We start from the raw sequence: 169,317 nt of genomic DNA, 5'->3' as shown, positions 1-169,317 counted from the left end.
CTCATGGTATCTCTCGTGTCCCAAGGCATGATGGGTTTCCCGGCGAAGTTGGCTCGCCGAAAAGTGTCCACCATGTCCCCGCACACCCGTCAACCATGTGTCCGGTCCATACAGGCGTTTGAAAAAGGGACTCGCTGTAAGAGCGAAACCGCCAGCGGCAACACCCGCAACAATGGATATGTACTCAATCAACCAAAAAAACAGTCGGCCCAAAGGCCGCTGCAATGACACAAACAAAAACGGCCTCCATATAAATAGAGGCCGTTCCCGATACAACTCAACAAGCTAAAGCAATACTGCCCTTACTTGCGGTCTTCCAGCTTGGTGATATCACGCGACTCATACCCAGTGTACAACTGACGCGGACGGCCAATCTTGTACGGGCTGGAAAGCATTTCCTTCCAGTGCGAGATCCAGCCAACAGTACGAGCCAGGGCAAAGATCACGGTGAACATGCTGGTTGGAATGCCAATCGCCTTGAGGATGATCCCCGAGTAGAAGTCGACGTTCGGGTACAGCGAGCGCTCGATGAAGTACGGATCGGTCAGGGCGATCTCTTCCAGGCGCATGGCCAGCTCAAGTTGCGGATCGTTCTGGATGCCCAGTTCTTTCAGCACTTCGTCGCAGGTCTGCTTCATCACGGTGGCGCGTGGGTCGCGGTTCTTGTAAACGCGGTGACCGAAGCCCATCAGCTTGAACGGATCGTTCTTGTCCTTGGCCTTGGCGATGAACTTGTCGATGTTCGAAACATCGCCGATTTCATCGAGCATGGTCAGTACGGCTTCGTTCGCACCGCCGTGGGCAGGGCCCCACAGTGCGGCGATACCGGCAGCGATACAGGCGAACGGGTTGGCACCCGAAGAACCGGCCAGACGCACAGTGGAAGTCGACGCGTTCTGCTCGTGGTCGGCGTGGAGGATGAAGATCCGGTCCATGGCCTTGGCGAGTACCGGGCTGATCGGTTTGATCTCGCACGGGGTGTTGAACATCATGTGCAGGAAGTTTTCCGCGTACGACAGGTCGTTGCGCGGGTACATCATGGGTTGGCCCATGGAGTACTTGTAAACCATCGCTGCCAGGGTCGGCATCTTGGCAACCAGGCGGATCGCGGAGATTTCGCGATGCTGCGGGTTATTGATGTCCAGGGAGTCGTGGTAGAACGCGGAGAGTGCGCCGACTACGCCACACATGACGGCCATCGGGTGAGCGTCGCGGCGGAAGCCGTTGAAGAAGGTCTTCAGCTGCTCGTGAACCATGGTGTGGTTCTTCACGGTGCTGACGAACTGGGCCTTCTGCTCTGCGGTCGGCAGTTCGCCGTTCAGCAGCAGGTAGCAGGTTTCCAGGTAGTCCGACTTTTCAGCCAGCTGTTCGATCGGGTAGCCGCGGTGCAGCAGGATGCCGTTATCGCCGTCGATATAGGTGATCTTCGATTCGCACGAGGCGGTCGACATGAAACCCGGGTCAAAGGTGAAGCGGCCCGTGGCCGTCAGGCCCCGAACATCGATAACATCGGGACCAACGGTGCCGGTTAAAATGGGCAGCTCGACGGGGGCTGCGCCCTCGATGATCAACTGCGCTTTTTTGTCAGCCATGTGGCCTCCTATTTATGCTTGAAATCATCAGACAGACCCCCCACGCAGGGCCCGCACCACTATAGTGAGATAAATTCGAATGTCAATTTGCCTAAAGTCTTGCTCCAGAAGGCTTTAACCGTACTTTTTTCTCGAAATTGACTGCCATTTACGCCTTTTATGTGCGTTGCGCAATCAGCAGTTTGGGTTAGGTGTTTGCGTTGTCATTAGTAGCCTAACTGTCTATACTCGGCCACCGACCGCCAAGGGCTTTTGGGCCTGCTTTATTGGGGGTCGCATCCCTGGGTGGTGGTTACCTGACCAGTGCACTCCCCAACAACTTTGCCCTGATTGTTAGGGGCTCTTCAGTGTGAAAAAAAAGCCGTGAAAAGCCAACGACCTGTAAACCTAGACCTAAGGACCATCAAACTCCCCATCACCGGCGTTACGTCGTTTCTTCACCGTGTTTCCGGCATCATCCTCTTCCTGGGCCTCGGCTTCATGCTTTATGCATTGGGCAAATCCCTGGGTTCCGAGGAAGGTTTTGCCGACGTGAAGGCATGCTTGACCAGTCCTCTGGCCAAGTTCGTAGCATGGGGCCTCCTGTCCGCTCTTCTGTATCACCTGGTAGCCGGTGTGCGCCACTTGATCATGGATATGGGCATCGGTGAGACGCTGGAAGGCGGCCGCCTGGGCTCGAAAATTATCATCGCCGTTTCCGTGGTGTTGATCGTTCTGGCAGGAGTTTGGATATGGTAACCAGCGTTACGAACCTTTCGCGTTCGGGCCTCTATGACTGGATGGCGCAACGTGTGTCTGCGGTTGTTCTCGCGGCTTATTTCATTTTCCTGATCGGATACCTCGCGGCGAATCCGGGCATCGGCTACGAGCAGTGGCACGGCCTGTTCGCTCACAACGGAATGCGTATCTTCAGTCTGCTGGCCCTGGTGGCCCTTGGCGCTCACGCCTGGGTCGGCATGTGGACCATCGCGACCGACTACCTGACGCCGATGGCGCTGGGCAAGTCCGCGACTGCAGTACGTTTCCTTTTCCAGGCAGTATGCGGCGTTGCAATGTTCGCTTACTTCGTCTGGGGTGTGCAGATTCTCTGGGGTATCTGATTCATGGCTAACATTCCAACGATTTCTTTCGACGCCATCATTATTGGTGGTGGCGGTGCCGGCATGCGCGCAGCGCTGCAACTGGCACAGGGCGGTCACAAGACTGCCGTGATCACCAAGGTTTTCCCGACCCGCTCGCACACTGTGTCGGCACAGGGCGGCATCACCTGCGCCATCGCGTCCGCTGACCCGAACGATGACTGGCGCTGGCACATGTACGATACCGTCAAGGGTTCCGACTACATCGGTGACCAGGACGCTATCGAATACATGTGTCAGGAAGGCCCGGCTGCAGTTTTCGAACTGGACCACATGGGTCTGCCGTTCTCCCGTACCGAGCAGGGCCGCATCTACCAGCGTCCGTTCGGCGGTCAGTCCAAGGACTACGGCAAGGGCGGCCAGGCTGCTCGTACCTGCGCAGCTTCCGACCGTACCGGTCACGCACTGCTGCACACCCTTTATCAGGGCAACCTGAAAGCCGGTACCACGTTCCTGAACGAGTACTACGCTGTTGACCTGGTCAAGAACGGTCAAGGCGAGTTCGTCGGTGTGATCGCGATCTGCATCGAAACCGGCGAAACCACCTACATCCGCGCCAAGGCCACCGTGCTGGCGACCGGCGGTGCGGGTCGTATCTACGCGTCGACCACCAACGCCCTGATCAACACCGGTGACGGCGTTGGCATGGCCCTGCGTGCAGGCGTTCCGGTACAAGACATCGAAATGTGGCAGTTCCACCCGACCGGTATCGCCGGCGCTGGTGTACTGGTTACCGAAGGTTGCCGTGGTGAAGGTGGATACCTGATCAACAAGCACGGCGAGCGTTTCATGGAGCGTTACGCTCCGAACGCCAAAGACCTGGCCGGTCGTGACGTTGTTGCCCGTTCGATGGTTAAAGAAATCATCGCTGGTAACGGTTGCGGTCCGAATGGCGACCACGTAATGCTCAAGCTCGACCACCTGGGCGAGGAAGTGCTGCACAGCCGTCTGCCAGGCATCTGCGAACTGTCGAAGACTTTCGCTCACGTTGACCCGGTTGTTGCGCCGGTTCCGGTTGTTCCGACCTGCCACTACATGATGGGCGGCGTTGCCACCAACATCCATGGCCAGGCGATCACCCAGAACGCCGAAGGCGTGGACCAGATCATCCCTGGTCTGTTCGCGGTAGGTGAAGTGGCTTGCGTATCGGTTCACGGTGCCAACCGTCTGGGCGGCAACTCGTTGCTCGACCTGGTGGTATTCGGCCGCGCTGCCGGCCTGCACCTGGAAAAAGCCCTGACCGACGGCATCGAATACGATGACGCCACCGAAGCTGATATCGAAGCGGCCCTGGCGCGTCTGAACGCGCTGAACAACCGTACCGATGGCGAAGACGTCGCTACCCTGCGTCGCGAGCTGCAAAGCTGCATGCAGAACTACTTCGGCGTGTTCCGTACCGGCGAATACATGCAGAAAGGCATCGCTCAGCTGGCCGATCTGCGCAAGCGTATCGCCAACGTGAAGATCAACGACAAGTCGCAGGCGTTCAACACTGCACGAATCGAAGCGCTGGAACTGCAAAACCTGCTGGAAGTGGCTGAAGCAACCGCTATCGCCGCTGAAGTTCGCAAAGAGTCCCGCGGCGCCCACGCCCGTGAAGACTTCGAAGACCGTGACGACGAAAACTGGCTGTGCCACACCCTGTACTTCCCGGGTGACAAGCGCGTCACCAAGCGTGCCGTGAACTTCTCGCCGAAGACTGTTCCGACTTTCGAACCTAAAGTCCGGACTTATTAAGGGTGACCGCCATGTTGCAAGTCAGTGTATATCGTTACAACCCTGATCAGGACGCTGCGCCGTTCATGCAGGAATTCCAGGTCGATACCGGTGGTAAAGACCTGATGGTGCTGGACGTGCTGGCCCTGATCAAAGAGCAGGACGAGGGTTTCTCCTATCGTCGCTCTTGCCGTGAAGGTGTTTGCGGTTCCGACGGCATGAACATCAACGGCAAAAACGGCCTGGCGTGCATCACGCCGCTGTCTGCTGTCGTAAAAGGTAACAAGTTGATCGTTCGTCCGCTGCCAGGTTTGCCGGTTATCCGTGACCTGGTTGTCGATATGAGCATCTTCTACAAGCAATACGAGAAGGTTAAGCCATACCTGCAGAACGACACCCCGGCTCCGGCCATCGAGCGTCTGCAGTCCCCTGAAGAGCGTGAAAAGCTGGACGGTCTGTACGAGTGCATCCTGTGCGCCTGCTGCTCGACTTCCTGCCCGTCCTTCTGGTGGAATCCGGACAAGTTCCTGGGTCCAGCTGCCCTGCTGCAAGCGTACCGCTTCCTGGCAGACAGCCGTGACACCAAGACGTCCGAGCGTCTGGCTTCGCTGGATGACCCGTTCAGCGTATTCCGCTGCCGCGGGATCATGAACTGCGTCAACGTATGTCCGAAAGGCCTGAACCCGACTAAGGCCATCGGTCACATCCGTAACATGCTGCTCTCCAGCGGCGTGTGATTCAGTTGTTGTAAACCCGCTGATGCAAATCAGCGGTTGTAAATGCAGTACCGCTGTACCGTAGAGGTCATGGCGCGGGCTTCAACCCGCGCCTTGGCTATAACCAGAGCAGCAGCTTAAAAGGCCGCGGCTCTTATTTTGAAGAAATGAGACAAGCAGGGGCATCCGGGCTGGTACCCGGACTATCAGTGTGATCCTAGTGGCTTGTTTTGGTCGCTGCATTCGGACTTCTGCAAGTTTGCTCGGTGTCGACACCGATGGTGTTCCCCTAACCGAGGGTGACCAAGCATGCAAGAAAGCGTGATGCAGCGCATGTGGAACAGCGCCTACCTATCCGGTAGTAACGCTGCCTATGTGGAAGAGCTCTACGAGCTCTACCTGCACGACCCTAACGCTGTGCCAGAAGAGTGGCGCACCTACTTTCAGAAGTTGCCTGCTGACGGCGACTCTGCCACCGATGTTTCGCACTCCACAATTCGCGATCATTTCGTCTTGCTGGCAAAGAACCAGCGCCGCGCCCAACCGGTTTCCGCCGGCAGCGTGAGCAGTGAGCACGAGAAGAAGCAAGTTGAAGTGCTGCGATTGATCCAGGCCTACCGTATGCGTGGCCACCAGGCAGCCCAGCTTGACCCGCTGGGACTGTGGCAGCGTACTGCACCAGCAGACCTGTCGATCAATCATTACGGCTTGACCAATGCCGATCTTGATACGACCTTCCGTGCCGGCGACCTGTTCATCGGCAAAGAGGAAGCGAGCCTACGCGAAATTCACGAAGCGTTGCAGCAGACATATTGCCGCACCATCGGCGCTGAATTTACGCACATCACCGATTCCCAGCAGCGCCAGTGGTTCCAGCAGCGTCTGGAAAGCGTGCGTGGCCGTCCGACCTACTCCGCGGACATCAAGAGCCACCTGCTCGAGCGCGTGACGGCCGGTGAAGGCCTGGAAAAATACCTGGGCACCAAATACCCGGGCACCAAGCGTTTCGGTCTGGAAGGCGGCGAAAGCCTGATTCCGATGCTCGACGAACTGATCCAGCGTTCCGGTTCCTACGGTACCAAGGAAATCGTCATCGGCATGGCCCACCGTGGCCGTCTGAACGTGCTGGTCAACACCTTCGGCAAGAACCCGCGCGAGCTGTTCGACGAGTTCGAAGGCAAGAAGAAGGTCGAGCTGGGTTCCGGTGACGTTAAATACCACCAGGGTTTCTCGTCCAACGTGATGACCGCCGGCGGTGAAGTTCACCTGGCCATGGCGTTCAACCCGTCCCACCTGGAAATCGTTTCCCCGGTGGTCGAAGGTTCGGTGCGCGCCCGTCAGGATCGTCGTAATGACCCGACCGGTGAGAAGGTTCTGCCGATCTCCATCCACGGTGACGCGGCATTCGCCGGTCAAGGCGTGGTCATGGAAACCTTCCAGATGTCGCAGACCCGCGGTTTCAAGACCGGCGGTACCGTGCACATCGTGATCAACAACCAGGTCGGTTTCACCATCAGCAACCCGCTGGACTCGCGTTCCACCGAGTACGCGACCGACGTTGCGAAGATGATCCAGGCACCGATCCTCCATGTGAATGGTGATGATCCGGAAGCCGTTCTGTTCGTGACCCAGCTGGCCATCGACTACCGCATGCAGTTCAAGCGTGACGTGGTGATCGACCTGGTCTGCTACCGTCGTCGCGGCCACAACGAAGCCGACGAGCCAAGCGGCACCCAGCCTCTGATGTATCAGCAGATCACCAAGCAGCGCACCACCCGTGAGCTGTACGCTGATCGTCTGACCCAGGGCGGCGTGCTCGACGCAGAGCGTGTTCAGGCGAAAGTCGACGAATACCGCAACGCGCTGGACAACGGCCTGCACGTAGTGAAAAGCCTGGTCAAGGAGCCGAACAAAGAGCTGTTCGTGGACTGGCGTCCGTACCTGGGTCACACCTGGACTGCGCGTCACGACACTCGTTTCGACCTCAAGACCTTGCAGGAACTGTCCGCCAAGCTGCTGGAAATCCCGGAAGGCTTCGTGGTTCAGCGCCAGGTTGCGAAGATCTACGAAGACCGTCAGAAGATGCAAGCCGGCGGCCTGCCGATCAACTGGGGTTACGCCGAAACCATGGCGTACGCGACCCTGGCGTTCGAAGGTCACCCGATCCGCATGACCGGCCAGGACATCGGCCGTGGTACGTTCTCGCACCGTCATGCCGTGCTGCACAACCAGAAGGACGCGGGCACCTACATCCCGTTGCAGAACCTGTATGCCGGTCAGCCGCGTTTTGACCTGTACGACTCGTTCCTGTCCGAAGAAGCGGTACTGGCGTTCGAGTACGGTTACTCGACCACCACGCCGAACGCTCTGGTTATCTGGGAAGCCCAGTTCGGCGACTTCGCCAACGGCGCCCAGGTTGTAATCGACCAGTTCATCACCAGCGGCGAGCACAAGTGGGGCCGTCTGTGCGGTCTGACCATGCTGCTGCCACACGGTTATGAAGGTCAGGGGCCGGAGCACTCCTCGGCTCGTCTGGAGCGTTACCTGCAGCTGTGCGCCGAGCACAACATTCAGGTGTGCATGCCGACGACGCCTGCCCAGATCTACCACTTGCTGCGCCGTCAGGTGATTCGCCCGCTGCGCAAGCCATTGGTAGTACTGACGCCGAAGTCGCTGCTGCGCCACAAGCTGGCCATCTCGACCCTGGAAGATCTGGCCGAAGGTTCGTTCCAGACCGTGATCCCGGAAATCGATGCCCTGGACCCGAAAAAGGTCGAGCGCGTTGTTCTGTGTAGCGGCAAGGTTTACTACGACCTGCTGGAAAAACGCCGTGCCGAAGGTCGTGACGACATCGCCATCGTGCGTATCGAGCAGCTGTACCCATTCCCTGAGGACGACCTGAAGGAAGTCCTGGCGCCTTACACCAACGCCAAGCATGCCGTCTGGTGTCAGGAAGAGCCGATGAACCAGGGAGCGTGGTACTGCAGCCAACACCACCTGCGTCGCAGCATCAGCAACCTCAACAAGTCTCTCGTACTCGAGTACGCGGGTCGTGAGGCTTCTGCTGCACCTGCATGTGGTTACGCATCGATGCACGCCGAACAGCAGGAAAAACTGCTGCAAGACGCCTTTACTGTTTAACGCCTTCGCGCACCTGAAACCGAATTTAAGGAACCACAGACAATGGCTATCGAGATCAAAGCCCCCACTTTCCCGGAATCGGTTGCCGATGGCACCGTTGCCACCTGGCACAAAAAACCGGGCGACGCCGTCAAGCGTGACGAACTGATCGTCGACATCGAAACCGACAAAGTCGTACTGGAAGTTCTGGCCACCGCTGATGGCGTGCTGGGCGCGATCGTCAAGAACGAAGGCGACACCGTTCTGTCCGACGAAGTTCTGGGCTCCATCGTTGAAGGCGGCGCTGCTGCCGCTGCGCCTGCCGTTGCCGCTCCGGCTGCCGCACAGGCTGCTGCTCCTGCCGCCGAAGGCGAAGACGATCCTGTTGCTGCACCGGCTGCCCGCAAGCTGGCTGAAGAAAACGGTATCAACATCGCTTCCGTTGCCGGTACTGGCAAAGGCGGTCGTGTGACCAAGGAAGACGTGGTAGCAGCTGTTGCTGCCAAGAAGGCCGCTCCGGCTGCCGCGCCAGCCAAGGCTGCTGCGCCTGCCGCTGCTGCTCCGGTATTCGCTGCCGGCGACCGCGTTGAAAAACGTGTGCCGATGACCCGTCTGCGTGCCAAGGTTGCCGAGCGTCTGGTTGAAGCCCAGTCGAACATGGCGATGCTGACCACTTTCAACGAAGTCGACATGACCGAAGTCATGGCCCTGCGTTCGAAGTACAAGGACCTGTTCGAGAAGTCCCACAACGGCGTACGCCTGGGCTTCATGTCGTTCTTCGTCAAAGCGGCCACCGAAGCGCTGAAGCGCTTCCCGGCTGTCAACGCCTCGATCGACGGTTCGGACATCGTTTACCACGGCTACGCCGACGTCGGTGTTGCCGTTTCCAGCGACCGCGGCCTGGTTGTACCGGTTCTGCGTAACGCCGAACTGATGAGCCTGGCTGAAATCGAAGGCGGCATCGCCACTTTCGGCAAGAAAGCCCGTGACGGCAAACTGTCGATGGAAGAGATGACCGGTGGTACGTTCACCATCACCAACGGTGGTACCTTCGGTTCGATGATGTCGACCCCGATCGTCAACCCGCCGCAAGCGGCTATCCTGGGCATGCACAACATTCTGCAGCGTCCTATGGCGATCAACGGTCAGGTCGTTATCCGTCCGATGATGTACCTGGCTCTGTCCTACGATCACCGTCTGATCGATGGCAAAGAAGCTGTGACCTTCCTGGTGACCATCAAGAACCTGCTGGAAGATCCGGCTCGTCTGTTGCTGGATATCTGATAGAAGCAGTCGCGAGCTGCAAGCTACAAGCTGCTGGTTAAAGCAGCTTGGCTTGTGGCTTGCGGCTTCAAGCTTTTCGCTAAAGAGGATTTTTTGAATGTCGCAGAAATTTGACGTAGTAGTGATCGGTGCCGGCCCTGGCGGCTATGTAGCTGCCATCAAGGCCGCGCAGCTGGGTCTCTCCACTGCCTGCATCGAGAAGTACACCGACGCTGAAGGCAAGCAGGCCCTCGGCGGTACCTGCCTGAACGTCGGCTGCATTCCTTCCAAGGCGCTGCTGGACAGCTCCTGGAAATACAAGGAAGCGAAAGAAAGCTTCAACGTTCACGGTATCTCGACCGGCGAAGTCAAAATGGACGTCGCCGCGATGGTTGGCCGCAAGGCTGGCATCGTCAAGAACCTGACCGGCGGCGTCGCCACCCTGTTCAAGGCCAACGGCGTTACTTCGATCCAGGGCCACGGCAAACTGCTGGCTGGCAAGAAAGTCGAAGTCACCAAGCCTGACGGTTCGGTTGAAGTCATCGAAGCTGAAAACGTCATCCTGGCTCCAGGTTCGCGTCCGATCGACATTCCACCGGCTCCGGTTGATCAGAAAGTCATCGTTGATTCGACTGGCGCCCTGGAATTCCAGACCGTACCTAAGCGTCTGGGCGTGATCGGCGCTGGCGTGATCGGTCTGGAACTGGGTTCGGTATGGTCCCGTCTGGGTTCCGAAGTGGTTGTCCTGGAAGCCCTGGACACCTTCCTGATGGCAGCGGACACCGCTGTTTCCAAGGAAGCGCTGAAAACCCTGACCAAACAGGGCCTGGACATCAAGCTGGGCGCTCGCGTGACCGGTTCGAAAGTGAACGGCGACGAAGTCGTGGTTAACTACACCGATGCCAACGGCGAACAGACCATCACTTTCGACAAGCTGATCGTAGCCGTTGGTCGCCGTCCGGTGACCACTGATCTGCTGGCTGCCGACAGCGGTGTGACCCTGGACGAGCGCGGTTTCGTGCACGTTGACGATCACTGCGCCACCACCGTACCGGGCGTTTACGCCATTGGTGACGTAGTTCGCGGCATGATGCTGGCGCACAAGGCCTCGGAAGAGGGCATCATGGTTGTCGAGCGCATCAAGGGCCACAAGGCCCAGATGAACTATGACCTGATCCCTTCGGTTATTTATACTCACCCGGAAATTGCATGGGTTGGTAAAACCGAGCAGGCCTTGAAAGCTGAAGGCGTTGAAGTTAACGTCGGCACCTTCCCGTTCGCAGCCTCCGGCCGTGCCATGGCTGCCAACGATACCGGTGGTTTCGTCAAGGTCATCGCCGATGCCAAGACAGACCGCGTACTGGGTGTTCACGTGATCGGCCCAAGCGCTGCAGAACTGGTTCAGCAGGGCGCGATCGGTATGGAATTCGGCACCAGCGCTGAAGACCTGGGCATGATGGTTTTCTCCCATCCGACCCTGTCCGAAGCCTTGCACGAAGCGGCATTGGCTGTGAATGGCGGCGCCATCCACATTGCCAACCGCAAGAAACGCTAAGCGGATAATAAGAAACCACGGCGGTATGGCCCGTCGTGAGCCTTGCTTGCAAGACTCACCGCGGAATATCCGCTGGACGCAGTCTTGCGTGGCTGCACCGGTTGTCCGGAAAGGTCACGCAAGCAGCAGTCACAGGTGGTGCGGCACTTGAACAAGTGCAGCACCGAATGCGCAGTACCTAACGAAGACGGTAATAAGCATGAATCTTCACGAGTATCAGGGTAAGCAGCTGTTCGCTGAGTACGGCCTGCCAGTATCCACCGGTTACGCGGTAGACACCCCGGAAGCAGCAGCAGAAGCTTGCGACAAAATCGGCGGCAGCGAGTGGGTTGTCAAAGCCCAGGTCCACGCCGGTGGTCGCGGTAAAGCGGGCGGCGTTAAGCTGGTTCGCAACAAAGAAGACGCCAAAGCCTTCGCACAGCAGTGGCTGGGCAAGCGTCTGGTGACTTACCAGACTGACGCCAATGGTCAGCCAGTCACCAAGATCCTGGTTGAATCGTGCACTGATATCGCTAAAGAGCTGTACCTGGGCGCTGTCGTTGACCGTTCGAGCCGTCGCATCGTGTTCATGGCTTCCACCGAAGGTGGCGTGGACATCGAGAAAATCGCTCACGACACTCCAGAAAAAATTCTGAAAGCCACTATCGACCCACTGGTTGGCGCTCAGCCATTCCAGGGTCGCGAGCTGGCATTCCAGCTGGGTCTGGAAGGCAAGCAAGTTGCCCAGTTCGCCAAGATCTTCGTAGGTCTGGCCAAACTGTTCCAGGATCACGATCTGGCCCTGCTGGAAGTGAACCCGCTGGTGATCAAGGCTGACGGCGATCTGCACTGCCTGGACGCCAAGATCAACATCGACGCCAACGCCATGTACCGTCAGCCTAAGCTGAAGACTTTCCACGATCCGTCGCAAGACGATCCGCGCGAAGCGCACGCTGCCAAGTTCGAACTGAACTACGTAGCGCTGGAAGGCAACATCGGTTGCATGGTCAACGGTGCTGGCCTGGCCATGGGTACCATGGACATCGTCAACCTGCACGGCGGCAAGCCAGCCAACTTCCTCGACGTGGGCGGCGGTGCTACCAAAGAACGCGTTACCGAAGCATTCAAGATCATTCTGTCCGACACCAACGTCGCTGCAGTACTGGTTAACATCTTCGGCGGCATCGTTCGTTGCGACATGATTGCCGAAGGCATCATCGGTGCAGTGAAAGAAGTCGGCGTGAAAATCCCGGTTGTTGTTCGCCTTGAAGGCAACAACGCTGAGCTGGGCGCTAAAGTACTGGCAGAAAGCGGTTTGAACATCATCGCTGCTACCAGCCTGACCGACGCTGCTCAACAAGTCGTTAAAGCTGCGGAGGGCAAATAATGAGCGTCCTGATCAATAAAGACACCAAAGTTATCTGCCAGGGTATTACCGGTTCGCAAGGTAGTTTCCACACCCAGCAAGCCATCGAGTACGGCACCAAGATGGTTGGTGGTGTAACGCCTGGTAAAGGCGGCACCGAGCACCTGGGTCTGCCAGTGTTCAACACCGTTAAAGACGCAGTAGCTGCCACTGGCGCTACCGCCAGCGTGATCTACGTTCCGGCTCCTTTCTGCAAGGACTCGATCCTGGAAGCGGCTTTCGGCGGCATCAAGCTGATCGTCTGCATCACCGAAGGCATTCCTACCCTGGACATGCTGGACGCTAAAGTTAAGTGCGACGAGCTGGGTGTCATCCTGATCGGCCCTAACTGCCCAGGCGTGATCACCCCAGGCGAATGCAAGATCGGCATCATGCCAGGTCACATTCACTTGCCAGGCAAGGTCGGTATCGTTTCCCGTTCCGGCACCCTGACCTACGAAGCTGTGAAGCAGACTACTGACGCCGGTTTCGGTCAGTCGACTTGCGTCGGCATCGGTGGTGACCCGATCCCGGGTTCGAACTTCATCGACATCCTGAAGCTGTTCCAGGAAGACCCGAAGACCGAAGCGATCGTGATGATCGGCGAGATCGGCGGTTCGGCTGAAGAAGAAGCGGCTGCCTACATCAAGGCACACGTGACCAAGCCGGTTGTTTCCTACATCGCTGGTGTGACTGCTCCTCCGGGCAAGCGCATGGGCCATGCTGGCGCAATCATCTCTGGCGGCAAAGGCACTGCAGACGAGAAATTCGCTGCGCTGCAAGACGCAGGCGTAAAAACCGTGCGTTCGCTGGCAGACATCGGCAAGGCCCTGGCCGAGCTGACCGGTTGGGCTGTCAAGTAAGCCTCGCGCTTAGCTGACGCTTCACCAAACAAAGGCCACCTTCGGGTGGCCTTTGTCGTTTTCGGCGTATGAGATGTGCGCAGGGCTTTTTGTGGCGAGGGAGCTTGCTCCCGCTCGGCTGCGCAGCAGTCGTAACCCAGGAGAGCGCGTTTTATCTGAAGAACATCGGTTTCAGGATTGGGGTCGCTACGCTGCCCAACGGGAGCAAGCTCCCTCGCCACAGGGCTATACGGGAAAATTAGATACGTAAATGCGACATGGAAATGTCGTGTATCGGATAGTTCGCCCTCTAACAGTGCGTTTATCGGTCAAATTCGTTAGGCTACTCGCCATTTTTGCGTCCGCGCCCACAAGGCAGCAACGCGCTTAAAGGGTTGGTCTTATACGGATCGACAGCATTTCCCTCACCCATAGGGAAGTCCCTCTCTAAATTCCGATTCAGTAGTGTGGTATTTCCTTAATGAAAGTGTTGAAAGGCCAGGACATCCTGGCACTTGGTTTTATGACGTTTGCCCTGTTTGTCGGGGCCGGCAACATCATCTTCCCGCCTATCGTCGGTTTGCAGTCCGGACCTCATGTCTGGATGGCGGCGCTGGGCTTCCTGGTCACCGCCGTCGGTCTGCCGGTGATCACCGTGGTAGCGCTGGCCAAGGTTGGCGGCGCCATGGACGCGTTGAGCAGTCCGATCGGTAAAATCGCTGGTGGCGTGCTGGCCGCTGCGTGCTACCTGGCCGTGGGCCCGCTGTTCGCGACCCCGCGTACTGCGACCGTATCCTTTGAAGTGGGCCTGGCGCCGCTGACCGGCGAAAGCCCGCTGGCGCTGTTCCTGTACAGTTCCGTTTACTTCCTGCTGGTGTTCTTCATCTCGCTGTACCCGGGTCGTTTGCTCGACACCGTAGGGCGTTTCCTCGCGCCGTTGAAGATCATCGCCCTGGCCGTTCTCGGCATTGCCGCGTTCGCTTTGCCGGCCGGTGACATTGGCCATGCGACGCCTGAGTATGTGGCTGCACCGTTCTCCCAGGGCTTCATCAATGGTTACCTGACCATGGATACCCTGGGTGCACTGGTGTTCGGCATCGTCATCGTCAACGCGATTCGCTCGCGGGGCGTCGAATCGCCGGCGCTGATCACCCGTTACGCGATCATCGCCGGCCTGATTGCCGGTGTGGGTCTGGCACTGGTCTACATCAGCCTGTTCCGCCTTGGCTCCGGCAGCCATGACGTGGCCATGGGTGCAACCAACGGCGCGGCGGTACTGCACGCCTACGTGCAACACACCTTCGGTTCGCTTGGCAGCGGCTTCCTTGCGGTGCTGATCTCTCTGGCATGTCTGGTGACCGCAGTAGGCCTGACCTGCGCCTGTGCCGAGTATTTCAGTCGTGTGGTGCCACTGTCCTACAAGACGTTGGTGATCATTCTGGCCGCGTTCTCGCTGGTGGTGTCCAACCTGGGCCTGACCAAGCTGATTGCGTTTTCGATCCCGGTACTGACCGCGATCTATCCGCCGTGCATCGTTCTGGTGGCCTTGAGCTTCTGCAAGGATTTCTGGCATGAGCAGGGACGTATTCTCGGCCCGGTCATGCTGGTGTCGTTCATCTTCGGCACCATCGATGCGCTCAAGGGTGCCGGTCTGGCGGATTGGATGCCTGCGCAGTTGGCTCACTTGCCGCTGAGCGATCAAGGGCTGGCTTGGCTGGTGCCGTGCGTAATGACCCTGGTCGTTGCAGTCGTCTGCGACCGTTTGCTGGGCAAACGCGAAGAAGCGTTGGCTTAAGCGTTGCCGGCCTGCCACAAGCGGGCCTGTAAGCAAAATAGAAATGCCCCGTATCAATCGATACGGGGCATTTTTTATGCGCGGGATGCGGTGTCTTTTCTTCTGCGCTAACGTCGAAGGACTGCAAAACCCATTGTGGGAACAGCCGATTGACGCTCCCACAGGGGCTGGGTAATCCGCAAATACATCACAAGGACCTGCATGTCGTTCATCCAAGCCAACCTGATCCACATTCTTGCCGCCATCTGGTTTGTCATCTGCTGGGGTGGCTACACCCGTTATGCCACGTGGAAAGGCCGTGACACGGCGTGTCTGGCCAGTGTGCTGCATTTGTACCGAGAGGACTGGATGCGCCGCATGCTGCTGCGCGATAACCGCATTGCCGATGCCAGTGTGATCGGCAACCTGGAGCGCAACGCTTCATTCTTTGCTTCGAGCACGCTAATTATCCTGGCCGGTATTCTCACCGTGCTGGGCGCTTCCGAGCGTGCCGTGTCGTTACTGGCGGATATCCCGATGGTGCAACAGGCTTCCCAGGGCATGTCCGAGATCAAGCTGTTGTGCCTGGCGCTGGTCTTCGTCTACGCGTTCTTCACCTTCAGTTGGTGCATGCGCCAGTACAACTTCGCGGCCGTGCTGGTCGGTTCGGCGCCCATGATCGGCGAGCGCCATGTCTCGGAGCTCGAGCGCAAGGCTTTCGCACTAAGGGCTGCCCGCGTCATCTCCATGGCCGCCAACCAGTTCAACTTCGGGCTGCGTTCCTATTATTTCGGCATGACCATGCTGGCCTGGTTTGTCAGCCCCTGGCTGTTCATGTTGATGAGTGCCGGCGTGGTATTTGTGCTTTATCGCCGCGAGTTTCATTCCGACGTTCTCGACGTGATGGTCTATACCCCTACAGAGGCGCCGTTGCCCGAGGTGATCAAGGAGGCTGCTTGATGAGTATTCCATTCTGGTGTGTGTTTATCAGTGCATTGCTGATTTATGTGGCGCGGATGCCGGTCGGCAAGGCCATGAAAGAGCAGGGGGGTTACAACAACCACTTGCCACGCCAGCAACAGGCGCAACTCACCGGATACGGTGCGAGGGCCCTGGCGGCGCACCAGAACAGCATCGAGGCCTTCATCCTCTTTGCAGTGGGCGTGTTGATGGCGCACACCACGCAAACCCAGGGATGGTTGATCGATATCCTGGCAATCATCTTTGTGATCGCGCGAATTCTCTACTTGTGGTTCTACCTGGCAGATATTCCAAAGCTGCGCAGCCTGGTCTGGCTGGTGGGCCTGATTTGTTCTTTGTTGTTGATGCTTAGTCCGACATTTAGAACGGTGTTGCTCTAAACCGACATTACCGAAAAATGACTGACAAAAGAAAACCCGCACTTGGCGGGTTTCTTTTTTCTGCAGCAAGAAGAGGCTTATTGCTTCTTGGCAGCTTCGTCTTGTGCCGCTTCGTTCGATTCAGCCTGAGCTTTGGCAGCTTCGGCGTTTTCTTTCGCAGCGTCGTTCACTTTATCCTGAGCCTTGCTCATGTCTTGCTGAGCTTGTTCAGCATGTTTGTTGGCATCTTGAGCTTTGTCCTCGGATTTTTTATCGCAGGCAGCGAGACCGAGGGAAGCGGTCAGCATCAAGGCAATAGCTAAAGTCTTACGCATGGGGTGTTTCTCCTTATGGAAAATAACTACTGGCCTTAAGAGCTCGCCCGCTCAGCTTAAGTTCCTCAATTCGTTCAGATATATAAGTTTGTTCTAAGATGGAACTTTTACGATTATTGCTGCTGTACTGCACCGGCATTTACGAGAGATTTTACAGAATGGCTGAAAACCCCGTTTTTGAGCGTGCCACACGATTTCTGTCTGCACTCAGGCATTGTCAGGTGCTCGGGCTGCGGGTGCACAGCGCCGATAACAAAGGGCTGACGATCGTCTTGCCATATAGCCAACAGATCGTCGGCAATCCCGAAACCGGGGTGATCCATGGCGGTGCCATTACCTCTTTGATGGACACGGCTTGTGGTATGGCCACGCTCTGCGTGCTGCCGGAGTTCGAAGTCTGCCCGACCCTCGACTTGCGCATCGACTACATGCACGCTGCCGAGCCGCACAAGGATGTCTATGGTTTCGCCGAGTGCTACCGGGTTACCACGGATGTGATCTTTGCCCGAGGCTTTGCCTATCAGGACGATCCTCAACAGCCCATCGCCCATGTGATGGGCACCTTCATGCGCATGGGCAAGGGCATCAAGGGCACCAAGGGTTTCGGTGGCGCGATTGCTGGAGGTGCGCAATGAGCGAGTCGTTGAAGGAGCAGTTGCAGAGGGCTCACGAGCAAGGGGATTACGCACCTCTGCTGGAACTGGTTCCTTACGCCAAACTGATTGGTGTCGAATGTTCGCGGGTCGGCGATGAGCTGCTGTTCAAACTGCCGGCGAACAAGGACAACATCGGCAACCCTTTGCTGCCTGCGATCCATGGTGGCGTGATCGCCGGGTTCATGGAGCTGGCCGCTGCCCTGCATCTGCTGGTGTTCACCGGTTCACCCGGAGTTCCGAAGATCATCGACTTCTCCCTGGACTACCTGCGTGCCGGGCAATTTCGCGATACCTGGGCGCGTTGCCAGGTGTGGCGCCAGGGGCGTCGAGTGGCCAACGTAGCGATTACCGCCTGGCAAAGCACCGAAGCTGAACCTATTGCCACGGCCCGCGCTCACTTCAAGCTCGAAGAGCCCTTGAAATCCTGAACTAAGCCCCAAACTCTCAGGACAACCCGCCGCCGACCCTTTGTCGCGGCTTATGCCATCTGATTGGAGTTTGATGACCATGAGTGTGGAAACTCAAAAGGAAACCCTGGGCTTCCAGACCGAGGTGAAGCAGCTGCTGCACCTCATGATCCATTCGCTGTATTCCAACAAGGAAATCTTCCTTCGCGAATTGATCTCGAACGCCTCTGACGCTGTCGACAAATTACGTTTCGAAGCCCTGGCCAAGCCAGAGCTGCTGGAAGGTGGTGCCGAACTGAAAATCCGTGTGAGCTTCGACAAGGACGCTAAAACCGTCACCCTCGAAGACAACGGTATCGGCATGAGCCGCGAAGACGCGATCACCCACCTGGGCACCATCGCCAAATCCGGCACTGCCGATTTCATGAAGCACCTGACCGGCGATCAGAAGAAAGATTCGCACCTGATCGGCCAGTTTGGTGTGGGTTTCTATTCCGCATTCATCGTTGCCGACAAGGTTGACGTGTACAGCCGTCGTGCCGGTGCTGCTGCCAGCGAAGGCGTGCACTGGTCGTCCAAGGGCGAAGGCGATTTCGAAGTCGCGACCATCGACAAGGCCGAGCGCGGTACCCGTATCGTCCTGCACCTGAAGTCCGGTGAAGACGAGTTCGCCGATGGCTGGCGTCTGCGCAACATCATCAAGAAGTACTCCGACCACATCGCCTTGCCGATCGAGTTGCCGAAAGAAGTGGCAGCCGCTGAAGGCGAAGAGAAGCCTGCGCAGGAATGGGAAACCGTCAACCGCGCCAGCGCCCTGTGGACCCGTCCTCGCACCGAAATCAAGGACGAGGAATACCAGGAGTTCTACAAGCACATCGCCCACGACTTCGAAAACCCGCTGTCGTGGAGCCACAACAAGGTCGAAGGCAAGCTCGAGTACAGCTCGCTGTTGTACCTGCCGGCCCGTGCTCCGTTCGACCTGTACCAGCGCGAAGCGCCGAAAGGCCTGAAGCTCTACGTGCAGCGCGTGTTTGTCATGGATCAGGCCGAGTCCTTCCTGCCGCTGTACCTGCGCTTCATCAAGGGTGTGGTCGACTCCAACGACCTGTCGCTGAACGTATCGCGGGAAATCCTGCAGAAAGACCCGATCATCGACTCCATGAAGTCGGCGCTGACCAAGCGCGTTCTCGACATGCTGGAGAAGCTGGCGAAGAACGAGCCTGAGCAATACAAGGGCTTCTGGAAAAACTTCGGCCAGGTCATGAAAGAAGGCCCGGCAGAAGATTTCGCCAACAAGGAAAAAATCGCCGGTCTGCTGCGTTTCGCATCGACCCTGGGTGACGACGGTGAGCAGGTTGTCGGCCTGGCCGATTACCTGGCGCGCGCCAAGGAAGGTCAGGACAAGATTTACTACCTGACCGGTGAAACCTACGCGCAAGTGAAAAACAGCCCACACCTGGAAGTCTTCCGCAAGAAAGGCATCGAAGTGCTGTTGCTGACCGATCGCATCGATGAGTGGCTGATGAGCTACCTCAGCGAGTTCGACGGCAAGAGCTTCGTCGACGTGGCGCGCGGTGACCTGGACCTGGGCAACCTGGACTCGGAAGAGGACAAGAAGGCCGCGGAAGAAATCGCCAAGTCCAAAGAAGGTCTGGTCGAGCGTCTGAAAACGGCACTGGGCGAATCCGTTGCCGAGGTGCGCGTTTCCCATCGTCTGACCGACTCGCCGGCCATCCTGGCCATCGGTGAGCAAGACCTGGGCCTGCAAATGCGCCAGATCCTCGAAGCCAGCGGGCAGAAGGTGCCGGATTCGAAGCCGATCTTCGAATTCAACCCGGCGCACCCGTTGATCGAGAAACTCGACAACGAGCAGAGCGACGAGCGCTTCGGCGACCTGTCGCACATCCTCTTCGATCAGGCGGCCCTGGCGGCCGGCGACAGCTTGAAGGACCCGGCGGCCTATGTGCGCCGTCTGAACAAGCTATTGGTCGAGTTGTCGGCTTAACTGTGTTGCAGAAAAACCCGCTTCGGCGGGTTTTTTCATTCTGGTGTTTACCAATCAGGAGTCAGAAATGAGCCAAATCACTGTACGTTCCGTCGCTTATCAGATTGATGGTCAGACCTATGAAAGCCGTCTGGCTTTCGACGCCGACCATAAAGGCCCGCGCCCGGGCCTGTTGATGGCGCCGAACTGGATGGGCGTCAGCGCCGGTGCCGAGGAAATCGCCAAGTCGGTGGCGGCCAAGGGATACGTGGTGCTGATTGCCGACCTCTACGGCCAATCGGTACGCCCACAGAACAATGATCAGGCTGGCGCGGCGATGATGCCGCTGAAGAACGACCGGCCTTTGCTGCGCAAGCGCATGCAGGTGGCGTTCGAACAGCTGCAAGGCCAGGGCGAAGCGGCTGTGGACACCTCGAAACTGGCGACCTTCGGTTTCTGCTTCGGTGGTTGCTGTGCCCTGGAGTTCGCCCGCACCGGCGCACCGGTGAAGGCCGCTGTGTCGTTCCATGGCACCCTCGATACCCCAGATGTCAATGATGCGAAAAACATCAAGGGCAAGGTGTTGGTGCTGCACGGTGCTTCCGATCCACTGGTGCCGAAGGAGCAACTGCCGGCTTTCGAAGACGAGATGAATGCGGCGGGAGTCGACTGGCAACTGCTGAGCTACGGCGGCGCCTTCCACTCGTTCACCGACCCCCATGCCAATGTGCCGGGGATGATGATGTATGACGCCAAGGTGGCGGCCCGTGCCTTCACGTCGATGCACAACTTGCTGGATGAAGTGTTCAAGGGCTGAACAAGTCGACGAGCACTTGCTTTTCAGGAGCCGGCCGGTTGTGGCCGGCTCCTGCAAGGTTTACTTCACTGGCAATTCGATCCGCTCGCTTTCCCCCGGCACCGTCGGCCAATCCCCGGCCGCCCAGCGCCTGCGCGCTTCATCAATCGCCGCCGGATCGCTCGCCACAAAATTCCAGTTGATCCGACGTGGCCCGTCCATGGGTGCGCCTCCGAACAGCACGGCGTGACTGTCGCTATCGGCGAACAGTGTCATCTCTACGCCGCTGGGCAGCACAACCAGAGACAGCGGTTCCACAGCTTCGCCATCCAGCTGCACATCACCACTCAGAACATAGAGCGCACGCTCCTCATGCTCGGTGGGGATCAGCAGCGTCGTCGCCGTTTGCAGGTGCACTTCGGCGTACAGCGTCGGAGAAAGCACCGGCACCGGTGATTCCAGGCAAAAGCCCGAGCCGGCAATCATGCGGATCTTCACCCCAAGGTTATCGCTGACCGGCAGCGTCGCCGCCGGATGGTGGCTGTAGTGCCCCGGCCCTTGTTCGTGCGCCTTGGGCGAGGCCAGCCAGATCTGCAAGCCGTGCATCGTGAAACCGCTGTCTTTCAAGGCATCCGGTGTGCGCTCGACGTGGGCGATGGCGCTGCCGGCGGTCATCCAGCTGACGTCACCGGTATCCACGATTTGATCGGAACCCAGGCTGTCCTTGTGCCGGATCTGCCCCTGAAACAGGTAGGTGAGGGTGGACAGGCCGATGTGCGGGTGCTGGCGAATGTTCATGCCTTTGCCCGCCGGGTAGCGGGTTTCCAGCATGTGGTCGAAAAACACGAACGGCCCGACGCTGCGGCACTTGGCCGATGGCAGCGGGCGCAGAATGGGCTGGCCTTCGACATCTTCGGTGCGGGGGCGGATCACGAGTGGAGAGTTCATGGTGCATTCCAGGCTGAACGGGTTATGCCATCGAGCATAACCCGCTTGTGTCGCCCTTGCCGCTATTGGCTGAAAGCACCTTCGGACAGGTGGGTTTCGATGCTGACTTCGGAGGTGGTCATCAGCTTGTGAATCGGGCAACGATCGGCCACGCGGTGCAGCTCATCGCGCTGGGCGTCGGTGAGTACGCCCTTGAGGGTCAGTTTCACGTGCAGTGCGTATTTGCCTTTCTGTTCTTCGCTGTTGTCGCGTTTGACCTCGACACCTACACCGGTCAGCGGGATGCCTTTCTTTTTCGCGTAGAGCTTCAGGGTCAGGGCCTTGCAGGCGCCGAGCGCGGCATCGAAATAGTCGTGGGGCTCCGGGGCCGAGCCTTCGCCGCCGGCAGCAACGGGGACATCGGCAAACAGTTCGTGATCATCGATTTGGACGCTGTGACGAAAACCTTCGGCGGAAACGGTATTGACGGTAACGGTCATGGGAAACCTCGTGGGCATCGGGAAGGGCTATTCGAGCAAAAAACAGTCTTGAAGGTATAGAGCATTCATTGCGTCAGGTGTTCATGTTGTTCGCTTCAAAGTGCTTTTTGAGGCTGAAACGTTACTGCCTGATTAACGTAATAGTGAGGGCGTTTTGATATCACTTTTTCGTCTTACGCAAATTTTCAACCGCCCGATATCGTCTAAAGGACCGCCTGCATAACGCAGCGTTTTGGAAGGAACCAGGATAGATGAGTATTAGAAGTCTCAATATTGCGCCGCGCGCGAGTCTGGGTTTTGGCCTGCTGGCGTTGATGGTTTTCGGTTTGGGCATATTCGCCCTGATGCAGATGTCGAACATGCGTGCGCAGTCCGATCAGGTCGACGACAACTGGCTGCCAAGTGTCATGGCGGTCGGTGACATGAGCCAGGACATGCTGCGCTTGCGGGCCTTGACCATGCGCCTGTTGATCAATCGCGACCCACAGGCTCAGGCCCCGAACGTCGCCAAGATCAACGACCTCAAAGGCGTGCTCAATGACGCGCAACAGCGTTACAACCAGTTGATAGTGCTGCCTGAAGAGCGTGAGCTGTTCGATCGCTTCAAGGCGGCCGAGCAAAAGTATTTGCAGTACCAGAGCCAGGTGATGACGCAAGCAACCCAGGGACGGGTGGAAGATGCGGCTGTCATTCTCAATGGTGAGATGAACCCCTTGGCCGATGAGATCACCGCCACCCTCAAGGCGTTGGTCGACTTGAACCAGCGCAATGCCAATCAGGCATCCGAGGCCGGGCGCCAGGTGTTCGCACAATCGCGGATCTGGGTCGGTGTGATGATCGGGGTGACAGCGCTGATCACCATCGGCATGGCGCTGTTGCTGACCCGCAGCATTGTCCTGCCGCTGTCGCAGTCGGTGAAGGTGGCGGAGGTGGTCGCCGGCGGTGATCTGACCGCTGCTATCAGTGTAAGCGGCAAGGATGAACCCGCGCGGCTGCTGCACGCACTCAAGAGCATGCAGCAGAGTCTGCGGGAAACCATTCAGCGCATTTCCGACTCGTCGAACCAGTTGGCTTCGGCTTCGGAGGAGCTCAGTTGTGTCACGGAGGACGCCACCCGCGGCCTGCATCAACAGAGTCTGGAGATTGAACAGGCGGCCACTGCGGTCAATCAGATGACCGCTGCGGTGGAGGAGGTGGCGAGCAATGCGGTAGCCACTTCCGAGGCTTCCCGAGAGTCTGACCGCATCGCCCAGCATGGTCGTCAACAAGTGCAGCACACCGTGCAGTCCATCGAGTCGCTGGCCGAAGATGTCACGGCCAATGTCTCCCAGGTCGAAGATCTCGCGCAGAAGGTCTACGGCATCACCAAGGTGCTAGACGTGATTCGGGGGATTGCCGAGCAGACCAATCTGCTGGCGTTGAACGCGGCCATCGAAGCGGCGCGGGCGGGGGAGGCGGGGCGCGGCTTTGCTGTGGTTGCCGATGAGGTACGCGCCCTGGCGCATCGGACCCAGCAATCGACCCGGGAAATCGAACAGATGATTACCGGAATTCAGCAGGGCACGGACCAGGCTGTCAGCTCGATGCAACAAAGCAATACCCAGGCTCGTTCGACCCTGGAAGCGGCAAAAGCGGCAGGCGTTGCCCTGGAAGACATCGCTTCGGCGTTTACCCTGATCAACGAGCGCAACATCGTGATCGCCAGCGCATCGGAGGAACAGGCGGCGGTGGCGCGGGAAGTTGATCGCAACCTGATGAACATCCGCAACCTGTCGCTGCAAAGTTCGGCCGGAGCCAATCAGACCAGCGCGGCCAGTCAGGAGTTGTCACGGCTGGCGGTTGATCTGAACACCCTGGTGGCGCGCTTCTCGGTCTGAAGCGCAGACGAAAAAAAGCCCCGCACTGGCGGGGCTTTTTGTTGTGCGGCGATTCAGCTGCCTTTGACCTGTTTGCCGTTGACCGTACCGTCGAGGAGCATGATGTTGTACTCCTTGCCGTCGGTTTCGACCTGTTGCAGGCGGACCAGCAGGTAATCCCAATCCTTGGCGAACCACATCACGGTGATGCGCTTGCTTTGTGTCGGGTCGCGCACGCGTTCAACCTTGATCGCGTCGATCTGGCCGGCCTTGGTGGCGACCTTTTCCGAACCCAGTACGCGGAAGTCATAGGTATCGACTTCGCCGCCATCGACCACTTGATAGCTCATGGTCTTTTTGCCGGCGGCCACGTCGTGCTGCAGGGCCAGTTGGTAAGTGGACTTGTCGACCATGCCGCGGTTGAGCGGGATCTTGACCGCGTCACCGCGATCGGTGCCGGTGATCATTTTGCTGGTCCAGTCGAAATCCAGGTCGGCTTTCTTGGCTTTGCCCAGGCCGCCGCGTTCGAAGTGATAGGACTGTGGCAGCAGGGTGTCCTTGTCCAGGGTCAGGGTGCTTTCCTCGGACAGGCTGGCAATCATCATCGATGCCTTGAAGCTAAGTTTCCATTTGCCGTCGCTGGTTTTTTCAAGACTGCGTTCGGCGGTGCCACTCATGGGCAACTGCTTCCAGTCGGCGGTGTAGCTGGCGGAGAAGGGTTGAAGATCTGCCGCCTGGGCGAAGGGCAAGGCGAGCAGAGCACAAGCGAAGAGCAAGGCGCGACGCATAAAATCTCCTAGGTTCGAATCAAGTGGCCGCTGGCCGCGAGTAACTGTCCATCCAGTAAAGCACCTTGTTCGCCGAGGGCTAAACGGCCTTCGGCAAACCAGCGTACGGCCATCGGGTAGATCAGGTGTTCCTGAACGTGGACCCGCTGCGCCAGACTCTGCGGCGAATCCTGTAACTCTACCGGTATTACTGCCTGTACGACCAGTGGTCCGCCATCGAGTTCCTCGGTGACGAAGTGCACGGAGCAGCCGTGCTCGGTGTCGCCGGCCTCCAGCGCGCGCTGATGAGTGTGTAACCCTTTGTATTTGGGCAGCAGCGAGGGATGGATGTTGAGCAGGCGACCCTGGTAATGGCGCACGAAATCAGCGCTGAGAATGCGCATGAAACCGGCCAGGACCACGAGTTCGGGATTGAAGGCGTCGATCAGTTCGATCAGGGCGGCATCGAAGGCCTCGCGACCTTCGAAAGCCTTGTGATCCAGGGCGCGGGTGTCGATACCCGCGTCCCTGGCGCGTTGCAGGCCGTAGGCGTCGGCGCGATTGGAAATCACCGCAGCGATGCGGACCGGGCTGTCGCCGGTCCGCGTGCTGTCGATCAGGGCCTGCAAGTTACTGCCGGTGCCGGACAGCAGCACCACGACATCACAGGTCTTAGGCATCAGTGAGCCTTGAGGTTCTTCAGTTCAACCTGAGCCGCGCCTTCGGCAGCGGTGGAGATCTGGCCGATGACCCATGGCTGCTCGCCGGCTTCGCGCAGAACGTTCAGGGCCGCTTCAACGTGCTCTTGTGCTACGCAGATGACCATGCCCACGCCGCAGTTCAGCACGCGGTGCATTTCGTTCTCGTCGACGTTGCCTTGCTCTTGCAGCCAGTCGAACACCGCCGGGCGGTTCCAGCTTGCCACGTCAACCACCGCTTGCGCGCCTTTTGGCAGAACGCGCGGGATGTTGTCCAGCAGGCCGCCACCGGTGATGTGGGCCATGGCCTTGACCGCGCCGGTTTCCTTGATCAGCTTGAGCAGCGGCTTCACGTAGATGCGGGTCGGGGCCATCAGCAGTTCGGTCAGCGGTTTGCCGTCGAGCTGAACGGTCTCGATGTCGGCGCCGGACACTTCGATGATCTTGCGGATCAGCGAGTAGCCATTGGAGTGCGGGCCGGACGATGGCAGGGCGAGCAGGGCATCGCCAGCAGCGACTTTGGAGCCGTCGATGATTTCGGCTTTTTCCACGACGCCGACGCAGAAGCCGGCCAGGTCGTAGTCTTCGCCTTCGTACATGCCAGGCATTTCAGCGGTTTCGCCACCAACCAGGGAGCAGCCAGCCAGTTCGCAGCCTGCACCGATACCGGTGACCACGGTGGCGGCAACGTCGACGTTCAGCTTGCCGGTGGCGTAGTAGTCGAGGAAGAACAGCGGCTCGGCGCCGCACACCACCAGGTCGTTGACGCACATGGCGACCAGGTCCTGGCCGATGCTGTCGTGCTTGTTCAGGTTCAGGGCCAGGCGCAGCTTGGTACCGACACCGTCGGTGCCGGAAACCAGCACAGGCTGCTTGTAGCCGGCCGGGATTTCGCAGAGGGCGCCGAAACCGCCCAGGCCGCCCATGACTTCCGGGCGCGCAGTGCGCTTGGCGACGCTCTTGATGCGTTCGACCAATGCTTCGCCGGCGTCGATGTCTACACCGGCGTCCTTGTAGCTCAGGGAGGGTTGCTTGCTCATGATCCAGGCCTTTAGGGGGGGATTTCTGGGTAACGACCGAGTCCAGCGGGACCGCCGAAACAGGCGATGGCAAGCGCCATTCGCGAATTTCAGGGTGCCCGGCCATAGCCGGTCTGCGAAGGCGCGCGATTTTATCAGGCTTGAGCGGCAGCGGCCATCCTCAGGCCGACAGCAGGGGCATATCCGCTAAAAAAAACCGCCACGTTCAATCGTTGATGGCATTCTGCACGGCTCTATAAGCTTTCGCGATTAAGCGTCTATTGTTAGGGCTATGCGAAAACTTACCCGGGGCGCGTGAATGTTTTGCGTCGGGCGATGGTCACAGCCTTGCTCGAGTATTTTTCATGCGGTCTGTTCCAGCCGCTTTTGTCGTCAGGAATCTTCCATGCGTTTTTGTCAGTTCTTGTTTGTGGGGTGTTTGTCGCTGGTCAGCCTGGTGAGTCAGGCCGAAACCGTCAAAGGCCTTTATCAGGTACGCGAACCGGTCAATGGTCAGTCGTCCGAGGAGCGTGATCAGGCGACTCAGCGAGCGCTCGACACGCTGGTGTTGCGCCTGACCGGCGATCCCAAGGCCGTGCAGAATCCGGGATTGGCCGCGGTGCGCAAGGACCCGCAGCAAATTATCAGCCAATACGGCTTCGATGCCGGACCACCGGAAGTGCTGAAAGTCGATTTCGACCCGGCCACCACCGATCAGGCCTTGCGTCGTGCCGGTCTGGCCTTGTGGGGCGCCAATCGGCCATCGATCCTGGTCTGGTGGTTGAATGACGCCACCGAGGGCTCGAGCCTGGTGGGTGATGGTCAGGCCACGGCCGCGCCATTGCGGCGTGCCGCCCAGCATCGCGGCTTGCCATTGCGCCTGCCGCTGGCGGATTTGAATGAGCAGATCGTCGCCACCGCCCAGAACCTTGAGGGCACGGACCCTGCGCCCTTGCACAGTGTCTCCGAACGTTATAACGCCGATGCCTTGCTGGCGGTGCACGCCAAGGAAGAAGGCGGACAATGGCAGGCCCAGTGGCGCCTGTGGCTCGGCGATCAAAAAGAAGCCGGCAGTGTGCAGGGTGCCGATCAGGCGGCCGTGGCCGACGCGGTGATGCTGGCGGTCAACCAGCGTTTGGCGCCGCGATTCGTCGCCAAGCCGGGGGCCTCGAGTGAGCAGTTGCTGGAAGTACAGGGCATGAACCTTGAGCACTATGCGACGCTCGGGCGGCTGCTGGAGCCATTTGGCGGGCGCGTACAGAGTGTCGATGGTGACCGCATCCTGTATCGGGTCAATGGCAGCGCGGAGCAGTTGCGTGCCCAGCTGTCGCTGGCCAGGTTGCAGGAATCGCCGGCGGGCCAGGCCCCGGCTCCAGTGACGCCGGTTCAGCCCGTGCCTGGCGGCACCGCACCGGCGCCTGTGGCTGCGCCGGCGGTAACGCCGCAATTGCGCTTTCACTGGTAGGTTTTCTTTCCTTATATAGAAGCAGGAGTAGTGCATGGCCGATTCACGGCGATGGTATTGGCTGGGTGGGGTGCTCCTGCTTTGCGCATTTGTCTGGCTGTTGCATCCAATCCTCACGCCGTTCCTGGTGGCGCTGCTGCTGGCCTATCTGTTCGATCCGCTGGTGGATCGCCTGGAGAAAGCCGGCTTGTCGCGCACCTGGGGCGTAGTGACGGTGTTCGCGCTGTTCACCCTGATCTTCACCACCTTGCTGCTGGTGCTGGTGCCCTTGCTCGCCAGGCAACTGTTTCGCCTGTATGAGCTGGCGCCGCAAATGCTCGACTGGCTGCAGCACACGGCGTTGCCCTGGGCGCAGTCGAAGTTCGGTCTGGCGGACGGTTTCTGGAAGTTCGACAAGCTCAAGTCGGCGATCAGTGAGCACATGGGGCAGACCACCGACGTGGTCGGCGTGGTGTTGAGCCATGCGACGGCCTCGGGCCTGGCCTTGATTGGCTGGTTGGCCAACTTGGTGTTGATACCGGTGGTGAGTTTTTATCTGCTGCGCGATTGGGACCTGATGATGGCCAAGATCCGCAGCCTGCTGCCCCGTGATCGCGAGGAGCGTGTCGTGTCGCTCGCGGGTGAATGTCACGAAGTGCTCGGGGCGTTCGTTCGCGGTCAGTTGCTGGTGATGGTGGCGTTGGGGGTGATTTACGCGGCGGGCTTGATGCTCGTAGGGCTGGAACTGGGCTTGCTGATCGGCATGATCGCCGGGCTGGCGGCCATTGTGCCGTACATGGGGTTTATCATCGGCATAGGCGCGGCATTGATTGCCGGCTTGTTCCAGTTCGGCGGTGAGCTGTATCCGATGCTCGGCATCGTGGCGGTGTTCATGGTGGGGCAGGCGCTTGAAGGGATGGTGCTGACGCCATTGCTGGTCGGGGACCGAATCGGCTTGCACCCGGTGGCCGTGATCTTTGCCATCCTTGCCGGGGGCGAGCTGTTTGGCTTCACTGGCGTACTGTTGGCGCTGCCGGTAGCGGCGGTGATCATGGTGCTGGTTCGCCATGTGCACGACTTGTACAAGGATTCGGATATGTACGCGGGGGGTGACGAGCCGCAACTTTGAGCTTTGGCATTGCGCCATGACAGGCCGCCTGAAACGTTATCGGGCTGGCCTGTTGTTGTCATGGGACCGTCACATGGACCGCCAAAGAATCTGTCACAAATTTGCTACGTGAACGCAAACCTTTGATTTTGCTTGTGGTCTGTCGCATTGTGCGACCCGCTTCACGGGTATAAACTTCGCAAACTTTACACAGAGGCCACTAACGGTTCCTTTGGAACTGTTCAGTCAGCATGAAACCGATTCAGCTGCCCCTAGGTGTGCGTCTGCGTGACGACGCCACCTTCATCAACTACTACCCAGGCGCCAATGCCGCTGCACTCGGCTATGTCGAGCGGCTGTGCGAAGCCGACGCCGGGTGGACCGAGAGCCTGATTTACCTCTGGGGCAAGGATGGGGTAGGGCGTACGCACTTGCTGCAGGCCGCTTGCTTGCGTTTCGAGCAATTGGGTGAACCTGCGGTGTATTTGCCGTTGGCCGAGCTGCTGGATCGCGGTATCGAGATTCTCGACAACCTCGAACAGTACGAGCTGGTCTGTCTGGATGACCTGCAAGTGGTTGCCGGGCGCGCCGATTGGGAAGAGGCGCTGTTCCATCTGTTCAACCGTCTGCGAGACAGCGGCCGGCGTTTGTTGATCGCCGCCTCGACATCCCCTCGCGAGTTGCCGGTGAAGCTCGCCGACCTCAAATCCCGCCTGACCCTGGCCCTGATCTTCCAGATGCGCCCGCTGTCCGATGAGGACAAATTGCGTGCCTTGCAATTGCGCGCGTCGCGTCGGGGCCTGCATCTGACCGATGAAGTCGGACATTTTATTTTGACCCGCGGTACGCGCAGCATGAGTGCACTTTTCGAGCTGCTGGAGCGTCTCGATCAGGCCTCGCTGCAGGCTCAGCGCAAGCTGACGATCCCTTTCCTGAAAGAAACCCTGGGCTGGTAAACCCGCGAAATACGGGGCTTACAAAGGTTTTCGGCATATTACAGGCGCCAGAAAACCCGCTTTCCTGACAGGGTGCAGGCCGCGCGCACGATTAAAATGGGCTTAAGCGCTTAGATGTAAACAAGAAACGCATAAGTCACAAAAAGTTCGATTGAATTTGCAAATGAGGTCGATAGCGGGCATAGTCTCGGCTTCTTTACAACTTTCAGCCACGGTCGTGCCCATGCTAAATCGCTTCGCACCCCTCGTGCCTCTCGCACTCGTCACCCTGCTGTTCGGTTGCGCTGCTCACTCTCCAGTGTCCCAGCAAGCGCCGCAACAACAGGTTCAAAACGCAGCCACCGCCCAGTCTTCCGCTCTTTATCAGGAAGAACTGGCGACCGAAAAAGAACTCGCTGACTTCGCCGATGGCAAGTCGTACCAGCTGCCGGTCCTGGCCGACAGCATCCTCGAGCGCGGCATGTCCCTGATCGGTACCCGTTACCGTTTCGGCGGTACCTCTGAAGCCGGCTTCGATTGCAGTGGTTTCATTGGTTACTTGTTCCGCGAAGAAGCGGGCATGAACCTGCCACGCTCCAGCCGCGAAATGATCAACATCGACGCTCCTCTGGTCTCGCGCAGCAAGCTCGAGCCGGGCGATCTGCTGTTCTTCGCTACAAACGGTCGTCGCGGTCGTGTCAGCCACGCCGGGATCTACCTGGGTGACAACCAGTTCATCCATTCCAGCAGCCGCAAGAGCGGTGGCGTGCGGATCGATAACCTGGGCGACAGCTACTGGAGCAAGACCTTCATCGAGGCCAAACGCGCCTTGGCAATGGCTCCAAACGCCTCGCCAATCGTTACTGCACGTAAATAAGCGGACATTTTGTAAGGCGAACTTAAAGTCTTACTTGAAGTTTGCCGTGTAGCCGCTAGAATCTTGATCTATTAATGATGGCAAACCGCCTGCGCGCAACGCAGGCGGTTTTCTTTTCTGCGCTCCCAGCAGAAAAAAGCCGCAGCCAGATCAGGAAGCTCTGCCAATGATGACCTCGGCCCGTCTCGCAATACTCTTCCTCGCAGCCCTGCTCAGCGCCTGTGCCAGTCGTACTCCGCCGCCTGCACCGGTGGTTCGTGCGCCCATCGTATTCGGCTCCTCCCAAGCCTTTTCGCCGGAAGCGGAAGACGTCCTGTTCCGCGCGCTCGGGCTGGTTGGCACGCCTTATCGCTGGGGCGGCAACACACCGGATTCCGGCTTTGATTGCAGCGGGTTGATCGCCTACGTGTACCGGGATGTCGCGGGTATTTCCTTGCCGCGCACGACACGCGAGATGATTTCCATGCAGGCAGCCAATGTCGGCAAGGAAGGACTGCAAACCGGTGACCTGATCTTCTTCGCCACCAATGGCGGTTCCCAGGTCAGTCATGCCGGTATCTATGTCGGCGAGGGGCGCTTTGTTCATGCGCCGGCCACCGGCGGCACAGTGAAGCTCGACAGCCTGGACAAAGCTTATTGGCAGCGGGCTTACCTGAGTGCCAAGCGAGTCCTGCAGCCTGAGCATCTGGCACGCAATCCGTAATCCCCGGAGGTTGTCCTGATGACCGCCCGCACACTCAATCTCGACGATCACCTGTATCAATACCTGCTCGACGTCTCCCTGCGCGAAACGCCGCTGCTCAAGCGCCTGCGCGACGAAACCCAGGCGCTGCCCATGGCGCGTTGGCAAGTGGCCCCGGAGCAGGGGCAGTTCCTGGCGTTGCTGGTCAAGCTGACCGGTGCCCGACGTGTGTTGGAGGTCGGCACGTTCACGGGTTATAGCGCCTTGTGCATGGCTGCGGCCCTGCCCGATGGCGGCTCGCTGATCTGCTGCGACATACCGGGTGATTACAACGCGACTGCTCGTCGCTACTGGGGCGAAGCCGGGCTCACCGAGCGAATTGACCTGCGCCTGGCACCAGCGTTGCAGACCCTGGCCGAGCTCGAGAAGCAAGGGCAGGATGGCTCATTCGACCTGGTATTCATCGATGCCGACAAGGCCAATTATCCGCAGTATCTGGAATACGCCCTGCGCTTGCTGCGGATCGGTGGGTTGGCGGTGTTCGATAACACCTTGTGGAGTGGACGAGTGCTTGAATCAAATCCTGAAAGCGCCGACACCTGCGCGATCCAGGCGCTCAATCGGGCGTTGAAGGACGATGAGCGGGTGGATCTTTCGCTGTTGCCGTTGGGTGATGGGCTGACGCTCTGCCGCAAGCGCTGAGCTAAAGCTTTTTGGGAGCGAGCTTGCTCCGGGCGGCGTTCCGACGATGGCATCAGGTCTGCCAAAAAATTTGCCGATTGATAAGCCGCCATCGCGAGCAAGCTCGCTCCCACAGGGTGTCAGTGTTCTTTGAGCGTGCGTTATCTAGCCGCCGACACCCGCCAGACCTTGTTCCCGACATCATCGGCCACCAACAAATCCCCCTGTTTATCGATCACCACGCCCACCGGCCGGCCCATGGCTTTTTCCTCTTCATTGAGGAACCCGGTCAGCACGTCAATCGGCGGACCGCTGGGTTTTCCGGCACTGAACGGCACGAAAATTACCTTGTAGCCACTGTGTGGCTTGCGATTCCACGAGCCGTGCTGGCCGATGAATGCGCCTTGGTTGAAAGGCGCCGGCAGTGAGCTGTTCTCGGCGAAGGTCAGGCCCAGGGAGGCCGTGTGTGGGCCGACGGCGTAATCCGGGGCGATGGCCTTGGCGATCAGGTCCGGGTTTTGCGGTTCGACGCGAACATCGATGTGCTGGCCGTAGTAGCTGAAGGGCCAGCCATAGAAGGCGCCGTCCTTGACCGAGGTGATGTAGTCCGGCACCAGGTCGCTACCGATCTCATCCCGTTCGTTGACCGCTGTCCACAAGGCACCGCTGTGGGGTTCCCAGGCCATGCCGTTGGGGTTGCGCAGGCCGGAGGCGAAGATCCGGTGCTGGCCGGTTGCGCGATCGACTTCCCAGATCGCGGCGCGTCCCTCTTCCTTGTCCAGGCCGTTTTCGCCAACGTTGCTGTTCGAGCCTACGGTGACGTACAGCTTGCTGCCGTCCTTGCTGGCGATGACGTTTTTGGTCCAGTGGTGGTTGAGCGGGCCGCCCGGTAAGTCGATCACTTTAGTCGGCTGCGACTTGATCGTAGTGTCGCCGGGCTCATAGTGAAAACGCAGCAGGCGGTCGGTGTCGGCCACGTACAAGTCATTACCGACCAGTGTCATGCCGAAAGGGGAGTTGAGATTCTGCAGAAACACCGTGCGCGTTTCGGCGACGCCGTCGTGATCCTTGTCGCGCAGCAGGGTGATGCGATTGGCGCTCGGCACGGTGGCGCCGGCGCGGCCCATGACCTTGCCCATCACCCAGCCGCGAATGCCTTTGCCGTCTTCGGGTTTGGGTGGGGCGTTGGTTTCCGCGACCAATACATCACCGTTGGGCAGCACGTAGAGCCAGCGTGGATGGTCGAGGTCTTCGGCGAATGCGGCCACCTGGGTGCCGCTGGCTGCCACGGGTTTTGCGCCCGCAGGCCAGCCGATGGCGGGCGCGATATTCACCGTGGGGACCAGTGTCTTGATCGGGGGCGGTAATTTCGGCGACGGACCGGTGCCGTCGGAGACTTGCAGGCTGGAGGTCTCACCACAAGCGGCGAGTCCTCCGGCGAGCGCTATAACGAGAGCGAGCGAGGTCGTGCGCATGCTGGTCTTCCCTATGTATGCCTGTTTCTAACATAGAGAAGCGCCGATGTTCGTTGGTTCAACCCTTAGCCGCGAGCTTCCTTGAACAGCACGGCAATACCGGGGTGATACTGGCCTGCCTCATTGCGCAATTTGCGGTAGGCGTAAGGGAAGTACCAGGCCACGGCGCAGGTGTGTTCCTTTTGCAGGTCGTCGACCATGTCCTGCAGTTCTTCCGGCGTGGCGCCTTGCTGGAGTTTCTGCGGGGCGACAAACAGGCAGCCGATTTTCAGGTCGCTGGCATGGCTCAATCGTTTGGCGTCGCTGGTGATGTCGGCCAGTGCCTGGGTCAGGTTCAGGCTGTTGACCCGCGGCCAGCGTTGACTCGCCTGAAAGTAGGCGCGAGTTTCCGGCGAGGCGAGAAGCAGGTCGGCCCGGCCGTTGCGCTCGCCATCTTCGACCTGTTTGCGCGTGGGTGATTGTTGCAGCGTGACCATTTCGGCCATCCAGGCGGCCGCAGACAGCAGCCCGATGTTGGCCTTTTCATCGTGCCAATACGGCGTGTCGCCGTCGCCGCGCACGGCGTTGTAACGATCGATACAGTCGAACCAGCGCTCCAGTACCGGTCGCAGAAATTCCAGCTTCGGATTGCTGATGATCATGCCTTGCATGGGGCTCACCCTGATTATTCTGTTATGGGGTTGTGGCTCTTTGATATCATTGCTTGGAGTGTGGCACAAGATTGGCGTCAAAATACTGATCGGCGACAGTTATTCTGGCGACGGCGCCTCGGCTTTAATTGACGCTCCACCCCCAACCCTCTAACCTTCGCGGCTTGTTTCAGGTGCTCTGTGGCCTGTGCCGACAGAGTGAAACAGGGAAGCCGGTGTGTGCGTGTCTTCGATGATTTGAAGCCCCTCGATCCCGGCGCTGCCCCCGCAACGGTAAATGAGTGAAAACTGCGCTTTGAGCCACTGTGTCGAACTTCGATGCGGGAAGGCGCGCAGTCTGGTGCAAACCGCTCATGAGCCCGGAGACCGGCCTGATTCATCCAGCGGCGTCACGGTGGGCGATGCCAGGCTATGTGTTTTCTATTCTTTTGCCTGCCCGCCGTTACCCAGCCTCAACGGAGAGCTCCCCCATGACCGATACCCCTGAACGTGACGAACGCCACCTGGCGCGCATGCAGCGCAAGAAAGCCGTGATCGACGAACGCATCGCCAATTCCCCCAATGAGTGCGGCCTGTTGCTGGTGCTGACCGGTAATGGCAAAGGCAAGAGCAGCTCCGCGTTCGGCATGCTGGCTCGTGCCATGGGGCATGGCATGCAGTGCGGCGTGGTGCAGTTCATCAAGGGGCGTAACAGTACCGGTGAGGAACTGTTCTTCCGCCGTTTCCCCGAGCAGGTGCGCTTCCATGTAATGGGCGAAGGCTTTACCTGGGAAACCCAGGATCGCCAGCGTGACATCACTGCCGCCGAAGCCGCCTGGGCGGTTTCCCGTGAGCTGTTGCGTGACCCTGCCATCGGCCTGGTGGTGCTGGATGAGCTGAACATCGCCCTCAAGCACGGCTACCTCGATCTCGACCAGGTGCTCAGCGATTTGCAGGCACGACCACCGATGCAGCACGTGGTGGTCACCGGTCGCGCCGCCAAGCCGGAGATGATCGAGATGGCCGATACGGTCACCGAAATGGGCATGATCAAACACGCTTTCCAGGCCGGCATCAAAGCGCAAAAAGGCGTCGAGCTGTGAGTCAACCACGTCATTGCCCGGCGGTCTTGATTGCCGCGCCGGCTTCCGGCCAGGGCAAGACCACCGTCACCGCCGCGTTGGCCCGCTTGCATCGCAATCAGGGGCGTAAGGTGCGTGTGTTCAAATGCGGCCCGGACTTTCTCGACCCGATGATTCTCGAGCGCGCCAGCGGTGCGCCGGTCTATCAACTGGACATGTGGATGGTTGGCGAGCAGGAGAGTCGGCGGCTGCTGTGGGAGGCGGCTGCTGAAGCCGACCTGATCCTGATCGAAGGCGTCATGGGCCTGTTCGACGGCACGCCATCCAGCGCCGATCTGGCCCGTCACTTCGGTGTGCCGGTGCTCGGTGTGATCGACGGCACGGCGATGGCGCAGACCTTTGGCGCGTTGGCACTGGGGCTGGCCCGTTACCAGCCGGATTTGCCATTCGCTGGCGTCCTGGCCAACCGTGTCGGCACCTTGCGTCATGCGCAATTGCTGGAGGGCAGTCTGACCGAGGGCTTGCGCTGGTACGGCGCGTTGTCCCGGGAAACCGGAATCGAACTGCCGAGCCGTCATCTCGGCCTGGTTCAGGCCAGTGAATTGAATGATCTGGATGTGCGCCTCGACGCGGCGGCCGAGGCCCTCGCCAGCAGCTGTGAGGTGGCGCTGCCGCCGGCGGTGGAATTCGCCGCGCCTGACGTGATTGCCGTTGACCCGCTACTCGCTGGTGTACGTATTGCCGTCGCCCGCGATGAAGCCTTTGCCTTCACCTACGGTGCGAGCCTGGACCTGCTGCGGGCAATGGGCGCCGAACTGGTGTTTTTTTCGCCGATCCGTGACAGCGCCTTGCCGGAGGTGGACAGCCTGTACCTGCCGGGCGGTTACCCGGAGCTGCACCACGTTGCGCTGGCGCAAAACACTTCGATGCTGCAGGCGATCCGCAGCCACCATGCGGCCGGTAAACCGTTGCTCGCCGAATGCGGCGGCATGTTGTACCTGCTCGACTCCCTGACCGATGTCGACGGCACCCACGCTGAATTGGTGGGTTTGTTGGCCGGCGATGCGGTGATGCAGAAGCGCCTCGCCGCGCTGGCATTGCAAGCCGTGGACCTGCCGGAAGGCGCATTGCGCGGGCACACCTATCATCATTCGTTGACCACCACCGAACTGACGCCCATTGCCCGGGGGTGGAGCCCGAATGGCGGACGTGGTGCGGAAGCGGTCTATCGCGATGGGCGGATGACAGCCTCGTATGTGCACTTTTATTTTCCGTCCAATCCAGCGGCGATTGCTGCCTTGTTTGCGCCCGACCAGGAGGGCGCCTTCGCGAGCAGGTCATGACTGACAACGCCTTTTCCGCAGACGAACGCGCAGCGGTCTACCGTGCCATCGCCGAGCGCCGCGACATGCGTCACTTCAGCGGCGGCTCGGTCGAGCCCGAGGTGCTCAGGCGCCTGCTCGAAGCCGCGCACCAGGCACCCAGTGTCGGTCTGATGCAGCCCTGGCGCTTCATTCGTATCAGTGATCGTTCGTTGCGCGGGCAAATTCAGGGCCTGGTGGAAGAAGAGCGCATCCGCACCGCCGAAGCCCTTGGCGAGCGCAGTGACGACTTCATGAAGTTGAAGGTCGAAGGTATCAACGATTGCGCCGAGGTCCTGGTCGCTGCGCTGATGGATGATCGCGAACGGCATATCTTCGGTCGGCGCACCTTGCCGGAAATGGACATGGCCTCGTTGTCCTGCGCGATCCAGAACCTGTGGCTGGCAGCGCGGGTGGAAGGGTTGGGCATGGGCTGGGTTTCGCTGTTCGAACCGCAGGCCCTGGCCGACCTGCTGCAACTGCCGCCTGGGGCCAAGCCGTTGGCGGTGCTGTGCCTGGGGCCGGTCAAGGCGTTTTATCCGGCGCCGATGCTGGTGCTTGAAGGTTGGGCGCAGGAGCGTGCGCTGGATGAACTGTTGTATGAAAACTATTGGGGAGTGAGTCAATGAGTGTGGCGTTGTTGAGTGTCGCCGCGGTTGCGCTTGATGCGCTGCTGGGTGAACCCAAACGCTGGCATCCGCTGGTTGCGTTCGGCCGATTTGCCGACCGTATCGAGCAACGTTTCAACGGTGGCGGACGTGGCTGGCGCAGCCATGGCGTCACCGCCTGGGTGATCGCCGTGTTACCACTGACCCTGCTGGCCACGGCGTTTTCCTGGGCGCCCTATGTGGGCTGGATTGTCGAAATCCTCGCGCTCTATTGCGCGCTGGGCATGCGCAGCCTCGGCGAGCATGTCGAACCGGTTGCCAGGGCATTGCGCAGTGATGACCTGGATGCTGCACGCCAACGCGTAGGCTATCTGGTCAGTCGCCAGACCAGCGAGCTGGACAGCACCGCTGTCGCTCGGGCCGCCACCGAGTCGGTTCTGGAAAACGGCAGCGACGCGGTATTTGCAGCGCTGTTCTGGTTTGCCGTGGCCGGCGCGCCCGGGGTGGTGCTCTACCGGTTGAGCAACACCCTGGATGCGATGTGGGGCTATCGCAACGAACGCTTCGAGCGTTTCGGCTGGGCGGCGGCGAAAATCGATGACGTACTCAACTACATTCCTGCGCGTCTGGTGGCCTTGACCTACGCGCTGCTGGGCAAGACCCGACTGGCCTTGAAATGCTGGCGCACCCAGGGCCCGACCTGGGACAGCCCGAACGCCGGTCCGGTGATGGCGGCAGGCGCCGGAGCCCTCGGCGTCGAGCTGGGTGGCCCGGCGATCTATCACGGTGAACTGCATGAGCGGCCGCAACTGGGCGAAGGTGCCCCGGCCGATGCCGACTCCATCGACCGGGGCTGGCAATTGGTCCAGCGCGGGGTATGGTTATGGCTGCTGATTCTCTGCGTGGGGGCTGAATTTTATGCTTGAGCACGGTGGACGGTTGCGCAAGGCAGCGCTCGAATATGGCATAGACGAAGCTGACTGGCTGGACCTCTCCACGGGCCTGGCGCCCTGGCCGTTTCCGGTGCCGGACATACCCGTGCGCGCCTGGGCACGCCTGCCGGAAACCGACGATGGCCTGGAACAGGCCGCCTGTGATTACTACGGTACCCTGCAGGCATTGCCGGTGGCCGGTTCGCAGATGGCCATTCAACTGCTGCCGCGTTTGCGTCGTGCCGGCAAGGTCGGCGTGTTGTCACCCTGCTACGCCGAGCACGCGGAGGCCTGGCGACGCAGTGGCTACATTGTGCGCGAGGTGCTGGAGCAGGAAGTTGATTTCTTTATCGACAGCCTCGACGTGCTGGTGGTGGTCAATCCGAACAACCCCACGGGCCTGAACCTGACACCCAATCGCCTGCTCGACTGGCACTCAAGGCTGGCCCAACGCGGTGGCTGGCTGGTGGTGGACGAGGCGTTCATGGACAACACGCCGCAGTTAAGCCTGGCGCCGTTCGCCCACCAGGTCGGACTGATCGTACTGCGTTCCTTCGGCAAGTTTTTCGGCCTGGCAGGTGTACGCCTGGGGTTTGTCCTGGCCGAGCGCAAGTTGCTCAAGTTGCTCGCCGAGCAAGTCGGGCCCTGGGCTGTCAGCGGACCGACGCGGGTGATCGGTCAGGCGTGCCTGCGTGATACCGAAGGGCACATGCGCCAGCGCGTTCGCGCCGAGGAAGCCAGCGAGCGCCTGGCGTCGCTGCTCGATCACTACGGCTTCACGCCTTTGGGTGGCTGCGCACTGTTCCAGTGGCTGATCACCGAGCGTGCCGAAGCGCTTTACGAATTCATGGCCCAGCGCGGGATTCTGCTGCGCCTGTTCACCCACAACAGCAGCCTGAGATTTGGCCTGCCCGCTGACGAAGCCGACTGGGTACGTCTGGCGCTAGCCTTCGAAGAATTTGCCAAGGACAGTCAATGACCACGCTGATGGTGCAAGGCACCACCTCGGACGCCGGTAAAAGCACGCTGGTGACCGCATTGTGCCGCTGGGCGACGCGCCAGGGCGTTAGGGTTGTCCCCTTCAAGCCGCAGAACATGGCGCTCAACAGCGCCGTGACCGCTGACGGCGGCGAAATCGGCCGGGCGCAAGCCGTTCAGGCCCAGGCCGCCAACCTCGAGCCGCACACCGACATGAACCCGGTGCTGCTCAAGCCCAACAGTGACACCGGTGCGCAGGTGATCATTCACGGACGCGCCGTCACCAGCATGAACGCCGTCGCCTACCACGACTACAAAGCCATCGCCATGCAGGCAGTGCTCGCTTCGCATGCACGCCTGAGTGCGGCCTATCCGCTGGTAATGGTCGAAGGCGCGGGCTCTCCGGCGGAGATCAACCTGCGGGCCAATGACATCGCCAACATGGGCTTTGCCGAAGCGGTGGACTGCCCGGTGCTGTTGATTGCCGACATCAATCGTGGCGGCGTTTTCGCCCATCTGGTGGGCACCCTGGAACTGCTGTCGCCGAGCGAGCAGGCGCGGGTCAAAGGTTTCATCATCAACCGCTTTCGCGGTGACATCGCCCTGCTGCAACCCGGCCTCGACTGGCTTGAGCAGCGCACCGGCAAACCGGTGATTGGTGTCCTGCCGTATGTAATGGACCTGCACCTGGAAGCCGAGGACGGCATCGATCAACGCCAGACCGACAAGGCCGAGCAGGTGCTGAAAGTCGTGGTGCCCGTGCTGCCGCGCATCAGCAATCACACTGACTTCGACCCGCTGCGCCTGCATCCGCAAGTCGACCTGCAATTCATCGGCCCTGGCCAGGCGATTCCGCCGGCAGATCTGATCATCCTTCCGGGCTCGAAAAGTGTGCGCAGCGACCTCGTGTACCTGCGCGCCAATGGCTGGGAAACCGCCATCGCGCGGCATCTGCGTTACGGCGGCAAGGTGCTGGGGATTTGTGGCGGTTTGCAGATGCTTGGTGAGCAGGTACACGACCCATTGGGGCTGGAAGGTGCGCCAGGTTCCAGCGCGGGACTGGGCTTGCTGGCTTTCGAAACGCAGCTCGAAGCCGAGAAGCAATTGCGCAACGTACGCGGACGTCTGGCGCTGGAAAATGCACCGGTCAGTGGCTATGAGATTCATGCCGGCGTGACCAGCGGACCGGCGCTGGAACAGGCCGCGGTGCTCCTGGACGATGGTCGATGCGACGGTGCGCAAAGCGCAGATGGCCAGATATTCGGCACTTATCTGCACGGTTTGTTCGAGTCGCCAGAAGCCAGTGCGGCGTTGTTGCGCTGGGCCGGTCTGCAGAATGTGCAGGCGGTGGATTACCACGGCTTGCGCGAACGCGATATCGAGCGCCTGGCGGATCTGGTGGAGCAGCATCTGGATACCGGGCTGCTGCGAGAGCTGTGTAATTTTTGAGGTCGCCATCGCGAGCAAGCTCGCTCCCACAGGGATCAGCGCGTGGAACAAATCTCGAATACAACGCGGTCACTGTGGGAGCGGGCTTGCCCGCGAAGAGGCCAGTCGTTTCAACGCACATTTTCCAGGAAGTCCCCATGCTCCAACTGATCCTCGGCGGCGCCCGCTCCGGCAAGAGTCGCCTGGCGGAAAAACTCGCACTGCACAGCCAGCTCGCCGTGACCTATATCGCCACCAGCCAACCCCTGGACGGCGAGATGAACGAGCGCGTGGCCCATCACCGTGCCCGCCGTCCCGTCGAATGGGCGTTGATCGAAGAGCCGCTGGCGCTGGCTCGGGTGCTGCGTGAAAACGCCAGTGCCGAGCGCTGCCTGCTGGTGGATTGCCTGACGCTGTGGCTGACCAATCTGTTGATGCTCGACGACGCCGAGCGACTGGTAGCCGAACGTGACGCCTTGCTGGACTGCCTGGCTTCGTTGCCGGGTGAAATCATTTTTGTCAGCAACGAGACCGGAATGGGTGTCGTGCCGCTGGGCGAACTGACTCGCCGCTATGTCGATGAAGCCGGTTGGCTGCATCAAGCTCTGGCCGAGCGCTGTCAGCGTGTTGTGCTGACCGTCGCGGGCCTGCCCCTGACTTTGAAAGGAACCGCGTTATGACTCAATCCTGGTGGCTGAACCCGTGCAAACCGATCGACGCCCAGGTGCTCGAGCAGGCGCAAGCCCGTCAACAGCAACTGACCAAGCCTGCCGGTTCGCTTGGCCAACTGGAGTCGGTGGCAGTGCAGCTGGCCGGCTTGCAGGGGCGGGTCAAACCGACGCTGGATCAGCTCTGGATCGCGATTTTCGCCGGTGACCATGGTGTGGTGGCTGAAGGTGTGTCGGCATTCCCACAGGAAGTCACCGGGCAAATGCTGCTCAACTTCGTCAGCGGCGGCGCAGCGATCAGCGTGCTCGCGCGACAGCTGGGGGCCTCCCTGGAAGTGGTCGACTTGGGCACTGTCACGCCATCATTGAACCTGCCGGGTGTGCGCCACCTGAATGTCGGGCCTGGCACGGCGAACTTCGTCAACGGCCCGGCAATGACCGCCACTCAAGGCGAGCAAGCGTTGCAGGCCGGTCGTGACAGCGTTGAGCGCGCCATCGCAACGGGTGCGCAATTGTTCATCGGTGGCGAGATGGGCATCGGTAACACGACCGCTGCCAGCGCTGTTGCCTGCGCGTTGCTCGATTGTCCGGTGGCGAGCCTGACTGGGCCGGGTACTGGATTGAACGCTGCGGGTATCAGCCACAAGGCACAAGTGATCGAACGCGCGCTGGCGCTGCACGGCGCGCAAGGCGGCGATGCATTGCAGACACTGTTCAACCTCGGTGGCTTTGAAATCGCCGCCTTGGTGGGGGCTTACGTTGCCTGCGCCCAGCAAGGGGTCGCCGTGCTGGTTGACGGCTTTATCTGCAGCGTCGCGGCACTGGTCGCGGTACGTCTGAATCCTGAATGCCGTCAGTGGTTGCTGTTCGGTCATCGCGGTGCCGAGACCGGCCATCGCCATGTCCTGGAAACCCTTGGTGCAGAGCCTCTGCTCGACCTCGGCCTGCGTCTGGGCGAGGGCAGTGGTGCGGCATTGGCCGTGCCGTTGTTGCGTCTGGCCTGTGACCTGCACGGGCAGATGGCGACCTTTGCTGAAGCGGCAGTGGCGGATCGCCCGGCATGACGCTACGCCTGGACCTGTTGCGCCATGGTGAAACCGAATTCGGCGGCGGCCTGCGCGGCAGTCTCGACGATGCGCTGACGGACAAGGGCTGGGCGCAGATGCGTGCAGCGGTGGTCGGGCAGGGGCCCTGGGATCGTCTGGTCAGTTCGCCGTTGCAACGCTGCGCGCGTTTCGCCGAGGCGTTGGGCGCGCAGCTGAATGTGCCGGTGCAGTTCGACAAAGACCTGCAGGAGTTGCACTTCGGTGCCTGGGAAGGGCAGAGCGCGGCGGCATTGATGGAAACCGATGCCGAAGGTCTGGGTCTGTTCTGGGCTGATCCTTACGCCTTTACACCGCCTGAAGGCGAGCCGGTCGTGGAGTTTTCGGCGCGGGTGCTCGCTGCGGTGGCACGTATCCATGCAGCCTGTGCCGGCGAACGGGTGCTGCTGATCAGTCATGGCGGGGTCATGCGTTTGCTGTTGGCGCAGGCGCGCGGCTTGCCTCGTGAACAATTGTTAAATGTCGAAGTTGGGCATGGGACGTTATTCTCCTTGTCCCTGGAATCGGGTGGTTTATTGAAGGAAACGCGCTGACATGTTGCCGTTCTGGATCGCTTTGCAATTTCTCAGCAGCCTGCCGATTCGCTTGCCCGGCATGCCGGAGCCGCAGGAGTTGGGCCGCTCGTTGCTGTTCTATCCGCTGGTGGGCCTGCTGTTTGGCATGATCCTGTGGACCTTGAACTGGTTGTTGCTGGGGACGCCGGTCCTGCTGCACGCCGCGTTGCTATTGACGGTCTGGATCTCATTGAGTGGTGCGCTGCATCTGGACGGCCTGGCCGACAGCGCCGATGCGTGGATGGGCGGTTTCGGTGACCGCGAGCGCACGATGACCATCATGAAGGACCCACGCAGCGGGCCGATCGCCGTGGTGACCCTGGTGGCGCTGCTGCTGATCAAATTTGCGGCGTTGCTGGCGCTGATCGAGCAGCAGCACGCCATGGCGTTGATCCTGACACCCTTGATCGGACGCAGTGCATTACTGGCTTTGTTCCTGACGACACCCTATGTGCGCGAGGGTGGTTTGGGGCAGGCTTTGGCTGATCATCTGCCCCGCGCGGCGGGCAAGCAGGTGTTGCTGGTGAGTGCACTGGGCTGCGTCTTGATCGGTGGTCTGGGTGGTGTGGTGGCCGTGGTCATTGCCGCACTGGGATTTGCCTGGCTGCGGCAAGTCATGCTCAAGCGCCTGGGCGGCACCACCGGCGACACGGCGGGGGCGATGCTGGAGTTGCTGGAAGTGGCAGTGCTGGTAGGCTTGGCATTGTTCTGACTGTTACTGCGGTTCTGTAACTTGATTTAACACACTCGCGGGTATATACACGCACCATGCTCGACTCCCAATGTTTATGCATCAACCTGCGTCGCGCCGCCCGTGGCGTCAGCAGGCATTACGACGGCGCTCTCGACGGCTTCGGGATCAACGTTGCGCAGTATTCTCTGCTGTGCAATCTGCAGCGTCTGGATCAGCCGAGCATTTCCGTGCTGGCCGAGGCGATGGGCCTGGACCGCAGCACCCTGGGGCGCAATCTGCGGGTGCTGGAGGGCGAAGGCCTGGTCACCCTGGTCGAAGGTGAGGACATGCGCAACCGCATCGTCGTGTTGACCGAGGCCGGCGCCGAGCGACTGAAAGCGGCGCTACCCGCCTGGGAAGCAGCGCAACAGCGGCTGGTGGATCGTTTGGGAGCGGAAAAACGTGAAACCTTGTTGAGACTGCTGGACGAACTGGCGTAACGCCGGTTTTTCCGATTTTAAGCGGGTATATACCCGCTACCGGAGAATAACAATGACATCGATGTGGCGTACTTGCGGTTGGGTTTTGTTGGGGAGTGCGCTGATCCTTGCGTTGTCTCTGGGCGTGCGCCACGGTTTCGGCCTGTTCCTGGCGCCGATGAGCGCCGAGTTCGGCTGGGGTCGTGAAACCTTTGCCTTTGCCATTGCCCTGCAAAACCTGATCTGGGGCCTGGCCCAGCCGTTTACCGGGGCGCTGGCCGACCGTTTCGGCGCGGCCAAGGTGGTGTTGATCGGCGGCGTACTCTACGCCGCTGGACTGATTTGCATGGGGCTTTCCGATTCCGCCGTGACCCTGTCGCTCAGTGCCGGCCTGCTGATCGGCATCGGCCTGTCCGGCACCTCGTTCTCGGTGATTCTGGGCGTGGTCGGCCGTGCCGTGCCACCAGAGAAACGCAGTATGGGCATGGGCATTGCGAGTGCCGCTGGTTCCTTTGGCCAGTTCGCCATGTTGCCCGGTACGCTCGGGCTGATCGGCTGGCTGGGCTGGTCGACAGCATTGCTCGCGCTGGGCCTGTTGGTGGCGCTGATCGTGCCGCTGGTGAGCATGCTCAAGGACAAGCCTCTGCCGACACTCGGCCACGAACAGACCCTGGGCGAAGCGTTGCGGGAAGCCTGCTCCCATTCCGGTTTCTGGCTGCTGGCGTTCGGCTTTTTTGTCTGTGGTTTCCAGGTGGTGTTCATTGGCGTGCACCTGCCGGCCTATCTGGTCGATCAACACCTTCCGGCTACAGTCGGAACCACGGTGCTGGCCCTGATCGGTCTGTTTAACATCTTCGGCACCTACACCGCAGGCTGGCTCGGTGGGCGTATGTCCAAGCCGCGACTGCTGACCGGCCTGTACCTGTTGCGGGCGGTGGTCATCGTGCTGTTCCTGTGGGCGCCGGTGACGACCACCACGGCGTACCTGTTCGGCATGGCCATGGGCTTCCTGTGGCTGTCCACGGTGCCTTTGACCAACGGCACCGTCGCCACCTTGTTCGGTGTGCGTAACCTGTCCATGCTCGGCGGTATCGTGTTCCTGTTTCACCAGCTTGGTTCTTTCCTCGGTGGCTGGCTCGGTGGGGTGGTGTACGACCGCACCGGCAGCTATGACCTGATCTGGCAGGTTGCCATTTTGTTGAGTCTGCTGGCCGCTGCGTTGAACTGGCCAGTGCGTGAACGTCCGGTGGCACGCCTGCAAACGCAAATGAGTGCGACATGAATCGTCTCTGGCCGCGCATCCTCCTCCTTGCCATGGGTGCCTTGCTGCTCGCCATCACCTGGTGGGGTTGGCATCAGGGCGGGCTGGCCCTGTTGCAGTTGGGCATGGGGACTTGCTAGCGAGGCTTCAGGGCGAGTAACGTCGAACTCTGATGACCGTTCAAGGAAGTCCCGTGATGTTGATGCGCTGGCTTGTTGTCCCTGCATTACTGGTGGCGTGCTCCGGGTTGGCGCAAGCGGCTGATTGCCCGGAGTTGCTTGAGGGCTCGCTGCCCAAGTTACGCGCCAAGGAGTCGATCGATTTATGCCAACGCTTTGAAGGCAAACCGCTGGTGGTGGTCAATACCGCCAGCTTCTGTGGATTCGCCCCGCAATTCAAAAGCCTGGAAGCGCTGAACCAGCGTTACAAGGATCAAGGGTTGGAAGTGCTCGGTGTACCGTCCAATGACTTCAAGCAGGAGTCCAAGGATGGCGCCGAGACGGCCAAGGTCTGCTACGTGAATTACGGCGTCACCTTCACCATGACCGAACCGCAAAGCGTCCGGGGCGATGATGCGACGCACCTGTTCAAGGTGCTTGCCGCCCAATCCAGCGCGCCGAAATGGAATTTCTACAAGTACGTAGTTGATCGTCAGGGCAAGGTGATTGCCAGTTTCTCCAGCCTGACCAAGCCTGATGACCCCGAGTTCATCAAGGCCGTGGAAAAGGCGCTCGCCTCGCCGCCGCTTGCCGTCAATCCCTGATCGATACTTAATAAAAAGCCCCGCCTCTGGGAAGAGAGCGGGGCTTTTTTTGATTCGTTGGCGAGTGGTTCAGGCTCGCCGGGAATCATCAGAAGCGATAGGTGGCGCCAACGCCGAAACCGTTCGCACTGTTTTCGTACTTGGAGCTGTAGGACTGGCCCAGAGCGTTGGAACGGTTGACGGTGACATCTTCTTCCTTGAGGTAGGAGTAAGCCACGTCAATGGTCCAGTCGTCAGTTGGGCTGAAGCCTGCACCGATGCTGAAGATGGTCCGGTCGCCGGTAGGAATACGTGGCGAACGGTCAGTGTTGTTGGTTGGCGACTGGTCGAAGGTCAGACCGGTACGCAGTACCCACTGCTTGTTCAACTGGTAGGAAGTACCCACGGCGTAGGCCCAGGTGTCGTGCCAGTTCTGCTCTTCGGTGATGGTGCCAACGATTTGTGGAGCCAGGGCACCGCCGGTGATCGGGGTGACGCCTTCGTTGTTGACGGTGATGTCTTTCAGACGGCTCCAGCGAGTCCAGGTAGCACCGGCATAGGCTTTCCAGGCATCGTTGATGTCCTGAGTGACGGACAGGTCGTAGGACTCAGGTGTTTCGATCTTCAGCGAAGCATCGTAACGCGCGGTCTTGAGCAACTGAGGTGGCACGCCGGAACCGGCGGTCACTTCGGTGTGGCCGTCAAGCTTGTAGTTCACTTTCGAGTGGTAGGTCAGGCCCACGCGAGTGGTGTCGGTGGCTTGTACCAGCACGCCGGCGTTCCAGCCCCAGGCGGTATCGTCGCCCTTGATCTGGATATTGTTGTCGCCAGAGCGTGGGACAGGCAGGCCAATGTCCGATTCCAGGGTGCCGGAAATACGGTTGATGGTCGGACCGAAACCGATCGACACCTTATCGTTGAAGGCGTAGCTGACGGTCGGCTGGAAAGTGACGACCTTGACTTCGCTCTTGCTGCCGAAAGCGCGGCCCTGGAAGCCGTTTTCGTAGTTGGTGACCAGCCCGAACGGAGCGTAGACACCAAAACCAACAGCCCACTCATCGTTGAGTTTGTTGGTGTAGAAACCCATAGGTACCGAAGTGAACGGCACCATGTCGCCTTTGTTGGTGCCGGTGGAGCGGCCGCTGGCATCCTTGATATCGGTCGAGGCGTCGATCGCGGCGATGCCGCCAGTGATTTGCTGGCCGTTCAGGCGGGACATACCGGCAGGGTTGCCATAAACAGTGCTTGCATCATCGGCAGAAGAAGATCGCCCGGCAAAACCAGTGCCCATCCCGCTGATACTTTGTTCGTTGAGGGCAAAGCCACTTGCGAAGATCTGGGTGGATGCCATGGCAACGGCGAGGCTAAGGGTGGTTTTGAGCATTACTTTTTTCATTATTAGAACTCCTGGTGATCACCGGGGCGAAAATTACCAACATTTTCGTCCCAGCGCCATAGGCTGTATTGCTTGATTTAGAGCGGTTTTGTAGGACAATCCGACCAAATTCGCGACTTCTCGCGGATTTTTGGATCCAGAAAACTCAGCAGGCGAGCTGATTCAGCGGTGAAACACAGGTTTGCCAGGCGTAAGTGAAATCACGCAGGCGCCCCTGGGGTTGAAATGTCTGGCGCCAGATTCTGGCCATGCCCAGCAAATCATCGGGGGCGGGGAGGGGAGTGTTCTGTTCTTCGACCAGCAGCCAGGCGATGGCGGTGGCGTAACGCAGGTTGACGGTCAGCTCCAGGTGCGGACCGCTGAGGAACGCGTGCTGGCTGGCCAGCCCGCGAACCAGGCTGGCACGTTCCGGATCCAGCGCCAGGTAATGATCCCAAAGCGCCTGGTGGCGCGGCTCTGCGATGCGGTACAGGCCGTGACCGCGGCGGTCGTGCAGGGCGGAACCGAGGGCGGACTGACTGGCGGCGATGCCCAGCAGCAGGGCTTCGGCCGTCGCGCTGTGGCGTCCCAGATAAATCAGCGTGGGACGAATCACATAACGGCACAGTTCGCTGGCAGCGATACCCATAAAACCCTCGATACCTCAATTGGACGGCGATGCCTGAAGGGGGGTGCTTGGCAGCTGTGAATCGGCTCAGGCTCGCCGCAAGCGGGTCAAGCCGCTTGAGTTGAAGTGTAGTGTCATATTCGCGCCGTAAAGGCCTGTTTTTAAAATATTTCCGCCATCGAGTTATAACCCTTATATCCCTTGGTGCTTAACCGCTATGCGGGGCGCGCGAAACACCAGGCAATAAAAAGCCCCGCTTTTGGCGGGGCTTTCGAGGTTTTCAGCCTTTCTGGCGTGTCAGGCAACCAGTGCCTGACGGGTACGCTCGATCACGGCCTGCAGCGGCTCGGCGCTGGAGTATTGATCGGGGTACAGGCGCTCGCTGTGACGGGCGATGCCGTGTTCGTTGACCAGGGTGAAGCTGAAGCAGCCTTTGCGCGCGGCCATGATCAGGCAGTTCATCGGGGCAAAAGCATTGGTTAGGGTGCGAATGGCATCCTGAGTCTGGATTTGAGTAGACATTAATGGTGTTCCTACAATTGACACGGATATGAACCGTGCAGCGTTAAAACGTTCCAGTAACGTCGATCACCTTTGACCGAACGAAGAACCCGACTGGAACAAAGCAGCCAGTTTGAAGCGCTGATAAGTTGGCGCGCTTGGGCTGGCAGGTAGGTACTTAGGAGGGCAGGCAACACATCGAGGGCAAAGGTTCTGGGCCCGGGGTGAAGATCCTGATCAATTTGCAGGTTGGTTCGAGCAGAGTAAGCGAGCAGAACAGCGCCCTTTGTTTTCGATTCAAAGGCCGTGTGAGTGCAAGATTTACCTGGAAACCATCGAGGTGGTCGATCCCGCTTTTTCGGGGAAGGCTTCCTTGAGGAAGGCTGTCCGGGGGGATTTGTTCGACCAGAATTGACTTTCAGCTTGGTACTAACGCCGCGGATAGTAACGGGTTGCCTTGATAAAGGGAAGCAAGGTTTGTGCTAACACCGACGAACGGCCCGTGCAAGCATTTCTTGATAGCGCAACAAAAGGGCTTTTTCAAGCTGGGGCACTGCCCTGTATTGGCCCGGAATCCGACCACCGGTCACCGATCTTTGTAACCACAAAAGTGCCAGGAAGCTTGTTTTGACGCGATTATCCACCGTCACTGGAAAAAAACGCGCCGAAAAAGTGCGCTGATATAACCACCGAGAAGGCACTTGTGCACACAAGTCGAGCACTCCGTCACACGGCTGTCATGACAGCTTCAAGCAGGATCGCTGCCTGTAAGCAAAATTTAAGTCAATGAAAAACATGGCTTTTTTTTACTGGTGAAAAAATCGTCAGTTTGACTGCGAGCCCCATTCCACAGGGCTTTGCGGGGGTTCGGGGGAGGTTGTCCACTGAGTTATCCACAGCTTCTGTGGATTGTCCCGAGCGCTTGCTCTAGGACGGGCGTGCCGGGATGTTTTAAGCTTTACCTGTAAAAAAAAGAGAGTACAGTTGCGCGCCTCCGATCTGTCCCACAGTGCTTTATGAAGTTTCGTTCATCTTCTGTTTCCTCTTCCCCGACAGCCCCTGCAGTTTCTCCTACAAAACGCTTTTCGATGCGTGTGGCGGAGTGGTTGCTGGACAGTCCGCGGCTGGGCGACAAGCCCCAGGTCAAACACATCGCCGGGCGCTTGCTCAAAATGCCGGCCCGCGAAGGCGTCGTGGCTGCGCAAAGCCGTCTCGGCCAATTGATGTGCCGCGAGTGTGATAACGCCCGCGATCGGCGGATCGGCCAGGACCTCTTGCGACAAGCCGCTCGCGCCGGTGACCGCCGTGCACAGCGGGAGCTGGGGCTGGTCGAAGACTGAGCTGTCCAAGTTCCGGCGCCTTGGTTAACCTTCAGTTTTTATCCCAATGTCAGGAGTGTCTATGGCCATGGACTTGACCAGCCTGTTGCTGGGTCTTGCAGGCGCCGGATTGCCGTTGCTCGTACTGGCCTGGCAACTGCAACGCCGGGCAGGCACGGTGCAATCGGACCTCGCCTTGCTGCAAGAGCGTCTGGCCATGGCGCAATTGGCCCAGGACGGCTTGAGCGCGCAGCTTGATGCCAGCCGCGATGAGGGCGCCGATCTGCTTCAGGCCAATGCAGCCAAGCAAGCGGACCTGGCCGCACTGCGTCGAGAAGTCGAACTGCTGCAGATCGAGCGCGACGATGCCCGCGACGCCGCCCATGCCTGGAACCTTGAGCGCGCCGGCAAAGAAGCCGAATTGCGCCGTCTGGATGCCCAGGCCGCCTCGCTGCAAGCCGAGCTGCGCGAGCAGCAGGACAGTCATCAACAACGCCTCGAAGACCTGCAAGGTTCGCGGGATGAATTGCGTGCGCAATTTGCCGAGCTCGCCGGGAAAATCTTCGATGAACGCGAACAGCGGTTCGCCGAAACCAGCCAGCAGCGCCTGGGGCAATTGCTCGATCCTCTGAAGGAACGCATCCAGTCCTTCGAAAAACGTGTCGAAGAAAGCTATCAGAACGAAGCCCGCGAGCGCTTTTCCCTGGCCAAGGAGCTGGAGCGCCTGCAGCAGTTGAACTTGCGCCTGAGCGACGAAGCCACCAACCTGACCCGCGCCTTGAAAGGGCAGAAGACCCAGGGCAACTGGGGTGAGCTGATTCTGGAGCGGGTGCTGGAGCATGCCGGGTTGGAGAAGGGCCGCGAGTACCAGACCCAGGTCAATCTCAAGGGCCCTGATGGTGAGCGTTTCCAGCCGGACGTGATCATTTACCTGCCGGGCGACAAGCAGGTGGTCGTCGACTCCAAAGTCAGCCTGACCGCCTACCAGCAGTACGTGGCCGCCGAAGACGAGGCCATCGGCCAGATTGCGATCAAGCAGCACGTGCTGTCTTTGCGCAATCACGTCAAGGGTCTGGCCGGCAAGGATTACAAGCGCCTCGATGGCTTGCACAGCCTGGATTTCGTGTTGCTCTTCGTGCCGATCGAAGCGGCTTTTTCTGCCGCGTTGCAGGCCGAGCCGGGCCTGTTTCAGGAAGCGTTCGACCGCAACATCGTGATTGTCAGCCCGACCACTCTGCTGGCCACCCTGCGGGTCATCGACAGCCTGTGGAAGCAGGAACGGCAAAGCCAGAACGCCCGTGAGATCGCCGAGCGCGCAGGCTGGCTGTACGACAAGTTCGTGCTGTTCATCCAGGACCTGGATGAGGTCGGCAATCGCTTGCAGCAACTGGACAAGGCCTACAGCTCGGCGCGCAACAAGCTGACGGAAGGGCGCGGCAACCTGGTCAGTCGCAGCGAGCAGTTGAAGCTGTTGGGTGCACGGGCGAGCAAAAGCCTGCCGGCGGATCTGCTGGAACGGGCAATGACCGATGTCGACGGTCTGGTCGAATTGCCGGAGTAGCCCGAAAAGCTTCGCGAGCAAACCCGCTGCCACATTGGAATGCGCTCGAATGTGGGAGCGAGCTTGCTCGCGAAGGCGTCAGGCGTGTCACCCCATGCCTGAGGTCGGCATCATTACAACGGCAGATGCCTGTTCAACAACGCCCGCAACGCCGCCGGTTTCACCGGTTTGGCCAGGTAATCCAGCCCCGCCGCATGTACCAGCGCGACGGTTTCGGGATGGCCGTCGGCACTGATTACCACGCCGGGAACCGGTTCGCCCATTTGCGTGCGCAGCCATGCCATCAGTCCCGTTCCGGTTTCGCCGTGATCCAGGTGGTAATCCACCAGGGCCAGTTGCGGGCGCACGCCCTCTTCAAGCAACGCCGCGCACTCCTCGCGGTTGCGTGCGGTCCAGACCTGGCATCCCCAACGCGTGAGCAGGCTGTTCATGCCGATCAGGATGCTGTCTTCGTTGTCGATGCACAGCACCTGCGCACCGCTGAGCAGGTGGCCATTGAGTTCCGCAGCTTTCGCCGGAGCGGCTGTTTGCGCACGGGCCAGCGGTACGCTGACGCTGAAGACGCTGCCGCGCCCCGGCCAGGAACGCACGCGCAAGGTATGACCGAGAACGCGGCACAGACCATCAGCAATCGCCAACCCAAGGCCAAGGCCTTTTTCGGCGCGGGTCTGGTGGCTGTCGAGGCGTTTGAACTCTTCGAAGATCTCCCGCTGCTTGTCGTGGGGAATGCCCGGACCGCGGTCCCAGACCTCCAGGCACAGTTCATCCTTGTGCCGACGAACGCCCAGCAGAACGGGGCCTTTGGCGTAGCGGAAGGCGTTGGTGAGGAAGTTCTGCAGGATGCGTCGCAACAGTTTGATGTCGCTGTCGACCCGCAGTTTGCTGCCACGGACGCGGAACACCAACCCCTGTTCCTGTGCCAGGGCCTTGAACTCTGCGCCCAGGGTGTCGAACAGTTCGTTGAGGGCAAAAGGCTGTCGATTGGGGTTGATCTTGCCGTTTTCCAGGCGAGAGATGTCGAGCAGGTCGCTGATCAAATCCTCGGCTGAACGCAGGGAACTGTCGAGGTGCGCCACCAGTTTCTGCGCTTCACTGGAGAGCCCGTCGCCCTGATGACAGAGCGCGGCCGAGAACAGGCGCGCAGCGTTTAACGGTTGCATCAGGTCATGGCTGACAGCGGCGAGGAAGCGGGTCTTCGACTGGTTGGCAGCCTCGGCGTTACCCTTGGCTTCGGTCAGGGCGACATTGAGTTGCGACAGTTCATGGGTGCGCGCAGCGACTCGCTGTTCCAATCCTTCGTTGGCTTCGGTCAGCGCCTGCGCGGCTTCGCGGAACGGTGTGATGTCGGTGAAACTCATGACAAAGCCACCGCCCGGCATCGGATTGCCGATCAGCTCGATGACCCGGCCATTGGGGAACAGCCGTTCGGAGGTATGCGCACGGCCTTGACGCATCCAGTGCAGGCGGCGGGCGACGTGTACCTCCGCCTCGCCGGGGCCGCACAGGCCACGTTCGGCGTTGTATCGAATGATGTCGGCGATGGGCCGGCCGACACTGATCAGACCGTCCGGGTAATTGAACAGCTCCAGGTAGCGACGGTTCCAGGCCACCAGTTTCAACGACTGATCGACCACGCTGATGCCTTGGGAGATGTTTTCGATCGCCCCTTGCAGCAAGGCGCGGTTGAACTGCAGCACCTCCGAGGCTTCGTCGGCGATCCGCACGACATCTTCCAGCTGCATCTCGCGACCTTCAATGGCCGCCTTCACCACCGCGCGGGTCGACGAGGCGCCGAGCACACCGGCCAGCAGACGCTCGGTGTGAGCAATCCACTCGCCATCGGCATTCTGGTTCGGGTTGAAGCCTTTGCCCTGACGATAGGCGAAGCGGATGAAGCTCTGGCGGGCGCGTTCTTCACCGACAAAACGCGCAGCCAGCTTCAGCAGGTCGTCGATCTGTACCGCGAGCATGGAGCGCGCGCTGGGGCGGGCGTTGATTTCCTGGCCGATGAAGCGACCGGCTTGCCAGTGCTCGGAAACCCTCGTTCGTGACAGCACCGATACCCAGGCGAACAGGGTGAAGTTGCCTGCCAGAGACAGTACGACCCCTTGGGTCAGTGGGCTGATCGGCAGGCCCAGTGGGTTGCTGTGCAGCCACGCCAACCCCGGGAAAGCCCCCAGGGGCAAGCCGAGACTGTGGGCGGCAATCGGCAGGATCAGCGTGTAGAACCACAGGAAGGTACCGGCGGCGAGACCGGCGAAAACCCCACGACGGTTGGCCTGCTTCCAGTACAACGCACCGAGCATTGCCGGGGCCAGCTGGGTCACGGCCGCAAAGGCGATCTGGCCAATGGTCGCCAGGCTGGCCGTCGAGCCGAGCAGGCGATAGCTGACGTAGGCCAGCAACAGAATCACCACGATGCTGACGCGACGCACCGACAGCATCCATTGGCGGAACACTTCGAACGGCCGCTCGGCATTGTTGCGTCGCAGCAGCCACGGCAACAGCATGTCGTTGGAGACCATGGTCGACAGCGCCACGCTCGCGACAATCACCATGCCGGTGGCCGCCGACGCGCCACCGATAAAAGCGAGCAGCGCGAGGGCAGGGTGCGCCTGGGCCAAGGGCAGGCTGATGACAAAGGAGTCCGGCAGCACCGAGTCAGGCAACATCATTTGGCCGGCGAGGGCGATGGGCACGACAAACAATGCCGCCAGGGCCAGGTACGCCGGGAACACCCATTTGGCCAGTCGCAGGTCCTGGGGCTCGATGTTCTCGACCACGGTCACGTGAAACTGCCGTGGCAAGCAGATAATCGCCATCATCGCCACGCCGGTCTGCACCACCATCGACGGCCAGTTGATGGTTTCCTTCCAGTATTCCTCCAGTCGCGGGGCGAGCATGGCCTGGTTGAACAGATCGTCGAAACCGTCGTAAAGACCGAAGGTCACGAAGGCGCCCACGGCAAGAAAGGCGAACAGCTTGACCAGCGATTCAAAGGCAATCGCCAGGACCATGCCGCGGTGGTGTTCGGTGGCGTCGAGGTTGCGCGTACCGAAGACGATGGTGAACAGCGCCAGCACCAGCGACACGATCAGTGCGGTGTCTTGCGCGCGGGTGCCCATGGCGTCGGCGCCGGCACCGATCAACAGGTTCACGCCAAGGACGATGCCCTTGAGTTGCAGGGCGATGTAAGGCAACACCCCAACCAGGCAAATCAGTGCGACGACGATTGCCAATGACTGGGATTTGCCATAACGCGCGGCGATGAAGTCGGCGATGGAGGTGATGTTCTCCTGCTTGCTGATCATCACCATTTTTTGCAGGACCCACGGCGCGCCGAGCAGCAGCAGGATCGGCCCGAGGTAGATCGGCAGGAATGACCAAAGTTGCTCTGCGGCCTGGCCTACCGCGCCAAAGAAGGTCCAGCTGGTGCAGTACACCGCCAGGGACAGGCTGTACACCCAGGCTCGCATCCGCGGCGGCAAAGGCGCGCTGCGACGGTCGCCATAGAAGGCGATGGCGAACATGATGGCCATGTAGGCCAGGGCGACGGCGGCAATCAGCCCGGTGGACAGCGACATGTGGACTCCAGACAAAAGACTTCCGGGCCTCCCGCCCGGACAGACAGTCTCGCACGATGTCCGGGGTTAGTCAGTGTCGACCAAGGTCGTGGAGCGGCGGGGTGTCGCAGGGGGTTTTTGTGTACGCGAACCTGTGGGAGCGAGCTCGCTCGCGATGGCGGCTTTACTGACTCAAGGCAATCTCGACCAACCGATGCAACTCCTCAATCTCCAGCGGCGCCTCGGAGAACAGGATGCGGAACACCGTCGGCGCGGCGATCAGGTTGGTCAAATGGTACACATCGGGTTTCGGCTCATCCGGATAACGATCAAGGATCGTCTGCAGCTGGCTGCCGATGATGGTCGCGCAGTAGCTCGGTTTCAGCGCTGCCTGCACGTCGCGCAACATGCAGCGACCGGGTTCGGAGGTCATCTCGTCCAGGTACTGTTCTGCCCAGGTGGTGATATCGCCGCGCAGACTGCCGGTATTGATCGGCTCGTTGTCGGGCTGCATGCGAGCGAGGGCGACGTCCGCCAACAGCGCCGACAGATCGCCCCAGCGTCGATAGATGGTCGAGGGTGTAACCCCGGCGCGGGCGGCGATCAGGGGTACGGTGACGCTGGCGCGGTCTTGCTCTTCGAGCAGTTCACGCACCGCCGAGTGAATGGATTCCTGCACCCGGGCGCTACGGCCACCGGGGCGTAATGTCGGAGTTGTCATAGGGTGCTTCCTGTATTGCCTGTGCAATCGCGGTCATGAAAAGCCATGAGTCGGACCTTAACACAAAGAATTTGCTTTAAGCGAACGTCGAGCGCACACTGCGCAAAAGCAAAAAATTAGCTTTTGCGGAGCGTGCCCATGTCCAGTTCTCATTCAAATCGTGCAAGCCTGTGGTTTCTCGCCGTGACCTTGCTCAGTTTTCTCGCGGCATCCACGGCGCCGACGCCGCTGTATCACCTGTATCAGGAACAGATGCAGTTCTCGGCAGCGACATTGACTCTGATTTTCGCTGTTTATGCCCTGAGCCTGCTGGTCGCCTTACTGACGGTCGGTTCGCTGTCTGATTACCTCGGACGCAAACCGGTGATATTCACCGCGGTGCTGCTCAACGCTCTAGCGATGCTGCTGTTCATATACGCCGACAACGTTGCCTGGCTGATCAGCGCCAGGGTCCTGCAAGGTTTTGCCACCGGGATGGCGACCGCGGTGCTGAGTGCGACGCTGCTCGACACTGATCGCCAGCAGGGTCCACTGGTCAATAGCGTCGCACCCTTGCTCGGCATGGCGTTGGGCGGCCTGGGATGCGGCTTGCTGTCCGAATACGCGCCGGCGCCGTTGCACCTGACCTACTGGCTGTTGTTCGGGTTGTTTGCCGTACAAGCCGTGTATGTCTGGTGGCTGCCGGAAAGCGTTTCGCCCCAGGCCGGGGCCTGGGCATCCTTGCGCCCCACCTTGCATGTGCCGGTTCAGGCTCGCAGCACCTTGTGGCGAGTGCTTCCACTGAATACGGCGACCTGGGCGCTCGGCGGTTTCTATGCCTCACTGGCGCCCTCGCTGGTACGCACGGCGACGGGTTCCACTTCGAACCTGATTGGCGGGGCGACCGTCGCCGCGTTGACCCTGACGGGCGCGCTGATGATTTTTACCCTGCGCAACAGTTCTGCGAGCAAGTCATTGCGGCTGGGGGCAAGCTTGCTGCCGGTGGGCGTGCTGCTGATTCTGGCGGGGGTACACAGTGCCAGCCTGGCCCTGTTTTTCCTCGGCACGCTGATTGCCGGCTGTGGTTTCGGCGCCGGTTTCCTCGGCTCCGTGCGCAGCCTTGTCCCCTTGGCCTTGCCCCATGAGCGGGCCGGCCTGATGTCGGCGTATTACGCGTTGAGCTATTTGGCTTTCTGTCTGCCAGCGCTGTTGGCCGGTAACCTGGCGCGCACTTTGGGTCTGGTGACGACGACCGATGGTTATGCACTCGTGCTGATCGCTCTGGCACTGTGGGCGCTGTCGAGTGCCTTGCGGCCACGTCCACTGAGAACTTGTGAGGCCGGATCCTGAGCTTGAGTCAGTCTTGGTATTCTGTCGGTTCATCGTCGAAGGAACGCAACATGAAGGTTATCCGCAGCAAATCATTCACTGGTGAGCGCGCCTGGGCCGCGTTGGACATTGCCAACATGAACGGCATCACCACGCGTCTGCACTGGACCGACCAGCCCTACAAATGGCACGTCAACGATGGCCAGGAAGTGTTCGTGGTCCTCGATGGGCAGGTGCGCATGCACTATCGGGAAGAGGGTGTCGAGCGCGAGGCCTTGCTGGAGGTCGGCGATATTTTTTACGCCTCGGTTGGCACGGAACATGTGGCACACCCGCTGGGGGTGGCGCGGATTCTGGTGATCGAAGCGGAAGGCAGTGTATGAAGCTATATCTGCGTTATCGATAAGATATAGAGAAATTACCCGTTATATAGATATTCGATTCGGATCTAACATGGGCTCCACCTCACCTGAGGACAGGAGTTCGCCATGACATGCGCCAATAGCATCAAGCCCACTTTCAAACCTTTCGCTCACTTGCAGCACCCACGGGAAGTGATCCGCCAGTTCACCCCGAACTGGTTCGCCGCCACCATGGGCACCGGCGTCCTCGCGCTTGCGCTGGCGCAATTGCCCATCGCTGTGCCGGGCTTGCACGCCTTTGCCGAAGCGCTGTGGATGTTCAACATTCTGTTGTTCCTGGTCTTCACCACGGTCTACACGGCCCGCTGGGTCCTGTTCTTCGACGAGGCGCGGCGGATTTTCGGCCACTCCACGGTCTCGATGTTCTTCGGCACCATTCCCATGGGGCTGGCGACCATCATCAATGGTTTCCTGGTTTTTGGCCTGCCACGCTGGGGCGATGGCGTGATTCAGCTCGCCGAAACGTTATGGTGGCTGGACGTGGCCATGTCGCTGGCCTGCGGCGTGCTGATTCCCTACATGATGTTCACGCGCCAAGAGCACAGCATCGACCAAATGACCGCCGTGTGGCTGTTGCCAGTCGTCGCAGCGGAAGTCGCGGCGGCGAGCGGCGGTTTGCTCGCACCACACCTAGCTGAAGCTCACGCGCAACTGGTGATGCTGGTGACCAGTTACGTGCTCTGGGCCTTTTCTCTGGCAGTGGCCTTTAGCATTCTGACCATCCTGCTGCTGCGCATGGCTTTGCACAAACTGCCCCATGAAAACATGGCGGCTTCGAGCTGGCTGGCACTCGGCCCTATCGGCACCGGTGCGTTGGGCATGCTGTTGCTGGGGGGCGATGCGCCGCTGATCTTTGCCGCCAATGGCCTGCCGGGTATCGGTGAGATTGCTGCCGGCCTCGGCGTGATCGCGGGTATTACGCTGTGGGGGTTCGGCCTGTGGTGGATGCTGATGGCGCTGCTGATCACCGCGCGTTACCTGCGTGCCGGCATTCCCTTCAATCTGGGCTGGTGGGGTTTCACCTTCCCCCTGGGCGTCTACTCGCTGGCGACGCTGAAACTGGGCAGCACCCTGCACCTGACGTTCTTCAATGTTTTCGGCTGTGTCCTGGTGGCGTTACTGGCAATGATGTGGCTGATCGTCGGCAAGCGCACCGTGCTGGGCGCCTGGCGTGGTGAGCTGTTTGTTTCGCCGTGCATTGCCGGATTGAAGAAATAACCGGCAAAGATTAGGTAAGGTGTGGCCTGGATCGACGATTGATATTCCTATATCAGTATTCAGGCCACGTTTACCGACATCAGGGACACACGGAAGATGAGTCACCCCTCACAGTTCACCTTGCTGCGCACCCGGCGTTTCCTGCCGTTCTTCGTCACACAGTCACTCGGCGCGTTCAACGACAACGTGTTCAAGCAGTCGTTGATCCTCGCCATCCTGTACAAGCTGGCCATCGAGGGCGATCGCTCGATCTGGGTCAACCTGTGCGCGCTGCTGTTCATCCTGCCGTTTTTTCTGTTCTCGGCCCTGGCCGGGCAGTTTGGTGAGAAGTTCGCCAAGGACGCGCTGATCCGTGTGATCAAGCTCGGTGAGATCGCGATCATGGCAGTCGGCGCCGTCGGTTTCATGTTCGATCACCTGTCGCTGATGCTGGTGGCACTGTTCGCCATGGGCACTCACTCGGCACTGTTCGGGCCGGTGAAGTACTCGATCCTGCCGCAAGCCCTGCGTGAAGACGAGCTGGTAGGCGGCAATGGCCTGGTGGAGATGGGCACCTTCCTGGCGATTCTCGCCGGGACCATCGGCGCCGGAGTCATGATGTCGTCGGCGCATTACGCGCCCATCGTTTCCACGGCGATCGTCGGCATCGCGGTGCTCGGTTACCTGGCCAGTCGCGGCATTCCCCGCGCGGCAGCGGCAACGCCCGAGGTGCGCCTGAACTGGAACATCTTCAGCCAGTCATGGGCCACGCTGAAACTGGGGCTGGGACAGACGCCGGCCGTGTCGCGCTCGATTGTCGGCAACTCGTGGTTCTGGTTTGTCGGGGCCATCTACCTGACGCAGATTCCGGCCTACGCCAAGGAATGGATGCACGGCGACGAAACCGTGGTAACCCTGATCCTGACGGTGTTCTCGGTCGGCATTGCCGCCGGTTCGATGCTCTGTGAAAAACTCTCCGGGCGCAAAGTCGAAATCGGCCTGGTGCCCTTCGGTTCGTTTGGCCTGACGGTATTCGGATTGCTGCTGTGGTGGCATTCCGGCGGGATTCCCGACAGCGTGCAGGGTCATGGCTGGATCGAGATCCTCGGTTTTGCTCATTCCTGGCTGGTACTGCTGGACATCCTCGGCCTGGGGATCTTTGGCGGTTTCTACATCGTGCCGCTGTATGCCTTGATCCAGTCGCGCACTGCCGAGAACGAGCGGGCGCGGGTGATCGCCGCCAACAATATTCTCAATGCGTTGTTCATGGTGGTCTCGGCGATTGTCTCGATCATCCTGCTCAGCCTCGCCAAACTGTCGATCCCGCAGTTGTTCCTGGTGGTGTCGCTGCTGAACATCGGCGTCAACATCTACATCTTCAAGGTCGTCCCGGAATTCACCATGCGCTTCATGATCTGGCTGCTCAGCCATTCCATGTACCGGGTGGAGCATCGCAACCTCGAGCAGATTCCCGACGAGGGCGCGGCGCTGCTGGTGTGCAATCACGTGTCCTTTGTCGATGCCTTGCTGATCGGAGGTGCGGTGCGTCGGCCGATTCGCTTTGTCATGTACTACAAGATCTACAACCTGCCGGTGCTGAACTTCATCTTCCGCACGGCGGGGACCATTCCGATTGCCGGGCGGCACGAAGATATCCAGATCTACGAAAGCGCTTTCAGGCGGATTGCACAGTATCTGAAGGACGGTGAGCTGGTGTGCATCTTCCCTGAAGGCAAATTGACCGCCGATGGCGAAATCAACGAATTCAAAGGCGGGCTGACGCGGGTGCTCGAAGAAACGCCGGTGCCGGTGATTCCGTTGGCGTTGCAGGGGTTGTGGGGGAGTTTCTTCAGTCGCGATCCGAACAAGGGATTGTTTCGGCGGCTGTGGTCGCGGGTGACCTTGGTGGCGGGACAGGCGGTGCCCGTAGACGTGGCGGAACCGGCGAGGTTGCAGGCGTTGGTGGGGGATTTGCGCGGGACGGTCAGGTAGCCGGCGGTTGTGCCGGCTCCTTCGCGGGCAAGCTCGCTCCCAGAGGAATCTCCAGTGAACAAAAAGTTTTTGTGCGACCGGGATTCAATGTGGGAGCGAGCTTGTTCGCGATGGCGTCAGTGGCTCAGGCGCTGACCTTGAGCCCAACCAGCCCGGTGATGATCAACGCGACGCTGGCCAGTCGAATCAACGCCATCGACTCGCCAAACAGGATGATCCCGGCGATCACCGTGCCGACAGCACCGACACCTGTCCAGATCGCGTAAGCGGTGCCCAGTGGCAGTTCCTTCATGGCCAGACCGAGCAAGCCAAGGCTGATGGCCATGGCTGCAACGGTCAAGACGGTCGGAAGAGGGCGGGTAAAGCCGTCGGTGTATTTGAGGCCAACGGCCCAGCCCACTTCAAACAGGCCGGCGAAAAACAGAATGATCCAGGACATGAAGACCTCCATCGATTGACGGGGTCGTCCCCTGATTAATGACTCGATCGAGCCGCGAGGTCGTCCTCGCGTTGCGCAATATAGTGCCCAGCATTGGTGCCCGGATCAAGTTTTCGCCTCAATCCGGTGCGTGTTGGGCTGCCATCTCGCGATCCTGTTTCTCGCTCATGCGGCGGAACCAGGTCGACAGCAGCGCCCCGGAAATGTTGTGCCACACACTGAACAAGGCACTTGGCACCGCCGCCAGCGGCGAGAAGTGGGCACTGGCCAGCGCGGCGCCCAAGCCGGAGTTCTGCATACCGACTTCCAGGGACAGTGATTTGCGCTGCGCCAGCGGCAACTTGAACAGGCGCCCGGTGAAGTAGCCCAGCAAGAAGCCGAAGCTGTTGTGCAGCATGACCACGGCCATGATCAACAGACCGGACTCGGCAATCTTCGCCTGGCTGGCCGCGACGACGGCGGCAACGATGATCACGATGCTGACTACCGACACCAGTGGCAGGACTTCCACCGCGTGGCGAACCTTGTTGCCGAGCAGGCGCTGCGCGACCACGCCCAGCACGATGGGCAGCAGCACCACTTGCAGGATCGACCAGAACAACTCCATGAACGACACCGGCAACCAGGCGGAAGCCAGCAGCCAGATCAGCGCCGGTGTCAGCAGCGGAGCGAGGAGGGTGGTGACAGCGGCAATCGCCACCGACAACGCCAGATCGCCCCGTGCCAGCCAGGTCATCACATTCGATGAGGTGCCGCTTGGGCAGCAACCCACCAGAATCACGCCGACCGCGATCTCCGGTGGTAGATGAAAGGCCTGGCAGAGCAACCACGCCACGCCGGGCATGATCACGAAATGTGCGACCACGCCCAATGCCACTCGCCACGGATGGCGCGCGACTTCGGCGAAGTCTTCGAGTTTGAGGGTCAGGCCCATGCCGAACATCACCAGGCCCAGCAGCGGCACGATGGCGCCCTTGAGGCCGATGAACCACGCCGGTTGCAGAAACGCCAGGACGGCGAAAATCAGCACCCAGTAAGCGAAGGTATTGCCGACAAAACGACTCAATGCAGCCAGGGCGCGCATGGTCTGATCCTTATTATTGAAATGATTTCAGAAGCATCTACAAAACGGTGGGAGCAAGCTCGCTCCCACCGAGAACGCTACCTGTTTTTAGATCCCCTGCGGCGTCTCTTCGCCACCCAGCGCTTCAACCAGCGCCGGCAGGAAGTCGCCGAAGGTCAGCATCATCAGGGTGAAGCTGGCGTCCAGTTGGCCCAGGGCTTCATCGCCACCGTCCTGTTCCGCCTGATCCTGCAGCAGGTCTTCGAACTTCAGGCGCTTGACCACCATTTTGTCGTCGAGGACGAACGACAGTTTGTCCTGCCAGGCCAGGGACAACTGGGTGACCACCTTGCCGGTGCTCAGGTGCAACTGGATTTCTTCGCTGGTCAGGTCCTGACGCTTGCAGCGCACGATGCCGCCGTCTTCGTGGGTGTCGCGCAGTTCGCACTCGTCCAGCACGAAGAAGTCGTCCGCGGCTTTCTGTGTGGTGACCCATTCGGTCATGGTCGCGGTCGGCGACATTTTCACTGTCAGCGGGCGCACTGGCAGGGTGCCAATCACTTCGCGCAGGGTCGACAGCAAATCTTCGGCGCGTTTCGGGCTGGCCGAGTTGACCAGGATCAGGCCCTGTTTCGGCGCGATGGCGGCGAAGGTCGACGAGCGGCGGATAAAGGCGCGAGGCAGGAAGGCCTGGATGATTTCATCCTTGATCTGATCGCGTTCCTTCTTATAGACCTTGCGCATCTGCTCGGCTTCGATCTCTTCGACCTTTTCCTTGACCGCGTCGCGCACGACGCTGCCTGGCAAAATACGTTCTTCCTTGCGCGCGGACACCAGCAGGAAGTCACCGCTGACGTGCACCAGCGGTGCGTCTTCGCCTTTGCCGAACGGCGCGACGAAACCGTAGGTGGTCAACTCCTGGCTTGCACATGGACGCGCCAGTTTGGTGGCCAGTGCAGTTTCCAGCGCCTCGGCGTCGACAGGCAGGTCTTGGGTCAGGCGATAGATAAGCAGGTTCTTGAACCACATGGGGTGAGTCTCTCCTTTATACAAAGGGGGGCATTATTGTCTTCGCCGTGCCATAGGCCAACCTTTCTCTAAGCCTTTGGAAGGCCTCGGAAAATTATTTAAAAAAGTGCTTGCCAGAGGTTGGGTCGCTCCGTAGAATGCGCGCCACACCGAAGCGAAGGGTGATTAGCTCAGCTGGGAGAGCGTCTGCCTTACAAGCAGAATGTCGGCGGTTCGATCCCGTCATCACCCACCATTCGTTTCAAGTGTTTAGCGCAGCGGTAGTTCAGTCGGTTAGAATACCGGCCTGTCACGCCGGGGGTCGCGGGTTCGAGTCCCGTCCGCTGCGCCATATTCGGTTACCTGGACCACTGAACGCCAGGTCACCACGGAAGAACCCGCCAAGGCGGGTTTTTTTCTGCCTCGAGTTGTAAATGCGGAATGTGTCGTTTCACCGGTTTTCGGATTTATTTGAAAAAAACTTCAATTAAATCAACACTTTACGAAAACTTGTGGCATAATGCGTCCCGTAACGAAGCGAAGGGTGATTAGCTCAGCTGGGAGAGCGTCTGCCTTACAAGCAGAATGTCGGCGGTTCGATCCCGTCATCACCCACCATTCGTTTCAAGCGTTTCGCGCAGCGGTAGTTCAGTCGGTTAGAATACCGGCCTGTCACGCCGGGGGTCGCGGGTTCGAGTCCCGTCCGCTGCGCCATATTCGGAAACCTGGACCACTGAACGCCAGGTCACCACAGAAAGCCCGCCCAGTGCGGGCTTTTTGCTGTCTGGGGTTTGGCCAGAAACAAAAAAAAGCGACCTTCGTGGTCGCTTTTTTTCGTTCTGAACGCCTACTGCTCGGCGTTACGGGCGTGGCGGTAATCGCTGACGGCTTCGTAAACAGCCTTGCGCAAGCGGTTGATCCCGCCAATCGGCCGATGCGCCTCGATACCAAACCATGGGTTGAACGACAGGTTGTCGCATTGCAGGTTCAGTGCCGGCGTGTCGAAGTCCTGGGCCGGCAGTTTGATGCGCGCCACGGTCTGGAACGGCGAATCGCTTTCCTTCCATTCAATACTGGTGTCTTCGATCGGCATGTACTTGTTGGCGTCCTGGCGCTGGATCTGCAGGACAAAACAGGCCGGCACCCGGTCGGTCGACAGTTGCTGGTTCAGCGCGCTGCGCAAGAAGTTCGGCAGTTTGTGGTTTTGCTCGGGCAAAGTGTAGGCCGGGCAGTTGTCCGGGTCGGGCATGACGCGAAACTTGGCATTGGCCTCACCGAACTTGTACGGCGACACCGAGAAGTAGGTGCTCTGGGTCGGGCTCGGCGGCGCGGGGGACAGCGTCGCCAGGGCAATGAACAGATGCCGTACCTGCCAGCTGCGCGGGTCCCAGCTCGGGAAGAACGCCATCATCTTCTTGCCGTCAGCCTGCGCGGCGACGTTCTGTCGGTACTCGGCGACATTGCTGACAAAGAAGTTGGGGTGGCTGAACATTACGAAATCCTGCTCAGTGCGCCCTGGTTGATCGCTCAACAGCTGCTTGTCGGTCACATCGAGCAATTTGATGGCCATGCCCCGGGCATCGCGAATGCTGTCGAACTGCGGGTAGGCGTTGCCGTTGGACAGGCGAATCATCGCTTGCCAGGTTTTGCCCGGCTCTCTGAATACGCCCTGACGCAGATCGTTCGCCAGTTCCGGCAGCACCTGCACCTCGGCTTTCACGCAACCGTGGGCTTTGGCATGGGCGTCACGCAGATAGCGGGTGCTTTCGCGGTGCTGATCGACAATGCGTACGGCGGTCTGGATAACGTCCTGGGTCATCGCGGCTTCACCGCTTGGTATGACTTCCAGCGCCGAGACCGGCCCTCGGTGCTGCCAGGCAAACCAGGCCGTCGACAAGGCCCAGCCGAGCAAGCCGATTGCCAGTAGCCACAGCAGCAATTTGCCGAGAAAAGCGCCCAGGCGCAGCCAAAGTGATCTCAGCATTTCAACGTCCTTTTCATTGAGTCCAGGTTCATGGCAATTGCGCTTCGAGCGGACCGCCGAGCACCTTCAGGTATTCCAGCAGCGCCCAGCGTTCCTCCGGCAACAGCCAGCGACCGATCACCCCGTTGCCGAGCTTGCCGGCGCGGAATTCGTGGCCGCTGTTGTGATTGCCGCTGATGCGCGTGTCGAACACAAAGCCATTGTCGAAGGCTTCCGTGCGATAGCCCAAGTGCTGCGGGTCGTACTCGAAAGTGCCTTTGTAGAAGGTGGTCGCGCGCTCGTCCTGGGGCGAGAGCAATTGATAGAGGCTCGGCACCGAACCGTTGTGCAGAAACGGTGCGGTCGCCCAGATGCCGTCCAAAGGCCGGGCCTTGTACTTGCGCAGCTCACGCACGCCGATCGGCAGGCCGAAACCATCCATCTCCGCACGTTCGGTGCCGCTGATTTTGGCCTCGCGATAGGCACGGTTCTCGACAAAAGCCGTGACGTACGCCAGCCCCTTGGCCACCGACATTTTGCTCAGGTCCATCGGTGCCGTGGGTTTTGGTTCGACGTCGAGTTGCTGCAGTTCCTGCTGATCCCATTGCAGGGCCGTCAGGTCAAAGCGGTGGTCAGCGATATTGTTGGCCGCGTTCGGGTCGGTGCCGATGTAATCCACCGGTACCATCGTCAGGTGCTGGACTTTACGCCCCTCGCCTTGCGTCGTGCGCGGGACATGGCAACCCGCGCAGTTCTCGGCGAACAGCACGCGCCCCTTGGTCGCCAGGGGTTTATCGATTGCGCCCAACAGGTCTTCCGGCCAGGCGGGAGGCGCCAGATGCTGCAGGGTTTTTTCGATCTTGTGCAGGTCATGAATACGCACACTGGACGGATAGCGCTCGTCCCCCGTCAGTGGTTGGCCGTCCTTGTCGAAGAAGTTCAGCGTGGCACCGACGCCCAATGCTTCACCGATGTTGCGCGCCATGGGCTGCCTGGCGGAGCCGTTCCATTGCACCCAGTCGAAGGTCCACATGTCCCACAGTTGTGGATAGTCGACGGGGGCGTTGGCAACGCGGTAATTGTCCGGGGAGATCGCATCGCCGAACGTGGCATTGGCAATCCGCCCGAATGCATCGGTGCGGCCTGGGCCTTCTTCGGTCGGGTAGAGCCCGCGATGGGTGTCGTTCCAGGCGACTCGAGCGAAGGTGTCGAGGGAGGTCTTGAAGGCTTCGCGCAGTTGCTGGTGCTTGGCGTCATAGTCCTCGCCCAGCACGTTGCGGGCGAAACGTTCGAATTTCCATGGGTTGTAGTAGGTCGATACCAGACTGGCGACCAATGCCTGTCCGAAACTTCCACCTTTAAGTGTCGGAACGCTGGAAGGCAAGACGTGTTGAGCCGAGCCGCCATCAATGCGCACGGCTTGCCCCTTGAAGTGCAATTCACCGGTGTGACAGGCGGCGCAGGTGATATCCAGAAACACATCCGGACTGCCTGCATTCTGGTGGCGGGTGAAGCCGACCGGGAGGTTGCCGGGATTGTTCGCGGTCGCTTTTTGCGCAGGGTCTACCAGAAAACCGAAGCGAGCGAGGTATTCGGGCGTGGCGAATCGCTGTTGCGAGAACGGCAGTTCGAGGGCGGTGAACCAGTCATAACGCAGGCCTTTGACCTGAGTGCCCTGGGGGGTGAAGTAATAGACATCGCGATCGGCGGCGCTCCATTGCTCCAGGTAATGCACCTGTTGCGGTGGCGTCCATACCGGCAGTTTCGGGTTGGCGACATAGTAGAGCACCACCGCCAGAACCAGTCCGAGCAGCACTGCGATAAGAACCAGCAGGCGGAGAAAGAGGCGCAAGATGACCATCCTTGTCGAGTTGTCAGGCTGTTATGCCTGAGCGGGCAGGGTGCGGCAAGAGGCCATTACGCCAGATGTTGCGGGTCATGGAATCGGTTGGCGCCGGACGCAGATGAAAGAAGCTTCATTGCACGAAGTGTGAAATGCGTTTAAACACCTGAACTTATCGGATGATTCCGGCTCTCATGCCGGTAGCCATTGGTCGTGGCGGCCTGATAAGCTCGCGGCTTTACTCGATTGCCCTTTAGGCGCATGAACAAGGAAATAGCATGAAACAGCATCGGTTGGCGGCGGCGGTGGCCCTGGTTAGCCTGGTACTCGCGGGTTGTGACTCGCAGACCAGCGTAGAGCTGAAAACCCCGGCGCAAAAAGCTTCCTACGGAATTGGCCTGAACATGGGCAAGAGCCTGGCTCAGGAAGGCATGGATGACCTGGATTCCAAAGCTGTAGCCCAGGGCATCGAAGACGCCGTCGGCAAGAAAGAGCAGAAGCTCAAGGACGAAGAATTGGTTGAAGCCTTCGCCGCGCTGCAAAAGCGTGCCGAAGAGCGTATGGCCAAGATGAGTGAAGAGTCGGCTGCTGCCGGCAAGAAATTCCTCGAGGAAAACGGCAAGAAGCCTGGTGTCACCACCACCGCTTCCGGCCTGCAGTACGAAGTGGTCAAGAAAGCCGATGGCCCACAGCCAAAGCCGTCTGACGTAGTGACCGTCCACTACACCGGCAAGCTGACCAACGGCACCGTATTCGACAGCTCCGTCGAGCGCGGCAGCCCGATCGATCTGCCGGTGAGCGGCGTGATCCCGGGTTGGGTCGAAGGCCTGCAACTGATGCACGTTGGCGAGAAGTACAAACTGTACATCCCGGCTGACCTGGCTTACGGCGCGCAAAGCCCAAGCCCGGCGATCCCTGCCAACTCGGTCCTGGTCTTCGACCTGGAACTGCTGGCAATCAAGGATCCGTCCAAAGAAGACGCTGCAGCCAAGTAATCGGCATCGGCTTCAAGACAACGCCTCGCTCATGCGGGGCGTTGTTGCATCTGGCGTTCAACGCGGGTAAACAAATCGAACAGACGCTCTGGGCCGCAGTCTCAGACAGAGTGGATGCAGGCGGTAGCCGCACGGGGCCGCCAAGTCAATGAAATATTGGGATTTTTTGGGTGCGCAAAAAACGCCCGATCTGAACGCAGCCCTTGTAAAACGGGGCTTTGAGCGCTGAAAAGCAGCTCTGTTCACAAGGTTATCCACAATTTGTGTGGATAACATTTCAACGGGAGGAATGATGAAAGCACCCTGGAATTTCGCGCGCTTCCTGCCACTGGCCGGTCGCCTGTTGGCGCGTGGCCGATTGCCAACCCTGCTGTTCGCTGTCGCCAGCAAAAGCGCGAGCCAAGGCAATCGACTCGGCAAGCTCAAGGATGACCTGCGATTGCTGCAGGCACTGTGCCTGGCCTATTGGCGGGGCGAGTACCGCGCCATCAGTCCCAAGGCAATGGTGTCGGTGGTGGCCGGACTGATGTATTTCCTCAGCCCGGTGGATGCCATTCCGGACTTCATCCCGGTGTTCGGCATGCTCGACGACATCGCAGTGCTGGCCTGGCTGATGAAGGTTCTTGACGATGAACTCAATGCCTTCCGTGCCTGGCGCAAACGGCAGGTGCCGGAGAAGCTGGCGGTGGTCGAGCGCCTGCCGGATACCCCGGAACAACTGCAACTGCAAGGCCCGAAAAAAACCTGAGGCAAATCTGCCTCGCGCATTGTTTGATTACCCCCCGCGACCTTGGCCGCTGTTAGGATTACACTTCTAGGGAAAAGTGCCGACTCGCTAAGTGTTTTTGTCCTACGGGGTAGTCATGGATATTCAGATAATCACACGCGAAGGCGAACCCGAATATGCGGTTCTGCCATGGGCTCAGTATCAGGCGTTACTGAAAGCAGCAGGCATCAAGGAGCAGCAACGGTCGCCCGAAGTCACCACGCTTCAAGCGGCCACACCAGAGCCGATTCTTCCAGGCCTGGATCAATTACGCAGTTTGCGCGAAGGGAAGGGCATCGCCATCGAGGCGCTGGCCCGCACGGTAGGCATCAGCCCGTCTTATCTGGCCATGATCGAAAGTGGCGAGCGTCTGCCCGACGCCGCGATTCGCCGCAGCCTGGCCTGGGAATTGACGGTGCCAGGGTGGAGGGACGAATCGTGAGCGTACGCATCAGTCGTCAGCATTGGGACGGGTTGTTGGGCGAACTGGACCAGGCGCGCCGCCAGCGCCATCTTCTGACGTATCGGGCCTTGCTGGAGCGTTTGCAGCTGCCGACCCCGGCCATGCAAACCCTGACCGCTGCCCTGGAGCATCTGGCGGCGCTCGACGCCAAGGCCGAACAACCCCTGCGCAGTTCGCTGGTGATCAGCCAGGGCGCCAGCCGTTTGCCGCGCACCGGTTTCTTTGAATGCGTTGAACGCCTCGGGCGTTTTTCCGGACCGTCCGATGGCGTCGCCGCCGCCTCCTGGCATGCCTCGGAAGTGGTGCGGGTATTCGAATACGAATACCCGGAATCGGCCGAGGCCTGAGTGTTTTTACGACTCAAGGCCCGCGCCGGCTATTGGCTGGCCCGACGGCTGTTTCACTGGTCGTGGTTCGTCCGCCAGCCGCGGGGCTGGCGTTGGCTCGAAGGCCAGTTCGCCCGCATGGCCAACCTCGGCGATGTCGGCGCCCAGAGCTTCTATGGGCACATCCTGACGTTTCGCGGCGTCGGCCTGGGGGCTCATGAGGAAGGCGTGCGCTTGCTGCGCCTGGCGGCGTTGGCGGGGGACGGCAAGGCGGCGTATCAAGTGGGCGTGATTGCGCTGGCCGGGACGCCGAGCAAGGCGCCGGATCCGGTTGAAGCCGCCCGGTTCTGGGGGATGGCTGTGAAGGCTGGGCATCCGTTGGCCGAGATCAAGCTCAAAGAGCTGGCTGCCGCATCACCCAACGACTGATCAACGCTGACCCGCCAGCAACGTCTGTTCCTGCCCCGGCATCAGCAAACTATCCAGCACATGCACGCTATAGCCTTGCACATGCTTGGCATGGTGCTTGGCCTGGGAGGCCATTTCCGCCAACTGGCTGGCATCGAGTTGCGCGCAGGCCTCGGGATGCAGATGGACCACGCCGATCGACAGTGACAGCAGGGGAAAGTCCTGGCGCACACCCTGGCGATTGAGTGCGGTGAAGCAGCCGGCTTCGAGGTGTTCGCTGCGATAGAAGCGTCGGCACTGGCTCTGGAAGTCGTCAAGCAGCTGGTTCAAACGTTTGCGCCAGTCTTCCGGGCTGAGCACCAGCAGGAAATCATCGCCGCCGATATGGCCGACAAAGTCGCGCGACGGGTCGACGCGGTCGTTGAGGCATTGCGCCAGGCACAGCAGGACTTCGTCGCCTCGGCCGTAGCCGTAGATGTCGTTGAAAGGTTTGAAGCTGTCGATGTCGACGTAGCAGATCACCGACTCCCGTTGCTGTTGCAGCAGCCGGGTCAGGCATTGCTGGATCGGGACGTTGCCCGGCAGCAAGGTCAGCGGATTGGCGTAACGGGCCTGCTGGATCTTCAGTTCAGTGATCAGCTTGAGCACATCAATAACGCGTCCGAGGCCGAGGTAGCCGCCGTTGAGGGTGATGATGAAGTCTTCTTCGATGCGCTGACGGGCGCGGCTGGTGATCAGGCGGCTGACCTGCTGCAGGGATTGGCTCAGCTCCACTGCGAGGAAGTCGTCGCTCATCAGCCGGCTGATGGGCTTGCGGGCAAACAGGTCGGTGGCAAAGGGCTTGAGCAAGGCATCGGAGAGCGAATGGCGATGGACGATGCCGCAGGGGTGACCCTGTTCGTCCAGCACCGCCAGCGAGTTCAGGTTGGCCTGGCGACGAAAGGCTTCCAGTACCGTCGCCGTGGCGGTGTCGCGGTCCACGGCGAGCTGTTCGTTGAGCAAAGGGCTGAGGTCATTGCCTTCCTCGTTCAGTGCCACGGCGTAGCTGTCCTGTCGCGGCATCAGCGCCCGGGCTTCCCGTGGCGGATGTTCCTGCGGGCGGCAGAGCAGATAGCCTTGGACCAGGTCAACGCCCATCTCGGTCAGCACCGTCAGTTCTTCCGTCAGCTCGATGCCTTCGGCAATGACCTGGGCCCGTGACGCCTTGGCAATTTGCAGGATCGAACCGACGAACTCGCGCTTGAGGGCGTCCTGGTGGATGCCGTCGATGAAGTGACGGTCGATCTTCACGTAATCCGGGCGTAGCTCGGACCACAGACGCAAACTCGAATAGCCCGCACCCAGGTCATCCAGAGCGATGGAAAAGCCCATCGCCCGGTAGTGATGCAGGGCGGTTTGCAGCAGCTGGAAATCGTCGGTCGGGGTCTGCTCGGTGAGTTCGATGACCACCTGGCTCGGCGGGATACCGAAATCCTCCAGCAGTTGCAGGGTGCGCCCAGGCTGGTGGGCGGCTTCGAGCAAAGACTCCGGCGATACGTTGAGAAACAGCAGGCCGGGCAGTTGCTGCTCGTTGAAACGGCGGCAGGCACTTTCGCGGCAGGCGATTTCCAGCTCGCTCAAGCGTCCGGCCTGGCGGGCCACGGCGAACAGCGAAACCGGGGAGTGCAGGGGGCTGTTGGACGGGCCGCGGGTGAGGGCTTCATAGCCGACAATGCGACGTTCAGAGAGGCTGATGATCGGTTGGAACAGGCTGTGCAAACCGCTTTGACTCAGTATCGAGGTCAAGGCACTCAGCTGTTCGGTTGTGGTCATGGCGTTCTCTGGCGATAAAAAAAGGACCGGGCGTGCCCCTTTTGCAAAGGGTGCGCCCAGTCCTTTATTTCACGACAGATTGATGACTGTTTGATGACGATCCGCCGATCGCCATCATTAAATTGCCATCACTGGCCAGCAAACACTCAGTGTTTGGCCACCGCCGAGTTGAGTTTCAGGTAGTCCAGCAGAATCCGCCCGGTTTCGCTCAGGTAGGCATCATCTTCCGGTTTGGTGTTGTCCGGCTCGGCCGGAATGGCATCCTCGTCTTCTTTCTTCAGCTCTTTGAGCGGCTCTTCGCCCTTGGCCTTGCGACGGATGTTCTCCATGGCCAGTTGCTTGGCTTCGATATCGGCGTGCTGGGCACGACGATCGGCTTCATTGAGGCTAACGGTTTTTTCCGCCATCAGTTTCTGCGCCAGGGCCAGCTTGTCGCGGATGAAGACGAACTCGGCATCCTTCGCTGTACGCACGTCATGCTCGGACTTGAGCTGCGACAGGTACGGCTTGAACGGATCGGCCGCCGGCTTGATGGCTGCCTTGATGGTGTCCCACGGCATGGCTTCAGGCAGGGCGCTTTCGCCGATTTCCTTGGTGTCGATGATCGACGGGTAATCGATATCCGGCAACACGCCCTGGTGCTGGGTGCTCTGGCCGGAAACCCGGTAGAACTTGGCCAGGGTCAGCTTCAGTTCGCCATGGTTGAGCGGCTGAATGGTCTGCACGGTGCCTTTGCCGAAGGTCTGGCCGCCGATGATCAGCGCACGGTGGTAGTCCTGCATGGCGCCGGCGAAAATCTCCGAGGCCGAGGCAGACAGGCGGTTGACCAGCAACGCCATCGGGCCTTTGTAGAAGGCGCCCGGGTTTTCATCTTCGAGCACGTCGACACGGCCGTCGGCATTACGCACGAGGACCGTCGGGCCCTTGTCGATGAACAGGCTGGTCAGCTCGGTGGCTTCCTGCAGGGAGCCGCCGCCGTTGTTGCGCAGGTCGATGACCACGCCGTCGACTTTCTCTTTCTGCAGTTCGGTCAGCAGTTTCTTGACGTCACGGGTGGTGCTCTTGTAGTCCGGGTCACCGGCACGGAACGCCTTGAAGTCGAGGTAGAACGCCGGGATCTCGATCACGCCGAGCTTGTAGTCCTTGCCGTCCTGTTTCAGGTTCAGCACCGACTTCTTCACGGCCTGGTCTTCGAGCTTCACCGCTTCACGGGTGATCGGCACGATCTTGGTGGTCTGGTCGTTCGGCGCATTGCTCGCCGGGATCACTTCCAGGCGCACCACGGTGCCTTTCGGACCACGGATCAGCTTGACCACTTCGTCCAGGCGCCAGCCCACCACGTCGACCATCTCCTTGTTGCCCTGGGCAACGCCGATGATCTTGTCGGCCGGAGCCACCTGCTTGGTCTTGTCGGCCGGGCCTGCCGGCACCAGGCGCACGACTTTCACCTGGTCGTTGTCGCTTTGCAACACGGCGCCGATGCCCTCGAGGGACAGGCTCATGTTGATGTCGAAGTTCTCCGCGTTATCCGGCGACAGATAGTTGGTGTGCGGGTCGTAGGACATCGCGAAGGTGTTGATGTAGGCCTGGAAGATGTCTTCCGCACGGGTCTGGTCCAGGCGCGCCAACTGGTTCTTGTAGCGCTTGGTCAGGGTTTCCTGGATCTGCTTGGGATCCTTGCCGGCAATCTTCTGGCGCAGCACTTCGTCCTTGACGCGTTTGCGCCACAGGTCGTCGAGTTCTGCGGTGGACTTGAGCCAAGGGGCGTCCTTGCGGTCGATCAGCAAGGTCTCCTTGGTGGTGAAGTCCATCTTGTCGACGCCTTTGTCCAGCTCGGCGAGGGCGAAGTCCAGACGCGATTTCACGCGGTCCAGATAACGCTTGTAGATGGTGAAGCCGGCGTTCAGGTCGCCGCTCTTGAGGAAGTCGTCGAACTGCGTCTTCCACTTGTCGAATTCGGCAATGTCGCTGGCCAGGAAATAGCTGCGCGACGGATCCAGCAGCTTGAGGTAGCTGTCGTAGATGATCACGGAACGTGCGTCATCGAGCGGCGGCTTGCTGTAGTGGTGGCGCTTGAGCAGCTCCACGACGTTCAGGCTGGCGATCACTTCGTCACGATCGGGTTGAAGATTGTCCCAGCTGTTGGCTGCGAATGTATTGCCCGACATCGGCAACAGGCCGATACCGATGAATAAAGCGAGGGCGGTGCTGGGGAACAAATGCTTCATGCTGATTCGACGCGGGGACAATTGATAACGCATATTAGGCCGTCTTTGAAGTCGCCGGATCTTTGGGAGCCGGTCGCATAATGCAAAAAGCCCGGCGCTATAGCTTCGGGCTCAGTCCAGACTCACTATGGAGGCACTGTGAAAGCATTGCAAGGCGTTGACGGTCAAGTGGTGTGGGTTGATGAGCCGAGTCCTGCTTGCGATGCGGGGCAAGTTCGCATTCGCGTGGCGGCAGCGGGTCTCAATCGCGCCGATTTGTTGCAAAAAGCTGGCCTATATCCACCGCCACGGGGGGCCAGCCAAGTGCTCGGTCTAGAGTGTTCGGGGGTGATCAGCGAGGTCGGTCCGGGCTCGTCCTGGCAGGTCGGCGATCGGGTCTGCGCCTTGCTGGCCGGGGGCGGGATGGCCGAAGAGGTGGTTGTCGACGGGCGGCATGTGCTGCCGGTTCCCGAGGCAATATCGCTGGTCGAAGCGGCGGCACTGCCGGAAGTCTACGCCACTGTATGGTTGAATTTGTTTCAACTGGCGGCGCTCAAGCCTGGGCAGAAGGTTCTTCTGCATGCCGGAGCAAGTGGAATTGGTTCAGCCGCCATTCAGCTGTGCAAGGCGTTCGGCAACCCTTGCTGGGTCAGCGTCGGTTCTGCCGAGCGTTTGGCCTACTGTGAAGCACTGGGCGCCCAGGGCGGCGTAGTGCGTGGCGATGACCTGGAAAGCCTGAAGGATCTGGGCCCCTTCGATGTGATTCTCGACCCGGTCGGCGGCAACTACGCGGCGCTGAACCTGAAACTGCTGGCGCAGGATGGCCGTTGGGTGTTGATCGGCTTGATGGGCGGACGCGAGGCCAAGCTCGACCTGGCCCAACTGCTGGCCAAGCGTGTGCAGTTGCTGGGTTCGACCTTGCGTAGCCGTGACGATCAATTCAAGGCCGATCTGTTCAGTGACCTGGGTCAGCATGTCTGGCCGCTGTTTGCCGAAGGACGCTTGAGCCCGCAATTGGCCAGGACCTTCCCGATCAAGGACGCCGAGGCGGCATTTGCCGAGTTGGCGAGCAATACGGTGGCGGGGAAGGTGGTGCTGGTGATCGACGAAAGCCTGAGCTGACGACACCAGACCTGCGCAAGCGGGGTCGCTCGGGAGGTGGCCAGGGCAGTCGCTATCAATAGTGACTGCCAGGCCGCTGGATTTACTCGCCGCGATAGATGCAACCGCTGGTGCAGGTTTCGTGGATGCGGATTGCACTGAGCTCCGGCAGCAAAGGCTTCATTTCATTCCAGATGAATTTGGCCAGCACTTCACTGGTCGGGTTTTCCAGGCCGGGAATGTCGTTCAGGTAGTTGTGGTCCAGGCGTTCGTACAGCGGCTTGAAGATCGCCTTGATCTCGGAGAAGTCGCGAATCCAGCCGGTGTGCGGATCGAGGTCGCCGCTCAGGTGCAGCGCCACTTTGAACGAGTGACCGTGCAGGCGACCGCACTTGTGGCCGTCCGGTACGTGAGGCAGGCGGTGGGCGGATTCGAAAGTAAACTCTTTGAAAATTTCCACAGTATCTTCAGCTCTGTTCAGGTGGCGTTCGCCGCAGCGATTCGGGCAGGCGGCGAGTTTAACAGCTTGTCCTGACTAAAGGGTCAGCAAGCGCTCGCCGAGTCGACCGCTGGCGGCCAGTTCGAGGAACTCGTCGCCCATGCGCCGGCTTTCTTCCATGGTCGCCCGCCAATACTTCTGCCGGCTCGCGGCGTCACCCATGAAGCGCTTGAAGTCGTTACGGTCCGGCAGCTTGCCGTAGGGCAGGCGGGCCAGGTATTGCCTGGAGGGCGCCAGCAGCACCACGTTTTGCAGGCGCGTCGGGCAGCCGCGGCGCCACGGAAGGGTCTTGTCGAACCAGCCGGGAATCACCCGGTCGGTGAAGTGCGGGTAGAGCACGATGTCATTGCCGCTATACGGCAGGTCGAGGTGGTAGTCGAGCAGGCCGCCATCGCGGAAGGTGCCGGCGCCGGCCCCCGGCAGCTCGCGCACGCCTTCCATGACCATCGGGATCGAGCCGGAAGCCAGCAACGCCTGGCGCAGGTTGCCGGCGTTGAGGGCGACGAAGCGCGAGGGGAAGTCGTTCAGCGCATTCACCGGCGGGGCCAGGCGCGGGTCGTGGATGATCAGGCGCTCGAAGTGCCGCGCCAGTCGCGCCCGACCGCGCAGGTTGTCGGCGATTACCGACGACAAGCCCAACCCCAGTCGGCCACGATGATCGTCCGCCAGCAGGCCGTGGCTCTTCACCACCATGATGTTCAAGCGGTAATCGCTATTGCTGAGGATTGAGGCGTCGCGGCCGTCGAGCAGGTCGTTGAGCATGCGCTGCGAGCTCTGGCTGATCTGTGCCATGGTCACGCCTTTGGCAAAGTCCTGCTCGGTGTACAGCTGTCCAAGGCGGCGAATGCCTTCGGCGGCGTCGGGCAGGCAGGCACTGGCGAAGCGCCAGGAACCCACCGAGGCGCCGATCAGCGAGCGTTCACGGGGCGCCGCCGGTAACCACTCGCCGAACAGCGCCAGGTCCAGACCCTGAATGCCCAGGGCTTTTGGCCCGCCCGCAGCGCCGGGCAGGGTGCCGACATCGATGGCGTTCAATCCCTGTTCACGAATGCGCGCGAGTGCTCGCGGTCCGGCCTTGATCGTCAAGGAAGGAAACTTGATGTGGATAGCGGTCATACCGGTCTCGATGTCTGGCAAGCGGAGAATTATAGGGGCTATGGATGTCAGCAGTAATGGCCATTCAGCTTCAATTAAGTTCACCCGGTTAAGGTGGCGCCCGTACGCAATCGGCAAAAGCGACGGAGCCCCCCCCATGAAAACCCTCACCGGCCTGGTCGCCGCGACCCTCATCGGCCTGACCGCCAGCCTTGCCCAGGCGCGCGACCTCGGCCCGGATGAAGCGCTCAGGCTGCGTGACGCTGGTACCATTGTGTCTTTCGAGGTACTCAATGCCACCGCACTGGCCAAGCATCCTGATTCGGTCTTGACTGAGACCGAGCTCAAGGAAGCCTTCGGCAAGTACATCTACCAAGTGGAATTGCGCGACACTCAGGGCGTTGAATGGGACCTGGAATTAGACGCCGTCAGCGGGCACGTGCTCAAGGATCATCAGGATTCGTAATGAAGCTGATTTTTTCAAATGGATGCAGCGGCCGTTGCCTGGCACTGGTGCTGCTGACGTTCTGTTCGCTGGCGATGGCCCGCGACCTGGATCAGGATGAAGCCCTGCGCCTGCGTCAGAAGGGGGTCATCCTGCCGCTGGAGCAATTGTTGCAGCAGGCAATGGATCGCTACCCCGGTGCCAAGCTGCTGGAAGCCGAGCTGGAAGAAAAACACGACCTGTACATTTATGAAGTCGAATTGCTGACTCCTGAAGGCATTGTCCGCGAACTGGGCATCAATGCGAGCAACGGCGTTTTGCTCAAAGACAAGGAAGATTGATCCATGCGTTTGCTTCTGGTCGAAGACCATGTACCACTGGCGGATGAGCTGCTGGCTGGCCTCAATCGCCAGGGCTACGCCGTGGATTGGCTGGCCGACGGTCGCGATGCGGTGCATCAGGGCAGCACCGAACCCTATGACCTGATCATCCTCGACCTTGGCTTGCCGGGCTTGCCGGGGCTCGATGTGTTGGCGCAATGGCGTGCGTCCGGGCTGGCCACGCCGGTGCTGATTCTCACCGCCCGCGGCTCCTGGGCCGAACGCATCGAAGGGCTGAAGGCCGGTGCCGACGATTACCTGACCAAGCCCTTTCATCCTGAGGAGCTGTACCTGCGCATCCAGGCGCTGCTGCGGCGTTCCCATGGCCAGGTCAATCAGCCGACCCTGCAGGCCGCTGGCTTGCATCTGGATGAAGGCCGCCAGTGCGTGGTTCGCGACGGCAACGACATTCAGCTGACCGCCGCCGAATTCCGATTGCTGCGCTACTTCATGCTGCATCCCGAGCAGATACTTTCGAAAAGCCACTTGGCCGAACACCTGTACGACGGTGAAACCGAGCGCGATTCCAACGTGCTTGAAGTCCACGTCAATCACTTGCGGCGCAAGCTCGGCAAAAGCGTGATCGAAACCCGTCGCGGCCAGGGTTACCTGTTTGGCGGACAGGCCCGGTGAGATCGATCCAGCGCCGTTTGAGCCTGGGCCTGATCAGCGTGCTGCTGATCGTCGGCCTGGTGTTGGCGCAGACCAGCCTGTGGCTGTTCGAGATGGGCTTGCAGCGTTATCTCGAAGACGACCTGCGCACCGACAGCGAAAGTTTGCTGGTGGCCCTGGTACGCGGCCCGCAAGGCCTGCAACTGGATGAGCGCCATCTGTCACCGGCTTATCAACGGCCTTATTCCGGGCATTATTTCCGCATCGATTTCGCCGACAATCACTGGCGTTCCCGTTCGTTATGGGACCAGGAATTGCCGAAACTCGACCAGCCCGGCCTGCACAGCAACCTGCAACTGGGGCCGGAAGGGCAGCAGTTACTGGTGCTGCGTACCGACTACAAACGTCTTGGGCAGGCGGTTACCATCAGCGTCGCCCAGGACTACACCCCGGTGCGTGAAAGCTTCAGGCGCATACAAAAGTTGGGGTTGGGGCTGGGTGTCGCGGGGTTGTTGCTGATCCTGCTGCTGCAACGGCTCACCGTGCGCCGGGCCTTGCGGCCGCTGGAAGCCGCCCGCGAACAGATCGCGCAATTGCAACAGGGTCAGCGTTCGCAACTGGATGATCAGGTGCCGGTGGAGCTGGAGCCGTTGGTGGCGCAGATCAACCATCTGCTGGCCCACACCGAGGACAGCCTCAAGCGTTCGCGCAATGCCCTGGGCAACCTGGGGCATGCCTTGAAAACGCCGCTGGCGGTGTTGTTGAGTCTGGTTTCGAGTGAGCAACTCGACGCGCACCCGCAGCTGCGCAAACTGCTCAAGGAGCAGCTTGAGCAGGTCGAGCAACGCCTCAGTCGCGAGCTCAACCGTGCGCGCCTGTCCGGTGATGCGCTGCCCGGTGCCTTGTTCGATTGCGACGCCGAGCTGCCCGGGTTGCTGATGACCCTGAACATGATTCACGGCGAACACCTGACCTTGAGTTATCGCGCGCCCGCCGCATTGCAATTGCCCTGGGATCGCGAGGATCTGCTAGAGCTGTTGGGCAACCTGCTGGACAACGCCTGCAAGTGGGCGGATGCCGAAATTCGCTTGAGCGTGGTCGAGTTGCCGACGGCATTCGAGCTGAGTATCGAAGACGATGGCCCGGGCATTGCGCAGGATCAGCGCGACCAGGTGTTCAGCCGTGGCACCCGTCTGGATGAGCAGACCCAGGGGCATGGGCTGGGCCTGGGGATCGTGCGCGATATCGTCGATACCTGGGGTGGCCGGTTGACGCTCGGTGAAAGCGAGTGGGGCGGGTTGAAGGTGTTGGTGCAACTGCCCAAGCGTGTTTGAACTGAATTAACTGTAGGAGCGAGCATGCTCGCGATGACGGTATGCCAGTCAACGTCAATGTTGATGATCTACCGCTATCGCGAGCAAGCTCGCTCCCACAGGGGATGCATGCGCCTCAGGTGTGATGAATCTCCCGATCCTTGGTCTCCGGCATGAAGAAAATGCCCAGGATCGCCGTCATCACTGCGATGACGATCGGATACCACAGCCCGTAATAGATATCCCCGGTGGCCGCGACCATGGCGAAGGCCACCGTCGGCAGGAAGCCGCCGAACCAGCCATTGCCAATGTGGTAGGGCAGCGACATCGACGTGTAGCGGATGCGCGCCGGGAACAGTTCCACCAGCCACGCGGCAATCGGGCCGTAGACCATGGTTACGTAGATCACCAGGACGGTCAGCAGCAGCAATACCATCGGATAGTTGGTCTTCGCCGGATCGGCTTTTTCAGGGTAACCGGCCTCTTTCAGCGCCGTACCCAGGGTGGCGGTAAAGGTATCGTTGCTGGTCTTGAAGTCGGCCGCCGGCATGCCGGTGCCTTCGAAGCTCTGCACCACTTTGTCGCCGATGCGCACTTGCGCCACGGTGCCCGGCTCGGCTTTCACGTTCTCATAGGGGATGGCTCTTTTCGCCAGTATGGTCTTGGCCAGGTCACAGGAACTGGTGAATTTGGCCTTGCCCACCGGGTCGAACTGGAACGAGCACTGATCGGGATTGGCGATCACCGTGACCGGGTTTTTCTCCTGGGCGATGAACACATCGGGGTTACCGTACTGGGTCAGTGCATGGAAGATCGGGAAGTAGGTCACCGCCGCCAGGATGCAGCCGGCCATGATGATGCCCTTGCGACCGATGCGGTCGGAGAGACTGCCGAAGACGATGAAGAACGGCGTGCCGATCAGCAGTGCGCCGGCAATCAGCAGGTTGGCGGTTTGCGGATCGATCTTCAGCGTCTGCAGCAGGAAGAACAACGCATAGAACTGCCCGGTGTACCAGACCACGGCCTGGCCGGCGGTGCCACCTAGCAGGGCCATGATCACGATCTTCAGGTTGTCCCAGCGCGCGAAAGACTCGGTCAGCGGCGCCTTGGACGCCTTGCCTTCGGCCTTCATCTTCAGGAACACCGGTGACTCGCTGAGTTGCAGGCGAATGTACACCGAGACGATCAGCAGCAGGATCGAGATCAGGAAAGGGATCCGCCAGCCCCACGCCTCGAAGGCCTCGGTGCCCAGGGCGGTGCGACAGGCGAGAATCACCAGCAGCGAAAGGAACAGGCCAAGGGTCGCGGTGGTTTGAATCCAGGAGGTGAAATAGCCGCGTCGGCCTTTGGGCGCATGCTCGGCCACGTAGGTCGCCGCGCCGCCGTATTCACCACCCAACGCCAGGCCCTGCAATAGCCGCAGGGTGATCAGGATGATCGGTGCGGCGACGCCTATGGTCGCGTAGTTGGGTAGCAGCCCGACGATGGCCGTGGACACGCCCATTATGATGATGGTGATGAGAAATGTGTGTTTGCGCCCGATCATGTCGCCCAGCCGGCCGAACACAATGGCGCCGAAGGGCCGCACGGCGAAGCCTGCGGCGAAGGCGAGCAGGGCAAAGATAAAGGAAGTGGTCTCATTGACCCCGGCAAAGAAATGCTTGGCGATGATCGCCGCGAGGGAGCCGTAGAGGTAGAAATCGTACCATTCGAACACGGTGCCCAGGGAGGAGGCGAAGATGACTTTGCGCTCCTCCCGGGTGACGCCATGGTTGGGCGCGCTGCCCGTGGATGCACTGTAGGTTGCCGTCATGAGTGTTCTCCGTGTTGCTATGGTCAGGCCGGAGCACCTCTCACGTATTGCCGCACCCTGGCCCTGGGGCTGTTGTCTTCGGACACGAAAAGACGGCCTCGCATGGCTGCAAGGTCTTTAGAAAGCATAATCAGCTTTGCCCAGATATCCACTCGCCATCATTTGCATGGCTGAGTCGGGACCTGTAGGAACGAGCATGCTCCTACAGGGGGGGAGGCAGGATCAGACGCGGAACTGATCCATCAGGCTCTGCTGCTGGTTCGCCAGGCTGTTCAACGACTGGCTGACCCGCGCCGATTCATTGGCCTGCCCCGACAGCGACTCGGTCACGTCGCGAATGGTTGCCACGTTGTTGTTGATCTCTTCGGCCACCGCGCTTTGCTCTTCAGCGGCGCTGGCGATCTGCATGTTCATGTCGTTGATCACCGTCACCGCATCGCCGATCTGACGCAGTGCAGTCACCGCCTGGCCGACCTGCTCGACACTGCCCTGGGCCTGACGGTGGCTGTTGTTCATCGACCCCACCACGTCCTGGGTGCCGCTTTGCAGCTGCTCGATCACCAGGCGGGTTTCTTCCACCGACTCCTGGGTGCGCCGCGCCAGGTTGCGCACCTCGTCGGCAACCACGGCAAAGCCACGCCCGGCTTCACCGGCACGGGCCGCTTCGATGGCGGCGTTGAGGGCCAACAGGTTGGTCTGCTCGGCAATGGCACGGATCACTTCCAGCACCGAGCCGATTTTCTCGCTGTTGGCGGCCAGGCCTTCGACCTGAACCATCGCCGCGTTCATGTCGGCGGCAAGATTGTCGATGCTCGCGGTGGTGCGGTCGATCACGGTCAGGCCCTCGCGGGTGGCCTGATCGGCATCCCGGGCAGCGTGGGCGGCCTGGGCGGCACTGCGGGCGACGTCTTGTGCGGTGGCGCTCATTTCATGTGAGGCGGTGGCGACCTGATCGACCTGGCGGTACTGCTGTTCCATGCCGGCGCTGGTCTGGGTGGCGATAGCGGAGGACTGGTCGGCGGTACTGCGCGCGTCCTGTACCGAACGTTTCACTTCGGCAATGATCGGTTGCAGCTTGTCGAGGAAACGGTTGAACCAGCCGGCCAGTTGGCCCAGTTCGTCCTGCTTGTCGTAGGCCAGGCGGCGGGTCAGGTCACCCTCGCCACTGGCGATGTCTTCGAGCATGTGCGCCACGCCGAGAATCGGCTTGGTCACGCTGCGTGCCATCAGCCATACCAGTCCCAGGCCCAGCAGCGCGGCGAGCACGCCGAGGCTGAGTTCGATCAGGGTGCCGTTGGTGTTGCTGTCATCCAGTTGCTTTTTCAGGGCTTCGGCAGGACCGACCAGGACTTGCTCCGGCACGTCGAGCAATACGCCCCACGACTTGCCGCCGGGAATCGGCTGGAACGGTGCCAGCACTTTCAGTTGCTGGTTACCGTGCAGGCTGTCGGTTTTGCTGCTGGCGGCGAGCCTGCGCAGCAGTTCCGCGCCGCTGGTCTGGTCCACGGCATCCAGGCGCTGGCTGAGCTTGCTGGCGTCGGGGCTGTAACCGGCAAGCAGGCCGGCAGGGCTGATGATGCTGACGCTGGTCTGGCCGTCATACAGCTTCTTGCTTGCGCCCTGACTGAGGGTTTGCAGGCTGTTGAGGTTGATGTCCACCGAGAGCGAGGCGATGACTTTGCCGTTGGCGATCAACGGGAAGACAATGCTGGTCATCAGCACCCTCTGCCCATCGATCTCATAGAAGTAGGGCTCGATCACGCACGGCTTGAGCGTGGCCCTCGGGCAGGTGAACCAGGCGTTGGCCGCTTCGCCGCTGGGGCCGGTGCTGGTGTCGGCGAGGTCTTTTTCCGGCAGCGACATCGAGGTCAGCTTGCCTGCGGTCGGTTGCGACCAGTACAGGGCGAAACGGCCCTTGTCGTTGCTGCCCAGCTCCGCCTGATTGGCGAACAGCTCGTCCTTGCCGTCCAGCGCGTTGGCCTCGAACACCAGGGACAGGCCGAGCAGTTCCGGGTTGGCTTGCAGGGCCGACTTGACCTGACGGGTCAGGTCTTCACGCAGGTCGAAGGCATCGAGAAAGCGCTTCTCGGCCTGATCACGCAAGAACAGCACCTGACGCGAAAAGCCATGGCCATATTGATAGGCGTCCATGAATTGCTGGCGAATGCCCAGCGCCTGGTTTTCGCCCTGGGACTCGATCCGTGCCTGGGCCGCTTCGGTCAGCATCTCCATGCTCGAGGCTTTCACCAGCTCGGAGCTGTGCTCCATGCGGTACAGCGAAAGGCCTACCAGCAGGGTCACGATGCCCGCCAGGCAGAGCCCGGCCAGCAGGGTGATTTTCCATTGAATGGAAAGTTGTCTGAGCGACATGAAAACGTCCTTATTTCGATAAATATCTGAGACTTTGCACTGTAACGGCCGGGATCCGGCTTTCTTTATTCCATCTTTCGGCTGTGGATCCCCTGTAGGAGCGAGCTTGTTCGCGATGGAGGCCAACGATAACGCGGGGAGCCTGAACGCCCGCGTTGTTCATTCGTTCATCGCGAGCGTGCTCGCTCCTACAGGTATTCACATGCCGTTACGAATCCGCAGGCCCATCGCACTTTGACAAGGCGACAGCGGTCCGGCAAAGTGCGCGCCCTCTAATAAAACCCATTCCTCATCCGCTGGCGGCTGACACAGACCGCCGGCCGGACTCTTTTCGCTTGCCCAGAGGTAACGTTATGAATGCAGTCATTGCCGCGGTTGGCATCATGCTGGTGCTCAGCCTGTCCCGCGTGCATGTGGTGATCGCCTTGATCGTCGGCGCGCTGGTCGGTGGCTTGACCGGTGGTCTGGGGATCGAAGCGACGCTGAAAGCGTTCAACAGCGGCCTGGGTGGTGGCGCGACCGTGGCGCTGTCCTATGCCTTGCTCGGTGCGTTCGCGGTGGCTATCGCCAAGTCCGGTCTGGCCCACGCCTTGGCCGACAAGGCCCTGGCCATGGTCGACCGCCAGCACGCCACGGGTGGTGGCCAGGTCAAATGGCTGCTGATCGGCCTGCTGTGGGTCGTGGCCATCGCCTCGCAGAACATCCTGCCGATCCATATCGCGTTCATTCCATTGCTGGTGCCGCCGCTGCTATATGTGCTGACCAGGCTGCAACTGGACCGGCGCCTGATCGCCTGCGTCATGACCTTCGGTCTGATCACGCCCTACATGTTCCTGCCGGTGGGTTTCGGCAATATCTTCCTCAACGAAATCCTGCTGGCCAACGTCGCCCGCAGCGGTGTCGACATCACCGGCATCAACGTCACCCACGCCATGGGTATTCCGGCGATGGGCATGGTCGCAGGCCTGCTGATTGCCTTCATCAGCTACCGCAAGAAACGTGTCTACAACCTGGAAAAAATCGAGCAGGTCGAACAGGTCGCGGTGCAATACAACCCGTTGAGCCTGGTGGTCGCCGGTGTGGCGATTGCCGCCGCGTTCATCGTTCAGTTGCTGCTGGACTCGATGATTATCGGCGCATTGGCCGGCTTCCTGATCTTCTCGGTCTCCGGCATCGTCAAGTGGCGCGACACCGACGACCTGTTCACCGAAGGCATGAAGATGATGGCGATGATCGGTTTCATCATGATCGCCGCCTCCGGGTTCGCCGAAGTGATGAAGGCCACCGGTGAAGTGCAGACACTGGTCGAGTCTTCGGCCGCGTACATCGACCACAGTAAAGGCGTGGGTGCCCTGTTGATGTTGTTGGTGGGGTTGCTGGTGACCATGGGCATCGGCTCGTCGTTTTCCACGGTGCCGATCCTGGCAGCGATCTTCGTGCCGTTGTGCGTGCAACTGGGCTTCAGCCCGCTGGCCATCGTGTGCATCGTCGGCACCGCCGGTGCCTTGGGGGATGCCGGGTCCCCGGCGTCGGACTCGACCCTCGGCCCCACCTCCGGTCTGAATATCGACGGCCAGCACCATCACATCTGGGACACCGTGGTGCCGACCTTCCTGCATTACAACCTGCCGTTGCTGGCGTTTGGCTGGGTTGCGGCGATGGTGCTGTAAAACCTTTTCCCTTGTAGGAGCGAGCTTGCTCGCGATTGCAGTCTGTCAGCGGCATGGATGGCGATTGTTTCACCGCGATCGCGAGCAAGCTCGCTCCTACAGGGGTTGACCGCGTTCAACTTTTGTCCCGGCGTGCCGTTAAAGCCTTTAACCACGCCCAACAGAGTGAACGTCATGCGCATGAGCCTCAAGGCCAAAGTCCTGTCCCTGGCTGTCCTCCCGGTGTTGCTGTTTGCGCTGGTCATCAGCCTGACCACGCTGTTCATCCTGCAGGAGCAGGCCACCAAGGAAGTCGAGCAAACCCGCGAGCGACTGCTCGGCGATGCCAAGGCTACCCTGCAAAGCTATGTCGCCGTGGCCATGACCACGATCAAGCCCCTCTACGACGCCGCGGCCCCTGGCGATGATGCGGCGCGGGCGCAGGCGATCAAGCTGTTGTCGAACATCAGCTATGGCAAGGACGGTTACTTCTTCGGCTACGACTCCAACACCGTGCGCCTGTTCAAGGCCAAAGACCCCGAAGGCGTGGGCAAGAGCTTCAAGGACAACCGCGATCCGAATGGCGTCTACGTCAATCGCGAACTGGTGAACGTGGCGAAGGACGGCTCCCACTACCTGCAATACAGCTCACCGCTACCGGGCAACGCTCAGGTGCTGGTGCCCAAGCTTGGCTATACCGAGTACTTGGCGAAATGGGACATGGCGGTGGGTACTTCGGTCAATCTCGACGGCATCGAAGCGCAAGTGGCGGTGGTCGAGGCCAAGGTTCACGAGCGCATGACCGGAATGGTGCTGACTATCCTCGGTATCGCCGTGGTGGTGCTCCTGGTGATTGCCGCAGCCGGGGTGTTGCTGGCCAATACCATCCTGCGTCCGCTGCACCTGATGAAAGCCAACCTCGACGACATTGCTGCAGGCGAGGGCGACCTGACCCGTCGCTTGAGCATCACCAGCCAGGACGAACTCGGTGAACTGGCCGGCTCGTTCAACCGCTTTGTCGACAAGATCCACGGCCTGGTACGGCAGATCACCGAAATGACTTCGCAACTGACCGGGCTGGTGAGCCAGGTGTCGGACCAGGCGCAGCGTTCGGATCAGGCCATGGAACGTCAACGCCACGAGACCGATCAGGTGGCTACCGCGATCAACGAAATGTCGGCGGCCGCCCATGAGGTGGCCAAGAGCGCACAGAACGCCGCCGTTGCCGCCCGGCAAACCGATGAAGAAGGCCAGGCCGCCAAGCGTGTGGTTGCCGGCAGCATCGAGAAAATTCATGCCCTGGTGGACGACATTCGCAGCAGCGGGGTGTCGTTGGACAGTTTGCAGAAGGACGTGTCGTCGATTGTCAGCGTGCTCGGGGTGATTCGCTCGATCGCCGAGCAGACCAATCTGCTGGCGCTCAACGCCGCCATCGAGGCGGCCCGCGCCGGTGAAGCCGGACGCGGTTTCGCCGTGGTGGCCGATGAGGTGCGGGCATTGGCCAGTCGTACGCAGATCAGCACCCAGGAAATCCAGGGCATGATCGACCGCTTGCAGGCCGGTACTCAGTCGGCGGTGGAAGCCATGCGTCGCTCCAGCGAAGCGGGCGACGGTACGTCGGCCCAGGCCAATGAGGCCGGTGCGTCACTCGATGCCATGGCCCAGCTGATCGCCACCATCAACTCGATGAACGCCCAGATCGCCAGCGCCGCCGAAGAGCAGACGGCCGTGGCCGAGGAGATCAACCGCAGCGTGCATCAGATCGCGGTGGCGGTGGATAACGTGGCGGATGAAACCCAGTTGGGTGCGCAGACGTCGCGTAGCCTGGCGGATCTGGGGCAGCGGTTGGGCCGTCTGGTCGGGCAGTTCAGGATCTGAATCGCAGCCTATTTGTGGCAAGAAATGCTTTTTGTGGCGAGGGAGCTTGTCGGATCGCCGCACCGTCCCGTATGAGTGCGCAGCGCTCACCAGTTTTTTGGGGCCGCTGCGCAGCCCAACGCGAGCAAGCTCGCTCGCCACAAGCTCGCTCGCCACAATTTCGCGCGCCACGGGATCTAAGGTCTGTCCCAGTAAGGCACTTCGCCAAAGCACTCCAGGTAGAAATCAATCACCGTCCGCACCTTCACCGACAACCGGCGGCTGCCCGGCCAAAGCACGGCGATCTGTTGCGGCTCGACACTGTTCGAGACCTGGTAGTCCCCCAGCACCGGCACCAGCGTGCCGTGGCGCACCGCCTCACCAATCAACCATGATGGAAACATCACCAGTCCCAGGCCTTGTTCGGCCGCCTGGGTCAGGGTGTCGGCGTGGTTGCCGGTGATGGGGCCTTTCACCGAATGTGCCGTCCAGTCTTGTTGGCCCTGGCGGAAAAACCAGCGCTGCAAGCCGGCCGCGCCCTTGTAGGCCAGGCACTGGTGGGTGGCGAGGTCGGCGGGGTGCTGCGGCGTGCCGTGGCGATTGAGGTAGGCGGGACTGGCCGCCACTTGAAAGCGGTGGGGCGCCAGAATCCGTGCCTGCATGCTGGAGTCATGCAATGGACCGATGCGAAATAACAGGTCGGCACCTTCCTGCAACGGGTCGACGTAGTGGTCGGTCTGCTGGATGTCCAGTTGCAGTTTCGGGTAGCGCTCGCATAACCGCCCCAGCCAGGGCGTCAGGTGCCGCTGGCCGAACACCACGGGGGCGTTGATACGCACCAGTCCACTGGGCTCGCTGTGCTGTTCACGCAGGGCCTGCTCGGCTTCCTCCAGTTGCGCCAATACCAGTCGCGCGTGATGGCCGAGCATCCGCCCGGCTTCGGTGGGAGTGACGGCGCGGGTGTGACGGTAAAGCAATTGCTGGTTCAGGGCCTGCTCCATCAACTGGATTTGCCGGGAAATGGAGGAGGGCGCGAGGCCCTCGCGGCGAGCCACTTCGGAAAAACTGCCGTGATCGAGCACGGCGACAAACAGCCGAAGTGACTTGAAACCCAGTTCATTAAGGCCGTGCATGGGGATTCCTGTTGTGCGTGTTACGCAAAAGTGTTGTCAGGATGCGCCCGTTTATCGCACAGCACCACCCACTGATAATGCGCGCCTGTTTCATTCCGCCACGGTCCTGTGGGAGCTGGCTTGCCAGCGAAAGCGTCAGTCCAGACGACATCACCTTGTCTGACATATCGCCATCGCCGGCAAGCCAGCTCCTACAAGGTGGGCGTCTTGTCTGATTACCCAGAGGTTTTCCATGCAATCTTCTTCCATCAACCAAGCGGCCGGCGTCACCACGCCTGCCGTCAAATCCGGACTGCGCCTGTTGCTGTTGCCGCTGGTGATCCTTGCCGGCATGGGGCTCTCGGTCGAGGCCGGATTGCTCGGGCCTTTGGGCGCGCAGGTCGGGCATCTGTGGGCGACCTTGAGCATCTTCGGCGTCGGCTCGGCGATTCTGTTTTTAATCCTGCTGTTCAGCGGCCCCCAACAGGGGCCTGCGTTCGGCGAACTGCCGCGCTGGCAGTTGATTGGCGGGTTCCTGGGACCGATGTACGTGGTGGTTCTGACACTGGCCACGCCACACATCGGCATCGCGATGACGATGATCGCGATCCTCTCCGGGCAGGTCGGCAAGAGTGTGCTGATCGACCACTTCGGCTGGTTCGGTGCCCCTCGCAAAAAGGTCAATGCTGAGCGCTGGCTGGCGTTGTTGTTGATTGTCGCGGCACTTGTGCTGATTGCTCGGGGTTGATGATGAGTCTGATTATTCTGTTGGCGGTGGTGGTGGCGGCCGGTGCGGTGTTGAGCGTGCAGGCCGCGATCAATGGTCGGCTTGGGGAAACGGTCGGCGTGTTGCGCAGCAGTTTGCTGACCTTCGTCGTGGGCACGATCACCACGGGTTTGCTGATTGTGTTTTTTGAACCGGCTCACGCGGTAAGCCTGCTGGAGGTGCCGAAATGGCAGCTCGGCGGCGCGTTGTTTGGTGTGGTCTACATGATGGTGATGGTCGGCGCGGTGCCTCGGGTGGGGACAGCGGTGGCGACGGTCGCCGTGATTGTCGGGCAGTTGGGGATGGGCATGCTGATCGACAATTTCGGCTGGCTGGGGAATCCGGCGATCGAGCTTTCCGGCAGCCGGGTTTTGGCGATGGTGTTGTTGGGGCTGGCCTTGGTGTTCATGTATCGCAGCAGTGGTCGGCAGGAGAGGTGAAGATCTTTTCGCATCGCCAATGAGGACGCCATCGTCAGCAGTCCTACAGGGGGTGTGTCAGCGTTGACGGAGTTTGCATCCGGTCGGTCGGGTTTTTCACGGTCGCGGATTCAACTCCTACACTGATAGGCACCGGTTGATCTTTCAACCCTCGGCGACCACCACCCAAGGAGCCAGACCATGACCGAACGTACCTGCGACTGTCCGAAATGCAACTGCAAGCTCGGCGACCACCCGGTCGTGCGCCACGGCAAGCACTATTGCTGTGAAGCCTGCGCCAAGCATCACGAGCACGGCGAGGAGTGCACCAGCAAAGGCTGCAAGTGCGCCCACTGACAACCCGCAAATACAGAGACGTGGAGCCTAATCAGGCTCCACTTCCAGCCTGAAGCTGCCATCTTCGAGCCGCTCACTGTGGCGAACCGTGCCCTGCAGGCGCCTGCCTTCGACCCGAAGCACCAGGGCCGTGGCTTGCTCCAGATCTTCAGGCAGCGGCGCCAGGACGCGAATTGCAAAGCAGAACGGATCATGCTCGACCTGCTCCAGACTCACTCGACACTCCACGCTCGTGGTGTCGTACTCCAGTTGCGCCAGGCTGCTGACGGCTGTCGCAGTCATGTCTCTTCCCCCCGATGCTGATGGTTGTCAGAGATTAGCTTGCCGGCCGCCAGGTGACATTTTCCACGCCGAATTTTTCCGCCATCGGTTTGCTGGTCTTTTGCACCTTTTCACGGCCAAAGCGCGGAATTCGACCTACGCCCGCGTCGCAGCTCGCCCAGTGCCACGCCTCCGCGTTATCCATCTTCTCCAGACGGATAATGAATGACTTGGGAACACCGTGAAGGGTGTAGTCGATGACAAATAGCTTGGTGTTGTTCATAAAGCCCCTGATCCTCCCTGTTGTACATAGAAGGATCGCCAGGCTCGCGGAAAATTCACTCGGATTCTCAGGCGGTTGCAGTCGCTGGCGGCCAGTGCCGGGCCTCGCTACCATGGAGCCTTCCTCCAAACCCAATGAACATTGACCATGGCCCTTGCCGCGCCACCCGACCTGAGTGACACCGACGTCCCCGTGCAACCGCTGGCGCGCACCTATCCGCGCGGGTTGTTCATCGAGCCCCATGAGCACGTCTGGGGGCAATTGTTGTACGCGATGAGCGGGGTGATGTGGGTCGAAACGCCCCACGAAGCATTGGTGGTGCCGCCACAGCGGGCGGTGTGGTTGCCGCCGGGGGTGCCCCACGGGATTCGGGTGGTGTCCGACCTGCAGATGCGCAATATCTATTTGCGCCCGTCCCTGGCGGCGACCCTTGATGACAGCGTTCAGGTGATCGAGGTCGGTGGCTTGTTGCGAGAGTTGATCGTCGGCCTGGTGGAGCAGGGCAATGACGGCGCACCGGAGTACTACGAAGCGTTGGTCGGCCTGGCGTTGCTGGAACTCAAGCGGGCCAGGCGATCGCTGCTGAAGATCCCGATGCCGGACGACTCCGATCGACGGCTGATGAGCCTGTGTCAGGCAGTCATGGCGCAACCCTCGCTGGATGTGCCTTTCGAGCAGCACGCGGAAAACGCCGGGGCCAGCGTGCGCACCCTGGCGCGCCTGTTCAAGGACAGCCTGGGCATGGGCTTTGCCGAATGGCGACGCCAGGTGCAGCTGGCCACGGCGGTCGCCGAATTGATCCAGGGTGTACCGGTCAGCGCGATTGCCCGGGAGCTGGGCTACACGCCCAGCAGTTTCAGCGACATGTTCCGCCGCGAACTGGGTGTCGCGCCGTCACAGTTTTCCATCACCTTGTAGGAGCGAGCTCTCGCGATAGCGGACTGACATTCAACACAAATGCTGACTGTCCTGCCCTCATCGCGAGCAAGCTCGCTCCTACAAAGGGCGATTTGGCCGAAATTCAGAAGCACTTGGCCGATGCTCTTGCCCCACGCCCTCTAGACTCTCTGCATCCCATTTGCGGCACCGGAGTCTGCCATGAACTACCTGATTTCACTGGCCATCGGTCTGGGCGTCGGTCTGATCTATGGCGCTCTGGATTTTCGCTCTCCCGCACCTCCGGCCATTGCGCTGGTGGGCCTGCTCGGCATGCTGGCCGGGGAAAAGCTCTGGCCAATGGGCCGCGAGCTGATCGCCGGCTGGCTCTCCTGAAACCTCCCTGACTCGATGGAAACGCCCATGAAAGCTCTGCAATTCGACAAAACCGGTGATCTCTCGTCCCTGCGCTTCGTTGAGGTTGCCACGCCTGTTCCCGCTGCCGATGAGGTGCTGGTGGAGATCAAGGCCGCCGGCCTGAACCCCAGTGACGTGAAAAACGTGCTGGGGCGCTTTCCCTACACCACCTTGCCGCGGATTCCCGGTCGCGACTTCGCCGGGGTCGTGGTTGCAGGACCGCAAGCGCTGATCGGTCAGGAAGTCTGGGGCACCGGCCGCGAGCTGGGCTTTTTCGCCGACGGTTCCCACGCGCAGTTCGTCAAGCTGCCTGCCAATGGCGTGGCACTCAAGCCGAGCCACTTGAGCTTCGCCCAGGCAGCCAGCCTGGGCGTGCCGTACACCACCGCGTGGGATGCGCTGGAACGCAGCCTGGTGACGGCCGAGACAAAATTGCTGGTGATCGGCGGCGGGGCGGTGGGCAGTGCGGCCCTGGCATTGGCCAAGGTACGCGGCGCCAAAGTGCTGGCTGCGGCGCGGCGGCCGGAGCAGGTCAAGGACCTGCAGGATCAGGGGTATCAAACCCTGCAACTGGATAAGCCCGAGGACCTCGGCGCGCAGGTCAATGCGGTGTATGCCGGCGGCGCCGACGTGATTTTCGACACCACCGGTTTCTGGTTGCCGGCCTCGGTAGCAGCACTGGCTGCCTTTGGCCGCATTGCGATCATCGCCGCACCGGTGGATGGCCAGGTGCAATTGCCGGCCCTGGCCTTGTATCGCAAGGGCGGTTCGGTGGTCGGGATCAACTCGTTGTTGTACGGCGTGCAGGCGTGTGCGGCGATGCTCGATCAATTTGGCAAGTTTTTCGACGAGGATTTGCTGCCATTGCCACAAGGCTTGTTCGAGTCGCCATTGGCCGAAGGACTGGAGCGTTATGCCGAAGTGAACCAAGGCAGCGGTGACAAGGTAATCCTGCTTCCATGACCTGAAACGAAAAAATCGCAGCCTGCATCAGGTTGCGATTTTTTGCTTTTTGCCCAGCAATTGCTGAACTTTCGCTGCTTTTAGCTCAAAAGTATTAACACCATTTAACAAGTGTTCCGGCTGCAGGCCTCTACTACCGTGTGTCAGGAATGAAACGGTTGTCGGGATGTAGCAGTTCCCGGATGCGCTTTCGGGTCACCTCGCTTGCTACATGCCCTTCAAGGACGAAGTGGTTTTGCCACGAAAGGAGCTTTCTGTGGACGCAAGGTTGGCTGTCGCCCTGATTTCGCGATTTTCCCCGCTTTCCCTCGCTGTGCAATTGAGTATCGCCGGGCTTGCCTTGGGCTCCTTCAGTCCGCAGGCCATGGCCACCTGCTCGGCGGCCGGTTCGACCATTACCTGCTCCGGCGTACCGACCCTGCCGTTGTTTCTCAATGACTACAGCAGTGCCAGCAGTGGCCTGACGGTCAACGTCACCAACGGCGCGCAGATGAACGCGACCCTCGGCGGCAAGGTACTCAACCTGACCGGGGCCAACATCAACCTGAACAACTCCGGCACCCTCGACCCGGCGTTGCTAGGGCTGGTGTCGATCCTCAGTGGTGGCGCGTTCATTGGCACTGGCGCGACCAGCACGGTGAGCATCGCCAACAATGTCACAGGGATCATTCGCGGCACCGGCATGCTGCTCGGCCTCAACCTGACCAGCATCGACGGTCTGGGGATTGCCGTGAACAACTCGGTCTCGGGCACCACGACCATCACCAACGACGGCACGATTACCTCAACCGGCCTGTCGGTCGGCGGAATCACCCTGGCCGATACGCCCGTGGTCGGGGTGTATGGCGGTTCTCAGGTCAACATGACCAACAGTGCCAGCGGTACGATCAACGGCCGGGTGGCGTTCGAGACGTCGGTGGCGGGCAACACCTTCACCAACGCCGGCAACATCACCGGCGGCGTGTCGATGGGCGCGGGCAGTACCAACACCTTCTACGCGATCACCGGTTCCAGCGTTAACGTCGGCGATGGCGTGCAGGTCAGCGTGGGTCTCGGTGGCCTGATTGGCATCAACCTCACGTTCGCACCGACCGGGACGATCGATGGCGGCGCGGCCGGTACCAACACGCTGATCCTGCAAAACCCGATCGGCATCGGCGGCGGCACCACCGGGACCGGCACGGCGTCCAGCGCCACCTACGTCAACTTCAACAACCTGACCCTCAACAGCGGCACCTGGACTTTGCAGGGTCCGTTGGTCAGCGGTGCGACCACCCTCAATGGCGGTGTCGCGCAGTTCAACGACAACGGCGCGTTCGGCAGCGGTGTGCTGACGTCCAACGGCGGTATCCTCCAGGCCAGCAACGCCGGTTTGACCCTGGCCAACCAGATCAACCTGGGCGGGACTGGCCTGACCCTGCAGGGCATCAACGGCACGACCCTCAACGGTGTGATTTCCGGTACCGGTGGCCTGACCAAGATTGGCAGCGGCCAGCTCAACCTCAACGGCATCAATACTTACACCGGCAACACCGTGCTCAACGGCGGTGTGGTGCTGGTGGGCAACAATCAGGCGTTCAGCACCGGCGGCATCACCGTTGGTGGCTCTTCGAGCATTTCGGCGACGGCGCCGATTTCGCTGGCCAACGCGATCACCCTCAACAGCACCCTGACCGCGACCGGCACCGGTGCGTTGACCCTGGGCGGGGTGATCAGCGGCGCCGCCAACCTGACCAAAACCGGCAGCGGCAGCCTGACCCTCAACGGCATCAACACCTACACCGGGATCACCAGCCTCAGCGCCGGCACCTTGCGCGTCGGCAACAACAACGCCCTGGGCACCGGGGTGCTCAACACCAGCAACGGCACCAGCCTCGACAGCACCGGCAACGTGACCCTGGCCAACAACGTAGGCATCACCGGTGCGTTGAACGTGCTCGGCAGCAATGCCCTGACCCTGGCCGGTATCGTCTCCGGCACCGGCGCGATCACCAAGAGCGGCAGCGCCAGCCTGACCCTGACCGGAAACAACACCAACAGCGGCACTACCGCGCTCAACGGCGGCACCCTGTTCGTCGGTAGCAACACCGCACTTGGCACGGGCGCGCTGAATGCGGCGAACGGCACCACGCTGGATGCGACCACGGCAGTGACGCTGGCCAACGCCGTGGCACTGGCGGGCGGGCTGACCTTTGGTGGTACTCAGGCGCTGGGCTTGAGTGGCGTCATCAGCGGCGCCGGCAACCTGATCAAGGGCGGCACCGCGAACCTGACCCTCAGCGGCAACAACACCTTTTCCGGTGGCACTGCACTCAACAACGGCACGCTGATCGTCGGCTCCAACACCGCGCTGGGCACCGGCGCACTGACCACGGCGGCAGGCACCACCCTCGACGCCAGCACCGCGGTGGCGCTGAGCAACGCCGTTGCGCTGGGCGGTAACCTGAACATCGCCGGCAACGCCAACATGACTCTCGGTGGCGTAGTCAGCGGCAGCGGCGGACTGACCAAGAACGGTGCGGCCAACCTGATTCTCAACGGTGCCAACACCTTCAGTGGCGGCACCACCCTGAACGCCGGCACCCTGACCGTCGGCAACGCCGCCGCACTGGGCAGCGGCGCCCTGACCGTCGCCAATGCCGCGACCCTCGACAGTAACACTTCGGTCATCCTCAACAACAACGTCGCCCTCAACGGCAACCTGTCCATCGGTGGCAGCAACGGCATGATCCTCGGCGGCGTGCTCAGCGGTGCCAGCCAGTTGATCAAGAACGGCACCGCCAACCTGACCCTCAACGGCGCCAATACTTTCACCGGCGGCACCGCGCTCAACGCCGGCAGCCTGACCGTCGGCAACGGCGCGGCACTCGGCACCGGCACGCTGACCGTGGGCGGAGCGGGCGCAACGCTCAACAGCAGCGCCAACGTGACGCTGAACAATGCGATTGCGCTGAACGCCAACCTGACTGCCGGCGGCGCCAACCCGCTGACCCTCGGCGGCGTGATCAGCGGTGGCAGCAACCTGATCAAGACCGGTTCTTCGACCCTGACCCTGACCGGCAACAACACCTACACCGGCGCTACGTCGCTGAACGCCGGGACACTGGTCGTCGGCTCCAACAGCGCCCTCGGCACCGGCGTGCTCAACGCCGGCAACAACACCACGCTGGATGCCAGCACCGCGACCAGCCTGGCCAACAACGTCAACCTCGGCGGCAACGTGACCATCGGCGGCAGCAATGCGCTGACCCTCGCGGGCGTGGTCTCCGGTGTCGGCGGCCTTACCAAAAGCGGGCCGGCCGACCTGATTCTCAACGGCGCCAACACTTACTTCGGCAACACTGCGCTCAACGTCGGCAAGCTGATTGTCGGCAGCAATACCGCGATCGGCAGCGGCGCATTGAACGCGGCGGCCGGCACCACGCTGGACACCAACACCGCCGTCACGCTGGGCAACCAGGTCAACCTGGCCGGTGCGATGAACGTGGGTGGCAGCGCAGACCTGACCCTCACCGGAACCGTCGCCGGTGCCGGCAGCCTGGTGAAAAACGGCGCGGCCAATCTGAATCTGAATGGCACCAATACCTACGTCGGCGGCACCACGCTGAACGCCGGTACAGTAACCGTCGGCAACAGCTCGGCACTGGGCACCGGCGCCTTGACGGTCGGCGGTGCAGCGACCCTCGACAGCAGTTCGCCGCTGGTCAGCCTGGCCAACGCGGTCGTGCTCAATGCGGCCATGAGCGTCGGCGGCACCCAGGACCTCACCCTTGGCGGAGTCGTCAGCGGCACCGGCCAACTGATCAAGAACGGCGCGGCCAACCTGACCGTCAACGGCAGCAACACCTACAGCGGTGGCAGCACCCTCAACGCCGGTACCCTGACACTGGGCTCGGCCGCTGCGTTGGGCAGTGGCGGCCTGACCGTCGGCGGCGCCTCGACCCTGGATACCAGCACCGGCATGAGCGTCGGCAACAACATCACCCTCAACGCCGGCCTGACCCTGGCCGGCAGCAATACCCTGAACCTCAGCGGCGTGATCGATGGCGCCGGCAGTCTGACCAAGGACGGCTTCGGCGACCTGACGCTCAGCGGCAACAACACCTTCACCGGCGCGCTGAACATCGCTTCCGGCAGTGTCACCACCGTGAGCAGCGGGGCGCTGGGCAACACCTCCGGCGCCAACATCAGCGCCGGTGCCAATCTCAATCTCAACAGCAGTGCCAGCCTCAACGGCTTGAGCGGCAGCGGCAGTGTGCTGATCGCCGGCGGCAACACCCTGACCGTGGGCGGCCTGAGCAACACCAGCACCTTTGACGGTGACCTCGGTGGCAGCGGTGTACTGACCAAAGTCGGTACTGGCACGTTGAACCTCACCGGCAGCAACGGCCTCACCGGCAACACCAACGTCAACGCCGGTACGCTGAATCTCACCGGTTCGCTGGCCAGCACCCAGCTCAACGTCAACAATGGCGCGACCCTCACGGGCACCGGTTCGGCGCTTGGCGTCATCACTGTCAACAGCGGTGGTCATCTGGCGTTGTCCTCGGGCAATACCTTGTCCACCTCGTCTCTGATCCTCACCGCCAACAGCAATGTCGACGCGAGCCTCGCCACGCCTTCGACTAGCTCACTGATGAACATCGGCGGCAACCTGACCCTCGACGGTAATCTCAACGTCACCGATGCCGGCGGTTTCGGTGTCGGTGTCTATCGCCTGTTCAACTACATCGGCGCACTGACCGACAACGGCCTGACCGTGGCCGGCGTGCCGGTGGGTTACGGCCTCGGCGACATCCTGGTGCAGACCCTCGGCAACCAGGTCAACCTGGTGGTGTCGGCGCCGAATACCAACCTGCGTTTCTGGGACGGCAGCCAGACAATCCCGAACGGCACGGTGGATGGCGGCACTGGCACCTGGGATGCCGGCGGCACCAACTGGACCAATTCCAACGGCACGCTGAACCAGACCTGGGCCGGCGACTTCGCGGTGTTCCAGGGCACGGCGGGCACGGTGTCGGTCAACGGCACGCAACTGTTCACCGGGATGCAATTCCTCACCAATGGCTACAACGTGGTCAACGGTACGTCGGGTCTGCTGACCGCCGTCAACGGCAGCGGTGGCACCACGGCGATGCGGGTCGATCCGGGCGTGACCGCCACGGTCGGCGTGAACATCGACGGCAGCGGCATCCTCAACAAACTCGACGCCGGCACCTTGGTGCTCAACGGCGCCAACAGTTACACCGGCGGCACCCAACTGGACGGCGGCACCCTGGTGGTCGGTAGCAACACCGCGCTGGGCACTGGTGCGCTGGTCGCCAATGCCGGCACGCAACTCGACAGCAACACCGCCGTGACCCTGGCCAACGCCACGACACTGAACGGCAACCTCACCGTGCTCGGCAGCAATGCCCTGACCCTCAACGGTGTCATCTCCGGCACTGGCGGTTTGATCAAGAACGGGGCGGCCAGCCTGACCCTCGGTGGCAACAACGCCTTCCTTGGCCCGGTAGCCCTGAATGCGGGCGGCCTGGTCCTGGCGTCGAACAGCGCGCTGGGCTCGGCCACCCTGAACGCGGCCAACGGCACCACACTCGATGCCAGCGGCGCCTTCAGCGCGGGCAACGCCATCAACCTGGCGGGCAACCTCGGCATCGTCGGCAGCAACGATCTGACGCTGAGCGGGGCTATCAACGGCGCCGGTAGCCTGACCAAGAACGGTGCGGCCAACCTGATCCTGAGCGGCGCCAACAACTTCCTCGGCGGCATCACCCTCAATGCCGGCACCCTGACCGCTGGCAGCAACGGCGCCCTCGGTCTGGGCAACCTGACCGTGGCCGGTGCCTCGGCACTGGACAGCAACACCTCGGTGTCGCTGGGCAATAACGTGGTGCTCAACGCCAACCTGACCAACACCGGCAACAGCGACGTGGCCCTCAGCGGCGTGGTCAGCGGCACCGGTGGACTGATCAAGAACGGCGCCTCGAACCTGACCCTCAACGGCATCAACACCTACAGCGGCGGCACCACGCTGAATGCCGGCACTGTGACTCTCGGCACCTCGGCGGGCCTGGGTTCCGGCGCGGTGACCGTGGCGGGTGCGTCGACCCTCGACACCACGGCGCCGCTGGTGCTGGCCAACAACCTCAACGTCAACGCCAACCTCAGCGTCGCGGGTAACAACAACCTGACCCTCGGTGGTGTGATCGCCGGGGCCGGCACTCTGACCAAGAACGGTCTGGCCGACCTGACGCTGACCGGCAACAACACCTTCAGCGGCACCTTCGACGTGCAGGCTGGCAGCCTTACCACCCTGGGCAACTCGGCACTGGGCAGCAACGCCGGGGTCAATCTCGGCGCTGCGGCGACCCTCAACCTCGGCGGCTCCGGCAGCCTCGCCAGCCTGACCGGTAGCGGTACCGCACTGATCGGCGGCGGCAACACCCTGAATATCGGCGGCAACAATGCCAGCAGCCTTTTCGACGGTGTGCTCACCGGCACCGGTGAGTTGAACAAACTTGGCACCGGCACCCTGACCCTGACCGGCCTTAACAGCCTGACCGGCAACACCACGGTCAACGCCGGTACCCTTAACGTCAGCGGCTCGCTGGACAGCGCCAGTGTGCTGGTCAACAGCGGCGGCACCCTGACCGGCGGCGGCTCGCTCGGTGGGGCGGTGACCGTGGCGGACGGCGGTCATCTGGCCGCCGCCACCGGCAGCACCCTGTCGGTGAATTCGCTGGTATTCAACGCCAACTCCAACTTCGATGTCGGCCTCGGCGCACCGGTCTCCGGTGGCGGCAATGCACTGGTCAACGTCGGCGGCAACCTGACCCTCGACGGCACACTGAATGTCAGCGACATCGGCGGTTTCGGCAGCGGTGTCTATCGACTGATCAACTACACCGGCGGCCTGACCGACAACGGCATGCTGATCGGTACCATTCCTGGGAGCGTCACCCCGGGCGATCTGACCCTGCAAACCGCGCTGGCCAACCAGATCAACCTGTTGGTCACCGCACCGGGCGTCACCGTGCAGTTCTGGGACGGCAACCAGCTCGTCGCCAACGGATCGGTCGATGGCGGCAGCGGCACCTGGGGCACCGGCACCACCAACTGGACCGATGTCAACGGCACCACCAACCAGGCCTGGACCAACAGCTTCGCGGTGTTCCAGGGCGCGGCAGGCACCGTGACCGTCAATGGTGCGCAGACCATCACCGGCATGCAGTTCGTCACCGATGGCTACAGCCTGCAGAACGGCACGGCGGCTTCGCTGAATCTGGTCAACGGTTCGCTGGGCAATGCCACCGTGCGGGTCGATCCGAACGTCACCGCCACCGTGGGCGTTGCGCTCAACGGCGCCGGCACACTGGGCAAATACGACACCGGCACCCTGGTGCTCAACGCCGCCAACGGTTACACCGGCGGCACAGCGCTCAACGGCGGCAAGATTGTGGTCGGCAACAACGCCGCCCTCGGCACCGGCGTGTTGACCGCTGCCAACGGCACGGCACTGGACAGCAACACAGCCGTCAACCTGGCCAACGACGTGGTGCTCAATGGTGGACTGAACGTCGCCGGTTCCAACGCCTTGACCCTCGGCGGTGTAGTCAGCGGCAGCGGCAGCCTGATCAAGACCGGCGCGTCGAGCCTGACGCTCAATGGCAGCAACACCTACAGCGGCGGTACCCAACTCGCCGGCGGTACGCTGGTTCTGGGCAACAACAGCGCGATCAGCAGCGGTGCCCTGAGTGTGTCGGGCAACGGCACTCTCGACAGCACCTCGGCGCTGCAACTGGCCAATGCCATCAACCTTGGCGCGCAATTGACGCTCGCCGGTACGCAAGACACCACGCTGATCGGTGCCGTCAGCGGCAGCGGCAGCCTGGTGAAAAATGGCAACGGCAACCTGTTGCTCAGCGGCGCCAACACTTACAGCGGTGGCACCACGCTGAACGGCGGCAGCACCACCGGCGACACCAGCAGCCTGCAAGGGGCCATCGTCAACAACGCGGCGCTGACCTTCGCGCAGAACGCTGACGGCAGCTACACCGGCAATCTCACCGGCGCCGGTACGCTGAACAAGACCGGCAGCGGCCAATTGCTCCTGGCTGGCAACAACACCTTCACCGGCAACACCTCGGTGCAGGCCGGCACCTTGAGCGTCGACGGCGTGCTCAACAGCGCCAACGTCAACGTCGCCAGCGGTGCGAAACTTGGCGGTGGCGGCCAGTTGGGCGGTGCGGTGCAACTGGCCAGTGGCGCCACACTGCTGGGCGGTGGCATGGCGACGCCGCTATCGGTCGGTTCACTGGCCTTGTCGTCGGGGACCCATCTGGACTTCAGCCTCGGCTCGGCCAGCAGCTCCACCACCGTGGTCAATGTCGCCGGCAACCTGACCCTCGATGGCACACTGAACATCAGCAACGCCGGCGGCTTCGGCACCGGGGTCTATCAACTGTTCCGCTACGGCGGCAGCCTGACCGACAACGGCCTGGTCTACGGCAGCCTGCCGGTGTCGGCCGCCAACCTGACTCTGCAAACCGCGATTGCCAACCAGATCAACCTGCTGGTGCAAGGCACACCGGGTGAGGTGCAATTCTGGAACGGCAGCACCACCAACCCGGATGGCAGCATCGGTGGCGGCAGCGGCGTGTGGGGGCCCGGTACCAACTGGACCGATCCGACCGGCACCCAGGCGCTGGCCTCGAACGGTCAGTTCGCAGTGTTCGGCGGGCAGGGCGGTACGGTGACGGTGCAAGGCAACCAGAACTTCACCGGCTTGCAGTTCCTGTCACCTGGCTACAGCCTGGTGCCTGATGCTGGCGACACGCTGACCCCGGTCAACGGCCCTGGCGGCACGCCAGCACCGATTCGGGTCAACGCCGGTGCCAGCACTTCAATTGATGTGCCTTTGATCGGCACCGGCGGTATCGAAAAACTTGACGCCGGTACCCTGGTGCTCACCGCAGCCAACACCTACAGCGGCGGTACCACCGTCAGCGGCGGCACCCTGGTGGGTAACACCACCAGCCTGCAAGGCAACATCACCGATAACGCCGCACTGGTGTTCCAGCAGAACAGCAACGGCCAGTTCAACGGCGTGATCAGCGGCCTCGGGGCCATCGCCAAGCGCGGTTCGGGCACCTTGTTGCTGACTGGCACCCAACCCTTCAGCGGCACCGTGTCCGTGGATCAGGGCGTGCTGCAAGTCGGCAGCGTTGCGGCCCGGGCATCCCTCGGCGGGCAAGTCACCGTGGCCAATGGCGCCGGCCTGAGCGGCAACGGCAGCGTCGGTTCGCTGGTCAACCACGGCACGGTGGCTTCAGGGGGGGCAGATGGCACCCTGAGCGTGGCCGGTAACCTGACTAACGCCGCCGACGGTGTGCTGGCGCTGACCGTCAGCTCGCCAACGGCAACGCCTTTGGCCGTCGGTGGCACAGCAACCCTCGGCGGTGGCCTGCTGGTCAACAGCCTGGCGCCGTTCACTGGTAACACCACCTACTCGTTGATCACGGCGGGCGGCGGGGTCACCGGCACCTTCAGCACCACCGATCTGCCGCAGTACGCGTTCCTCGACACCACCCTGGTGTATGACCCGAACGCGGTGAGCCTGACTGTCAGTCGCAACGGCAATTCGTTTGCCGATGTGGCGGCGACCGGCAACCAGCGCAATACCGCATCGGCGCTGTCAAGAAATGGTGCGGCCGGGGCGGCGTTGCAGGACCAGATCGTCAACCTCAGCGTGGCCCAGGCGCGCAATGCCTTCGACAGCCTCTCCGGGGAAATCCACGCCAGCACCGCCAGCGTGATGCTGGAGGACTCGCGCTATGTGCGTAACGCGGTCAACGATCGCATGCGCCAGCCGACCTGCAGTGTCTCTGACGACCCGCGCCGAGTTTTGGCACCGAGCGACAATCAGCTGAGCAGCAATGGCTGTCATGGCGAGATGGTCGGCTGGATTCGCGCGCTCGGCGGCTGGGGTGATTGGGACGGTGACAGCAACGCGGCGAAAGTGGACCGCAACCTCGGCGGTTTCATGCTGGGTACCGACAAGGCCCTCGATGATCAATGGCGTGCTGGCATGGCGGCCGGTTACACCCGCAGCAACCTCAATGCCCATGACCGCAGTTCCGAGGCCAAGGTCGACAGCTACCACCTGGCGGGCTACCTCAGTTCGCAGTTCGATGCACTGGCCGTGCGCCTCGGTGCGGCCTACAGCTGGCACAGTATCGAGACCAAGCGCGACGTCAGCGTCGGCAGCTACAACGATCGCCTGAAGGCCGATTACGATGCCCGCAGCGCGCAGGTGTTCGGCGAAGTGGGCTACGCCATCAATGCCGCCGGCGTGGCCGTGGAACCCTTCGCCGGTCTGGCTTACGTCAACTACGACAGCGACACCGCCAAGGAGAAAGGTGGCGTCGGGCGTCTGAAGGCCGATGCCGATCAGGACATCACCTTCTCCACGGTGGGGGTGCGCGTCGGCAAGTTGCTGACCCTGGCCAATGGCAGTCAACTGACGCCTCGTGCCGCCGTTGGTTGGCGTCATGCCTACGGCGATACCAAGCCCGATGCCGACCTGACCTTCATCAATGGCGGCGCCTCGTTCAGCGCCCAGGGCGTACCGATTGCCAAGGACAGTGCGTTGCTCGAAGCGGGGGTGGACTTCCAGATCACTCCAGGCGGCAAACTGGGCATCGGCTATTCGGGACAAGTGTCCAGCGACAACAACGACAGCGCCATGAACATCTCCTTCAGCCAGAGTTTCTGAGGTAAAACGCGGTCCTTCAGCCGCCCGTAAGGGCGGCTTTTTTTCGCCCGGTTTTTTGTGGGAGCGAGCTTGCTCGCGATGGCGGCGGGACAGACTGCATCCATATCCGGTCATTTACTGTGACCCGCTCTGCTAGAATCGGCCCCATTCACTTCACGAGGTGCCCTTCATGAGCGAGCCGATTCGCCTGACCCAGTACAGCCACGGCGCGGGTTGCGGCTGCAAGATTTCCCCCCAGGTGCTGGAAGTGATTCTGGCCGGCAGCGGCGCGCAGAATCTCGACCCGAAACTCTGGGTCGGCAACGCTTCGCGCGATGACGCGGCGGTGTACGCCATCGACGAAGAGCGTGGCGTGGTCTCGACCACCGACTTTTTCATGCCGATTGTCGATGATCCCTTCGATTTCGGTCGCATTGCCGCCACCAACGCCATCAGCGACATCTACGCCATGGGCGGCGACCCCTTGATGGCCATCGCCATTCTCGGCTGGCCGGTTAACGTGCTGGCGCCGGAGATTGCCCGGGAAGTGATCCGTGGCGGCCGCTCGGTGTGCGACGAAGCCGGCATCCCTTTGGCGGGCGGGCACTCGATTGATGCGCCGGAGCCGATTTTCGGCCTCGCCGTCACCGGCCTGGTGGAAAAGCGTCACATGAAACGCAACGACACCGCCACCGCCGGTTGCCTGCTGTACCTGACCAAACCCCTGGGCATCGGCATCCTCACCACCGCCGAGAAAAAGGGCAAGTTGCGCAACGCCGACATTGGTCTGGCCCGCGACTGGATGTGCACCCTGAACAAGCCCGGCAGCCGCTTCGGCAAACTCGACGGCGTTACCGCGATGACCGACGTCACCGGTTTCGGTCTGCTCGGGCACCTGGTGGAAATGGCCGATGGCAGCGGGCTCACCGCACGCATCGCCTATGACTGCGTACCGCGCCTGCCAGGTGTCGAGTATTACCTCGAACAAGGCTGCGTCCCCGGCGGAACCCTGCGCAATTTCGACAGTTACGCGAGCAAGCTCGGGCGTCTGCAGGAACTGCACAAGCGCGTGCTGTGCGACCCGCAAACCAGCGGCGGGCTGCTGATTGCCGTGACGCCGGAGGGGAACGAGCAGTTCCTCGCGGTGGCCGCCGAGCTGGGCCTGAGCCTTGAGCCGATCGGCGAGCTGGTCGAGCGACAGAGCCACGCGGTCGAGGTGGTTTGATGTCCGTCGACTGCACCGATTACCGCGACATCTTTCTCAACGACCGGCCGATGATGGACGCCCGTGCGCCAGTCGAGTTTCGCAAGGGCGCTTTTCCCGGCGTGGTCAACCTGCCGCTGATGAACGACCTCGAGCGGCAGCGGGTCGGGACCTGCTACAAGCAGCACGGCCAGCAAGCGGCCATCGAGTTGGGCCATCAACTGGTGTCAGGCGAGGTCAAGGCCCAGCGTATCCAGGCCTGGGCCGACTTCGCCCGGGCGCATCCGGACGGTTTGCTGTATTGCTTTCGCGGCGGCTTGCGTTCGCAAATCACCCAGCAATGGCTCCGGGACGAGGCGGGCATCGACTACCCGAGGGTCGGTGGCGGCTACAAGGCCATGCGCAGCTTTTTGCTCGATACCCTCGATCAGGCGGTTGCCCAGTGCGACTTCGTGCTATTGGGTGGCATGACCGGCACCGGCAAGACCGACGTGCTGGCACAACTCGACAACGCCGTGGATCTGGAAGGCCATGCCAACCATCGCGGTTCCAGTTTCGGCAAGCGTGCCACCGGCCAGCCGTCCAACATCGACTTTGAAAATCGCCTGGCGGTGGATCTGCTGAAAAAGCGTGCCCGAGGTGTCGGGCAGTTTGTCCTGGAAGACGAGAGCCGTGCCGTGGGCAGTTGTGCGTTGCCCTTGCCGCTGTATCAAAGCATGCAAACGCTGCCGATGGTCTGGCTCGAAGACAGCCTGCAAGGGCGGGTCGAGCGGATCCTGCGTGATTACGTGGTGGACCTCTGCGCCGAGTTCATCGATGTGCACGGTGATGAGGGTTTTGCGCTGTTTTCCGAGCGACTGCTGGAAAGCCTGAACAATGTGCAGAAACGCCTGGGCGGCGAACGGCATCGGCGGATGCTGATCCTGATGGAGGACGCGCTGGCGGAGCAGGGTCGCAGTGGTTCGGTGGATTTGCACCGGGGCTGGATCGAGGGCTTGCTGCGTGAGTACTACGACCCGATGTATGCGTTTCAGCGCGAGAAGAAGGGCACGCGGATCGAGTTTGCGGGGGAACGGGGGGCGGTACTGGAGTATCTACGCGAGCGGGTCAGTCAGCGGAGCTGATGCCGGGTTGGCTGGCCCATCGCCGGCAGGCTGGCTCCCACATTCTGATTTTCGCTGCACACAATATCTGTGCCCGCTGAAGATTTACTGTAGGAGCGAGCATGCTCGCGATGGGGCCGGCCTGGTCACCGCCGCACTCAGGTCGGACACGTCTCCGGCCCGTTGTTCAGCCCCTGCTTGTACACATGACTTTCCAGGCTGGCCTTGCCGTTGTGCCAGGTCAGGGTCAGCACGTACAACGAGTCGTAGTCGTCGGACTCCCAATCCTCGGTGATCTTCATCTTCTTGCCGACCGCCTCGCCAGCGACCTTGTTGATCAGCTCCGGCAGGTAGCCGTGGGACCAGGCGGTGTAGATGATTGCGTTGTGGTACTTGTCGTGCAGCAGTTCTTCGGCCAGGTCGCTGGTGTCATTCGCCGAAAAACTGATGTTCACCGGCAGGCCGAGCTTGATCGCGCTGGGGCTGATGGTCATCAACGGGCGAATGTAGCTGTAGGAGTTGTCCAGCTCGCCTTCTTCGACATTGCGCGTCGGGTTGGCGGCGAACACGTAGTTGGCCTTGCCGAATTTTTCCGGGAGCAGGGTGGCCAGGTCGATGGCGCGGTTCAAGCCCTGGCAATTGAGCTGGCCCAGGCCGCCGGCCGGTTTCTCGCCATGGCGCAGGAACACCAGGGTCTGCTTGCCGTCAACCGGCTGGGCGCGGCTAAGGCCCGACTCCAGGGTCAGGAACAGCGCACTGGCCGCCAACAGGACCGGCATCAGCAGGTAAGCACGATGTTTAAAGCGTTTGGCGAGTATGAACAGGTTCATGAGTAAAGGGATCTTCAGCGCAATTCGGTTAAGGCTGACAAACCCTTGCACCACGACTTTCCTGCATCGGGTGATTTCCATGTCATTGAAGCCGGTCCGTGGCCAAAGGGTGGTGCTCAGAGTCTTCTGATCCCATTGGGTTGGCTACCGGCCAAGAGCGCAGCAATCTACCGGTAACCTTCAATGGGGTGCAGCGAAGGTTATCGACAAGATGTTGCGGATTTGTGGACAACCTATACCGAATGACGTTCCGTGACGCTTTATCTCTTTCGATCTTGGCTATCAGTGAGATTCATGACCACAAGGGCTCACGCCGGCGATATCTCCATTATGATCAGCACTCCCAACTTCTTCGTGGATCCAGCACATGACCGATCTGTCCGCATTCCCCATCACCCGCAAGTGGCCGGCCCAGTACCCGGAGTGGATTCAGTTGTACTCCCTGCCGACTCCCAACGGCGTCAAGGTCTCGATCATGCTCGAAGAGATCGGTCTGCCTTATGAGCCGCATCGCGTAGGGTTTGAAAGCAACGACCAGATGTCCCCGGAATTCCTGTCGCTGAACCCGAACAACAAGATCCCGGCGATCCTCGACCCCCATGGCCCGGGCGATCAGCCGCTGCCGTTGTTCGAGTCCGGGGCGATCCTGATCTACCTGGCCGACAAGAGCGGACAATTGCTGGCCCAGGAATCAGCGGCCCGTTATGAAACCTTGCAGTGGCTGATGTTCCAGATGGGCGGTATCGGTCCGATGTTCGGCCAGCTCGGCTTCTTCAACAAGTTCGCTGGCAAGGATTACGAAGACAAGCGTCCCCGTGATCGTTATGTCGAGGAAAGCAAACGCCTGCTGGGCGTGCTCGACAAACGCCTGGAAGGCCGCGACTGGATCATGGGCGAGCGTTACACCATCGCCGACATCGCGACCTTTCCGTGGGTACGCAACCTGATCGGTTTCTACGAAGCCGGGGATCTGGTGGGCATCCAGAACTTCCCCAACGTCACTCGCGTACTGGAGCGTTTCCTGGCACGTCCGGCGGTGGTGCGCGGGTTGCAGATTCCCAGCCCGGTTGCCGGCTGATCGGCAGCCAGCTGCCTCAGGTACAGCGTCGCCTCGGCCATTGTTGCCGCTTCAGTAACGCTGTCTTCAACGATCGAGGTTTGTGCCTTGCCCCGTGCAGGGCATAAGCTTCGCTTCCTTACGACTTTCGTCTCATCCCCGATTTTCAGGAATACCCATGTCCAGCCAGTTCCCCGAAGCACGCCCACGTCGTCTGCGCCGCAATGCGAGCCTGCGCAGCCTGTTCCAGGAAACAGAGTTCAGTCTCAATGATCTGGTGTTGCCGATCTTCGTCGAGGAAGAAATCGATGACTTCGTGCCGATCAAGAGCATGCCCGGCGTGATGCGTATTCCCGAGTCGAAGCTGGCCGGCGAGATCGAGCGTTATGCCCGTGCCGGTATCAAGTCGGTGATGACCTTCGGTGTGTCCCATCACCTGGACAGCAGCGGCAGCGACACCTGGCGCGAAGACGGCCTGGTTTCGCGGATGTCGCGGATCGCCAAGGACGCGGTTCCGGAGATGATCGTGATGTCCGACACCTGCTTCTGCGAGTACACCGATCACGGCCACTGCGGCGTGATGCACAACCACGAAGTGGATAACGACCAGACCCTGATCAACCTCGGCAAACAAGCCGTGGCAGCGGCCCGCGCCGGTGCCGATGTGATCGCACCGTCGGCGGCGATGGACGGACAGGTCCAGGCCATTCGCCGGGCCCTCGATGCCGCCGGTTTTACCCAGACCGCGATCATGGCGTATTCGACCAAGTTCGCTTCGGCGCTCTACGGTCCGTTCCGCGAGGCCGGCGGCAGTGCGCTTAAGGGCGACCGCAAGAGCTATCAGATGAACCCGATGAACCGTCGCGAAGCCGTGCGCGAGTCGTTGCTGGATGAGCAGGAAGGCGCCGATGCGCTGATGGTCAAACCGGCCGGGGCGTACCTCGACATCATCCGCGACATCCGCGAAGCCTCGCGCCTGCCGCTGTCGGCGTATCAGGTCAGCGGCGAATACGCGATGATCAAGTTCGCCGCCCAGGTCGGCGCCATTGATGAAGACCGGGTGGTGCGCGAGAGCCTCGGGGCGATCAAGCGGGCAGGGGCCGACCTGATCTTCACCTACTTCGCGATGGACCTGGCCCTGGCCGGGATCTAAAGCCCACGGGTATCCCTGTGGGAGCGAGCTTGCTCCCACAGCGTTTCAGGGTGTTCCCGGTACCTGCGTCTAGCCGCTACTACCGGCCGGGCAGGTGTTTCAGGCTTCGCTGAAAAACGCCCGAATCCCGTGATCGCGAAAATACCGCTCGATCACTTTCGGATCGGAGCAGGTCTCGGCAATCGCCACGTAGGTGTCCGGCCGCAACAGGTAAAAGCCGTTACGGCCTAGGCCCGCCGTATCAAACGCCGGTCGCCAGTCGAACACATGCAACGGCAGGTGATGCTCGTTGCACCAGGCGATCATCTCGTCGCTCGTATCACCGTACACATGCACCTGCCAGGTCGGGCATTTGAGCGATTCGAAGTTATCCCCCTCGCCATCGTGCGCCCAGGGCAAACGGTCGCCGCCGTGCACATGCCCGGCAACACCGCTACTCAAGGGCATACCGCGATAATTCAGAGTGATCTGCGACACCGTGCGAAAGAGAAACTCGCGGGACGCTTCAAAGGACGCCAGCTTGGGGATCACGAAGGGCGCCAGGCGTGTGCGCAGTAAGTCGGCCAGTCTTCCTTCAGCCGTGGCAAAGGTGAACACTCGGTCGGTGGTGGACACCAGTTTGCGGGCAAAGGCGATCCGTTCGGTTTCGTAGGTATCCAGCAGTCTGGCCTCGGCACCACCGCTCAGCACCGCTGCGAGTTTCCAGGCCAGGTTGATCGCATCGCCGATCCCGGTGTTCATGCCCTGGCCACCGGCCGGGCTGTGCACATGGGCGGCATCGCCCAGTAGAAATGCCCGTCCACCACGAAAATGATCGGCCACCCGATGATGCACGCGGTAGGTCGAGAACCAGTTCAGTTGGTCGATCTGCACCTTCATGTTGTCGATGGCGCGGCTGCTGACGTCTTCAAAACGCAGGGTCTCGGCATGCTCGGCACGTTCGTCGCGCACGGTGCCGATCAGGCGTGCACGGCCCTCGGCGGCCAGCGGAAACACCGCGAGGAAATCCGCTTCGTCGAGGTCCACGTGCAGTTCGCCATTGAAGGCCGGACCACTGCCCTGCACGTCGGCGACGTAGAAGATTTGTTGGTAGGTGCCGCCGGGAAAGCCGGTGTCGAGGGTCTTGCGCACGATCGAGCGAGCACCGTCGCAGCCGGCGATGTAACAGGCCTGGCAGGTTTCCTGCTCGCCATCAGGCAGGCGCAGGGTCGCACTGATGCCGTCGGCGGTTTGCTCGAAACCCAGCAGCTCGGTGTTGCGCTCGACGCTGATGCCGAAAGATGCGAGGCGTTCGATCAGTAGGCGTTCATGTTGGTCCTGCGGGAAAATCTCGAGAAACGCATAGGGCGTCAGGCCTTCGCCAATCCGCGACAAGGGCAGGCGTGCCACTGCCTCACCCTTGACCCAGAAGTTGCCGCCCTTGACCTGATGGCCGTTTTCCACGACAGCTTCGGCAAGGTCCAGTTGACGGTACAGTTCCAGCGTCCGGGCCTGAACGGCAACGGCGCGGGACGTGGTGCCGGGCGCGGAAGTCTTGTCGACAATTCGCACGTGCACGCCCAGCTTGCTCAGCCACAACGCCAATACCAGTCCGGTCGGGCCGGCACCGATGATCAATACATCGCTACGGTGCATGAACCTGTCCTCATTGCGTGGTGGGGCAAGTATGGTTCAGGCTCGCAGGACAGCCAGGCAGACCGCCCAACGGATTTGATGGAACGACATGCAAGCCACTCGATTGATTTCAAGCATCGCCGCGTTGCTGGTACTGGCCGGTTGTGCCGGCCAGCGCACTCAAGAGCCCGTTGCGCGGGACCCCGCCGAAGTCAGGGCCGAGATCGTGCGGCTGATGCCGGCCACAGTGGTCGACCGTCAAGGCTGGGCCACTGACATTCAGGTGGCCTTCACCGCACAAAACCTCTCGCCGACCACGCAAAACCTGTGTTCGGTGCTGGCTGTGGCGGAGCAGGAATCCACCTTTACGGTGGACCCAAGCGTACCGGGGCTGGGCAAGATCGCCCGCGACGAGATCGACCGCCGCGCCGCCAAGGCGCACATCCCCGGTTTGCTGGTGAGCGCCGCGTTGCAGCTCAACTCGCCCGACGGCAAGAGCTACAGCGAACGCCTGAGAACCGCCCGTACAGAGAAGGAATTGAGCGGCATTTTCGATGATTTCATCGGCATGGTGCCCATGGGCCAAACCCTGTTTGGCGGCTTCAACCCGGTGCATACCGGCGGCCCGATGCAGGTGAGCATCGAGTTCGCCGAGAAACAGGCCAAGGGCTATCCCTACCCGGTGAGCGGCACGATTCGTCATGAAGTGTTCACCCGACGCGGTGGCCTGTACTTCGGCATCGCCCATTTGCTGGGGTATCCGGTGAACTACCCGCAGCCGCTGTATCGCTTTGCCGATTTCAATGCCGGTTGGTACGCCAGTCGCAATGCGGCCTTCCAGAACGCGGTGAGCCGGGCTTCGGGGATTGCCTTGGCGCTGGATGGCGACCTGATCCGTTACGACTCGATCATGCCCGGCACCACGGAGCTGGCGGTGCGCAGCCTTGGCAAGCAGCTAGGTATGCGCAATCCGGTGATTCACGATCAATTGGTTCTGGGTAACAGCCTGGCGTTTGAAAACAGCGAGCTCTATCAACGGGTGTTCGAGCTGGCGGAAAAGGCCGAGGGTCGGCCGCTACCCCGTGAAGTACTGCCGGGGATCGTGCTGCAGAGCCCGAAAATTACCCGCAAGCTGACTACGGCGTGGTTTGCCAAACGGGTTGATGAGCGTTACCAACGGTGCATGGCGCGGGCAGGGCGGTAGAGGGAGGCGTTCAACAGGCGTTAAAAGATGGCCAGGAAACCTGATGCTGTTCACTTGAGACAAGTCCGGGTGAACTTTACGGGGACGTGATGTTGCGGTCGTCGGGCGGCCATCCGCAGACCGGAGTCCACTTCTACACTGCATGGCTGGCGTGCAACTCCACGCCGGAGTCAGTGCGGATTGCAAAGGAGACCTTCATGTACCAGCTCTATGGACACAAAAACTCCGGCGCGGCCGCCATAGAGGCCGCCCTGGAACTCTGCGAAATCCCCTATCGCTTCATCGATGTCGAGGCGTCCACGGAAGCGGCCCAGGCACTGGAAAAACTCAATCCGCTGAAGCAGATCCCGACGTTGCAGCTACCGTCGGGGGCGATCCTGACTGAAAGCGTGGCAATCCTGATTCACCTTGGGTTGACCTTCCCGGCATCGGAGCTCCTGCCGAGAGACCCCGCCAAGCGCGACCAGGCGATTCGCGGCATGACCTACATCGCCACCAATTGTTATGCAGCCATCGGCATTATCGATTACCCCGAGCGCTGGCTGGCCGTGGCGGATGAACCGTTCCGGCATAACCTGCTGGCGGGAACCCGCGCGCGCCTGCACTGGAGCTGGGACGTGTTTGCCGACCAGTTTTCCGCTGATCTGTACCTGGGTGGTGAACAGCCGAAGGCGCTGGATGTGCTGGCTGCAGTGATATCGCGCTGGGCGGGCAGCCGCGAACATATCCGCAGTGCCCGGCCCGGTTTTTTTGCATGGCTTGAACGCATTGACCGGCACCCGACGCTGGCGCCGGTGTTTGCCCGGCATTGGCCCTCGTGAACAGCACAAATCCAATGTGGGAACGAGCCCTTTTCATTCGCCGCGAATGTACTGCTCCAACTGCTTGATCAACTCAGCCTGCTCGGCGATGGCTTCCTTGACCAGGTCGCCGATCGACAGCAAGCCGATCAGCTTGCCGTTTTCCACCACCGGCAGGTGACGCAGGCGTCTGTCGGACATGATCCCCAGGCAGGTATCGACGGTTTGATGGGTGTCCACGGTAATCACCGGCGAAACCATGATGTCGCGCACCGGGGTGCCCACCGAAGAGCGCCCGTGCAGCACCAATTTACGCGCGTAGTCGCGTTCACTGATGATGCCCAGCACCTCATCGTTCTCCACCACCAGCAAGGCGCCGACGTTTTTCTCGGCCATCTTCATCAGCGCTTCGAGCACCATGTGATCGGGCTTGATCTGGTGCACTTCCTGATTTTTCTGATCTTTCAACTTGAGCAGTTGGGCGACGGTTTTCATGGTGGTTACTCGGGTGTTGTCGTTGTTCCTGAAGAATCGTAGACGCAAGCCTTGAGGGCAAGGGCGAAAGCGGCAGATAACACGCAAAAAACGTCATTCGGCGGTTTTTCTGCAATAAACCCCAACATTCAGGCAAACGCCGTACCTGTGGGAGCGAGCTTGCTCGCGAAGGCGATCGACTGTTCACCCCTGATGTTGACAGAGAGTCAGCCATCGTCGGAACGCCGCCCGGAGCAAGCTCGCTGCCACGGGTTTGGTGTTCATCGCGTAGAATTACCGCCTGAATCAGCGATGAGGTTTGCAGTGGTGGATTTACAGCGGGGCTTCGTCCTGACCCGGCATTGGCGCGACACCCCGGCCGGGACCGAAGTCGAGTTCTGGCTGGCGACCGACAGCGGCCCCCAGCGTATCCGCCTGCCCTGGCAGCCATCGGTGGCGTTCATTGCCGCCGAGCAGCGCGAACAGGCGCAAGCACTGTTGCACGACGAGAAGAATGTCGAGCTCAAGCCCCTGGATCTGCTGGATTTCGAGCACCGTCCGGTGCTGGGCCTCTACTGCCAGCAACATGGCCAGTTGATGCGCCTGGAAACCACCCTGCGCAGAGCCGGAATCGAGGTGTTCGAAGCCGACGTACGGCCACCTGAGCGCTACATGATGGAGCGTTTCATCACCGCACCGGTGCGTTTCGGCGGTACGGCGAATGCCGACGGGCTGCTGCTCGACGCGCAAATGAAAGCCGACCCGGATTACCGGCCGAGCCTCAGACTGGTGTCCCTGGACATCGAAACCACGGCCCAGGGCGAGTTGTACTCGATCGCCCTGGAAGGCTGCGGCGAACGCCAGGTGTACATGCTTGGCTCGCCCAATGGCGACGACAGCGAGGTGGATTTCCAGCTCGAATACTGCGAATCGCGCACCCTGTTGCTGAAAAGACTCAACGAGTGGTTCGCCCGGTTCGATCCCGACGCGATCATTGGCTGGAACGTCGTGCAATTCGATCTGCGCGTGCTGCACGAACACGCGCGGCGTCTGGCCGTGCCGTTGAAGCTCGGCCGTGGCGGCGAAGAAATGCAGTGGCGCGAACACGGTAATGGCAACCACTACTTCGCCTCGGCGGCGGGGCGCCTGATCATCGACGGCATTGAAGCCCTGCGTTCGGCAACCTGGAGCTTTCCCTCGTTCAGTCTGGAAAACGTTGCGCAAACCCTGCTCGGCGAAGGCAAGGCAATCGAAACGCCGTACCAGCGCATGGACGAAATCAACCGCATGTTCGCCGAAGACAAACCGGCGCTGGCCAAATACAACCTCAAGGACTGCGAACTGGTCACGCGTATTTTCGCCAAGACCCAGTTGCTGACCTTCCTGCTGGAGCGAGCCAGTGTCACCGGTTTGCCGGCCGATCGCATGGGCGGATCGGTGGCCGCGTTCACTCACCTGTACATGCCGTTGATGCACCGCCAGGGTTTCGTTGCACCCAACCTCGGCAACAAGCCACCGCAGGCCAGCCCCGGCGGCTTTGTCATGGATTCGCAGCCGGGGCTGTACGAGTCGGTGCTGGTGCTCGACTACAAAAGCCTCTATCCGTCGATCATCCGCACCTTCCTGATCGACCCGGTGGGCCTGATCGAAGGGCTCAAGCACCCCGGCGACAATGAATCGGTGCCGGGTTTTCGCGGCGCACGGTTTTCCCGTACCCGGCATTGCCTGCCGTCCATCGTCGCCCGGGTCGCCGAAGGCCGGGAGGCGGCCAAACGCGAGCACAACGCGCCGCTGTCCCAGGCGTTGAAAATCATCATGAACGCGTTCTACGGCGTGCTCGGCTCGAGCGGTTGCCGTTTTTTCGATACGCGCCTGGCCTCGTCCATCACTCTGCGCGGCCACGAGATCATGCTGCGCACCCGACAACTGATCGAAGCCCAGGGGCATGTGGTGATCTACGGCGACACCGACTCGACCTTCGTCTGGCTACGCCGCGCCCACGGTCAGCAGGAGGCCGCGCAGATCGGTCTGGCGCTGGTGGCGCACGTCAATCAGTGGTGGCGCGAGCATGTGCAGCAGGAGTACGGCCTGCAAAGCGTCCTCGAGTTGCAGTTCGAAACCCACTACAAGCGCTTTCTGATGCCGACCATCCGCGGTGCCGAAGAGGGCAGCAAGAAGCGTTATGCAGGACTGGTGACTCGCGCCGATGGCAGCGATGAAATGGTCTACAAAGGCCTGGAAGCGGTGCGCACCGATTGGTCGCTGCTGGCCCGGCAATTTCAGCAGGAGCTGTATTCGCGGATCTTCCACCACAAGCCCTATCAGGACTACGTGCGCGAATACGTGCGCAAGACCCTGGCCGGCGAGTTCGACGATCGCCTGATTTACCGCAAGCGTCTGCGCCGCACCCTCGACGACTATCAGCGCAACGTGCCGCCCCATGTGCGGGCGGCGCGCATCGCCGACGAGTACAACGACCGCCACGGGCGCCCGCGGCAATATCAGAACGGTGGCTGGATCAGCTACGTGATCACGGTCGCAGGGCCTGAGCCGCTGGAAGCGCGCAGTGCACCGATCGATTACGACCACTACCTCACCCGGCAACTGCAACCGATCGCGGATGCCATCCTGCCGTTCGTCGACGACGACTTCTCAACCCTGATTGGGGGGCAATTGGGCCTTTTTTGAGTCCAGCAGGGACAGCGTCCAGTCATCCACTATGCCGTGGAAGTACTGGTTCAAGGCTTGATGAAACAGGCTCTCTTCGACTGCCACCTGGGCGAACAGGGTCATCGATGAGTGGAATTTCAGATCGTCGGGATGACCGAAAATCGCCGCCACGGACTGCCCACGGATGTTCAGCACTTCTTGTGTGCACGTACGCAACCGGGGACCCAACAGGGGGTGATCGAGATAAGCCTGGGCTTCCTCGAGGGAACGGATGGCGAAATGCCGTGACATTTCACTGCCGCCCAGTCCAGCCAACTGCGGAAAGATGAACCACATCCAGTGGCTGCGTTTGTGGCCGGCATTCAACTCGGACTGAACCCGGTCGAACACCGGGTCCTGGGCCTGGACAAACCTTTGCAGGTTGAAATCGTCCCGTGGGTCGGTGCTTCTCATGGTGAAGCTCTCTGACAGACTGCGGTGGTTCAGACCATGGCCAACCGCTGTTTGCGTTCAGGCGCGTGAAACGCTTGGTCCAGCGCCTCCAGATCCCCGGCCTCAAGCTGCAATGAAGCGGCTTGCGCGTTGAGTTGTACGTGTTCGGGGTGGACCGCCTTGGGGATGGCGATCACACCGTCCTGACGCAGAATCCATGCCAGTGCCACCTGAGCCGGGGTCGCCTGGTGACGGGCGGCTACGTGTCTGAGGGTGTCATTGGCGAGCATTTTTCCGCCCTGGCCGATAGGGCAGTATGCCATGGTCGGCAGTCGTTGCTGTTGGCTCCAGGGCAACAAATCAAATTCTATGCCGCGTTGCTCGAGGTTGTAGAGCACCTGATTGGTAGCGCACGCCGGTGCGGCCAGTTCGTGCACATCATCGAGATCGAAATTGGATACGCCCCAGCGGCCTATCTTGCCGGCTTCTTGCAGGCGCTCGAAGGCTTCGACTGTTTCTTCCAGCGGGTACTGGCCGCGCCAGTGCAGCAGGTACAGATCAATGTAGTCGGTACCGAGGCGGCGCAGGCTACGCTCGCAGGCTTCTGGAATGCCCCGGCGGCTGGCATTGTGCGGGTAGACCTTGCTCACCAGGAAAACGCGGTCGCGCTGACCGGCGATGGCTTGCCCCACGACTTCCTCGGCGCCACCTTCGGCGTACATTTCCGCGGTGTCGATCAGGGTCATGCCCGATTCGATGCCCTGGCGCAGGGCTGCCACTTCCCGGGCGCGCTGTGAGCGATCTTCGCCCATTTGCCAGGTGCCCTGGCCAATGACCGGTACCTGGACGCCGGCCAGTTCAAGCGTACGCATCAAAACCTCCCTGATGAATGCTGATGGATATTGCAATGGGCAGCAGAATAGTCGATCGGTTCCCCATGACCAGCAGCCAAATGCCCGGCCCGGCATGCCGATGATCGATTGAGAGCGACCGACACTGCACTTTTTCCTATTGAGCGGCTCTATCCATGGCAGCCTGCGGCGATCCCCACCGTCGGCCCTTGCCCAAGTTCAAGCGCCCATGGCTCGAGTGTCATCCCTGATCAGCACCCTCATTCGTCGGCATTGCCTGCTGTTGGCCGGGCTGTCGATGTTCATTGTCACGGGGTGCAGCCAGCAGCAGGGCAACGACATTTTCAGCCAGATGCGTGAAGGCACCCCACAGGAGTTCCTGCAAACCAGCGTCGACCGCCTGGCCACGCTGACCATGCGCGATAACCTCGACAGCCTTTATCTATTGATGGGCAAGTTGTACCGGCGTAACCCCGATGAACTGAAAAAGTCCGGTTTCCTCGATGCGCGTACCGCCGTCAAGCAAGTGCGCCTGGCCATCGAGCAACAGCAGCCCCTGCCAACCCTGGGCGGCAAAAAAGACCTGGCAGCCTTGAGATTCGCCATGAGCCCGGAGTTTCTCGGCGACCGGGTCGGCGCGTTCATCTATGCCATCGGCAGCATGCTGGTGACCGCCCATGGCAACCGGCTCGAGTTCTACATGACGGACAGCATCAACCCCAAGTTCGTCAGCAATGCTGCGCGCAACATCGAAATCGCCACCTGGATTCTGGCCCAGCGGCAAACCAGCGAAGGCCAGCCGTTGCTGTTCTCCAACGAGATTTCGGAGGAGGGCAGCAACCTGAGTTTTGCCGTCGAGTTCGGCAAGATCGTTGCGCGGCTGGATCTGCTGACCCAGATGCTCGACGAGCGCTATCGGCGGATCGGTTTGAATTACGCCCAGAGTCTGTTGTTCCTGAATTTCTTGCCGGTGCAATGACCTGTACGTCCGGGCATAAAGATAGATCGTATCGATATAACTGGTTATAAGAAATGTCGCTATGCTGCGGGCCAGATTTCCCCTGCGATCTTTGTGGACGTGTCAATGGATTTAGTGAACATCGGGTTGGTCGTTGCCGGTTTGGTGGTGGGCTTTATCGTCGGTATGACAGGTGTGGGCGGCGGGTCATTGATGACCCCGATCCTGCTTTGGTTCGGCATCAATCCGGCGACTGCGGTGGGCACCGATCTGCTGTATGCGGCTATCACCAAATCCAGTGGTGTGCTGGTTCACAAGAAGAACAACAACATCGATTGGGCCATTACCGGCTGGCTGACCTTGGGTAGCGTACCGGCAGTGGCCTTGACCTTGTGGTTCCTCAGCAGCTTGCACAGTGCCCCCGATGCGATGAACGCCATCATCAAGCAGGCTTTGGGCTACGTGCTGTTCGCCACGGCCATGGCGATCCTGTTCAAGAAGCGCCTGCTGGCGTTCGCCCATCGTCGCGCAGGCGGCAACTACAACCCCAGCGGCAAACGCCTGAATGCGATGACCGTGATTACCGGTCTGGTCCTCGGCACCATGGTTGCGCTGACGTCGATCGGCGCCGGCGCACTGGGCACCGTGGCCTTGTTCATTCTCTATCCGCTGCTGCCGACCCGCCGCCTGGTCGGCACCGAGATCGCCCACGCCGTACCCCTGACCCTGGTCGCAGGCCTGGGTCATGCGAGCATGGGCAATATGGATTGGCACGTACTCGGGTATCTGCTGGTCGGCTCGTTGCCGGGCATTTACCTGGGCAGCCATTTGACCGGGCGCATTTCCGACGAATTGTTGCGCCCGTGCCTGGCGACCATGTTGGTATTGATCGGTTACAAACTGGCGTTCTGATTCACTCGGACGACGCCTGCCTCCCTGACGGCTGAAATGGCCAGCCGATGCCTGCTCGGGCATCCCTGGCCAGCCGCCCATTCCTGCTTTCCCTACTGATTTTTGTATGTCTTGAGTTTGCCGCGGGCTGTTGCGCAATGACTGCCCTGACCTAAGCTTGGGACATAACGAAACAAATTTGCGGTGCGTCACCCGGAACGTTCACCGCGCTGCGCAATCATTAGGGCGTGGATATCAAAAGGAGATGCGCATGCTCATCAGGTCACTGACCCTGGCTACCTTGCTGGCAATTGCCGGCCCCCTGTTCGCCGCTGATAGCGACTCACCACTGGATATGGACAAGGGCAGGGCCCGACCGCTGATCGTTATCGCCCCGAGCACGGTAGATCCGGCCTGGCTCAGCTTGAAAAAATCGCTGGATGAACCGGCCAACAAGAAAGGCTTCACCGATCGCAACATGGTGCTCTACACGGTGCTCAACCTGATGGGGCAACGCGAAGGCAAAGACCTGGGGCCACAGGACACCGCAGCGCTGATTCGCTCGCTCAAGCTCGGCGCGAGTAACGGAACCAAGGTGATCCTGGTCGGCAAGGATGGCGAAAAGAAGCTTGAGCAGACCAACACCATCAAGCTTGAAGACTTCTTCACGGCGGTCGATCAATTGCCGGCCGCCGAAAAAGACCTGACCGCAACGGTGGTGACGCCGGTCAGTGAGCCGGAGCCAGCGGCGAAAGGGACCAAGGCTGAAAAGAATGGCAAACCGGCCAAGCCCGCCAAACCTGCCAAGCCACCAGAAATGCCTGACGATTGATCATCGTTGGGCGGTAACAGCGAGGGATATTCCCTTGCTGTTACCACAGGTTTACCAGTTGTAGCGATAACCCACCGTCACCGCCCAAGGCTGCTCGATGTCGTTGCCCTTGGTGTAGCTGCCCTCCGCGTAAACGGTTTGATTGTCCGCCATTGCCACGCTCATCCCGCCACCGATTTCAGTGCGCGAGCCCGGCAGCCTGTTATCCAGCTTCGCACCGTTGACCTTCACATGGCTGTCGCCCGCCAGTTCAGCGACCCACGCCGCCTTGACGTAGGGCCTTATCGTCATGCCGTTATCCAGATGCAGCTCGCGGCCAAACAAACCACCCACCCGGCTTTGCACCGATGTCAGCGAATCCTCTTCGACTTGCAGACCATTGCTGGCGCTGTAGCTGGTAGCGCTGATACGTGCTACCTGCAATCCTGCCTGGGGTTCGACAAACCAGCCTCGACCCAGATCGAAAGTCTTGCCGGCCTGCACTTCGGCACTCACCGCGTGGTTCCGGTAATGTGCCTTGACCGATTCACCCAGATTGCTGGTGACGTCGAGGGTATTGTTCAGGCGGTTGTACTTCAGTGCACTGTCGACATACCACCCGCTACGGTCCAGATAGCTTGCATAGCCACCCACCGTGATGCTGTCGATCCTGCCCTTGCTGGCCTCGCCGAAGTCCTGGCGTGCCTGACCCTGACCAATCAGAGCACCGATGTACAAGGACCCGTCGGCGAACGGCAGTGCCTTGTCAGCGCCCATTTCCAGGCCGTTGATGTGTTGCTCGAAGGCGCGGCTGGCATCTGTGTTCAGACGCTGCTCGACACCATAGCCGCGGACCCAGAGGCCACCCTTGTCCCGGCTTGAGCGCAGTTCTGCGAAATGCCCGGTGGTGGCGCTCATCTGCGCATGGATCAGAGAAGCGGCCGCGGTCTGGTTGCCCACTGCTGCGTTGGCACCTTTGCTCAGGGTCTCGGCCTGGGGCAGGCGAGGGGGCTGGGCAGGCGGAACGGAATCAGCAGGGGCCACAGGAAAACCCGGCTGGGCAGGCTCCCCCGGCTCGACAGCTTCAGCGGGATCCAGGGGGGCAGGTTCTGCCAGATTGACCAGATACCAGTCCTGGCCCTGTTGCTGCAGGTGGTAACGAAAGGCGCCGGCATCGACGGTTTGACCATACAGACTGAAGTCACCGCTGCCGCCATTACCGTCGACCAGCATCAGCTTCTGTTGCGCACCGCTCGGCGCTCTGCCTGCGTCGGCAACCACCAGCGTATGCTGACCGCTGAGTGGGCCCTGCACTTCGATCAGGTCGCCGCGTAGCGCCGCCAGATCCGTGTGCATGCGAAAGCTGGCGTTGCCAATGAGCGGGCCTTCGAGGGTGAGGGTATGGAAACCGTTGATGGCCGGGTCGGCAAAGTTGACCTGACCGTCGATATGACTGTCGCGGCCCAGGGTTGCGTCGCCTTTGAGTTGCAGCAAGCCGCCCTGATTGATCGTTGTGTCATAGGCCGAGGCGCGATCGGCCAAGGTCATGATCCCGCCCTGATTCACCGTGGTCGTGCGTACGAAGGTGCCGGCCGAGACATCCATCCGCGCGCCTTGATTGACCAGCGTATCGCTGACCGAGGCCGAATCGAGCACCGACAGCAAACCACCCGTGTTGACCGTCGTTTGCTGGGCACTGCCGCGTTGATAAACCATCATCTCGCCGCCGGTGAGTCGGGTGTTCTTGGCCGTGGCATCGGCATAGACGTACAGGTAGCCGGTATCGACTTGCGTATCGCTGATCACGGCATTTTGCGCCGCGTCGAAATCACCACCCACCACGTGCGTGCTCAATGCCGTGGCGTCGCCGGCAACGACCATCGTCCCTCCGGCCTCCACCCGGCTGTCGAAAGCTGTGCTGCTGTCCTCCAGGACCAGCCATCCGTTACTCATCACGTGAGTGCGCAGCGTCGAGCCACTGTCCCAGAGGTTGATTCGGCCATTGCTCACCGAGCTGTCGGTCAGCAGACCGCCGGTGCCGACCTGGAGCACCGCTCCATTATCGACCTGCACGTTGGCCTGGGACGAGGTCAGGCAGTTCAAGGTATCGCAGCTGGCCGCATCGGCCAGCCACGGCATGCAACCTGATACCAGCAACGCTCCCGATACCGATAACCGGGACAACCGAAAACCCAACGTAGCCATAGTGCTCTGCCGCCAACAGGAAATTGAGGTGGCGAATTCTGCGCAGGCAAAAGGGCGAGGTAACGCAGGGGAATCCCAAGATTTTGTAGGACTAGTCCTACGGCGTTTCGCCGTCGATCGTGGCTTGCAGGTGTTCCTGCAAGCGTTTCATTTCCCGGGCAAAGGCTTCGAACAATCGATGCAGCTCCTGCTGCGTGGCCATGGCTTCACAGCCCGACTCCAGTTGCTCGCAGGCGCTTATCATTGGCGCGGCATGAATAATCCGGGCGCTGCCGAGCATCTTGTGGCAACGCCGTCCCATGGCGCTGAAATCGCCTGAGCAAAACAGTGCCTGCAAGGCGTCGAAGTCTTCCTGATTGGTGCGCAATACCGTAGCCAACAACTGCCGGGTCATGGCGTGATTGCCGGCGGTGATGGCGTTGACCTTGGACAGGTCAAAGCATGGGGCGGTCTCCCGGCGTGCACGTTCGGCGTCGTGCAGGTAACGTTCGAGAGCGCCGCGGGTCAACGGTTTGAACAGGCAGTCGTTCATCCCGGCATCGAGGCAGCGCTGGACCTCCTGAGGCTGGGCGTTGGCGGTCAGACCGAGTACGTGAGTGGGGGTTCGTCCCTCGGCGGCCTCGACGGCACGTAACTGACGAGTCATCCGGTCGCCGTTGAGCAGCGGCATGTTGCAATCGGTGATCAGGTAATCAAAAGCGTCCTGAGTCCAGAGACGCAGGCCTTCCAGGCCGTTTTCCGCACAAGTGACGCGCATCCCGAGGGATTCGAGCTGGCGTTGCAGTACCACACGATTGAACTCGTGATCCTCGACGATCAGCACATTTCGCATCGGCAGTGGCGCCAGGGGCTTGTCATCGTGCAGGGTTTCGACATCCGGTTCGCTGTTCGACATCAGGTCCAGGGTCAGCACGAAGCACGAGCCTTGCCCTGGATGGCTGGTGCAGGCCAGCCGGCCGCCCATCAATTGGGTCAGTTGCTGACAGATGGCCAGACCCAGGCCGGTTCCGCTCTGCAGCTCAGTGTCCTGTTCGGCGAATTGCGTGTAGGGCTGAAACAGGCGCTGGCGTTGCTGCTCGTCCATGCCGATGCCGGTATCGCGCACGCTCAGTTGCAGGTGTGTAAGTGACCCTTCGACCCTCAGCGTCAATTCGACCGTGACCGTACCCTGGGCGGTGAACTTGATGGCATTGCTCACCAGATTGGAGAGGATCTGCCGAAAGCGCAGGGAGTCCAGTTGCACCGCAATGTCCGGACCGTGGCTGACGAAGGCCAGTTCGAGGTTTTTCTGCCGGGCCAGGCTGGCGAAACTCTGCAGCACAGTGCGCGCCAGACGTTGCGGATAACCGCCGCCAGCGCGCAGCTCCAGCTGCCCGGACTCGATCTTCGACAAGTCGAGAATCTCGCCGATCAGTTCCATCATGCCGCTGGCGGACTTCTGCGCGATGTCGATCAACTCGGCGTCGCTGCCTTTATCGCCCGGGTTCCCCCGCAGCAGTTCCAGGACACCAACCAAGGCGCTCATGGGCGTGCGGATCTCGTGGCTCATCACCGCGAGAAAATGGCTCTTGCCACGATTGGCCGCTTCCGCCTGGTTCTTCGCCTGGATCAACGCGTGCTGCAGGTCATGCTGTTCCGTGAGGTCGATCCAGCCGCCGATCACCCCGGTCATGGTGCCGTCGGAGTCCCGATAGGGCAGCGCCCAGTGATACACGTAATGGGTCTTGCCCTTGACGGTCATGGTGAAATTGTCGAACGACGGCTCGCCGCTTTCGAGTGTCGTGCGGTGAATGCGCTTGTAGCTGTGCGCGTCCTTGAGCGGCAGGATGTTGGCTTCAATCAGCCCCTTGTTCAGCACTTGGCCGGGCTCCACGTCCAGCACTTGCAGGTAGGCGCGGTTGCAGGTCAGCAGCAGGCCTTGACGGTTGCGGACGTAGATCGGGTGCGGCGTGCCGTCCACCAGGACCTTCATGAACACCAGTTGGTCGTTCAAGGCCTTTTGTGCCTTGAGCCGCTCGGCGATCTGCCTGCGCAACCCCAGGTTCCATGACACCACCAGCAGCAACACCAGCACCATCACCATGACGGCACGGAAGAACCAGTGCTTGTAGGCGCTCCAGCCGCCCTGGCTTTCCTGCGGGTTTTGCCAGCGATTGGCCAGGGCACTGAGTTCATCGGGTGATATGTCGAGCAGGGCCTTATCGATGATCGAGATCAGTTGCGTATTCTGTTTACCGCTGGCGAAGGCGACCAGCGCCGGTTGCGCACCGAGCACCGAGTCGATCTGCAACTGGCCGCGAAAGAACCGGTCGATCAGGTAGCCCGCGCCCTGTTGCGGCTGGATCACGCCTTCAACCGAACCCTCGGCCAGCAACTCATAGGTCTCGATCGGCGTATCGACCTCCACGACCTTGATCTCGGGCCATTCGCGCTCCAGCCATTTGGCGGCGGCAGAGTCCTTGATGATTGCCACGGACTGTCCCTTGAGCCTGGCCAGCCCCTCACGCTCGGGTTGTACGCGGGTCACCAGCACGAAGGGGTTGATGAAAAAAGGTCGGGAAAATGCCAGGCGTTCCTCGCGGCGCTCGCTGCGGGTCAGCGCCGCGATCAGGCTGGGCGGCGCACGTTCGGCGCGACGGGTCATGGCTTGCACGGAGGAAAGGTTGACGGGATGAAAGACCAGCCCAGTGCGGTCGTTGATCATTTCCAGCAAATCGGCGGCCATGCCGCGCATTTCACCGTTGGCATCAAAAAAGCTGAAGGGTGAGTACAGATCGTTGGCCAGCACATCGATTTGCGGATGGTCCTTGATCCATTGCTGCTCGTCCGTGGTCAGTTGCAAACGGTTGTAGCCCAGCTTCGGGTTGGCGCCGATGCCCCAGCGCCGGGCAATGATCTCGCGCTCCCGAGGGGAAAAGTTCGCCAGCGTACTGTTGAGCAGTGTCAGTAACTGACTGTTGCGTTGCTGCACGGCAAAGCTGAAACCCAGGCCCTCGGAGTCACGCTCGATGGTCTGTTTCAGGCTTTGCTGGTAGCTGTGTTCGAGCAGGTACTGCGCCGATATTGCATCGGTGAGCAGGACCATCCCTTCGCCGTAGGCCACCTTGCCAAGCCCCTCTGCGGTGGATTCGACCTGTTCCACCTCGTAGCCGGGGAACATCGAAGCCACCCGGTCCTGACGGATCCAGTCCTGATCGAACAGTACCCGGGTGCCCGGGGGTGGCCGATTGTCGATCCAGTGGGTGCCGAACCGACTGATCAGCACCGCCTGGTCGTAGGCGTAGGGGGCGCTCAGGCGCAAATCGGCGTATTGGCTTTCGAGACGATTGATGCGCGGCACCAGGTCGATCTCGTCTCGTTGCAACGCGGCCAGTGCATCAGCCCGGTTGGCGTACCGTTCGACACGTACGCGCATACCCAGTGCACGCGCCAGGACATCGAGGTAATCGGCCGATAGCCCTTCGTAATCCTTCTGATTGGCGGTGATGTCCAGCGGTGGCCGGTCGGGCAAATAGACACCGATCCGCAGCTCGGCCTTTTGCATCAGCCATTGACGTTGTAAAGGCGTCAGGGAAAGACGCTCCTGGCTGTCCGTCGCACGGCTGAGCAGGATCAACGAGTCAGCGGTTACCGGCAGTGCCAGCAGCGCCAGCAGACACAGCAACAGTCCTGGCAGGTATCGACCATATCGATTCATCATTCAGACCAGGTCGTTGCGTTTGGCAAACTCAATCAGCTCGAGCGATGTATGGGCGTTGAGCTTTTGCATCAGGCGAGTCTTGTAGGTGCTGATGGTCTTGTGGCTCAGCAGCATGTCCTCGGCGATCTGTTTGTTGCTCTTGCCCAGGGCAAGGCCATGCAACACTTTCAGTTCACGCCGGGTAATGGCGCTGAGCATCTGGGTTTCGTTGCGCGCATAGTCACTGTGGCGGACCGAGTCGAGGGTGTCGGCCGGATACCAGGACTTGCCCATGGCGACCGCGTTGAGAGCCGTGACGATTTCCACGGGATCGTCGATCTTCGACAGAAAGCCCGCCGCACCGGCCCGCAGGCACTGAGCGGCGTAAACCTTGCTTTTCAAGCCGGTGTGAACCAGAACCTGCGCTGTACTGCCACCGACACGCAAGCGGTCGAGCACCGCCAGACCGTCGAGCAGGGGAATATCCAGGTCGAGCACGATCGCATCGGGTTTGAGCGCGAACGCCTGGCTCAGCGCGTCGACGCCGTTGTCGCATTCTCCGACGATTTCATGGCCTTCCCGGGCCAGAATCATCCCCAACGCCATGCGCACGACTGCGTGGTCATCGACCAACAGCACTTTCATGGATCAGCCCTCATTCCCTGATTCAGCATAGCCCCTGAGCTGAAAGCGGGCTTTCAGGGGGCGATGCGTGGTGGGGTGCAGTAAAAAAGAGGCGCGAATCCTACTGGTTTTGTGTGGGTATGCAAGGTGCTTAAGGTTATTGGTCGAGCGCACTCAAGATCTGATGAGCGATTTTGATCCGCTGCGCATTCGGATAGTTCTTGTTGGCCAGCATCACGATGCCGATCTGCTTTTGCGGCACATAGGCGACGTAGGCGCCGAAGCCTCCGGTGGCCCCGGTTTTGTTGAACAGGGCATCCTGGCGCGGGGCTTGTGGTGGCTTGATCCACTGGACTTGATGGGCTTCAAAAGCCATCCGATTCGAATTGCCCGCCTGCAGTTGCTCCAGGGGCACCGGGTAAGGGTAGAACTCCCAACCGAGCCCCTGGGTCATGCCGTCAACCTTGTAGTAACCGCTGTGGGTGAGGGCGATGGCCTGTTGCAGAGGCTTTTCCAGTGTCCCTGGCTGCATGTTCGTTTGCACGTAACGAAGCAGGTCCGCCGCACTGGTTTTCACCCCGTAGGCCTCCGAGTCCAGCGCTCCCGGGCCAACCCGTACGGGTTTGCCGTCCTTGTTGTAACCTTGAGCGTAAAGGCCCATCTGATCCTGTGGCACGCTGAGGAAGGTGTGTTTCAAGCCGAGTTTGGGCAGTAGGGTCTTCTCCATTGCTTCATCGAACGGCACGCCCAGGCTCTGCGCGGCAAGATAGCCGAACAGACCCAGGCTGGGGTTGGAATACAGGCGATGGCTGCCGGCTGGGTAGAGCGGTTTCCATTGCTGGTAGTAACCAAGCATCTTGTCGGCGGAGTCGTACTCGCCGGGGAATTGCAGCGGCAGGCCACCGGCGCTGTAGGTGCCCAGTTGCACAACGCTGATGTTGTCGAAGGCGCTGCCACGCAAGGCCGGCAGCACCTGGCTGGCCTTGTCGTCGAGTGACAGTTTGCCGCTGGCCACGGCATAGCCGGCGAGGGTGGCGGTGAAGGTTTTACTGACGGAGCCGATCTCGAACAGGGTGTCCTGGGTGACCGCGTTGCCGGATTCTTTCGAGGCCACGCCGTAGTTGAAGTAGTGCGGCTGGCCGTTGACGGTGACTGCGACCGCCATGCCGGCAATGCCTTCGGCTTGCATGACCGGGCGCACCGCAGCGTTCACCACGGATTCGAGTTGATCCTGGGCGACGCACTGGCCGGCGGCGAGCAGCGCCAGGGCAGCGGCGAGTGTTTTCAGACTGTCCATTGTGAGTCTCTTCCATTGTTGATTCAGTTACGCGCCATTTTAAGGGCGTGGGGTGCATTTTCCACAGCGCAAAATAATCTGGGAGCCTGCTGGCGATGGCGTCAGACCCTGACCGCCTGAGCAACAAAAATGCGCCGCTCCAGATTCAATGCCAACACGCTCGCCAACACCACCAGCCCCCCGACAACGATCATCAGCGTCGGCCGCTCCCCCAGGATAAACGAAGCAATCACCATCGCCGTCGGCGGTGTCAGGTACAGCGTCATGGTGGCCCGGCTCAAATCCACATGCGCCAGCACATAGGCCCACGCAAGATACGCCAGGGCACTGGGGAAAACGCCGAGGGCAATCACGGCGAACTGCACGTGCATCGGGGCGTGTGCGATCTGATCGAACAGCCCCGGCAGAAAAACCAGAAGCAGCAGCGTGCCGGACCACACCGTGTAGCACACCAGCGTCAGGCCGTCGTAACGCCCGCTGTGGTGTTTCTGCAGGGCAAAATAAAGACTCCAGGACACGGCCGCCAGCAGGATCAGCAGGCCGTGGGCGTCGATGCTGCCCAGGCCATGATCACCTGCCACCACAATCACCGCACCGATCAAGCCGAGCAACACGCAACCCCAGCGCCAGGCGCTGACCCGATCCTTGAACACGAAGCGCGCCAGCAGGGTACTGAACAGCGGCGTGGTCTGCGCCAGCACACTGGACGCACCCGCACTGACGCCCTGTTGCCCGAAGTTGATCGCCACGTGGTGCAGGCTGACCGCAAAGAAACCCAGCCCCATCATCAATGGCACGTCGCGCCATTTCGGCAGGCGAATGCCCTTGAATACGGCAATGACGGCCATGAACAACGACGCCAGCAGAAAGCGCGACAAGGCCAGATGAACGGGGTCGTAGGCTTGCAACCCAATGTGGATGCCGGTCGGGGAAAAGCCCCAGCTGGCCACGACAAATGCCATGGCCAGGATGATTTTCAAGGGTGAAACCGGGGTGTGAGTCAGTGGCGTCATGGTCGTGCACCTGGGGTCGATGCAGCCAGTATCAGAAGGCGAATCGTTCGCCACAACTGACTTATACTGTGGCTATTGCTCACTTTTGGTGATGATTATGGAACTGGCGCAGATTCGCATGTTCAAGACAGTTGCCGAGGTCGGCAGCATTGCCCGGGCGGCAGAATTGCTGCATTGCGTGCCGTCGAACATCACGGCGCGGATCAAGGCGCTGGAGGCCGAGCTTGGCGTGGCCCTGTTCCTGCGCGAAGGGCGGGGGCTGCGCATCAGCCCGTCCGGGCAGACGTTCCTGAGCTATGCCTCGAAAATTCTCGCCTTGACCGCCGAAGCCAAACGCGCCGTGGACCCCTCGGCCGATCCGTCCGGCCCGTTGCGCATCGGGGCCATCGAATCCTCCGCCACCGGGCGCTTGCCACGCCTGCTGGCAAAGTTCCACAAGCGCTACCCGGCGGTGGCCCTCGAGCTGACCACCGGTACCTGGGCGCAATTGCTCGACGACACCTCCAACCACAAGCTTGACGGCGCCATAGTCGCGGTGGATGTCGAACGCGCCCACCTCAAACGAACGCCGACCTATCGTGAAGAACTGCTGTTGATTGCCTCGACCTCTCTGGGGCCTCTGAACGAGGTCGCCGATCTGCGCGACAAAACCGTCTTCCTCTGGCCGCAAGGCTGTCCCTATCGGGCGGCGATGGAGCACTGGTTGATGCGTCAGGGCCTGGCGCTGCCGATTGTCAGCCTGGCCAGTTACGGGGCGATTGTCGGATGTGTCAGTGCCGGTGCGGGGGTGGCGTTGGTGACCAAGGGCGTTTTCGATCAATACGCCAAGGGCGCGGGATGCGTAGGCTACGAGTTTCCCGAGATCACCGCGATCGAGAGCCTGTTCTACTGGCATGAGAACGCCGGGGTGCACCCGGCGCGGGAGGCATTTGTAGCGATGCTGCGCGAAGAGTTCGCCTGATACCAAACCTGCACGGGATCAAATTGCGCTGATATCGCGCATCAACAGACCAAACGCCAGATCCACCGCATCCGGTATCGGCAGATACACCGTATGCCCATCACCCGGTGCCACGTCGATCGATTCGCCCCGTTCGTTCTGCAACTGGTGCAGATCGAAATGAAAGTTGCCCTTGGGTGTCATCAACTCCATGTGATCGCCGAGGGTAAAGCGATTCTTCACCTTGACTTGCGCCAGCCGGTCACGCCGCTCGCCGGTCAGTTCACCGACAAACTGCTGACGTTCCGACACCGAACTGCCGTTCTGGTAGTTCTGGTATTCATCATGCACATGCCGGCGCAGAAAGCCTTCGGTATAGCCGCGCTGGGCCAGGGATTCCAGATCGCTCATCAGGCTGCGGTCAAATTCACGTCCGGCCACGGCGTCGTCGATGGCCCGGCGATAGACCTGGGTGGTGCGGGCGCAATAGAAGTGCGATTTGGTTCGACCTTCGATCTTCAGTGAATGCACGCCCATCTGCGTCAAACGCTCGACATGCTGCACGGCGCGCAGGTCCTTGGCGTTCATGATGTAGGTGCCGTGTTCGTCTTCGAAGGCAGGCATCTGTTCGTCCGGGCGATTGGCCTCCTGCAGCAGGAATACCTGATCGGTAGGCGCACCGAGGCCCAGGGTGGGTTCCGGCTGGAACTGCTGAACGATGTCACCAAGCTGATTCTCGGTAGCCGGTTGTGCCGAATACTTCCAACGACAGGCATTGGTGCAACTGCCTTGATTGGCGTCGCGTTTGTTCATGTAACCCGAGAGCAGGCAGCGCCCCGAATAAGCCATGCACAGCGCGCCGTGGACGAACACCTCCAGCTCCATGGCTGGCACTTGTTCGCGGATCTCGGCAATTTCCTCCAGCGACAGCTCCCGCGACAGGATGATCCGGCTCAAACCCTGCTGTTGCCAGAACTCGACGCTGGCCCAGTTCACCGTATTGGCCTGCACCGACAGGTGAATGGGCATCTGCGGGTAATGCCGACGCACCAGCATGATCAGGCCGGGGTCGGACATGATCAGGGCGTCCGGTGCCATGGCGATGACGGGTGCCAGGTCCTTGAGGAAGGTCTTGAGCTTGGCGTTGTGCGGCGCGATGTTGACCACCACGTAAAAACGCTTGCCTTGCGCCTGCGCCTCTTGAATGCCCAGGGCCAGATTGGCGTGGTCGAACTCGTTGTTGCGCACCCGCAAGCTGTAGCGCGGTTGGCCGGCGTACACCGCATCGGCGCCATAGGCGAAGGCATAGCGCATGTTTTTCAGGGTGCCGGCGGGGGCGAGCAGTTCGGGTGCGATGAGGTGCATGGTCGGTGTCGGTCGCAAAAGCCGGGCAGGGTAAAGGCTTCGGGCAATGGCTTTATTGATCTGGATCTATGCCGAGTGAACAAACCGACGGCACTCGCGCGCGCCGTGGAGGACTAAGCATCAGGGCGTTCATTTTCGCCCTGACGACCTGATCTGGATCCGACATGAGCGAGAAGACGCTACAAGACAAATCGCTGGCGGTATTGCTGGCGCTGGTGAGCCTGGCGTTCATCTGGATTTTGCTGCCGTTCTACGGCGCAGTGTTCTGGGCGGTGATCCTCGGGATCGTCTTCGCGCCGATGCAACGTCGCCTGCAATTGAAGTTTGGCTGGCCACGCAACCTGACGTCGTTGTGCACCCTGAGCATTTGCCTGGTGATTGCGATCCTGCCGGTGATCGTTGTCAGTGTCCTGCTCGTGCAGGAAGGCGCGGCGTTGTACAAGAGTGTCGAGAGCGGCGAGCTGGATATCGCCGGCTACGTCGCGCAGTTCAAACACGCGTTGCCGCCGTATTTTCAGCACCTGCTGGACCGCTTCGGCATGGGTGAGCTGAACGGCCTGCGCGAGAAAATCGTCAAGAGTGCGATGACCGGCGGACAGGTGCTGGCCTCCCAGGCGTTCAGCTTCGGCCAAGGCACTTTCGAGTTCATCGTCAGTTTTTTCATCATGCTGTATCTGTTGTTCTTCTTCCTGCGCGACGGCGCGGAACTGGCGCGCAAAGTGCGTACAGCGGTACCGTTGCAGGAGCATCAGAAGCGCCGATTGCAACTCAAATTCAATCGCGTAGTGCGCGCCACGGTGAAGGGCAACCTGTTGGTAGCCATCACGCAAGGTGCGTTGGGCGGGCTGATTTTCTGGTTTCTGGACATCCACAGCGTGTTGCTCTGGGCGGTGTTGATGGCGTTTCTATCGTTGCTGCCAGCGGTAGGGGCGGGGATTGTCTGGGCGCCGGTGGCGGTGTTTTTCCTGCTCACCGGGCAAATCTGGCAGGGCGTGGTACTGGGCTTGTTCGGCACCTTCGTGATCGGTCTGGTGGATAACCTGCTGCGGCCACTGCTGGTGGGCAAGGATACCAAGATGCCGGACTACATGATCCTGATTTCGACCTTGGGCGGCCTGGCGATCTTCGGTTTGAACGGTTTTGTCATCGGCCCGTTGATTGCGGCCCTGTTCATGTCGAGCTGGGCCATTTTCATCGAAACCAAACCACGGGTGCAGCTGCCTTAGGCGCTGAGTTTGCCGCGTTGCTGGCTGCCGAGGCTTTGTGACAGCGCCTGGGCGGCGGGCAGTGAAGTGAGCGGGCCACTGAGTTGTTCGCCGTCCTTGACCACGTACCAGCAGGCGAGCATTCCAAGGGCCCGGAGCTGGGCGGGAACGGCACTGCCGATTACGGACATGATTTGAACCTGGGACATAAGTACCTCCATCAATCTATGGAGCTACCTTAAGACCGCGGCGATTTTTCCGACAATCAACACTTTCGATAGTCGTCATTGACGCGAGCAGGGGCAAACGACCGATCGTCGCTCAGTCGACGACCTGATCGAGCATGTGCACCACTTCCTGCTCGTTGAGCAGGCCCTTGCGCACCAGGTTTTGTGTCAGCAAGGAGAGAAACTTGGCGCTGCGATGCCCTTCCAGGTGCTTGAGTTCGGTCAACACGTTGTAGACCTTGCTGGAGGTGCACAGACCGACAATGCGGTGCGGGTTTTGCGTTGGCATGTGGTCGTCCTTGTTGTTTGAACTGTTATCGACGGACAGTGCCGAGCTTGCGGGCCTGTCATGACAAAAAGATGACCGTTTTACTGCCGCCGGGCAGAAAGCGAGCCGTCTTCATCATGCCAAACGGTGCCGGATGCACTGTTCCGATAGCGACCCCGGCGAGATTGATCCAGACCTCTGCCTGCGAGCGGGCATAAAAAAGCCCCGCTTGCGCGGGGCCTTTGAAGGTTTGTCAGTAGTGGCCATAGTGCGGGCCGTAGTAACCACGGGGCGGGCCGTAGTAGACCGGCGCCGGGCGGTAGTAGATCGGTTGCTGCACGTAGACCGGAGCCGGCTGGTAATAGACCGGAGGCGGTGGCGGTGCGTAATACACCGGCGCCGGTTGGGCATAGACCGGTTGCGGTGGGGCGACGTAGACCGGGCGGTTGGCGTTGATCAGGGCCGAGCCGACGATGGCAGTGCCGACGATGGCGCCAAATACCGCCGGGCCTTGCCAATAGTTACCACCACCATGGGCTTGCGCCTGTCCTGCGATAGCGAGCGCGCCGATCAGCAAGGCTACTGTGGGGATTTTACGAATCATGATAATTCCTCGGTTCTTCGACCCGGCGCCTGGACCTGCAATAGACCCAAGTGTTTTCGCGGGGATACTTCTAAGACAGCGTAATTTCGAAAATCAGCACGGCCGTTAGGTAAATTTTGTGTAAGGTCTGTACCGACTTCCTTACTCAACGCCATTGGCTGATTCAGCCATGCCTATATGATCGAACAGAACCCGATGGACTGGCCAATCCCGTCCATCCGAAAGTGCTCTTGAAGGAGAAAGTTTCATGCAGATGCACCCGAACAAAGACACCCGGCTGTGCATGTCCCTGTCGGCACGCCCTGGCAACTTTGGCCTGCGTTTTCACAATCATCTGTATGAACAGTTGGGCTTGAACTTCTACTACAAGGCGTTCGCCAGCGATGACCTGCCGGGTGCGGTGGCCGGTATCCGGGCCCTGAGAATTCGTGGCTGCGGCGTCTCCATGCCATTCAAGGAAGCCTGCATTGCCCTGGTGGACGAACTGGACCCTTCGGCGGCAGCGATCCAGTCGATCAACACCATCGTCAACACCGACGGCCACTTGAAGGCCTACAACACCGACTACATTGCCGTGGCGCAATTGCTGCAAACCCATGAAGTGCCCAAGGACTCGACCTTTGCCCTGCGTGGCAGCGGCGGCATGGCCAAGGCGGTGGCCAGTGCCTTGCGCGACGGTGGCTACAAAAACGGCCTGATCGTGGCCCGCAACGAACAGGCCGGCCAGGCGCTGGCGCAATCGCTGGGGTATGAATGGCAGGCGGAGCTGGGAACGCGGCGCCCGCAGATGTTGATCAACGTCACGCCGATCGGCATGACCGGCGGGCCAGAAGCCGATCAGCTGGCGTTCGATGCCGACGTGATTGAAAAAGCGCAAACAGTGTTCGATGTGGTGGCGATCCCCTCGGAAACACCGCTGATCGTGCGCGCGCGCGCCGAGGGCAAGCGAGTCATTACAGGCCTGGAAGTGGTTGCCATCCAGGCGCTGGAGCAGTTTGTGCTGTACACCGGGGCGCGGCCGACGCAGGAACAGTTCCAGAAAGCCGTGGAGTTCGCCCGCAGTTAATTGCTACGACCTATCCCTTTTAGGAGCCAGCCTGCTGGCGATGGACGTCAACGATAAGGTGGGGCATCAGGTTCCCCGCGTCATCCATGCCACCATCGCGAGCATGCTCGCTCCTACAGGTATTATGGGGGTTACTCAAGTCGCGCCAAACGCTCTTCCAGCGCGGCAATCCGCGCCTCCAGCTCTTCGATCCGCTCCACCGACACGCCGCCGCTGCCGCCACGCTCGCCCGGATTCTGCCGCGCCGCCATGATCGCCTCGATGTCCGCCGGATCACCCAGGGCATGGGTGTAGCGGTCTTCGCGCTGGCCGGCCTGACGTGGAATCAGCACCGCCAGACCACGGGCTATCAGCCGTTCCAGCTGATGCACCACCTGTTCGCTGTCTTCGAATTCATGCATGCGACCGCTGCGAGTCAGCAGTTCGTTGACAGTTTGTGGGCCGCGCAGAAACATCAATCCGGTGAGGATCACCTGGGCCGGCACCAGCTCCAGGGCCTTGTCGACCTTGTGTTCCCAGCGGTCGGCACGGCTGCCCATCACCAGTCGGGTGAAGCCGCGTCCCTCCAGCGCCCGCAGGCTCTGGCCGACCTGGCCGGGGGTGAGGTTCATCACCGGTTCGCGGCTGGTTTTCTGGTTGCAGGCAATCACCAGGGCGTTGAGGGTCAGCGGATAGGTTTCCGGGCTGGTGGCCTGCTTTTCGATCAGCGAGCCCAGAATGCGGATTTCCGTACTGTTGAGCCGTGGCTCGTCGAAGGTCGTCTCTGATTCAGTACTCATGGTGTGCGTCCTTACCCGATTCATGATTGTTCGCGCGTCGCTGCACTTTAGAGCGGCAAACGCCAATGGCAACAGAAATCATTGCACCGACGGTCGTGATGGTTACAAAAAGTGTATGAATAATTAACAACTTTTTTACAATTGGCCGGGCAGCCTATGCGAGGCCGCGCGAGCCCGCCGTTCGGGCACAGCCTCGTCCGGCATGATTACCCTGAACGGTTGCAGCAGGCATCGAGTCGACCGGTGCACGACACCGTCATTCGCCTTGGATAAAAACAACCCGATAAAGGCGAGAGAGACTCCATGAGCCAAGACATTTTTGTATCCGTATTGATCCCCGCCAAAAACGAAGCGAATAACCTCAAGCCATTGCTCGAGGAAATCCGCGTGGCACTGGCCGATGAGGCCTACGAAATCATCGTAGTCGATGACGGCAGCACCGATGCCACCCTGCAAGAGCTGCGGCAGATCAAGCTCAATGGCTTGAGCAACCTGCGCATCCTCCATCACGAGCGTTCACTGGGCCAGAGCACCTCGCTCTACCATGCCGCGCAACAGGCCCGTGGCCGATGGCTGGCGACTCTCGATGGCGACGGCCAGAACGACCCGGCGGACATTCCCGGCATGCTCGCCCTGGTGCGCGACGAGCGGGGCAGGAGCGATGTGCAATTGGTCGCCGGGCATCGGGTCAACCGCCGTGACACCGCAAGCAAGCGTTACGCCTCGCGCTTTGCCAACAACCTGCGCAGTCGCCTGCTCAAGGACTCGACCCCGGACACCGGTTGTGGCCTCAAGCTGATCGAGCGCGAAGCCTTCCTGCGTCTACCCTATTTCGACCACATGCACCGTTTCATCCCGGCGTTGATCCAGCGTCACAACGGCCGAATGATCGTCCACCCGGTCAACCATCGTCCGCGCACCGCCGGGGTGTCCAAATACGGCAATCTCGACCGGGCGCTGGTGGGGATACTCGACCTGTTCGGGGTCTGGTGGCTGATCAGGCGTACGCGGCTCAATACCCACGCCCAGGAGATCGAAGGATGAACATGACCCGTGAAACCCTATGGCTGGTGATTGGATTTATCGGCCAGATCGCCTTCACCGGGCGTTTTGTCCTGCAGTGGCTGTACAGCGAGTACAAGAAACGCAGCGTCATCCCGGTGAGTTTCTGGTACCTGAGCATCGTCGGCAGCACGCTGTTGCTGGCCTATGCCATCTACCGTGAAGACCCGGTCTTCATCGTTGGCCAGGCCTTCGGCTCGCTGGTCTATTTTCGTAACTTGCAGTTGATCGCCAAAAGCAAAAACCTCAAGGAGTAGGTCATGCGTGGATCGCTTTCGAGCCGAAGTATCACGTTGCTTGTCGCTGTTGCCATTGCACTGTTGTTTTTCTGGGGATTGGGCAGCATACCCTTCCTGAGTGTCAACGAAGCCCGCCGAGCCGTGGCCGTGCGGGAAATGCACGAAGCGGGAAGCTGGCTGCTGCCCTACATGAACGGCGACTTGTACCTGTCCAAGCCGCCGTTTTTTTATTGGGCGGGACTGATTTCGACCGCTGTAATCGGCAGCCTGTCCGAGTGGAGCGTGCGCCTGCCTTCGGCATTGGCCGCTTCGCTGTGCTGCCTGCTGCTCTATGGCTACGGCGTGCGCCAGGCCGGACGCCAGGTGGCGCTGTTCGCCGTGGTATTCCTCGCCGCCAACGGCGGTTTCAGCCTGTTTGCGCGGCGTTCTGAAATCGAAATGCTCCTGACGCTGCTGTGCTTTGGCGCCTTGCTCGCCGCCTGGCAGTTCATTTTTCGCCAGGGGCACGTTGCCTGGAGTCGGCTCAGTTATGCACTGCTCGGCTGTGCGCTGCTGACCAAAGGGCCGGTGTGCCTGTTGTGGGTGACGGCGCCGATCCTGCTGTACGCCTTGATCTACCGCGATGGGCGGGCCAAGGCCTACCTCTGCGACGGTTGGGGCTGGCTGATTGCCGTGGTGCTGGGCAGTTCCTGGTACGTGGCGGTGTCGCTGAACCAGGGCTGGGGCATCTGGGGCTCGATCATCAACGAAGACATCGTCAAGAAGATCGACGGGCAGGGCGCCGAGGCCTGGTACGCCTATCTGTTGTACCTGGCCGGGGATTTCTTTCCGTTCTGGCTGATCCTGTTTGTCCAGCCACGGCGGTTCCTGGCGATGGTTCGCACACGCCCCGAAGCGGCCATGCTGCTGTGCAGTACGCTGCTGCCGGTGCTGGTCTTCTCGCTGTTCACGGAAAAACACGCCAAGTACCTGCTGCCGATTTATCCCTCGATGGCGTTGTTGCTGGCCATGCACTGGTCGGCGGTGCTCGATGACCTCAAGGGGCGCTGGCGCACGGTGTTGGCCACGGTGCCCTACGTGATGCTGGCCGGCTTCGTGGTGTTCTACATGTTCGTCGAAGCGCGGGTGCTGTCGCACCGGGTCGACGGCCTGGAGCAGCTTGCCGCGTTGGCCGGCGGACAACCGGAGCGCAAGGCCTATACCCTGGGTGAACCGGACATCCGCCTGGTCTATTACATGGGCCGGCCAGTAGCGCCGCTGACGGTTGAACAGTTGCGGGACAGCAACCGGCCGACGGGGCTGCTGTTCATGCAGGAGCCCTACGATCCGGCCTTGCAGAACCTGGCGACCTGCAAGGTCGGTGAGGTCAAGCCGTACCTGAAACCTGATCGCGGTGCGGTGCTGGTGCGCATGGGCGGCGAATGCCACTGATGGGCGTCTGTATCGGTTAATCACCTCCTCACATCGCCCGTTCGGACTAGGCAGGGCTAACGATTCTGCCGGGTCCGGCCGGCGCCAAACTTCATGCTCAAAGGGGTGTTGCGCCACGCGCGCCCCGCCAAACGAGCAGAAGGCGCCGCGATGGAGTTTGCATTCAGCGACGAACAGGAAATGATCCGCGAATCGGCCGAGGGCTTCCTTGCCGATGTCTCGGATTCTGCCGCCGTGCGGGCGGCAATGGTCAGCGAGCGCGGGTTTGACGAAGCGCTCTGGCAGCGGCTGTGCCAGGAGATGTACTGGCCGGCGATTCACATCCCTGAAACCTACGGTGGTTTGGGTCTGGGCTTCGTCGAGCTGGCGATCCTGCTGGAACAGATGGGCCGGCGTTTGCTCTGCTCACCGTTCTACGCCACGGCGTGCATGGCCACGCCGGCACTGCTGCTGGCGGCCAATGACGATCAAAAGCAACGCTGGCTGCCGTCGATTGCCGATGGCAGCGTCACCGCGACCCTGGCGTTCAGCAGCGCCAATGGCTGGTCGGCCGACGACGTGCAGGCCACAGTGGTGGCCGAAGGCGAAGGTTATGTCCTGAATGGCACGCTCAAGCACGTCCTCGACGGTCATGGTGCCGACCTGTTGATCATTGCCGCCCGGCATCCCGGCTCGACCGGCGAGACGGGCATCAGCCTGTTTGCCGTCAATGCGATGCAGGCCGGTATCGAACGGCAGATGTTGCCGACCATGGACCAGACCCGCCGTCAGGCGCGCATTCAACTCAAGGGCCTTTACCTGGAAGCCGACGCGCTGCTCGGCGAGTTCGGCAACGGCTGGTCGCACCTGGAGCGAACCCTGCAACTGGCCTGTATCGGCCTTGCCGCCGAGCAGACCGGTGGCGCGCAGCAGGTGCTCGACCTGAGCGTGGCTTACATGCAGGAACGTCAGCAGTTCGGACGGCCCATCGCCAGTTTCCAGGCCCTCAAACACCGTGCCGCCGACATGATGCTGCAAGTCGAATGCGCGCGTTCGGCCAGCTATTACGCCGCCTGCGTGGCCCAGGAAGTACTCGATCCGCAAGGCGATGCACAGGTGGCTGCCGAGCTGCCACTGGCTGCGGCACTGGCCAAGGCGCAGTGCTCGGAGACTTATTTCCACTGTGCGTCGGAGTCGATTCAGTTGCACGGCGGCGTCGGCTTCACCTGGGAATACGACCCGCACCTCTACTTCAAGCGCGCCCGCGCCAGTGAAAGCTTCCTCGGGCTGCCGGCCTGGCATCGCGAGCGCATTGCCTCGGTGATTCTGGGAGAGCAGCCATGAAAATCAGCTTCAGTGAACAGGACGAGCGCTTCCGCCGGGAAGTCGCCGACTGGATGAGCGCCAATCTGACTGGCGAGTTCGAACAACTGCGTTTTCGCGGTGGCCCGGGGGATGAACACATGTTCCCCGAGGAACGCAAAGCCTGGGAACGCAAGCTCGCCGAAGGTGGCTGGACCTGCGTCGGCTGGGCGCCGGAACACGGTGGGCGCGGCCTGTCGATCACCCAGCAGGTGATCTTCAACGAAGAGTACGCCCGCGCCGGTGGGCCCGGTCGCATGGGCCACATCGGCGAAGGCCTGGCCGGTCCGACCATCGCCGCGTTCGGCACTGCCGAGCAGCAACAGCGGTTTCTGCCGGGCATCGTCAGCGGTACTTCGTTCTGGTGCCAGGGCTACTCCGAGCCGGGCGCCGGTTCCGATCTGGCCAACGTCAAGACCCGTGCGACCCTGGATGAAGCCAGCGGCCAATGGGTCATCAACGGCCAGAAAGTCTGGACTTCGCTGGCCCATGAGTCGGACTGGTGTTTTGTCATCGCCCGCACCGAGCCGGGCAGTGTTGGCCATCGCGGCCTGTCGTTCCTGCTGGTGCCGATGGCCCAGGCAGAAATCACTGTGCGGCCCATCGAACAACTGACTGGCACTTCGGAGTTCAACGAAGTGTTCTTTGACGACGCCCGCACGGACGCTGCGAACATCATCGGCGCACCGGGTGACGGCTGGAAGATTGCCATGGCGTTGCTGGGTTTCGAGCGTGGCGTCTCGACCCTCGGCCAGCAGATGCAGTTTCACAACGAACTCAACGAAATCATTGCCATCGCCAAAGCCAACGGCGCCGACCGTGATCCGATCCTGCGTCAGCGCCTGGCCGAAGCCTGGAGCGGGCTGCGGATCATGCGCTACAACTCGCTGCGCATGCTCTCCGGCAGCCAGGACGGTTCACTGCGTAAAGAGGCAACCATCTACAAGCTGTTCTGGTCGACCTGGCACGCCAGCCTCGGCAAGTTGGCCATGGACGTGCTGGGTGCCGAAGCGGAGCTGCTTGAGGCCGCACCCTACCAATTGACCCGTTTGCAGTCCCTGTACCTGTTCAGTCGCGCCGACACCCTGTACGGCGGCAGCAACGAAATCCAGCGCAACATCATCGCCGAGCGTGCCCTGGGCATGCCCAAAGAACCGCGCTCGCGCGCCTGAAAGGAGAGTCTTGATGTCTGTACCCCAGTATGTGGCCGGTCGCGGCCTGTTGCGTGACAAGTCTGTGTTGATCACTGCTGCCGCAGGCGCTGGGATCGGTTTTTCCGCCGCCGTGCGTGCCGCCGAAGAGGGCTGCCGAGCGCTGATGATCAGCGACATCCACGAGGGCCGACTGGCCGAAGCCGTGCTGAAGATTCGCGAGACCACCGGCCTGCAACAGGTCTACGGTCAGGTCTGTAACGTCGCCGACGAAGCCCAGGTCCAGCAGTTGATTGCCTGCGCCGAATGTGACCTGCAAGGCGTCGATGTGCTGATCAACAACGCCGGCCTTGGTGGTTCGCGTCTGCTGGTGGAAATGGGCGATGAAGAGTGGAACCGCGTACTCGATGTGACCCTCACCGGCACCATGCGCATGACCCGCGCCATGCTGCCGAAGATGATGGAGCGCCGCGCCGGTGTCATCGTCAACAACGCCTCGGTGCTTGGCTGGCGCGCGCAGAAGGAGCAGTCGCACTACGCCGCGGCCAAGGCCGGGGTCATGGCGCTGACCCGCTGCGCTGCAGTCGAGGCGGCGGATTACGGCATCCGCATCAACGCGGTCAGCCCGAGCATTGCCCTGCACGATTTCCTGCGTAAATCCGCGCCGCAGGCGGTGCTCGATCAACTGGCCGCCAACGAAGCCTTCGGCCGCGCCGCCGAAGTCTGGGAAGTGGCCAACGTGATGATGTTCCTGGCCAGCGACTACAGCTCCTACATGACCGGCGAAGTGTTGTCGGTGTCCAGTCAGAGGGCCTGAGCATGCCACGTATTTTCGACACACCGATGGCGCTGTTCGACGCCGTGGGCCAGGAGCTGGGTGTCAGCGACTGGGTGTTGCTGGAGCAGGACCGCATCGACCAGTTTGCCGAGGCCACTGGCGATCATCAGTGGATTCACGTCGATCCGGTCAAGGCCGCGAGCGGTCCGTTTGGCGCCTGCATTGCCCACGGCTACCTGAGCTTGTCGCTGGTCAACCTGTTCCTGCCGCAGATCGTGGAAGTGCGCGGGCTGGCCATGGGTGTCAACTACGGCTGTGAGCGCGTGCGTTTTCCCGCCGTGGTGCGCGTCGGTTCGCGGGTGCGCGGCAGTGCGCAGTTGATGGCGGTCGAGGAAGTGAAGGGCGGCGTGCAGGCGACCATCCGCGTCAGCGTCGAAATCGATGGCGAAGCCCGTCCCGGCTGCGTGGTCGACACCATCAGCCGTTATTACCCGGCCTGATCTTCAAGAGCATTTTCGAGGAGCTGAACATGAAAGAAGCCGTCATCGTTTCAACCGCCCGGACCCCTATCGGCAAAGCGTTTCGCGGTGCCTTCAATGACACCGAAGCCCCGCAGATGGGCGGCCATGTGGTGCGCGAAGCCGTGCGTCGCGCCGGTATCGAGCCGGGCGAAGTGGACGACGTGATCATCGGTGCCGCCGCGCAGCAGGGCACCCAGTCCTACAACCTCGGGCGCCTGTGCGCGATTGCCGGTGGCCTGCCGACGTCGGTGGCCGGGATGGCCGTCGAGCGTCAGTGTTCGTCGGGCCTGATGAGCATCGCCATGGCCGCCAAAGGCATCATGTGTGACGAAATCGACATCGCCGTTGCCGGTGGCCTCGAGTCGATTTCCCTGGTGCAGAACAAGCACAAGAATCTCTACCGCAACCAGTCGAACGCGGTGATCGAACTCGATCCACACGCCTACATTCCGATGATCGAAACCGCCGAAATCGTCTCGGCGCGCTATGGCATTTCCCGCGAAGAACAGGACGAATACAGCTACCAGAGTCAGGTCAAGACCGCGTTGGCGCAGAGTGCCGGCCTGTTCGACCGCGAGCTGGCGCCCATGGTCAGTCGCAAATCGATCTTCGACAAGGCCAGCGGTGAAACCCGTTATGAAACCGTCACCTTGCTGCGTGACGAGTGCAACCGCATCGACACCACCCGCGAAAGCCTGAGCGCCCTGGAGCCAGTGTGGCAGGGCGGCCAGTGGAGCGAAGCGGGGCGTTTCATCACCGCCGGTAACGCCTCGCAGCTCTCCGATGGCGCGTCGGCCTCGGTGTTGATGAGCGCAAAAATGGCCGAGAAGCGCGGCCTGGAGCCGCTGGGGATTTATCGCGGCATGGCGGTGGCCGGCTGCAACTCCGACGAGATGGGCATCGGCCCGGTCTACGCGATTCCCAAGTTGCTCAAGCGTCACGGCCTGACCATGGATCACATTGGCCTGTGGGAGCTCAACGAGGCGTTCGCCTGCCAGGTCCTGTACTGCCGCGACACCCTGGGCATTCCGGCCGAGCGCCTGAACGTCAACGGCGGGGCGATTTCCATCGGTCACCCGTTCGGCATGTCCGGTGCGCGCATGGTCGGCCACGCGCTGGTCGAAGGCCAGCGTCGCGGCTTGCGTTACGTGGTGGTGAGCATGTGCATCGGTGGCGGCATGGGCGCGGCCGCCCTGTTCGAGGTGGTCTGAATGATCAGCGCAGCGCAGATTCAGGCAACCATGTCGCGTTACGTGGAGTTGGTGGATGCCGGTGACATCGACGCCATCGTCGCCCTCTATGCCCGGGACGCCGTGGTCGAGGACCCGGTCGGGCAACCGCCGTTGCTTGGCCTCGACGCCATCGAGCGGTTTTACCGGCAGGGGCTGGGGGCGATGAAGGTGTCGGCGACTCAGACCGGCCCGGTGCGGGCGACGCTCAACGGTTGCGGGGCGATGCCGTTTCGGGTCGACATGGAGTGGGGCGGCCAGCCTTGCTCGCTGCACGTGATCGACGTGATGGAGTTCGATGCCGAGGGCAAGATCCGTTCGATGAAGGCGTTCTGGAGCGAGATCAACGTCACCGCCCGGGGTGCAGCATGAGCCTGGAACAGCGCATCGCCCGGCTGGAAGCGCTGGAGGCGATCCGTCAGCTCAAACATCGTTATCTCAATGCCTGCGATCTCAAACAGACCGAGGACATTGCCGATTGCTTTGCCGAGGGCGAAGTGCTGATCGACTACGGGCCGCTCGGGGTCTTTCGCGAGCGCGATAGCTTCGTCGCGCTGTACCGCGAACTGGCCTGCCATGCGCGGGTCATCGACCTGCACCATGGCGCCAATCCGGAAATCGAGCTGTTGAGTGAGGACGAAGCCCAGGGCCGTTGGGCGCTGTGGTATTTCAACCTGGATGGCGAGACCGGGGCGACGCGGCAGTTGGGTGGCTTTTATCAGGATCGCTATCGGCGGGTTGGCGGGCAGTGGAAAATTGTTGCTACCTGCTTTGCCGCACATTCGGAAGTGACGCGTTCCTGAGCGCTCTGAAGTGGCGGTGCGTATTCCGGCCCCATCGCCAGCAAGCCGGCTCCTACAGTCACGAGATCACTTGTAGGAGCCGGCTTGCTGCGGGCGGCGTTCCGACGATAGCGGCCTGTCAGGCAAAGATTTACTTGCCTGAAACCAAATCCGCATTCTGCGTCCGACCGGTTTCATAGTACGCCTTGAGGTTCTCGGCAATCTGCCGCACCACCTTGTTGAAGGCCTTGCTCAGCATCCACTCCATTAACTTGCCACCGCGCAGGCTATAGCTCATTTGCAGGGTGATGCGCGTGGTGTCACCCGCAGGCTGCAAGGCATAGCTGAAACTGGCCTGGCGAAACGGAAAGGGCGAGTCGCTGCTGCCCTTGTGCAAGCGCAGCAAGAACCCTGTGCCTTCCTGCCACTGCACCACACTTTCATCCAGATACTGACCGCCCTTGCGCAACACCCGGCGACTGGCGCCGAGGCCTGCCTGTGGCCCGGGATGAAACTGGCAACCGGTCAGCCCCGGCACGTAGTGCGGAGCGAGGCTCAGGTCGCTCAGTCTCGCCCAGGCGGCGTGGGGGGGGAGGTCCAGCTGCACGCTGTGGCTGGCAATCGCGGACATGTCCAAACTCCTTTTATGAATGGGATTGCGCGGCATCGAGAAACGCCGGACGTTCACCGGCGCCATGCACCGCGATGTCGGCGCCGCTGACATAACGGGCCAGCCCGGAGGCCAGGTACAGGCAGGTGTCGCCGATGTCCTGCGGGGTTGCCAGGCGTTGCAACGGAATGGTCGCCGCCACCCGGGCAAGCCCTGCTTCGTCGCCATAATGCATCGCCGCCTGCTCGGTGAGAATCAGCCCGGCGGTGACGGCGTTGACCCGGACCTTCGGCGCCCATTCCACGGCGAGTGAAGTGGTCAGGTTCAGCAACCCGGCCTTGGCCGCGCCATAGGCAGCCGTGCCCGGCGAAGGGCGGGTGGCGCTGACGCTGCAGATGTTGATGATCGCGCCGCCATCGGCCTGGGCCTGCATCACCCGGTTGGCTTGCTGGCAGAGGTTCAGCGGTGCGATCAGGTTCAGGCGGATGATCGCTTCGCTGAAGCGCGGCGAAGCGCTGGCGGCATCGGCGTTCGGCGAGCCACCGGCGTTGTTGACCAGCACATCGAGGCGCCCGAAGCGTTCGACGATCTGGGTGATCAGTTGGCCGGACTGCTCGACATCGCGCAGGTCGCAAGCCAGGAACAGCGCCTCGCGCCCACCGCTGGCCGGCAAGGTGACCGGGGCTTCGCGTCCGCAGATCACCACCTCGGCGCCGCAGTCGAGAAAACGCTGGCTGATGCCACGCCCGACGCCTTTGCCACCGCCGGTGACCAGTACCACTTTGCCGCGAAAGTCCATCGGATCAAGCATGGAACGCCTCATTCAGTCGAAGGGGAAATGCTCCCGATGCTAGGTCTGCGACCTGGAAAGGCCAACGTCCGATGGGACTAGAAACGCCGCCCGGAGCAAACTCGCACCCCCATTAGAGGCAGGTATAACCGGCGATGGCGTAGTCCTGTCGGACGATGTTGCGCACCCGGCCCCTCGGAATAATCCCGGTACAACAACAGGCCGGGAGGACACCTTATGGGCGCTTCAGCGCAAGGGCACTTCGTTACGCTGCCGGAAGGTTTGCAGCTGCACTACCGGGACGTCGGCAACGGCGAACCGGTGATTTTCATTCATGGCAGCGGGCCGGGCGCCAGCGGTCACAGCAACTTCAAGCAGAACTACCCGGTGTTCGCCGAGGCCGGTTACCGGGTCATCGTGCCCGACCTGCCGGGCTACGGTGCGTCGGACAAACCCGACACCCTCTACACCCTGGACTTCTTTGTCAGCGCCCTGAACGGCTTGCTCGATGCGCTGGATATCCAGCGTTGCGTGCTGGTCGGCAACTCGCTGGGCGGCGCCATCGCCATCAAGTTTGCCCTCGATCAACCGCAGCGGGTCAGCCGCCTGGTGCTGATGGCCCCCGGTGGCCTGATGGAAAAAGAGCAGTACTACCTGCAGATGGAAGGCATCCAGAAAATGGGCGCGGCCTTCGCCAAGGGCGAGTTGAATGACGCGGCCGGCATGCGTCGTTTGCTGGCCCTGCAACTGTTCGACGAAAGCCTGATCAGCGACGAAACGGTCAACGAACGCGTGGCCGTGGTGCAACAGCAGCCGGTGTGCGTGTTGTCGACCATGCAGGTGCCGAACATGACCGCGCGCCTGGCCGAATTGCAATGCCCGATCCTTGGTTTCTGGGGCATGAACGACAAATTCTGCCCATCCTCGGGCGCCCAGACCATGCTCGAACACTGCAGCCGTATCCGCTTCGTGATGCTCAGCGAGTGCGGCCATTGGGTTCAGGTCGAACACCGCGAGCTGTTCAATCGCGAGTGCCTGGCCTTCCTGCAGGAGGCGCGTTGATGAGCGTGCAATTGCGCCGTGAGTTCGGCGAAGAGCTGTATCAGGCGCTGCTCAGCGGCTCGACCCTGGCGCCGCTGACCGAGCGCTGGCCGGCGATCAGCATCGAGGACGCCTACCACATTTCCCTGTACGCCATCGAACGTCGGGTGGCCGCCGGTGACGCGATTGTCGGCAAGAAAATCGGTGTGACCTCGGCTGCCGTCCAGCAGATGCTCAACGTGCATCAACCGGACTTCGGCTTCATCACACGGCAGATGGCGTTCGCTGACGACGCGCAGATTTCCCTGTCGGCCAACAAGCTGATCCAGCCCCGTGCCGAGGGTGAGATCGCGTTCAAGCTCAAGCAGGATCTGGTCGGCCCCGGCATCACCGAAGCCGATGTGCTGGCCGCCACCGAATGCGTGATGCCGTGCTTCGAGATTGTCGACTCGCGGATTCACGACTGGCGTATCCGCATACAGGACACTGTTGCCGACAACGCTTCCTGCGGGGTGTTCGTGCTGGGTGACAGTCAGGTCGATCCGCGGGAACTCGATCTGCCCAACCTGCGCATGCGCGTGTTCAAGAATGGCCAGCCGCTGAGCGAAGGCCTGGGTTCGGCGGTGCAGGGCAATCCGCTCACCGCCGTGGCCTGGCTGGCCAACACCCTGGGCGCCTTCGGCATTCCGTTCAAGGCCGGGGAGATCATTCTCTCGGGCTCACTGGTGCCGCTGGAACCGGCCCGCGCCGGTGACCGCTTCGAATTGACCATCGATGGCCTGGGCAGCGCCCGGGTGTCTTTCTGCGCCTGACTTGTGGGGTTTTAACCGAATGAGCAAGAAACTCAGAGCGGCCATTATCGGCCCGGGCAATATCGGCACCGACTTGCTGATGAAAATGTGCCGATCGGAATGGATCGAACCGGTGTGGATGGTCGGCGTCGATCCTGAATCCGAAGGCCTGAAACGTGCCCGGGAAATGGGCATCAAAACCACGGCCGAAGGCGTCGACGGTTTGCTGCCGCACGTGCTCGACGATGACATTCGTGTCGCCTTCGATGCCACTTCGGCTTACGTGCACGCGGAAAACAGCCGCAAGCTCAATGAGCTGGGCGTGATCATGATCGACCTCACGCCAGCGGCCATCGGCCCGTTCTGCGTGCCGCCGGTCAACCTCAAGGAGCACGCGGCGAAACTGGCGATGAACGTCAACATGGTCACTTGCGGCGGCCAAGCGACCATTCCGATGGTGGCGGCGGTGTCGCGGGTGCAGCCGGTGAGCTACGGCGAGATCGTCGCTACCGTGTCATCGGGTTCGGTGGGACCGGGCACGCGGCAGAACATCGACGAGTTCACCCGCACCACCGCCGGTGCCGTGGAGAAGATCGGTGGCGCCCGGCGTGGCAAGGCGATCATCGTGATCAACCCGGCCGAGCCGCCGCTGATGATGCGCGACACCATTCACTGCCTGACCGATGACGAGCCGAACCAGGATGCGATCCGCACTTCGGTGCTGGAAATGGTCCGCGAGGTACAGCGTTACGTGCCGGGCTACAAGTTGATCAACGGGCCGGTGTTCGACGGACGCAAGGTGTCGATTTTCATTGAGGTCGAAGGCCTCGGCGACTTCCTGCCCAAGTCCGCCGGCAACCTCGACATCATGACCGCCGCAGGCCTGCGCACCGCCGAGATGTTCGCCGAAGAAGCCCACAAGGGCGCCCTGCAACTGCCCGTTCGCTGAGTGGAGAATCCCGATGAATTTACAAGGTAAGAGCGTCCGTCTGCACGACATGAGCCTGCGCGACGGCATGCACGCCAAACAGCACCAGATCAGCCTTGAGCAAATGGTTTCGGTGGCCACCGGCCTTGATGCGGCGGGCGTGCCCTTGATCGAGATTACCCATGGCGATGGCCTGGGCGGTGCATCGCTGAACTACGGTTTCCCGGCCCACAGCGACGAGGAATATTTCGCTGCGGTGATCCCGCAGATGAAACAGGCCAAGGTGTCGGCGCTGCTGTTGCCGGGCATCGGCACGCTGGATCATCTGAAGATGGCCCACGAGCACGGCGTCTCGACCATTCGCGTGGCCACTCACTGCACCGAAGCGGACGTGTCCGGCCAGCACATCGGCATGTCGGCAAAGATGGGCCTGGATACCGTCGGCTTCCTGATGATGGCGCACATGGTCAGCGCGGAAAAACTGCTGGAGCAGGCGCGGCTGATGGAAAGTTACGGCGCCAATTGCATCTACTGCACCGACTCGGCTGGCTACATGCTGCCCGACGAAGTGACGCAGAAAATCGGCGCTTTGCGCGCAGGGTTGAATGCCGGGACTGAAGTCGGTTTCCACGGGCACCACAACATGGGCATGGCCATCGCCAACTCCCTGGCCGCGATCGAGGCAGGTGCTGCACGCATCGACGGCTCGGTCGCCGGTCTTGGCGCCGGCGCGGGCAACACGCCGCTGGAAGTGTTCGTTGCGGTACTGGAGCGCATGGGCGTCAACAGTGGTGTCGACCTGTACAGGATCATGGACGTCGCCGAGGACCTGGTGGTGCCGATGATGGACCAGCCGATCCGTCTCGACCGCGATGCGTTGACCCTGGGCTACGCCGGTGTGTACAGCTCGTTCCTGCTGTTCGCCAAGCGTGCCGAGCAGAAATACGGCATCGCGGCCCGCGAGTTGCTGGTGGAGCTGGGCCGTCGCGGCACGGTAGGTGGTCAGGAAGACATGATCGAAGACCTGGCCCTGACCTTGTCCCGTGCTCGGGGCGTGTTGCCGACCTGATTTCGGCAGGAACAGAAAAACCACCGGATTCGGTGGTTTTTTTATGCCCGGTGAAACCTGTGCTCAGGGCAGCAGGTTGCGAACCACGGGCGGGTAGCAGTTGACCGCCGCGCTCGAACAGCTGAAGTAGGCGGTGGTCGGTCGGTAGGCTTCATTCTTGAACACCTGGCACAGACTGGCAGTGCTGCCGGCACAAACAAGGATGAACAGGGCGTAGGTGGCTTTACGCATGGCGCGCCTCGGTACGGATTTTTGTTGTTGTAGGGGTACGTTAGGGCGATTGGCAAAAAGCGGCTTCGTCCGAATGGACTAGCCGGTGCATCTGGGGCTGCGCATCCCCTGTAGGAGCGAGCACGCTCGCGATGGAGGCACGGACGACACGGGCTGCCTGATACCCCGCGTTATCGTTGACGTCCATCGCGAGCGTGCTCGCTCCTACAGGGGGATGGGGTGTATCAAGTGCGCCGGGCGAGGGCGCCCATGGCCATGAACAGGGCGGCAATGGCCCGCGCTTCGTGCAGTTCACCCCGGGCGACCAGTTCGGGAATCTGCGCCAGGGGCACCTTCAGGCATTCCAGCGGCTCGGGTTCGTCGCCCTCCAGCTGGCACGGGCTCAGATGCTCGGCCAGCACCACCCGGTAGCGATGGCACAAATGCCCCGGTGCCAGGGTCAGTTCGCCCAACTCCGTCAGGCATGCCGCGCGCAACCCGACTTCCTCGCCGAGTTCGCGCTGCGCCGCTTGCAGGTAATCCTCATCCACTTCCGCACCGCCCTTGGGCAGGCCGAGAATGGTTTTTTCCACCCCGACCGCGTACTCGCGCACCAGCAGCACATGCTGCGGATCGGGCATCGCCACCAGCATCACCGAACGATAACCGGTGCCGCGCAAACGTTCGTAGACCCGCTGCTGGCCGTTGCTGAATTGCAGGTGCAGGGCTTCGATCTGAAAGTGTCCGCTTTGCGCCAGCAGTTCAGTCTTGAGGATGGTCGGAGAGTTGCGCATGGGTCTGGCCCCTGGTTGGGATAACCACACTGTGCGCCGCGCCGCCAGGGCCGCCATCGTCCAAGCGGACGAGGGCGGGGCAGGGGGTTAGCCGAGGGTCGCTACGCTGCGCAGGATCAGGCGCACCAGCATGGTCTGGCGGGTCACGCCGGTTTTCGAGAAGGTCGAACGCAGGTGCGCCCGTGAAGTGTTGCGGCTGATGCCGAGTTCTTCCGAGGCTTCATCCAGTGTCAAACCGTTGGCCAGCAGCATGGCCAGCTGGGTTTCCGCGGGGGTGAAATCGAACAGGGCGCGGACGATCTCTTGCGGTGCGGTGGACTGCTGTTCCGGGTCGCTGATGAAAATCACCACGGTCGGGCACTGCTTGCCTTCGCTCCAGTCGGTCAGCGGCACCGAGCGCACGATGATGCCCAGGTCGGCCTTGCCCGACGGACGCTGCACACGCAGGGCCTCGACCACCGACGGGTTGCTGCTTTTCTGCGACAGCAGCGACTGTTTGACCAGTCGACGGAACTCCTGGGTGTCGCGCGCCGTGCCGACCTGCAAACCGTCGTTGACCAGTTTGATGCCGTCCTTTTCCTGGATCAGCCGGTCGGCCACCTGGTTGGTCTGCAGCACCTTGCCGGACTCGTCGAGGATGATGGTGCCGACCGCCATCTGGTTGACCGCACCGGCATACAGGTTGCGTTCGGCTTCGATGCGGTTGAGCTGCATGTGGATCTTGATCGAGCGCTCCAGGTGCGGGATGAACTGCGTGAGCATGGCCTTTTCTTCGTTGCCGAAAGGCTTGTCATCACGGCCGCGACTGATGCGGATGCGGCATTGGGCGCCGTCGACGGTATTGATGTCGGCGCCGAGGATGTGGAACACGTCCACCGGTTCGAGGAAGTTCTTGTAGAACTCCGACTGCTGCCAGTCGTCGTTGGAGACGAACTCGGCAAGCGTCACCACTTGCCGGTTGGGCAGGTCGACGAAGGGGTCGAGGCTGAAAAAGTGTTTGTTATAGGAAGCGGTCGCCTCGGTCGAGGTTCCCGTGGTGTTGACCATCAAGCCGTCCACATGGGCGCTGGGCGGACGCAGGATGAAGGTCACGTACTTGCTGTTCAGGTGCACATTGAGCTGATTGAGAAAGGTTGCCCAGGGAATGTTTTCCAGCGGGCCCTGATAAAGGTTGCCGATCAAATCACTGAACGTATCGAGGCTGAGGCACTGCTGCATAGGGAAAAACCGTTTTTATTATTGGCGTTGGCGGTGGCCGAGAATAAGCGCCGATATCGACTCCTTGCAACGCTCGGGCTCAGGGCCTGACAGGCGGCTGCCAGTCAGGCCCATGGCGGGCAAACAGGCCGTGTCAGACCCGTTCGCGGGCGCGCACGACGAACTTCTTGTGTTCCTTCACATCTGGCGCCAGCGCTTCGACGTCGGTGTAGAACTGCTCGTACCAGCGACGCAATTGATACACCGGGCCGTCGCCATCACACAGCAGCGGGTTGTCGACACGGGTCTTGCTGTGCCAGATCGCCACGTCTTCGTAGAAGGCTGCCTGGGCCTGTTGCACATAGGCCTTGGCCATCGCCTGGTTCTGTTCTTCGCTCAGGCCCGGAATCTTTTTCACCAGCACGCCGTAGCGCAGGGTGAAGCTGTCGAGGTCGATCGGCACGTGGCAATTGAGCAGGATCGAATGGATCGGCTGACCGTTCATGGCGCCTTGCATGTCGGTAATCTGATAGGCCGGGCCAAAATAGGTGGCTTCGGTGGTCAGCACACTGTCTCCGGACAGGCGTTCGCTGCGGGCCATCATGATCTGGGTGGCCAGGTGACCTTCGAAAACGTTGATGAACTCGTCGACCGGCGCACCGTGCACGGTGCCGAAGTGCGCCATGTCGGAAATGTTGTCGATCAGTTCGCGGCAGTTGGTATCGATTTGCAGCTCAGCCACTTCCCAGGCCGCCCATTCATCGCTGAAGCAGGCGTCGATACGCGGGATGCGTTGTTCCGGCAGCGGCGGGTTACCTTCCGGGTCGTTCCAGACGAACAGCAGCTGGTTTTCTTCCATGATCGGCCAGCTCTTGATTTTGGCCCGCGGTGGAATGCGTTTGGCATAAGGGATGTCATCGCACACGCCGTCGGCACCCCAGCGCCAGGCATGGAACGGGCAGCGAATCGAGTTGCCCTCCACGCAACCGGTGCTCAGGTCGGCGCCCATGTGCGGGCAGTAGCCATCGAGAATATGCAGGTCGCCGTCTTCGCCCTGAAAGGCCACCAGGCGGGTGCCGAATACGTCCAGGCGATGGGCCTTGCCGTCACGATATTGCGCAGCCAGCCCCAGGCAGTGCCAGCCTCGGGCGTAGCGATCTTCCAGCAGTTTGGCTTCGATGCGGTGCAGGGTACTCATCTTATTATTCTCCCAAGGGATCACGGGTTTTGCGCATGTAAGGGATTCTGCCGCCCCTGTAAAAGCGGGCATCGTCTGAATGGACGATGGCTGCCGTTTGCCAGCCCGCTCTACTGGCGCCATTGGACCCAAGGGCAGGAACAGGCGATGAACAATGAACAAGGACCGGTAGCCGTGATCACCGGAGCCGCCAGCGGCATTGGTCGCGGGCTGGCGGAACACGCGGCGGCGCTGGGCATGCGTCTGGTGCTGGCGGATCGGGATGCGGCGGGCCTGCAAGGCCTGAGCGAGCAACTGCAGGTGCAGGGCGTGCAGGTCATCCACTGCGTCACGGATGTCGGCGATGCCTCGCAAGTCGAGCGCTTGCGCGACCGGGCTGTCGCGCAGTTCGGTGGCGTGGACCTGTTGTTCAACAACGCCGGGGTGATGCAGACCGGCTTCAGTTGGGACATCACCGAAGCGCAGTGGCAGCGCATGCTCGACGTCAACCTCAAGGGCGTGATCAACGGCATTCGCAGTTTCGTGCCGCTGTTGCTGCAGCAGGGGCGGGCGGCGCATGTGATCAACACTGCGTCCCTGGCCGGGCTGGTCAGCAGTCCGTTGATGGCGCCGTACAACGTGACCAAACAGGCGGTGGTCGCGCTCTCGGAAACCCTGCACTACGAGCTGGCGATGATCGGTGCGCCGGTGTCGGTCTCGGTGCTGTGCCCGGGGCCGGTGGCCAGTGAAATCATGGCCTCCAATCAGGTGGTGGATACGGCCGGTGCGGATTTCAGCCAGTTGCTCGACAGCACCATTCGCCAGGGCATGACCCCTGCGGAACTGGCCGCCACCGTGTTCGCGGCCATCGCCGAAAAACGCTTCTGGATCCTGCCGCACAAGGGTTTCAAGCCGGCCCTTGAACGCCGGGTGCAAAGCATCCTGGGCGAAACCAATCCAGCGTTTCAAATGACCGACGTAGAGGACGATGCCCATGCAGCTCGATAAGCAGATCGCTGCGGTACTCCAGCAGTTTCGCGAGATTCCCGAACCCGATTACAGCCAGGTCGATGCCGTGCAATACCGGCAGTTCTCCGACAACCTGCTGCCCGCCATCCCCGGCGATCCGATGAGCGAGGTGCGCGAGCTGCGCGTGGCCGGAGCGGAAGGCGAGCTGGAGGCGCGGCTCTATCGGCCGCTGGAACAGGACGACTTGCCGCTGCTGGTGTATTTCCATGGCGGCGGTTTCGTCATGGGCAACCTCGATACCCACGACAACCTGTGCCGCTCGCTGGCGCGTCAGTGCGAAGCGGTGGTGGTTTCGGTGGCTTACCGTTTGGCGCCGGAACACAAGTTTCCGGCCGCGCCCCTGGATTGCTACGCGGCCACTTGCTGGCTGGTCGAGCATGCAACCGCGCTGGGTTTCGATGGCAGTCGGCTGGCGGTGGCCGGGGACAGTGCCGGGGGCAACCTGGCATTGGCGGTCAGTCAGCTGGCGGCGCAACGCAAGGGACCGAAGATCGGTTATCAGTGCCTGTTTTATCCGGTGACCGATGCGGCCTGCGACAGCCAGTCCTTCGAAGATTTCGCCGAAGGTTATCTGCTGTCCGCAGCGGCGATGCGCTGGTTCTGGCAGCAGTATTTGCAAGAAGCCGTGCAGGCCGATGATCCGTTAGCCTCGCCGTTGCGTGCCGAGAACCTGGCGGACCTGCCGCCGACCACGTTGATCACGGCAGGTTTTGATCCGCTGATGGATGAAGGCGAGGCGTTGGCCGCGTGCCTGCGCGACGCGGGCGTGCCGATTCGATTGCGACGTTGCGAAGGCATGGTCCATGGCTTCATCAGCATGGCACCCTTTGTCGAGGCGGCAGCCCAGGCGTTGACCGATGCATGCGCCGATGTACGCGGGGCACTGCGGTGAGCGGCCTGGCGTTCAACAGCGTGGCGCAACTGATCGAAGCCATCGGCGCCGGGCAGATGGTGGTGATCACCGATGACGAGCACAACGGCGAAGGTTCGTTGCTGATGGCTGCCGAACACGCCGGCGCCGAGGCGGTGACGTTCATGGCGGTGCAGGCACGCGGCTTGATCTGCCTGGCGCTGACCGAGCAACGCTGCCGCGCCCTGGGCCTGGACTTGATGGTGCCTAATTCCCGGGCGCAGCACGGCGTGGGTTTTACTCGCTCGATCGAGGCGGCTACCGGGGTGTCCACCGGCATCTCGGCCGCCGACCGGGCACGCTCGATTCAGGTGGCGGTCGACCCGGCCAGTGGTCCGACGGATCTGGTGCAGCCTGGGCATATCTTTCCGGTGCAAGCCTTGCCCGGTGGTGTCATGCAACGTGCCGGGCATGTCGAGGCCGCGTGCGACCTGACACGCCTGGCCGGCGTGCAACCGGCGGCGACCCTGGTGGGCATTCTCAACGAAGAAGGTGAGCTGGCACGCGGCGCCGAGTTGCACGAGTTTGCCCGCCGCCACGGGTTGCGCATCGGCACGGTGGCCGATTTGATCCACTACCGGATTCTGCATGAAGGCACCATCGAGCGCGGTGACCAGTATCCGTTGCAGACGCGCCATGGCGAGTTTCAGGTGACCACCTATCAGGACACCTATCAAGGGGCACTGCACCTGGCACTGGTCAAGGGCCGGATCGACAGTTCGCAACCGGTGCTGGTACGGGTGCAAGGCATCGAGACCTTGCGGGATGCCTTGGGTTGCGAAGTCCAGGGCGGTGCCCAGCAGTGGACGCTGGAGCGCTCGCTGGCAAGCATTGCCGCCGCCGAATGTGGCGTGCTGGTGTTATTGGCGCAAAAGGAAACCGCCGAGGGCGTGCTTGAGCAGTTGCGTCAGCGCAGCGGTGGCAAACAGCGCACACCGCAGTTTCCACAGCGGACGCTGGGCATTGGTGCACAGATCCTGCGCGATCAAAATGTACGCAAGATGCGCCTGATGAGCTCGCCGGTGCCGTACAAGGCCGTGTCCGGGTTCGACCTGGAAGTGACCGAGTTCGTGCCGTTCCAGCCCACAACCTGAAACTCACGCAACCCCCTGTAGGAGCGAGCATGCTCGCGATGGACGCCAACGATAACGCGGGGCACCAGACAACCCGCGTCGTCGATGGCCCCATCGTCGGAACGCCGCCCGGAGCAAGCTCGCTCCCACAGGGGCAGCGGGGGATCTCAGGGTTTGATGCTTTTCAATATTTTCTTCGCCTGATCCTGCACCGCCTGCGGCGCGCTCATGTTGCCGTCGATCACGGTGATCACCGCATGGCCTTGCCAGAGTTGATAGGCGTCGGCCTGTTGCTGGGTTGCGGTCGGGGTTGACGGTGCGCTCAGGTTGACGTGGACCACACCATCGGCGCCGCGCTGTGAGGTGAAGTTCACCCGATCCCAGTTGCCGATGGGGGCGAACACCACACCGTTGACTTCACTGGGCGGCAGGGGCGGGTAGTTGAGGTTCAGGCCGTTCACGCCCGGCAGGCCGAGCACGTTCAGCTCGCAGGCGTGTTTGTTGCTAACGCAAGCCTTCCTCGCTTCAGCCCCCGCAAGGCTCGCTTGCTCAATCACCTTCACCGCAAACCGCGCCGTGTCGTCCATGGCGCCGAGGGTCTTGCGAAAGCCGGCCTGCTGGTCGCGGACAATCAGGTCCATGTCGATCGCAGTGGACACCGCCACTGCCGGAATCCCCTTGAACATCGCCCGCAGCGCAGCGTTGAGGGTGCCGGACATCTGCGTCAGCGGCCCGACGTTCTCGCCGAAGTTGCTGCCGGACACCACCAGGTCAGGCGGGTTGTCCTTGAGGATCACATCCAGGCCAACGTTGACCGCATCCACTGGCGTGCCGATGGCCGAGGTCTTGCCCGCCGGTGCGCTGTAGCCGTCCGGTGGGCCGACGCAGAACTTGCCCGGTGCCAGTTCAGTCACAGCCAGCGCCTGACCGGGCACGACCACGCTGGCGGCGCTGATGCCGCTGCTGTCGTTCAATGGGCCAACCAGTGTCACCTTGTGCCCGGCCGCGGTCAGGGCGCGATACATCGCATCGATACCAGGTGCCCGACAACCATCGTCGTTGGTCAGCAGAATGTTCAGGGCGTTGGCTTGCATCGACAGGCCAAGGCTGGCCATGGCAATGGCGCCGGCGAGGAATTTGTTCATGGGCAGTTTTCCGTAACGGGAGCAAATTTTGAAATGCACAACGCCCCGACCGAATGAATCGGTCGGGGCGCGGTGTTTTTAGCGGGTGCCGAGTTTACGCAGGTTGCCAGGGGTGAACTCGTCGTCGGTGAAGGCGGTGGCGTTGAGCTTGGCCGGCTTCTGATCGACCAGCATCCGGTCGACCAGGTACGAGCCGGCGATCAGGTCGTGGTAGATACCCAGACGGGCGTGATAACGCTGGATCTCGTAGGCGTAGATCGAGGTCTGCATGTTGGTGCGCCACAGCTGGCCACGGGCATCGTAGTTGTCAGCCATGGTTGCCGACCAGGTGTCTTCGTCGAGGTACAACACACGCTTGGCGTAGACGTGGCGGGCGCCTTCCTTCAGGGTCGCTTGCAGCACCCAGACACGGTGTTTTTCGTAGCGCATGTACTGCGGATCAACGTGGCCGGAGGTCGACAGGATCTGGTCGGCCGTGACGCTCGGGTCGTCGATCTTGTAGTTGTGATACGGGATGTAGAGTTCTTTCTTGCCGATGATGGTCCAGTTGTAGCGATCCGGCGCGCCGTTGAACAAGCGGTCTTCGTCGTATACGCGGAAGCCACCGGCACCGGTCGGCGAGTCGTAGCCCACGGTCGGAGCGCGACGTACGCGGCGCTGCCCCGGGCTGTACTGCCAGGCCTGACGTGGCGCGGCGGTCGGGTTGATGAACTCGTGGCCGACGACGATCTCGCCCTTCTTGCGCACCGGCTCCAGGGTGGTGATCAGGAAGTTGGACAGGATGCCGTCGGACGTCTCCAGGGTCTTGTTCGGGCTGGACCAGATCGAGTAGATCTTGTAGTTGACCTCTTCGAGCACCTTCTCCTTGTTGGCGTACACCACCGCCTGGCCATAGTTGGCCTCTTCGGTGCTGGCACGTCCCTGCAGGGTGTGGTTGAACATCAACTCGCTGCCGTTTTTCGGGATCGGGAACGGCGAGGCACCCCAGGCGTTCTTGGTGTCGTTGTTGTCATTGTCGAGTTCGGCCGTGACCGCATTCTTCTTGATCATCTCTTCCAGCTTCGCATCAAGGCGGAAGTCGCGGTGGCTTGGGTACACCGGGATCTTGAAGGTGTCAGGGTAGCGTTTGAGCAGGGCTTTCTGGCCGTCGGACAGGTTGTCAGCGTACTTGTCCATGTTCTTCGAATCGATGATGAACAAGGGCTTTTCACTGGCATACGGATCCGGGTACGGCGTACCCGGGCCATCGAACTTCAGGCCCGGCGGCAAACCGCGCCATTTGCCGCTCCAGGCCGGAATGCTGCCGTCGGCGTTGCCGGCTTTTTCGGCACCCATCGGGGTCAGGTCCTGGCCCAGTCGGGCGGCTTCTTCGGGGCTGATCTTGGCGTAGGCCAGGCCGCTGCCGAGCAGGCCGACGGTCAGCGCCGTGCTCAATAAGGTTTGGGTAAATCTGGACATGCTGTGCTCCTCCGACAGGGGAATCAGAACCGGTATTTGAAGTTGAGCGCGACGTTGTCGCGGTCGGCCCACGGGGCGTTGTTGGCATTGCCCAGGTAAGCGTTGTAACGGGCTTCGACGGTGAAGTTGCTGAGGTAGGTCCAGGTGCTGCCGATGCTGGCGCGGTCGTCGCCTTCACCGGAGTTGATGGAGCCGACCATCGAGCTGTCGCCGTGAGAGGCGGTGCTGTAGGTGAACGGGATCGACATGTCCCAGCCGCTGAACACGTCGTTGTAATCGAGGTTGACCTGCACCGTGTAACCCCAGGCCTCGCGGTCGTAGACCAGGCTGTCGGTGCCCGGCAGGGAGAAGCCTGGCGCCAGGTTGACCGGTTGCGATTTGTCGTTGCTGATCACGGTGTTGTAGACGAACTCACCGGTGAAGGTGGTGTTGTCGGCCCAGGCAGTCGGGCCGAGCACGTAGATGGCCGAGGTCTGCGCCTGCATGGTCTTGCCGCGCACGGGGCTGGAGAAACCGTTGTTGACCATTACTGGCGTGCCGTCGCGGTAGCTGACTTCACCGGCCCAGCTGACGTCGCCGATCACTGTGGCGAAGCTGGCGCCGTACAGGTCGATGTTGTCGAAGTACACCGCACGGTAGTGACCCAGGTCAGTCTGGAAGTCCAGCGACGGGGTCTTGTCGTGATAACGCGCGTAGTAGATACCGAACTCGGTGTTGTTCAGCGATTCGGCGGCGTAGGTAAAGGCCAGACCGTACTGGCCCTGGCTGCTCGGTTTGTCATCACCCAGGCGTGTCAGGAAGCCGGTGGCGTCGTTGAAGCCGCCCTTGTCGATGTAGTCGGTGGTGGAGAAGTAGCTGCCGACACCAAACAGCTGGGTTTTTTCCCAATCGTATTGGTAGTAGGCCTGCACGCCGAGGCTCTCGGTCAGGGCGAACTGGGTGAACAGTTGGCCGACCGGCAGGAGGATTTCCTTGACCTCGACACCCGGGGTGGTCGACTTGGTCGCATCCACCGGGCTCTGGGCCGCGGAGATGCCCGGATAGAACAGGCTCTCACCCCAGCTGACTACCTGGTTACCCAGACGCGCGTTGAGGTTGTGACCGCCCAGGTCCCAGGTACCGTAGGCATAGTAATCGAGCATGCGCAGGTCGTTGCGATGCTGGTCGATGGTCTCCTGGGAGAAACGGTCCGGCTGGCTGCAATGGCCGCCGGCGAAGCAGTTGGAGGTGCCGGTGTTGTTGTCGTTTTCCTGATCGTAGACGTTGTCGTAGAAGCCTGTCGCCCGCACGAACACGCCGTAGTCATCCTGCCATTTGATGTTGGCTTCGGTGAGGAAACTGCTGCGGTTGTTGATCAGGCTGCCGCGGGAGAAGGCGTTGTCGCCGTCGTTGGCATCGGCATTGGCCGTCAGTTTGTGATCACGGTTTTCGGTTCGCCAGGCCAGGCTGTAGGTCAGCGTGGTGTCCCAGTCGACGCTCAAGTCATCGCTCGGCTTGAAGCTCATGGCGCTTGCGTGACTACTCAATCCGCCAGCCAGCAACAGCAAAGCCAGGTGTATGCGAGTGTGCTGTGTTGGTGGGGCGATTATTGTTTTTATCATGTCGTCCTCATGCCCAGGTCAGGCCTGCCCGACCTGCATTTCAGGGGGGTGGTGGGTGCTGTGGGCGACTATGGAGTCACGACTTGCGCGCAACATCGTCCATGCGGACTAAGCGATTTGCACGGGGTGGCCATGGCCTTCGCCTTAGTCCCAATGGACGATGAACACCCGGCCTGCGCGGCGAACAATCCCGAGACCGACTGCACCGGGCGAAGATCCGGCGGTGGCGGATTTTGCCCGACGGGCGCTGAGCAAGGGTGATCGCATGAACGCTGCCGGAATAAAGTGGGACGAGTGTTGTGATGTCTTGGTGATTGGCTCGGGCGCCGGGGGCATGACTGCCGCCTTGCGTGCCCATGACCTGGGCCTGAATGCGTTGCTGATCGAAAAGAGCGGCGAGTACGGCGGCACCTCGGCGGTGTCCGGTGGCGGCATCTGGATCCCCAACAATCACCGGATCAGCGCGATCGGCGGCAGCGACTCGGCGGCTGAAGCGATCGCCTACATCCGCGCCGTGACCCATGGCGAAATCGATGACGGACGCATCGAGGCCTACGTCGAACATGGCCGCGAGATGGTCGAATACCTGGAGCAACAGACCCGCGTGCGCTTCGAGGCGCAGCCGCGTTACGCCGATTACTACCCGGAAGTCGCGGGCGGCAAACCGGGCTATCGCTCGATGGACCCGCAGCCCTTTGATGCGGCCGAACTCGGCGAAGAATTTCTGCGCATGCGCGCACCGTCCCCCGGCACCCTGATGATGGGGCGCATGGCGATGACCATGAAAGAAGCGCAGGTGTTGTTGTGCCGTGGGCCTGGCTGGTTGCGCCTGACCCTGCGCGTGATGTGGCGTTACTGGAAGGACCGCGAAGGCCGGCGCTTGTCTCGTCGTGACCGTTACCTGACCCTGGGCAACGCGCTGATTGGTGCCTTGCGCTGCTCCTTGCAGGACCGTGGCAAGTCGCTGTGGCTCAACTGCGCGCTGGAGGAATTGCTGCTGGTGGGTGATCGCGTCGGTGGCGCCCGGGTCAAGCGCAACGGGCAGATGCTCAACGTCAAGGCGCGTTATGGCGTGATCATTGCCGCCGGCGGTTTCGAGCGCAATCAGGCGATGCGCGAGCAGTATCTGCCTCAGCCTTCCAACGCTGGTTGGAGTGCCACGCCGCCGAACAACACCGGCGACGGCATTCGCGCCGGCCAGGCCCTCGGCGCACGCACGGCGTTGATGGAGCACAGCTGGTGGGCACCGACCACCCATGTGCAGGGTGAAGAAAAACAGCGTGCGATGTTCGTTGAGCGCACCTTGCCGGGTTGCGTGATGGTCAACTCGGCGGGTCAGCGTTTCGTCAACGAAGCGGCGCCCTACACGGATATCGTTTATGCGATGTACGCCAACAACCGCGAGGGCGCAGCAACCGTGCCCTGCTGGATGGTGTTCGACGCCGAGTTCCGCCGCAAATACCCGTGCGGCGCGTTGTTGCCCGGCTATGCCCAGCGTGACTGGCAATTGCCCGTTCACCTGCGTGACTACTTCCACAAGGCCTCGAGCCTGACCGAACTGGCCGGCAAGATCGGCGTTGATGCAGCAGGGTTGGCGAGTACCGTGCAGCGTTTCAACGGCATGGCGGTACAGGGCGTCGACGAGGATTTCCACAAGGGCGATTCGTTGTTCGACCGCTACTACGGCGACCCGAGCGTCAAGCCCAACCCGTGCCTGGCTCCGCTGCTCAAGGGGCCGTTCTACGCCGTGCGTATCGATGCCGGCGACATCGGCACCAAGGGCGGTTTGCTGACCGATGTGCACGCCCGTGTGTTGCACGAGGATGGCCAGCCGATCCAGGGCCTGTACGCCATCGGCAACAGCGCCGCGTCGATGATGGGACGCACCTATCCGGGTGCCGGCTCGACCATCGGCCCGGCGATGACCTTTGGTTACCTGGCGGCCAATCACATCAAGCGTCAGAGCGAAACCGCGACGACGAAAACCTTGTACGGGAGTGTCGAATGAATAAGCAACGTCAGCAGGTTGCAGTGGTCACTGGTGCCAGTCGCGGAGTCGGGCGAGGCATTGCCCTGGCGCTCGGTGCGGCAGGCATGACGGTGTACGTCACCGGTCGTGCGCCGGAGCAGGGCGGGTCGAACCTGTACGGGCATGCCTTGCGCGGCTCGCTGGAAGATACCGCTGTCGCCATTACGGCGGCGGGCGGACGGGGTATCGCCGTAGTCTGCGACCACGGCGATGACGCGCAGGTCGAGGCACTGTTTGCCCAAGTCGAAGCGCAATGCGGGCACCTGGACCTGCTGGTAAACAATGCCGCCTACATCCATGACCAGTTGATCGAACCCGGCCCGTTCTGGGCCAAACCGCTGGAACTGGTGCGCATACTCGATGTGGGATTGCGCTCGGCGTACATCGCCAGTTACTACGCCGCGCCCTTGTTGCTGAAAAGTGCTCAGGGTTTGATCTGCTTTACCTCATCGTTCGGCGCCGGGTGCTACATGCACGGCCCGGCCTACGGCGCGCAAAAGGCCGGTGTCGACAAGTTGGCAGCGGACATGGCCATCGATTTCGAAGGGCAGGGCGTGGCGGCGTTGTCGCTGTGGCTCGGCCCGCAACTGACCGAGCGCACGAAGATTGCCGGCGAGCAGCATGGCGAGCAGTACCAGGCGTTTCTCGCCGATGCCGAAACCCCGCAGTTCAATGGCCGGGTGATTCATGCCTTGCTCAATGATCCGCAGTTGATGGCGTTGTCCGGGCAGACCCTGATCACCGCCGAAATTGCCCCGGGCTATGACATCAGCGAAGCCGAGGGCCGCCAGCCGCCCTCCCACCGCGCATTGCTGGGCGATCCGCGTCAGCAGCATCCGGCGCGAGTGGTCTGAATCCGTTCTATCGGCATTTATGCAAAACCCGTGGGAGCGAGCTTGCTCCGGGCGGCGTTCCGACGATAGCGTCAGTTCAGGCAACGGGATAGTTGGCTGAAACTCCGTCATCGCGAGCAAGCTCGCTCCCACATTGTTTTGTGTTGTATGGAAAATTGCCTACGCATGGGAATCCTGTGGGAGCGAGCTTGCTCCGGGCGGCGTTCCGACGATAGCGTCAGATCAGTCAACAGGGTCGTTGGCTGACACACCGTCATCGCGAGCAAGCTCGCTCCCACAGGGTTTGTGTTTAACCAGCAGGTTGTAGCGCCCACTCTCGCAACACATTCTTGGTCACTTTGCCCGCCGCGTTGATCGGCATGCTCTGCAGCACCTGCACGCGGCGCGGCACTTTGTAGTTGGCCATCTGTTCGCGACACCAGGACAGGAACCTGGCCGGTTCGATTTCAATACCCGGCGCCGGCAGCAGGTACGCCATCGCCACTTCGCCCATGCGCTCGTCAGGAATGCCGATCACCGCCGCCTGGGCCACGCCCGGGTAGGTCAGCAGGCATTGCTCGATCTCCGCCGGGTACACGTTGAAACCGCCGGTGATGAACATGTCTTTCAAGCGGTCGGTGATGCGCAGGTAACCCTCTTCATCGAGCACGCCGATGTCACCGGTGTGCAACCAGCCGTCGGCATCCAGGGTCGCTTCGCTGGCCTGCGGGTCGTTGAAGTAACCTTGCATCAGGTTGTAGCCGCGGATCTGCACTTCGCCGGGGATATTGGCCGGCTGACTGCGACCGTTGCTGCCGACACAGCGAACCTCGACGCCGGGCATGGCGCGACCGCTGGTGTTGGCGACCTTTTCCGCCGAGTCGCCGGAGCGGCAGATGGTCGCAAAACCGCAAACCTCAGTGAGGCCGTAGGCGGTGACGATGGTGCCGAACCCCAGCTCGTCACGCATGCGATGAATCATCTCCACCGGGATCGCCGCCGCCCCGGTTACCGCCACCCGCAATGAGCGCAGATCGAAGTCGCCGCGCTGAGGATGAGCGAGCAGCGACTGATACAGCGTCGGCGGCCCGGGCAACACGCTGATGCGCTGACGCTGCACGCAGTCGAGCACCGCCTGCACGTCGAACACCTGCTGCGGCAGGATGGTGCAACCGCGCATCAGCGCCGCCAGCCAGCCGGCCTTGTAGCCGAAGGAATGGAAGAACGGATTGACGATCAGGTAACGGTCGCCTTCGCGCAGACCGACGATGTCACTCCAGTCGCGGACGATGCGCAGGTTCTGCCCGTGGCTGGTCATCACCCCTTTGGGTTTACCAGTGGTGCCGGAGGTGAACAGCAGGTCGGACAGTGCTTGCGGGCCAACGCCTTGCTCACGGGTGCGCAGGGCCAGTTGCGGTACGTCGGCCGCCAGGTCCATGAAGCGCTCCCAGGGCAGGGTGCCGGTGTTGGCGCCACGCAGGCTGATGATATGACGCAAGTCCGGCAAGTCTTCGGCCACCAGCATGCCCGGGTAGTCGGCGCCGAGGAATTCGCCGATGGCAAACAACACGCAGGCACCGCTCTCACGCAGGATGTAACCGGCCTCACTGCCTTTCATGCGGGTATTGAGCGGTACCAGGGCCGCACCAACGCTTTGCAGCGCGCCGGCGGCAACGATCCATTCCCACACGTTGGGTGCCCAGACCGCCACCCGGTCGCCGGCCTGCACGTCGAGCGCCAGCAGTGCGCGGGCGGCCTGGCGGCGCAACTGGTCGAGTTGCCGATAGCTGATTGAATGGCCCGCGTCCTCGATGGCCGGGCGGTCGCCGTAGGCCTGGGCAGCGTTGGCGAACAGTTGAGCGATGGTCAGTGCAGTTGCGACAGGCGGCATGGGGGCTCCCCGGTTAGAAGACAGTGACGAAGAAAGGGAGAAGGCCGGGCAGGGCGCCCGGCCGGACAACGATTTACTGGGCGGGCGGGGCGAAACGGCGACCGGCGGAGAAACCACCGTCGACGGCAATCATCTGGCCGCTGACAAAGGAGGCTTCGTCGGACGCCAGGAACAGCGCGACGTTGGCCACTTCTTCCGGTTGACCGGAACGGCTGAGCATGTGCTGCGAGGCGAAGAAGGCGTGGAACGCGTCGTTGTCACGGACCATGCTGGTCATCGGCGTTTCGATCAGGCCCGGGCACAGGCCGTTGACGCGCACGTTGGCGTAGCCGTAGTCGATCGCCATCGAGCGGGTCAGCTGGTTGATGCCGCCTTTGGACACGTTGTACGCGACGTTGCCATCGCAGCCTTGCAGGCCGAAGATCGAACCGACGTTGATGATCGAACCGCCACGCTGCTCGACCATGGAGGCCAGCGCGTATTTGCTGGTGAGCATGCTGCCGGTCAGGTTGATGTCCATCACCCGTTGCCAGTTGGCGGTGGTGGTCTGGGTCACGCTGCCCTGGTCGGCGACACCGGCGGCATTGACCAGCACGTCGATACGCCCGAAGCGACTGATGACTTCTTGCATGACCTGTTGCACCTGCGCTTCGTCGCGCACGTCGAGGGTCATGAACAGGCCAGGGAAGTCTGCCGGTGCGCTGCCGATGTCCAGCCCCACCACTTGCGCGCCTTCGGCGGCAAAGCGGCGCACGCACGCCAGACCAATCCCCGAAGCGCCGCCGGTGACCACCGCGACCTTATTCTGCAAACGAGCCATAACTGCACCTCTTTATTGTTGTGGGCTAATGCTGTGGCCGAGTCTAACCGCAGACCGGGGCCGAGTGATCGTCCAATGAGACTAAGACGACAGAGCGCCCGCCTGCAGAAAACAACCCGTGGCGGGGAAACCCTGTAGCTGAGAGCTTTTTTTGGCAAAGCACTTTTGTGGCGAGGGAGCTTGCTCCCGTTCGGCTGCGCAGCAGTCGTCGCTTCGGCATTTTGGGGCCGCTTCGCAGCCCAACGGGAGCAAGTTCCCTCGCCACAGAAGCTCGCTCACCACAAAATTTTCTTTGCCAGTGGAGGCGTGTTTGTCTCAATCCGGGAACTTCAGGCGAACCTTCGCCCCAGTCGGCCGGCTCTGGCACGCCAGGGTCCAGCCGTCCGCCAGTTCCTTGGGCGTCAGCACATCGTTGCGCGCCAACTGCACTTCACCTTCCTTGACCACGCACATGCAGGCCCCGCAAAAGCCTTCTTCGCAGGACGACGGCACGTCCAGGCCCGCTGTCTTGCAGCTTTGCAGCAACGTGTCGCCGGGCTGGCAGGGGATTTCATGTTGCTGGCCATCGAGTTCGATGATCAGCGCTTCGCAGTGCGAAGCCATTGCCGCTTCCCGGGCCAGGGCTTCTTCGGCCAACAGTTCGTCCGGGTCGGGCGGCGAGACGAAGCGCTCGACATGGATGCAATCGGCAGGCTCGCCCATCGCCAGCAGTGTGCGCTCCACGGTGTCCATGAAGGGTCCCGGACCGCAGATGAAATAATCGCCACCGGCCGAGCCGCGCAGCAGATGACGGACCTGAGCCTCCGTGAGGAAGCCCTGCACCGAATCGAGGACGTGCACAACGTGCAGTTGATCAGGATGCGCCTTGATCAAGCGACACAGCTCGTCTTTGAAAATCACCGACGCTTCATCGCGGTTGGCGTAGACCAACTTGATCGGCCGAGTACTGCTCTGCAACGTCGATTTGAGAATGGAAAACACCGGGGTAATCCCCGAGCCGCCGCCGAACAGCACCAGCGGCCGATCATTGTCTGTCGCGTGGCGCTCGTCCAGGCAGAACAGCCCGGCCGGTGGCAATACTTCCAGCCAGTCGCCGACCTGGACTTCGTTCATCCAGTTCGACACCCGACCGCCGTCGACCCGCTTCACCGTGACTTTGGGCAGCGCGTCGGCATGGGGCGAGCTGGCCATGGAGTAACAGCGGGTCAGCACTTTCCCGGCGAAGGGCACGCGAAAACTCAGGAACTGGCCCGGTTTGTAGCGAAAGCGCTCACGCAGGGTTGGCGGTACATCCAGCACCAGCGAGCGTGCATCAGCGGTCTCGTCGATCACCGCGCACACTTGCAGGGAGACGCTTCCCGTCGTTGCTTGAGCCGGGGTCAGGTTCTGTTGTTGCGTGCCCATGTTCACCTCGGCCTCAGAGCCCGCTGATCAGTTGGGCGTTGTCGACACGGATCTCGGCACCGTTGACGAAACGCGACTCGTCGGTGGCCAGGAAGAGAACCACGTTGGCAATGTCCCGTGGCGCGGCCATGCGGTTCATCGGGTCCTGGTCCAGCGCTTCCTGCGGGATCGCCTGACCACCGGCCAGCGCCTGGGTCATCGGCGTATTGACGCCGTCCGGGTGCACGCTGTTGCAACGAATGCGGTAGCCCTGTTGCTTGCAGTGCAAAGCGATGGAACGGGTCATGGCCGCCACCGCACCTTTGGACGCCGAGTAGGCGCAGAACATCGGCATCGCACCGAGGGCGGCCACCGACGACATGTTGATGATCGAACCGCCACCGGTTTCCTTCATCGCTGCGATGGCGTATTTGCAACCGAGGAAGTAGCCGTCACCGTTGATCTTCTGCACCTTCTGCCACAGCTCGAGGGTGGTGTCCTCGATGCTGCCCAGGGCGAGGATCGCGGCGTTGTTGACCAGTACGTCGAGGCGGCCGAAGTGTTCAACGGTGGTTTTCACCACGTGCTGCCAATCGCTTTCGCTGGCGATGTCGTGACGGATGAACAGTGCATTGGCGCCGATTTCTGCCGCAACCTGACGACCGGCTTCTTCATTGAGGTCGGTCAGTACTACTTTGGCGCCTTCACGGGCCAGCAGCAGGGCGTCTTCGCGGCCGATGCCGCTGGCGGCGCCGGTGATGATGCAAACCTTGCCTTCTACACGTTGCATTGTTGTTCTCCTGATCGTGCGGTTTGAAGTGCGACTTGATCGGCCACGTGGGCGGCAGCCCGGCGACCGGAATAGATACAGTCGGCCAGGGACAGGCCGGACACATAAAGATTGGAGGCGACCCCGATGGCGTTGCGGCCGGCGCTGTACAGCCCGTCGATGGGCTGGCCGGCGTGGTTCAGTACCCGGCCGCTGCCTTCACAGACTTTCAGCCCACCGAGGGTGATGACCGGGCAGGGAAAGAGTTTGCTGTCGAAGGACAGGTCGAGGGCGTACCACGGACCCTGGTCGAGGTCGGCGAGCATCGCTGCGGATTTGCCGAACGCGTCGGGCATCTCGCCACGCGCTGCCCGGCTGTAGCGTTCGACACTTTGCCGCAGCAGTTCGGGTGGCAGCTTGCAGCGCTTGGCCAGCCCGGCGAGGGTGTTGCTGCGCTTGGCGTTGAACAGCAGGTTGAGCAGCACCGGCAGGCGCTGGAAATTCCATACCTTGCCCGGCCCGACCTGACGCAGTGCTTCGCGTACCAGTGCGCGGTTGAGAATCAGGATGGCGCGGCCGTCCTGTTCTTCCACCATCGCGTGACCGAGAGTGGCGCCGTAGGTTTCTTCGTTGGCATAGCGTTCGCCACGTGCGTTGACGATCATCCCCCGGGCCCAGGCCAGCGGTGGATTGATGAAGCGCCAGGCGCTGATCTTGTCCATCCGCTCGACACTGCCACCGGCACTCTGGCCGAGGGCAATGCCGCTGCCGTTACAGCCAGTGGCGCCCAAGGGCAAGCCAGCCAGATATTGCGGCGCGTGTTGGCGCACCAGCTCGCGGTTGAAGATGAACCCGCCACTGCTCAGCAGGACCGCCTGTTCAGCGCGGATCAACTGACGAACGGCGTGAGTTTGTTCGATGCGCCGTTGGCGGGCACGCAAGCGGTCCGCCAGTGCCGGAGCGTACATATGAATCGCCGCGGCCCAGCGTGACAGGCGTGCGTGCTGCCTGGCGACGCGACTGCCGGTGGGCAGTTGCCAGGCTTCGACGCCCAGCACCCGGTCGTTGCTGTCGAGCACCAGGCGGCGTACTTCGCACTGGCTGCGCAAGCGTGCGCCCTGGCGTAAGGCACTGGCCTTGAGCGGCGCAAACAGGCTGGCACCGGACATGCCCGGGCCTTTGGTGCGGTGGCCGCGAGGTGCCGGTCGGGCGCTGGCGGCATAGGCCGGCACGGCTTCGTTGCCGGAGTAATACAGGTAGAACTGATCGCTCGGGTAGGAGGTTTTATGCGGCGGCACGCTGGCCTCGAACGCCGCGCCCTGACGCTCCAGCCAGGCCAGTTGCTCACAGCTGTTTTCGCAGAAGTCGCGCAAGGTTGCGTGGCTGACGGCTTCGCCGACTTCCTGGCGCAGGTAGTTGAACATGGCCTCAGGCGTGTCGTCGTAACCGGCCTGACGTTGATAGGGCGTGCCGCCACCGGCATACACCACGCCGCCGCTGAGCGCGGTGGCGCCGCCGCCTGCGAAGCGATCCAGTGCCAACACCTTCAGGCCACGGCTGGCAGCCTCGATGGCGGCACAGGCGCCGGCACCGCCGAAGCCGACCACCAGCAAGTCGCAGCGGTCATCCCATGGCAACTGGTCGGCGCTGGTCACTCGCAGCGCCGTCAACCCGTTCAGGCCGTTCATGCCCAATCCTCAGCCGGCTACAGCGTAGGAAGGAGCGGGCTTGGCGGTGGTGGTGTAGTGGCCGTCGAGGTAGACCAGCGGGGTGATTTCGTCGCTGGTGTGGATCTGCAGGATGCGTCCGATGAATACGGTGTGGGTGCCGTAGCTGAAGTGGCCGTCCTGGCGGCACAGAATCGCCGACTGCGCGTCGCCCAAGTACGGGATGCCACCGGGGCTGGTCAGCCAGTTGCCACGGTCGAAGCGGGCTTCGCCCTTGATTGCGCCGCTGCACAGGTTGGCGAGGTCTTGTTGCTCGACGCCGAGGATGTTGACGCAGAAGTCTGCGCCGGTCGCCAGCGCGGCGTGGGGCGAGGCGGTCTTGTTGACGCAGATCAGCAGCGACGGCGGTTCGGTGCTCAGGGAGTCGACGGCCGTGGCGGCCATGGCGAAGCGTTCGGTGCCGTTGCTGGTGCTGATAATGGTGACGGACTTGGCCAGGCGGCGCATGGCCTGGAGCATGTCGGCTTTGAGGTTGGCGTCGTTCATCGCACTGGGCCTTTTGGTTGGTTGGGGAGTGCGATGGATTCTTGCTCTGACGTCCAGGTTGAACATCGTCCGAGGGGACTAGTTGCGCTTTTGACCTTGGCGGCCTCTGGGCCGACCAGGCTTTGGGTTGATTGAGTGCATATCCGTTTCTTCGGTAATGGCGGCTGACGGTTTCGCCCTTACGGCGACTCACTTTTTTTACAAACGCCTAAAAAAAGTAAGCAAAAAAACGCTTGCCCCAGCGTTCGGCCCGCTCGCTAAAGCTCGGGGTCCCTTCGCTCCGGGATTCATCCGGGGGCATCGCCTACGGTTTGCTTCGCTGCACCTCCTCTCGATGTGTGCGGCTTCGCCGCACGGTCGCTACGCTCCCACCCCCGGATAAACCCCT

General features: G+C 61.3%; 153 protein-coding genes, 4 tRNA genes, 1 pseudogene and 1 riboswitch. Of the genes and pseudogenes, 99 read left to right on the top strand and 59 right to left on the bottom strand.

All coding sequences use genetic code 11. From position 1 onward, the window contains the following. A partial coding sequence (locus EIY72_RS30055; RefSeq protein ID WP_207919408.1) for a hypothetical protein occupies window positions 1-228 on the top strand: 228 nt, incomplete at its 5' end. Between the two features lie 74 nt (window positions 229-302). On the opposite strand, the gene gltA is transcribed toward EIY72_RS30055, so the two are convergent. Then, window positions 303-1,592 carry a citrate synthase gene (gene gltA, locus EIY72_RS29715; protein ID WP_007977501.1) on the bottom strand — a complete coding sequence of 430 codons (1,290 nt, stop codon included), beginning with the start codon at window positions 1,590-1,592 and terminating at the stop codon, window positions 303-305. 363 nt (window positions 1,593-1,955) lie between these two features. On the opposite strand from gltA, the gene sdhC reads away from it, so the two are divergent. The 12 genes from sdhC to EIY72_RS29655 all read left to right on the top strand — a co-directional run bounded on the left by sdhC (window position 1,956) and on the right by EIY72_RS29655 (window position 16,462). Further along, window positions 1,956-2,330 (top strand): succinate dehydrogenase, cytochrome b556 subunit, encoded by a 375-nt coding sequence (gene sdhC / locus EIY72_RS29710; protein ID WP_056852964.1) that lies wholly within the window; start codon window positions 1,956-1,958, stop codon window positions 2,328-2,330. Further along, window positions 2,324-2,692 carry a succinate dehydrogenase, hydrophobic membrane anchor protein gene (gene sdhD / locus EIY72_RS29705; RefSeq protein WP_045057756.1) on the top strand — a complete coding sequence of 123 codons (369 nt, stop codon included), beginning with the start codon at window positions 2,324-2,326 and terminating at the stop codon, window positions 2,690-2,692. The genes sdhC and sdhD overlap by 7 nt, the downstream gene beginning before the upstream one ends. 3 nt (window positions 2,693-2,695) lie before the next feature. Further along, window positions 2,696-4,468, top strand: a complete 1,773-nt coding sequence (gene sdhA / locus EIY72_RS29700; protein WP_093224733.1) for a succinate dehydrogenase flavoprotein subunit — start codon at window positions 2,696-2,698, stop codon at window positions 4,466-4,468. 11 nt (window positions 4,469-4,479) lie between these two features. Further along, the gene (locus EIY72_RS29695; protein ID WP_003223007.1) at window positions 4,480-5,184 is read left to right on the top strand and encodes a succinate dehydrogenase iron-sulfur subunit; all 705 of its coding nucleotides are present in this window, start codon (window positions 4,480-4,482) and stop codon (window positions 5,182-5,184) included. A gap of 288 nt (window positions 5,185-5,472) precedes the next feature. Then, a complete protein-coding gene (locus EIY72_RS29690) occupies window positions 5,473-8,304 on the top strand; it encodes a 2-oxoglutarate dehydrogenase E1 component (RefSeq protein WP_093224730.1) in 2,832 nt (943 codons plus the stop codon). 42 nt (window positions 8,305-8,346) lie between these two features. Further along, window positions 8,347-9,567 carry a 2-oxoglutarate dehydrogenase complex dihydrolipoyllysine-residue succinyltransferase gene (gene odhB / locus EIY72_RS29685; protein WP_093224727.1) on the top strand — a complete coding sequence of 407 codons (1,221 nt, stop codon included), beginning with the start codon at window positions 8,347-8,349 and terminating at the stop codon, window positions 9,565-9,567. Between the two features lie 97 nt (window positions 9,568-9,664). Continuing rightward, a complete protein-coding gene (gene lpdA, locus EIY72_RS29680) occupies window positions 9,665-11,101 on the top strand; it encodes a dihydrolipoyl dehydrogenase (RefSeq protein ID WP_093224724.1) in 1,437 nt (478 codons plus the stop codon). 199 nt (window positions 11,102-11,300) lie between these two features. Next, window positions 11,301-12,467 (top strand): ADP-forming succinate--CoA ligase subunit beta, encoded by a 1,167-nt coding sequence (sucC, locus tag EIY72_RS29675; RefSeq protein WP_003223015.1) that lies wholly within the window; start codon window positions 11,301-11,303, stop codon window positions 12,465-12,467. Beyond that, window positions 12,467-13,348, top strand: coding sequence for a succinate--CoA ligase subunit alpha (gene sucD, locus EIY72_RS29670; RefSeq protein ID WP_017127973.1), 882 nt, complete (start codon window positions 12,467-12,469; stop codon window positions 13,346-13,348). The genes sucC and sucD overlap by 1 nt, the downstream gene beginning before the upstream one ends. A gap of 460 nt (window positions 13,349-13,808) precedes the next feature. Further along, window positions 13,809-15,122 (top strand): branched-chain amino acid transport system II carrier protein, encoded by a 1,314-nt coding sequence (gene brnQ / locus EIY72_RS29665; RefSeq protein WP_093224721.1) that lies wholly within the window; start codon window positions 13,809-13,811, stop codon window positions 15,120-15,122. Between the two features lie 201 nt (window positions 15,123-15,323). Next, window positions 15,324-16,061 carry a DUF599 domain-containing protein gene (locus tag EIY72_RS29660; protein WP_093224718.1) on the top strand — a complete coding sequence of 246 codons (738 nt, stop codon included), beginning with the start codon at window positions 15,324-15,326 and terminating at the stop codon, window positions 16,059-16,061. Next, window positions 16,061-16,462 carry an MAPEG family protein gene (locus EIY72_RS29655; protein ID WP_093224715.1) on the top strand — a complete coding sequence of 134 codons (402 nt, stop codon included), beginning with the start codon at window positions 16,061-16,063 and terminating at the stop codon, window positions 16,460-16,462. Before EIY72_RS29660 ends, EIY72_RS29655 begins: the two co-directional genes overlap by 1 nt. A gap of 77 nt (window positions 16,463-16,539) precedes the next feature. On the opposite strand, the gene EIY72_RS29650 is transcribed toward EIY72_RS29655, so the two are convergent. Beyond that, a complete protein-coding gene (locus tag EIY72_RS29650) occupies window positions 16,540-16,776 on the bottom strand; it encodes a hypothetical protein (protein WP_093224712.1) in 237 nt (78 codons plus the stop codon). 158 nt (window positions 16,777-16,934) lie between these two features. Here EIY72_RS29650 and EIY72_RS29645 point away from each other — a divergent pair, with 158 nt between their 5' ends. The 4 genes from EIY72_RS29645 (at window position 16,935) to EIY72_RS29630 (ending at window position 20,640) form a co-directional block, all read left to right on the top strand. Beyond that, window positions 16,935-17,411: a PaaI family thioesterase gene (locus EIY72_RS29645; RefSeq protein ID WP_093224709.1), complete on the top strand. Its 477-nt coding sequence runs from the start codon at window positions 16,935-16,937 to the stop codon at window positions 17,409-17,411. Continuing rightward, window positions 17,408-17,860 (top strand): PaaI family thioesterase, encoded by a 453-nt coding sequence (locus EIY72_RS29640; RefSeq protein ID WP_093224706.1) that lies wholly within the window; start codon window positions 17,408-17,410, stop codon window positions 17,858-17,860. The genes EIY72_RS29645 and EIY72_RS29640 overlap by 4 nt, the downstream gene beginning before the upstream one ends. A 79-nt stretch (window positions 17,861-17,939) precedes the next feature. Next, window positions 17,940-19,844 (top strand): molecular chaperone HtpG, encoded by a 1,905-nt coding sequence (gene htpG / locus EIY72_RS29635; RefSeq protein WP_093230673.1) that lies wholly within the window; start codon window positions 17,940-17,942, stop codon window positions 19,842-19,844. 67 nt (window positions 19,845-19,911) lie between these two features. Continuing rightward, window positions 19,912-20,640 carry a dienelactone hydrolase family protein gene (locus EIY72_RS29630; RefSeq protein WP_093224703.1) on the top strand — a complete coding sequence of 243 codons (729 nt, stop codon included), beginning with the start codon at window positions 19,912-19,914 and terminating at the stop codon, window positions 20,638-20,640. 60 nt (window positions 20,641-20,700) lie between these two features. On the opposite strand, the gene EIY72_RS29625 is transcribed toward EIY72_RS29630, so the two are convergent. Continuing rightward, a complete protein-coding gene (locus EIY72_RS29625; RefSeq protein ID WP_093224700.1) occupies window positions 20,701-21,567 on the bottom strand; it encodes a pirin family protein in 867 nt (288 codons plus the stop codon). A gap of 62 nt (window positions 21,568-21,629) precedes the next feature. Next, entirely contained in the window at window positions 21,630-22,046 is a 417-nt protein-coding gene (locus EIY72_RS29620; RefSeq protein WP_093224697.1) for an OsmC family protein, read from the bottom strand. Window positions 22,047-22,297: 251 nt separating this feature from the next. Between EIY72_RS29620 and EIY72_RS29615 the strand changes: the two genes are divergently transcribed. Continuing rightward, a complete protein-coding gene (locus EIY72_RS29615; RefSeq protein ID WP_093224694.1) occupies window positions 22,298-23,923 on the top strand; it encodes a methyl-accepting chemotaxis protein in 1,626 nt (541 codons plus the stop codon). A gap of 53 nt (window positions 23,924-23,976) precedes the next feature. Here EIY72_RS29615 and EIY72_RS29610 read toward each other — a convergent pair whose 3' ends face one another. Genes EIY72_RS29610 through purM form a run of 3 tightly spaced genes read right to left on the bottom strand, consistent with a single transcriptional unit; the run spans window position 23,977 to window position 26,407 of the window. After that, window positions 23,977-24,690, bottom strand: a complete 714-nt coding sequence (locus EIY72_RS29610) for a DUF3108 domain-containing protein (protein WP_093224691.1) — start codon at window positions 24,688-24,690, stop codon at window positions 23,977-23,979. A gap of 8 nt (window positions 24,691-24,698) precedes the next feature. Further along, window positions 24,699-25,349 (bottom strand): phosphoribosylglycinamide formyltransferase, encoded by a 651-nt coding sequence (purN, locus tag EIY72_RS29605; RefSeq protein ID WP_093224688.1) that lies wholly within the window; start codon window positions 25,347-25,349, stop codon window positions 24,699-24,701. Next, complete coding sequence (purM, locus tag EIY72_RS29600) at window positions 25,349-26,407, bottom strand: phosphoribosylformylglycinamidine cyclo-ligase (RefSeq protein WP_093224685.1); 1,059 nt, start codon at window positions 26,405-26,407, stop codon at window positions 25,349-25,351. Before purM ends, purN begins: the two co-directional genes overlap by 1 nt. 385 nt (window positions 26,408-26,792) lie before the next feature. On the opposite strand from purM, the gene EIY72_RS29595 reads away from it, so the two are divergent. The 6 genes from EIY72_RS29595 (at window position 26,793) to EIY72_RS29570 (ending at window position 32,134) form a co-directional block, all read left to right on the top strand. Continuing rightward, window positions 26,793-27,851, top strand: a complete 1,059-nt coding sequence (locus EIY72_RS29595) for a DUF2066 domain-containing protein (protein ID WP_093224682.1) — start codon at window positions 26,793-26,795, stop codon at window positions 27,849-27,851. A 34-nt stretch (window positions 27,852-27,885) separates the two neighbouring features. After that, complete coding sequence (locus EIY72_RS29590) at window positions 27,886-28,959, top strand: AI-2E family transporter (RefSeq protein ID WP_132680195.1); 1,074 nt, start codon at window positions 27,886-27,888, stop codon at window positions 28,957-28,959. 230 nt (window positions 28,960-29,189) lie between these two features. Further along, window positions 29,190-29,894, top strand: a complete 705-nt coding sequence (gene hda / locus EIY72_RS29585) for a DnaA regulatory inactivator Hda (RefSeq protein ID WP_007984552.1) — start codon at window positions 29,190-29,192, stop codon at window positions 29,892-29,894. Window positions 29,895-30,117: 223 nt separating this feature from the next. Further along, a complete protein-coding gene (locus tag EIY72_RS29580; protein WP_093224679.1) occupies window positions 30,118-30,750 on the top strand; it encodes a C40 family peptidase in 633 nt (210 codons plus the stop codon). A 166-nt stretch (window positions 30,751-30,916) separates the two neighbouring features. Further along, a complete protein-coding gene (locus EIY72_RS29575; RefSeq protein WP_093224676.1) occupies window positions 30,917-31,453 on the top strand; it encodes a C40 family peptidase in 537 nt (178 codons plus the stop codon). Window positions 31,454-31,471: 18 nt separating this feature from the next. Next, entirely contained in the window at window positions 31,472-32,134 is a 663-nt protein-coding gene (locus tag EIY72_RS29570; protein ID WP_093224670.1) for an O-methyltransferase, read from the top strand. A 140-nt stretch (window positions 32,135-32,274) separates the two neighbouring features. Here EIY72_RS29570 and EIY72_RS29565 read toward each other — a convergent pair whose 3' ends face one another. Both EIY72_RS29565 and EIY72_RS29560 read right to left on the bottom strand, forming a co-directional pair. Then, the gene (locus EIY72_RS29565) at window positions 32,275-33,588 is read right to left on the bottom strand and encodes a PQQ-dependent sugar dehydrogenase (protein WP_093224667.1); all 1,314 of its coding nucleotides are present in this window, start codon (window positions 33,586-33,588) and stop codon (window positions 32,275-32,277) included. Between the two features lie 65 nt (window positions 33,589-33,653). After that, entirely contained in the window at window positions 33,654-34,238 is a 585-nt protein-coding gene (locus EIY72_RS29560; protein ID WP_093224664.1) for a hypothetical protein, read from the bottom strand. Between the two features lie 154 nt (window positions 34,239-34,392). Then, window positions 34,393-34,627: riboswitch (cobalamin riboswitch) on the top strand. A gap of 81 nt (window positions 34,628-34,708) precedes the next feature. On the opposite strand from EIY72_RS29560, the gene cobO reads away from it, so the two are divergent. From cobO to EIY72_RS29495, 14 genes are all read left to right on the top strand, one after another. Continuing rightward, window positions 34,709-35,320 (top strand): cob(I)yrinic acid a,c-diamide adenosyltransferase, encoded by a 612-nt coding sequence (gene cobO, locus EIY72_RS29555; RefSeq protein WP_093224661.1) that lies wholly within the window; start codon window positions 34,709-34,711, stop codon window positions 35,318-35,320. After that, a complete protein-coding gene (locus EIY72_RS29550; RefSeq protein ID WP_093224659.1) occupies window positions 35,317-36,642 on the top strand; it encodes a cobyrinic acid a,c-diamide synthase CobB in 1,326 nt (441 codons plus the stop codon). The genes cobO and EIY72_RS29550 overlap by 4 nt, the downstream gene beginning before the upstream one ends. Next, window positions 36,639-37,289 carry a 5,6-dimethylbenzimidazole synthase gene (gene bluB, locus EIY72_RS29545; RefSeq protein WP_093224657.1) on the top strand — a complete coding sequence of 217 codons (651 nt, stop codon included), beginning with the start codon at window positions 36,639-36,641 and terminating at the stop codon, window positions 37,287-37,289. Before EIY72_RS29550 ends, bluB begins: the two co-directional genes overlap by 4 nt. Continuing rightward, window positions 37,286-38,194: an adenosylcobinamide-phosphate synthase CbiB gene (gene cbiB / locus EIY72_RS29540; protein ID WP_093224654.1), complete on the top strand. Its 909-nt coding sequence runs from the start codon at window positions 37,286-37,288 to the stop codon at window positions 38,192-38,194. The genes bluB and cbiB overlap by 4 nt, the downstream gene beginning before the upstream one ends. Beyond that, the gene (gene cobD / locus EIY72_RS29535; RefSeq protein ID WP_093224651.1) at window positions 38,187-39,179 is read left to right on the top strand and encodes a threonine-phosphate decarboxylase CobD; all 993 of its coding nucleotides are present in this window, start codon (window positions 38,187-38,189) and stop codon (window positions 39,177-39,179) included. The genes cbiB and cobD overlap by 8 nt, the downstream gene beginning before the upstream one ends. Continuing rightward, the gene (locus tag EIY72_RS29530; protein ID WP_093224648.1) at window positions 39,176-40,627 is read left to right on the top strand and encodes a cobyric acid synthase; all 1,452 of its coding nucleotides are present in this window, start codon (window positions 39,176-39,178) and stop codon (window positions 40,625-40,627) included. The genes cobD and EIY72_RS29530 overlap by 4 nt, the downstream gene beginning before the upstream one ends. 137 nt (window positions 40,628-40,764) lie before the next feature. Then, window positions 40,765-41,286 carry a bifunctional adenosylcobinamide kinase/adenosylcobinamide-phosphate guanylyltransferase gene (gene cobU / locus EIY72_RS29525; protein ID WP_093224645.1) on the top strand — a complete coding sequence of 174 codons (522 nt, stop codon included), beginning with the start codon at window positions 40,765-40,767 and terminating at the stop codon, window positions 41,284-41,286. Continuing rightward, window positions 41,283-42,338, top strand: coding sequence for a nicotinate-nucleotide--dimethylbenzimidazole phosphoribosyltransferase (gene cobT / locus EIY72_RS29520; RefSeq protein ID WP_093224642.1), 1,056 nt, complete (start codon window positions 41,283-41,285; stop codon window positions 42,336-42,338). The genes cobU and cobT overlap by 4 nt, the downstream gene beginning before the upstream one ends. Further along, window positions 42,335-42,910, top strand: a complete 576-nt coding sequence (gene cobC / locus EIY72_RS29515; RefSeq protein WP_093224639.1) for an alpha-ribazole phosphatase family protein — start codon at window positions 42,335-42,337, stop codon at window positions 42,908-42,910. The genes cobT and cobC overlap by 4 nt, the downstream gene beginning before the upstream one ends. 1 nt (window position 42,911) lies before the next feature. Next, a complete protein-coding gene (locus tag EIY72_RS29510; RefSeq protein WP_093224637.1) occupies window positions 42,912-43,643 on the top strand; it encodes an adenosylcobinamide-GDP ribazoletransferase in 732 nt (243 codons plus the stop codon). Between the two features lie 56 nt (window positions 43,644-43,699). After that, entirely contained in the window at window positions 43,700-44,104 is a 405-nt protein-coding gene (locus tag EIY72_RS29505; RefSeq protein ID WP_093224635.1) for a MarR family winged helix-turn-helix transcriptional regulator, read from the top strand. Between the two features lie 52 nt (window positions 44,105-44,156). Further along, window positions 44,157-45,365 carry an MFS transporter gene (locus EIY72_RS29500; protein WP_093224633.1) on the top strand — a complete coding sequence of 403 codons (1,209 nt, stop codon included), beginning with the start codon at window positions 44,157-44,159 and terminating at the stop codon, window positions 45,363-45,365. Then, window positions 45,362-45,484 carry a hypothetical protein gene (locus EIY72_RS30235; RefSeq protein ID WP_269457259.1) on the top strand — a complete coding sequence of 41 codons (123 nt, stop codon included), beginning with the start codon at window positions 45,362-45,364 and terminating at the stop codon, window positions 45,482-45,484. The genes EIY72_RS29500 and EIY72_RS30235 overlap by 4 nt, the downstream gene beginning before the upstream one ends. Window positions 45,485-45,540: 56 nt before the next feature. Further along, window positions 45,541-46,107: a glutathione peroxidase gene (locus EIY72_RS29495; protein ID WP_093224631.1), complete on the top strand. Its 567-nt coding sequence runs from the start codon at window positions 45,541-45,543 to the stop codon at window positions 46,105-46,107. Window positions 46,108-46,195: 88 nt separating this feature from the next. Here the strand turns inward: EIY72_RS29495 and EIY72_RS29490 are convergent, their stop codons facing one another. The 3 genes from EIY72_RS29490 to EIY72_RS29480 all read right to left on the bottom strand — a co-directional run bounded on the left by EIY72_RS29490 (window position 46,196) and on the right by EIY72_RS29480 (window position 48,611). Then, window positions 46,196-47,482, bottom strand: a complete 1,287-nt coding sequence (locus EIY72_RS29490) for an OmpP1/FadL family transporter (protein ID WP_093224629.1) — start codon at window positions 47,480-47,482, stop codon at window positions 46,196-46,198. A 145-nt stretch (window positions 47,483-47,627) separates the two neighbouring features. After that, window positions 47,628-48,110 (bottom strand): hypothetical protein, encoded by a 483-nt coding sequence (locus tag EIY72_RS29485; RefSeq protein ID WP_093224627.1) that lies wholly within the window; start codon window positions 48,108-48,110, stop codon window positions 47,628-47,630. Between the two features lie 276 nt (window positions 48,111-48,386). Then, window positions 48,387-48,611: a hypothetical protein gene (locus EIY72_RS29480; protein ID WP_008051046.1), complete on the bottom strand. Its 225-nt coding sequence runs from the start codon at window positions 48,609-48,611 to the stop codon at window positions 48,387-48,389. A gap of 995 nt (window positions 48,612-49,606) precedes the next feature. On the opposite strand from EIY72_RS29480, the gene EIY72_RS29470 reads away from it, so the two are divergent. Next, a complete protein-coding gene (locus EIY72_RS29470) occupies window positions 49,607-49,930 on the top strand; it encodes an SEL1-like repeat protein (RefSeq protein ID WP_093224625.1) in 324 nt (107 codons plus the stop codon). Window positions 49,931-50,105: 175 nt separating this feature from the next. After that, on the top strand, window positions 50,106-51,470 hold the full coding sequence (locus EIY72_RS29465; RefSeq protein WP_165939625.1) for a DNA recombination protein RmuC: 1,365 nt from the start codon (window positions 50,106-50,108) through the stop codon (window positions 51,468-51,470). Between the two features lie 113 nt (window positions 51,471-51,583). Here the strand turns inward: EIY72_RS29465 and EIY72_RS29460 are convergent, their stop codons facing one another. After that, the gene (locus EIY72_RS29460; RefSeq protein ID WP_093224621.1) at window positions 51,584-55,054 is read right to left on the bottom strand and encodes a hybrid sensor histidine kinase/response regulator; all 3,471 of its coding nucleotides are present in this window, start codon (window positions 55,052-55,054) and stop codon (window positions 51,584-51,586) included. A 163-nt stretch (window positions 55,055-55,217) separates the two neighbouring features. Next, window positions 55,218-55,754, bottom strand: coding sequence for a TetR/AcrR family transcriptional regulator (locus EIY72_RS29455; RefSeq protein ID WP_093224619.1), 537 nt, complete (start codon window positions 55,752-55,754; stop codon window positions 55,218-55,220). A 138-nt stretch (window positions 55,755-55,892) separates the two neighbouring features. Here EIY72_RS29455 and EIY72_RS29450 point away from each other — a divergent pair, with 138 nt between their 5' ends. The 4 genes from EIY72_RS29450 to EIY72_RS29435 all read left to right on the top strand — a co-directional run bounded on the left by EIY72_RS29450 (window position 55,893) and on the right by EIY72_RS29435 (window position 60,673). Beyond that, on the top strand, window positions 55,893-57,083 hold the full coding sequence (locus EIY72_RS29450; RefSeq protein ID WP_093224614.1) for an MFS transporter: 1,191 nt from the start codon (window positions 55,893-55,895) through the stop codon (window positions 57,081-57,083). 50 nt (window positions 57,084-57,133) lie between these two features. Next, a complete protein-coding gene (locus EIY72_RS29445) occupies window positions 57,134-57,445 on the top strand; it encodes a cupin domain-containing protein (RefSeq protein WP_093224611.1) in 312 nt (103 codons plus the stop codon). Between the two features lie 105 nt (window positions 57,446-57,550). Then, a complete protein-coding gene (locus tag EIY72_RS29440; RefSeq protein ID WP_093224608.1) occupies window positions 57,551-58,702 on the top strand; it encodes a TDT family transporter in 1,152 nt (383 codons plus the stop codon). Window positions 58,703-58,798: 96 nt separating this feature from the next. Beyond that, a complete protein-coding gene (locus EIY72_RS29435) occupies window positions 58,799-60,673 on the top strand; it encodes an MFS transporter (protein WP_093224605.1) in 1,875 nt (624 codons plus the stop codon). Window positions 60,674-60,797: 124 nt separating this feature from the next. Here the strand turns inward: EIY72_RS29435 and sugE are convergent, their stop codons facing one another. From sugE to rdgC, 3 genes are all read right to left on the bottom strand, one after another. Next, window positions 60,798-61,112 (bottom strand): quaternary ammonium compound efflux SMR transporter SugE, encoded by a 315-nt coding sequence (gene sugE / locus EIY72_RS29430; RefSeq protein ID WP_093224602.1) that lies wholly within the window; start codon window positions 61,110-61,112, stop codon window positions 60,798-60,800. A gap of 118 nt (window positions 61,113-61,230) precedes the next feature. Further along, on the bottom strand, window positions 61,231-62,196 hold the full coding sequence (locus EIY72_RS29425; protein ID WP_093224599.1) for a bile acid:sodium symporter family protein: 966 nt from the start codon (window positions 62,194-62,196) through the stop codon (window positions 61,231-61,233). Between the two features lie 87 nt (window positions 62,197-62,283). After that, window positions 62,284-63,204, bottom strand: coding sequence for a recombination-associated protein RdgC (gene rdgC / locus EIY72_RS29420; RefSeq protein WP_007969735.1), 921 nt, complete (start codon window positions 63,202-63,204; stop codon window positions 62,284-62,286). 159 nt (window positions 63,205-63,363) lie between these two features. Here rdgC and EIY72_RS29415 point away from each other — a divergent pair. From EIY72_RS29415 to EIY72_RS29400, 4 genes are all read left to right on the top strand, one after another. After that, window positions 63,364-63,439: transfer RNA gene (locus EIY72_RS29415), tRNA-Val, on the top strand. A 19-nt stretch (window positions 63,440-63,458) separates the two neighbouring features. Next, window positions 63,459-63,535 (top strand) — tRNA-Asp (locus EIY72_RS29410). 190 nt (window positions 63,536-63,725) lie between these two features. Then, window positions 63,726-63,801 (top strand) — tRNA-Val (locus EIY72_RS29405). A gap of 19 nt (window positions 63,802-63,820) precedes the next feature. Next, a tRNA-Asp gene (locus EIY72_RS29400) sits at window positions 63,821-63,897 on the top strand. Between the two features lie 133 nt (window positions 63,898-64,030). On the opposite strand, the gene EIY72_RS29395 is transcribed toward EIY72_RS29400, so the two are convergent. Continuing rightward, window positions 64,031-65,167, bottom strand: coding sequence for a catalase family protein (locus EIY72_RS29395; protein WP_093224596.1), 1,137 nt, complete (start codon window positions 65,165-65,167; stop codon window positions 64,031-64,033). Between the two features lie 28 nt (window positions 65,168-65,195). After that, window positions 65,196-66,998 carry a di-heme-cytochrome C peroxidase gene (locus EIY72_RS29390; RefSeq protein WP_093230670.1) on the bottom strand — a complete coding sequence of 601 codons (1,803 nt, stop codon included), beginning with the start codon at window positions 66,996-66,998 and terminating at the stop codon, window positions 65,196-65,198. A 269-nt stretch (window positions 66,999-67,267) separates the two neighbouring features. On the opposite strand from EIY72_RS29390, the gene bamJ reads away from it, so the two are divergent. The 5 genes from bamJ to EIY72_RS29365 all read left to right on the top strand — a co-directional run bounded on the left by bamJ (window position 67,268) and on the right by EIY72_RS29365 (window position 69,968). Next, complete coding sequence (bamJ, locus tag EIY72_RS29385) at window positions 67,268-67,984, top strand: BamJ family beta-barrel-assembly machinery protein (protein WP_093224593.1); 717 nt, start codon at window positions 67,268-67,270, stop codon at window positions 67,982-67,984. 292 nt (window positions 67,985-68,276) lie between these two features. Beyond that, the gene (locus tag EIY72_RS29380) at window positions 68,277-68,732 is read left to right on the top strand and encodes a YkvA family protein (RefSeq protein ID WP_093224590.1); all 456 of its coding nucleotides are present in this window, start codon (window positions 68,277-68,279) and stop codon (window positions 68,730-68,732) included. Between the two features lie 115 nt (window positions 68,733-68,847). Beyond that, window positions 68,848-69,192 (top strand): helix-turn-helix domain-containing protein, encoded by a 345-nt coding sequence (locus tag EIY72_RS29375; protein ID WP_093224587.1) that lies wholly within the window; start codon window positions 68,848-68,850, stop codon window positions 69,190-69,192. Next, entirely contained in the window at window positions 69,189-69,560 is a 372-nt protein-coding gene (locus EIY72_RS29370) for a hypothetical protein (protein WP_003223109.1), read from the top strand. The genes EIY72_RS29375 and EIY72_RS29370 overlap by 4 nt, the downstream gene beginning before the upstream one ends. Beyond that, the gene (locus tag EIY72_RS29365; RefSeq protein ID WP_093224584.1) at window positions 69,561-69,968 is read left to right on the top strand and encodes an SEL1-like repeat protein; all 408 of its coding nucleotides are present in this window, start codon (window positions 69,561-69,563) and stop codon (window positions 69,966-69,968) included. On the opposite strand, the gene EIY72_RS29360 is transcribed toward EIY72_RS29365, so the two are convergent. Both EIY72_RS29360 and EIY72_RS29355 read right to left on the bottom strand, forming a co-directional pair. Beyond that, window positions 69,969-71,759: a bifunctional diguanylate cyclase/phosphodiesterase gene (locus tag EIY72_RS29360; protein ID WP_093224581.1), complete on the bottom strand. Its 1,791-nt coding sequence runs from the start codon at window positions 71,757-71,759 to the stop codon at window positions 69,969-69,971. Between the two features lie 146 nt (window positions 71,760-71,905). After that, window positions 71,906-73,987, bottom strand: a complete 2,082-nt coding sequence (locus tag EIY72_RS29355) for a carboxy terminal-processing peptidase (RefSeq protein WP_162276448.1) — start codon at window positions 73,985-73,987, stop codon at window positions 71,906-71,908. 138 nt (window positions 73,988-74,125) lie between these two features. Here EIY72_RS29355 and EIY72_RS29350 point away from each other — a divergent pair, with 138 nt between their 5' ends. Then, window positions 74,126-75,088, top strand: a complete 963-nt coding sequence (locus EIY72_RS29350; protein ID WP_093224575.1) for a zinc-binding dehydrogenase — start codon at window positions 74,126-74,128, stop codon at window positions 75,086-75,088. A gap of 82 nt (window positions 75,089-75,170) precedes the next feature. Here EIY72_RS29350 and queD read toward each other — a convergent pair whose 3' ends face one another. Both queD and EIY72_RS29340 read right to left on the bottom strand, forming a co-directional pair. Further along, window positions 75,171-75,527 (bottom strand): 6-carboxytetrahydropterin synthase QueD, encoded by a 357-nt coding sequence (queD, locus tag EIY72_RS29345; RefSeq protein ID WP_007915588.1) that lies wholly within the window; start codon window positions 75,525-75,527, stop codon window positions 75,171-75,173. Window positions 75,528-75,602: 75 nt separating this feature from the next. Continuing rightward, window positions 75,603-76,682, bottom strand: coding sequence for a hypothetical protein (locus EIY72_RS29340; RefSeq protein WP_093224572.1), 1,080 nt, complete (start codon window positions 76,680-76,682; stop codon window positions 75,603-75,605). A 136-nt stretch (window positions 76,683-76,818) separates the two neighbouring features. On the opposite strand from EIY72_RS29340, the gene EIY72_RS29335 reads away from it, so the two are divergent. Genes EIY72_RS29335 through EIY72_RS29320 form a run of 4 tightly spaced genes read left to right on the top strand, consistent with a single transcriptional unit; the run spans window position 76,819 to window position 79,432 of the window. Beyond that, the gene (locus tag EIY72_RS29335; protein WP_093224569.1) at window positions 76,819-77,127 is read left to right on the top strand and encodes a PepSY domain-containing protein; all 309 of its coding nucleotides are present in this window, start codon (window positions 76,819-76,821) and stop codon (window positions 77,125-77,127) included. Then, a complete protein-coding gene (locus tag EIY72_RS29330; protein ID WP_093224566.1) occupies window positions 77,127-77,447 on the top strand; it encodes a PepSY domain-containing protein in 321 nt (106 codons plus the stop codon). Before EIY72_RS29335 ends, EIY72_RS29330 begins: the two co-directional genes overlap by 1 nt. A 3-nt stretch (window positions 77,448-77,450) precedes the next feature. Continuing rightward, window positions 77,451-78,119 carry a response regulator transcription factor gene (locus EIY72_RS29325; RefSeq protein ID WP_093224563.1) on the top strand — a complete coding sequence of 223 codons (669 nt, stop codon included), beginning with the start codon at window positions 77,451-77,453 and terminating at the stop codon, window positions 78,117-78,119. After that, window positions 78,116-79,432, top strand: coding sequence for a sensor histidine kinase (locus tag EIY72_RS29320; RefSeq protein ID WP_093224560.1), 1,317 nt, complete (start codon window positions 78,116-78,118; stop codon window positions 79,430-79,432). The genes EIY72_RS29325 and EIY72_RS29320 overlap by 4 nt, the downstream gene beginning before the upstream one ends. Before the next feature lie 115 nt (window positions 79,433-79,547). On the opposite strand, the gene EIY72_RS29315 is transcribed toward EIY72_RS29320, so the two are convergent. The 3 genes and pseudogenes from EIY72_RS29315 to EIY72_RS30480 all read right to left on the bottom strand — a co-directional run. After that, complete coding sequence (locus tag EIY72_RS29315; protein WP_093224557.1) at window positions 79,548-81,224, bottom strand: MFS transporter; 1,677 nt, start codon at window positions 81,222-81,224, stop codon at window positions 79,548-79,550. Between the two features lie 222 nt (window positions 81,225-81,446). Next, window positions 81,447-82,202, bottom strand: coding sequence for a methyl-accepting chemotaxis protein (locus EIY72_RS30485; protein WP_371315389.1), 756 nt, complete (start codon window positions 82,200-82,202; stop codon window positions 81,447-81,449). 102 nt (window positions 82,203-82,304) lie between these two features. Next, a pseudogene (locus tag EIY72_RS30480) lies at window positions 82,305-82,451 on the bottom strand (HAMP domain-containing protein); the annotation flags it as partial. 1,496 nt (window positions 82,452-83,947) lie between these two features. On the opposite strand from EIY72_RS30480, the gene EIY72_RS29305 reads away from it, so the two are divergent. Both EIY72_RS29305 and EIY72_RS30505 read left to right on the top strand, forming a co-directional pair. Then, the gene (locus EIY72_RS29305; protein WP_093224551.1) at window positions 83,948-85,264 is read left to right on the top strand and encodes a Na+/H+ antiporter family protein; all 1,317 of its coding nucleotides are present in this window, start codon (window positions 83,948-83,950) and stop codon (window positions 85,262-85,264) included. A gap of 174 nt (window positions 85,265-85,438) precedes the next feature. Next, on the top strand, window positions 85,439-87,121 hold the full coding sequence (locus EIY72_RS30505; RefSeq protein ID WP_093224548.1) for a methyl-accepting chemotaxis protein: 1,683 nt from the start codon (window positions 85,439-85,441) through the stop codon (window positions 87,119-87,121). Window positions 87,122-87,297: 176 nt separating this feature from the next. Here the strand turns inward: EIY72_RS30505 and EIY72_RS29295 are convergent, their stop codons facing one another. Next, window positions 87,298-88,233: a LysR family transcriptional regulator gene (locus EIY72_RS29295; RefSeq protein ID WP_093224546.1), complete on the bottom strand. Its 936-nt coding sequence runs from the start codon at window positions 88,231-88,233 to the stop codon at window positions 87,298-87,300. 232 nt (window positions 88,234-88,465) lie between these two features. Between EIY72_RS29295 and EIY72_RS29290 the strand changes: the two genes are divergently transcribed. The 3 genes from EIY72_RS29290 to EIY72_RS29280 all read left to right on the top strand — a co-directional run bounded on the left by EIY72_RS29290 (window position 88,466) and on the right by EIY72_RS29280 (window position 89,754). Next, window positions 88,466-88,960: a DMT family transporter gene (locus EIY72_RS29290; protein WP_093224543.1), complete on the top strand. Its 495-nt coding sequence runs from the start codon at window positions 88,466-88,468 to the stop codon at window positions 88,958-88,960. Next, window positions 88,960-89,418 carry a DMT family transporter gene (locus tag EIY72_RS29285; protein ID WP_197678800.1) on the top strand — a complete coding sequence of 153 codons (459 nt, stop codon included), beginning with the start codon at window positions 88,960-88,962 and terminating at the stop codon, window positions 89,416-89,418. Before EIY72_RS29290 ends, EIY72_RS29285 begins: the two co-directional genes overlap by 1 nt. A 180-nt stretch (window positions 89,419-89,598) precedes the next feature. Continuing rightward, window positions 89,599-89,754, top strand: a complete 156-nt coding sequence (locus EIY72_RS29280) for a metallothionein (protein ID WP_093224541.1) — start codon at window positions 89,599-89,601, stop codon at window positions 89,752-89,754. 27 nt (window positions 89,755-89,781) lie between these two features. Here EIY72_RS29280 and EIY72_RS29275 read toward each other — a convergent pair whose 3' ends face one another. Next, entirely contained in the window at window positions 89,782-90,036 is a 255-nt protein-coding gene (locus EIY72_RS29275; RefSeq protein ID WP_093224538.1) for a hypothetical protein, read from the bottom strand. Window positions 90,037-90,070: 34 nt separating this feature from the next. Beyond that, window positions 90,071-90,298, bottom strand: a complete 228-nt coding sequence (locus EIY72_RS29270) for a DUF6555 family protein (protein ID WP_093224535.1) — start codon at window positions 90,296-90,298, stop codon at window positions 90,071-90,073. A gap of 147 nt (window positions 90,299-90,445) precedes the next feature. Here EIY72_RS29270 and EIY72_RS29265 point away from each other — a divergent pair, with 147 nt between their 5' ends. The 6 genes from EIY72_RS29265 to mnmH all read left to right on the top strand — a co-directional run bounded on the left by EIY72_RS29265 (window position 90,446) and on the right by mnmH (window position 105,638). Continuing rightward, window positions 90,446-91,216 (top strand): AraC family transcriptional regulator, encoded by a 771-nt coding sequence (locus EIY72_RS29265; protein WP_093224532.1) that lies wholly within the window; start codon window positions 90,446-90,448, stop codon window positions 91,214-91,216. Between the two features lie 180 nt (window positions 91,217-91,396). Continuing rightward, window positions 91,397-91,570, top strand: coding sequence for a DUF1427 family protein (locus EIY72_RS29260; protein WP_093224529.1), 174 nt, complete (start codon window positions 91,397-91,399; stop codon window positions 91,568-91,570). A gap of 27 nt (window positions 91,571-91,597) precedes the next feature. Further along, window positions 91,598-92,554 carry a quinone oxidoreductase family protein gene (locus EIY72_RS29255; protein ID WP_093224526.1) on the top strand — a complete coding sequence of 319 codons (957 nt, stop codon included), beginning with the start codon at window positions 91,598-91,600 and terminating at the stop codon, window positions 92,552-92,554. A 256-nt stretch (window positions 92,555-92,810) separates the two neighbouring features. Next, a complete protein-coding gene (locus EIY72_RS29250) occupies window positions 92,811-103,331 on the top strand; it encodes an autotransporter-associated beta strand repeat-containing protein (protein ID WP_093224523.1) in 10,521 nt (3,506 codons plus the stop codon). Between the two features lie 169 nt (window positions 103,332-103,500). Then, window positions 103,501-104,535 carry a selenide, water dikinase SelD gene (gene selD, locus EIY72_RS29245; RefSeq protein ID WP_093224520.1) on the top strand — a complete coding sequence of 345 codons (1,035 nt, stop codon included), beginning with the start codon at window positions 103,501-103,503 and terminating at the stop codon, window positions 104,533-104,535. Next, entirely contained in the window at window positions 104,535-105,638 is a 1,104-nt protein-coding gene (mnmH, locus tag EIY72_RS29240; RefSeq protein WP_093224517.1) for a tRNA 2-selenouridine(34) synthase MnmH, read from the top strand. Before selD ends, mnmH begins: the two co-directional genes overlap by 1 nt. A 137-nt stretch (window positions 105,639-105,775) precedes the next feature. On the opposite strand, the gene EIY72_RS29235 is transcribed toward mnmH, so the two are convergent. Further along, window positions 105,776-106,447: a histidine phosphatase family protein gene (locus tag EIY72_RS29235; protein WP_093224514.1), complete on the bottom strand. Its 672-nt coding sequence runs from the start codon at window positions 106,445-106,447 to the stop codon at window positions 105,776-105,778. Between the two features lie 367 nt (window positions 106,448-106,814). Here EIY72_RS29235 and EIY72_RS29230 point away from each other — a divergent pair, with 367 nt between their 5' ends. Both EIY72_RS29230 and hemB read left to right on the top strand, forming a co-directional pair. Continuing rightward, window positions 106,815-107,525: a glutathione binding-like protein gene (locus EIY72_RS29230; RefSeq protein ID WP_093224511.1), complete on the top strand. Its 711-nt coding sequence runs from the start codon at window positions 106,815-106,817 to the stop codon at window positions 107,523-107,525. A gap of 157 nt (window positions 107,526-107,682) precedes the next feature. Then, window positions 107,683-108,657 (top strand): porphobilinogen synthase, encoded by a 975-nt coding sequence (hemB, locus tag EIY72_RS29225; RefSeq protein ID WP_093224508.1) that lies wholly within the window; start codon window positions 107,683-107,685, stop codon window positions 108,655-108,657. A 99-nt stretch (window positions 108,658-108,756) separates the two neighbouring features. On the opposite strand, the gene EIY72_RS29220 is transcribed toward hemB, so the two are convergent. Then, complete coding sequence (locus EIY72_RS29220; protein WP_093224506.1) at window positions 108,757-110,292, bottom strand: FAD-dependent monooxygenase; 1,536 nt, start codon at window positions 110,290-110,292, stop codon at window positions 108,757-108,759. A gap of 88 nt (window positions 110,293-110,380) precedes the next feature. Between EIY72_RS29220 and EIY72_RS29215 the strand changes: the two genes are divergently transcribed. Continuing rightward, window positions 110,381-111,475 carry a DUF1615 domain-containing protein gene (locus tag EIY72_RS29215; protein ID WP_093224504.1) on the top strand — a complete coding sequence of 365 codons (1,095 nt, stop codon included), beginning with the start codon at window positions 110,381-110,383 and terminating at the stop codon, window positions 111,473-111,475. A 197-nt stretch (window positions 111,476-111,672) separates the two neighbouring features. Beyond that, on the top strand, window positions 111,673-112,296 hold the full coding sequence (locus EIY72_RS29210; RefSeq protein WP_093224502.1) for a glutathione S-transferase N-terminal domain-containing protein: 624 nt from the start codon (window positions 111,673-111,675) through the stop codon (window positions 112,294-112,296). Window positions 112,297-112,329: 33 nt separating this feature from the next. Here the strand turns inward: EIY72_RS29210 and EIY72_RS29205 are convergent, their stop codons facing one another. Next, complete coding sequence (locus tag EIY72_RS29205) at window positions 112,330-112,770, bottom strand: CBS domain-containing protein (protein WP_093224500.1); 441 nt, start codon at window positions 112,768-112,770, stop codon at window positions 112,330-112,332. A gap of 306 nt (window positions 112,771-113,076) precedes the next feature. Between EIY72_RS29205 and EIY72_RS29200 the strand changes: the two genes are divergently transcribed. Further along, complete coding sequence (locus tag EIY72_RS29200) at window positions 113,077-115,437, top strand: DNA polymerase II (RefSeq protein ID WP_162276447.1); 2,361 nt, start codon at window positions 113,077-113,079, stop codon at window positions 115,435-115,437. Here EIY72_RS29200 and EIY72_RS29195 read toward each other — a convergent pair. Next, complete coding sequence (locus EIY72_RS29195; protein WP_093224493.1) at window positions 115,402-115,872, bottom strand: DUF1810 domain-containing protein; 471 nt, start codon at window positions 115,870-115,872, stop codon at window positions 115,402-115,404. The two genes, EIY72_RS29200 and EIY72_RS29195, sit on opposite strands and share 36 nt — an antisense overlap. Before the next feature lie 29 nt (window positions 115,873-115,901). Next, the gene (locus EIY72_RS29190) at window positions 115,902-116,723 is read right to left on the bottom strand and encodes an aldo/keto reductase (RefSeq protein WP_093224491.1); all 822 of its coding nucleotides are present in this window, start codon (window positions 116,721-116,723) and stop codon (window positions 115,902-115,904) included. A gap of 208 nt (window positions 116,724-116,931) precedes the next feature. Between EIY72_RS29190 and EIY72_RS29185 the strand changes: the two genes are divergently transcribed. The 3 genes from EIY72_RS29185 to EIY72_RS29175 all read left to right on the top strand — a co-directional run bounded on the left by EIY72_RS29185 (window position 116,932) and on the right by EIY72_RS29175 (window position 119,383). Beyond that, on the top strand, window positions 116,932-117,681 hold the full coding sequence (locus EIY72_RS29185) for a hypothetical protein (RefSeq protein WP_093224488.1): 750 nt from the start codon (window positions 116,932-116,934) through the stop codon (window positions 117,679-117,681). Window positions 117,682-117,786: 105 nt separating this feature from the next. Then, window positions 117,787-118,572 carry a sulfite exporter TauE/SafE family protein gene (locus tag EIY72_RS29180; protein WP_093224486.1) on the top strand — a complete coding sequence of 262 codons (786 nt, stop codon included), beginning with the start codon at window positions 117,787-117,789 and terminating at the stop codon, window positions 118,570-118,572. 250 nt (window positions 118,573-118,822) lie between these two features. After that, window positions 118,823-119,383 (top strand): DUF4174 domain-containing protein, encoded by a 561-nt coding sequence (locus tag EIY72_RS29175; RefSeq protein ID WP_093224483.1) that lies wholly within the window; start codon window positions 118,823-118,825, stop codon window positions 119,381-119,383. Window positions 119,384-119,434: 51 nt separating this feature from the next. Here EIY72_RS29175 and EIY72_RS29170 read toward each other — a convergent pair whose 3' ends face one another. The 5 genes from EIY72_RS29170 to EIY72_RS29150 form a co-directional block, all read right to left on the bottom strand. Beyond that, on the bottom strand, window positions 119,435-121,501 hold the full coding sequence (locus EIY72_RS29170) for an autotransporter outer membrane beta-barrel domain-containing protein (RefSeq protein ID WP_231985502.1): 2,067 nt from the start codon (window positions 121,499-121,501) through the stop codon (window positions 119,435-119,437). Window positions 121,502-121,664: 163 nt separating this feature from the next. Beyond that, window positions 121,665-125,267: an ATP-binding protein gene (locus EIY72_RS29165; RefSeq protein WP_231985501.1), complete on the bottom strand. Its 3,603-nt coding sequence runs from the start codon at window positions 125,265-125,267 to the stop codon at window positions 121,665-121,667. Further along, window positions 125,268-125,891 (bottom strand): response regulator transcription factor, encoded by a 624-nt coding sequence (locus tag EIY72_RS29160; protein WP_093224473.1) that lies wholly within the window; start codon window positions 125,889-125,891, stop codon window positions 125,268-125,270. 136 nt (window positions 125,892-126,027) lie between these two features. Beyond that, window positions 126,028-127,167, bottom strand: coding sequence for a class C beta-lactamase (gene ampC / locus EIY72_RS29155; RefSeq protein WP_093224470.1), 1,140 nt, complete (start codon window positions 127,165-127,167; stop codon window positions 126,028-126,030). 101 nt (window positions 127,168-127,268) lie between these two features. Next, window positions 127,269-128,180 (bottom strand): DMT family transporter, encoded by a 912-nt coding sequence (locus EIY72_RS29150; protein WP_093224468.1) that lies wholly within the window; start codon window positions 128,178-128,180, stop codon window positions 127,269-127,271. 97 nt (window positions 128,181-128,277) lie between these two features. Between EIY72_RS29150 and EIY72_RS29145 the strand changes: the two genes are divergently transcribed. Beyond that, a complete protein-coding gene (locus EIY72_RS29145; RefSeq protein WP_093224465.1) occupies window positions 128,278-129,141 on the top strand; it encodes a LysR family transcriptional regulator in 864 nt (287 codons plus the stop codon). An 18-nt stretch (window positions 129,142-129,159) separates the two neighbouring features. Here EIY72_RS29145 and trhP read toward each other — a convergent pair whose 3' ends face one another. Then, window positions 129,160-130,485: a prephenate-dependent tRNA uridine(34) hydroxylase TrhP gene (gene trhP / locus EIY72_RS29140; protein ID WP_093224462.1), complete on the bottom strand. Its 1,326-nt coding sequence runs from the start codon at window positions 130,483-130,485 to the stop codon at window positions 129,160-129,162. A 164-nt stretch (window positions 130,486-130,649) separates the two neighbouring features. Between trhP and EIY72_RS29135 the strand changes: the two genes are divergently transcribed. After that, window positions 130,650-131,711: an AI-2E family transporter gene (locus tag EIY72_RS29135; RefSeq protein ID WP_093224459.1), complete on the top strand. Its 1,062-nt coding sequence runs from the start codon at window positions 130,650-130,652 to the stop codon at window positions 131,709-131,711. On the opposite strand, the gene EIY72_RS29130 is transcribed toward EIY72_RS29135, so the two are convergent. The 3 genes from EIY72_RS29130 to EIY72_RS29120 all read right to left on the bottom strand — a co-directional run bounded on the left by EIY72_RS29130 (window position 131,708) and on the right by EIY72_RS29120 (window position 132,789). Continuing rightward, window positions 131,708-131,899 (bottom strand): hypothetical protein, encoded by a 192-nt coding sequence (locus EIY72_RS29130; RefSeq protein ID WP_093224456.1) that lies wholly within the window; start codon window positions 131,897-131,899, stop codon window positions 131,708-131,710. The two genes, EIY72_RS29135 and EIY72_RS29130, sit on opposite strands and share 4 nt — an antisense overlap. Window positions 131,900-132,011: 112 nt before the next feature. Continuing rightward, complete coding sequence (locus EIY72_RS29125) at window positions 132,012-132,206, bottom strand: hypothetical protein (protein ID WP_093224453.1); 195 nt, start codon at window positions 132,204-132,206, stop codon at window positions 132,012-132,014. Window positions 132,207-132,438: 232 nt separating this feature from the next. Then, the gene (locus EIY72_RS29120; RefSeq protein ID WP_093224450.1) at window positions 132,439-132,789 is read right to left on the bottom strand and encodes a hypothetical protein; all 351 of its coding nucleotides are present in this window, start codon (window positions 132,787-132,789) and stop codon (window positions 132,439-132,441) included. A gap of 247 nt (window positions 132,790-133,036) precedes the next feature. Between EIY72_RS29120 and EIY72_RS29115 the strand changes: the two genes are divergently transcribed. Further along, window positions 133,037-133,855 carry a shikimate 5-dehydrogenase gene (locus EIY72_RS29115; RefSeq protein WP_093224447.1) on the top strand — a complete coding sequence of 273 codons (819 nt, stop codon included), beginning with the start codon at window positions 133,037-133,039 and terminating at the stop codon, window positions 133,853-133,855. Between the two features lie 131 nt (window positions 133,856-133,986). On the opposite strand, the gene EIY72_RS29110 is transcribed toward EIY72_RS29115, so the two are convergent. Continuing rightward, window positions 133,987-134,634, bottom strand: coding sequence for a YceH family protein (locus EIY72_RS29110; protein WP_093224444.1), 648 nt, complete (start codon window positions 134,632-134,634; stop codon window positions 133,987-133,989). Between the two features lie 303 nt (window positions 134,635-134,937). Between EIY72_RS29110 and EIY72_RS29105 the strand changes: the two genes are divergently transcribed. The 10 genes from EIY72_RS29105 to EIY72_RS29060 all read left to right on the top strand — a co-directional run bounded on the left by EIY72_RS29105 (window position 134,938) and on the right by EIY72_RS29060 (window position 143,189). Next, on the top strand, window positions 134,938-135,678 hold the full coding sequence (locus EIY72_RS29105) for a glycosyltransferase family 2 protein (RefSeq protein ID WP_093224441.1): 741 nt from the start codon (window positions 134,938-134,940) through the stop codon (window positions 135,676-135,678). After that, on the top strand, window positions 135,675-135,953 hold the full coding sequence (locus EIY72_RS29100; protein ID WP_093224439.1) for a lipid-A-disaccharide synthase N-terminal domain-containing protein: 279 nt from the start codon (window positions 135,675-135,677) through the stop codon (window positions 135,951-135,953). Before EIY72_RS29105 ends, EIY72_RS29100 begins: the two co-directional genes overlap by 4 nt. A gap of 3 nt (window positions 135,954-135,956) precedes the next feature. Then, the gene (locus EIY72_RS29095; protein ID WP_093224436.1) at window positions 135,957-137,366 is read left to right on the top strand and encodes an ArnT family glycosyltransferase; all 1,410 of its coding nucleotides are present in this window, start codon (window positions 135,957-135,959) and stop codon (window positions 137,364-137,366) included. 150 nt (window positions 137,367-137,516) lie between these two features. Continuing rightward, on the top strand, window positions 137,517-138,689 hold the full coding sequence (locus tag EIY72_RS29090; RefSeq protein WP_093224433.1) for an acyl-CoA dehydrogenase family protein: 1,173 nt from the start codon (window positions 137,517-137,519) through the stop codon (window positions 138,687-138,689). Next, on the top strand, window positions 138,686-139,879 hold the full coding sequence (locus EIY72_RS29085) for an acyl-CoA dehydrogenase family protein (RefSeq protein ID WP_093224430.1): 1,194 nt from the start codon (window positions 138,686-138,688) through the stop codon (window positions 139,877-139,879). The genes EIY72_RS29090 and EIY72_RS29085 overlap by 4 nt, the downstream gene beginning before the upstream one ends. 13 nt (window positions 139,880-139,892) lie before the next feature. After that, window positions 139,893-140,675 carry an SDR family oxidoreductase gene (locus tag EIY72_RS29080; RefSeq protein ID WP_093224427.1) on the top strand — a complete coding sequence of 261 codons (783 nt, stop codon included), beginning with the start codon at window positions 139,893-139,895 and terminating at the stop codon, window positions 140,673-140,675. 2 nt (window positions 140,676-140,677) lie between these two features. Further along, the gene (locus EIY72_RS29075) at window positions 140,678-141,136 is read left to right on the top strand and encodes a MaoC family dehydratase (RefSeq protein ID WP_093224423.1); all 459 of its coding nucleotides are present in this window, start codon (window positions 140,678-140,680) and stop codon (window positions 141,134-141,136) included. Between the two features lie 29 nt (window positions 141,137-141,165). After that, complete coding sequence (locus tag EIY72_RS29070) at window positions 141,166-142,368, top strand: acetyl-CoA C-acyltransferase (RefSeq protein ID WP_093224420.1); 1,203 nt, start codon at window positions 141,166-141,168, stop codon at window positions 142,366-142,368. After that, the gene (locus EIY72_RS29065; protein ID WP_093224413.1) at window positions 142,369-142,758 is read left to right on the top strand and encodes a steroid Delta-isomerase; all 390 of its coding nucleotides are present in this window, start codon (window positions 142,369-142,371) and stop codon (window positions 142,756-142,758) included. Continuing rightward, entirely contained in the window at window positions 142,755-143,189 is a 435-nt protein-coding gene (locus EIY72_RS29060; protein WP_093224410.1) for a nuclear transport factor 2 family protein, read from the top strand. Before EIY72_RS29065 ends, EIY72_RS29060 begins: the two co-directional genes overlap by 4 nt. Window positions 143,190-143,319: 130 nt before the next feature. On the opposite strand, the gene EIY72_RS29055 is transcribed toward EIY72_RS29060, so the two are convergent. Together EIY72_RS29055 and EIY72_RS29050 are read right to left on the bottom strand one after the other, a co-directional pair. Further along, on the bottom strand, window positions 143,320-143,799 hold the full coding sequence (locus EIY72_RS29055; protein ID WP_093224407.1) for an SRPBCC family protein: 480 nt from the start codon (window positions 143,797-143,799) through the stop codon (window positions 143,320-143,322). 13 nt (window positions 143,800-143,812) lie between these two features. Continuing rightward, entirely contained in the window at window positions 143,813-144,589 is a 777-nt protein-coding gene (locus EIY72_RS29050; RefSeq protein WP_093224404.1) for an SDR family oxidoreductase, read from the bottom strand. Between the two features lie 216 nt (window positions 144,590-144,805). On the opposite strand from EIY72_RS29050, the gene EIY72_RS29045 reads away from it, so the two are divergent. From EIY72_RS29045 to dmpG, 4 genes are read left to right on the top strand one after another with little or no spacing between them, the layout of a single operon-like run. Further along, window positions 144,806-145,630 (top strand): alpha/beta fold hydrolase, encoded by an 825-nt coding sequence (locus EIY72_RS29045; RefSeq protein WP_093224401.1) that lies wholly within the window; start codon window positions 144,806-144,808, stop codon window positions 145,628-145,630. Next, window positions 145,630-146,421, top strand: coding sequence for a fumarylacetoacetate hydrolase family protein (locus tag EIY72_RS29040; RefSeq protein WP_093224398.1), 792 nt, complete (start codon window positions 145,630-145,632; stop codon window positions 146,419-146,421). Before EIY72_RS29045 ends, EIY72_RS29040 begins: the two co-directional genes overlap by 1 nt. Window positions 146,422-146,440: 19 nt before the next feature. Next, a complete protein-coding gene (locus tag EIY72_RS29035; protein WP_093224395.1) occupies window positions 146,441-147,349 on the top strand; it encodes an acetaldehyde dehydrogenase (acetylating) in 909 nt (302 codons plus the stop codon). A gap of 13 nt (window positions 147,350-147,362) precedes the next feature. Then, window positions 147,363-148,397, top strand: coding sequence for a 4-hydroxy-2-oxovalerate aldolase (gene dmpG / locus EIY72_RS29030; protein ID WP_093224392.1), 1,035 nt, complete (start codon window positions 147,363-147,365; stop codon window positions 148,395-148,397). Window positions 148,398-148,460: 63 nt separating this feature from the next. Here the strand turns inward: dmpG and EIY72_RS30005 are convergent, their stop codons facing one another. The 4 genes from EIY72_RS30005 to EIY72_RS29015 all read right to left on the bottom strand — a co-directional run bounded on the left by EIY72_RS30005 (window position 148,461) and on the right by EIY72_RS29015 (window position 151,796). Beyond that, window positions 148,461-148,628 (bottom strand): hypothetical protein, encoded by a 168-nt coding sequence (locus EIY72_RS30005; protein WP_165939622.1) that lies wholly within the window; start codon window positions 148,626-148,628, stop codon window positions 148,461-148,463. A 224-nt stretch (window positions 148,629-148,852) separates the two neighbouring features. Further along, a complete protein-coding gene (gene nudE, locus EIY72_RS29025) occupies window positions 148,853-149,401 on the bottom strand; it encodes an ADP compounds hydrolase NudE (protein ID WP_093224389.1) in 549 nt (182 codons plus the stop codon). 87 nt (window positions 149,402-149,488) lie between these two features. Continuing rightward, window positions 149,489-150,619, bottom strand: coding sequence for a helix-turn-helix transcriptional regulator (locus EIY72_RS29020; RefSeq protein WP_093224386.1), 1,131 nt, complete (start codon window positions 150,617-150,619; stop codon window positions 149,489-149,491). A gap of 133 nt (window positions 150,620-150,752) precedes the next feature. Continuing rightward, window positions 150,753-151,796, bottom strand: coding sequence for a 3-ketosteroid-9-alpha-monooxygenase, oxygenase component (locus tag EIY72_RS29015; RefSeq protein ID WP_093224383.1), 1,044 nt, complete (start codon window positions 151,794-151,796; stop codon window positions 150,753-150,755). A 147-nt stretch (window positions 151,797-151,943) separates the two neighbouring features. On the opposite strand from EIY72_RS29015, the gene EIY72_RS29010 reads away from it, so the two are divergent. Genes EIY72_RS29010 through EIY72_RS29000 form a run of 3 tightly spaced genes read left to right on the top strand, consistent with a single transcriptional unit; the run spans window position 151,944 to window position 154,808 of the window. Next, entirely contained in the window at window positions 151,944-152,783 is an 840-nt protein-coding gene (locus EIY72_RS29010) for an SDR family NAD(P)-dependent oxidoreductase (RefSeq protein ID WP_093224380.1), read from the top strand. Further along, window positions 152,770-153,696 carry an alpha/beta hydrolase gene (locus tag EIY72_RS29005; protein ID WP_093224377.1) on the top strand — a complete coding sequence of 309 codons (927 nt, stop codon included), beginning with the start codon at window positions 152,770-152,772 and terminating at the stop codon, window positions 153,694-153,696. Before EIY72_RS29010 ends, EIY72_RS29005 begins: the two co-directional genes overlap by 14 nt. Continuing rightward, the gene (locus EIY72_RS29000; RefSeq protein WP_093224375.1) at window positions 153,693-154,808 is read left to right on the top strand and encodes a 3,4-dihydroxy-2-butanone-4-phosphate synthase; all 1,116 of its coding nucleotides are present in this window, start codon (window positions 153,693-153,695) and stop codon (window positions 154,806-154,808) included. Before EIY72_RS29005 ends, EIY72_RS29000 begins: the two co-directional genes overlap by 4 nt. Before the next feature lie 146 nt (window positions 154,809-154,954). On the opposite strand, the gene surE is transcribed toward EIY72_RS29000, so the two are convergent. The 3 genes from surE to EIY72_RS28980 form a co-directional block, all read right to left on the bottom strand. Then, window positions 154,955-155,932: a 5'/3'-nucleotidase SurE gene (gene surE, locus EIY72_RS28990; RefSeq protein ID WP_093224372.1), complete on the bottom strand. Its 978-nt coding sequence runs from the start codon at window positions 155,930-155,932 to the stop codon at window positions 154,955-154,957. A gap of 78 nt (window positions 155,933-156,010) precedes the next feature. Next, window positions 156,011-157,390, bottom strand: a complete 1,380-nt coding sequence (locus EIY72_RS28985) for a DUF1329 domain-containing protein (protein ID WP_093224369.1) — start codon at window positions 157,388-157,390, stop codon at window positions 156,011-156,013. Between the two features lie 23 nt (window positions 157,391-157,413). Then, entirely contained in the window at window positions 157,414-158,991 is a 1,578-nt protein-coding gene (locus EIY72_RS28980; RefSeq protein ID WP_093224366.1) for a DUF1302 domain-containing protein, read from the bottom strand. Window positions 158,992-159,256: 265 nt separating this feature from the next. Here EIY72_RS28980 and EIY72_RS28975 point away from each other — a divergent pair, with 265 nt between their 5' ends. Further along, window positions 159,257-160,999 carry an FAD-binding protein gene (locus EIY72_RS28975; protein ID WP_093230662.1) on the top strand — a complete coding sequence of 581 codons (1,743 nt, stop codon included), beginning with the start codon at window positions 159,257-159,259 and terminating at the stop codon, window positions 160,997-160,999. Continuing rightward, the gene (locus EIY72_RS28970) at window positions 160,996-161,874 is read left to right on the top strand and encodes an SDR family NAD(P)-dependent oxidoreductase (RefSeq protein ID WP_093224363.1); all 879 of its coding nucleotides are present in this window, start codon (window positions 160,996-160,998) and stop codon (window positions 161,872-161,874) included. The genes EIY72_RS28975 and EIY72_RS28970 overlap by 4 nt, the downstream gene beginning before the upstream one ends. Before the next feature lie 289 nt (window positions 161,875-162,163). On the opposite strand, the gene EIY72_RS28965 is transcribed toward EIY72_RS28970, so the two are convergent. From EIY72_RS28965 to EIY72_RS28940, 6 genes are all read right to left on the bottom strand, one after another. Beyond that, window positions 162,164-163,744, bottom strand: coding sequence for a FadD3 family acyl-CoA ligase (locus EIY72_RS28965; protein WP_093224360.1), 1,581 nt, complete (start codon window positions 163,742-163,744; stop codon window positions 162,164-162,166). Window positions 163,745-163,817: 73 nt separating this feature from the next. Continuing rightward, window positions 163,818-164,564: an SDR family NAD(P)-dependent oxidoreductase gene (locus EIY72_RS28960; protein WP_093224357.1), complete on the bottom strand. Its 747-nt coding sequence runs from the start codon at window positions 164,562-164,564 to the stop codon at window positions 163,818-163,820. Window positions 164,565-164,879: 315 nt separating this feature from the next. Further along, window positions 164,880-165,968, bottom strand: a complete 1,089-nt coding sequence (locus tag EIY72_RS28955; protein ID WP_093224354.1) for a ferredoxin--NADP reductase — start codon at window positions 165,966-165,968, stop codon at window positions 164,880-164,882. 13 nt (window positions 165,969-165,981) lie between these two features. After that, entirely contained in the window at window positions 165,982-166,737 is a 756-nt protein-coding gene (locus tag EIY72_RS28950; protein WP_093224351.1) for a glucose 1-dehydrogenase, read from the bottom strand. Continuing rightward, window positions 166,725-168,404 (bottom strand): FAD-binding protein, encoded by a 1,680-nt coding sequence (locus EIY72_RS28945; RefSeq protein WP_093224348.1) that lies wholly within the window; start codon window positions 168,402-168,404, stop codon window positions 166,725-166,727. The genes EIY72_RS28950 and EIY72_RS28945 overlap by 13 nt, the downstream gene beginning before the upstream one ends. Window positions 168,405-168,413: 9 nt before the next feature. Continuing rightward, window positions 168,414-168,929 (bottom strand): flavin reductase family protein, encoded by a 516-nt coding sequence (locus EIY72_RS28940; protein ID WP_093224345.1) that lies wholly within the window; start codon window positions 168,927-168,929, stop codon window positions 168,414-168,416. Window positions 168,930-169,317: the final 388 nt, after the last annotated feature.

The organism is Pseudomonas vancouverensis, from assembly GCF_004348895.1.
In the GTDB taxonomy this organism is placed as follows: Bacteria; Pseudomonadota; Gammaproteobacteria; order Pseudomonadales; family Pseudomonadaceae; genus Aquipseudomonas; species Aquipseudomonas vancouverensis.
The sequence above is the reverse complement of the archived record's forward strand: the minus strand, read 5'-3'. Positions and strand labels throughout refer to the sequence as shown.

What these genes read in the sequence shown, in the direction of transcription:
- EIY72_RS29270 (WP_093224535.1), bottom strand. Translation starts at nt 90,298, where the DNA reads ATGAACAACACCAAGCTATTTGTCATCGACTACACCCTTCACGGTGTT.
- cobD (WP_093224651.1), top strand. Translation starts at nt 38,187, where the DNA reads ATGCTTGAGCACGGTGGACGGTTGCGCAAGGCAGCGCTCGAATATGGC.
- EIY72_RS29125 (WP_093224453.1), bottom strand. Translation starts at nt 132,206, where the DNA reads ATGCCAACGCAAAACCCGCACCGCATTGTCGGTCTGTGCACCTCCAGC.
- hemB (WP_093224508.1), top strand. Translation starts at nt 107,683, where the DNA reads ATGTCCAGCCAGTTCCCCGAAGCACGCCCACGTCGTCTGCGCCGCAAT.
- sdhD (WP_045057756.1), top strand. Translation starts at nt 2,324, where the DNA reads ATGGTAACCAGCGTTACGAACCTTTCGCGTTCGGGCCTCTATGACTGG.
- EIY72_RS29500 (WP_093224633.1), top strand. Translation starts at nt 44,157, where the DNA reads ATGACATCGATGTGGCGTACTTGCGGTTGGGTTTTGTTGGGGAGTGCG.
- EIY72_RS29285 (WP_197678800.1), top strand. Translation starts at nt 88,960, where the DNA reads ATGATGAGTCTGATTATTCTGTTGGCGGTGGTGGTGGCGGCCGGTGCG.
- EIY72_RS29145 (WP_093224465.1), top strand. Translation starts at nt 128,278, where the DNA reads ATGGAACTGGCGCAGATTCGCATGTTCAAGACAGTTGCCGAGGTCGGC.
- surE (WP_093224372.1), bottom strand. Translation starts at nt 155,932, where the DNA reads ATGAACAAATTCCTCGCCGGCGCCATTGCCATGGCCAGCCTTGGCCTG.
- EIY72_RS29105 (WP_093224441.1), top strand. Translation starts at nt 134,938, where the DNA reads ATGAGCCAAGACATTTTTGTATCCGTATTGATCCCCGCCAAAAACGAA.
- sdhA (WP_093224733.1), top strand. Translation starts at nt 2,696, where the DNA reads ATGGCTAACATTCCAACGATTTCTTTCGACGCCATCATTATTGGTGGT.
- EIY72_RS29010 (WP_093224380.1), top strand. Translation starts at nt 151,944, where the DNA reads ATGAACAATGAACAAGGACCGGTAGCCGTGATCACCGGAGCCGCCAGC.
- EIY72_RS29020 (WP_093224386.1), bottom strand. Translation starts at nt 150,619, where the DNA reads ATGCAGCAGTGCCTCAGCCTCGATACGTTCAGTGATTTGATCGGCAAC.
- EIY72_RS29065 (WP_093224413.1), top strand. Translation starts at nt 142,369, where the DNA reads ATGATCAGCGCAGCGCAGATTCAGGCAACCATGTCGCGTTACGTGGAG.
- EIY72_RS29280 (WP_093224541.1), top strand. Translation starts at nt 89,599, where the DNA reads ATGACCGAACGTACCTGCGACTGTCCGAAATGCAACTGCAAGCTCGGC.
- EIY72_RS29005 (WP_093224377.1), top strand. Translation starts at nt 152,770, where the DNA reads ATGCAGCTCGATAAGCAGATCGCTGCGGTACTCCAGCAGTTTCGCGAG.
- EIY72_RS29355 (WP_162276448.1), bottom strand. Translation starts at nt 73,987, where the DNA reads ATGAAGCATTTGTTCCCCAGCACCGCCCTCGCTTTATTCATCGGTATC.
- EIY72_RS29130 (WP_093224456.1), bottom strand. Translation starts at nt 131,899, where the DNA reads ATGTCCCAGGTTCAAATCATGTCCGTAATCGGCAGTGCCGTTCCCGCC.
- EIY72_RS29375 (WP_093224587.1), top strand. Translation starts at nt 68,848, where the DNA reads ATGGATATTCAGATAATCACACGCGAAGGCGAACCCGAATATGCGGTT.
- cobC (WP_093224639.1), top strand. Translation starts at nt 42,335, where the DNA reads ATGACGCTACGCCTGGACCTGTTGCGCCATGGTGAAACCGAATTCGGC.
- EIY72_RS29335 (WP_093224569.1), top strand. Translation starts at nt 76,819, where the DNA reads ATGAAAACCCTCACCGGCCTGGTCGCCGCGACCCTCATCGGCCTGACC.
- EIY72_RS29440 (WP_093224608.1), top strand. Translation starts at nt 57,551, where the DNA reads ATGACATGCGCCAATAGCATCAAGCCCACTTTCAAACCTTTCGCTCAC.
- EIY72_RS29165 (WP_231985501.1), bottom strand. Translation starts at nt 125,267, where the DNA reads ATGATGAATCGATATGGTCGATACCTGCCAGGACTGTTGCTGTGTCTG.
- EIY72_RS29615 (WP_093224694.1), top strand. Translation starts at nt 22,298, where the DNA reads ATGAGTATTAGAAGTCTCAATATTGCGCCGCGCGCGAGTCTGGGTTTT.
- EIY72_RS29290 (WP_093224543.1), top strand. Translation starts at nt 88,466, where the DNA reads ATGCAATCTTCTTCCATCAACCAAGCGGCCGGCGTCACCACGCCTGCC.
- EIY72_RS29445 (WP_093224611.1), top strand. Translation starts at nt 57,134, where the DNA reads ATGAAGGTTATCCGCAGCAAATCATTCACTGGTGAGCGCGCCTGGGCC.
- EIY72_RS30005 (WP_165939622.1), bottom strand. Translation starts at nt 148,628, where the DNA reads ATGCGTAAAGCCACCTACGCCCTGTTCATCCTTGTTTGTGCCGGCAGC.
- EIY72_RS29470 (WP_093224625.1), top strand. Translation starts at nt 49,607, where the DNA reads ATGAAGTTTCGTTCATCTTCTGTTTCCTCTTCCCCGACAGCCCCTGCA.
- selD (WP_093224520.1), top strand. Translation starts at nt 103,501, where the DNA reads ATGAGCGAGCCGATTCGCCTGACCCAGTACAGCCACGGCGCGGGTTGC.
- EIY72_RS28960 (WP_093224357.1), bottom strand. Translation starts at nt 164,564, where the DNA reads ATGGCTCGTTTGCAGAATAAGGTCGCGGTGGTCACCGGCGGCGCTTCG.
- EIY72_RS29380 (WP_093224590.1), top strand. Translation starts at nt 68,277, where the DNA reads ATGAAAGCACCCTGGAATTTCGCGCGCTTCCTGCCACTGGCCGGTCGC.
- ampC (WP_093224470.1), bottom strand. Translation starts at nt 127,167, where the DNA reads ATGGACAGTCTGAAAACACTCGCCGCTGCCCTGGCGCTGCTCGCCGCC.
- cbiB (WP_093224654.1), top strand. Translation starts at nt 37,286, where the DNA reads ATGAGTGTGGCGTTGTTGAGTGTCGCCGCGGTTGCGCTTGATGCGCTG.
- gltA (WP_007977501.1), bottom strand. Translation starts at nt 1,592, where the DNA reads ATGGCTGACAAAAAAGCGCAGTTGATCATCGAGGGCGCAGCCCCCGTC.
- EIY72_RS29650 (WP_093224712.1), bottom strand. Translation starts at nt 16,776, where the DNA reads ATGCGTAAGACTTTAGCTATTGCCTTGATGCTGACCGCTTCCCTCGGT.
- EIY72_RS29220 (WP_093224506.1), bottom strand. Translation starts at nt 110,292, where the DNA reads ATGCACCGTAGCGATGTATTGATCATCGGTGCCGGCCCGACCGGACTG.
- EIY72_RS29275 (WP_093224538.1), bottom strand. Translation starts at nt 90,036, where the DNA reads ATGACTGCGACAGCCGTCAGCAGCCTGGCGCAACTGGAGTACGACACC.
- EIY72_RS29170 (WP_231985502.1), bottom strand. Translation starts at nt 121,501, where the DNA reads ATGCCGTGGCTGGCCGATGCGGCCAGCTGCGATACCTTGAACTGCCTG.
- EIY72_RS28945 (WP_093224348.1), bottom strand. Translation starts at nt 168,404, where the DNA reads ATGAACGGCCTGAACGGGTTGACGGCGCTGCGAGTGACCAGCGCCGAC.
- EIY72_RS29510 (WP_093224637.1), top strand. Translation starts at nt 42,912, where the DNA reads ATGTTGCCGTTCTGGATCGCTTTGCAATTTCTCAGCAGCCTGCCGATT.
- rdgC (WP_007969735.1), bottom strand. Translation starts at nt 63,204, where the DNA reads ATGTGGTTCAAGAACCTGCTTATCTATCGCCTGACCCAAGACCTGCCT.
- EIY72_RS29160 (WP_093224473.1), bottom strand. Translation starts at nt 125,891, where the DNA reads ATGAAAGTGCTGTTGGTCGATGACCACGCAGTCGTGCGCATGGCGTTG.
- EIY72_RS29235 (WP_093224514.1), bottom strand. Translation starts at nt 106,447, where the DNA reads ATGAACCTGTTCATACTCGCCAAACGCTTTAAACATCGTGCTTACCTG.
- EIY72_RS29425 (WP_093224599.1), bottom strand. Translation starts at nt 62,196, where the DNA reads ATGCGCGCCCTGGCTGCATTGAGTCGTTTTGTCGGCAATACCTTCGCT.
- EIY72_RS29110 (WP_093224444.1), bottom strand. Translation starts at nt 134,634, where the DNA reads ATGAGTACTGAATCAGAGACGACCTTCGACGAGCCACGGCTCAACAGT.
- EIY72_RS29340 (WP_093224572.1), bottom strand. Translation starts at nt 76,682, where the DNA reads ATGACCGCTATCCACATCAAGTTTCCTTCCTTGACGATCAAGGCCGGA.
- EIY72_RS29185 (WP_093224488.1), top strand. Translation starts at nt 116,932, where the DNA reads ATGGCTCGAGTGTCATCCCTGATCAGCACCCTCATTCGTCGGCATTGC.
- htpG (WP_093230673.1), top strand. Translation starts at nt 17,940, where the DNA reads ATGAGTGTGGAAACTCAAAAGGAAACCCTGGGCTTCCAGACCGAGGTG.
- EIY72_RS29620 (WP_093224697.1), bottom strand. Translation starts at nt 22,046, where the DNA reads ATGACCGTTACCGTCAATACCGTTTCCGCCGAAGGTTTTCGTCACAGC.
- EIY72_RS29610 (WP_093224691.1), bottom strand. Translation starts at nt 24,690, where the DNA reads ATGCGTCGCGCCTTGCTCTTCGCTTGTGCTCTGCTCGCCTTGCCCTTC.
- EIY72_RS29495 (WP_093224631.1), top strand. Translation starts at nt 45,541, where the DNA reads ATGTTGATGCGCTGGCTTGTTGTCCCTGCATTACTGGTGGCGTGCTCC.
- EIY72_RS29210 (WP_093224502.1), top strand. Translation starts at nt 111,673, where the DNA reads ATGTACCAGCTCTATGGACACAAAAACTCCGGCGCGGCCGCCATAGAG.
- EIY72_RS29060 (WP_093224410.1), top strand. Translation starts at nt 142,755, where the DNA reads ATGAGCCTGGAACAGCGCATCGCCCGGCTGGAAGCGCTGGAGGCGATC.
- EIY72_RS29595 (WP_093224682.1), top strand. Translation starts at nt 26,793, where the DNA reads ATGCGTTTTTGTCAGTTCTTGTTTGTGGGGTGTTTGTCGCTGGTCAGC.
- EIY72_RS29630 (WP_093224703.1), top strand. Translation starts at nt 19,912, where the DNA reads ATGAGCCAAATCACTGTACGTTCCGTCGCTTATCAGATTGATGGTCAG.
- EIY72_RS28955 (WP_093224354.1), bottom strand. Translation starts at nt 165,968, where the DNA reads ATGGGCACGCAACAACAGAACCTGACCCCGGCTCAAGCAACGACGGGA.
- purM (WP_093224685.1), bottom strand. Translation starts at nt 26,407, where the DNA reads ATGAGCAAGCAACCCTCCCTGAGCTACAAGGACGCCGGTGTAGACATC.
- EIY72_RS29080 (WP_093224427.1), top strand. Translation starts at nt 139,893, where the DNA reads ATGTCTGTACCCCAGTATGTGGCCGGTCGCGGCCTGTTGCGTGACAAG.
- EIY72_RS29040 (WP_093224398.1), top strand. Translation starts at nt 145,630, where the DNA reads ATGAGCGTGCAATTGCGCCGTGAGTTCGGCGAAGAGCTGTATCAGGCG.
- EIY72_RS29295 (WP_093224546.1), bottom strand. Translation starts at nt 88,233, where the DNA reads ATGCACGGCCTTAATGAACTGGGTTTCAAGTCACTTCGGCTGTTTGTC.
- EIY72_RS29135 (WP_093224459.1), top strand. Translation starts at nt 130,650, where the DNA reads ATGAGCGAGAAGACGCTACAAGACAAATCGCTGGCGGTATTGCTGGCG.
- EIY72_RS30505 (WP_093224548.1), top strand. Translation starts at nt 85,439, where the DNA reads ATGCGCATGAGCCTCAAGGCCAAAGTCCTGTCCCTGGCTGTCCTCCCG.
- cobT (WP_093224642.1), top strand. Translation starts at nt 41,283, where the DNA reads ATGACTCAATCCTGGTGGCTGAACCCGTGCAAACCGATCGACGCCCAG.
- lpdA (WP_093224724.1), top strand. Translation starts at nt 9,665, where the DNA reads ATGTCGCAGAAATTTGACGTAGTAGTGATCGGTGCCGGCCCTGGCGGC.
- EIY72_RS29070 (WP_093224420.1), top strand. Translation starts at nt 141,166, where the DNA reads ATGAAAGAAGCCGTCATCGTTTCAACCGCCCGGACCCCTATCGGCAAA.
- EIY72_RS29435 (WP_093224605.1), top strand. Translation starts at nt 58,799, where the DNA reads ATGAGTCACCCCTCACAGTTCACCTTGCTGCGCACCCGGCGTTTCCTG.
- hda (WP_007984552.1), top strand. Translation starts at nt 29,190, where the DNA reads ATGAAACCGATTCAGCTGCCCCTAGGTGTGCGTCTGCGTGACGACGCC.
- EIY72_RS30485 (WP_371315389.1), bottom strand. Translation starts at nt 82,202, where the DNA reads ATGGAACAGCAGTACCGCCAGGTCGATCAGGTCGCCACCGCCTCACAT.
- EIY72_RS29085 (WP_093224430.1), top strand. Translation starts at nt 138,686, where the DNA reads ATGAAAATCAGCTTCAGTGAACAGGACGAGCGCTTCCGCCGGGAAGTC.
- EIY72_RS29265 (WP_093224532.1), top strand. Translation starts at nt 90,446, where the DNA reads ATGGCCCTTGCCGCGCCACCCGACCTGAGTGACACCGACGTCCCCGTG.
- odhB (WP_093224727.1), top strand. Translation starts at nt 8,347, where the DNA reads ATGGCTATCGAGATCAAAGCCCCCACTTTCCCGGAATCGGTTGCCGAT.
- EIY72_RS29570 (WP_093224670.1), top strand. Translation starts at nt 31,472, where the DNA reads ATGACCGCCCGCACACTCAATCTCGACGATCACCTGTATCAATACCTG.
- EIY72_RS29120 (WP_093224450.1), bottom strand. Translation starts at nt 132,789, where the DNA reads ATGATTCGTAAAATCCCCACAGTAGCCTTGCTGATCGGCGCGCTCGCT.
- EIY72_RS29560 (WP_093224664.1), bottom strand. Translation starts at nt 34,238, where the DNA reads ATGCAAGGCATGATCATCAGCAATCCGAAGCTGGAATTTCTGCGACCG.
- EIY72_RS29485 (WP_093224627.1), bottom strand. Translation starts at nt 48,110, where the DNA reads ATGGGTATCGCTGCCAGCGAACTGTGCCGTTATGTGATTCGTCCCACG.
- EIY72_RS28940 (WP_093224345.1), bottom strand. Translation starts at nt 168,929, where the DNA reads ATGAACGACGCCAACCTCAAAGCCGACATGCTCCAGGCCATGCGCCGC.
- EIY72_RS29505 (WP_093224635.1), top strand. Translation starts at nt 43,700, where the DNA reads ATGCTCGACTCCCAATGTTTATGCATCAACCTGCGTCGCGCCGCCCGT.
- EIY72_RS29580 (WP_093224679.1), top strand. Translation starts at nt 30,118, where the DNA reads ATGCTAAATCGCTTCGCACCCCTCGTGCCTCTCGCACTCGTCACCCTG.
- EIY72_RS29095 (WP_093224436.1), top strand. Translation starts at nt 135,957, where the DNA reads ATGCGTGGATCGCTTTCGAGCCGAAGTATCACGTTGCTTGTCGCTGTT.
- EIY72_RS29490 (WP_093224629.1), bottom strand. Translation starts at nt 47,482, where the DNA reads ATGAAAAAAGTAATGCTCAAAACCACCCTTAGCCTCGCCGTTGCCATG.
- sugE (WP_093224602.1), bottom strand. Translation starts at nt 61,112, where the DNA reads ATGTCCTGGATCATTCTGTTTTTCGCCGGCCTGTTTGAAGTGGGCTGG.
- EIY72_RS29180 (WP_093224486.1), top strand. Translation starts at nt 117,787, where the DNA reads ATGGATTTAGTGAACATCGGGTTGGTCGTTGCCGGTTTGGTGGTGGGC.
- EIY72_RS29655 (WP_093224715.1), top strand. Translation starts at nt 16,061, where the DNA reads ATGAGTATTCCATTCTGGTGTGTGTTTATCAGTGCATTGCTGATTTAT.
- EIY72_RS29195 (WP_093224493.1), bottom strand. Translation starts at nt 115,872, where the DNA reads ATGAGAAGCACCGACCCACGGGACGATTTCAACCTGCAAAGGTTTGTC.
- EIY72_RS29360 (WP_093224581.1), bottom strand. Translation starts at nt 71,759, where the DNA reads ATGACCACAACCGAACAGCTGAGTGCCTTGACCTCGATACTGAGTCAA.
- EIY72_RS29530 (WP_093224648.1), top strand. Translation starts at nt 39,176, where the DNA reads ATGACCACGCTGATGGTGCAAGGCACCACCTCGGACGCCGGTAAAAGC.
- EIY72_RS28970 (WP_093224363.1), top strand. Translation starts at nt 160,996, where the DNA reads ATGAATAAGCAACGTCAGCAGGTTGCAGTGGTCACTGGTGCCAGTCGC.
- EIY72_RS29150 (WP_093224468.1), bottom strand. Translation starts at nt 128,180, where the DNA reads ATGACGCCACTGACTCACACCCCGGTTTCACCCTTGAAAATCATCCTG.
- EIY72_RS29175 (WP_093224483.1), top strand. Translation starts at nt 118,823, where the DNA reads ATGCTCATCAGGTCACTGACCCTGGCTACCTTGCTGGCAATTGCCGGC.
- EIY72_RS29215 (WP_093224504.1), top strand. Translation starts at nt 110,381, where the DNA reads ATGCAAGCCACTCGATTGATTTCAAGCATCGCCGCGTTGCTGGTACTG.
- bamJ (WP_093224593.1), top strand. Translation starts at nt 67,268, where the DNA reads ATGAAACAGCATCGGTTGGCGGCGGCGGTGGCCCTGGTTAGCCTGGTA.
- EIY72_RS29035 (WP_093224395.1), top strand. Translation starts at nt 146,441, where the DNA reads ATGAGCAAGAAACTCAGAGCGGCCATTATCGGCCCGGGCAATATCGGC.
- sucD (WP_017127973.1), top strand. Translation starts at nt 12,467, where the DNA reads ATGAGCGTCCTGATCAATAAAGACACCAAAGTTATCTGCCAGGGTATT.
- EIY72_RS28965 (WP_093224360.1), bottom strand. Translation starts at nt 163,744, where the DNA reads ATGCCGCCTGTCGCAACTGCACTGACCATCGCTCAACTGTTCGCCAAC.
- dmpG (WP_093224392.1), top strand. Translation starts at nt 147,363, where the DNA reads ATGAATTTACAAGGTAAGAGCGTCCGTCTGCACGACATGAGCCTGCGC.
- EIY72_RS29455 (WP_093224619.1), bottom strand. Translation starts at nt 55,754, where the DNA reads ATGACAACTCCGACATTACGCCCCGGTGGCCGTAGCGCCCGGGTGCAG.
- EIY72_RS29305 (WP_093224551.1), top strand. Translation starts at nt 83,948, where the DNA reads ATGAATGCAGTCATTGCCGCGGTTGGCATCATGCTGGTGCTCAGCCTG.
- EIY72_RS30235 (WP_269457259.1), top strand. Translation starts at nt 45,362, where the DNA reads ATGAATCGTCTCTGGCCGCGCATCCTCCTCCTTGCCATGGGTGCCTTG.
- cobO (WP_093224661.1), top strand. Translation starts at nt 34,709, where the DNA reads ATGACCGATACCCCTGAACGTGACGAACGCCACCTGGCGCGCATGCAG.
- EIY72_RS29090 (WP_093224433.1), top strand. Translation starts at nt 137,517, where the DNA reads ATGGAGTTTGCATTCAGCGACGAACAGGAAATGATCCGCGAATCGGCC.
- EIY72_RS29395 (WP_093224596.1), bottom strand. Translation starts at nt 65,167, where the DNA reads ATGCTGAGATCACTTTGGCTGCGCCTGGGCGCTTTTCTCGGCAAATTG.
- EIY72_RS29645 (WP_093224709.1), top strand. Translation starts at nt 16,935, where the DNA reads ATGGCTGAAAACCCCGTTTTTGAGCGTGCCACACGATTTCTGTCTGCA.
- EIY72_RS29050 (WP_093224404.1), bottom strand. Translation starts at nt 144,589, where the DNA reads ATGCTTGATCCGATGGACTTTCGCGGCAAAGTGGTACTGGTCACCGGC.
- EIY72_RS29590 (WP_132680195.1), top strand. Translation starts at nt 27,886, where the DNA reads ATGGCCGATTCACGGCGATGGTATTGGCTGGGTGGGGTGCTCCTGCTT.
- EIY72_RS29690 (WP_093224730.1), top strand. Translation starts at nt 5,473, where the DNA reads ATGCAAGAAAGCGTGATGCAGCGCATGTGGAACAGCGCCTACCTATCC.
- EIY72_RS28985 (WP_093224369.1), bottom strand. Translation starts at nt 157,390, where the DNA reads ATGTCCAGATTTACCCAAACCTTATTGAGCACGGCGCTGACCGTCGGC.
- EIY72_RS29695 (WP_003223007.1), top strand. Translation starts at nt 4,480, where the DNA reads ATGTTGCAAGTCAGTGTATATCGTTACAACCCTGATCAGGACGCTGCG.
- EIY72_RS29480 (WP_008051046.1), bottom strand. Translation starts at nt 48,611, where the DNA reads ATGTCTACTCAAATCCAGACTCAGGATGCCATTCGCACCCTAACCAAT.
- brnQ (WP_093224721.1), top strand. Translation starts at nt 13,809, where the DNA reads ATGAAAGTGTTGAAAGGCCAGGACATCCTGGCACTTGGTTTTATGACG.
- EIY72_RS28980 (WP_093224366.1), bottom strand. Translation starts at nt 158,991, where the DNA reads ATGATAAAAACAATAATCGCCCCACCAACACAGCACACTCGCATACAC.
- EIY72_RS29255 (WP_093224526.1), top strand. Translation starts at nt 91,598, where the DNA reads ATGAAAGCTCTGCAATTCGACAAAACCGGTGATCTCTCGTCCCTGCGC.
- EIY72_RS29055 (WP_093224407.1), bottom strand. Translation starts at nt 143,799, where the DNA reads ATGTCCGCGATTGCCAGCCACAGCGTGCAGCTGGACCTCCCCCCCCAC.
- EIY72_RS29450 (WP_093224614.1), top strand. Translation starts at nt 55,893, where the DNA reads ATGTCCAGTTCTCATTCAAATCGTGCAAGCCTGTGGTTTCTCGCCGTG.
- EIY72_RS28950 (WP_093224351.1), bottom strand. Translation starts at nt 166,737, where the DNA reads ATGCAACGTGTAGAAGGCAAGGTTTGCATCATCACCGGCGCCGCCAGC.
- EIY72_RS29660 (WP_093224718.1), top strand. Translation starts at nt 15,324, where the DNA reads ATGTCGTTCATCCAAGCCAACCTGATCCACATTCTTGCCGCCATCTGG.
- EIY72_RS29075 (WP_093224423.1), top strand. Translation starts at nt 140,678, where the DNA reads ATGCCACGTATTTTCGACACACCGATGGCGCTGTTCGACGCCGTGGGC.
- EIY72_RS29015 (WP_093224383.1), bottom strand. Translation starts at nt 151,796, where the DNA reads ATGAGTACCCTGCACCGCATCGAAGCCAAACTGCTGGAAGATCGCTAC.
- EIY72_RS28975 (WP_093230662.1), top strand. Translation starts at nt 159,257, where the DNA reads ATGAACGCTGCCGGAATAAAGTGGGACGAGTGTTGTGATGTCTTGGTG.
- EIY72_RS29205 (WP_093224500.1), bottom strand. Translation starts at nt 112,770, where the DNA reads ATGAAAACCGTCGCCCAACTGCTCAAGTTGAAAGATCAGAAAAATCAG.
- EIY72_RS29460 (WP_093224621.1), bottom strand. Translation starts at nt 55,054, where the DNA reads ATGTCGCTGTCCACCGGGCTGATTGCCGCCGTCGCCCTGGCCTACATG.
- EIY72_RS29330 (WP_093224566.1), top strand. Translation starts at nt 77,127, where the DNA reads ATGAAGCTGATTTTTTCAAATGGATGCAGCGGCCGTTGCCTGGCACTG.
- EIY72_RS29575 (WP_093224676.1), top strand. Translation starts at nt 30,917, where the DNA reads ATGATGACCTCGGCCCGTCTCGCAATACTCTTCCTCGCAGCCCTGCTC.
- EIY72_RS29100 (WP_093224439.1), top strand. Translation starts at nt 135,675, where the DNA reads ATGAACATGACCCGTGAAACCCTATGGCTGGTGATTGGATTTATCGGC.
- cobU (WP_093224645.1), top strand. Translation starts at nt 40,765, where the DNA reads ATGCTCCAACTGATCCTCGGCGGCGCCCGCTCCGGCAAGAGTCGCCTG.
- purN (WP_093224688.1), bottom strand. Translation starts at nt 25,349, where the DNA reads ATGCCTAAGACCTGTGATGTCGTGGTGCTGCTGTCCGGCACCGGCAGT.
- EIY72_RS29640 (WP_093224706.1), top strand. Translation starts at nt 17,408, where the DNA reads ATGAGCGAGTCGTTGAAGGAGCAGTTGCAGAGGGCTCACGAGCAAGGG.
- EIY72_RS29625 (WP_093224700.1), bottom strand. Translation starts at nt 21,567, where the DNA reads ATGAACTCTCCACTCGTGATCCGCCCCCGCACCGAAGATGTCGAAGGC.
- sucC (WP_003223015.1), top strand. Translation starts at nt 11,301, where the DNA reads ATGAATCTTCACGAGTATCAGGGTAAGCAGCTGTTCGCTGAGTACGGC.
- EIY72_RS29230 (WP_093224511.1), top strand. Translation starts at nt 106,815, where the DNA reads ATGACCGATCTGTCCGCATTCCCCATCACCCGCAAGTGGCCGGCCCAG.
- trhP (WP_093224462.1), bottom strand. Translation starts at nt 130,485, where the DNA reads ATGCACCTCATCGCACCCGAACTGCTCGCCCCCGCCGGCACCCTGAAA.
- nudE (WP_093224389.1), bottom strand. Translation starts at nt 149,401, where the DNA reads ATGCGCAACTCTCCGACCATCCTCAAGACTGAACTGCTGGCGCAAAGC.
- bluB (WP_093224657.1), top strand. Translation starts at nt 36,639, where the DNA reads ATGACTGACAACGCCTTTTCCGCAGACGAACGCGCAGCGGTCTACCGT.
- EIY72_RS29315 (WP_093224557.1), bottom strand. Translation starts at nt 81,224, where the DNA reads ATGACGGCAACCTACAGTGCATCCACGGGCAGCGCGCCCAACCATGGC.
- EIY72_RS29565 (WP_093224667.1), bottom strand. Translation starts at nt 33,588, where the DNA reads ATGCGCACGACCTCGCTCGCTCTCGTTATAGCGCTCGCCGGAGGACTC.
- EIY72_RS29260 (WP_093224529.1), top strand. Translation starts at nt 91,397, where the DNA reads ATGAACTACCTGATTTCACTGGCCATCGGTCTGGGCGTCGGTCTGATC.
- EIY72_RS29045 (WP_093224401.1), top strand. Translation starts at nt 144,806, where the DNA reads ATGGGCGCTTCAGCGCAAGGGCACTTCGTTACGCTGCCGGAAGGTTTG.
- EIY72_RS29190 (WP_093224491.1), bottom strand. Translation starts at nt 116,723, where the DNA reads ATGCGTACGCTTGAACTGGCCGGCGTCCAGGTACCGGTCATTGGCCAG.
- EIY72_RS29325 (WP_093224563.1), top strand. Translation starts at nt 77,451, where the DNA reads ATGCGTTTGCTTCTGGTCGAAGACCATGTACCACTGGCGGATGAGCTG.
- EIY72_RS29115 (WP_093224447.1), top strand. Translation starts at nt 133,037, where the DNA reads ATGCAGATGCACCCGAACAAAGACACCCGGCTGTGCATGTCCCTGTCG.
- mnmH (WP_093224517.1), top strand. Translation starts at nt 104,535, where the DNA reads ATGTCCGTCGACTGCACCGATTACCGCGACATCTTTCTCAACGACCGG.